Here is a 230686-nt window from a genome sequence, read left to right on the forward strand (position 1 = left end):
CCTTTTTACCTTGGCTTTGAGTTCCTGAATCTGACGCTGATCCTCGGTAATGGCCTTGGTGCCCTTGACTGGCTGCCTCTCACGTTCCTTGCGAACCTGTTCGACCCAACGCCGCAAAGCGGTGGGACCAATGTTCAGCAGTTCACAGACCGCAGGCACGGCCATGCCTTCATCAATCACCATGCTGGCCGCTTGCAACTTGAATTCGCGAGAGTAAATATTTCGTTCTTTCATGGCGCCTCCAATATGGGCGATAGGATATCGCCCTTAAGAGGTGTCCGGAATCATTAGGCCAGTTCAACTTGTTGGCGAAGCGGCCAGTGCGGTATGTCAGCCGGAACGCTTCGCGAACAAGTTCGCTCCTACAGGGCGATTTCATCGCCGGGACGTTTTTCGAAAATCGCTTACCCAGCCTTGCGCGTCACCAGCTCGATAAACGCTTTGGCCATCGGCGATTTCTGGTCCTTGCGCTGCACCAGCCAGACCGCCGAGGTGGCATCGGGGTCCAGCAGCGTCCGGTAGACCACGCCGTCGATCCGCATCCGCTGATACGACGCCGGCAACACCGTCACCCCAAGACCCGCCGCCACCAGGCCGATGATCGTCATCGCCTCCCCGGCTTCCTGGGTGATCAACGGGCTGAAGCCCGCCTCCCGTGCCAGGTCCAGCAGCTGTGCGTACAACCCGCTTCCATATGAACGAGGGAAAAACACGAAGGGCTCGGCGGCCAGGCTTTTCAGGTGCAGGCCTTTTTCGCTGCCGACGGCCAAGGGATGGTCCGACCGGATAATCGCCACCAGCGGCTCGCGCAGCAGTTCAACCGCCACCAGCGAATCGGGCAACGGCAGCGGGCGCATGATGCCGACTTGCATCGACTGCTCCTCCAGGCGCTCGGCGACTTCCTTGCTGCTCATTTCCTGCAACGCCAGATGCACCGACGGGAACGCCTGCCGAAAGGCGAAAATCGCCTGGGGGATACTTGAGGTGAACGGCGCGGACGCAGTGAAGCCGATCTTCAATTCGCCGATCTCGCCCAACTGCGCGCGTCGGGCCACATCTGCGGCTTTGTCCACTTGCGCCAGCACCAACCGCGCTTCGTCGAGAAACAGCCGCCCCGCCTCGCTGAGTTCGACGCGCCGATTGGTGCGCTCGAACAGTCGCGCCCCCAACGTCTGCTCCAGCGCCTGAATCTGCTGGCTCAGCGGTGGCTGGGAAATCCCCAGCAACTTGGCAGCGCGCCCGAAATGCAGCTCCTCGGCCACGGCAATGAAGTACCGCAAGTGACGTAATTCCATGGCCTCTCCATTAGGTCGTAAAACCAATCAAACAGGTCGAACAATATATTGGAAAGAATCATTAGCCGGCTATATGCTTTTCCCCATGCCCGCTCAGTCACGCCTGAGGTTTCACCGTGAAAACTGCTGTATCCCCCGCTTCGCAAGACGCGGCCCCTGCCAAGGTCACCGTCGCCATCCCGCTGGGCGACTCGTACATCGAAAAAGACACCCCCGCGTTCATGCGCACCGTACTGGCGTTGTTCTCCGGCGGCTTCGCGACGTTTGCCCTGCTCTACTGCGTGCAGCCGATGATGCCTGTGCTGTCCCGTGACTTCTCCATCAACGCGGCACAAAGCAGCCTCATCCTTTCTGTTTCCACCGCGATGCTCGCCATTGGGCTGCTGATCACCGGACCGATTTCCGATCGCCTCGGGCGCAAGTCAGTGATGGTGTTCTCGCTGTTTTCCGCCGCACTGTTCACCATCGCCAGCGCCCTGATGCCGACCTGGGAAGGCGTGCTGGTGGCCCGGGCCTTTGTGGGGCTGTCACTCAGCGGGCTGGCGGCCGTGGCGATGACGTACCTCAGCGAAGAAATCCATCCGCAGCACATTGGTCTGGCCATGGGGCTGTACATCGGCGGCAACGCGATTGGCGGGATGAGCGGCCGAGTGATCACCGGGGTGTTGAGCGACTACGTCAGCTGGCACACCGCGCTGCTGATCATGGGGCTGATCGCGATGGGCGCGGCGACGGTGTTCTGGAAAATTCTGCCGCCCTCGCGCAACTTCCAGGCCAGGCCCCTGAACGGGCGCAGCCTGCTGGAAGGCTTCGTGCTGCAGTTTCGCGACGCCGGTCTGCCGTGGCTGTTCCTGGAAGGCTTCCTGCTGATGGGCGCGTTCGTGACGCTGTTCAACTACATCGGCTATCGCCTGCTGGCCGATCCCTACAACCTGAGCCAGGCGGTGGTGGGTCTGTTTTCGGTGGTGTACCTCTCAGGCATCTACAGCTCGGCGAAAATCGGCGCACTGGCGGATCAACTGGGCCGACGCAATGTGTTGTGGGCGGTGATTGTGTTGATGCTGGCCGGTGTCGCACTGACGATGTTCACGCCGCTGGCCATCGTCATCATCGGCGTACTGATGTTCACCTTCGGCTTCTTCGGCGCCCACTCCGTCGCCAGCAGCTGGATCGGCCGCCGCGCGATCAAAGCCAAGGGCCAGGCATCGTCGCTTTACCTGTTCAGCTACTACGTGGGTTCCAGCGTCGCCGGGACCGGCGGTGGCGTGTTCTGGCACTACGCCGGCTGGAACGGCATTGGCATCTTCATCGGCGTGCTGCTGCTCATCGCCCTGGGCGCCGCGCTGAAATTGGCGAAAGTGCCGCCGTTGGCGGTGAATGTGCAGGTTTGATAACGCACATTTTTTGGTTATAAAGAGACAAATTGTAGGAGTTGACGAGCTCATGCGAGGCTGCGATTGCGGTCGGCCTGACCCACCGCAATCGCAGCCTCGCACCGGCTCGTCAGCTCCTACAGAAGATCCGTCAATAGAAAACCAGTGACAGGAGTCAGCTGTGAACATGCACAATCCGCCGCATCCGGGCGAAATGCTGCAAAGCATGTTGCCTGAGCTGGACATCAAGATCGCTGAAATGGCTCGTCGCCTTTCCTTCTCGCGAGAGATGCTGTCGCGGGTTATCAACGGCAGAGCGCCTATCAGTCCTGATCTTGCGGTGCGACTTGAACGATCAGGTTTGAGCACTGCGCGATTTTGGCTGGGGCTACAGATGAATCACGATCTTTGGCAAGCAGAGCATAGAGATCAACCGGTGGTCGTGCGATTGGTCGCCGCTTGAATACAGTTTTGAGCACAAACAAAACGCCCGGCATAAGCCGGGCGTTTTTGCGTCTGGGTTCTGGCGCTTACTGGTGATACTGCGCCGACATCTCGTGCACGGCTTCGATGAAGGCGCCGGCGTGGGCCGGGTCGACTTCCGGGGTGATGCCGTGGCCGAGGTTGAAGACGTGGCCGGTGCCGCTGCCGTAGCTTTTGAGGATACGGGCCACTTCGGCGCGAATCGCTTGTGGGCTGGCGTAGAGGACGGAAGGGTCCATGTTGCCTTGCAGCGCGACTTTATTGCCCACGCGACGGCGAGCGTCGCCAATCGGGGTGGTCCAGTCCAGACCCAGCGCGTCGGCACCGGTGTCGGCCATGCTTTCCAGCCATTGACCACCGCCCTTGGTAAACAGGATGACCGGCACTTTGCGCCCGTCGTTCTCGCGAATCAGGCCGTTGACGATCTTCTGCATGTAGGCCAGCGAGAACTCCTGGTACGCCGCATCGGAGAGACTGCCGCCCCAGCTGTCGAAAATCTGCACGGCCTGAGCGCCGGCCATGATCTGGCCGTTGAGGTAGGCCGTGACCGACTGCGCCAGCTTGTCCAACAGCAGGTGCATGGCCTGGGGGTTTTCGTAAAGCATGGCCTTGGACTTGCGATGGTCCTTGGAAGACCCGCCTTCGACCATGTACGTAGCCAGCGTCCACGGGCTGCCGGAGAAACCGATCAGGGGCACACGGCCGTTGAGCTCACGGCGGATGGTGCTGACGGCATCCATCACGTAGCCAAGGTCTTTCTGAGCGTCAGGGATCGGCAGCGCTTCGATTTCGGCCAGGGTGGTGACGGTTTTCTTGAAGCGCGGACCTTCACCGGTCTCGAAGTACAGGCCCAGGCCCATGGCATCGGGAATGGTGAGGATGTCGGAAAAGAGGATTGCGGCGTCCAGCGGGAAACGCTCAAGCGGCTGCAGGGTGACTTCGCAGGCGAATTCCGGGTTCATGCACAGGCTCATGAAATCGCCCGCCTTCGCGCGACTGGCGCGGTACTCCGGCAAGTAGCGCCCGGCTTGACGCATCATCCATACAGGCGTGACATCGACGGGTTGCTTTTGCAGGGCACGCAGGAAACGGTCGTTCTTCAGGGCAGTCATGGCAGCATCCGGAAAAAAAGTGCGGGCATTTTCTCAGACACCAACGCAAAAGGCACGGTAAGTACCGTGCCTTTTATCTATCAGGTCGATTTGTCGCAGTGGAACAGGACGTCTGTAGCAGCACGCCAGACCCGATCAAAAGCTAAGGATTTTCCTGAAGAGTCTGTTTTATCCAATCTGCGAAGTAGCCAACGCGTGTGTATTGACCTGCGTTCAACCACAGCGACCGGCTCACCAACCCGATTTCCAGGTATTCGGTACCTGACTTGTAAAGCAGCGGCCCGCCCGAATCGCCTGGCGCCTGGTTATACCCGGCGCAGATATTATTTTCGGGATTGAAGTTGGTACTCGGGAAGCCGGGCGGTGCATCAATACAAAGTTGCACCTCTAACGTCTGCCCCTGCCCTTCGTACAATACGTCAGGCCCGTATCCCGTCTCGGTGCGGCCGAAACCGATCAGGGTTACGGGATAACCGGCCCCGGGCTCCATGTGCGACTCCATTCCGTCGAGCTTGAGAAAAGATGTGCTGTTGGCTGGCCGCTTGAGTTTGACAAGGGCGATATCGAATTGCCCTTGGCTGTCATAGTCAGGATGGCCAAAGGTCGCCTCAATCTCGACACGATCCTTCTCGATGAGCTCGGGTCGATACTGTTCCAGCCCGATGCTCACGGAATGGGGTGAATGCCCTCGGATGCAGTGCTCTGCCGTCAATACCCATCGGGGGGCAATCAGCGCAGCGCCACAAAGGTGCGACCCATCTGCCAGGACCAATGCCGCATAAAATGGATATTCACCTTTGGCCGCTGGCTGACCACCCACGATTTTTGTAACGTCGCTAGCAAAAGCACTGGCACTCAATCCGCCCAATAAAACTGCCACGCCAAAAAAGCCTGTATGTCTGTTCATATTTGCTCCCTGTTTACAGCCGGGCAGACCATTATCTGTCCGGCATTCCGTTTCATATCAGACAAAACGGTCCGCTGACCGCGAACCAGTTTGAATTACACGCCAAGACGGCAGATTTGGAAACTGTCAGAAATGACAGTGCTGATATGAACTGCGGCAGGCGCGGGCAGGCAGGCAAATTCTGGAGGAGGGATTGATCGCGCGCAGGGCGCTGAAGGTATTGGCGTGACCTAAACGACTGTGGGTGGGCACAAGCGGCCTACCCACAGATTTTTTTCTGTCGGCTCAGACCTCCAGATAATCCAGAATCCCCTCAGCCGCGTTACGGCCTTCGAAGATGGCCGTCACGACCAGGTCGGAACCGCGAACCATGTCGCCACCGGCGAAGATTTTCGGGTTGCTGGTCTGGTGCTTGAACTTGCCCTGTTCCGGGGCAACGACGCGACCCTGGGCGTCGGTCTGGATGCTGAACTGTTCGAACCACGGCGCGGGGCTCGGGCGGAAACCAAAGGCGATGACCACCGAATCAGCCGGGATGATCTCTTCGGAACCCGGGATTGGCTCGGGGCTGCGACGGCCGCGTGCGTCAGGCTCGCCGAGACGGGTCTCGACCACTTTGACGCCTTCGACCTTGTCCTCGCCCACGATGGCAATCGGCTGGCGGTTGTAGAGAAACCGCACGCCTTCTTCCTTGGCGTTCTTCACTTCCTTGCGCGAGCCCGGCATGTTTTCTTCGTCGCGACGATACGCACAGGTCACCGTGCGGGCGCCCTGGCGGATCGACGTGCGGTTGCAGTCCATCGCCGTGTCACCACCGCCCAGCACCACCACCTTCTTGCCCTTCATGTCGACGAAGTCTTCCGGCGCCTTTTCAAAGCCCATGTTGCGGTTGACGTTGGCGATCAGGAAATCGAGCGCGTCGTGCACACCCGGCAGGTCTTCGCCCGGGAAGCCGCCCTTCATGTAGGTGTAGGTGCCCATGCCCATGAACACGGCATCGTATTCTTCAAGCAGCTGCTCGACGCTGATGTCTTTGCCGATCTCGGTGTTGAGGCGGAACTCGATGCCCATGCCGGTGAAGACGTCACGGCGGTGGCTCAGCACGCTTTTTTCGAGCTTGAACTCGGGGATGCCGAAGGTCAGCAGGCCGCCGATTTCCGGGTTCTTGTCGAACACCACCGGCTTGACGCCGCCACGCACCAGCACGTCGGCGCAGCCCAGGCCCGCAGGCCCCGCGCCGATGATTGCCACGCGCTTGCCGTTGGGCACCACACGCGACATGTCCGGACGCCAGCCCATGGCGAAGGCGGTGTCGGTGATGTATTTCTCGACCGAACCGATGGTCACTGCGCCGAATCCGTCGTTCAGCGTGCACGCGCCTTCACACAGACGGTCCTGCGGGCACACGCGGCCGCAGACTTCCGGCAGGGTGTTGGTCTGGTGCGACAGCTCGGCGGCGGCCAGGATGTTGCCCTCCGCCACCAGCTTCAGCCAGTTGGGAATGAAGTTGTGCACCGGGCACTTCCACTCACAGTACGGGTTGCCGCAACCCAGGCAGCGATGCGCCTGATCGGCGGAATGCTGAGGCTTGAAAGGTTCGTAGATCTCCACGAACTCCTTCTTGCGCTGGCGCAACAGCTTCTTCTTCGGGTCTTTGCGCCCGACATCGAGGAATTGAAAGTCGTTACTGAGACGTTCGGCCATTCTCTAGAACCTCTAGACGCAGCTATAAGCTGCAAGCCCCAAGCTTCAAGCTTGAAGCAATCATATTTATCCCTGACACCGCGTACCGCCGTGGCTTGCAGCTTGAAGCTTGTCGCTTGAAGCTGCCGCCAGGCCGTTACTGCGGGTTAGCGCGGGTACTCGACAGCAAAGATTTGAGGCTGGCGGCCTTCGGCTTGACCAGCCAGAAGCGGCGCAGGTAGTCGTCCAGGTTTTCCCAGAGGTTTCGGCCCCATTCGCTGTCGGTTTCTTCCACGTATTCGGCCAGCACATGTTCCAAATGGTTGCGATAGGACTCCATCGCTTCCCCGCTGATACGCTGGATTTCAACCAGCTCGTGATTGACCCGGTCAACGAAGGTGTTGTCCTGGTCGAGCACGTAGGCGAAACCGCCGGTCATCCCGGAACCGAAGTTATGGCCGGTCTTGCCCAGCACGCAGACGAAACCACCGGTCATGTATTCGCAGCAGTGGTCGCCTGTGCCTTCCACCACGGTGTGAGCCCCGGAGTTACGCACAGCGAACCGCTCGCCCGCCGTGCCCGCCGCAAACAGCTTGCCGCCGGTTGCGCCGTACAGGCAGGTGTTGCCGATGATCGCGGTGTCCTGGGTTTTGAACGGGCTGCCTTTAGGCGGCACGATCACCAGTTTGCCCGCGGTCATGCCCTTGCCGACGTAGTCGTTAGCATCGCCTTCCAGGTACATGTTCAGGCCACCGGCGTTCCACACGCCAAAGCTCTGGCCGGCAGTCCCGGTGAAGCGGAAGGTCACCGGGGCGTCGTTCATGCCCTGGTTGCCGTGCAGTTTGGCGATCTCGCCGGAAATACGCGCACCGATGGAGCGGTCGCAGTTGCAGATGTCCATCGAGTAATCGCCGCCGCTCTTGGCGACGATGGCAGCCTTCGCCAGCTCGACCATCTTCTCGGCCATCAGGCCTTTGTCGAAGGGCGGGTTGCGGTCAACCTGACTGAACTGCGGTTTGTCCGCCGGGATATGGTCGCTGCCCAACAATGGCGTCAGGTCCAGATGCTGCTGCTTGGCGGTTTCGCCCGGCAGGATTTCCAGCAGGTCGGTGCGGCCGATCAGTTGCTCCAGCGAACGCACGCCCAGACGCGCCAGCCACTCGCGGGTCTCTTCAGCCACGTAGGTGAAGAAGTTGATCACCATGTCGACAGTGCCGATGTAGTGGTCTTTGCGCAGCTTCTCGTTCTGGGTCGCAACGCCGGTGGCGCAGTTGTTCAGGTGGCAGATACGCAGGTATTTGCAGCCCAGGGCGATCATCGGCGCGGTGCCGAAGCCGAAGCTTTCGGCGCCGAGAATCGCCGCCTTGATGACGTCCAGACCGGTTTTCAGACCACCATCAGTCTGCACCCGAACCTTGCCGCGCAGGTCGTTGCCGCGCAGGGTCTGGTGGGTTTCGGCCAGGCCGATTTCCCACGGCGAACCGGCGTATTTGATCGACGACAAGGGCGATGCGCCGGTGCCGCCGTCGTAGCCGGAAATGGTGATGAGGTCGGCATAGGCCTTGGCCACACCGGCGGCAATGGTGCCCACACCGGCCTCTGCCACCAGTTTCACCGAGACCAGCGCCTCAGGATTGACCTGCTTGAGGTCGAAAATCAGCTGCGACAAATCCTCGATGGAGTAGATGTCGTGGTGCGGCGGCGGCGAGATCAGCGTCACGCCAGGCACCGCATAACGCAGCTTGGCAATCAGGCCGTTGACCTTGCCGCCTGGCAGTTGACCGCCCTCGCCCGGCTTGGCGCCCTGCGCGACCTTGATCTGCAGCACGTCGGCGTTGACCAGGTACTCAGGTGTCACACCGAAACGACCGGTCGCGATCTGCTTGATCTTGGAGCTGCGGATGGTGCCGTAACGCGCCGGGTCTTCACCGCCCTCGCCCGAGTTCGAACGTGCGCCCAGGCGGTTCATGGCCTCGGCCAGCGCTTCGTGTGCTTCCGGCGACAATGCGCCCAGCGAGATGCCCGCCGAGTCGAAGCGCTTGAGGATCATCTCCAGCGGCTCGATCTCATCCATCGACAAGGCCGTGTCGAGCTCCTTGACCTTGAACAGGTCACGAATCATCGACACCGGACGGTTGTCCACCAGCGCGGTGTATTCCTTGAATTTGCTGTAGTCGCCCTGCTGCACGGCAGCTTGCAGCGTCGCCACCACGTCAGGGTTGTAGGCGTGGTATTCGCCGCCGTAGACGAACTTCAGCAGACCGCCTTGCTGGATCGGCTTGCGCGGACTCCAGGCTTCAGCGGACAGCAGCTTCTGTTCGGCTTCGAGGTCGACGAAGCGCGCGCCCTTGATGCGGCTCGGCACGCCCCGGAAGCACAGGTCGCAGACTGCTTCGGACAGGCCGATGGCCTCGAACAGCTGCGCACCGCGATACGAGGCGATGGTCGAGATGCCCATCTTCGACAGAATCTTGAGCAGGCCTTTGGTGATGCCTTTGCGGTAGTTCTTGAAGACTTCGTACAGATCGCCCAGCACTTCGCCGGTGCGGATCAAATCGCCCAGCACTTCGTACGCCAGGAACGGATACACCGCCGACGCGCCAAAGCCGATCAGCACGGCAAAGTGGTGCGGATCGCGGGCTGTCGCGGTCTCGACCAGGATGTTGCTGTCGCAGCGCAGGCCTTTTTCGGTCAGGCGGTGATGCACCGCACCGGTCGCCAGCGAGGCATGCACCGGCAGTTTGCCCGGCGCAATGTGACGGTCGGTCAGGACGATCTGGGTCTTGCCGGAGCGCGCGGCCTCTTCCGCCTGATCGGCGATGTTGCGCACCGCCGCTTCCAGGCCGACGCTTTCGTCGTAGTTCAGGTCGATGATCTGACGTTCAAAGCCCGGACGCTCCAGGCTCATCAGCGAACGCCACTTGGCCGGGGAAATGACCGGCGAACTGAGGATCACGCGCGAAGCGTGCTCCGGCGACTCCTGGAAAATATTGCGCTCGGCACCGAGGCAGATTTCCAGCGACATGACGATGGCTTCGCGCAGCGGATCGATAGGCGGGTTGGTCACCTGCGCGAACTGCTGGCGGAAATAGTCGTACGGCGTGCGCACCCGGCGCGACAGCACGGCCATCGGCGTGTCGTCACCCATGGAGCCCACGGCTTCCTGGCCTTGCTCGCCCAATGGACGCAGCACCTGATCACGCTCTTCGAACGTGACCTGATACATCTTCATGTACTGCTTGAGCTGGTCGGCAGTGTAAAACGCCGAACCGTGGTCGTGGTCTTCCAGCGTGGCCTGGATACGCAAGGCATTCTTGCGCAGCCACTGCTTATACGGGTGACGCGACTTCAGGCGGCTGTCGATGGCATCGGTGTCGAGGATCTGACCGGTCTCGGTGTCCACGGCAAAAATCTGCCCCGGCCCGACGCGGCCCTTGGCGATGACGTCTTCAGGCTTGTAGTTCCACACGCCGATTTCCGACGCCAGGGTGATGTAGCCGTTTTTGGTGGTGACCCAGCGCGCCGGGCGCAGACCGTTGCGGTCGAGCAGGCAGACGGCGTGGCGACCTTCGGTCATCACGATGCCAGCCGGGCCATCCCACGGTTCCATGTGCATGGAGTTGAATTCATAGAACGCCCGCAGATCCGGGTCCATGGTTTCAACGTTCTGCCACGCAGGCGGCACCAGCATGCGCACGCCACGGAACAGGTCGATGCCGCCGGTGACCATCAGCTCCAGCATGTTGTCCATGCTCGAGGAGTCCGAGCCCACGCGGTTGACCAGCGGGCCCAACTCTTCCAGATCCGGAATCAGTTCGTTGGCGAACTTGGTGCGACGGGCCTGAGCCCAGTTACGGTTGCCGGTGATGGTGTTGATCTCGCCGTTGTGGGCGAGAAACCGGAACGGCTGAGCCAGCGGCCATTTCGGCAGGGTGTTGGTGGAGAAACGCTGGTGGAACACGCAGATGGCGGTTTGCAGGCGCTCATCGCTCAGGTCCGGGAAAAATGCCGTGAGGTCACGCGGCATCATCAGGCCTTTATAGATGATGGTCTTGTGCGAAAAGCTGCAGATGTAGTGATCGGTATCTTCCGCGTTGGAGACGGACGAACGGCGACGGGCGCTGAACAGCTTGATCGCGAATTCCTGATCGCTCAGGCCATCGCCACCGATGAACACCTGTTCGATCTTGGGCAGACGCTCCAGCGCCAGACGGCCGAGCACGCTGGTGTCGATTGGCACTTCGCGCCAGCCGATCAGGGTCAGGCCGGCGGCGAGGATTTCGCGATTCATGTTCTCGCGGGCCGCTTCAGCGCGGGCGTCATCCTGGTTCAGGAACACCATGCCCACGCAATACTGGCGGGGCAGCTCGACGCCGAAGTGGTCTTGGGCCACGGCGCGCAGGAACGTATCGGGTTTCTGCATCAACAGCCCGCAACCGTCACCGGTCTTGCCGTCGGCGTTGATCCCACCACGGTGGGTCATGCAGGTCAGGGCTTCGATAGCCGTCTGCAACAGGTGATGACTGGGCTCGCCTTGCATATGAGCGATAAGGCCGAAGCCACAGTTATCCTTGAATTCTTCTGGACGATACAGACCTGCTTTCATAGACACATTCTCACCAGGCTGCCTCTTTTAGAGGCAAATTTCTTTTCAATTCAGCCAGTTACCTTCCACGCTGAACGAACGCCAGCTTCGCGGGAGCAAAAGGGAGGTCATTGTACACACCGACACAAAGCCTCACAAATTTGGCGACGAAACACCGCAAATTTATGTCGCATTTGTGAAAGGTTTTAAAGCGATTCTCGTGCTAGCCAGCGCGTTTTGCGAGCCTGACTGGAGCGAACCTGAAGCTCAACGAGTGTCTGTGACGCAGACACCACAAGGCGCGCTGCGTATCAGGCAGCACGCCTTGTCGAACATCGGGAGCCAACCGAGCGACCCGGATAGGGTCGCTGCGTGATCAGCGAGTTGTGGCGAGTTCCTGTTGGATACTGCCGACAGTACGAGGCCAAGGTTTACCAGCCTGAACCTTGGCTGGCAAGACCTTGATAGCGGCGAGTGCGGCATTGCGATCAGCAAAGCTGCCGTAGGTCACGACATACAGGGGTTTGCCCTGCAGACTCTTTTTGAAATAACGGTATTCGCCGCCTTGCTCTTTCACGTAGGCCTGGGCCGTGGCTTCAGAACTGGTGCCGAGAATCTGCACCACGTAGTGAGTGGCTGCCTGGCCCGAGTACCAACCGCTGCCTGTGCCACCCGCTGCTGCTGCTGCGGCGGCAGGTTTTTCAGCAGGCTTTGGTGCTGGCTTGGCGGTCGCGACCTGAGCCGGCGCCGGCGCAGGCTTGGCCGCAGGTGCAGCCGGGGTAACGGCCGGCTTGGGTGCAGCGGCGGCAGCGCGCGGTGCCGGCGTTGGCGCAGGCCCTGGCGATACGCCGGCTGGCGGCGCGGTGGTGGTCACGGTCGGTGGCTGCAGCGGTTGATCGGACATCGCGCCGCCATCCTCTCCATCACCTTCGCCTGCCCCGGCAGCCTCGGCCAGCGGACTGCGCGTGACCGGCGAGCCGTTCATCGGCAGCGGCATCGGCTGGGAGTTACCCGCGAACTCGATAGCCGGCCCGCCGTTGTTGGATTTCTGTGCAGGCACTTCGCCCTGACCCAGAGGCAGTTGCGCCTGTGAGTTGGCCGGTGCGGTTGGCGTGCTGTTGTGACCCGGAATCAGCCATGCAGCGAGCAACGCTGCTACTACAACCCCCCCTAAAGCCAACACATGTTTCTTAGGCATTTTGAACCCCATACTTGGACGCTTGACCGCAGAGCGGCTGGCGATCATGGCTTCGATCATCGAATCGCGGGCGACCTGGTTAATCGCGCCCGGCCATCCACCGGATTGTTCGTGAATATCGGCAATCTGCTCGGCGCTGAACACTTCAATGCCTTGTCCGGCACCTTCCAGTCGCTGAGCCAGATATTCACGGGTTTCTTCTTCGGCGTACGGAGCAAGCTCGATAACGTGGAAGCGTTCTTCTTCTGTGCCCGTCTCAGCGCAGAGCTGATCCAGGCGATCAATGATCGAGGCCTCGCCGAACAGGAAGACATGCGGACGCCCTTCCGGAGTGCCCGCCGCCAATCCCAACAACGCTTCGAGTGCGGATTCGCCGAGTTGTTCGGCATCATCGACCAGTATGTAGACTTCTTGTCCGGTCAGCGCCAGTTGCACGACCTGCGACAGGATCCCGTGCATTTCCGGCTGAGCGACGTTCAATGCCTGGGCGACCTGACGCAACACACCCGACGCATCGCCTGCGCCGCGCGCTGAAACCACCACGCTCTGCACCGACTGCTTGTTGGTGCTGGCCACCAGAGCCTGACGCAGCAGGGTCTTGCCGCTGCCGTGCGGGCCCGTGACGACCAGCAGCAACTCGCTGTAGCGAGCCAGATGGTGAAGCTGACCCAGCACCGGTTTGCGCTGGGCGGGGAAAAACTTGAAGCCCGGGACCCGAGTGGCAAAGGGGTCATGACTCAACTGGTAATGACCGAGGAAGGCCTCATCGGCGTGCAAACTAGTCATGGATTTTTCATTAACCTCTGAGCTGATCCACCAGACTGCGGTAGTCCGCAGCCAGTGTGGCCTGTAGTACTTCTTTTGGATATCCGTCGGTGATGACCGCTTCGCCCATCCGGCGCAGCAGGACCAGACGCAGACGGCCATCGATCACTTTCTTATCGATCGCCATGTGTTCGTAGAAATGCTCGGGCGTCATTTCTTCAGGCGGGACCACGGGCAAGCCGGCACGCTGAAACAGACGAATCCCGCGATCACGTTCCTGCTGGCTGATCCAGCCCAGGCGTGCCGACATGTCCAGCGCCATAACCGTACCAGCGGCGACCGCTTCGCCATGCAACCAGACGCCATAGCCCATGTGGGTTTCAATGGCGTGGCCGAATGTATGGCCCAGATTGAGGGTGGCCCGCACGCCGGACTCACGCTCATCGGCGCCGACCACCGCCGCTTTGGCAGCACAGGAACGCTCGATGGCGGCGGTCAACGTGGCTTGATCCAGGGCGCGCAGCTTGTCCATGTTGTCTTCAAGCCAGGTCAGGAAAGGCTCGTCGCAGATAAGACCGTACTTGATGACTTCCGCCAACCCGGCAGACAGCTCGCGGGGCGGCAGCGTATTGAGCGACTGGGTGTCGATCAGTACGGCCTGGGGCTGATAAAACGCGCCGACCATGTTTTTGCCCAGCGGGTGATTGATACCGGTCTTGCCACCCACCGACGAATCGACCTGAGAGAGCAAGGTGGTAGGGATCTGGATGAAATCGACGCCCCGCTGATAACAGGCAGCGGCAAAACCGGCCATGTCACCGATGACGCCGCCGCCCAGCGCGATGACCGTCGTTCTACGGTCGTGGCGGGCAGTCAGCAGCGCATCGAAAATAAGCTGCAGGGTTTCCCAGTTCTTGAAGGCTTCGCCATCGGGCAGCACGATGGGCAGCACGTTGTAACCCTCAAGCGTCTTGGTCAACCGCTCCAGATAAAGGGGGGCAACCGTCGCATTGGAGACTATCGCCACCTGGCGTCCGGCGATGTACGGCTTCAAGAGTTCTGGCCGGTCCAACAAGCCTTCGCCGATATGAATCGGGTAGCTGCGCTCGCCAAGCTCGACGTTAAGTGTCTGCATGTGTTCCCACGCTGTTCAACGATTTGGACGTCTGTGCGCACGTTTTCATGTGTCGGCACAGGCAATGGCGCAAGGCCATTTGACGACCCTGCTTTTTATGGTCGCCGAGGATAACGCATTTCCGTCTGCGCTTTAACGGGGAGGAAGCTCGGCCAACAGGGCGAGGATGTCAAGAACCACCATCCGGGGCGGCCGCTCATCGGTTTCGATGATGACATCCGCGATTTCGCGGTAAAGCGGATCACGGATTGTCAGCAGGTCGCGCAGCACGCGAGCCGGGTCAGCCGTGCGCAACAGGGGGCGATTGCGATCGCGTGCGGTCCGTCCAACTTGTTGCTCGACCGAGGCATGCAGATAGACCACACGTCCACCGGCACGCAACGCACGGCGGTTTTCTTCCCGCATCACCGCGCCGCCACCCGTGGCCAGTACCACGCCATCGCACGCGCACAGCTCGGCAATCATCGATTGCTCGCGGTCACGAAAGCCGGCTTCGCCTTCCTTATCGAAAATCCACGGGATATTGGCGCCCGTGCGCAATTCGATTTCCTTGTCGGAATCCTTGAACGGCAGGCGCAGCTCTTTGGCCAGCAAACGGCCGATGGTGCTTTTGCCAGCCCCCATCGGCCCTACAAGTATTAAATTTCGCACAGAATCAACGACTCACAGCAATCGCCTGGTTGTTCATGATACGCGGGGTAAGGAACACCAACAGCTCGGATTTTTGCTCCGAAACCACATCGCGCCGGAAAAGTCGGCCAAGATACGGCACATCGCCAAGAAATGGCACTTTGTCGACGACTTTACTTTGCGTATTGGAGAACACACCACCGATTACGATGGTTTCGCCGTCGGCCACCAGCACCTTGGCGTTGACTTCGTTCTTTCTGATCGGTGGCACACCCAAGACGGTGTTGACATAGTCCGGCTCATCCTTGGTGACCTTCACCTCCATGATGATGCGGTTGTCCGGGGTGATCTGCGGCGTCACTTCCAGCGACAGCGAAGCCTCCTTGAACGATACCGAGGTCGCACCGCTGGAGCTGGCTTCCTGATACGGCACTTCCGTACCCTTGAGAATCTTGGCGGTCTCTTTGTCCGAGGTCACAACCTTGGGCTGGGAAACGATTTCGCCGTTGCCGGATTTCTCCATGGCGCTCAATTCAAGGTCCAGCACTGTGTTGTTGGTGATGAAACCCAGACCAATCGATGACGTAGGACTGGCCACACCCAGATCAACATAAGGCGCGTTGGTCACTGCACCCGGCGTACCGGTCACGGTGCCGCCACCACCGGCGGTGAAATTGCCGCGATTGGCGGACCCGCCCCAGCTCACGCCCAGTGCCTTGTCGTAATCAACGTTGGCTTCGACGATGCGCGCCTCGATCATCACCTGACGCACCGGGATGTCCAGTTGCGAGACAATCCGGCGCAGCTCATCCAGGCGGTCCTGGGTCTGGTAGGCAATGATGTTGTTGGTGCGATCATCGACGGTGATCGAGCCGCGCTCATCGGCCTTGGCTTCTGCGCTGGTCACCGACTGGAACAGCTTGGCGATGTCCGCCGCCTTGGCGTAGTTGACCTGCAACAGCTCACGGCGCAGCGGCGCCAGTTCAGCGATCTGCTTGAGCGACTCGAGTTCCTGGCGCTCGCGGGCGGCGATTTCATCCGCAGGCGCCACCAGCAGAACGTTGCCGATCTTGCGCTTGTCCAGGCCTTTGGTCTTGAGTACCAGGTCCAGCGCCTGATCCCACGGCACGTTTTGCAGGCGCAGGGTGATCCCGCCTTGAACCGTGTCACTGGCCACCAGATTCAGGTTGGTGAAGTCCGCAATCACCTGGAGCACCGAACGCACGTCGATGTCCTGGAAATTCAATGAGAGTTTTTCGCCGGTGTACACCGGCTTCTCGGCGTTGCGGCGGTCAAGGTCTTCGTTGGTGAGCGGCCGCACGCTGATGGTCAGCTTGTTATCGGTCTGGAACGCCGAGTAATCGAAGGTGCCCGAAGGCTCGATCAGGATACTGGCCTTGTCCCCGCTGACACTGGCGTTGACGAACTGCACCGGCGTGGCGAAATCCTTGACGTCCAGCCGCACGCGCAATTTCTCGGGCAACTGGGTTCTGGCGAAATCGACACGGATCTTGCCGCCACTCTCCTGAATGTCCGGCGCGATGCCGGCCTCACTCAGTTCGATGACGACGTTGCCTTCACCCAGTTCGCCGCGCTGGAAATCGACGTTCCTGACCGCTTTGGCGGTGGGTGCGTAGTTCTTGATGGACGAGGCATAGGGCTTGGCCGCGCTTTTCGCCGAGGCCGGCGGAACACTGACCCGGGGCGCACCCAATGCTGTCGTTGGCTGTGAACCCTGAGCCGCGGCGGCGCCCTGGCCAATGACGACGAACAGGTTATTGCCTTCGACCCGGGAGCTGTAGGGCGCCAGCACGGTCAGGTTGATGATCACCCGCGTGCGATCCTGAGCCTCGACGACCACAACGCTGTGCGCGTTGCCGGTGCCCAGATCACGACTCTTGACGGCCAACTGGCTGGTGACGCCGGGCAGGTCCAGCGCAATGCGCGCCGGCTGTTCGGTGGTGTACGCACGGGGCGCGGCCACCGGACCGTCGAAGGACAGTTTCAATTCAACCCGATCCCCCGGCAGCGCAGCGACATCCAGGGTTTTGAGGTTGGCCGCCTGGAGAACCGGCGAGACCATCGCCATCCATAGCGATATGCCGATAATCGAAAGAATCCTGTTCATGATCAAATTCCACCACTGTGCTGACCCGAAGGCGTTTCGCTTGCTTGCCATTGTCATGAGCGTTCCTTGAGGGCAATGCTGCGCGGCCGCTCAAGCCAGGCGCCCTCTCCATCCGGAACGATTTCAATCACTTCTACTGCCGAGTCGCTGATGCCCACGATCCGGCCGTCGTTGCGGCCCACGTAGTCGCCGACTTTTACCCGGTGTACCCCGCCCGCGCCGCGCAACAACGCGAAGGTGCCGGAGGGGTTGCTGATGGTGCCGACCATTTCGAAGGTTTCGATGTTGAAGCCTTCGAGGAACTGCTTGGCCCGGGTCACGTCGGGCTGGACCAGCAAGGAGCCTTTTTGACGCCGGGTCAGGTCGACCTTGATCGGCGGCTGAAACGGGCTGCGCAGGTTTGAGGCCGAGTAGGTAAAGGCCTCGTACGCACGAAATTTGGGCAGCGGCTCGATCGTACCCACCGGCCGGGCGCGCACATCATTCATGAACTGAGTCAAATCGCCGTACTCATTCTCGTTGTTGCAACCCGTCAGCACCATGAACGCCACGCCGACGCACAACCATCGCGCCGCACTCATTTCTGCAGTCCTTTATCGTTGTAACGGTAGGTTTTAGCCAGAATGCTCATGCGCAGCTGATTAGGTGACTTGGGATCGGCCGGCTTGATTTCGAAATCATGCAGCGTGACGATCCGCGGCAGGCTGGCGACGCCGCTGACAAACGTGGCGAGGTCGTGATACGTGCCCACCACCGTGATTTGTATCGGCAGCTCAATGTAAAACTGCTGCGCCGCTTCCGGCAGCAATTTGATCTCTTCGAACTCCAGCCCGCTGCCCAGCCCGGTGCGGGTAATGTCTTCCAGCAGGCCCGGCACTTCGGTGTCGCTGGGCAACTGCCGCAACAACGCGCCGAAGGTGTTTTCCATTTCGGTCATCTGGGTCTTGTAGGCCGGCAGGTTGGCCGCCTGGAAGGCCTTGGTGGAGAACTGCTCCTTGAGAGCGACTTCCTCGGCACGCGCCTGATCCAGTTGCGCCTGCATGTCCTGAATATAGAAGAAGTAACCGCCGGCCAGCACCAACACCATCAGCAGGACGCCAGCGATGGTTTTGACCGCTGCAGGCCAAGAGCCCAGGTTGTTGACGTCCAGGTCACCGATGTCGATCTTGCGCAGGCTTTCCATCCACTCGGAAGCACTCATGGCTTGGCTCCCTCAACGGCGGGCTGCGTCTGACGGACTGTCAGCTGAAAGGTGTTGGCCTGATCCACGGCGCCTGCGGTGGTGGCTTTGACTTCCGTCAGGGACGGCGCTTCGAGCCAATCGGAGGCGTCGAGGTTACGCAGCAGGTCCGAGACCCGGTTATTCGATTCCGCGGAGCCTGCAATGCTGATGAGTTTGTCCGTCATCTTCACATCACTGAAATACACGCCATCGGGCAACGTGCGCGCAAACTGATCGAAAATGCGCCCAATGATCGGCCGGTTGCCTTGCAGGTCCTGGATGATCTTCATCCGCTCCAGCAATTGCTTGCGCCGCGCCTTGAGCTCGCTGATTTCCTTGATCCGCGTATCGAGCTGGACGATTTCGGTGGTGATGAACTGATTGCGCGCGTTCTGGTGCGCGATTGCACGGCTGATGTACTGATCCGTCAGCAGTACAGCGCCGCCGCCCACAATCAATACACCGACCAATGCCGTCAGAAAGCGCTTCTTGCGTTCTTCGCGAAGCTGTTCGCGCCAGGGTAAAAGGTTGATCCGTGCCATTAATCGAAGCTCCTCAACGCCAGGCCGCACGCAATCATCAACGCGGGGGCATCGCTGGCCAGGGCGCCTGCGTTGACCTTGGCGCTGAGCGCCATGTCGGCAAACGGGTTGGCCACCATGGTCGGGGTGCCGATGCGTTGCTGGATCAGGTGGTCGAGCCCTGAGATGGAAGCGGTTCCGCCCGCCAGCATGATGTAGTCCACGCTGTTGTACTGGCCGGCGGCAAAGAAGAATTGCAGCGAACGCGAGACCTGCTGAACCACGGCCTCCTTGAACGGCTGCATGACTTCAGTCGTGTAGTCATCCGGCAGACCGCCCTGCTTTTTGGCCAGGCCCGCCTCGTTCACGGACAAGCCATAACGCCGCTGGATTTCCTCGGTCAGCTGACGACCGCCAAAAAGCTGTTCGCGGGTATAGATGATGCGACCGTTGTGCAGGACGCTGAGGGTGGTCATGGTGGCGCCGATGTCGATCACGGCCACGGTCAGCTGTTCGTGGTCATGGCCCAGTTGCGCAGACAGTAGGCCGAAAGAACGCTCCAGCGCATAGGCTTCGACATCCACCACCTTGGCGGTCAGACCTGCGAGGGCCAACGCGGCTTCGCGGACCTCGACGTTTTCCTTGCGGCACGCCGCCAGCAGCACTTCCACTCGCTCGGGGTTGCGCGCCGAGTAGCCTTGCACCTCAAAATCGATGGCGACTTCTTCAAGCGGATAGGGGATGTATTGGTCGGCTTCGATCTTGAGCTGGTTTTCCAGTTCGTCGTCGGAAAGCCCGGCGTCCATCTCGATGGTTTTGGTGATAACGGCAGAACCGGCAACTGCAACCGCCGTGTTTTTGACATTTGTCTTGGCTTTTGCCAGCAATCGCGTCAAAGCACTGCCGACCCCTTCCAGGTCAGCGATGTTCTTTTCCACCACGGCGTTGGCCGGGAGAGGTTCAACCGCGTAAGACTCAACTTTATAACGAGTGCCTGACCGACTCAGCTCAAGGAGTTTTACCGAGGTGGAGCTAATATCGATCCCTAGAAGGGTGTTGGCCTTCTTACTGAAGAGTTCGAACACAACCGTTTCCCTATGCGATTCCGCCACTTACGGGCGTTTTTTTGTCCGGTGCCACTGCCAGCAGTCTTGACAGTAGCGCAAATAACGCTCGACGACGAAAAATGCTTATAATGCCCAGCGTTTTTTTCGTGTACCGAAGCTTCAAGGCGTGTTCATTTGTAAATGCCTGCGCTTAACCCATTCTTTTTTCTGGAAATCCAAAAGCCTTGATACGCCTGCTGAAGTTTTTCTGGTGGTCATTCGTCGCTATCGTCTGCGGGCTTCTGCTCGGCCTGAGCGGCGCTTTCCTTTACCTTGCGCCCAACCTGCCCTCCGTGGACGCGCTCAGGAACATTCAACTGCAAATTCCGCTGCGGGTGTTCAGCAGCGATGGCAAGTTGATTGCCGAGTTCGGCGAAATGCGCCGCTCTCCCATCCGTTTCGCCGATATTCCGCCCAATTTCATTCATGCCCTGCTGTCTGCGGAGGATGACAACTTCGCCAATCACTACGGCGTCGACCCCAGCAGCCTGATGCGCGCCGCCAGCCAGCTAGTCAAGAGCGGCCATATTCAGTCCGGCGGCTCCACCATCACCATGCAGGTCGCCAAGAACTACTTTTTGACGAGCGAGCGCAGTTTCTCGCGTAAAACCACCGAGATTCTTCTTGCCTTGCAAATCGAGCGCCAACTTACCAAGGACGAGATCCTTGAGTTGTACGTCAACAAGATCTACCTGGGTAACCGCGCCTACGGCATCGAAGCGGCGGCGCAGGTTTATTACGGCAAATCCATCCGCGACCTGAGCGTCGCGCAGATGGCCATGATTGCCGGCCTGCCCAAGGCACCCTCACGCTTCAACCCGTTGGCTAACCCGACCCGGGCCAAAGAGCGCCGCGACTGGATTCTGGGCAGGATGTACAAGCTCGGGAAAATCGACGAAAGCACCTATCAGGTGGCGTTGGCCGAGCCGATCAACGCCAGCTACCACGTCCAGAGTCCGGAAGTTAACGCGCCGTACATTGCTGAAATGGCTCGCGCTGAAATGGTCGGCCGATATGGCAGCGAGGCCTATACAGAGGGCTTCCGCGTCACCACGACCGTGCCGAGCAATCTTCAGGAAAACGCCAACACCGCGGTGCAGAACGGCCTGATCGATTATGACCAGCGCCATGGCTATCGCGGGCCTGAAAGCCGCTTCCCTGGCCTGACCCGCGACGGCTGGGTGCAGGAGCTGACCAAGCAACGGACCATCAGCAGCCTGGAGCCGGCGATTGTCAGCCAGGTCGACAAGACAGGCATCCGCGTGCTGACGCACAACGGCGAGAGCGAAGAGACGGTTGCCTGGGACACCATGAAGTGGGCGCGCAGCTACCTGAACACCAACAGCCTGGGTGCCAACCCGAAACAGCCGAGCGACGTCGCACACGTCGGCGATCTGATCCGCGTACAACGCCAGGCCGACAGCTCGCTGCGGTTCAGCCAGATGCCCGTTGCGCAGAGCGCGCTGGTGTCCCTCGACCCGCAAAACGGCGCCATTCGCGCGCTGGTCGGCGGTTTCGCCTTCGAGCAGAGCAACTACAACCGCGCCATGCAGGCCAAGCGTCAACCGGGCTCAAGCTTCAAGCCGTTCCTATACTCTGCGGCGCTGGACAACGGCTACACCGCCGCCAGCCTGGTAAACGATGCGCCCATCGTGTTTGTCGACCAGTCCGTGGACAAGGAATGGAGACCGAAGAATGACACCGGCACATTCCTCGGCCCGATCCGCTTGCGTGAGGCGCTGTACAAGTCGCGCAACCTGGTTTCCATTCGCTTGCTGCAGGGCCTGGGCATCGACACGGCGATCAACTACATCACCCGTTTCGGCTTCAACAAACAGGACCTGCCGCGCAACTTGTCGCTGGCCCTGGGCACCGCGACGCTGACGCCAATGGAAGTTGTCGGCGGCTGGAGTGCGTTCGCCAACGGTGGCTACAAAGTCACGCCGTACCTGATCCAGAAAATTGACGACCGCGAAGGCAAGACCCTGTTTGTGGCCAACCCACCTTCGGTGCCAGCCAATGATCCCGATCCGAAAGCGGTCAGTGCGGCGGCCACCAGTGATACCGCCACGTTCGCGGCGCCACAGACGCCACCGCTGACGGCCAACACCGTGCCCAATGCCGTGACCGACTCCGGTGAGCCCCCTGCGCCCGCCGTCGCCGAACGTATTGTCGATGGCCGCACGACGTACATCCTCAACAGCATGCTGCAGGACGTGATCAAGCGCGGCACCGGCCGCCGGGCGCTGGCGATGAATCGTCCGGACATTGCCGGCAAGACCGGTACCACCAACGAATCCAAGGATGCGTGGTTCACCGGCTACAACGCCGATTACGTGACCACGGTCTGGACAGGTTTCGACCAACCGGAGAGCCTGGGCCGTCATGAATTTGGCGGTACCGTCGCCCTGCCGATCTGGATGAGCTACATGAGCGCCGCGCTGAAAGACAAACCGCCCCATGTCCAGGCCGAGCCGGACGGCATCCTGAGCCTGCGCGTCGACCCGATCAGTGGCCGTGCGGCAACGCCAAGCACGCCGAACGCGTTCTTCGAGCTGTTCAAAAGCGAAGACACGCCACCCAGCATGAACGAGATGGGCGGCGCACCTGCGCCGGGCAGTCCGCTGCCAGCCGACGAAGGCGCGCCGATAGACCTGTTCTGACCTGCGCTCTGTAGGAGCGCGCTTGCCCGCGATTGCGGTCTGTCAGTCGCCATCTTTAAAGGATGTGCTGACGCCATCGCGGGCAAGCGCGCTCCTACATTCGCCACATCATCACCCAATAAAAAACCCCGGCTATTGGCCGGGGTTTTTTATGGGCGACTGCTTTTAGCCGTTAAACACATCATCCACGCTGGTCAGCGGGTAGTGTTTCGGATACGGCAGGGTCGCGACACCGGTCTCGATGGCTGCCTTGGCAACGGCATCAGAGATCAGGCCCAGCAGGCGGCTGTCCATGGGTTTCGGGATGATGTACTCACGACCGAATTCCAGCTTGATACCACCGTAGGCGTCGCACACTTCCTGTGGCACGGGCAGCTTGGCCAGTTCGCGCAGGGCGTTGGCGGCGGCGATCTTCATCTCTTCGTTGATGCGCTTGGCGCGAACGTCCAGCGCGCCACGGAAGATGAACGGAAAGCCCAACACGTTGTTGACCTGGTTCGGATAGTCCGAACGGCCGGTCGCCATGATCACGTCGTCACGGGTGGCGTGCGCCAGTTCCGGGGCAATTTCCGGATCGGGGTTCGAGCAGGCGAACACGATCGGGTTGGCGCCCATGGATTTCAGGCCCTCAGCGCTCAACAAGTTCGGACCGGACAGGCCAACGAACACGTCAGCGCCTTCCAGTGCGTCAGCCAGGGTACGCTTCTCGGTCGAATGCGCGAACTGGGCCTTGTACTGGTTCAGGTCGGTGCGGCCTGCGTGGACCACACCGCTGCGATCGATCATGAAGATGTTTTCGATCTTCGCGCCCATGCTCACCAGCAACTTCATGCAGGAGATGGCCGCAGCGCCAGCGCCCAGGCAGACGATCTTCGCCGACTCCAGGGTTTTGCCGGCGATTTCCAGTGCGTTGATCATGCCGGCGGCAGTCACGATGGCCGTGCCGTGCTGGTCATCGTGGAACACCGGGATGTCGCACTGTTCGATCAGGGCCTTTTCGATCTCAAAGCACTCAGGCGCCTTGATGTCTTCCAGGTTGATGCCGCCGAAGGTAATGGAGATGCGCTTGACGGTGTCGATGAAGGCTTGCGGGCTTTCGGAATCGACTTCGATGTCGAACACGTCGATGCCGGCGAAGCGCTTGAACAGCACGCCCTTGCCTTCCATCACAGGCTTGGACGCCAGCGGGCCGAGGTTACCCAGGCCGAGAATCGCGGTGCCGTCGGAGATGACCGCAACCAGGTTCCCCTTGCCGGTGTATTTGTACGCCAGCTCAGGGTCGCGGGCGATTTCGCGGACCGGCTCGGCAACACCCGGGCTGTAAGCCAATGACAGATCCCGCGCGGTGGCGGTGGCTTTGGTGAGTTCGACGCTCAGTTTCCCCGGACGAGGATGGGCGTGGTATTCGAGAGCGGCAGTTTTCAAATCTGACATGAGGGCGTTCCGCTTTAGCTGTTGGACAGACGGACCGAGGAGCATACGCAAGTCACAAAGTCCTAACAAGACCGATGAGTCACAGGTGTCAAGGGCCTGACTCTACGACTTTTAGCGTAGAGCCACGTAGTACACGGGATAGAGTGTCTACAATACAACTATAAAATGTCTACAATCTAACGTGAATTCGTATTCAACATGACAGGATGGGTGATAGGCATCATCCACCGTGGTTGACCGGGCGTAAGGCCCCCTCGCCGCGAACGATCCACAATCCAGCCCCGCGCTTCAATCTGCTGCCCCTTCAGGCGCAGAAGCATAGCGGTGTCGAATGCATCTTCAAGCGGGGGAGCAATCCGCAGCACGAGCGAACCCTGGAATTCGATCCAGACCCCACCCTTGTTGCGCTGCACGTTACTCACCCGACCCGAAACCAGCGCAAAGCCGCCGCTATCGATCTGATCGGGCGTCTGGACCGCCGGATTGCGCCACAGCCCGAGCCCGGCCTGCCGCGCGGTCTTTTCCGCCGCTTGCTGGCAATCCACCAGCGCGACATTCGGCGACACGGCGACCAGATAACCCAGGCCTTCGGCCAGCAATTGAGCCTCAAGATTGGCGCCGTCGCGGCCATACAGGTTGGCGAGCGTTCGACCGTAGTGATCCGTGGCTTGCTGGCCGACCTGCACCCCGACCTGTCCATCGCTCTGGTCCACCAGGGTTTGCAGACGACGCTTTGCGGCGTCGGCGAATGGCTGAGCCGTCTGACCCTTCTTCCCGGTTTCCGGGGCATTGATGCCGACCATGCGAACGCTGCGCCCGTCAGCGAGACGTACCGTGTCGCCATCCACCACGCGCTGCACGTGCGCGACCGGCAGCGACGCTGGGGCTGGACACAGGGCATGAGCCGCCTGAAGCCAAATCGCGGACATAAAAAAGGCGCCCGCGAGGGACGCCTTTTTAAGCAGCCTGGAGAAACCCATTGGAAACTCCAGAACGACCAACCTTACTCTGCAGCAGGAGCTTTGGTTGCGCCGAAAGCACCGAAACGCGACTTGAACTTGTCGACACGACCGCCAACGTCCAGAGTCTTTTGCTTGCCGGTGTAGAACGGGTGGCACTCATTGCACACGTCCAGGCTCAGAGGCTTGGCCAGTGTGGAACGGGTTTTGATGACATTGCCGCAGCTGCAGGTTGCGTCAATGGCTTCGTAAACTGGATGGATATCAGCTTTCATGGATACTTCCTCAGGCTATCGTGCCGCCACCCAACACTATTGTTGAATACCGCACGGAATTAGGCCGCGCATAGTACCAGACATTGCAAAGCACGCAAGCCAACGTTTACACCGACCGTCTGCTAAGATCGCGCCCTTCGTCATACTCCGTAACAGGATATCCCCCGCGTGCCCGACGCCATCTTGCGCCTCGCCCTGCCCTCGCCCCTGCGCCGCCTGTTCGACTACCGGGCACCGGACGGGGTATCGAGCGGCGACCTGCAACCGGGCATGCGTGTGCGAGTGCCGTTCGGGCGACGGGAGATGATCGGGATTCTGGTGGAAGTCACTGATCACAGCGAAGTGCCTGCGGACAAGCTGCGACCCGCCATCGTCGTGCTGGACAGTGAAGCCCCGCTGCCACCGGCGCTGTTCAAGCTGTGCCTGTGGACCGCCCAGTACTATCAGCACAGCCTGGGCGACACCTTGAGCTGGGCGCTGCCGGTGCTGCTACGTCAGGGCGAGCCGGCCGAGTCTCGGCAGGAGCGGTTCTGGCAGGTCGCGCCGAACGCCAGCCTCGACGACCCGCGGATCGCGCGCGCGCCGAAGCAAAAAGAAGCGCTGACGACACTGGCCCAGCACCCGCACGGAGTCGCCCATCAGTTACTCAGCAAGCTGATGCTCAATCGCGAAAGCCTGAATCTGCTGCTGGCCAAGGAGTTGGTGCAGGTCGAGGTGCGCTGCCACAAGCCGGCCGAGCGTCACGAGCGCTGGCTGGCGCAACCGGAGCTGCCACTCAACCCCGAGCAGCGTGCGGCGTACGAGGCCATCCGCGCCGGCTTCGGCAGCTTTCATGCGTCGCTGCTGGCAGGCGTCACAGGCAGCGGCAAGACCGAGGTCTATCTTCAGCTGATCCGCGAAACCCTTGAGGCGGGCAAGCAGGCGCTGGTGCTGATCCCGGAAATCAACCTCGGCCCGCAGACCCTCGCGCGCTTTGAGCAGCGCTTCAACGCGCGCATCGCCCTCGTGCATTCCAACGTGAATGACCGCGACCGGCTGGATGCCTGGCTGGCGGCGCGGGACGGCGAGGCCGATATCATCATCGGTACGCGTTCGGCACTGTTCACGCCGATGAAGAGCCCCGGCCTGATCATCATTGATGAAGAACACGACGGTTCCTATAAACAGCAGGAAGGGTTGCGTTATCACGCCCGGGACCTGGCATTGGTGCGTGCGCGACAGGAAGACATTCCCATCGTGCTGGGCTCGGCCACCCCGTCGCTGGAGAGCCTGCACAACGCCTACACCGGCCGGTACGCGCTCCTGCGCCTGAATCAGCGCGCCGGCGGCGCCCAGCAGCCGCGCTTCCTGCGTCTGGATGTGAAGAGCCGTCCGCTGGACAGCGGCATTTCCGGCCCCATGCAGCAGGCCATCGGACAGACCCTGGCCGCCGGTCAGCAGGTCCTGGTGTTTCTCAACCGCCGTGGCTTTGCGCCGACGCTGCTGTGCCACGACTGCGGCTGGTTGTCGGAATGCACCCGCTGCGATGCGCGCATGACCGTGCATCAACGCTCCGGCGAACTGCGCTGCCACCATTGCGGCCATGTCGAGCGGGTGCCGCGAAATTGCCCGTCGTGCGGCAAGGTTGATCTGCGGCCCGTCGGTGCGGGCACCGAGCGTGCCGAAGAGCGGTTGGCGATTCTGTTCCCGGACTACCCGGTGCTGCGGGTCGATCGCGACAGTACCTCGCGCAAGGACGCGATGAATCAGTTGTTCGCCACCATCCAGAAGGGCAATCCGTGCATTCTGGTCGGCACGCAGATGCTCGCCAAAGGGCACCACTTTCCCCGGGTGACGCTGGTGTCGATCCTCGACGCAGACGGCGGGTTGTTCTCCGGTGATTTCCGCGCCAGCGAGCGCATGGCGCAGTTGATTGTCCAGGTTGCCGGCCGCGCCGGTCGCGCCGAAGAGCCGGGGCGAGTGATTATCCAGACGCACCTGGCCGAGCACCCGCTATTGATTCAGCTCACCGAACAAGGTTATTTCGCCTTCGCCGAACAGGCCCTGAGCGAACGCCGGGCGGCCGGATTGCCGCCGTTTTCGCACCTGGCGCTGTTGCGGGCCGAAGCGCACAAGCCCGGCCAGGCCGAGGGGTTTCTGGACGAAGCCTGCGCGCAAGCCGAACAGCTGTTGCTGGACATGGCGCTGGGCGGGATCGAGCTGCTGGGCCCGGTGCCTGCACCCATGGAGCGCCGCGCCGGACGGTATCGCGCGCAACTGCTGGTGCAGGCCAACGCCCGCGCGCCGCTGCACAAACTGCTGGCGACCTGGCTGCTCGCGCTGGAGAACATGCCCAGCGGTCGGCAGGTCAGGTGGTCGCTGGATGTGGATCCGGTGGATTTGTATTAAATGCAAAATCTGTAGGAGCGCGCTTGCCCGCGAACGCGTCGGCACATGCGCTATTTCCGGTGGCTGACACGACATGATCGCGGGCAAGCGCGCTCCTACAATTGACATCGTATGGCCAACCGCACATCCAACGCGGTTGGCAAGGTGGCTCCGGCAACGGATAATGCCCCGTTTTTCCACCCGCGCATCAAGCGCTGCCGCGCTTGCGGTCGAAGAGAGCATCATGAAAGACACCATTCGCCAGCTGATTCAACACGCCTTGAGCCAACTCGTCATTGATGGCGTCTTGCCGGAAGGGCTGACGCCAGCGATTCAGGTGGAGAACGCTCGGGACAAGAAAAACGGCGACTTCGCCAGCAACATCGCCATGATGCTGGCCAAACCCGCAGGCATGAAGCCGCGTGATCTGGCCGAAAAACTCATCGCCGCGCTGCCCGCTGACGAGCAGATCAGCAAGGTCGAAATCGCCGGTCCCGGCTTCCTCAATTTTTTCCAGAACACCCAGGCCCTGGCCGCCCGCCTGGACACCGCACTGGCCGACGCCACCCTGTCAGTGCGCAAGGTCAGCCCCGCTCAGCGCGTGGTGGTCGATCTGTCCGCCCCCAACCTCGCCAAGGAAATGCACGTCGGCCACCTGCGCTCGACGATCATCGGCGACGGTGTGGCCAACGTGCTGGAGTTTCTCGGCGACACCGTGATTCGGCAGAACCACGTGGGCGACTGGGGCACGCAGTTCGGCATGCTCCTGGCGTACTTGCAGGAAACCCCGGCCACCAGCGACGAACTGGCGGACCTTGAAGACTTCTACCGCGCCGCCAAAGGCCGCTTCGACGAATCCCCGGAGTTCGCCGAGCGCGCGCGCGGTCTGGTGGTCAAGCTGCAAGCCGGTGACGCCGAATGCCTGAGCCTGTGGACCCGGTTCAAGGACATTTCCCTGTCGCACTGTCAGCAAGTCTACGAGCGGCTCAACGTCAAGCTCACGCCCAAGGATGTGATGGGCGAAAGCGCCTACAACGACGATTTGGCCAACGTCGTCGCCGACCTGAAAAAAGCCGGCTTGCTGGTCGAGAGCAACGGCGCCCAGTGCGTATTCCTCGAAGAATTCAGAACCGCCGATGACACGCCGTTGCCGGTGATCGTGCAAAAGGCTGGCGGCGGTTATCTGTACGCGACCACTGATCTGGCGGCCGTCCGTTACCGCAGCAACGTCTTGAAGGCCGACCGCGCCTTGTACTTCGTCGATCAGCGTCAGGCCCTGCACTTCCAGCAGGTGTTCGAAGTGGCGCGCCGCGCAGGCTTTGTCACCAACGGCATGCAGATGGAGCACATGGGCTTCGGCACCATGAATGGCGCCGATGGCCGTCCGTTCAAGACCCGCGACGGCGGCACCGTGAAGCTGGTCGACCTGCTCGACGAAGCCGAAGAACGCGCCTACACGCTGGTGAAAGAGAAAAACCCGGAAGTCGCCGAAGACGAACTGCGCAGCATCGCCAAGGTGGTTGGCATCAGTGCCGTGAAATACGCTGACCTGTCCAAGCACCGCGCCAGCGACTACAGCTTCAACTTCGATCAGATGCTCAGCTTCGAAGGCAACACAGCGCCGTATCTGCTGTATGCCTATACCCGCGTGAGTGGGGTGTTCCGCAAGCTCGGCGCTGCGTTCGACGAAAGCAAAGGTCAGATCATGCTCGATGCGCCGCAGGAGCAGGAACTGGCCGCGCGGCTTGCACAGTTCGGCGAGACCCTCAACAACGTCGCCGAGAAAGGCACGCCTCACGTGCTGTGCGCCTACCTCTACGACCTGGCCGGTCTGTTCTCGAGTTTCTATGAGAACTGCCCGATCCTCGGCGCCGAAAACCCCGAGCAACAACAAAGTCGTTTGCGTCTCGCTGCCCTGACCGGCCGCACCCTCAAGAAAGGCCTGGAACTCTTGGGTCTCGACACTCTGGAGCGTATGTAAGTTGGCAGTTAAAAAGAAACCGGCTCCCAAGCGCGGCGCCAGCCGTTATCAGGCACCCGCGAAGCAGCCGATCCCGGGATGGGTATGGATGGCAATCGGCCTGACGGTCGGTGCTTTCGTCGTTTTCCTCATGAAGCTGGAACCCGGGGGCGATGACATCAAGCGCGTGCGCGCTGATGCCAAAGCCGCCAAGATCGCCGAAGCCAACAAAACGCCGCCAAGCCCGACGGCGCCGGTCAAGCCCAAATATGACTTCTACACGCTCCTGCCGGAATCGGAAGTGATCGTGCCCAATGAAGCGGTGCCGGAGAAGACGCCGTCGCCGGTGGTCGCCCCCACCACGCCGGTGACGCCGGAGGTGGCGGCCAAGATCGACACCGCCCGTGCCCAGGCCGCGCTCAGTGGCTTGACGCCGCCTCCTGCGCCACCAGTGGCGAAACCTGCGGCGGTGATCACGTTCTTCCTGCAAGCCGGCTCGTTCCGCAAGCAGGCCGACGCCGAAAAAGTGCGCGCGCAGATTATTCTCCTCGGCCAGACGGCAACCGTTGAATCCGGCACGGTGAAGGACGAAACCTGGTACCGCGTGCTGGTCGGCCCCTTCAGCAACCGCGAACAACTGACCATTGCGCAGAAACAACTGGCGGGTGGTGGTTTCAGCAATTTGCTCCTTCAGCAGCGACAGAGTCGGTAAGCGCAATGCGGCGTGCGCGTCACGCCGCATTACTGCCTTTGATTCTGCCCGGAGGGCGTGGGAGTCCAGCTTGCTGACGATCGACCGGGAACCGGTCGTAATAGCTGCCACCGCGATTAACCTGAAGTTCTACGGTTGCCGGATTTACTGCCGCTGCGCGCCAGATCGCAGGCAAGCCAGCTCCCACGCCTTCGGCAGAAGCGATCCCTGGATCGTCCCACCATTCATCCCCCATCCCCCTCAGCAGTTGAAAAACCCGCCCCCACCCCCATATGAGTTTGCATCAGGGCATTTTCGCCCCGCAGCGTGGAGACTCTCCCCTTGACCACCATCGTTTCAGTGCGCCGCCACGGCAAAGTCGTCATGGCGGGCGACGGCCAGGTTTCCCTGGGCAACACCGTCATGAAAGGCAACGCGAAGAAAGTCCGTCGCCTGTACCACGGCGAAGTCATCGCCGGGTTCGCCGGTGCCACCGCCGACGCCTTCACCTTGTTCGAGCGCTTTGAAGGCCAGCTGGAAAAGCACCAGGGCCATCTGATCCGCGCCGCCGTCGAGCTCGCCAAAGAGTGGCGCACCGACCGTTCCCTGAGTCGTCTGGAAGCCATGCTGGCAGTCGCCAACAAAGACGCGTCGTTGATCATCACCGGCAACGGCGACGTAGTCGAACCTGAAGACGGCTTGATCGCCATGGGCTCAGGCGGCGCGTTCGCTCAAGCCGCTGCCCGCGCCCTGCTGCTGAAAACCGAGCTGTCTGCCCGTGAAATCGCCGAAACCGCGCTGCACATCGCCGGCGACATCTGCGTGTTCACCAACCACAACATCACCATTGAGGAGCAGGACCTCGCTGAATAAGCGTCTGGCACTGGCCGCGCCTGGTCGCGGCCTGCCACGCCTTTTCGCACCCCAGGTCCATTGAAAATCATGTCCATGACTCCCCGTGAAATCGTCCACGAACTCAATCGCCATATCATCGGCCAGGACGATGCCAAGCGCGCCGTCGCCATTGCGCTGCGTAATCGCTGGCGCCGGATGCAGCTGCCCGAAGAGCTGCGCGTCGAAGTCACGCCCAAGAACATCCTGATGATCGGCCCTACCGGTGTCGGTAAAACCGAAATCGCCCGTCGCCTGGCCAAGCTGGCCAATGCGCCGTTCATCAAAGTCGAAGCCACCAAGTTCACCGAAGTCGGCTATGTGGGCCGCGATGTCGAGTCCATCATCCGTGACCTCGCTGATGCGGCCATGAAGCTGCTGCGGGAACAGGAAATGGTCAAGGTCCGCCATCGCGCCGAAGACGCCGCCGAAGACCGCATCCTCGACGCGCTGCTGCCGCCCGCTCGCGGCTTCCAGGATGAAGCGTCGCCGTCGGATACCAACACCCGTCAGCTGTTCCGCAAACGCCTGCGCGAAGGGCAGCTGGACGACAAGGAAATCGAAATCGAAGTGGCTGAAATGGCCGGTGTCGATATTTCCGCGCCGCCTGGCATGGAAGAAATGACCAACCAGCTGCAGAGCCTTTTCGCCAACATGGGCAAGGGCAAGAAGAAGAGCCGCAAGCTGAAGGTCAAGGAAGCGCTGAAACTGGTGCGCGACGAAGAAGCGGGTCGCCTGGTCAACGACGAAGAGCTGAAAGCCAAAGCGCTGGAAGCGGTCGAGCAGCACGGCATCGTGTTTATCGACGAGATCGACAAAGTCGCCAAGCGCGGCAATGTGGGTGGCGCCGACGTGTCCCGTGAAGGCGTGCAGCGCGATCTGCTGCCGCTGATCGAAGGCTGCACGGTCAATACCAAGCTGGGCATGGTCAAGACTGACCACATCCTGTTCATCGCTTCCGGCGCGTTCCACTTGAGCAAGCCGAGCGATCTGGTACCTGAGCTGCAAGGCCGTCTGCCGATCCGCGTCGAACTCAAGGCACTGAGCCCGCAGGACTTCGAGCGCATTCTCAGCGAACCTCATGCGTCGCTCACCGAACAATATCGCGAGCTGCTGAAGACCGAAGGCCTGAACATCGAGTTCTTGCCTGAAGGCATCAAGCGTCTGGCCGAGATTGCCTGGCAAGTGAACGAAAAGACCGAGAACATCGGTGCCCGTCGACTGCATACGCTGCTCGAACGCCTGCTGGAAGAGGTGTCCTTCAGCGCCGGCGACCTGGCCAGCGCACAGGACGCCGAGACCATCAGGATCGACGCTGAATACGTCAATAGCCACTTGGGCGAGCTGGCGGCGGACGAAGATCTGTCGCGGTATATCCTCTAAGTCGCACCCTCCTGTAGGAGTGAGCTTGCTCGCGATGCGCCAGTCCAGATCGACTAATCATCGTCTGACAGATCACATCGCGAGCAAGCTCACTCCTACAAGGACCATGGTTGCCGCGCACGCTTGAGTCAATCACCCATGACCAAACTCCCCACCGCCATCCAGCTGCACAAAGCCTCCAAAACCCTCACGCTGAAATACGGCGACGGCGAGGAATACCACCTGCCTGCCGAATTCCTGCGAGTGCATTCGCCATCGGCTGAGGTGCAGGGCCATGGCAATCCGATTCTGCAGTTCGGCAAGCTGGGCGTCGGGCTGAGCAAGGTGGAGCCGGCCGGTCAGTACGCACTGAAATTGACCTTCGACGACGGTCATGACAGCGGGCTGTTCACTTGGGAATATCTCTACCAATTGGCGCAACGCCAGGAGGCGCTGTGGGAGGACTACCTGGCCGAATTGAAAGCCGCCGGTAAAACCCGCGACCCTTCCGAGCAGGTCATCAAGCTGATGTTGTGAACAGGACTTTATCCAGCTGCTTCTCGACCTCGGTCTGGATCGATCCGCTCATGGCCGACAGGAAAAAATTCAGCTCGATGTTGACCCGTACAAGCTCGTCTTCAACGTCGACCGTGCCTTTGGCGCCCTTGCCTTCCAGGGCGACCGTGTCACCTTCCCATTCGTGGGCGATGCCATATTTGTCCGACAGTTTTTGCAGCATGACCTCGGCCTTTTCCCGGGCTTTGTCCTTGCCCAGAGAATGGGCGCGTTCAACGGTAATTCGGGCCATTCAGGGACTCCTTTAGGGGTAAATCGTGGGCGCACTATACCAGCGGCTCACAGCGAAGAAACTGTTCGCCGCAAGCCTTGTCAAGACAAAGCCAGCCCCGGCGATTAGAATGGCCGCACTTTATTCCGGTGACAGCGATATGAATGATCCGCGCAAAGGCAGCGATGCCGAACCCACCACCCATTTCGGTTACAAAACCGTCCCTGAAAACCAGAAAGCCGACAAAGTGGCTGAGGTTTTTCACTCCGTTGCCGCCAAGTATGACCTGATGAACGACGTGCTTTCCGGCGGCATGCACCGCCTGTGGAAGCGCTTCACCATCGAACTGTCCGGCGTGCGCGTCGGTAACCGCGTCCTCGATATCGCGGGCGGCACGGGCGATCTGGCGAAAAAGTTCTCGCACCTGGTCGGCCCCACCGGCGAAGTCGTACTGGCCGACATCAACGAGTCCATGCTGCGTGTCGGTCGCGACCGCCTGCTGGACCGCGGCGTCGCCGGCAACATGAGCTTCGTCCAGGCCGACGCTGAAAAGCTGCCCTTCCCGGACAACTATTTCGACTGCGTCACCATCGCCTTCGGCCTGCGCAACGTCACCCACAAGGAAGACGCCATCGCGTCGATGCTGCGCGTACTCAAGCCGGGCGGTCGTTTGCTGGTACTGGAGTTCTCCAAGCCGACCAACCCGATCATGTCCAAGATCTACGACGCTTACTCGTTCGCCTTCATGCCGCTGGCCGGCAAGCTGATCACCAACGACTCCGAAAGCTATCGCTACCTGGCTGAATCGATCCGCATGCACCCGGACCAGGAAACCCTCAAGGCGATGATGGTTCATGCCGGGTTCGACCGCGTGACGTACCACAACATGACCTCCGGCATCGTTGCCCTGCACCGCGGCATCAAGCCCTGATGCTGCTTCGCGGCCTGCTTGCAAGTGCCGAATACGGCATCAACCGCGTGCTGCGCATGGACAGCACCGCGTTGCCGCGCCTTGATCGGCTCAGCGGCAAAGTGATCGCCGTAGTCTGTACCAGCCCGGCGTTCCAGCTGTTCATCCTGCCCAGCGACGACGGCTTGATGCTGGCGTCCAACTGGGACGCCGGCGCCGACTGCACCTTGCGCGCGCCCGCCGCCAGCCTGGTGCGTCTGGCGCTGAGCAAGGACAAAACGGCCGTGCTGCACGGCCCGGACGTCGAGCTCGACGGTGAGAGCGGTGTCCTCCTGGACTTGGTGGGTGTGCTGCAGGACCTGGATCTGGACTGGGAATACGAGCTGTCGCGCTGGCTCGGCCCGGTTGCCAGCCCGCTGATCGGCGCGCATGTGCGCAGCCGCGCGAACTGGACCCGTGACACCGCCGCAAGCCTGAGCCGTAACCTGGGCGAATACCTGAGCGAAGAATCACGCGCGCTGGTCGGCAAACGCGAGGCCGAAGCGCGCTTCGCCGAAATCGACCAGACCAAACAAGACCTCGAACGCCTCGAAGCCCGCTTCGAACGCCTCGCCCAATCCCTCCAATCCAGCGATAACGCATGAGCCTGCTTGCCGTCCGCCGTCTGTTTCGCATCCAGCGCGTCGTAATCCGCTACCGCCTCGATGACCTGCTGTTCGCTTTGCCGCTGCCGTGGTGGCTGTTGGCGGTGCGCTATGTGTTGCCGTGGCGCTGGCTGCCGCGCCGCAAAAGCGAGCTGTCACGCGGCGCACGCCTGCGGCTGGCATTGCAGGACCTCGGCCCGATCTTCATCAAGTTCGGCCAGTTGCTGTCGACCCGCCGCGACCTGTTGCCCGAAGACATCGCCGACGAGCTGATGCGGCTGCAGGACCGGGTGCCACCGTTCGAGTCGCAGAAAGCCATCGACCTGATCGAATCTCAGTTGGGCGCGAAGATCAGCCAGGTGTTCAGCCGGTTTGATGTCGAGCCGCTGGCCTCGGCGTCGGTGGCGCAGGTGCATGCGGCTCAGCTCAAGACCGGTGAGGAAGTGGTGGTCAAGGTCGTGCGTCCGGGCCTCAAGCCGATCATCGGCTCTGACCTGGCGTGGCTGTTCATTCTGGCCCGTATCGCTGAGCGCCTGTCCGCCGATGCGCGGCTGTTGCACCCGGTGGACGTGGTCCTCGATTACGAAAAAACCATCTACGACGAACTCGACCTGCTGCGCGAAGCGGCCAACTCCAGCCAGCTGCGACGCAATTTCGAAGGCTCGGACCTGCTCTACGTGCCGCAGGTCTACTGGGACTGGTGCCGGCCGAAAGTGCTGGTGATGGAGCGCATCTACGGCGTTCAGGTCACCGATCTGGCCACCCTCGCCGACCAGCGCACCGACATGAAAATGCTCGCCGAGCGCGGCGTCGAGTTGTTCTTCACCCAGGTGTTTCGCGACAGCTTTTTCCACGCCGACATGCACCCTGGCAACATCTTCGTCAGCAACGTCAAGCCGTGGAACCCGATGTACATCGCCATCGATTGCGGGATCGTCGGCAGCCTTACGCCTGAGGACCAGGACTATCTGGCGCGCAACCTGTTCGCGTTCTTCAAGCGCGATTATCGGCGTGTCGCCCAGCTGCACATCGATTCGGGCTGGGTGCCGGCGGAAACCAAGCTCAATGAATTCGAAGCCGCGATCCGTACCGTGTGCGAACCCATCTTCGAAAAACCGCTGAAAGACATTTCCTTCGGCCAGGTGTTGATGCGTCTGTTCCAGACTGCACGCCGCTTCAACATGGAAGTCCAGCCGCAACTGGTGCTGCTGCAGAAAACCCTGCTCAACATCGAAGGCCTGGGCCGTCAGCTGTACCCGGACCTGGATTTGTGGACCACCGCCCAGCCATTTCTAGAACGCTGGATGCGCGAGCGGGTCAGCCCTAAAACCCTGCTGGGCAACCTGCAATCCCAGGTCGAGCAGATCCCGCATCTGGCCGGCATGACCCGGGATTTGCTGGAGCGCATGTCGCAGCCCCATCGTTACGATCCGCCCCCACCCTGGCGGGAGCGCGGCGATCACTGGGCGTTGCGACTGATCGGCGCTGCGTTGCTGGCGGGTGGCGCGGTGATGGCCTCGGCCCACGTGCAATCGGGCGCCGAATGGGCCGCATTGAATGCCGTGCCGACCTGGATCATGCTGGTGGCCGGTCTGTATCTGGTCGTTCGCCGATAGCCATCGGCGCGGACCGCTGGCACACTAACCCTTCGATAGAGCGGCCGGAGCCGACGATGAAAGACTGGCTGGACGAGATTCACTGGAACAGCGACGGCCTGGTGCCGGCGATTGCCCAGGATCACAAAACCGGGCGCGTGTTGATGATGGCCTGGATGAACCGCGAAGCCTTGAGCCTGACCGCCGCAGAAAATCGCGCCATCTACTGGTCGCGCTCCCGTGCCAGGCTGTGGCGTAAGGGCGAAGAATCCGGCCACGTACAAAAGCTGCACGAACTGCGTCTGGACTGTGACGCCGACGTCATCATCCTGATGGTTGAACAGATCGGCGGCATCGCTTGCCACACCGGCCGTGAAAGCTGCTTCTATCGCGTATACGATGACGCAGGGTGGAAGACCGTGGACCCGGTGCTCAAAGACCCCGATGCCATTTATCAAGCAGGACACTGAACATGACTGATACCTTGTCCCGTCTTGCTGACGTGCTCGAAGCACGCAAAGGCGCGGCTGCCGACAGCTCTTACGTCGCCAGTCTGTATCACAAGGGCTTGAACAAGATTCTGGAAAAAGTCGGCGAAGAGTCGGTTGAAACGATCATCGCCGCCAAGGACGCCGCCATCAGTGGCGATTGCAGCGATGTCATTTATGAAACCGCCGACCTCTGGTTCCACAGCCTGGTGATGCTTGCGTCACTGGGCCAACATCCACAGGCCGTGCTTGACGAACTGGATCGCCGTTTCGGGCTGTCCGGTCACGACGAAAAGGCTGCTCGTTCGGCTGAATGAACACTCACGCTTACGGGCTCTGAATTTATTACGAGGAACGCGTCATGGGTATTTTTGACTGGAAACACTGGATCGTCATTCTGATCGTGGTCGTGCTGGTATTCGGCACCAAGAAGCTCAAAGGCCTTGGCACTGACGTTGGCGAATCGATCAAAGGCTTTCGCAAGGCCATGAGCGACGAAGAGAAAACCCCGGAACAACCACCGGTTCAGCCACAACCCCAGCCGCACACCCCGGCGTCTTCGCCGTTGAACCAGCCACACACCATCGACGCGCAAGCGCATAAAGTCGAAGAGCCCATTCGCAAAGACTAGGTCGTGACGCATGTTTGGTATCAGCTTCTCTGAACTGCTGCTCGTCGGGCTCGTGGCCCTGCTGGTGCTGGGCCCCGAGCGTTTGCCGGGCGCAGCACGTACAGCCGGGCTCTGGGTCGGGCGCTTGAAACGCAGCTTCAATGCGATCAAACAGGAAGTTGAACGCGAAATTGGCGCTGACGAGATTCGCCGTCAGTTGCATAACGAACACATCCTCTCGATGGAGCAGGAAGCGCGCAAGATTCTCTCGCCGCAGCACACGCCGACCGAACCCGTTGCGCCGCAGACGCCGCCCGCGAGTTCACCGGTGGTCGATACGCCATTGCCGGTCACCGCAGCGCCGCCTGCGCCGATTCTTCCTGCGCCGATTCTTCCCACGCCGACCCCCGCGCCGCACAGCGCCGACATAGGCCCGGCAGCGCCGGCTGAAACCGCGTCGGTGAACGCCGAACCTGTCCATCCGGGCCCTGCTGCCGAACCGGCGCCTGTCCCTCCCGTGCCGGTGCAACGTGCGCCTTCCGCCAACGATTCGTCATTGCCACCGCGAGCCCCATGAGCAATATCCCGGAAAACGACCAGCAAATGCCGCTGATCTCGCACCTCACTGAACTGCGTTCGCGCCTGCTGCGGTGCGTGTTGGCGATCTTCGTGATCTTCGGCTGCCTGTTCTACTTCACCCAGAAGATCTACACCTTCGTGTCGGCACCGCTTCGGGTGTTCCTGCCCGAAGGCGCGACGATGATCGCGACCGACGTCGCATCGCCCTTCATCACGCCGTTCAAACTGACGATGATGGTGGCGCTGTTCCTCGCGATGCCGGTGATCCTTCATCAGGTCTGGGGCTTTATCGCACCCGGTCTGTACAAGCACGAAAAACGCGTCGCCGTGCCATTGCTGGTGTCCAGCATCGTGCTGTTCTACGCGGGCATGGCGTTCGCGTATTACCTGGTCTTCCCGCTGATCTTCCACTTCTTCGCCAGCGTGACCCCCGAAGGGGTGTCGATGATGACGGACATCGCCAGTTATCTGGACTTCGTCATGACGCTGTTCTTTGCCTTTGGCGTGGCGTTCGAGATTCCGGTGGCCGTCGTGCTGCTGGTGTGGATCGGCATCGTCGACGTCAAATACCTGAAGAAGATTCGCCCGTATGTGGTGATCGGCTGCTTCGTGGTCGGAATGATCCTGACGCCGCCGGACATCTTCTCCCAGACACTGCTCGCGGTGCCGATGTGGCTGTTGTTCGAAATCGGGGTGCTCTGCAGCTCGATGATCACCAAGCGCGGTGATCATGAGGACGACAAGGCCGCTGAAGACGCACAGGACGAGAAAGACAAACAGGATCAGCCGCCAGCGACTCAGTTGTGAATCTGCTGCTACTGGAAGACGCTGACTTCATCGCGGCGGATCGCGTCGTTTTGCGCGATCGCCGCTTCAAGCACATGCAGGACGTCCACCGCTCAGTGGTGGGCGACACCCTGCGTGTCGGGCGAGTGGGCGGCTTGATGGGCAGCGCCGCGGTGCTTCGGCTCGAGCCCCAGGAAGCCGAGCTGTCCGTCAGCTTTGATGATCCGCCGCCTGCCAAGCTGCCGCTGACGCTGCTATTGGCGCTGCCACGGCCCAAGATGCTGCGTCGGTTGTTTCAGACCGTTGCCACCATGGGTGTGCCTAAAATCGTCCTGCTCAACAGCTACCGCGTCGAGAAGAGCTTCTGGCAGACGCCGTTTCTGGAACCTGAGGCGATTCGTGAGCAACTGATTCTGGGCCTGGAACAGGGCCGGGACAGCGTGCTGCCTGAGATCGTCATCGAGAAGCGCTTCAAGCCCTTCGTCGAGGACCGGCTGCCTGCGCTGGTCGAGGGCACGTTAGGCCTGGTCGGTCACCCCGGTGATTTCCCGGCGTGTCCCCGCGCGGTTGAACAACCCGTCACCCTGGCCATCGGCCCCGAAGGTGGCTGGATACCCTACGAAGTCGAGCTGTTGCGCAAGGCCGGGCTGCAACCGGTGCAACTCGGTGAACGCATCCTGCGCGTCGAAACAGCCGTCACCGCCCTCCTCTCGCGCCTGTTCTGACCCCTTTGCAGGCAAAGCCATACTCCAACAAGGATCCCGGCAGCCTCCCCGATGCCGAGCCCACGCAAATTTTTGTGGGAGGGAGCTTGCTCGCGATGCGGCGTGTCACTTCCCTGATATGTCCCGGATGTACAGCGATCGCGAGCAAGCTCCCTCCCACCGTTCTGCGTCAACGCCCCATTTCACAAGCACGCTTCATCCGGTAATCGTCCACAGCCCTTCAGTTCCGCCGCCCGGCGCCGATGCACAGACATCAACGACAACACTGCTGAAGGAATCATCATGACTCGCTGGTTTGCCCAACGTCTTGCCAATGCAAGTGTCAGTCTCAAGCTGGGTATCGGCTTTGGCCTTGTGCTCCTGCTCACGGTGATCACCATGCTTGCCGGCTGGTCCGGTGTGAACTCGGTGATCGTGCGAGGCGACAAGCTGGGCAATATCTCGCAGGTCAGCGAAAGCACCCTTGAGCTGCGCATCGCGCGGATGGTCTATGACGCGAAATTCACTCCCGAAGCTGCCGCCGAGGTAATCAAAACACTCGATCAGCTCGATGCTGCGGTAAAGACGGCGCGGGCGAGCATTACTGGCGTTGACGACCTCAAGCGACTGGATGCACAAACGCAGGCCGCCGCTGACTATCGACGCGCGTTTGATGACATGGCCAAGGCTATCCAGGCCCGCGAAGCCACTCGGGTCAATCTGGGCGCAACGGCCGACGCTGCCGTGGATGAGGTCGGCAAGATCGAGGGTGCTCTGCTGTTGCAAGACGACATCCTTCAGTACAACAGTGCGGTAGACGTCAGCAAAAAGCTTCAGCAGGCACGCTTCCAGGTACGCGGTTACACCTACAGCGGCAACCCGGATTTCGAGAAGAACGCAACGGGTGCCATTGACGATGCCCAGACCGGGATCGACACCTTGGCGGGCGAAATTTCGTCGCAATACCTGCCGCAGTTGCAGCGTGCGTCCGTCGCGCTCAAAGGCTATCGCGGGGCCGTCGGCGCCTACCGAGAGGCGCAGCTGGCCAGCAGGCAGGCGCTGGACAGGATGAACGTGCTGGGCCAACAGTTGCTCGACACCAGCGACCAGTTGAACGCTTCCCAGAATGTCAAACGCGACGCCGACAGCGAGAGCGCCAAGACGACATTGATCACCGTGACCGTGTTGGCGCTGCTGCTGGGCCTCATCGCCGCATGGATCATCACCCGCCAGATCACTCATCCCCTGCGCGACACCCTGGCGGCGGTCGACCGCGTTGCCTCCGGCGACTTGACCCACAACCTTGATGTTCAGCGCCGGGACGAGTTGGGCAAGGTGCAGAGCAGCATCCAGCGCATGACCGTCAACCTGCGCCAATTGGTCAGCGGCATCAGTGACGGCGTGACCCAGATCGCAAGCGCCGCCGAAGAGTTGTCAGCGGTCACCGAGCAGACCAGCGCCGGGGTCAACAGCCAGAAAGTGGAGACCGACCAGGTCGCCACCGCCATGCATGAAATGGCGGCGACGGTGCAGGAAGTGGCGCGCAACGCCGAGGAGGCCTCTGAAGCCGCCGTTGCAGCCGACCAGCAAGCGCGCGAAGGCGACAAGGTCGTCAGCGAGGCCATCGATCAGATCGAGCGCCTGGCCGCTGAAATGGGCCATTCCACCGAGGCCATGGGCGAGCTCAAACGCGAAAGCGACAAGATCGGCAGCGTGCTGGACGTGATCAAGTCCGTGGCGCAGCAAACCAACCTGCTGGCCCTCAACGCGGCCATCGAAGCAGCCCGCGCAGGCGAAGCCGGGCGAGGTTTTGCGGTCGTGGCCGATGAAGTGCGCAGCCTGGCTCAGCGCACCCAGAAATCCACTGAAGAAATCGAAGCCCTGATTGCCGGCCTGCAGAACGGCACGCAACAGGTCTCGACCATCATGGACAACAGCCGTGAGCTGACGGTCAGCAGCGTGGCCTTGACCCGTCGCGCCGGCAGCTCGCTGGAGAACATCACCAAGACCGTGTCCGCGATCCAGGCCATGAACCAGCAAATCGCCGCAGCCGCTGAACAGCAAAGCGCAACCGCCGAAGAAATCAACCGCAGCATCCTCAACGTGCGCGACGTCTCCGAGCAAACGTCCGCCGCCAGTGAAGAAACCGCAGCGTCCAGCGTCGAGTTGGCACGCCTGGGTACGCACTTGCAGACCTTGGTCGGGCGTTTCCGCGTTTAAACAACTGATCGCGCCCACGCTTGCCGTGGGCGCGGCTGGCGTTACGCTGCGTCAGGAGGGCTCGGAATAGGTTAGTGGTCGATCGTATGAGTAATGACTCAACTCAAATAGCCTACTCACTGCCTGGGCCGGGTTCAGGCTGTCCTTGTTTGTTTTCTGCGCTGAGCCGAATCTCCTCTAACTTACGAAAGTTTGGATGACTACGACCGTCGGCGAAGACGGTGCCATCGGGATAAGTGTAAGACGTGTATTCACCGCCCTTCTTTTCCTTTGGCCCTAATGAACGCAGAACGAAATTAGAATGTAAGATGGGTTCGAAATAGACATGGCGAGCGTTAATTGCTTCATACGTCAAATAAATCTTACCCTCGCCAGCCAAGCTAATAGACTGCTTATCACCTCCAATGAAGCTCTGGTGTAGCCATGGGTAATAGTCTTTCTGAACATTCAAATCCCCTTCGACTTTCCAAGTTGCACCCCCGCGTGGCGAGTTGTTGTGATCAAAAATCACCACCATCCCACCTCCAGCACCATATCTCACGTCCTCGCCAAAACGGGTCGGGTAGACATAAGCAACGCCGAACGTCACATTACTCAAACGCCATTTGCATGCACCCCCGCCATCAATTGCCAGCTTAGTTTGATAAAGCTCAGTTTTTCCCTGACGCATAGGCTCCAGTTCAATTTGCTGATAGCCGTCGCGACTGTAAGGCGTACCGTTTGCATTGTGGTTAATGAAAGTGCAAAGGGTTGATCTATACATCACCTGCATAGTTTCCGCTTTAAGTTCTTCGGGCACTTTGACGGTTACAATGACCTGTTCGCTGTCTGGAGGCGGGTTGAGGCTGTAATCCTGGCGGCAACCGCTCAAGCTGAAAGCAACCAAAAGCCCTGAAACCCTAACGCCTAGAGCTATGTTCTTGATTGTTGAGGAGGAGCTCATCGGATCAGTTTCGCGTAAAACGCCTTGGATTGGGCGACGTTGTCGAACCGCTGTAATGCTTCGGGGCCACCTTCGCTCTGTAACGTGACGCGCAAGGCCATATCCATCATTTTTTGCAGTCCGAGAAATACGCGATTGCGGGCGTACTCGTCCTCTGGAATGCGCCCGTCATATTCCTTCATCTGCTGTTCGAATTTTTTGCGTTCGTCTTGAAGGTCCAGCAGCTTCTCGCGTTCAGGATTGATCAATTCCATCAGCTGGTCATGGATATAGGGCTGATACTTCGACATGAAGTGATCACCGATACCCAGCATACCGCTGACGTCAGGATTGCCATAACGGGGGAAATGCTTTGCTCGGCTTTCTGCGTCCAACGATTTAATCAGGCTTTCCTGATCTTGATTGGCCTGATGGTTATCCGCATCACTAAGACTTGGGACTAAATAGAGCTTCGTACTCCGCTGCAAACGGTAAGCGATGGCTCGTTGATAGGGTCGGCCTTTCGGGTCGCGATAAGCAGGATAAATCTCTTGTAGAACCTGTGTGTGTTGCTCGGCTTTGTAAAACATCGCAATTTCGCCGTGATGGCTGAACGGGTCGCCGTGCTTGTAAACCGCGGTTGCCAGTGCCTGACGCACAGACCAGCTAAACCCCATCATCACCCCAGCGGGTCCCCATAGGTCGTAAAGATAATTATCCAGCGCTGCTTCGGGTGGGACCCGGGGGACCACATCAGCGTCATTGACGTGACGGAAATGCCATAGATCGCTAAGGCACTGGATGGCCTTTAGGGTGAAGGTGCGTGGCATGCCATATGTGTAGAGCAATGGTTTTAGGTCTTTTAGCGATGCCGCTTGAATAAGCGCGAGCGCACCCCCAAGGCTGTGGCCGCAAATGAAAAGACTCTTATCTTCAGCGGCTTTAGGAAGTGTTTCTCCCAAATTCGTAGAATAAATCTTTCGCACTACCTCAAACCCATCCCGAAACCCCATATGCACACTGCCCTCGGGAGTCAAACCCTCGCAGGGCACCTTCGTCTCGCACATGGCCGCTACATCAGCCGCGACCGGGCGAAAGGTAAGATCAGCCGCGAGGTCTGCGATACCGTTCATTTCAGTACCTCGCCACGCGACCAAGACCTGTGAAGCACTGATGGCGTAGAACAGCTGTGTATTGCCTTCAGGGAGGGCAGCCTTGCTCGTATCCAGCGGTTCAACTTCTGTATAGCGGCCATCGAAGGGCACATCCACGACCAGGCAAGGCCAGTCCCGTTGTTCGTCCTGCACGCGAGGTGTGCGAGAAAGGTCCAGACATTGCTGTTCAAACAACTGCCTGACCGATCCATACTTCAGATCGGGCTCGTGCTGTACGCCAGGATGCTCATTAGCCCAAGGTTGTAGGCATTGGCCAAGCTGTACTCAGCCTGATGATGCAACACCAGCGACCATGCGCGTAGAGGACAGATTTCCAGCACGTGTCGGCGATCCAGTTGGTCGTCCCCAACAGTGAAGCCACTGTAATTGCGGTCCGGAAAGTGATACAGCGGAGGTTGCTCGGGATCCGGCAGAGGCGGATCCAGAGTCGGCAACCGGTCGCAGACTTGTCCAATACGCAGATAGTGGTAGCTATGCCCGGCTGCATGAGCCTGCTGTTCAATAGGCGAAAAGCCGGAGCGTTGAGGGCTATACAGCGGTGTGCGATCCCCCACTCGGGGCCTGTGTGGCTCAGCCCGCTTAGCACGCAAGCGCCGGGTTTGCAAAACCTGCGCCAGAGGATCGGCCGCGATCAGCAGCGTGACGGCCAACGGATGCAACCCGTCCAGACGAATCATCCCAGAAGCATCGCTTTGGCCTGAAAACTCAGGAACGAGAGCAATGCGGGTGGCCTCGTTGATAACGCGGTAAGGCATGTTAGCCAACGGGTTCCCTTGCTCGTCCACTAGCTGGAATTCGATCCATTGCATGATCTGCGGGCCGCAATACACATCTTTATTTGGACAAAGCGTGTCTGTGCGGTGGAGTCTGTCGTTCATACCTTTTCCTTAATCACGGTGGCCGTCCCTGGTGCGGGCAACAGTAAATTAAGGCCGGCGTGTGCTCTATCCCGCCAAAGGTGAACGGGACGCGTCCTAGGTAGCTTCAAGATGATTCCTACGTAGCGCTTCCTCTGCGGGGGCCCGCAAAATTTTCAGCGCGCGATGAACAAGGCTGAGCGGTTCCACCTGTCCACCCCATTTCATAGCTCTTGGACTCGTCAGCGCTTGCAAAACCGGTGTTCACCCTTGCCATGGGTGTGCGTGGCGATCAGGCACTAAATCTGTGAACCGCGTCACCCCTGCCCGCTAATCAGAAATCTCCTACGACCCGTTCAGGTCGCGCGATTCGCTCTCTTGCCGATGCGCTTTCAACGTACGCCTTGCTCACGCAGGGCGGCTTTGATGGGTCATTCGCAGGAGATACGCCATGTTTCGAGGGATGAATCAGGCGCTGGGCAACACCAGCGTCAAACTCAAGCTTTCATTAGGTTTCGGGCTGGTGCTCGTGCTCACGCTGGCCATTGCCCTGACCGGCTGGCACGGGCTGGACACCATGATCGAGCGTTCCGAATCGATCACCGCCATCGGTCAGCTCAACGCCATGACCAAAGACCTGCGCGCCGAGCGCATCACCTTCCGCACCGAGAACACGCCTGACAGCGCTGCCCGGGTCGTCGCCCGTCTCGATGAAATCGAGGCGCATCTGGCCATGCTGCGCGCCGATGCGGATCAGGCCGAGTCGCTCAAGCTGCTTAACGGCCAGAGTGAGACCGTGCGCACGCTGGAAAAGACCTTCACCGACCTCGGCCAACTGATCAAGGAGCGCGCCGCGTCCAATCTGCTGCTCAACGAGCACGCCGACCAAGCGGTGCAAGCCGTTGGCCAGGTTGAAAGTGAAGTGTTGCAAGCCGTGAGTCAGGAGCAGGACAGCCGTGAACAACTGGATGAGTTCACCAACATCCTTCAGCTGCGGCGGCAGATTCAGAACGCCCGCTATGAGTTGCTGGCGTACGTGTTCAGCGGTCAGGAGAAGTATGAGGTGGCAGCGATCACGGCCATTGATGAGGCACTCAAGGAGATCGGCCAGATTTCCCAGGATCAGGCGGACGGCAATGTGTCCGGCTTGAAACGCGCGGATCAAGCGCTGCAGAACTACCGCACGCAGCTGGGCCAGTTCAAGGACATTCAGATCAAGACCGAAGCCGCCCACGAGAGCATGGAGGCGTTGGGCGAAGCGCTGCTGGCCTCGACCAACGAACTGAGCACCCTGCAGAGCGCTCGCCGTGACAGCGAAGCCGGCGCCTCTCGTACTGCACTGGCCAGTGTCGCCGGGCTGGCCATGACCCTCGGCCTGCTGGCGGCCTGGCTGATCACGCAGCAGATCATCGCCCCGCTGCGCCAGACCTTGAGCGCCGCCGAACGCATTGCCAATGGCGACCTGAGCAAAGATCTGGTGGTGAACCGCCGCGATGAAATGGGCGAGCTGCAAAAGCGCATGCAAACGATGACCGTCAGTCTGCGGCAGCTGATCGGGGGCATCAGTGAGGGAGTGACCAAGATTGCCAGCGCCGCCGAGCAGCTGTCGGCCGTCACGCAGCAGACGAGCGTCGGGGTGAATAGCCAAAAGGAAGAAACCGATCAGGTAGCGACCGCGATGAACGAAATGGCCTCGACCGTGCTGGAGGTGGCGCGCAATGCCGAGGAAGCGTCGGAGGCGGCTTCTTCCGCCGATCAACAGGCGCGTGCGGGGGACAGCGTGGTTAATGAGGCCATCGCGCAGATCGAACGGCTGGCCTGCGAGGTCACCAATTCAACCCAGGCGATGAGTCAGCTGAAGGCCGAGAGCGACAAGATCGGCGGCGTGCTAGACGTCATCAAATCGGTCTCGCAGCAGACCAATCTGCTGGCCCTGAACGCGGCTATCGAAGCGGCGCGTGCCGGTGAAGCGGGCCGCGGGTTTGCGGTCGTGGCCGATGAGGTCCGCAGCCTGGCGCAGCGCACCCAGCAATCGACCGAAGAGATTGAAGAGCTGATCGCTGCCTTGCAAAACGGCACGCAGCAGGTGGTCAACGCGCTGGATGCCAGCCGCACCTTGACCGACAGCAGCGTTGACCTCAGCCGCCGGGCCGGTGGCGCTCTGGAGCACATCACCCGCACCGTCTCGACGATTCAGAACATGAACCAGCAGATCGCCACGGCCGGCGAAGAGCAAAGCGCCGTGGCCGAGCAGATCAACCGCAGCATTTTGAACGTGCGTGACATCTCGGACCAGACCGCCGCCGCCAGCGAACAGACCGCAGCGTCCAGCGCGGAACTGGCGCGGCTGGGGCAGGATTTGAAGGCGATGGTGGGGAGGTTTCAGGTTTGAAACGCCATCCAAAACTGTAGGAGCGCGCTTGCCCGCGATGGCTTTGGTACATCCAACACCCTTGGTGCCTGACACACCGCAATCGCGGGCAAGCGCGCTCCTACAGGTTTTGTGTTGGCAATAAAAAACGCCCCTGAAGTCAGGCTTCAGGGGCGCTTTTATTTCAGCGACCAATCACGCGTGAACAAGCGTCGGCTCGGTCACGGCACTGACGGGCTGCAACGGCAGCAGCGGTGCGTGTGGATCCGCTTCGATCGACGCTCGCCACGCGGTCAGCCATGAGGTGATGCCTTCGCTCCAGACCAGCCCATGCAGGCGAGCCAGCGCAACCGGGTCACTCAACAGCGCCAGACGCTCGCTGTTATCGAGCAATTCCGGACCGCCCTTGACCGCATGACGCACGCGCTCGGTACGCATCCACTCGATTGGCTCGGCATGACGGTGGCGTGACGTCGCCAACGCGCAGGCCAGTGCGTTCTGTTGTGGATCGACCACCGCGCGCACGAACCCGTCTTTCAACGCGTGCCAGCGGTTCTCGTGGGTGTACTGATCGGTAGACACCAGCTCTTGAGGCGGCGTGTGCTCTTCCGGAATCAGGAACAGGTTTTCGTCGCGCGCCTTCAGGCCCAGGTTGGTCCGACTGGAAATCACCGACACCGGGATCGACAGCATCAACGAACCGACGATCGGCGCCAGCCACCACAGGAAGCTCGGATTCAGCCAGCACACCAGCAGCGCCCAGCAAAAGCCCAGCAAGGTCTGCGGACCATGGCGTTTGACGGCCTCGCTCCATGGCGTGGAGTCATCATCACGCTGCGGCGAATTCCAGGTCGCGGCCCAGCCGAGGAACGCGGCCAGAACGAAACGGGTGTGGAAGATCATCCGCACCGGCGCCAGCAGCATGGAGAACAGCACTTCCATGAGCATCGACATCGTGACTTTGATCCGACCACCGAAACCGACCGCGCCCTTGGCCCAGATCAGGATGATGCTGAGTAGCTTGGGCAGGAACAGCAACACCACCGTGGTGGAGAACAGCGCGACGGCTTTTTCCGGGTGCCATTGTGGCCACAGCGGATACAGCTGACGCGGCTCCATGAAGTACGTCGGTTCCATCAGCGTGTTAACGGCCAGCAGCGCCGTCGACAACACCAGGAAGAAGAACCATAGCGGCGCCGACAGGTACGACATCACGCCGGTCAGGAACACTGCCCGGTGAACCGGGTGCATGCCCTTGACCAGGAACAGGCGGAAATTCATCAGGTTACCGTGGCACCAGCGACGGTCACGCTTGAGTTCGTCGAGCAGGTTAGGTGGCAGCTCTTCATAGCTACCTGGCAGATCGTAGGCAATCCACACGCCCCAGCCGGCACGGCGCATCAGCGCGGCTTCAACGAAGTCGTGAGACAGGATCGCCCCCGCAAACGCACCCTTGCCGGGCAATGGCGCCAGGGCGCAATGCTCGATAAACGGCTTCATGCGGATAATCGCGTTGTGACCCCAGTAATGGGATTCACCCAGCTGCCAGAAGTGCAGGCCGGCCGTGAACAACGGGCCGTAAACACGGGTGGCGAACTGCTGCATGCGTGCATACAGCGTGTCCATGCCCGAAGCGCGCGGCGCAGTCTGGATGATACCGGCGTCCGGTGTGGCTTCCATCAGGCGCACCAGGCTGGTCAGGCATTCGCCCGACATGACCGAGTCGGCGTCCAGGACGACCATGTAACGGTATTCACCGCCCCAACGACGGCAGAAGTCATCCAGGTTGCCGCTTTTGCGTTTTACGCGACGGCGACGACGGCGGTAGAAGATCTTGCCGAAACCACCGGTCTCGCGACATACGTCCAGCCAGGACTGCTGCTCGGCCACGCAGATGTCGGTTTCGTTGGAGTCGCTGAGGATGAAGAAGTCAAAACGGTCCAGATCGCCCGTTGCCTTGACCGACTCGAACGTCGCCCGCAAACCGGCGAATACCCGAGGCACGTCTTCGTTACAGATCGGCATTACCAGCGCAGTGCGTGCGCCGGTCTCGATAGGCTCGTTGCCTGCGCTCGCACCGGAAATGCGGTATTTGTCATGCCCGGTCAGCAGTTCGAGGAAACCCATCAGCGCGGTCCAGAAACCGGCTGACACCCAGCAGAACAAAATGCCGAACAGCAGCAAGATGCTGGACTGCAACGCATAAGGCAGCACCTGCGCCGCGGTCTGCAGCAACGTCTGGTGGCTGATCTCTTCGAACGAAACCAGCGACCAGCCTTGATACGGCAGAATCCCCTTCATGTAGAAGCCAGCGACAATCGTCTGGCCCAGCATGAGGATCAGCAGGATGTAGCGACGGATGGAACCGACCGTACGCCAGCGCGACTTGGGCAAGTCACGCGGCAAGTCATCCTTGGCGGGCTTGGGCGGGTTTTTCTTCCCGGTCAGCCTGCGCCAGCCGCGCACCAGGATGTTGGTCCGCCAAGGCTCGGGCACGACCTTGGTCCGACGAATCGGCGGCGTGGCCTTGAGTGTCACGCGACCGCTGGCATCGAGGCCGAGCATCTCGGATTCGTGCAGCTGGTCAGCGGTGGTCAGGGTCAGACGGCGCTCCACCGACACCAGCGAGGCATCGGCCGGATCGGTGAAGGTCTTCGACGACAGACGTTCATGCAGCTCAGCGAATGACGTACAGCCCGCCAGTTCGGCGCGCTGCTCGTTACTCATGGGCAGGTGTGCCAGGTACTCGCTAAGAGACTCAGGCACGGCTTGTGAATTACTCATCGGCGGGCAACTGATAGCTCCAGGTCTCGGTCAGGATCTGTTGGATCTTGGCCGTGTCCTGTTGGGTGGATGCGGCCGCGGTAACGGGCTGCGGGTCATTTTTGCTGCCTTTGTTGGCTTTGGCTGCATCGCCCAGCGCCGCTTCCGGCTTGGACGCATCGGCATCGGCCTTGGCTTCGGCGACCTTGGCCACTTCCGCGGTCTTGGCAGCGTCGGCTTTCAGGCCATCAGCGCGTGCAGCATCGACGTCAATGATCTGAGCCTTCTCTTCTTTCGCAGCAGAGGCTTGAACCGGTGCGGCCGGAGCCGGCCTGGCGGCGACTTTCTTGTCAGCGTTCTTGTCGGTCTTGTCAGCCGTGATAACGGCCGGTTCCTTGCCTGGATCGGCAGGGCTTTCGCGCAGCAGGTAAGCGCGCATCTCGACGGACTTGTTGGTGTCTTTAACCTTCAAGCGCAGCGTCAGGCGCCAGCCCTTGGTCACCGGGTTGTAGCGAAGGTTGTTTTCCACCAGATCGGTATTGTCGTCGGTGATGACCTGGCTACGGATCGCCGGATCGTTGCCCAACTTGGCCAGAACGGGACCGGTGAAGTCCACCAGATAGGCCACGCTGCCGTCAGGCTGACGCACGAGATTGGATTGCTTCACGTCACCGGTCGAACGCAGGGTCTGTTTGACCCAGCCCAGATCGGGTGAGTGAATCGAATCTTCGTCCATGGTCCAGTGCAGGCGGTAGTTGAAGTCGATCGGCTGACCAGGTTCTGGCTGAACTTCCGGCTTCCAGAACGCAACGATGTTGTCGTTGGTTTCGTCAGCAGTCGGGATTTCTACCAGATCGACGGTGCCCTTGCCCCAATCACCTTTCGGCTCGATCCAGGCGCTCGGACGTTTGTCGTAGCGGTCATCCAGGTCTTCGTAGTGGCTGAAGTTGCGGCCACGTTGCAGCAGACCGAAACCACGCGGGTTCTCAACCGAGAAGCTGCTGACAGCCAGGTGTTTAGGGTTGTTCAGCGGACGCCAGATCCACTCGCCGTTGGCTGCCTGAATCGACAGACCGCTGGAATCGTGAAGCTCGCGACGGTAGTTGAGGACCTTGGACGGCTGATTGGCGCCGAACAGGTACATGCTGGTCAGCGGTGCCACGCCCAGCTTGCCGACCTTGTCACGCAGGTACATGCGCGACTGCACGTCGACCAGGGTGTTGGTGCCCGGACGCAGGGTCAGCTTGTAGGCGCCGGTGGCGCGCGGGGAATCGAGGAGCGCGAAGATCACCAGATGGTTGTCGTCTGGATTGGGTTTCTCGATCCAGAACTCGGTGAAGCGCGGGAATTCTTCGCCGGACGGCATCGCAGTGTCGATGGCCATGCCGCGAGCGGACAAGCCGTAAACCTGCCCTTTGCCGATCACGCGGAAATAGCTCGCGCCCAGCATGGTCATGATTTCGTCTTGCTTGTCGTCTTTGTTGATCGGGTACATGACGCGGAAACCCGCGTAACCCAGGTTTTCGGTGGACTTGGGATCAAACTTCACATCGCCGAAATCGAAACGGGTCGGGTCGTATTTGATTTCATTGACGCTGGTGGCGGTGACTTCGTTGATCTTCACCGGCGTATCGAAGTGCATACCCTGGTGATAGAACGAAATCTTGAACGGGGTCTTGTCATTGGCCCACTCAGCCTTGTCCTGCAAGAACCGGATCTTCTGGTAATCCGCAAACTTCATGTCGCGGAATTCCGCCGGAAGGTTGCTTTTAGGTGCTACGAATTTCTGTCCGGCCAAATCTTTGGCCTTTGTCGCCACGTCGTCGAGATCAAACGCCCAGAGTTGATTGGCGCCTAATAGACAAAACAGAGCAGACCCAGCCAGAAAAGCGCTGCGCAGGCGTTTGCCTGGGGTCTTTGGTGCATTACATGGACTAACAATCACGAGCAACCCTCGCCGAAAACAGATGAAGAAACCAACGGCCAGCTATCAAATGCCGGGTTGGCGAGCATTGTTCCGACTCCGAAAGGGGCCAATGATTCCCCAAGCGACGCCAGACCAGTCTGCGTTTGTACTGATTCAACAGGCCATTACCTGCTTTTCTAGCGCGGGATTATCTAGCAGCCCGCGTTACAACGCATCAGGGGAACGGAAGTATTTGTAGCTTTTTGGATATTAAATTCGGGCTCACCCACAAAAACGGGGGTTCAGGTTTCAAGCAAAAATGTCACAGGGCCATCATTGATCAAATAGACCTGCATATCTGCACCAAATTGGCCCGTGCCCACCTGCCCGTGCGAGGTTTTGGCCTTCTGCACCAGGTAGTCGAACAACTCGGCGCCAAGGGCTGGAGGCGCGGCTTTCGAGAAACTCGGCCGCAGCCCGCTTTTGGTGTCTGCCGCCAGGGTGAACTGCGACACCAACAGCAGACCGCCCTGTACGTCACTCAGTGACAGGTTCATCTTGCCGTCCGGATCACTGAACACCCGGTAGTTAAGCAGCTTGTGCAGCATTTTATCGGCGCTGGCCTGCGTGTCATGGGGCTCGACACCGATCAAGACCAATAAGCCTTGATCGATGGCGCCGACAGTTTGCCCACCGACATCGACCCGCGCCTGAGATACCCGTTGCAGCAAACCTTTCATTTACGCACTCCGTTGGCGAGCCTGTTGGAGCGAGGCTTGCCCGCGAAGGGATCATCCTGGCAACGCATCATCGTCTGGTGAACCGACTTCGCGGGCAAGCCTCGCTCCAACAAGGCCCTCAGGCCTCTTCCGGCGGAAGATCCAGCAAACGCTGCGCCACTTGTGCAGCGGCGCGCACCAGTGCATCGGTAATCCCGGGTTCCGAGGCGGCATGTCCTGCGTCGCGGATGACTTGCAGCTCGCTGTTGGGCCACGCCTGATGCAGCGCCCACGCGTTGTCCAGCGGACAGATCACGTCGTAGCGGCCGTGCACGATGATCCCCGGCAGGTGCGCGATCTTGGGCATGTCGCGGATCAGCTGGTTTTCTTCCAGGAAGGCGTTGTGCATGAAGTAATGGGATTCGATCCGGGCAATGGACAGCGCGCGCTGAGGCTCGGAGAACCGATCAACCACCATCGGGTTGGGCCGCAGGGTGGCGGTGCGCCCTTCCCAGGTCGACCAGGCCTTGGCCGCGTGCATCTGGGCGATCTGGTCGGTGCCCGTCAGGCGTTTGTGGAACGCCGCCAGCAGGTTGTCTCGCTCGTCCAGGGGGATCGGCGAGAGATAGTCCTGCCAGTAATCGGGGAACAGACGGCTCGCGCCCGCTTGATAAAACCACTCGATTTCCTGGGGACGGCAGAGAAAGATGCCGCGCAGAATCAGCGCATGAACGCGATCCGGGTGGGTTTGCGCGTAGGCCAGCGACAATGTCGAACCCCAGGAGCCGCCAAACAGCACCCATTTGTCGATGCCCAGGTGCTTGCGGATGCGCTCAAGGTCTTCGACCAGGTGCCAGGTGGTGTTGTTTTCCAGACTCGCGTGGGGGGTGGAGCGCCCGCAACCGCGCTGATCGAAGGTGATGATGCGGTACAGGTTCGGGTCGAAAAACCGGCGGCTTTGCGCGTCGCATCCGGCACCCGGGCCGCCGTGAATGAACACCACCGGCAGGCCTTCGGGTGATCCGCTTTCGTCGACATACAGCACATGCGGCTCTTCCACTGCCAGATCGTGCCGGGCATAAGGTTTGATCTGCGGGTACAAAGTCTGCATAGGGGCTCCACAAGTCCAATTCAGGGGCTGCTGTCTATCTGCCATGGGGCATCATAAACCCGATTTCAGGAATGATCATGCCCCCCTTTTTTACGCCTGTCGCGCCGGCCCAACGAGTTTCAGACCACCCAGATTCAAGGCCCGGCAACGAAGAAGTGGTCGATGCCGGGCGCAGGAGGATTGAACTCGCCCGCGAACAAGACCACTCTCTTTGGGTCGAATGAGCGACGTGTCATCGGTTTTTAGATCAATTGGCAGGCAATAATCAATGACTCGCCCTACAGTCAGGCAACCCCTTATATCGTCCAACCAACTTGAGGTCGCACCCGATGTCTCCGGAACCCAATGTTAGTGACGCTGAAGTGGCAGCATTCCGTGAAGCTGTGCTCAATAAACTCGAGTACGCCGTCGGCAAGGACCCCGACCATGCGTTCGACCATGATTGGTTTATGGCCATTGCACTGGCTACACGCGACAAGATGGCTGAGCGGTGGATGAATCACACTCGCTACGTTTACAAGCAAGAAAAGAAACGCGTCTATTACCTCTCGCTCGAGTTCCTGATCGGGCGCCTGATGTTCGACAGCTTGAGCAATCTCGGGATTCTCGAGACCGCCCGCGTGGCGCTCAAGGGCCTGAACGTCGACCTCGAAAAAATTCGCACCCTGGAACCGGACGCCGCGCTGGGCAATGGCGGCCTGGGCCGACTGGCGGCGTGCTTCATGGAAAGTATGTCGAGCCTGGGCATCGCCGGTCATGGCTACGGCATTCGCTACGAACACGGCCTGTTCCGTCAGGCCATCGTTGACGGCTGGCAGCAGGAGCAGACCGAAAACTGGCTGGACTTCGGCAACCCGTGGGAATTCGAACGCCCTGAAGTGATTTATCACATCGGTTTCGGCGGCAGCGTTCAGCCGGTGCTCGATACCTCAGGCGCGCCGACGGTGGATGACTCTGGCGAAACCCGCCAAATCTGGCACGCCGGCGAGACAGTCCGGGCCATTGCCTACGACACGCCCGTGGTCGGGTGGCGCGGCAAGGCCGTGAACACCTTGCGTCTGTGGCGCGCCCGCGCCGTTGAAGACCTGCACCTGGAGCGCTTCAACGCCGGTGACCACGTCGGTGCCGTCGCCGAAGTGGTGCGTGCGGAAAGCATCTCCCGCGTCCTCTATCCCAACGACAGCACCGAGGCAGGTCAGGAACTGCGTCTGCGTCAGGAATATTTCTTCGTGTCCGCGTCGCTGCAAGACCTGCTGCGCCGGCACAAGAACATGGGCTACACCATCAACAGCCTGCCCGAACACGCCGCCATCCAGATGAACGACACGCACCCGTCCATCGCGGTGGCCGAGCTGATGCGTATCCTCATTGACCTGCACGACGTGGAATGGGCCGAAGCCTGGCGTATCACCGTCGGCACGCTGGCTTACACCAACCACACGCTGCTCCCTGAAGCGCTGGAAACCTGGCCTGTGGGCCTGATGGAACGCATGCTGCCGCGGCACATGCAGATCATCTACATGATCAACGCACAGTTGATCGACAACGTCCGTGAATCGCAAAAAGACGACCCCGACCTGTTTGGTCTGCTGCGGGCCGTGTCCTTGATCGAAGAAGACAATGGCCGTCGCGTGCGCATGGGCAACCTGGCGTTCATCGGTTCACACAGCACCAACGGCGTCTCCGCGCTGCACACGCAGCTGATGCGCAAAACGGTGTTCGCGCACCTGCACAAGCTGCACCCGGACCGCATCAACAACAAAACCAACGGTATTACGTTCCGCCGCTGGCTGTTCCAGTCCAACCCGGAACTGACCTCGATGCTGGTCAACGAGCTGGGCGAGCAGGTGCTCGACAACCACGAAACGGCGCTGCTGAAGCTTGAGCCGTTTGCCGAAAAACCTGACTTCCGTGCGCAATTTGCCGCGCAGCGTCTGCAAAGCAAGCAAGCGCTGGCCGCGATCATTCAGGAACGCATGGGCATCGTCATCAACCCCGAGGCGATGTTCGATGTGCAGGTCAAGCGGATCCACGAGTACAAGCGCCAATTGCTGAACCTGTTCCACACCGTGGCGCTGTACCAGGCCATGCGCGCGGACCCGAGCACCAATTGGGCGCCCCGGGTGAAGATCTTCGCGGGCAAGGCGGCGGCCAGTTATCACTCGGCCAAACTGATCATCAAGCTGGCCAACGACATTGCGCGCACCGTCAACAACGACCCGACCCTGCGCGGGCAGTTGAAGGTCGTGTTCATGCCCAACTACAACGTCAGCCTGGCCGAAAGCATCATCCCGGCAGCGGATTTGTCGGAGCAGATATCCACCGCCGGCCTGGAAGCCTCGGGCACCAGTAACATGAAGTTCGGCCTCAACGGCGCGTTGACCATTGGCACGCTGGATGGCGCCAACGTGGAGATGAGCGAGCAGGTCGGGCTTGAGCACATGTTTATCTTTGGCATGAGCGCTCAGGAAGTCGAAGCGCGCAAACACGCGGGCGAGTTCAACGCCCACGGCGACATTGCGGCGTCCGGGCGCTTGAACGACGTGTTGCAGGCGATTCGGGGCGGGGTGTTCTCGCCGGACGATTCTTACCGTTACGCGGACTTGATCGATCAGCTGATCGCCTACGACCGGTTCTTTGTGTGCGCCGATTTCGAGTCGTACTGGCACGCGCAGGCCAAGGTCGAAGCGCGCTGGCACAACCCCGACGACTGGTGGCGCTCGGCGGTTCTCAACACCTCACGCATGGGCTGGTTCTCCTCGGACCGAACCATTCGTGAGTACGCGACCGACATCTGGCAGGCGCTGGATTGAGGTAGTACCGGCTTCGCGGGTAGCGCGCTTTAGCAGCGCGCTTGCCCGCGAATGCATTCTGCCCGTCACCGTCGTCGGTGTCTGACCGCCCCAATCGTGGGCAAGCGCGCTCCTACACTGCATCGCCCGCCACAAACTTCTTCATCACTTCTTGCGCCCGATATACTCCCCACCATCGCCAATACCGGCCGAAAGGATGTCTTCGCGTGCAATGGATTCTTTTGCTGGCGGGTTTGTTTGTGGGTGCGGCGCTCGATGGGTCGCTGATCAGCAGCGCGGTAGGCGCCCTGCTCGGCCTGACGGCTGGCCTGGCGTTGCGGGTCTGGTCATTGGGCAGGCAGGCGGCCGACCACCAGCAGCAATTGGCCCAGACGCAAAAGACCCTGGCGTCGTTGCAACAGCGGCTGATGACGCTTGAGTCGTCATCGGTTCAGCCCCCTCAAACGTCACCCCCGACACCCGTCGCAGACCCGTTGCGCGAGCCACTCAATGTGCAGACGGTCAGCACTGACGGTCCCGAGCTGATCTGGGACCTGCCCGACATCGAACAGGCACTGCCCCGCACCGAAGAGGACGCCGAGTGGCGCCAATCCCCTTCCCCACGCCGCGTTCAACCCGCCAACAACTCCAACCTGTTCGACAGCGCCCTGCTGCGCGCCAAAGACTGGTTGCTGGGCGGCAACACGATGTTGCGCGTTGGCGTGGTCCTGCTGTTTCTGGGCCTGGCGTTTTTACTGCGTTATGCCACCGAAGACATGGTGGTGCCCATTGAGGCGCGCTATTCCGGCGTGGCCGTCAGCGCCCTTGCGCTGCTTGGCCTCGGCTGGTGGCTGAGGCTGCGCAACGCGGCGTTCGCCCTGACCCTGCAAGGCGCTGGCATCGCCGTGCTGTACCTGACCGTGTTTGCGTCGATGAAGCTGCACACGCTGATGACCCCGGCGATGGCGTTCGGTTTGCTGCTGGCGGTCACCGTGTTCTCAGCGGTGCTGGCGGTGACGCAAAACGCGTTGGCGCTGGCCTGCGTGGCGGCGCTGGGCGGTTTCGCGGCGCCATTGCTGACGTCCACAGGTGATGGCAGTCACGTCGCGCTGTTCAGCTACTTTGCGCTGCTCAACGCCGGGATTTTCGCCATCGCGTGGTTCAAGGCCTGGCGGGTGCTGAACCTGATCGGCTTTGTCGGCACCTTCGGCATCGGCCTCGCCTGGGGGCTGAGTGCCTACACATCGGCGCTGTTCTGGAGTACCGAGCCGTTTCTGATCGTGTTTTTCCTGATGTATCTGGCCATCGGGCTGCTGTTTGCCCGTCGCAAACTCCAGGAGCACGGCAGCGATCCAGCCGAGGAAATCCCTGCAACCGGGCTGCGCAGGTCAGCCAAACGAGCCGATTACGTCGACGGCAGCCTTTTGTTCGGCACGCCCATCGCGGGGTTCGGCCTGCAATACGCGTTGGTGGAACACATTCCGTTCGGCGCAGCCTTCAGTGCACTGGCCATGGGCATGCTGTACATGGCCATCGCGCGTCTATTGGCGGGCCGTGTGTCCGGACGAGCATCGCTGCTGGTGGAGACCTGCCTGGCCATTGGGGTGGTGTTTGCCACACTGGCGATCCCGCTGGGCCTGGACGCGCAATGGACCACGGTGGCCTGGGCCATTGAAGGCGCGGCAGTGTTCTGGCTGGGCCTGCGTCAGGACAGAGTGTTGGCGCGAGGCTTCGGCCTGTTGCTGCAACTGGGTGCAGGCGTCTGTTTCTTCGGCGTGCTCAACAGTGGGGTTGCCACGACGCTCGATCGCGGCGATTTCTGGACGCCACTGTTGATCGCCCTCGCTGGGCTGGTCAGCGCATGGATGGTGCATCGCATCGGGACGCTGAGGTTCCTGAGCGGGAAAGTGCTGCAACTGGCGTTATTGCTGTGGGGCGCGCTGTGGTGGGCCGTGGCGTTGTGTGCCTCAAGCCATTTCATCCCCGGCGAAGCTGACGTCCCCTATCTGCTGCTTGCCGGTGCGATCAGCGTCGGGCTGTGGACGCTGGTCGCCTTGCGCCTGCAATGGGCAGGCCTGGCGCAGCTGTGCACGCTGCTGACACCCTGGGCCGGCGCCCTGTTGCTGATCGAGATCGTCGACACACGTTACAACCCGCTGGCCCACTGGGGCTGGCTCGGCTGGCTGGCGGTGTTCGCGGTTCACTTTTTGTCGCTGCGACGTCTGGCGAGCCTGATGGCTCAGCCGCTGCTGAATATCGCGCACACGCTGGGTGGCTGGCTGATCATCAGCGTGCTGTCTCTGGCGCTTCGTTACGCCCTGCTGCAACTGTCGGAGCACTACAACGCCTGGCGCTGGCTGGGCTGGTCGGTGCTGCCGAGTCTGTATCTGCTGGCGATGACCTCCCCGCGCCAATGGCCATGGCCGGTCAGCGACCACCCGACACCTTATCGCGTCTGGGCGGCTGCGCCGTTGGCCGCGCTGATGCTGGTGTGGTTCTGGCTGGCGAACGGGTTCAGCGAAGGCGCCGCCGACCCGCTGCCCTACCTGCCGCTGATCAACCCGCTGGAGCTGGGGCTGCTGCTGGCGCTGGCGGCTGTCTGCCTGTGGACCCGCCAACAGCTGCCTTCATTGGGCCTGGCCCCGGCAAAGGCACAGAAAGCCGCGCAGCTTGTGGCCGGCATTTCATTGTTCGCGCTGGTCACGGCCACGGTCATGCGCACCGCCCACCATTGGGCAAACGTGCCGTGGGAGATGGATGCGCTGCTGTCGTCCATGCGTGTGCAGGCCGGGCTGTCCATCGTCTGGACGCTCATGGCGCTGACGTTGATGATCGGCGGCCACCTGCGCGCCCTTCGCCCGCTGTGGCTGGCCGGCGCGGCATTGATCGGTGTCGTGGTTGCCAAGCTGTTCCTGGTGGAATTGAGCGATCAAGGCGGGTTGGAGCGCATCGTTTCGTTTATCGGCGTTGGCATTCTGCTGCTCGTAGTGGGATATTTCGCACCACTCCCGCCGAAAACACCTACGCGAACCTCCTCACCCGAAGAGCCCGCCACGGAATCGGCCCGCTCATGAGGAATGCGTTGTTGAGCCGCCAGTCCATTGCCAAGGCCGCCCTGTCCGGCGTGCTGTTGTGCGCCACTTTGCTCTGCCACGCAGAGGATCTGCCTGATGATTTCGCCAGCCAGATCCCGCTGACCCTCAGCGGCGAAGGCCCGTGGTATCAGCTGGAATTGCCGCTGCCAATGCAGTTGAACGCACATCAAGGCAACCTCAACGACGTACGCATTTTCAATGCCGATGGCCAGGCGCAGCCCTATGCGCTGACCCTGAGCCAACCCCAGCCCGCCGAGGAAGCAAATGCGGTGTCGGTGAAGTGGTTCCCGCTTTACAACAGCGACGACGCCCGGGACGCCGAGCCGACCATTCGGGTCGAGCGCACCCCCGGCGGCACGTTGGTCGAGGTGCAGCCCAAGGGCGAAATCGAGGCCGGCGAAGAAATCCTGCGCGGCTGGCTGCTGGACACCAGCGCAATCCAGGCGCCGCTGGATCGGTTGATCATCGACTGGAACACCGAGCGCGAAGGCTTCCAGCGCTTCTCCATCGAAGCCAGCGATGATCTGCAGCACTGGCAACGCTGGGGCGAAGGTCAGGTGGCGCGGCTGTCTTTTTCCGACGAACTGGTCGAGCAACGGGAAGTGCCGTTGCCTGGCCGCAGTGCCCGCTATGTACGCCTGCTGTGGAATACGCCGCAGTCCGCGCCGACGCTGACCTCCGCCCAAGTGCTCGGCAGTCATCCAGGCGTGTTGCCGCTCAGTTGGTCGCCGGCGATCAACGGCCGGACCGAAAAGCCAGGGGTGTATGTCTGGCAGTTGCCGGTGGCGTTGCCCATCGAGCGCATGAAGATCGACATACAGCAGGCCAACAGCCTGGCCCCTGCAACGCTGTACGGGCGTCGCGATAACCATGGGCCCTGGCGCGTGATCGATGACGGCTTGCTGTACCGGTTGACGCAAAACGGTGAGGACGTCGCTCAGGACGAGATGGAGTTGCCCGGCGACGTCGTGCAGCAACTGAAACTGGAGGTCGACGAACGTGGTGGCGGACTCGGGGCCGAGGCGCCGACGCTGAGCGTTGCCGTGCGCGCCACGCAGGTGGTGTTTCTGGGCCGCAGTGCCCCGCCCTACAGCCTGGCCATCGGCAACGACACGATCAGCGGCGCCAGTCTGCCGCTGTCGACGCTGATCCCCGGCGTGACCGAACAAAAGCTCGCGGCGCTGGGCAGCGCGAACCTGAGCATCGCCCCGGTGGCCGCCACATCCGCGCCGCTGCCGATGGCACAAGGTCCCGACTGGAAACGCCTGGGCTTGTGGGCGGTACTGGTCGTCGGGGTGTTGTTTCTGGGCTGGATGGCCTTGAGCACGTTGCGCGCATCGAAAAAAAGTCACTGACGCTGAATCGTTACCGCCGTCGCAAACACGGTGAGATGTTGGCATTTTGCGACTACGCTCAGGGGTGCCGTGAACTCTAACGTCCGGAACCCGGTCTGACAGGCAGCAATACGCCCTTACACGCGTTAAACTGTGCGCGTTTTCAACCCCCCATTTTCGGAGCTCTCCATGTCTCGCGTTACCCTGAGTCGCTATCTGATTGAGCAGACCCGCAGCAACAACACGCCTGCCGATCTGCGCTTCCTTATCGAAGTGGTCGCGCGCGCATGCAAGGAAATCAGCCACGCCGTGTCCAAAGGCGCCCTGGGCGGCGTCCTCGGCAGCATGGGCACCGAAAACGTGCAGGGCGAAGTGCAGAAGAAACTCGACGTGATTTCCAACGAAATCCTGCTCGAAGCCAACGAATGGGGCGGTCACCTGGCCGGGATGGCGTCCGAAGAAATGGACAACGCCTACCAGATCCCCGGCAAATACCCGAAAGGCGCTTACCTGCTGGTGTTCGACCCACTGGACGGCTCGTCCAACATCGACATCAACGCGCCGGTCGGCACCATCTTCTCGGTGCTGCGTTGCCCGAACGAATACCTGAGCCAGAACGAACCGCTGAACGAAAAAGCCTTCCTGCAGCCAGGCACCAAACAGGTTGCCGCCGGTTATGCCATCTACGGTCCGCAGACCATGCTGGTCCTGACCTTGGGCGACGGCGTGAAAGGCTTCACTCTGGACCGTGAAATGGGCAGCTTCGTGCTGACCCACGAAGACATCAAGATCCCGGAGTCCACCCAGGAATTCGCGGTCAACATGTCCAACCAGCGTCACTGGGAAGCGCCGGTACAGCGCTACGTCGACGAACTGCTGGCTGGCGAAGACGGTCCGCTGAAAAAGAACTACAACATGCGCTGGGTTGCGGCGATGGTCGGCGATGTGCACCGCATCCTGACCCGTGGCGGTCTGTTCATGTACCCGCGTGACAGCCGCGAGCCGTCCAAGCCAGGCAAGTTGCGCTTGATGTACGAAGCCAACCCGATGTCGTTCCTGGTTGAGCAAGCAGGCGGCGCCTCCACCAACGGTCATCAGCGCATCCTCGACATCCAGCCGGACGGCCTGCACCAGCGTGTGGCGGTGTTCCTGGGTTCGAAAGAAGAAGTGGAACGCGCGACCTCGTACCACAAGGCGTAAACAACCATGACCGCGCCCTGGCTGCCGTTGCTCGATTGGTGGTTCGGTTCAGCCGAATCGCCCAGCGAAACGGCGAAGGCCAAGGGCAGGCTCTGGTTCGGCAAGAAGAAATCCCAGGACACCGACGCGCAACATCGCTTCGGTGGTCTGGTGGAGCAGGCACTGGCGGGCGGCTTGGCTGAATGGGCCGCAACGCCTCCCGGCTGGCTGGCGCTGGTGCTGCTGCTCGACCAACTGCCCCGCATGATCTACCGCGACACGCCCAAAGCCTACGCCGGCGATGCGCGCGCCCTGCAACTGGTCCGACACGGCCTGAAACTGCAGCGCGACCAGACACTTTCCCCCCTGCAACGCACCTTCCTCTATCTCGTGCTGGAACACAGCGAACACCTCGCTGATCAGGACGAAGCCGTCAACCGCTTCACTGCCCTGCTCCCACTGATGCCCTCCACCGACCGCGAACACTTCACCCAAAGCCTGGACTACGCCAAAAAGCATCAGGCGGTGATCAAGCGTTTTGGCCGGTTTCCGCATCGCAATGAGGTGTTGGGACGGGTGTCGAGGGAGGAAGAGGTGGTGTTTCTGCAACAGCGTGGGTCGAGGTTTTGATTGAATTTTTTATAACCCGTGTGGGAGGGAGCTTGCTCGAGATGATGTTTCATCCTCGATGTAGCGCAGGGTCCGCTCGAACGCATCGCGAGCAAGCTCCCTCCCATAACTGTATTGTCACCTTCCGTATCTGGAGCTTTCATACATGTCATTGCGCTCTCTAGCGTTGTTATCGTTTTGCGTGCTGCTTGCCGCCTGCAGCAAGGTCAATCAGGAAAACTATTCGAAAATTTCGGCGGGTATGCCCAAGGCCGAGGTCGAGAAGCTGCTGGGCAGCCCGACCGAGTGTTCCGGCGCGCTGGGCATGTCGAGTTGCACGTGGGGCGATCAGAAGAGTTTCATCAGCGTGCAGTACGCCGGTGACAACGTCGTGCTGTTTTCCGCTCAGGGCCTCAAATGAATATTCGTCACTCATTACAGGTAGGCGCCCTGGCGCTTGTGGCCTTGCTGATGGCGGGCTGCGCCTCGTCTCAAAGTGATTCCATGGCCCCGCGAACCGTCGACCATGTGGATCTGAAACGGTATCAAGGCACCTGGTATGAACTGGCGCGCATGCCGATGTTCTTCCAGCGCAACTGCGCGCAGTCCGAAGCCAACTACACACTCAAGGAAGACGGCAACGTTGCCGTCACTAACCGCTGCCGGACGCTGGAAGGCAAATGGGAAGAGGCCAAGGGCACCGCGTCGCCGCAAGTACCGGGCAAGACCGACAAGCTGTGGGTGGAGTTCGATAACTGGTTTTCGCGACTGCTGCCAGGCGTCACCAAGGGCGATTACTGGGTGCTGTACATCGGCGACGATTACCGGACTGCGCTAGTCGGCAACCCGAGTCGCAAGTACATGTGGCTGCTGTCGCGCACGCCGCACGTGTCCGCGCGGACCAAGGAGGAATTGCTCGCCAAGGCACGACAGCAGGGGTACGACACCACCAAGCTGATCTGGCGGGTGGAGGATTCGAAGATAGCGAAGACGCCGTAGCCCCCACGTTGTAGGAGCGCGCTTGCCCGCGATAACGATCAGCCAATGAAGGAGTCGTCGGCTGACACCACGCCATCGCGGGCAAGCGCGCTCCTACCGGTTTGAGGCAGCCCGCGAGAAAGGTCAGCCCAACAATTGCCGCAACACCCGGGCAAACGCCTGATTACTGTCGTCCTCGTCGGCGTGACGCCCGTCGCTGATCACCCAGCGACCGTTGACCATCACATCCCGAATCTGCCGATCACTGCCTGCGAACAGCCAGCGGTTGAGAATGGCGTCCCCGGACGCGGTCGCCAGATAAGGGTCATTACCGTCCAGCACCAGCCAGTCCGCACGCTTGCCCACTTCCAGTGCCCCGATCGGCTGCCCCATCGCCTGAGCACCGCCCACCAGAGCCGCGTCGTACAACGTCCGGCCTACCATCGGCTGATCGCTGCGAAACAACCGGTTGCGCCGCTGATCTCGCAGCCGCTGGCCGTACTCCAGCCACCGCAGCTCCTCCACCACACTCAGCGAAACGTGGCTGTCGGAGCCGATCCCCCAGCGTCCGCCCTGCGCGATGTAATCCACGGCCGGGAAGATGCCGTCGCCCAGATTCGCCTCGGTGGTCAGACACAGCCCCGCCACCGCACCACTGTTTGCCATCAACGCCACCTCATCAGCGTCAGCGTGTGTGGCGTGTACCAGGCACCAGCGCTGATCGACGTCGACGTTTTCGTACAGCCATTGCAGAGGACGCCGACCGCTCCAGCTCAGGCAGTCGTCGACTTCCTTCTGCTGTTCGGCGATGTGGATGTGCACCGGGCATTGCGGGTCGCTGCCCGCCAGGACGTCACTGACCTGATGTGGGGTAACCGCGCGTAACGAATGAAAGCACAGGCCCAGGGCTTGGGCGGGCTGGGTCTTGATGATCGGTTGCAGGCTGGCCTGCAGATCAAGATAACCCTGGGTGCTGTTGATGAACCGGCGCTGCCCGTCGTTGGGCGTCTGGCCGCCAAAGCCTGCGTGGCTGTACAGCACGGGCAGCAGGGTCAGACCAATGCCCACCGAACTGGCCGCCTCGCTGACGCGCAATGCCAGCTCAGTCGGGTTTGCGTATGGCTTGCCGTCGGTGTCGTGGTGGACGTAGTGAAATTCCGCAACGGACGTGAAGCCGCCCTTGAGCATCTCGATGTACAGCTGACGCGCGATGACCCCCAGTTGCTCCGGGCTGATCTGCCCCACCAGCCGGTACATCAAGTCACGCCAGGTCCAGAAACTGTCGTTGGGATTGCCCGCCACTTCCGCCAATCCGGCCATCGCCCGCTGAAACGCGTGGGAGTGCAGGTTTGGCATGCCCGGCACCACCGGACCACTCAACCGCTCGGCGCCGTCACTGTCAGCGTCGGCCAGAACCTGCGTCAATAGCCCGTCCGGGCTGACGTCAAAACGTACATTATTTGCCCAGCCGCTCGGCAGCAACGCACGTTCAGCAAAGAAAACAGACATCGTTTTGCACCCCTTGCGGTAAATTGTCTATACATATACAGACGTTTGTCTGCTCGGTAAACTGCGGCAAGCTTGTCGTCAATCCGGTTTATGGTTAGCGTGCGCGCTGCCCTTTCGCCATTGACGCTTCATTACGCCAAACAAGGATCTCCCTGTGACGACTCCGCCCGCCCCTTCTCCGCTGGCCGCCCAGATGGGTGACAGTCCGGCGCCGCTCTACGCCCGGGTCAAGCAGATGATCAATCAGCAGATCGCCAACGGAACCTGGCCCCCGCACCACCGCGTGCCCTCCGAAAGCGAACTGGTCACTCAACTGGGCTTCAGCCGCATGACCATCAACCGCGCCCTGCGTGAGATGACCGCCGAAGGGCTGCTGGTGCGCATGCAAGGGGTCGGTACTTTCGTTGCCGAGCCCAAAACCCAGTCCGCGCTGTTCGAAGTGCATAACATCGCCGACGAAATCGCCGCACGCGGCCACCGGCACACGTGCAAGGTCATGGTCCTGTGCGAAGAAGCCGCGGGCTCCGAACGTGCCCTGGCGCTGGACATGCGTGAAGGCCAGCGGGTGTTTCATTCGCTGATCGTGCATTACGAAAACGACATCCCGGTGCAAATCGAAGACCGCTTCGTCAACGCAGCGGTTGCGCCGGAGTACCTGCTCCAGGACTTCACCGAACAAACGCCCTACGCCTATCTGTCGAACGTGGCGCCCCTGACCGAAGGCGAGCATGTGGTGGAGGCCATTCTGGCGGAGTCCGAGGAGTGCGAACTGCTGCAGATCGAACAGGGCGAACCCTGCCTGCTGATCCGCCGCCGCACCTGGTCCGGGCGTACACCAGTGACGGCCGCGCGCCTGATCCACCCCGGTTCCCGTCACCGCCTGGAAGGACGCTTCAGCAAATGACCCGACTGACTGTTCTGCGCGCCGCCGATTATGCCCGCATGCCCTGGAAAAACGGCGGCGGCAGCACCGAGGAGATCACCCGTGACGCCGGCGACGGTCTGGACGGCTTCGGCTGGCGTCTGTCGATTGCGGACATCGAGCAGTCCGGCGGTTTCTCGGCGTTTGCCGGCTATCAACGGATCATCACGGTGTTGCAGGGCGCGGGCATGACCCTGGACATCGACGGCACGACCAGCGAAGCGTTGCTGCCTTCGGACCCGTTCGCGTTCAGCGGCGACAGCCAGGTGTCCTGCACCCTGCTGGACGGCCCGATCCGGGATTTCAATCTCATCTACGCGCCGACCCGTTATCGCGCCCGGTTGCAGTGGGTCGACGTGTTGCTGCCCCAGCGGTTTTTCACCTCCGCCAGCGTGTTTCTGCTCTTCAGCGCTGCCGAGCAAGTGGCGGTCAACGTTGCTGAGTACGCGCCGCAGCTGCTTGAAAAACACGATAGCCTGCAACTGGACAACGACGCCGGTGCGTTGCTGGAAGTGGTGCTCTATGCGCCCAGGGCAAGCCGTTGTTGCGTTATTGAGCTGACCGCCCTCTGACGCGGCGCGTTACCGCACGGAAACAACTCGCCGCATGAGCTGTGCTAATTTGCAGGCTTTTTCAGGGACGCTCAAACCGCCAATGACGACCATCAACAAAAAAGAAACCCCGCGCGCCATCGCGATGATTGCCCGTTTTCTGTCCTCCGAATCTGCCGGTGGCCTGGTGTTGATGGGTGCCGCGCTGGCCGCCATCATCGTGGCCAACTCGCCACTGGCCCCGGGCTATTTCGCGGCGCTGCACAGCGTATGGGGCGGGCTGTCGATCGAGCTGTGGATCAACGACGGCCTGATGGCGATTTTCTTTCTGATGGTGGGGCTTGAGATCAAGCGCGAAGTGCTGGCCGGCGAGCTGTCCAGCTGGAGCCAGCGCGCCCTGCCCGGTTTTGCGGCAGCGGGCGGCATGCTGGTTCCGGCGCTGATCTACATCGCCGTGAACTGGGGTGACCCTCAGACCCTCGCCGGCTGGGCGATCCCCGCCGCCACGGATATCGCCTTCGCCCTCGGCGTGCTGTCGCTGCTCGGCAAACGCGTGCCCACGTCGTTGAAGGTATTCCTGGCGGCGCTGGCGATTCTCGACGACCTTGGCGCGGTGACCATCATCGCGCTGTTCTACAGCACCGGGCTAAACATGCCGATGCTGCTGGCCTCCTTCGCAACACTTGCAGTCTTGATCGTGATGAACCGCCTGGGCGTCCGGCGTTTGCTGCCGTACCTGCTGCTGGGGTTGGTGTTGTGGTTTTTCGTCCTGCAATCGGGTGTGCACGCCACGCTCGCCGGCGTTGCACTGGCGCTGTGCATTCCGCTGGGCAAACCGGAAGAAGAGGCACATTCGCCGCTGCTGTTTCTCGAAGGAAAAATGCATTACTGGGTCGCGTTTGCGGTGGTGCCCATTTTCGGCTTCGCCAACGCCGGGGTTTCCCTGTCGGGCATCACGCTGGGCAATCTGGTGGACCCGGTGCCACTGGGTGTGGCGCTGGGGCTGTTTGTCGGCAAGCAGATCGGTGTGTTTCTCGCGGCGGTGCTGGCGATTCGCACGGGTGTGGCGGTACTTCCCGAAGGCAGTAACTGGGCGCAGCTGTATGGCGTGGCGTTGCTGTGCGGGATTGGCTTCACCATGAGCCTGTTCATCGGCAACCTCGCCTTCCCCGGCATCCCGCACCTGATCGATGAGGTGAAAGTCGGCGTGCTGATGGGCTCGATACTCGCGGCGATAGCAGGTGTGATTTTGCTGCGCAGCCGGTTGAGTCAGCACTGAAAACACCACTTGCTGTAGGAGCGCGCTTGCCCGCGAATGCATTCTGTCTAAAACAATGTATTTGCTGACACCCCCCAATCGCGGGCAAGCGCGCTCCTACAATGTGGTCATCCTCCTGATTCAAAAATTAATTTCAAATCCCCTGCATCCAAATCGCGTCCTGAGCAGTAGTACAGACAGCAGCCCCTTGCTGCCCAATGGATTACCCTCAGGAGAACCACCCATGAACGCCAAAAAACGCTTCTGCCTGACTGCCAGCGCGATGGCCTTGAGCTGCGCGACTTCGGTTTTCGCTCAGGCGGATCTGCCTGACACGATCAAAGTCCCGGCCGGACACAAAGTCAGCATGGAAACCACCGGTGTCGGCGAAATCACCTACGAGTGCCGCGTCAAAGCCGCCAACCCGAATGAAATGGAATGGGCATTCGTGGGCCCCAAAGCGGTGCTCAACGACCGCAGTGGCAAGCAAGTGGGGACTTACTTCGGCCCACCCGCCACCTGGGAAGCCAAAGACGGCTCCAAAGTGACCGGCACCCAGTTGGCGGTGGCACCGTCGAGCGCGGGCAACCTGCCGTATCAACTGGTCAAAGCCAACCCCGCCGAAGGCAAAGGCGCCATGAGCGGTGTTGCGTACATCCAGCGCGTCGCACTCAAAGGCGGCGTAGCCCCGGCCACCGCGTGTGCTGCGGCCAACAAGGGCGCCAGGGAAGTGGTCAAGTATCAAGCGGACTACATCTTCTGGGCCGCTAACTGACACACCGAACACTCTGTCCTGACGCAGGAACTGGTCTATGCTCCTGCGCGGGAATCCCCGATCCTGCATCGGGGACAGAGTTTTCTTTGACGGCTGATCGATTTGTCCGCGCACCAGCATCCTTTTGATTACGAAGCTGCCCTGCATGCCTGCGCCCGTGGCGAACGGCAGGCATTGCACCGTCTTTATGAACAGGAAAGTCCGCGGCTGCTGGGTGTTGTGTTGCGCATCGTGCGTGACACGGCATTGGCCGAGGACATCGTGCATGACGCTTTCATCAAAATCTGGACCCGCGCCAGCAGCTTCGACCCAAGCCGAGGCTCGGGGCGGGGCTGGATGTTCACGATTGCCCGGCACCTGGCGCTCGACACAATGCGTACCCACGCGCGTGAAGTGTCGATGAACGAGGACGATGCCGACGACCATCAGGCCCAGGCCACGCTGGACGGTTGGCAGGACACCCGGGACGCTTTCGATTGGCGGGTCAATCCCGGACGCATCGAGGCGTGCCTGGAGCAACTGGAACCGGTCCGCCGTAATTGTGTGTTCCATGCTTACGTCGACGGCTATTCCCATCAGGAAATCGCCAGCAAAATCGGCGCACCACTGGGCACCGTCAAGGCCTGGATCAAACGTAGCCTCGCCGCGCTGCGGGAGTGCATTGGATGAATGAAACCCCAGGCAACGCCCGCGACCCTGACCTGCATACCCTGGCCGGCGAATACGTGCTGGGTACCTTGTCGGCGCAGCAACGCAAGGACGTGCAGCAGCGCCTGCCCAACGAGCCCGCGCTGCAAGCGGCGGTTGATGCATGGGAGGAGCGTCTGGTGAGCCTCACCCATCTGGCCGCACCGCAAACCCCTTCGCCCCGCCTGTGGCAACGGATCGAACGCAGTGTTGACGCCCTCGAATCCTGGTCACCGAAACCCCGGCAACCCGTGACGACGCGCTGGTGGGACCGTCTTGGCGTCTGGCGTGGCCTGGCCGGCACGGGGCTCGCCGCCTCGTTGGTATTGGGTATTTCGCTGGCGATGCACATCGCTTCGCCGCCGGCGCCGTCCTTTCTGGTGGTGCTGGTGGCGCCCCAGGACAAAGCGCCGGGTTGGGTCATCCAGGCCAATGATCCGCGTGAGATTCAGCTGATCCCGCTGGGCGTTGCCGAAGTGCCGCAGGACAAGGCGCTGCAGTTCTGGACCAAGGCTGATGACTGGAAAGGCCCGGTGTCTTTGGGCCTGGTCAAGCCAGGTCAGGCGTTGAAGGTGCCTCTGGACAAGCTGCCCAAACTGCAACCCAACCAGCTGTTCGAGCTGACGCTGGAAATGCCTGACGGCTCGCCGACCGGGAAGCCGACCGGGCCTATTCAGTACATCGGGCGCGCGGTCAAAGTGATCTGAGTCGCACCGGTTCCCAAGGCACGGCAACCGTAACCAGCTGTTACCGAGCGCACCGCGTTGGGGCGCCGCGCCCTGAAAAGTAACATTCAACCAGTCTTGAATGCCGTCGCACGTCCATCCTGTTGAACCATGAAATCCTCTGAAACGCCTCAAGACAGCGGTTGCCAATGCCTTTTCAAACCGACCTGCTCAAGTTGGTCCCTCGCTTGCATATGCTTGTATGTACAAGTAAAGATGGGTTCGATCTTCGAGGATTTCTACATGACGACTGACAACAACACCCCGCAATGGACTAAACGCCGCGACGTAGAAATCCGCGCCGCGCGTGGCAACACACTGACCGCCAAAAGCTGGATGACCGAAGCGCCGTTACGGATGTTGATGAACAACCTCGACCCGGACGTCGCCGAAAACCCCAACGAACTGGTGGTGTACGGCGGCATCGGCCGCGCGGCCCGCAACTGGGAGTGCTACGACAAGATCGTAGAAAGCCTGACGAATCTGAATGACGACGAGACCCTGCTGGTGCAATCCGGCAAGCCGGTCGGCGTCTTCAAGACCCACACCAACGCCCCGCGCGTACTCATCGCCAACTCCAACCTCGTGCCGCAATGGGCGAGCTGGGAGCACTTCAACGAACTCGACGCCAAAGGCCTGGCCATGTACGGCCAGATGACGGCGGGCAGCTGGATCTACATCGGCAGCCAGGGCATCGTGCAAGGCACCTACGAAACCTTCGTCGAAGCCGGGCGCCAGCATTACAACGGCAGCCTGAAGGGCAAATGGGTCCTGACCGCAGGCCTGGGCGGCATGGGCGGCGCACAGCCACTGGCCGCCGGCATGGCGGGCGCGTGCTCGCTGAACATCGAGTGCCAGCAGAGCCGCATCGATTTCCGCCTCAAGACCCGCTACGTCGACGAACAGGCCACTGACCTGGACGACGCGCTGGCCCGTATCGCCAAATACACGTCCGAAGGCAAGGCGATCTCCATCGCCCTGTGCGGCAACGCGGCAGAGATCCTGCCGGAAATGGTCCGCCGTGGCGTACGCCCGGACATGGTCACCGACCAGACCAGCGCCCACGACCCCCTCAACGGCTACCTGCCAAAAGGCTGGACCTGGGAGCAGTACCGCGACCGTGCGGCCACTGAACCCGCCGCTGTCGTGAAAGCCGCCAAGCAGTCCATGGCCGAGCACGTCGAGGCGATGCTGGCCTTCCAGAAGATGGGCATCCCGACCTTCGACTACGGCAACAACATCCGCCAGATGGCCAAGGACGAAGGCGTCAGTAACGCGTTCGACTTCCCGGGCTTCGTGCCTGCCTACATTCGTCCGCTGTTCTGCCGTGGCGTAGGGCCGTTCCGCTGGGCCGCGCTGTCCGGCAACCCGGAGGACATTTACAAAACCGACGCCAAGGTCAAGGAGCTGATCCCGGACGACGCGCACCTGCACAACTGGCTGGACATGGCCCGCGAGCGCATTGCGTTTCAGGGGCTGCCGGCGCGGATCTGCTGGGTCGGCCTGGGCCAGCGCGCCAAGCTCGGTCTGGCGTTCAACGAAATGGTGCGCAGCGGCGAGCTGTCAGCCCCCGTGGTGATCGGCCGCGACCACCTGGACTCCGGCTCTGTGGCCAGCCCGAACCGGGAAACCGAATCGATGCAGGACGGCTCCGACGCGGTGTCCGACTGGCCTTTGCTTAACGCCCTGCTTAACACCGCCAGCGGCGCGACCTGGGTGTCGCTGCACCACGGCGGTGGCGTCGGCATGGGTTTCTCGCAGCACTCGGGGATGGTCATCGTGTGTGACGGCACCGACGAAGCCGCTGAGCGTATCGCTCGCGTCCTGCACAATGATCCGGCCACCGGCGTCATGCGCCACGCCGACGCGGGTTATCAGATCGCCATCGACTGCGCGAAAGAGCAGGGTTTGAATTTGCCGATGATCACTGGCTGAGAAACGTTGTCTGTAAGAGACCACTTGTTGGCGAGCGTTTAACGCGGTGTGCCAGACAGACCGCTTCGCGAACAAGTTCGCTCCTACAGAAAGGGGCAGCCATTAATTTCAAGACCAGGAGCGTCACACCATGAAAACGAAAAAGGCCCTGCTATCCACACTGCTCTGCGCGGGTTTGCTGACAGCGGCCGGCGCAAGTCAGGCTGCAGGCTGGTGTGAGTCCGGCAAGCCGGTGAAATTCGCCGGCCTGAACTGGGAAAGCGCCATGTTGCTGACCGACGTGCTGCAGGACATCCTGAAAGCCGGCTACGGCTGTGAAGTCGACAGCTTGCCGGGCAACTCCATCACCATGGAAAACGCCCTGGGCACCAACGATATTCAAGTCTTCGCAGAGGAGTGGGTAGGCCGCAGCGAAGTCTGGAACAAGGCAGAAAAGGCCGGGAAAGTGGTCGGTGTCGGCGCGCCGGTCAAGGGCGCCATCGAAGGCTGGTACGTGCCGCGTTACGTCATCGAAGGCGACGCCAAGCGCAAGCTGGAAGCTAAGGCCCCGGACCTGAAATCCATCAGCGACCTGGCCAAATACGCCTCCTTGTTCAAGGACGCCGAAGAGCCCGGCAAGGGCCGTTTCTATAACTGCCCGGCCGGCTGGACCTGCGAGTTGGAAAACAGCGAGATGCTGAAAAGCTACGGCCTGGAAGACAAGTACACCAACTTCCGCCCAGGCACCGGACCTGCACTGGACGCGGCGATTCTGTCGAGCTACAAGCGCGGCGAGCCGATCCTGACCTATTACTGGTCGCCGACGCCGCTGATGGGCCAGGTGGACATGGTTCGTCTGGAAGAAAAAGCCGGCGTGAACAAGACCATCGACATCAAGGTCGGCTTGTCCAAGGCCTTCCATGAACAGGCGCCTGAATTGGTGGCCGTGATGGAAAAGGTCAACATCCCGATCGACCTGCTGAACCAGAACCTGGCGCGCATGACCAAGGACCGCATCGAATCGCCGAAGCTGGCGAAGATCTTCCTCAAGGAACACCCTGAAATCTGGCACCAGTGGGTGAGTGAAGACGCGGCCAAGAAGGTGGATGCGTCGTTGTAAGCGCAAGCCACCAATTGTAGGAGCGCGCTTGCCCGCGATTGCGGTGTGTCATCCGACATATCCGTTGCAGGCATACCATAATCGCGGGCAAGCGCGCTCCTACAGGGCTTTTCGATTTACTGAAAACGCTCCACCCATTTGATCGAGAGCATCTTATGTTCCCCGAAAGCTTCACGTTCTCCATCGCCGACTGGGTCAATGACTGGGTCGACAAGCTCGTCACCAACTACGGTGATGTGTTCCGCCATATCTCCGACACCCTGCTGTGGGCCATCGTCAAACTTGAAGGCCTGCTGCGCATCGCGCCGTGGTGGGTATTGCTGGCCATCGTCGGTGGTATCGCCTGGCACGCCACCCGCAAACTCACCACAACCGCCGTGATCGTCGGCCTGCTGTTCCTGGTCGGCGCGGTCGGCCTGTGGGACAAGCTGATGCAAACCCTCGCCCTGATGCTGGTGGCGACCTTCATTTCGGTGCTGATCGGCATTCCGCTGGGCATCCTTTCCGCACGCAGCAACCGCCTGCGCTCGGTGCTGATGCCGCTGCTGGACATCATGCAGACCATGCCCAGCTTCGTGTACCTGATTCCGGTGCTGATGCTGTTCGGCCTGGGCAAGGTCCCGGCCATTTTCGCCACCGTGATCTACGCCGCGCCGCCTTTGATTCGCCTGACCGATCTGGGCATTCGCCAAGTGGACGGCGAAGTCATGGAAGCGATCAACGCGTTCGGCGCCAACCGCTGGCAGCAACTGTTCGGCGTGCAATTGCCGCTGGCCCTGCCGAGCATCATGGCCGGGATCAACCAGACCACGATGATGGCCCTGTCGATGGTGGTGATCGCGTCGATGATCGGTGCGCGTGGCCTGGGCGAAGACGTGCTGATCGGCATTCAGACGCTGAACGTCGGACGCGGCCTCGAAGCCGGTCTGGCGATCGTGATTCTCGCGGTGGTGATCGACCGCATCACGCAGGCCTATGGCCGTCCACGGCATGAGGCGAACAAATGATGAATGCACAATCCCCTGCGCAGCCTCCGGTTGACGCAGCGCCGAACAAGATCGTCGTGAAGAACGTGTTCAAGATCTTCGGCAACCGCTCCAAAGAAGCGCTGAGCATGATCCAGCAGGACAAATCCAAGGATCAAGTGCTGGCCGAAACCGGCTGCGTGGTCGGCGTGAACGACCTGTCGCTGGCCATTGGCAGCGGCGAAATCTTCGTCATCATGGGCCTGTCGGGCTCCGGCAAATCGACCCTGGTGCGCCACTTCAACCGGCTGATCGACCCCACCAGCGGCGAAATCCTGGTGGACGGCGAAAACATCCTGACCTACGACATGGAAGCGCTGCGCAACTTCCGTCGGCACAAGATCAGCATGGTGTTCCAGAGCTTCGGCCTGCTGCCCCACAAGACCGTGGCGGACAACGTGTCCTACGGCCTGAAAGTGCGCGGCGAAACCAAAGCCATGTGCGACGAGCGCGCCCAGCACTGGATTACCACGGTGGGCCTCAAGGGCTACGAAAACAAATACCCGCATCAGCTCTCGGGCGGCATGCGTCAGCGGGTCGGCCTGGCCCGCGCGTTGGCGGCGGACACCGACATCATTTTGATGGACGAAGCCTTCAGCGCCCTCGATCCGTTGATCCGCGCCGAAATGCAGGACCAGTTGATGGAACTGCAATCGGCGCTGAAGAAGACCATCGTCTTCATCACCCACGATCTGGATGAAGCCGTGCGCATCGGCAACCGCATCGCCATCCTCAAGGACGGCAAGCTGATCCAGGTCGGCACGCCCAAAGAAATCCTCTATTCGCCCGCTGATGAATACGTTGATCGTTTCGTGCAGCGCCGAGTGGCCACCCTCTAAGGACCGACGCAGTCATGTCGCGAGCTGAGCAGATCATCATCGGTGACGGGCCCCTGAGTTGGCGGGACGTCGTTGCCGTCGCGCGCCATGGTGCACGGCTGGAACTCTCGGCCAGCGCCTGGGCGCGGATCGACAACGCGCAGGGCATCGTTCAGCGCATTGTCGCCAATGGTGAGCGCGCCTACGGGGTCAACACCGGGCTGGGCGCGCTGTGCAACGTGTCGCTGGAAGGCGAGCAACTGAGCCGGCTGTCGCGCAATACCCTGCTCAGCCATGCGTGCGGTGTCGGCTTGCCGCTGCCGGACGAACAGACCCGCGCCATCACCTGCGCGGCGATCATCAATTACAGCCAGGGCAAATCCGGCATCCATCGCCAGGTGGTCGAGGCGCTGCTCAATCTGCTGAACCTGCGCCTCACGCCCCAGGTGCCGTCCCAAGGCTCGGTGGGTTACCTGACCCACATGGCGCACATCGGCGTCGCGCTGCTGGGGGTCGGTCTGGTCAGCTATCGCGGCCAGGTCATGTCGGCGTTGCATGCGCTGAGCGAAGAAGGACTGTCCCCGGTTGAACTGGGCGCCAAGGACGGGTTGTGCCTGGTCAACGGCACGCCGTGCATGACCGGCCTCAGTTGCCTGGCGATTGCCGACGTGCAACGCCTGACCCAATGGGCCGACATCACCGGCGCCATGAGCTTCGAGGCGCTGCGGGGCCAACTGGACGCGTTCGACGAAACCATCATCGCCCTCAAGCCGCACCCGGGCATGCAGCAAGTGGGGCGCAACCTGCGCGGGCTGCTGGCCGGCAGTGAAGTGCTGGCGCTGAGCAAAGGCATTCGCACCCAAGACGCGTTGAGCCTGCGCTCCATTCCGCAAGTCCACGGCGCCAGCCGCGACCAGTTGGCCCATGCCACCACGCAGATCGAAATCGAGCTGAATTCGGCCACCGACAACCCCTTGCTGCTGGGTACGCCCGACGCCTACCGCGTGGTCTCGCAGGCCAACCCCCACGGCCAGTCCGTGGCCATGGCCGCCGACCTGCTGGCCATTGCGATGGCTGAGCTGGGCTCGATTGCCGAACGTCGTCTGGACCGCCTGATCAATCCGTCGGTCAGCGGTTTGCCAGCGTTTCTGGTCAGTCAGCCGGGGGTCAACTCGGGAATGATGATCGTCCAGTATGTGGCCGCCTCGCTGTGCGCGGAAAACCGTCAGTTGGCGCAACCGGCGGTCATCGACAACTACGTCACCTCCGGCATGCAGGAGGATCATCTGAGCATGGGCACCAGCGCCGCGTTGAAGCTGCACAAGGTGCTGGATAACGTCACGCAGATCCTCGCCATCGAGTACCTGCTCGCCGCCCAGGCGTTCGAATTTTTCAAGGCGCCGCGTTTTGGCATCGGGACCGAGGTCGCTTGGCAATTGCTGCGCGAGCGGGTGCCGGCCTACGACGAGGACCGCTGGCTGGCGCCGGATATCGCCAGTAGCGTGACCCTGCTCAAGAACGAAGAATCGCTGCACACGATTTTCCGCGCCTGCGACGGACAATCGTCAACCCTTAACCGTCGGGGCCCGAGCACCACGCGTGCGGAACAGGCAGGAGCCAGTTCAGGGCACCCGGCCGATATAAACGAAGGAGTAGCATCGTGACTGATTCAACACTGGCGACCTCGCTGAACCTGATCCCCGGCCAACTGACCCTGGCGCAGTTGCGTGCCATCTATCAGCAGCCGGTGCGCCTGAGCCTGGACAGCAGCGCCGACCGGCAGATCGAAGACAGCGTGGCCTGCGTCGAGCAGATTCTGGCCGAGAACCGCACCGCGTACGGCATCAACACCGGGTTCGGCTTGCTGGCTTCGACACGCATTGCCAGCGCCGACCTGGAAAACCTGCAGCGCTCGCTGGTGCTGTCCCATGCCGCCGGCGTCGGTCAGCCAATCAGTGACGAGCTGGTACGCCTGATCATGGTGCTCAAGGTCAACAGCCTCAGCCGGGGTTTCTCCGGTATCCGTCGCAAGGTCATCGACGCGCTGATCGCCCTCATCAACGCCGAGGTCTACCCGCACATCCCGCTCAAAGGCTCGGTCGGCGCATCCGGTGATCTGGCCCCGCTGGCGCACATGTCGCTGGTGCTGCTCGGCGAAGGCAAGGCCCGTCATAACGGCCAATGGCTGAACGCGGTTGAAGCGCTGGCCATTGCCGGACTGCAACCGCTGACCCTGGCGGCCAAGGAAGGTCTGGCACTGCTCAACGGCACTCAGGTGTCCACCGCTTACGCCCTGCGCGGGCTGTTCGAAGGCGAAGATCTGTTCGCCGGGGCCTTGGCCTGTGGCGCGCTGACCGTTGAAGCGGTGCTGGGCTCGCGCTCGCCGTTCGATGCCCGGATTCACGCCGCTCGCGGCCAACGCGGGCAGATCGATGCAGCGGCCGCGTATCGCGATCTGCTGGGCGACGGCAGCGAAGTCTCCGAATCCCATCGCGACTGCGACAAGGTTCAGGACCCCTACTCCCTGCGTTGCCAGCCGCAAGTCATGGGCGCCTGCCTGACTCAACTGCGTCAGGCCGCCGAAGTGCTGGGCGTCGAAGCCAACGCGGTGTCGGACAACCCGCTGGTGTTCGCCGCAGAAGGCGAAGTGATCTCGGGCGGCAACTTCCACGCCGAGCCGGTGGCCATGGCCGCCGACAATCTGGCGTTGGCGCTGGCGGAAATCGGTTCGCTCAGCGAGCGCCGCATCTCCCTGATGATGGACAAGCACATGTCGCAGCTGCCGCCGTTTCTGGTGGCCAACGGCGGCGTGAACTCAGGCTTCATGATCGCGCAGGTCACCGCAGCGGCGCTGGCCAGTGAGAACAAGGCATTGGCGCATCCGCACAGCGTGGACAGCATTCCGACCTCGGCCAACCAGGAAGACCATGTGTCCATGGCGCCGGCGGCCGGCAAGCGTCTGTGGGAAATGGCGGAAAACACCCGCGGCGTTCTTGCCGTAGAATGGCTCGCCGCTTGCCAGGGCCTGGACCTGCGCAACGGCCTCAAAACCTCGATCAAGCTGGAAAAAGCCCGTGCTGCCTTGCGCAGCCAGGTGCCGTTCTATGAGAAGGACCGCTTCTTCGCGCCGGACATCGACGCGGCCATCCAATTGCTCGCTTCACAATGCCTGAATGCTCTGGCACCTGCGGACCTGCTACCCAGCCTTTGATGCTCGGACAGATCCCGGGAGGGGTCTGTCGGTGGAATGAGGATGGAATGGATCTCACACCTGTAGGAGCGCGCTTGCCCGCGATGGCGTCAGCACATCCAATACCGATGTTGCCTGACACACCGCAAATCGCGGGCAAGTGCGCTCCTACAGGTTGGCGCTCCAAATCCACACCATTTCGCCACAAAAGAACACCAAGGATCGCGAAATGAATACGCAACACGCTTCTCTGAAACGCGGCCTCTCCGCGCGTCACATACGGTTCATGGCGCTGGGATCGGCCATCGGCACCGGGCTGTTCTACGGTTCGGCCGAAGCCATCAAAATGGCTGGCCCCGCCGTGCTGCTGGTCTATCTGATCGGCGGCGCGGCGGTGTACATGGTGATGCGTGCGCTCGGGGAAATGGCGGTACACAACCCGGTGTCGGGGTCGTTCGGCGAATACGCCACCACCTACCTCGGCCCGCTGGCCGGCTTTGTCACGGGTTGGACCTACGCGTTCGAGATGATCATCGTCTGCCTGGCCGACGTCACAGCGTTCGGGATCTACATGGGCTTCTGGTTCCCGGACGTGCCGCGCTGGATCTGGGTGCTGAGCATCATCTTCTTCATCGGCGCGCTGAACCTGTGCAGCGTCAAAGTCTTCGGTGAAACCGAGTTCTGGCTGTCGCTGCTGAAAGTCGGGGCCATCATCGCCATGATCCTCGCCGGTTTCGGGATTCTGGTGTTCGGCGTGGGCTCGACCTCCGGCGCCAGCGTTAGCAATCTCTGGGCCCATGGCGGCTTCATGCCCAACGGCGTCGGCGGCATGGTCGCGTCGCTGGCGGTGGTGATGTTTGCCTTCGGCGGCATCGAAATCATCGGCATCACGGCCGGTGAAGCCAAGGACCCGCAGCGGGTGATCCCTCGCGCGATCAACGCGGTGCCGCTGCGGATCCTGTTGTTCTACGTGCTGACCCTGTTCGTGCTGATGTCGCTCTACCCGTGGCAGCAGATCGGCAACGAGGGCAGCCCGTTCGTCCAGATATTCGATCATCTGGGGATCACCTCGGCGGCCACCGTGCTCAATATCGTCGTGATCTCGGCCGCCATCTCCGCCATCAACAGTGACATCTTCGGCGCAGGCCGCATGATGTACGGGCTGGCTACCCAGGGGCAGGCGCCCAAGGGTTTCGCAAAGCTCTCGACCCACGGCGTACCGTGGATGACTGTTGTGGTGATGGGCTTCGCGCTGTTGTGCGGTGTGGTGCTGAATTACCTGATTCCGGAAAATGTTTTTCTGCTGATCGCGTCCATCGCCACGTTTGCCACCGTCTGGGTGTGGCTGATGATTCTGCTGACGCAGATCGCGATGCGCCGGGCAATGACGGCTGAGCAAGCTGCCGAACTGAAATTCCCGGTACCGTTCTGGCCGGTCGCGCCGGTGGTGGCGACCGTGTTCATGCTGTTCGTGTTTGCCGTGCTGGGCTGGTTCCCGGACACCCAGGCCGCGCTGATCGTCGGTGCGATCTGGATTGCACTGTTGGTGATCGCTTACTACCTGTGGGTCAGGCCGAAGCAGAGCTCGACTCAACTTGAATCACGCCGCTCATGAGTAACCTGTAGGAGTGAGCTTGCTCGCGAGGCGTTGTATCAGAAACGAATCTGTTGGCTGACACTCTGCTATCGCGAGCAAGCTCACTCCTACAGATGCATCGCTAATTCTCTGGAGGCAACCGATGAAAACGCTCTGGCAACACTGTCACGTCGCGAGCATGGCGCACGGCCAATACTCGATCATCGAGGACGCCGCCATCGTGACCGACGGCGCGCACATCGCCTGGATCGGGGCGCGCAGCGACGTGCCGGATGAAGGCGACATGCAACGCGTCGACCTCAACGGCATGTGGGTCACGCCAGGGCTGGTCGATTGCCACACGCACACGGTGTTCGGTGGCAATCGCAGCGGTGAGTTCGAGCAGCGTCTGCAAGGGGTGAGTTACGCCGAGATCGCCGCTGCCGGTGGCGGCATTGCCAGCACGGTCCGGGCCACGCGGGCCGCCAGCGAAGACGCGTTGTACGCCAGTGCCGAGCGTCGATTGAAGCACCTGATCAAAGACGGCGTAACCACCGTGGAGATCAAGTCCGGCTACGGCCTGGACCTGGAAAACGAGCGCAAGATGCTGCGCGTCGCCCGGCGTCTGGGTGAGCAATTGCCCGTCACCGTGCGCGCCACCTGCCTCGCCGCTCATGCCCTCCCGCCCGAATACAAAGACCGCGCCGACGACTACATCAACCACATCTGCAGCGACATGCTGCCCGCCCTGGCCGCCGAGGACCTGGTGGACGCGGTGGATGCGTTTTGCGAGTACCTGGCGTTCTCTCTCGCTCAGGTCGAGCAGGTCTTCATCACCGCCGGGCAACTGGGTTTGCCGGTGAAACTGCACGCCGAACAGCTGTCGTCGCTGCACGGTTCAAGCCTCGCCGCGCGTTATCAGGCGCTGTCGGCTGACCATCTTGAATTCATGACCGAGGAAGACGCCATCGCCATGGCGGCGGCCGGCACCGTCGCGGTGTTGTTGCCGGGAGCCTTTTACTTCCTGCGGGAAACCCAGTTGCCGCCGATGGAAGCGCTGCGCAAACACGGCGTCAACATCGCCATCGCCACGGACTTGAACCCAGGCACTTCGCCGGGCCTGTCCCTGCGACTGATGCTGAACATGGCCTGCACACTGTTTCGCATGACGCCGGAAGAAGCCCTGGCCGGCGCCACGATTCATGCCGCCAAGGCGCTGGGCATGGCGGACACACACGGTTCACTGGAGGTCGGCAAGGTCGCGGACTTCGTTGCATGGAACATCGAAAGGCCAGCGGATCTGGCGTACTGGCTGGGCGGCGATCTGGAAAAGCGGGTCGTGCGTCACGGCGTCGAAAGCACCTTCTAACTGACTTCTCGGGAGCACACTGTGGATAAGGTTCTGAGTTTTACTCGCGGTCGCGTACCGCTGCTGATCAGCATGCCGCACCCTGGCCTGAAGCTGACCGACACGGTCAAGGCCGGGCTGGTCACCGATGCACTGAGCCTTCCGGACACGGACTGGCATATCCCGCGTCTGTACGACTTCGCCCATGAGATGGGCGCCAGCGTATTGGCCGCCGAGTATTCGCGGTTCGTCATCGACCTGAATCGCCCCTCCGACGACACGCCGCTTTACGCAGGCGCGACCACCGGTCTGTTCCCGAATACGTTGTTTGAAGGCGATCCGCTGTTTCAAGAAGGCCTGGCCCCGAGCAAAGGGGAACGCGCGACGTATCTGGAGGAGATATGGAAGCCGTACCACGACACGCTTCAACAGGAACTGGCACGACTGCGTGACGAATTCGGTTACGCCCTGTTGTTCGATGCGCATTCGATCCGTGGGCACATCCCGCACCTGTTCGACGGCCGCCTGCCGGACTTCAACCTCGGCACCTTCAACGGCGCCAGCTGCGACGACGCGTTGGCGAAGAAAGCCGAAGCGATCTGCGCCGAAGCGGGTGAAAACTACAGCCACGTGCTGAACGGTCGCTTCAAGGGCGGCCACATCACCCGCCACTACGGCGACCCCGCCAACCACATCCACGCCCTACAGCTGGAACTGACGCAAAGCACCTACATGGACGAGTTCGTGCCGTTTCACTACCGCCAGGACCTGGCCGATCCGACACGGGTGGTGTTGAAGGCGTTGCTGCAGGGGATGATTGATTGGGGGCGTGAGACGTACGGGAAGTAGTTGATCCGGATCGCTCCCACGCTCCGCGTGGGAGCGGTCCTCGATCAACCCTTCTCTACCATGTAAAAAACCACCGCGAGCACAAAAACCAAACAGCTGCTCATCGTGGGAATCACGATCCAGAGCCTTAGCTTGGCAGGAACACTTCCAACTTCACGCAGATCTACCAAGCCCTTGCCATGAAGCATATCGGTCAGGGTGAAAGCTAATGCGATCATTGCCAGGCGATTAAACTTCGCAACGGGCCCGCCCCCTTTCCACGTATGTCGCACGTCAGAGATGAGCTGACTGTTTGCAAAATACTGCTCCACCTCCCCTAACTTCCAGTAGGCGGAAATGAGGAGTGCAAAGAAGTTAAGCAGGATCAGGCTTGATAGGCCTACGGCTAGCCACCCTGAAATATCAGTGCTCACGGCGCGACATGCTCATATAAGGTCAGAGCACTTTTTTCACCTATGTAGGAACCAGCCTGACCACCTAGATATCCTCCAGCTGCAGACCCTATAACAGCACAAGCCAGGGCACCAACGCCTCCCGTTGGAATGCCTACTGCAACGCATACAGCGCCAGCGGCGTACACACCAGCCAGCCCACCCATGCCAGCCGACGCCACACCTAAAACGGATTTGCTCCCTTCTACATACTTAGCCTTCGTGCATCGCTCTTCCCGCCCAACAGAACAGGCTTCCTGAATCTCCAAAGCCCCGGCCCCAACATCCAGCGCTACACCGACATAAGTCCCTTTACTCAAAACATTCGCCATCTTTGAAACACCTCTGACAGTGCTGGCATATCCGACAATCTCGCCCGAATGGATAACGTTTGCTGGAAATGCCGAGCATGTTCTTGATCCCTCGGTCGTTATTCAACCCCGTACCCAAACGTCCGACTCCTTTTAACTGCGTGTCCAGCGTTGAAAAGAGGGACTGCCGATGGGCGATGAATGCGTCTTTCGTCAGCGCGCCGGACTTCAGGCGCTAATGCAGCGACTCAATATCGTTGAGCGTGTCCTTGATGCCATCCAGGTGTTGGCTCCATGCGCCCGTTACACTTCCGACGCCAATCGAGCCATAACTCATGATGCTTTGCAGCAGATCGAAGTTTTGCGCCATGACGTCGTTAGCGGCGTGGCCGTACGACAGAACGGAATGGCGGACATCGCCCGCGTAGGTCATCAGGTGCCGCTCCTCCCAGGTTCGGGAGGGGGTCGAGGTGTCTCCGATGACGAGCAATTGGCCCGGTAAAACCAGTTGCCTGCGCAGGTGCCCGTTGAGCAGGTCGAATTTCACCCGCGCGTGGGCATCGGACACCAGGCTGTCCCGAAGCGAGTCATAGCCTTGCAGTTTGGGATTGATAAACGTGTAGGGTTTGGGCATGCGCGCAACGCCCCTGATCGTGTCGATGGGGCGAACGATAGGGCTGCGTTTCGATGGGCGTCATTAAACAAAGCGTTGAAAGGGGGTTGAACGCGGTGTTTTCGGAGGTGGTTTACAGGGCCCTTCGCACGAGTCTTACAAGGGCAGACCGGACTGTAGGAGCGAATTCATTCGCGACTACTAATCGCGCCTACGCTCCGCGTGGGAGCGCCTTGAATGACGCTCCGCGTCAAGGGAAGCGGAGCTTCCAGAACTGCATGCCCACGCAGAGCGTGGGCACGATCAATCCGCGTCTGTCGCACGTTTTTGTAGGAGCTGACGAGCCCGTGCGAGGCTGCGATGCGGTACATCTGACACACCGCAATCGCAGCCTCCCTCCGGGTCGTCAGCTCCTACAGAGAAATGATGAAATGCGGAGCGTTCAGGACTGCATGCCCACCCGGAGCGTGACCATGCACTATTACGTCCCTTTCGGAAAAACGACACAGCCCAGCAATACCAAGACACTTGCAGCGCCTGGAGCCAACACCCAGAGCGTCATAGGCCTCGGAAGCTCTTTGATTTCTTTCAAGTCAACCAATCCACGCCTGCTCCAATACTTTGAAAACATCAATGATATAAACACCATACTCAAACGAAACATACGTGCCTTGATGTTATCGCTGCCCCAGTTACGCTTCGCATCTGCAACTATCTTCGTTCCAGGAAGCCTCGCTTCCAACTCGTCCAGTTTGAATTTGGCGACGTAAAGCAGTGTCAGCGCATTAGCGATTGCTGCAGCACTCAGGGTTAACAAGCCCAGCCCATACGCAATATTGGTCATTTGCCGACCTCATAAATAAACGTCCCGGTTTGCCCGCCCACTTCACTCCCGAACGTGCCTGCGCCCCAAGCGCCAGCGGCACCTCCAATGATTGCGCAAACGAGTGTCCCCAGCCCTCCGGTCGGGACCCCTGCAGCGACACAAATGCCTGCTGCACCTGATCCTCCGATCCAGCCACCGAGCATGGAAACCGGAATCCCCACCGCCATCTTCCCACCCTCCACATACTTAGCCTTTGTACACTGCTCCTCCCGCCCAACCGAACATGCTTCCTGAATCTCCAAAGCCCCCGCCCCTACATCCAGCCCGATGCCAACATAAGTTCCTTTGCTCAGCACATTAGCCATCTTCGAAACATTTCTAACGGTGTTGGCATAACCCGCTATCTGGCCCGAGTGCAGATAACGTTTGCTGGAAATGCCGAGCATGTTTTTGACCCCACGATCGTTGTTGAGGCCCGAACCAAGACGACCGAAGCCCTGCAGTTGGGTGTCCAGTTTCAAAAAATACGAACGCCGTTGCGCAATGAACTGATCTTTCGTCAACGCGCCGGAGCGCCAGCTTTTATGCAGTAACTCAATGTGCTTGAGCGTGTCCTTGATGCCATCCAGGTGTTTGCTCCATGCGCCCGTTACACTTCCGGCGCCAATCGAGCCATAGCTCATGATGCTTTGCAGGACGTCAAAGTTCTGCGCCATGACACGGTTGGCGCTGTGCCCGCTCGACACAATGGAATGGCGGACATCGCCCGCGTACGTCATCAGGTGTCGCTCCTCCCCAGTCCGGGAGCGGATAGACGCGTCGCCGATGACGACCAATTGACCCGGTAAAACCAGTTGCCTGCGCAGGTGCCCGTTGAGCAGGTCGAATTTCACCCGCGCGTGGGCATCGGACACCAGGCTGTCCCGAAGCAAGTCGTAGGCTTGCAGTTTGGGATTGATGAATGTGTAGGGTTTGGCCATGCACGCGACTTCCCTGATCGTATCGATGGGGCGAACGATAGGTCTGCGTTTCGGTGGCCGTCATTAAACAAAACGTTGAAAGGGGGTTGAACGCGGTGTTTCCGGAGGTGGCTTACAGGGCCCTTCGCACAGGTCTTACAACGGCAGGCAGCATTGTAGGAGCGCGCTTGCCCGCGATTGCGTTGGACATGATGCGAAGGTATTGACTGACACAACGCTATCGCGGGCAAGCGCGCTCCTACAATTGCCCCGGTCGTATGCGAGAGCGTCTGCGCTGACGCCCTCGCATAGGGTATTACTTCCTCAACAACCGCAACCCGTTGAACACCACCAGCAGGCTCACGCCCATGTCGGCGAACACGGCCATCCACATGGTGGCCATGCCGGCGAAGGTCACGACCAGAAAGATCAGCTTGATCACTAGCGCCAGCCCGATGTTTTGCTTGAGGATCGCCGAGGTCTGGCGCGACAGGCGGATGAACGCCGGAATCTTGCGCAGATCGTCGTCCATCAGTGCTACGTCAGCGGTTTCGATGGCGGTGTCGGTGCCAGCCGCCGCCATGGCAAAACCGATCTCCGAGCGGGCCAGCGCCGGTGCATCGTTAATGCCGTCGCCGACCATGCCGACCCGGTGGTGTTTGGCGTACAGCCCTTCGATGGCCTGCAGCTTGTCCGCCGGCAGCAGATTGCCCTGCGCCTGATCGATACCCACCTGATCAGCAATCGCCTTGGCCGTGTGCGGGTTGTCGCCGGTCAGCATGATGGTTTTGATGCCCATCTCGTGTAACTGACTGATGGCCTCGCGGCTGCTGTCCTTGACGGTGTCTGCCACGGCGAACAGCGCCAGCGGGCCGGATTCATCAAACAGCAACACCACGGTTTTGCCCTGCACTTCCAGGGCTTCCAGCCTGGCTTCAAGCTCGGTCGAACACAGACCAGCCTCATGCACCAACCGATGATTGCCCAAGTGGTACACGCGACCGTCGACTTCGCCTTTGACGCCGCGCCCGCCAAGCGCTTCAAAATTGCTGACTTCAAGCGTCGCGTCCTGCCCGGCAGCCTTGGCAATCGCCAGCGACACCGGGTGATCCGAACGTCCCGCCAGACTGGCGGACACAGCCACCGCTCTGTCGCCGAACGCCTCATTCAACAGCACGAAATCGGTCTGCACCGGCTTGCCGTGGGTGATGGTGCCGGTCTTGTCCAGGGCGATGACATGGAGCTTGTGACCCATTTCCAGGTACACGCCGCCCTTGATCAAAATGCCTTTGCGCGCCGCAGCCGCCAGGCCACTGACAATCGTTACCGGCGTCGAAATGACCAGCGCACACGGGCACGCCACCACCAGCAACACCAGCGCGCGATAGATCCAGTCGAACCACGCGGCGCCCATGAACAGCGGCGGAATCACCGCAATCGCCAGCGCCAGGGCAAACACTGCCGGGGTATAGATTTTCGAGAAAGTGTCGACGAAGCGCTGGGTCGGTGCCCGCGCGCCCTGGGCCGCTTCGACCGCGTGAATGATCCGCGCCAGGGTCGAGTTGTTCGCCGCAGCGGTCACTTTGAATTCCAGCGCACCGGCCTGATTGATGGTGCCGGCGAACACTTTATCGCCGACGGTTTTCTCGACGGGCAGGCTCTCACCCGTGATCGGCGCCTGATCCACCGTGGAGTTACCGGCCACGATTTCACCGTCCAGCCCGATACGCTCGCCCGGCTTGACCCGCACCACCGCCCCCAGCTCAATGTTTTTGGCGTCTACCTCGACCCACTGGCCATCCTGCTGCACGGTCGCCATGTCGGGCGTCAGTTGCATCAGCCCGCCAATGGCATTGCGAGCGCGGTCCAGGGATTTGGCCTCGATCAACTCCGCCACGGTGAACAGGAACATCACCATCGCCGCTTCCGGCCATTGCCCGATCAGCACAGCACCCGTCACCGCGATGCTCATCAGCGCGTTGATGTTCAGGTTGAGGTTCTTCAGGGCGATCCAGCCCTTTTTGTAGGTGGTCAGGCCGCCGCTGAAAATGGCGACCAGCGCGATCAGCGCCACCACCCAGGTGGGCGCCGCGTCAGTGAAATGAATAACCTCGGAGGTCAACGCGGCCACGCCGGACAATGCCAATGGCCACCACGGCTTCTTCGCCGGGGGCAACGAGGCCGTCTCTTGGTCGACGCCCTCTCCCATCAGGTCGGCCTGCATGCCCAGCGAAGCGATGGCGTCACGAATCGGGTCGGTTGACGGCAGCTCATGCCACACGCCCAGTACGCGATTGATCAGATTGAATTCAAGCTTCTGAATCCCGTCCATTTTGCCCAGCTTGTTCTGGATCAGGGTCTGCTCGGTAGGGCAGTCCATCGCCTCGATGCGGAAGCTGCTCAGCTGTCCGCCATCACCGGTGGCGGCGAAGGTCACCACCGCAGGCGCGCTGTCGTGGGAGCAGCAGGCGTGCGCCGCGTGATCGTGGGCGGGAGAGGCCTTGGCCGGCGAATGATCATGGCCGTCATGCGCTGCATGGTCGTGGGCCGAATGGTCGTGACCGCTGTGGTCATGGCCGGCGTGATCGTGTGGTGCGGGTTTGTGTGCAGAGTCACTCATCGTGGAGTCCCATAGGTGCTTGTTGCCAAGTGAACACCCTGTAGCCACTATAGGGTCAAGCATCCTTATGAGGTCGGTGACGATGAACGTGTTCTTCAAGATCGGCGAATTGGCAAGACTCACCGTGTGTCCCGTGGAAACCATTCGCTATTACGAGCGCGAAGGCCTGCTCAGCGAGCCCGCCCGTAGCGAAGGCAATTACCGGCTGTACACACAGGAGCACGTTGAACGGCTGACGTTCATCCGCAACTGCCGCAGCCTGGACATGACGCTGGACGAGATCCGCAGCCTGCTGACCTTGCGCGACAGCCCGCAGGATCAGTGCGAGAGCGTCAACGCATTGATTGAAGAACACATCCAGCACGTCGACGCCCGCATCGCCAGCCTGCAATCGCTACAGACGCAGCTCACCGACCTGCGCCAACGCTGCAGCGAAGGCGCTCCGGATCATTGCGGGATTCTGGATCGGCTGGAGGTCAGTGGCGGCGTGGTGGCCCCGGACGTGGAGCATTCCCACGTGGGCCGCAGTCACGGGCATTGAGCTGGCCCGTGACTGACACTCAGTGGTTATGGGCGGGACGTAATCAGCTGCCAGCGCCCCACACGCCAGCCAGACTTTGCAGCGCGGTGCCGCCGGCGCCTTGCTGACCGAGGTATTGAAGGATGACCGGCACAAACTGGGAGACCTTGCTGCTGTCCATGCCCAGCGCCTTGAACGCGGTGTTCACGTCACCCATGCTTTGCACATTGCCCAGCGCGCTATTCACCGCCGAGTTGCCGCCGCTCGAACCGCCCAACACACTGCCCAGGCCACCCAAGCTGCTCAACGCTGACGTGCCGGAGAGTTGATCCAGGCCAGGCACTGATTTGCTCAGCTGCGAATAATCGTTACCCGCCAGCTTGTTCTTCGCCAGACCAAGCAAGGCGCCCGTGCCGCCAACGGCCTGTTCCGGCGTGACCTTGAGTTGCGTGCCCAGGGTGTTCAGCAATCCGGCGGCTTCAGGCGCTGCCGTTGCCTTCTGATTACCACCCGTGGCGTTGGAAACGGCATTCGCTGCGTCATTCAGGTTAAAGGCAAACGCGGGGCTGGAGGCCAACGCCATAAGTGTCACCAACGCAACACCGCGTGCTTTATTCACAGAACCCTTCATAGAAACCTTCATCGAAACAACCTCATTGGCAGGAGATCCGGCAAAGCCGGCCAAACAGGCGTTGGACCGTCGCGTCGAAAGAAGTTCAGGCCCGCCGTCGCCTACGCGCAATGCTTGCGCTGGAAATACTCAACCTCCACTGCATCCAACGCGTCGTGCGCCGCGTATATCAAGGGTGGACCGAATGCGCGTCCATATCCAGCCTTCAAGAGCGATGCACCTGTGAATGGAACTGCGGGCCAACCTGGACTAATCTGCCACCATCGTCGCCACCTGCGACGGCATGCCCTGTCCCTTGGCTGGAGAACTGCTATTTCCTCCGTTGACTCCGCTCCTGATCTCAGCCAGTTGCTGGCCCAATGCTCGCTGGGTAACCGCCGTGCTTTCGAAACCCTGTACCGCAACGTCTCCGGGCGACTGTTCGCCGTGGCGCTGCGTTGCATGGGCCAACGCGATCTGGCCGAAGACGTGTTGCAGGAGGCGTTCGTGCGGATCTGGAACAGCGCCTCCCAATACGATGCCACTCTCTCGACGCCGATGACCTGGATGATCAGCATCACCCGCAACAAAGCCATCGACCAGTTACGCAAGCGCCACGAGGCGCCGTTGACCGACGAGCAGGCCCACGCGCTGGTCGATGAGTCTCCATCGGCTCAGGAGCATCTGGAAAGCCACCGCGACAACCATGCGCTGCAACGCTGCCTCGACACCCTCGACAGCATGCAGCGGCAGTCGATCATCACGGCGTATTTCCACGGCGCCTCCCATGCCGAGCTGACCCGGCAACTGGTCGCGCCGCTTGGCACCGTCAAATCGTGGATCCGCCGTGGTATGGAACGCGTGCGCAGGTGCCTGGAATCATGAATTATCAACTGCCCGAATTGCGCCGCGCCCTCGCGGCCGATTACGCCATCGGCCTGATGCCGCTGACCGCCCGCAGGCGCTTTGAAAGCCTGTTACTGGATGATCCTTCCCTGCGTCGCGAACTGGCGCAATGGCAGGAATCGCTGGTCGGGCTGACCGCGTCCCTGGAAGCGCAACCCGTGCCGGAGCGGGTCTGGCAGGCGATCATTGCCCGCATCGAACCGCAGGAACTGCATCTCCCGGCCAAACGTCCGTTCTGGAACTGGCTGCGCATGACGGCCTTTGCCTGCCTGCTGGTCGTGGCCGGGATCATCGGTGTGGTCTACAACCGCGACACCGCCAGCTACAACGCGACGCTGCTGGCGACCAATCAGCAGCCTGCGTTGAATGTGCAGGCGTACGACCGTTACCTGACCGTCGAGCCGCTGACGCTGGCCTCGGTCGAACCGGGACGCAGTCTTGAACTGTGGGCCATTCCAGCCGATGGCGTGCCGGTTTCACTGGGCGTGATTCCGAGCGACGGCAGAGGACGGGTTGAGCTGAGTGAGCGTCAACGCGGCTTGATCGGCACACCGACCACCCTCGCCATTTCGCTGGAGCCGCAAGGGGGTTCGCCAAGCGGGCAACCGACCGGGCCGATCCTGTATCAGGGGAAACTGGCGTCGTTATAGAGCGCGGTTGAACGTGTGGCGCGGAACCTGCGCCGTTCGGGCTCAGGGCGCAACGGCTTCATACAGCCGCTGCGCCTCGAAGGTGCGTGCCAGGCGTCGATCACTCAGGGCCGAGCCCGGCAGGATGTCGGGATGACGGCTGATCGCATGCTCGAAGTGCTGCCCGGCACGCAACATGTCCCGTAGCGTCGTCAAGTGCGAGCCACCCTGCCCGTCGCGTTCCCAGTACAGCGGTTCGCTGTAGTAAAGCGTCGTCACAGGCTCCAACGCCTCGGCGGCGTTGGGCGCAAGCGACGACCGTCGAATCAGTGAAAAGCCCGACAACCACGGACTCCAGCGCAAAGGCTCTGCGCTGGAGGCGCATTCACCGGGGTAAAAGTCGTTCTCGCAATCTTTCACTTGCCGATACATCGGCGCCACCCGGAGATGCTGGCGAAACGCCGAGCGATAACCGGCGCGGCAGATATCGGCCGGCACCCCGGCCCACATGCAGGCGTTGGCGTTTTCGTAATACACGATGGAGTAGGTCCAGCGCGGCGCCGCGTCTCTCCCCTGAGCGGTGGCCAACGTGTTGGGGAAACCCGCTATCAACCAGAGACAGGAGAGCGTCTGTACCACTATTTTTTCCGCGCACACAAACATGTATTACCCACAGCCTGAAAAAATCGGGCCGGACAGATAACACAGCAAAAATGCGCTTGAAACGGGATGAAACAGAAGTCAAAGATTCCGCTGAGGTTTACGGAAACGCCCTACAACGACTGATCCAGAGCCGTACACGAATTGAAAAAGGGCGACCTCAGTCACCCTTTTTTGTGCCTGCTTGATGCGTCATGCCGCGCTGAACAACTTGTGCGGGTCGATCACGAATTTCTTCGGCACGCCGGCATCGAATTCGCCGTAGCCACGCGGCGCGTCGTCAAGGGTGATGACTTCGACACCCACGACGTCGGCGATGTTGATGCGGTCCCACATGATGGCCTGCATCAGTTGGCGGTTGTATTTCATGACCGGGGTCTGGCCGGTGTGGAAGCTGTGGGATTTGGCCCAGCCCAGACCAAAGCGAATGCTCAGGCTGCCCATTTTCGCGGCGGCGTCCACCGCACCCGGATCTTCAGTGACGTACAGGCCGGGAATGCCGATTTTGCCGGCCACCCGCACCACACCCATCAGCGAGTTGAGCACCGTTGCAGGCGCTTCGGCCTTCACACCGTCATGACCGTGACCCCGGGCTTCGAAGCCCACGGCGTCTACCGCGCAATCCACTTCCGGTTCGCCCAGCAGGGTCACGATCTGCTCGTGCAGCGGGGTGTCCTTGGACAGGTCGGCGATTTCAAAACCCTGCGCCTTGGCGTGAGCCAGACGCACGGGATTGACGTCCCCGACGATGACCACCGCAGCGCCCAACAGGCGAGCCGACGCAGCGGCGGCCAAACCGACCGGGCCAGCGCCCGCGATGTAGACACTGCTGCCCGGACCAACACCGGCCGTCACTGCGCCGTGATAACCGGTCGGCAGAATGTCGGAGAGGCAGGTGAGGTCGCGGATTTTTTCCATCGCTTTGTCGCGATCAGGCAGCTTGAGCAGGTTGAAGTCGGCGTAGGGCACCAGCACGTATTCGGCCTGACCGCCGACCCAGTCGCCCATGTCGACGTAACCGTAGGCGCCACCGGGGCGGGCCGGGTTGACGGTCAGGCACACGCCGGTGTGCTGCTCTTTGCAGGAGCGGCACAGACCGCACGCCACGTTGAAGGGCACGGACACCAGATCGCCGATCTTCAGATTTTCGACGCCGGTGCCCATTTCGATCACTTCGCCCGTGATCTCATGGCCAAGGACCAGACCCACCTGGGCCGTGGTACGACCGCGCACCATGTGTTGGTCCGAGCCGCAGATGTTGGTGGAAACTACACGCAGGATGACCCCGTGCTCGATCTTCTTGCCGCGCGGGTCCTGCATTTTGGGATAGTCGATTTTCTGTACTTCGACCTTGCCAGCGCCGAGATACACCACACCACGATTACCAGACATGCATGTCACCTCTTTAGTTGTTGTTGTAGAAGAGCGTGAATCAATCAAATCCTGTAGGAGCGCGCTTGCCCGCGATAGGCATCACGCGGTGTTGCAGGCAGACCTCGTCATCGTTCATCGCGGGCAAGCGCGCTCCTACAGGACATCGCAGACTGCTGGAGCGAGGCTTGCCCGCGAAGGTTTTCGTTAAAGCACTACCGTACGATTGGCATTCAAAAACACACGCCGCTCGATGTGATACCCCACCGCCCGGGCCAGGGTCTGGCCTTCGATGTCGCGACCTTTGGCGATCAGGTCTTCGGGGTAGTGGCTGTGATCCACCGCCTCCACGCCCTGGGCAATGATCGGGCCTTCGTCCAGGTCGTTGTTGATGTAATGCGCGGTGGCACCCACCAGTTTTACGCCCTTGTTGTAGGCCTGGTGATACGGCTTGGCCCCCTTGAACCCCGGCAGCAGCGAGTGATGAATGTTGATCGCCTTGCCATCGAGCTTGCGGCACAGGTCAGGGGACAGCACCTGCATGTAGCGCGCAAGGATCACCAATTCAGCGCCGGATTCCTCAATCACCTGCCAGACCTTGGCCTCTTGCGACGGCTTGTCGTTGGGATCCAGAGGGAAATGGTAGTAGGGAATCTCGTGCCAGCGCGCCAAAGGTTCGAGATCGGGGTGGTTGGACACCACCGCCACCACGTCCATGGACAGCTGGTTGATCCGCTGGCGATACAGCAGGTCATTGAGGCAGTGATCGGCCTTGGAGACCATGATCACCACTTTTGGCCGGTAGTTCGGCGCCGTCAGCTCGAAGATCATGCCAAAGGCCTGCCCACGTTCAACCAGCCCGGCGCGGAAGGCCTGCTCGTCGAAGCCCTCGGGCTGGCGAAACTCGACGCGGATGAAGAAACGGCTGGAGAGCCGGTCATCGAACGAATGGTGCTCGGTGACGTAGCAACCCTGCTCGAACAGGTAGCGCGTCACCGCGTCCACCGTGCCCAGTACGCTGGGGCAGTCGGCGGTCAGAATCCATGTGTCGGGGGCGCGGCTCATTGGGTAGCTCCTGGAAAATGAAGATCCCTGTATGAGCCAACTTGTTGGCGAAGGTGACGACGCGGTGTCTCAGGGACGGCGTCTCGCGAACAAGTTCGCTCCTACAGGGTCGGCGTCAAGCCTGGATACTGAGGCCATACTCCGCACTCGCATCCTGCAGCCACAGCCACCAGTAATCGGCGAAGCTGCGGCGGATCAGCAGTTCCCAGGTCTCTTCCCCGGTACGACGGATCACCAGCTGCGATTTGGCGAACACGGTGCCGATGGCTTTGCCCACCGGGAAGCTGTCGGGATGCACGTCGTAGCTGGTGGACTTCATCAGCACGTTGCGCACCTTCGGCCCGGTCAGCTCCAGCAGCGATTGACCGCCGCTCACATTGACGATGGCGATGTGCAACCCGGTCAGGGCTTCGCGCAGCTTCATTTCGGCAGCGAACTCTTCGCCGCTGGGCACTATCAGCAGCCACTCATCCGGGCCGAGCCACTGAAGCGAGCTGTCACCGCTGACCACCAGTGCCAGCGGACCAGGCAATGCCATGCCCAGCGCTTGCTGAACACCGGCGGCGAAGGCTGCATCGTGACCATCGCCCCGAATGGTGAGGTGGCCCAGCAGTTTCTTCTCGCGCAGGGTCACGCCAGCGTTGGCGCGGCCATGGCCGACCAGGCTGTTGAGGTCGGCGTGAAACAACGGTGACTCGGCTTTCGCGCCGGTCGTTGGCCGTTGTTGGTAAACGTTGGCTGTGGTCATAGAGCACCTGTCTGAATTCTGTACGCAGCGCTGGCTGTGCTCCCGTGGGAGCGGACCTGTCCGCGAATGCAATGTGTCTGTCACCAAAGATGCGCCGAATGTACCGACGTCTTCGCGGACAGGTCCGCTCCCACAGTTATCCGATCAGTCCGATAAGCGTGGGAACGCCGGTTACTCCACGTTCTGCTGCTCACCCTTCGGATCGAAAAACACCGAGGACACGATTTCGGCTTCGATCACGCTGCCATCGACTTGCGGTGAGAACACCCGTTCGCCCATGCGCTTGAGCCCGCCCTTGACCACGCCCATGGCGAACGAATAACCCAGCGAGTTCGCCGCATAGCTTGAAGTGACGTGGCCGACCATGGTCATCGGGATCGACTGTTTCGGGTCGAACACCAGTTGCGCGCCTTCCGGCAGCCACTTGGTCGGATCAATCGGCTTGAGGCCCACCAGTTGCTTGCGGTCATCACGCACACAGTCTTCGCGGTTCATGCCGCGCTGGCCGATCCAAGAGAACGGCTTGGTGCGACCGACACACCAGCCCATGTTCAGGTCGTCCGGGGTCATCGAGCCATCGGTGTCCTGACCGACGATGATGAAACCCTTCTCGGCCCGCAGCACGTGCATGGTCTCGGTGCCGTACGGCGTCAGGTTGTATTGCTTGCCGGCTTCGATGATCTTTTCCAGCACGCCCATGGCGTAGTCAGCCTGAACGTTCACTTCGTAGGAAAGCTCACCGGTAAACGAAATCCGGAAGACCCGCGCCGGTACGCCCCCCACCAGACCTTCCTTCCAGGTCATGAACGGGAAGGCTTCGCGGCCCAGGTCCATGTCGGTCACTTCGGCCAGCAGCTTGCGGCTGTTGGGGCCGGACAAGGTCATGGTCGCGTAATGGTCGGTCACGGAGGTGAAGTACACCTTCAGGTCCGGCCATTCGGTCTGTTGGTAGATTTCCAGCCACTGCAGCACGCGGGCCGCGCCGCCAGTGGTGGTGGTCATGATGAAATGGTTGTCGGCAACGCACGCCGTCACACCGTCGTCGAAGACCATGCCGTCTTCTTTGCACATCAGGCCGTAACGCGCTTTGCCCACGTCGAGCTTGGTCCAGGCGTTGGTGTAGATGCGGTTCAGAAATTCACGCGCATCCGGGCCTTGAATGTCGATCTTGCCCAGGGTCGAGGCGTCCAGCAGGCCGACGCTTGCGCGCACGGCTTTGCATTCGCGGGCGACGGCGGCGTGGATGTCTTCACCGGCCTTCGGGAAGTACCACGGACGTTTCCACTGACCGACGTCTTCGAATTCGGCGCCGTTGCGTACATGCCATGCATGCAGCGCAGTGAAGCGCACCGGCTCGAAGATGTGCCCGCAGTGACGGCCGGCCACAGCGCCGAAGGTCACCGGCGTGTAGTTAGGGCGGAACATGGTGGTGCCCATTTCCGGGATGGTCACGTTCAGCGAGCGGGCCGCGATGGCCAGGCCGTTAACGTTACCCAGCTTGCCCTGATCGGTACCGAAACCCAGCGCGGTGTAGCGTTTGACGTGCTCGACCGACTCGAAACCTTCCCGGGTCGCCAGCTCGATGCCGGCGGCGGTGACGTCGTTTTGCAGGTCGACGAATTGCTTCGGCGCGCGGGTGGTGGATTTGTCGTGGGGCACCTGGAACAGCGCCAGCGTCGGCTCTTCAGCACGGCTCAGGGCTTTGGGCAGCACGCCCTCGACCATCTTGAAACCCGCTTCGCTGGCGGCGCGCACGCCCCCTTCGAACCCGTCGGCCAGCGCGTCGCCCAAGGCGTAAACCCCGTTCACACCGCCGACACACACGCGTTTCTGCGGCGCTTCACCCGGCACGAAACCGAGGATGTCCTCACGCCAGACCGGTTTGCCGCCCAAGTGGGAGGCCAGGTGAACAATCGGGCTGTAGCCGCCGGAGCTGGCGATCAGGTCGCAGTCGAGCCATTCGCCGGGGCTGGTGACCTTGTGGGCCTTGACGTCGATGGCGCAGACACGGGCTGCGGTCACGCGCTTGGTGCCACGGGCTTCGGTGACAGCGCTGCCGGTAAGGATGCGAATCCCCTTGGCCCGCGCTTCTTCGACCAGCGCGCCGCGTGGATTGTGGCGGGCATCGGCGATCGCCACCACCTGCAGGCTGGCGTCGAGCCAATCCAGGGCAACGCGGTAGGCGTGGTCGTTGTTCGTGCTCAGTACCAGCTTCTTGCCCGGTGCGACGCCATAACGACGCACGTAGGTCGAAACCGCACCGGCCAGCATGTTGCCCGGCACGTCGTTGTTGCCGTAGACCAGTGGACGCTCGTGGGTCCCGCTCGCGAGCACCACACGCTTGGCGCGAACGCGGTGCATGCGCTGACGCACCTGGCCAATCGGGGCGCGGTCGCCGAGGTGATCGGTCAGGCGCTCGTGAATGGTCAGGAAGTTGTGGTCGTGGTAGCCGTTGACCGTGGCGCGAGGCAGCAACACCACGTTGGGCAAGCCTTGCAACTCAGCAACGACGGTGGCGACCCATTCAGCGGCCGGTTTGCCGTCCAGGCTTTCGCGAGAATCCAGCAGGCTGCCGCCGAATTCTTCCTGCTCGTCGGCGATGATCACACGCGCGCCGCTGCGAGCCGAAGCCAGCGCAGCGGCCAGACCGGCAGGGCCTGCGCCGACGATCAGCACGTCGCAGTGCTGGTTGAAGTTGTCGTAGGTGTCCGGGTCGTTTTCAGTCGGCGAACGACCGAGACCAGCCGCCTTGCGGATGTACTTCTCGTAAGTCATCCAGAACGACTGCGGGTACATGAAGGTTTTGTAGTAGAAGCCCGGCGGCATCAGCTTGCCGCCGACCTTGCCGAGGATCCCCATCATGTCGGTGTTGACGCTCGGCCAGCCGTTGGTGCTGGTGGCAACGAGGCCCGAATACAGCGCTTGCTGCGTGGCGCGCACGTTCGGAATCTGCGTGGCTTCGGTGGCGCCGATCTGCAGCACTGCGTTCGGCTCTTCAGAACCGGCGGCGAAGATGCCCCGGGGACGCGAATACTTGAAGCTGCGACCGATGATATCGACGCCGTTGGCCAGCAAGGCTGCGGCCAGGGTGTCGCCTTCAAAGCCTTGATACACCTGACCGTTGAAGGTGAAGTTCAGCACCTTGCTGCGGTCGATACGGCCGCCATGGGGCAGTCGATTGTTCTGGCTCATACCTTGTCTCCGCGACCGACAGCCGGCGCCTGGTTGACGAACTGCGGCTTGGTGCCAATCAGATAGGTTTCGAGAATTTCGTAGGTCACGGTGTCACGCGTGACGTTGAAGTACTGGCGGCAACCGGCGCCGTGAATCCACAGCTCGTGGTGCAGGCCACGCGGGTTGTCGCGGAAGAACATGTAGTCGCCCCACTCGGCGTCGGTGCAGGCTGCCGGGTCCAGCGGACGCGGAATGTGTGCCTGGCCTGACGGGTGGAATTCCTCTTCGGAGCGCAGCTCGCCACAGTGAGGACAGAAGATGTGCAACATAGGAAAACTCTCCTGTTAGTGGTTAGTGAGCGACGGCAGCAGCGCCGTGCTCATCAATGAGCGCGCCGTTGTGGAAGCGATCGATGGAGAAGGGTTTGGCCAGCGGGTGCATTTCGCCCTTGGCCAGACTCGCCGCAAACACGTTGCCCGAACCCGGCGTGGCCTTGAAGCCACCGGTGCCCCAACCGCAGTTGAAGAACATGTTCGGCACAGGCGTCTTGGAAATGATCGGGCAGGCGTCCGGCGTAGTGTCGACGATGCCGCCCCACTGGCGGTTCATGCGCACGCGGGACAACACCGGGAACATCTCGACGATGGCTTGAATGGTGTGTTCGATCACCGGGTACGAACCGCGCTGACCGTAGCCGACCCAGCTGTCGATACCGGCGCCGATCACCAGGTCGCCCTTGTCGGACTGGCTGATGTAGCCGTGCACGGCGTTGGACATGATCACGCTGTCGATAATCGGCTTGATCGGCTCGGACACCAGCGCCTGCAGCGGGTGGGATTCAATCGGCAGGCGAAAGCCCGCAAGCTTGGCCATGTGCCCGGAGTTACCGGCCGTCACCACACCGACGCGCTTGGCGCCGATAAAGCCTTTGCTGGTTTCCACGCCGATGCACACGCCGTTTTCCTTGCGAAAACCGGTGACTTCGGTCTGCTGGATCAAATCCACGCCCAACGCATCGGCGGCACGGGCAAAGCCCCAGGCCACAGCGTCGTGACGCGCAACACCGCCGCGCCGTTGCACGGTGGCGCCGATGATCGGGTAACGGGTGTTTTTCGAGCAATCCAGGTACGGGATCTCGTCCGCCACTTGCTTGCCATTGAGCAGTTCGCCATCGACGCCATTGAGGCGGTTGGCGCTGACACGGCGTTCGGAATCACGCATGTCCTGCAGGGTGTGGCACAGGTTGTAGACGCCGCGCTGAGAGAACATAACGTTGTAGTTCAGGTCCTGGGACAGGCCTTCCCACAGTTTCATCGCGTGTTCGTACAGGTGCGCGGATTCATCCCAGAGGTAGTTGGACCGCACGATAGTGGTGTTGCGCGCCGTGTTGCCGCCGCCCAGCCAGCCCTTCTCGACCACGGCCACGTTGGTGATGCCGTGCTCTTTGGCCAGATAGTACGCGGTGGCCAGCCCGTGACCGCCGCCGCCGACGATGACCACGTCGTAGACTTTTTTCGGGGTCGGCGTGCGCCACATGCGCTGCCAGTTTTCGTGATGGCTGAGGGAGTGTTTCAAGAGGCCGAAGCCTGAGTAATGCTGCATGGTGCTACTCCTGACTCAGCGGTAAACCGGGAAATCGGCGCACAGGGCGGACACCTGGCTGGCGACATTGGCCTCGACATCGGCGTCGCCGAGGTTGTCGAGGATGTCGCAGATCCAGCCCGCCAGCGTGATGCACTGGGTCACCTTGAAGCCGCGGGTGGTGACGGCCGGGGTGCCGATGCGCAGACCCGAGGTCACGAACGGCGATTGAGGATCGTTGGGGACCGAGTTCTTGTTGACGGTGATGTGCGCACGACCCAGTGCGGCGTCGGCGTCTTTGCCAGTCAGGCCCTGACGGATCAGGCTGACCAGGAACAGGTGGTTGTCAGTGCCGCCGGACACCACGTCAAAACCCCGGTCGATAAACACCTGCGCCATGGCCTGGGCGTTATCGATCACTTGCTGCTGATAGGCCTTGAACGTCGGCTCCATGGCCTCTTTGAAGCACACAGCCTTGGCGGCGATGACATGCATCAGCGGACCGCCCTGCCCGCCCGGGAACACGGCGGAGTTGAATTTCTTCTCCAGTGCTTCGTTGGCCTTGGCCAGGATCAAGCCGCCACGGGGGCCGCGCAGGGTCTTGTGGGTGGTGGTGGTCACCACGTCGGCGTACGGCAGCGGGTTCGGGTACAGACCCGCCGCCACCAGCCCGGCCACGTGGGCCATGTCGACGAACAGATAAGCGCCCACTTTGTCGGCGATTTCACGGAAGCGCGGGAAATCCAGGGTTTTGGAGTAGGCCGAGAACCCGGCGATGATCATCTTGGGTTGGGACTCAACGGCGATGCGCTCGAGTTCGTCGTAATCGATCAGGCCGGTGGTGGTGTCGATGCCGTATTGCACCGCGTTGTAGAGCTTGCCGGAAAAGCTGACTTTGGCGCCGTGGGTCAAGTGACCGCCGTGGGCCAGGCTCATACCCAGCACGGTGTCGCCTGCGTTCAGCAACGCCAGATAGACAGCGGCGTTGGCCTGGCTGCCGGAGTGTGGCTGGACGTTGGCGTAATCGGCGCCGAACAGCAGCTTGGCGCGGTCGATGGCCAGTTGCTCGACTTTGTCGACGTGCTCGCAGCCGCCGTAGTAGCGCTTGCCCGGATAGCCTTCGGCGTACTTATTGGTCAGGCCGCTGCCTTGGGCTTCCATCACGCGCTGGCTGGTGTAATTCTCCGAGGCGATCAGCTCGATGTGATCTTCCTGACGCTGCTCCTCGGCATTCATCGCCGCCAGCAGTGCATCGTCGTAACCCTGGATCTGGTCTTGCTTGCTGAACATCGCGGTTCTCCCAGCGGCGGCGCGGCGCCTGACTTTTCGGTAGGGCGTGTGGAATGCCCCTTGGCAGCGATGGTATGGCTGACGCCGAGTGGCTAGATGCCTACGGGCGCCACGCAAAGGTTCGTTTACGACATGGGTTGGCGGGGAGGGATAAATGAGGTGCTGGCACAGCCATCTGTAGGAGCGCGCTTGCCCGCGATTACGGCGTGACAGGCACCAGTGCGGTGTCTGGACAAATGCTATCGCGGGCAAGCGCGCTCCTACAGGGCGCGCGTTACATACAAAAATCCCCGGTCAAGGCCGGGGATTTCTGTTCAGCGAATGTCGCAATCAGACCGATTTGGAAGGCACCTGGCCGTCGCGCCCAAGCCTGCCGCAAAGCATCAGCACCCACGACACTTCAGACCAGCGGGCATGAATACTGTCAACAATGACAGTATTCAAATAGCGAGGGCGGCTTTACTTTCAAGCCTAACGGAACGACTGGCAGCCACTCACTCAAGGGAATGATCATGGGCACAATCGCAAGGTCGCATACGCTAACGCCTCAGTTATGGAAGGCGCTGAGGGCGAAAACCGTCAGTCCACAGGCACCCGCCACGGAGCCGCTGCTCTTTCTGACCCAGGGCGTGTTTCATACGGTGGATATAGAAGGCTCGGTCAAGCTGAGGATTATCCAAGAAGTGAGCACGCTTGAGGCACTGCTTACTGTATACGTCGAGGACTCGGAGCAAGTGCTTTCGACCGTAGTTTCAGTGGGCGATGCCAGGCTGTATGCCACCCCCCAAGACATCGTTCATCAGGACGGCAGTTTCTATTCGGTCATTCTCAAGATCATTTCTTATCCGGACGCAGAAGTGGTCGCCGATATCTATCTATGGGAAATACCACCCATCACGGCACCGCAGTCCGTTGAATCCGACCTTGCGCTGTCTCTTCCCAAAGGCTCGACTTTTTACGTAAGTCCGTCTGAAGAAGACATCGTGATGGACAGAATTTTCAGAGTGTCTGAGGACCGCCAAGTGTCGGTCAACATCCGCACAGTTGAAGGGCGCAGCTACTCAACAACAGTCACGGAAGCCGAAGCAATTCGATGCGCCGCGCCCGGTGATTACTATGTGGCGAGCGGTTCCAATGAGCTGTCGGTCGTCTACGGAATAACCACTCATCCCGAATTACCGTCATCACCGATCCTCAAACATATGCCGCTGCCGGATGTGCCGAGGTCCCGTCAAGACCTCGGCAAAAAGTGACGACATTCAGTTTTTCTGCGTAATCAACCCGTCAGCCCGGAACATGGTGCGGATACCGCGCACGGCCTGACGAATCCGGTCCTGGTTCTCGATCAGGGCGAAGCGCACGTGATCGTCGCCGTACTCACCAAAACCGACACCGGGCGACACGCAGACTTTCGCCTCCAGCAGCAGCTTCTTGGCGAACTCCAGCGAGCCCATGGCCGCGTACGCCTCGGGAATCTTGGCCCAGACGTACATCGACGCCTTGGGGTTTTCGACCATCCAGCCCAGTTCGTGCAGACCTTTGACCAACACGTTGCGGCGCTGACGGTATTGCTCGGCGATGTCGAGCACGCACTGTTGGTCGCCTTCCAGCGCGGCAATGGCGGCCACTTGCAGCGGCGTGAACGTGCCGTAGTCGTGGTAGCTCTTGATCCGCGCCAGGGCGTTGACCAGTTCCGGGTTGCCGACCATGAAGCCGATCCGCCAGCCGGCCATGTTGTAGCTCTTGGACAGCGTGAAGAATTCCACCGCGATGTCCTTGGCGCCGGGCACCTGCATGATGGACGGCGCTTTCCAGCCGTCGTAGACGATGTCGGCGTAGGCCAGGTCGTGCACCACCAGCACGTCGTACTGTTTGGCCAGCGCCACCACCCGTTCAAAGAAATCCAGTTCCACACATTGCGCAGTGGGGTTGGACGGGAAGCCCAGGATCATCATCTTCGGCTTCGGGATCGAGCCGCGAATGGCTTTTTCCAGTTCGGCGAAGAAATCCACACCCGGGATCAGCGGCACCGAACGCACCTGGGCACCCGCGATCACCGCGCCGTAGATGTGAATCGGGTAACTGGGGTTCGGCACCAGCACCGTGTCGCCCTGATCCAAAGTGGCCAGCATCAAGTGCGCCAGGCCCTCTTTGGAGCCGATGGTGACGATGGCTTCGGTTTCAGGATCGATATCGATCTCGTAGCGTTTCTTGTACCAGCTGGAAATCGCCCGACGCAGACGCGGGATGCCACGCGAAGTCGAGTAGCCGTGCGTGTCCTCACGTTGGGCGACGGTGATCAGTTTTTCGACGATGTGCGGTGGGGTTGGCCCGTCGGGGTTGCCCATGCTCAGGTCGATGATGTCTTCCCCACGACGACGCGCGGCCATTTTCAGCTCGGCGGTGATGTTGAAGACGTAAGGGGGGAGTCGATCGATGCGCGCGAAACGGCGCGGCGAGACAGGATCTGCCATGTGAACCTCTGAAACGTAAGCGCCCGGAACCGTCCGAGCGACGCTGGCCACTGCGGTGGCCTGGGGCGGAAGATAAGGGGCGTGATGGCGGTTTGTCCATATCGATTTTCAGCGGCAACCACACCTGTAGGGGCGCGCTTGCCCGCGATGCGTTTATCCAGACGCCGCATCGTTGGCTGCCACACCGCAATCGCGGGCAAGGGCGCGCCTACAACGCCAGCAGTTCGCGCACTCCCAACAACACCAAAAAATGCAGCGGATAGATCGCATACGCCCAGCGCCGCATCGGCAATACCGCAAACGGCGGCTGCCCCCGCAACAGCGCAATGCCCAACGCTGGCCCCAGCAGGCAGGCAATCAGCGCCCCCACCGAGACCGGATCGCCCCACTGCGTACCCTCAAGAATCTGCCGCCACGCATTGCTGAACAGACACACCACGCCGGGCACGATCGCCAGCCAGAGTGGGCGACGCAGCACCAGCAGGCACGCCAGCGGCAGCAAGACGCCGAAAGCGCTGAACATCAGGTGATCGCTGAACACCAGGGCCACGACCAACGCGGCGCCCCCCAATAGCCGCACCCCCATCGCCCGGCTGGCGCAGCCCTGCGCCACCAGCAACCCCAGCGCGAGGGTCGGCAGGACATTCAGCGTGTAGGCCTCTTCAGCCATGTACAGCCGATAAGGCAACTCGGCAATGCAGGAAAACACCAACAACCAGGCCAGGTATTTCCACTGGACGGAACGAGGCGGCGTCATTGTCGGGAGGGTCGGCGTACTGCGTGCTACGTTCATGGCGATGGCCAGGCAAAACCACGGAAACGCCAGCCGCCCCGGCACGTACAGCCAGTCCGCGTGCCAGCCCACGTAGCGCAGGTGGTCCATGACCATGCTCACCATCGCCAGCCACTTGAGCAGATCCAGCGCCTTGTCACGCACGCCCGCGTTCGGGAATTGAGAGTGAGTCATGTCGCTCCGTTACCCGGTCTGAGGGGTTGCATTGAATGCGCTCGATAACAGGGCATGACCGACACCCCCGTTGTTGGTTAAAGTCGCACCCTATTCGTTTACAGGGAACCGGCCATGACAGACCAAAGCCAGCAGTTTGCCAGCGATAACTATTCGGGCATCTGCCCGGAAGCCTGGGCGGCGATGGAGCAAGCCAACCACGGTCACCAACGCGCCTACGGCGACGACCAATGGACCGCCCGCGCGGCCGATCAATTCCGTCAATTGTTCGAAACCGACTGCGAAGTATTTTTCGCCTTCAACGGCACAGCGGCCAACTCGCTGGCGTTGTCCTCGCTGTGCCAGAGTTATCACAGCGTCATCTGTTCTGAAACCGCCCACGTCGAAACCGACGAATGCGGCGCGCCGGAATTCTTCTCCAACGGCTCCAAACTGCTGACCGCCCGCAGCGAGAACGGCAAGCTGACGCCGGAATCGATTCGTGAGGTCGCACTCAAGCGTCAGGACATTCACTACCCCAAGCCCCGCGTCGTCACCCTCACTCAAGCGACCGAAGTGGGCAGCGTGTACCAGCCCGAAGAACTCAAGGCGATCAGCGCGACCTGCAAGGAGCTGGGCCTGAACCTGCACATGGACGGCGCGCGCTTCGCCAATGCCTGCGCGTACCTGGACTGCTCACCTGCTGAGCTGACCTGGAAATCCTGCATCGACGTGTTGTGCTTTGGCGGGACCAAGAACGGCATGGCAGTCGGCGAAGCGATTCTGTTCTTCAACCACAAACTGGCCGAAGACTTCGACTATCGCTGCAAACAGGCGGGGCAACTGGCGTCGAAGATGCGCTTCCTGTCCGCGCCATGGGTCGGCCTGTTGGAAAACGATGCGTGGCTCAAACATGCTCGGCACGCCAACAGCTGCGCGCAATTGCTGGCTGAATTGGTCAAGGACATTCCCGGCGTGGAATTGATGTTTCCGGTGCAGGCCAACGGCGTGTTCCTGCAACTGTCGGAAGCCGCCATCGCCGCGCTGACCGCCAGGGGCTGGCGCTTCTACACCTTCATTGGTAACGGCGGCGCGCGATTCATGTGCTCGTGGGACACCGAAGAGGCCCGCGTGCGGGAGTTGGCAGCGGATATTCGGTTGGTGATGGGAGGTTGATGGAGAGTCCTGTTGGAGCGAGGCTTGCCCGCGAAGGCGTTGAGTCAGACGACATCAATGTCGACGGATGGACCGATTCGCGGGCAAGCCTCGCTCCAACAAAGATCATTTACGCCTCGCCAATCACCCTGGAAATCACATCAACCGTCGCGCTCACCTGCTGCTGGCAGCGCTCCAGTTCGGCGGTGTGCTGCTGTTTCAACTCGACCTGCCTGGAACACAGATTCAGCGCCGCCAGTACCAGCAGCCGGTCGCCTATCAGGGTCGGGTAATTGCGTTTGGTTTCAGCCAGGGCAGTCTTGAGCATGACCACGGCATCAGCCAGCGCCCTTTCCTGCCCTTCCGGGGCCTTGATCGAGTAGTCGTTGCCCAGAATGGAAACGACGTTCACCCCTTCTTCATTGATGATCATGCGCTGACGGCGCTGGCACTGGCCGCGCGGTCAACCAGCGCCTGAATCCTGCTGGCCGTGGCGCCGTGCTTCTCTTCCTGCTCCATCAGATTCAACTGCAGGGTGTCGTTGTCATCCTTGGCTTTTGCCAACTCGGTGGCGAGTTGTGCGTTTGTGTTTTGCAGGACCTGGTTCTGCTGTACCAGGTCACCGACAAGCTGTTCCAACTGGCTAAGGGATGCTTCCAACATTTTGAATTCTCAAGCAAATTTCAACGGGCGCGTACGATAAAGAAAAGACGCTGCACACGCCATGACCATCGGGGTAGTCCCAAGGCTGCGGCCATTCAACGCCACTTCATCCTTTAGTCACGAAAACGCATAAGGGCCCTGTTGACTGTCTTTTTCGCAGCTTGTTCCTGCTGTTCGTCAGACAGGCGGTCGAGCATCACCCAAACGGACCCGTGACAAAAGCGCACACGTGGTCGATACACCCGAAAGGGGGCTCAAGAGTTTCGCGGCATGTCCGATAGGGAGGGTAATTCTCGAACTTCAATTGCTCTGCCGCACAGAATATGTGCGTCCTTCAGGTACTTACATGTCGCTTCGTAATATCAACATCGCGCCTCGCGCGTTTCTCGGGTTTTCCATCATCGGCTTGCTGATGCTGGTCCTCGGCGTCTTCGCGCTCATGCAAATGAGCAAAATCAACGACGCCACCGATCGCATCGCCCACAACACTGTGCCCAGCATTAAAAGCCTGGACAAGATGACCGAGGCCAGCATCCGCTTGCGTGTGTTGTCGTATCGCCTGCTGCTCAATCGTGAAGAAAGCACCGTACAGAAAACGGTGGACCTGCTGGCCATGCGCAACAAGCAGATCGACGACGCGCAGACCATTTATGTCAAGCTGATCGACGGAGCGACCGAGAAGGCGGCATACGACCAGTACGTCGTGCTGCTGGGCGAATACCGCCAGCTCGAAAGCCAGATGAAGTCCCTGAGCCAGGCCAACAAGCTTGATGAACTGGCGGCCTTGCTCAACGTTGGCCTGCAGAACAACTCGGAACAGATGAACACCGTGCTGGCCAAACTGGTGGAGCTCAACACTCAACAGATGAACGACGCGAATAAAGCCGCAGCCGATGATTACTCCAGCGCCTTCACCATGGTGGTGTCATTGCTAATCATCGCGACCATCCTGACCATGCTGTTTGCCTGGTTGCTGACCAACAGCATCACCCGGCCTATCTCCGCCGCGCTCGACGCCGCCGAGGGTATTGCCGAAGGCGATCTGACGCACACCATCAAGGTCGACGGCACCGATGAAGCCGGCCGCCTGCTGGGCGCGATGCTCAAGATGCAGTCCAAACTGCGTGACACCCTGCAACGTATTTCCGGCTCCGCGACCCAACTGGCGTCGGCCGCCGAAGAGCTGAACGCCGTAACCGACGAAAGCGCGCGCGGTCTGTCGCAACAGAACAACGAGATCGAGCAGGCGGCCACGGCTGTCAACGAAATGACCAGCGCCGTGGAAGAAGTTGCGCGCAACGCGGTCAGCACCTCCGAAGCGTCGAAAAACGCCACCTCGTCCGCCAGCGATGGCCGTGACCTGGTGCAAGAAACCGTCAGTGCCATCGAACGCATGACGGGCGATGTGCAGAGCACCGCGACCCTGATCGGCAATCTGGCTGACGAGTCCCGTGACATCGGCAAGGTGCTGGACGTGATTCGCGGCCTGGCCGACCAGACCAACCTGCTGGCGCTCAACGCGGCCATTGAAGCGGCGCGTGCCGGTGAAGCGGGTCGTGGTTTTGCGGTGGTGGCTGATGAGGTCCGGGCCCTGGCCCATCGCACTCAGCAGTCGACCAGCGAAATCGAACGCATGATCGGCAGCATTCAGGGCGGCACCGAACAGGCCGTCAACTCAATGCGCAGCAGCACTGAGCGCGCCGAGTCGACGCTGAACATCGCCAAAGGCGCTGGCCTGGCGCTGGACACCATTAACGTGGCAGTGGTGGAAATCAACGAGCGCAACCTGGTGATCGCCAGTGCTGCCGAAGAGCAGGCTCAGGTCGCTCGGGAAGTGGATCGCAACCTGGTGAACATCCGTGACCTGTCCGCGCAATCGGCGACCGGCGCCAATCAGACAACCGCCGCGAGCAACGAACTGTCGCGCCTGGCGGTAGATTTGACCGGTATGGTGGCGCGCTTCCGCTTGTAAGATCTGAAGCAACAGGAGGCCGCCTTGTGCGGCCTCTTTGCGTTTGAGTCCGGTGCCGCGATGGACCGGGGGGCGGTGTTACTTCACGGTCACGGTGATCTTCTGTGATTCCACCGGCGGGTTCAGCGGTATGTGGTTCTTGTCGCCAACCAGCAACTGCAGCGTGTGGCGCCCCGGCGCGAGGGTCAGTTCCGTTTCGGTCTGGCCTTTGCCGAAGTGGCGGATGTTGTCCGTGGTCGGCAGCGGCGCATCCATGGACGGCTGGTCTTTCACGTCAATCAGCAGGTGGTGATGACCGGTGTCCGGCATGTCGACACCGGCTGGCGCTATGCCCATGCCCTTGAGGCCGAATTGCACTTTGAAGGTGCCGTTGAGGGTCGCGCCATCCTTGGGCGAGATGATGTAGACCTCTGCACCCGCAGGAGACGCCGTGAGCGGCACGTCGGCTGCCTGAGTCGTGAACGCAGCGCCGAGCAAAGCGGAACCAAGTAGCAGGCCGGCAATGGCAGGTCTTGCGAGTAAGGTTTTCATGGGTTCTCCAGGTGGGGTTGTGTGCGTGGGGGCACCTTCACCTTAGCCGGTCCTGCAGACGTGTTTCTGAAAAAGGTTTCATGTTTGGGGGATGACAGCTTGTTCGTCGCCCTGATGCCAACGTCGGCCAACACCCCTGGTCCCTGTAGGAGCGAACTTGTTCGCAAAGCGCCGTATCAGCCGATACATCGTTTCGCCAACAAGTTGGCTCCTACAGACGCGGCGCCTGGGTGATCACAGCTCGAACGGCTCACTGCTCCGTCGCCGAAACCACCCGGTCAACGACAATCGGTCACGAGTCGAGGGGAGTACTTCGTGGGGAATGTCACCGGAAAGGAACACCACCAGACAGCCGGCGACAGGCTCAACCTCGTGCTCCACGCCGCCCTCAAGGTACATCCGCAGATGCCCGCCATGCTCGGGCTGCCAAGCGTCGTTCAAATACAGCACCGCCGACAGCATGCGTTTATCGTCGTCCCGAAAACGATCGACATGCTTGCGGTAAAACGCGCCGGGCGGGTACAACGCAAAATGGCTTTCGTAGTCTTCCAGCCCCAGGAAGAGCCCACGATTGAGCGCTTGGCGCAGGCTGTCCATGATGCCCAGATACTGATCGCAAGGTTCGGCCTGCCCCGGTTCCAGCCACTGGATGCGATCGCCGCGAATGCCCTCGCGCACCTCTTGCAACACGCCCCGCCCCACCGACGCCGGCGCAAGCTCACCTTCAGCGGCGCGCTGGCGGCATTCGAGCGCCAGTTTCCGGGTCAGGGGTTCGGGCAGGAAGATGTTTTGCCGCGACCAGCCGCGTTCGGCCACGTCATCGACAATTCGCAACAGCAGCGGGTGATCCGGGGGTATGTGCATGGGCGGCATAGTATCCATACGCCGGTCAATGCGACAGGGTGGCGCACGGTGCCTGGATGAAATAAGTCACGGTCAGGAATCGGCCACGGCGTTTTCGACGAAGGAACGTCGAACACATGGGTTTTCATGGGGTCTGGGCAACTGTTAACTCGACAAATCCCCGCCGTGCCACTGAGAATAGCGGCCTGTCGACAGGAGTCTCTATGCGCCGTTTGTTTTTCTTGCTGCTGATGTTCTGCACCCTGCCCGCGTGGGCAGATAGCCATGACCAGTTGTACAAGGTTGCGGGCTGGCCAGAACAACGCGCGCATTTTAACGACGCCCTTAAAGCCGCCCAGTTGCGCTACAAAAACAGCCTCCCCCCTGCGGTGTTCGAGGCGTTGCTCAGCAACAGCAACCAGCGGTTCGGTCCGCAAGCGATGGATCAACGGGCCGAGCAGACATTGCGTCAGACCCTGCAGGATCCCAACCCCGCGCTGCAGTTTTTCCAGTCGCCTCTGGGCCGCAAGATCGTCAACGCCGAACTGACCGCCACCCGCGCCGATCAGCTGGCGAAAAATGCCCAGGGCCTGCCGAAGATGCAGGTCAGCGACAGCCGCCAGTTGCTCATCGGCCACCTGTCCCAAGCCCTGCCAGCCAAAGAGGCGGGCGCCGAAGTCAGCCTGGCCATCGCCGGTGTCGCCGCCGACAGCCTGAGCTCGATGATTCCGGGGTTGATGGGCATAGGCGGCGGTCAGGCCCAAGGTATGCTCGACAGCCAACGCGAGCGGCTGATGGCGCAGATCGCCAACGACATGAACAACACGCTGCTGTACGTCTACCGCGACCTCACCGACCTGGAACTGGACGAATTCGCCACCTTCGCCGAGTCCCCCCAGGGCAAGGCCTATTACCAGGCAGCCCTGGCCTCGATCCGCGCAGGATTGGCGGTGGGTCAGAACGGGAATTGAGCGGCACGTATGCCACGCCGCATGCGCCATACACAACGGTCAATCACGATGGCTGGCTACTGCCGAAGGGGTAGGCGCGTGGCTGTCCCGCGATCTGCCGGGCACCGGCAGCAAAACCTGCAGATTCGGTAGAGCAGATACACCCCGCACGCACGGTTTCATGACTGCTGCGCAGCCAATCGTCAGCAAGCTAACTCCCACGGCCTGCGGCCAGAATCAAAAGCTCGCGGCGCCTGATTATCAGCCTTCGCGGACAGACGAAGCGCCGCCCGGTCCGCTTCCACGGGGTCGGCGCCCGATCCGTAGGAAGAGCCCAGCCGACAATCCGGAAAACGCCTACCGTCACGAACAAGACGATCCGGCATTTATCCTCCGTGACTAAGGCATCGTTACCGGCCTGCCAGTTACGCTGCGGAGCGTCCGGATGCCGTCTTTTTATGATGAGCTCTCATGAAAGACTCATTACTGCTCCTACTTGCCGCACTCTTCATGGCGCTCGCATCCTGGGCGTTCTGGCACTACCTCGACGAAGACGCCTGGCTGGTCTTCGTATCAGGGATGCTGTTTCTTACGGCACTGGACAATTACCGCTTGCGTCGAACGATCAAGCAGGGGAAAGACCGCTGCACGCTTTGACTCACCCCATCCGCTGCGTCAAGAACTCAAAATACCGGGCGCGGATTTCAGGGGATTCGTTGGCCAGGTGATGCCGGGCTTCGGCGATCATCAATGCCTGGGGCTGGGTGAATTTGTCGTTGAGGACGGCGAGGTTGTGCATCCAGTCGACGGTCATGTCGGCCTCGCCCTGAATGATCAACGGGCTGCGTTCACTGCGCGGGGCGGTCTCTATGCGGGCGATCCACTTGGCCAGCGCGCCGACCCATGCGGTGGGCAATCGGCGCGGCTGCAACGGGTCTGCCAGCAGGAACGGCAGAAAATCCGGGGCGTTGGAGTTTTCGGTGAAGCGCCGCTCGATGCCTTTGACGAAGGGTCGCAGCAGGTGATAACTGAGTTTGGACCAGCGCCAGGCCCTCGGGCGCACCAGCGGTGCCAGCAGGATCGCCTGCCCTTGCGCCGGGCTGGCGGCGCCGGCGTGGAGCAGGTGATCGATCACAATCGCCCCGCCGGTGCTTTGCCCGCAGAGGTGCCAGGGTTTGGGCAGCTGCAGGGTATCGGCTTCGATGAACAGCCGGTCAAGCACAGACTGGTATTCGGCGAAATCCCGAATACTGGCCCGGGCGCCGCTGGACAAACCATGCCCCGGCAGGTCGCAGGCGATGACCGCAAAACCCTGTTCCAGCGCCCACTCGATCACACAGGAATAAAGCCCCATGTGGTCGTAGAAACCGTGCATCAGGACGAGCGTTGCCACTGGCTGATCGGGGGTCCACCGCTGGGTGACGATCTCGTAGCCGCCAACATCAAAGCGCCCGAGCCTGCTGTCCACCGCGCCGTCACGCGTGAGCCGCTCCAGACCGTAGAAACGCTGATACGCCTGGCCCTCTTCAGACAATGGCGGCATCGCGCCTGACGGTTGAAGGCTGGCGCGCAGGCGGTCAGGGTCGAACGAAACGGGCATGGGCATTCCAGATCAATGAGGTTTTTTGTAGTCGAGCACGTAGGGCAGTTTTTCGCTAGCGGTTCGGGTCAGCGTGTTGCGCCGGACCTTGGTAAACGCCCCCAACGCCTTGGCGCTCATGTCGCCACTGATTATTTTACTGGCCGGTCTGGCCACGATCAGGTCGCTCGCCGCCTGCAGTGCCTGGTGATAACCGCTGCGCTGGCTGAGATTGAAATGCTCAAGATGGAGCTGACCGCGCAGCCAATCTGCCCAATAGAACTCAAGAAACTCAGGCGACACTTCTCCCGCTTTCGGTTTGGCGTACGCGGCGTCGCGCACGAAATAGACGATGCTGCGAAAGAGATCGTTCTGCATGGCGCCCAGGCCCAGATGTTCCGGCAGCTGCGTCGTGGCGATGGATTGACCGTTGCCATCCTTCAGCCAGACCTTGTGGCCCTCCTCCATGCGCTGCCAGAAGTCAGCAAGGTCCTTGCTGTCGCTGAAGTTATCGGTGATGCGCACTTTCATTTTCATCTGCGGCCCGACGCCGGGTTGCTCCCACAACGCAGTGAAGGTGTGGTGGCCGTCGGTCAGGTAGAACTTGCCCTCGGGGCCGACCACGACCGTGTTCATGTCTTTGGGATGGGCGTTGGGCCGATCTTCGCAGGTATAGGTGTCAGGCCTGAGCGGGTCGGCGTCGGGTTTGATCTTTTTGGCTTCGTGCTGGCCGTTGGTTTCGCAGATTTCGTCGAACAGCTTCTGGCGGACTTTGGCGTATCGCCCGAGTTTGTAGTAGATCTGGTCGAACCCCACCACCGCCTGGGTCGGGTGCAGTTGATCAAGCGACACCTGAATCACATCGCCCGGCTTGGGGGCTGTGAAGTCCGCCTGAGCCTGCGTTGCCGAAACGCCCAACAGCAGCGCTGCACACCATGATTGAATTCGCATCGTCAGGCCTCGGGGCGGGGATGAGGGGGAGCTTAATCGAAATCACAACGTATGTTCTGGCGAGCGTTGTCCCTTGTAGGAGCGCGCTTGCCCGCGATAGCGGTGTGTCAGTCAACGAATCCGTTGTTGGGCAAAAGCAATCGCGGGCAAGCGCGCTCCTACAAACCAAGCGTTCACTACCTACCCAGCAACCGCCCAAATCTGTAGCCTGCAAATCCTCCTCATCATCTCGAGCTTACGGATGAAACGCAGCCTGATTGTCATTGCCGTGCTGATCGTTTTCATTGCGGGCGGCGGCGCCTGGTATGTCCACAGCAAACAGCCGGTGCGCGCGGGCGACATGCCGCTGGCGCATTTGCAGGCGCCGGTCACTGTGCGCTATGACGAGCGCGGCGTCCCGCATATCAAGGCCGGCAACGAGCCAGACATGTACCGCGCGCTGGGTTACGTGCATGCCCAGGACCGCTTGTTCCAGATGGAAATGCTCCGCCGTCTGGCCCGGGGCGAACTGGCTGAAGTGCTCGGCCCCAAGCTGGTGAGCACCGACCGATTGTTCCGCAGCCTGCGCATTCGCGAACACGCCGACGCCTACGTCGCAAAACAGGACAAAACCACGCCCCAGTGGACAGCGCTGCAAGCGTATCTGGATGGCGTGAATCAGTACCAGAGCACCCACGCCAGCCCCATCGAGTTCGACGTGCTGGGGATCAAGGCGCGACCGTTTACCGCCGAAGACACCCTGAGCATCGGTGGTTATCTGGCCTACAGCTTTGCCGCTGCGTTTCGCACTGAGCCGTTGCTGACCTACGTGCGCGATCAGCTGGGCCCGGACTACCTGAAAATCTTTGATCTGGACTGGCAGCCCAATGGCGCGCTGGGTCAGGCGCCAACCCTGGGCGACCGGGACTGGAAAGGCCTCAACGACCTTGCCCTGCTCAGCGAACAGGCGCTGGAAAAAGCCGGCCTGCCGCAGTTCGAGGGCAGCAACGCCTGGGCGGTCTCGGGCAGCCGCACCAAAAGCGGCAAACCGCTGCTGGCCGGGGATCCGCACATTCGCTTTTCGGTGCCATCGGTCTGGTACGAGGCGCAATTGTCGGCGCCGGGCTTCGAGCTGTATGGCCACTTTCAGGCGCTCAACCCCTTCGCCCTGCTCGGCCACAACATGGATTTCGGCTGGAGCCTGACCATGTTCCAGAACGACGACATCGACCTGATCGCTGAAAAGGTCAACCCGGACAACCCCAATCAGGTCTGGTACCACGGCGCCTGGGTCGACATGACCTCGCGGGACGAGCACATCAGCGTCAAGGACGGCAGCTCCGTGACACTGTCCCTGCGTCAGTCGCCCCACGGCCCCATCATCAACGATGCGCTGGGCAGCAACGCCGGCACTGCGCCGATTGCCATGTGGTGGTCATTCCTGGCGTCGGAGAATCCCATTCTGCAGGGCTTCTACGAGGCAAACCGCGCCGACACGCTGGACAAGATGCGCAGCGCCGCCGAGAAGATCCAGTCACCCGGGTTGAACGTTGTCTGGGCCAACGCCAAAGGCGATATCGGCTGGTGGGCTGCGGCGCAGCTGCCCAAACGCCCCGCCGGCGTGAATCCGGCGTTCATTCTCGATGGCAGCACGGCTCAAGCTGACAAGGACGGCTTCTACCCCTTCAGCGCCAACCCGCAGGAAGAGAACCCGGCGCGGGGCTACATCGTCTCGGCCAACTTCCAGCCGGTCTCACCCACGGGCATGGAGATTCCCGGTTACTACAACCTGGCCGAACGCGGGCAGCAGCTGGACAGGCAGCTGGCCGACAGCGCCGTGAAGTGGGACCTGGAGAACAGCAAGGCGCTGCAACTGGGCACCCGGACCGATTACGCGCAAAAGATTCTCAAACCCCTGCTGCCGGTGCTGCGCCACGTCATCAGCGACCCTGCCGAACACGACCTGATTGAGCGCCTGGCCCAGTGGAACGGCGAATACCCGGTGGATTCGGTCGGCGCCACGCTGTTCAACCAGTTTGTGTATGACCTGACTGAAAAGGTGTTTCACGATCAGCTCGGCGATGGCCTGTTCGAGACCCTGCTGTCGACCCGGGTGATCGACAGCGCGTTGCCCCGCCTGGCCGCAGACGAGCATTCACCCTGGTGGAACAACGTCAACTCGCCCGCCGAGGAGAGCCGCGGTAACACGGTGAAAATGGCGTGGCACGCGACGGTGTCGCACCTGACCTCACTGTACGGCGTAAACCCGGACGAATGGCAGTGGGGCAAGGCGCACACCCTGACCCATGAACACCTGCTGGGCCGCCAACCGCCGCTGGACTGGTTGTTCAACGTCGGACCGTTCGCCGCGCCGGGCACCCATGAAGTGCCGAACAACTTGTCCGCCCGCCTGACCGCTGCGCCATGGCCGGTGACCTACGGGCCATCAACCCGTCGCCTGATCGACTTCGCCGACCCTGCTCATGCGCTGGGGATCAATCCGGTAGGGCAAAGCGGGGTGTTGTTCGACGAGCATTATTCGGATCAGGCGCAGGCGTACGTCAACGGCCAATACATGCCGGAGCTGTTCAGCGAAGGGGATGTGACGGCGCACACCCAATCGACGTTGCGGTTGATGCCCGGAACGCAATGATCGTTCCCACGCTCCGCGTGGGAATGAAGCCTGTGACGCTCGCGTCACCCTGGACGCGGAGCGTCCTGAACGGCATGCCCACGCAGAGCGTGGGCACGATCAACATTCAGACTGCGCTCAAACCGGCGCAGCCGCCCGACGAGGATCGGGCTGGAATGATCGTTCCCACGCTCCGCGTGGGAATGAATCCTGTGACGCTCTGCGTCACCCTGGACGCGGAGCGTCCTGAACGGCGTGCCCACGCAGAGCGTGGGCACGATCAACATTCAGACCGCGCTTAAACCTGCGCAGCCGCCCGACGTGGGTCGGGCTGTTGATAGGTGTTGGCCGCCGCCTCTTCGATCGCCAGTTGGACGGCCTTCTTCCGGGCATTTTCGGCGCGGCGGGTGAAGAACCAGACCATGAACGTCGCAATCGATACCGCCAGCAGAATCAGGCTCGCCACGGCGTTGATCTCAGGCTTCACGCCCAGACGCACCGCCGAGAACACTTCCATCGGCAAGGTGGTCGAACCGGGCCCCGACACGAAGCTCGCCAGCACCAGGTCATCCAGCGACAGCGCAAACGACATCATCGCCCCCGCCGCCAGCGACGGCGCGATCATAGGAATGGTGATCAGGAAGAACACCTTCCACGGCCGCGCGCCCAGGTCCATCGCCGCCTCTTCAATGGACATGTCCAGCTCGCGCAAGCGCGCCGACACCACCACCGCCACGTACGCCGCACAGAACGTCGTGTGCGCAATCCAGATGGTGACCACGCCGCGCTCCTGCGGCCAGCCGATCAACTGCGCCATGGCCACGAACAGCAGCAACAGCGACAGACCGGTGATCACTTCGGGCATCACCAACGGTGCTGTCACCAGCCCGCCAAAAAACGTGCGCCCTTTGAAGCGGGTGATCCGCGTCAGCACGAACGCCGCCATGGTCCCCAGTGCCACGGCCGCGATAGCGGTGTAGCAGGCGATTTCCAGCGAACGCATGACGGCGCTCATCAGTTGGGTGTTGTCCAGCAGGCCGACGTACCACTTCACCGACCAGCCGCCCCAGACTGTCACCAGCTTGGAGGCGTTGAACGAGTAGATCACCAGAATGACCATCGGGGCGTAGATGAAGATCAGGCCCAGTACCAACATCAGGTTGGAGAATCGGAAGCCTCTCATGCCTTGCCCTCCAGCTCTTTGGCCTGACTGCGGTTGAACAGAATGATCGGCACGATGAGGATCGCCAGCATGACCACCGCCAGGGCAGAGGCCACCGGCCAGTCGCGGTTGTTGAAGAATTCCTGCCACAGCACCTTGCCGATCATCAGCGTCTCGGGGCCGCCCAGCAATTCAGGGATCACGAACTCGCCCACCACCGGAATGAACACCAGCATGCAGCCGGCGATGATGCCGTTCTTGGACAGCGGCACGGTGATCTTCCAGAAACTGTTGAACGTGCTGGAGCCCAGGTCGGACGCGGCCTCCAGCAGGCTTTGATCATGTTTCACCAGATTGGCGTACAGCGGCAGGATCATGAACGGCAGGTACGAATAGACCACGCCGATGTAAACCGCCAGGTTGGTGTTGAGAATCTGCAACGGTTCGTTGATCAGCCCCAGCCACATCAGAAAGGCGTTGAGCAGCCCGTTATTACTGAGAATGCCCATCCAGGCGTACACGCGGATCAGGATCGCAGTCCAGGTCGGCATCATGATCAGCAGCAACAGCACGGTCTGCATGTCCTTGCGGGCAATGGAGATGCCGTACGCCATCGGGTAGCCGATCAGCAGGCACAGCAATGTGCTGATGAACGCCATCTTCAACGAGCCCAGGTACGCCGAGATGTACAAATCGTCGCCGGTCAGCAACGCGTAGTTGGCGAAGTTGAGCACCACGTCGAGCTTCTGCTCGGCGTAAGTGAAGATCTCGGTGTACGGCGGAATCGCCACGTCGGCTTCGGCGAAGCTGATCTTGATGACGATCAGAAACGGCAGCGCAAAGAACAGGAACAGCCACAGGAAGGGCACGCCAATGACCATCTGCCGGCCATTGGGTTTTAGGCGGTTGAACGCGCGTTTGACCTTCCGTAATTTCATGAGCGCAGCACCACGCCGGAGTCGTCTTCCCACCAGACGAACACTTCGTCGTCCCAGGTCGGCCGTGCGCCACGGCGTTCGGCGTTGGCCACGAACGACTGCACCAGTTTGCCGCAGGCCAGTTGCACGTAGAACACCGAGTGCCCGCCCAGATAGGCGATGTCATGCACCTTGCCCCGCGACCAGTTGTATTCAACCGCAGGCTGCTCGGTGGTGATGAGGAGTTTTTCCGGGCGGATGGCGTAGGTGATGTGCTTGTCTTCCACCGAGGTGCTGACGCCGTGGCCGACGTAGATGTCGCGCTCAAGCTCCGGGCTGCGGATCAGTGCATGGCCTTCCATGTCCTCGATCACTTCGCCGTCGAACAGGTTGACGTTGCCGATGAACTCACACACCAGCCGGCTGGTGGGGGTTTCGTAGATGTCTACCGGGCTGCCGATCTGGGCGATCCAGCCCAGGTGCATGATCGCAATGCGCTGGGCCATGGTCATGGCCTCTTCCTGGTCGTGGGTCACCATCACGCAGGTCACACCGACCCGCTCGATGATTTCCACCAGTTCCAGTTGCATTTGCGAACGCAGTTTTTTGTCCAGCGCACCCATGGGCTCGTCGAGCAGCAGCAGTTTCGGCTTCTTGGCCAGCGAGCGCGCCAGTGCCACCCGCTGACGTTGACCCCCGGACAGCTGATGCGGCTTGCGCTTGGCGTACTGGGTCATTTGCACCAGCTTGAGCATCTCGTTGACGCGGGTTTCCACTTCGGCCTTGGGCAGCTTGTCCTGCTGCAGGCCGAACGCGATGTTCTGCGCCACGGTCATGTGCGGGAACAGCGCGTAGGACTGGAACATCATGTTGATCGGACGCTCGTACGGCGGCATGTCAGTGATGTCGACACCGTCGAGGTAAATGCGGCCTTCGGTAGGCCGTTCGAAACCGGCAAGCATGCGCAGCAGCGTGGACTTTCCTGAACCGGAGCCGCCGAGCAAGGCGAAAATCTCGCCCTTGTTGATCTGCAGCGACACGTCGTCTACCGCAATCGTCTCGTCGAACTTCTTCGTGACCCGGTCGATCTTGACCAACACCTGTTTAGGTTGCTGATCGCCTTCGAGGGCTTTTTTGTAGGCGCCGGAGGCAACTGCCATGGGTGAAACTCCCAACTGGTGTGCTGCCCGGCCTGCATGGCCGGGCGCGAGGTCTTTATTTACCGGATTTGATCTTGGTCCAGCTTCGCGTCATCAAGCGCTGAATCTTCGGCGGCAATTCGGCGTTCACAAACAGTCGATCCTGTACGTCCTTGGGCGGGTAGACCGCTTCGTCGGTGCGGATGTCCTGATCCATCAACTCGCCCGAGGCCGGGTTCGGGTTGGCATAACCGACCTCGTCACTGACTTTGGCGATTACCTCTGGCTTAAGAATGTAGTTGATGAACGCGTGTGCAGCCTTCACGTCCGGCGCGTCGGCGGGAATTGCCAGCATGTCGAACCACAGGTTGCCGCCTTCTTTGGGAATGGCGTAGGCGATGTTCACGCCCTTGCCGGCTTCTTCGGCGCGGGATTTTGCCTGGAACACATCGCCCGAGAAACCCGCCGCGACGCAGATTTCGCCGTTGGCCAGGTCCGAGATGTACTTGGAGGAGTTGAAGTAGGTCACGTATGGCCGGACTTTCAGCAGCTTGGCCTCAGCGTCCTTGTAATCTTTTTCATCAGTGCTGTTGGGGTTGCGGCCCATGTAATTGAGCACGGCGGGCATCATTTCATCGGCCGAGTCGAGGAACGCGACGCCGCACTTCTGCAGTTTCTTGATGTTCTCCGGTTCGAACAGCACGGCCCAGGAATCGATGGTATCGACGCCCAGCGCCGCTTTTACTTTCTCGACGTTGTAACCGATGCCGTTGGTGCCCCACAGGTACGGCACGGCGTACTGGTTGCCCGGATCGTTTTTCTCCAGGCGTTTGAGCAGTTCGGGATCGAGATTTTTGTAGTTGGGGAGCTGCGACTTGTCCAGCTTCTGAAACGCACCGGCCTTGATCTGTTTGCCAAGGAAGTGGTTGGACGGCACCACCACGTCATAACCGGTGTGACCGGCGAGCAGCTTGCCTTCCAGGGTTTCGTTGGAGTCGAAGACGTCGTACTTGGTCTTGATCCCGGTGGTGGATTCAAACTCCGCCAGGGTGTCAGTGCCGATGTAATCGGACCAGTTATAAATGCGTACGGTGGACTCGGCCAGCGCGCTGACGGCGAACGTCAGGCCTGCGCCGAGGAGCACGCTTTTTGAAAATAAAGAAATAGACACGTTGCAGTCCTTTTCAATGGCGGCAAGACCTGTAGGAGCGCGCTTGCCCGCGATGCGTTCTTCCAGCAATACATCCATTGCCTGACACACCGCAATCGCGGGCAAGCGCGCTCCTACCGGTAAGCGCGCGTCGTCTGGGACGACGCGTGGGGTTTTATTTACCGGACTTAATGTTGGTCCAGGCGCGGGTCATGATCCGCTGCGTTGCCGAAGGCAGGTCAGCGATGGCGTACAGCTTGGCCAGCACGTCCGCAGGCGGGTAAACGCCAGGATCGGAGGTGATGTCCTTGTCGACGAACTCGGTCGCCGCCGCGTTACCGTTCGGGAAGTGCACGGCGTTGGTGATCTCGGCCATGACTTTAGGCTGCAGAATGAAGTTCATGAACTTGTAGGCGCCTTCGACGTTTTCGGCGTCTTTCGGGATCGCGATCATGTCGTAGAAGCTGCCGGCGCCTTCTTTGGGAATGTTGTAGCTGACGTTAACCTTGCCGCCCGCTTCTGCTGCGCGCGCCTTGGCCTGATACACGTCACCCGAGTAACCGACCGCTACGCAGATATTGCCGTTGGCCAGGTCCGAGATGTACTTGGAGGAGTGGAAGTAGGTGACCGAAGGGCGAATCTTCTTGAACAGTGCTTCGGCTTTCTCGATGTCTTCTTTCTTCTGAGAGTCCGTCGGCAGGCCCAGGTAATGCAGCGCGACCGGCAGCATTTCGGTGGGCGAATCGAGGAAGCTGATACCGCATTTCTTCAACTTGGCTGCGTTTTCCGGCTTGAAAAGCAGGTCCCAGGAGTCCACGGGCGCATCAGCACCCAATGCGGCCTTGACCTTGTCCGGGTTGAAGCCGATGCCGATCGAGCCCCACATGTACGGGAAGGCGTGCTTGTTGTCCGGGTCGCTGACCGACACCGCTTTGAGCAAGGCAGGGTTCAGGTTCTTGTAGTTCGAGAGCTTGGTCTTATCGAGCTCCTGATACACGCCCGCCTTGATCTGCTTGGCCAGGAAGTTGTTCGACGGCACAACGATGTCGTAGCCGGACTTGCCCGCGAGCAGCTTGGCTTCCAGGGTTTCGTTGCTGTCGAAAACGTCGTACACGACCTTGATGCCCGACTCTTTTTCGAAGTCGGCGATGGTGTTCGGTGCGATGTAATCGGACCAGTTGTAAACGTGGAGAACTTTGTCGTCGGCCTGAGCAGCTGCGGCCACTGCGCCCATGAGGGAAAGCGCGAGGAGGGTCTTGCCAAATATCTTCATGCGTACAGCTCCATTATTAATCACGACCGTTAGGGTAGCGGCTTCTAGCCAGTAGTCTGGCAATATCCAAAGTGATCTTTCAAGCCGGCGTTCATGAAACTGCACATGACTGTCTGATCGGTACCGCCTGTAGGAGCGCGCTTGCCCGCGATTGTGTCGGGTCAGTCGACATTGTCGTATCTGACCCAACGATTTCGCGGGCAAGCGCGCTCCTACAGTTAATCGTCGTTCAAGCCTGCAGCGCCTCAAACGTCAGATCCAGGCACATCCGCGCTTTCTCGATCAATTCGTCAATTTCCGCAAAGCTGATCACCAGCGGCGGCGAGATAATCATCGTGTCGCCCACTGCCCGCATGATCAGGCCGTTATTGAAGCAGAACGTTCGGCAAATCATGCCGGCGCCTTTGCCCTCGTAACGTTTGCGAGTGGTTTTGTCCTGCACCAGTTCGATGGCGCCCAACAGCCCCACACCGCGCACTTCGCCCACCAGCGGGTGATCGTTCAGCTCGCGCAAACGCTTTTGCAAATAGGGTGCCGTGTCCGCTTTCACGCGTTCGACGATTTTTTCGTCGCGCAGGATGCGGATGTTCTCCAGCCCCACCGCGGCCGACACCGGATGACCGGAGTAGGTGAAGCCGTGGTTGAAGTCCCCGCCCTCGTTGAGCACCGCGACGAATTCATCGCGTACGATCACGCCGCCCATGGGGATGTACCCCGAGGTCAGTCCCTTGGCGATGGTCATCAGGTCCGGTTTGAGGTCGTAGAAATCACTGCCGAACCACTCACCGGTGCGGCCGAAACCACAGATCACTTCGTCGGCCACGAACAGGATGTCGTAGCGGGCAAGGATCTCCTTGATCTTCGGCCAATAAGTCTCAGGCGGCACGATCACACCGCCCGCGCCCTGGATCGGCTCGGCGATGAATGCGCCCACGTTGTCGACGCCCAGCTCCAGAATCTTGTGCTCCAGCTGCTCGGCGGCCCAGGTTCCGAACGCGTCCGGCGTCATGTCGCCGCCTTCGCCAAACCAGTACGGCTGCGGGATGTGCACGATGCCCGGGATCGGCAAATCGCCCTGCTCGTGCATATAGCTCATGCCGCCCAGGCTAGCGCCGGCAACGGTCGACCCGTGATAACCGTTGACACGGCTAATGATGACTTTCTTGCTCGGCTTGCCCTTGATGGCCCAGTAATGACGCACCATGCGCAGCACGGTGTCGTTGCCTTCGGACCCGGAGCCGGTGAAGAACACGTGGTTCATGCCTTGGGGGGCCACGTCGGAAATAGCTTTGGCCAGTTGCAGCGCAGGCGGGTGAGCGGTCTGAAAGAAAAGGTTGTAGTACGGCAGTTCGCGCATTTGCCTGGCGGCGGCCTCGGCCAGTTCATCGCGGCCATAACCGATGGCCACGCACCACAAGCCGGCCATGCCGTCGAGAATCTTGTTGCCTTCGCTGTCCCACAAGTACACGCCCTTGGCGCGGGTGATGATGCGCGGGCCCTTCTCTCTGAGTTGCTTGAAGTCGCTGAACGGTGCCAGGTGATGGTCGTTGCTGAGGGCTTGCCATTCGAGGGTTTGCGGGTTGTTCGAACTCATGTAGCGCTCCATATCCGGGGTATCGCGTGCCGGGCGCCACCGCTCTTGCCTGCTGCAGGAACGGTCCGGCGCCCGTGATCGTCAGACGGCGAAGAGCAGGAATTCCCGCTCCCACGAACTGATCACACGTTTGAAGTTTTCGTGCTCGGCGCGTTTGACCGCCACGTAGCCTTTGATGAACTTCTCGCCGAGGTACTTCTCGACGGTCTTGCTGTTTTCCATGCGCTCAAGCGCGTCTTCGATGGTCAACGGCAAGCGCAGGTTGCGGCGCTCGTAGCCACGCCCTACCACCGGCGCGCTGGGGTTCATGTGCTCGACCATGCCGATGAAGCCACACAGCAGGCTGGCGGCAATCGCCAGGTACGGGTTGGCGTCGGCGCCGGGCAGACGGTTCTCGACACGACGGTTTTGCGGACCGGCATCCGGAACACGCAGACCGACCGTGCGGTTCTCCTCGCCCCACTCCACGTTGACCGGGGCCGAGGTGTCCGGCAGAAAGCGGCGGAACGAGTTGACGTTGGGCGCAAACAGCGGCAACAGCTCGGGGATCAGTTTCTGCAGGCCACCGATGTGGTGCAGGAACAGCTGGCTCATGGTCCCGTCTTCGTTAGAGAAGATGTTCTTGCCGGTTTCGATGTCGATGATGCTCTGGTGCAGGTGCATGGCACTGCCCGGCTCGCCGGTCATGGGTTTAGCCATGAACGTGGCGGCCACATCGTGCTTGAGCGCGGCTTCGCGCATGGTGCGTTTGAACACCAGGATCTGGTCAGCCAGCGACAGCGCATCACCGTGACGGAAGTTGATTTCCATCTGCGCCGTGCCGTCTTCGTGGATCAGCGTGTCCAGGTCGAGGTTCTGCAGTTCACACCAGTCGTAGACGTCCTCGAACAACGGGTCGAATTCGTTGGCGGCCTCGATGGAGAAAGACTGGCGACCGGTTTCGGGACGTCCCGAGCGACCCACCGGCGGCTGCAACGGGTAATCGGGGTCGTCGCTGCGCTTGGTCAGGTAAAACTCCATTTCCGGCGCCACAATGGGCTGCCAGCCTTGGTCGGCATAGAGTTTCAGAACCTTCTTGAGCACGTTGCGCGGCGACAACTCGATGGGGTTGCCCTGCTTGTCGTAGGTGTCGTGGATCACCTGCGCAGTGGGCTCTATGGCCCAGGGCACCACAAACACCGCGTTCTGGTCCGGGCGGCAGAACATGTCGATGTCCGCCGGGTCGAGCAATTCGTAGTAAATGTCGTCTTCGACGTAATCGCCGGTCACCGTCTGCAGCAAGACACTTTCGGGCAAGCGCATGCCTTTTTCAGCGATGAACTTGTTGGTCGGTGAGATTTTGCCGCGAGTGATGCCGGTAAGGTCGGCGATCATGCATTCGACTTCGGTAATCCTGTGTTCTTTCAACCAATCGGTGAGCTGGTCGAGGTTGGTACTCATAAATACCTCAGGGTTTCAGTTCCTGGTCGCCCTTATGGCGGTCAGGCGTTCTTGAAGCGTCGGCGTTGGGTAATGTTGCTCGTTTTTTGACCGGCACCGGCAAAAGCCGGACGAAGTGAACGATAGCCGGGTTTCTGCGTGTGGCGTAGATAAGGGGTGAGGTGGTGCGCATCCATCCGGAACGACGTGCGGGGCCCGGCAGATAGAGCCGGACAGGTAGCGACAAGGCGGGACAGTGCGTCAGCATCGGTGAACGGCAGTCCATCGACAAGGGAGCTTGCTGCAACGGGATCGAACGGCGCCGCCAGCGAAGGCAGAATCAGCGGCAGGCGAGGCATGTGACCCCCGGTATTGTTGCTGTTATGGGTTGCAATCGAGCTTAGCCTTGTTCATTTTTTTACACAACACCCCCGTAAAAAATACAACACACGGCGCTCAAGCCCGCAGTTTCAATGAGGTTGGGCCCATAAAATTTGCCCTAAAGTGCGGCAAAAAAGCCTTTTGGGCGCCCTTTTAGGGCAAATCAGGGCTCTCTTGACTTCATGAAGGCTTTCGGATTGACTGAAACCCGTAATGCTCGATGATTGATATTTTCAACAACAAAGGTGTTGCATCATGTCGGTACCCCCGCGTGCCGTTCAGCTCAACGAAGCGAACGCGTTCCTTAAGGAACATCCTGAGGTTCTATACGTTGACCTTCTGATTGCAGATATGAATGGAGTGGTGCGCGGCAAGCGCATCGAACGCACCAGCCTTCATAAGGTTTACGAAAAAGGCATCAACCTCCCAGCTTCTCTTTTCGCTCTGGATATCAACGGCTCAACGGTGGAAAGCACCGGTCTGGGTCTGGACATCGGTGATGCTGACCGAATCTGTTATCCAATCCCTGACACTCTCTGCAATGAGCCCTGGCAGAAGCGTCCTACCGCCCAACTCCTCATGACCATGCACGAACTGGAAGGCACGCCCTTCTTTGCCGACCCGCGTGAAGTACTGCGTCAGGTTGTCAGCAAGTTCGATGAAATGGGCCTGACTATCTGCGCCGCGTTCGAACTGGAGTTCTACCTGATCGATCAGGAGAACGTGAACGGTCGTCCGCAACCCCCGCGCTCGCCGATTTCCGGCAAACGCCCGCACTCGACACAGGTCTACCTGATCGACGACCTCGACGAATACGTCGATTGCCTCCAGGACATTCTGGAAGGTGCGAAAGAGCAAGGCATCCCTGCCGACGCGATCGTCAAGGAAAGCGCCCCGGCGCAGTTCGAAGTGAACCTGCACCACACCGCCGATGCCCTCAAGGCCTGCGACTACGCGGTACTGCTCAAGCGTCTGATCAAGAACATCGCCTACGACCATGAAATGGACACAACTTTCATGGCCAAGCCGTACCCCGGCCAAGCGGGCAATGGTCTGCACGTTCACATCTCGATCCTGGATCGCGATGGCAAAAACATCTTCACCAGCGAGGATCCCGAGCAGAACGCCGCATTACGTCATGCGATCGGCGGTGTGCTCGAGACCCTACCGGCGCAGATGGCGTTCATGTGCCCGAACGTCAACTCGTATCGCCGGTTCGGTGCTCAGTTCTACGTGCCCAACTCGCCCTGCTGGGGCCTGGATAACCGCACGGTCGCGGTACGCGTGCCCACCGGCACGCCGGATTCAGTGCGTATCGAACACCGGGTTGCCGGCGCCGATGCCAACCCGTACTTGTTGATGGCATCTGTGCTGGCGGGTATCCACCACGGTCTGACCAACCAGATCGAACCGGGCCCGCCCGTGGAAGGCAACTCCTACGAGCAGAACGAACAAAGCCTGCCCAACAACCTGCGCGATGCACTGCGCGAGCTGGACGACAGCGAGGTCATGGCCAAGTACATCGATCCGAAATACATCGATATCTTCGTCGCCTGCAAGGAAAGTGAGCTGGAGGAGTTCGAGCACTCCATCTCCGACCTTGAGTACAACTGGTACCTGCACACCGTTTAACCGCTGTGTGAAGTAAAAACAACGCCGCTGGCCTGTAAGGGTTAGCGGCGTTTTTTTTGCTTGGCGGACGCCATTCCTGTAGGAGCTGACGAGCTGCCGAAGGCTGCGATAGCAATCTGTCTGACACACCGAGATCGCAGCCTCGCACGGGCTCGTCAGCTCCTACAGGGGTTTGGTCGTTCCGGATAGATGTGAGTACCGACATCCCACAAAAAACCCCGAAGGGCTTGCGCGCTTCGGGGTTGGGGTGACGCATCGATCACAGCTTGGCGATCGACACTTCAGTGGATTTCACGAACGCGATCACTTCGCTGCCCACCACCAGTTCCAGCTCCTTCACAGAGCGGGTGGTGATGACCGATGTCACGACGCCGGAGGCGGTTTGTACGTCGATTTCCGACAGCACGTCACCGAACACGATTTCCTTGATGGTGCCTTTGAACTGGTTGCGAACGTTGATGGCTTTGATAGTCATGATGAGGCTTCCTGTGTGGGATCGAGATCTGACGCCTTGGGGCGACTTGGTTAATTGGCCCAGCGCAACTGCGTGGGCAACGGTGAAAAGGGTTCGGGTTCCGGTGGCGATCCGGGAATCGACAGCACGCGATTGAGCACTTTGGTTTCCAGGGCGGCGAGTTGGTACGAACCCCGCACCCGAGGACGCGGCAACTCGACCAACACATCGAGGCCGATCTCCCCTTCTTCGATCAGCAGCACCCGATCGGCAATCGCCACCGCTTCGCTGACGTCATGGGTAACGAGCAGCACCGTGAAGCCATGCTCTTGCCACAACCGCTCGATCAGCTGCCGCATCTCGATACGGGTGAGCGCATCCAGCGCACCCAATGGCTCGTCCAGCAGCAGCAAGCGCGGCCGGTGGATCAGCGCTCGGGCCAGGGCTACTCGCTGCTTCTGCCCACCGGACAACCCTGCCGGCCACTCGTCTGCACGCTCGGCCAGGCCGACAGCTTCCAACGCAGCAAGCGCCTTGGGCCGCCAGTCGCCGCTCAAGCCAAGCCCGACGTTGTCGATGACTTTCTTCCAGGGCAGCAGACGCGCTTCCTGAAACATTAACCGGGTGTCTTCCCGTGCCTCGGACAGCGCGGCCGAGCCCGACAGCAACTGGCCGCTGGTGGGTTTGTCCAGGCCGGCCAGCAGGCGCAGCAAAGTACTTTTGCCGCACCCGCTGCGCCCGACTACGGCCACGAACTGGCCTGCGGGTATGTGCAGGTCGATGTCTTTCAAGACCTGGCGCGATCCGAAGGTCTTCTTCAGGTTACGGACCTTCACTGGAATCCCGCGCAACAGGTTTGCCGGTTGTTGGAGATTACTCATGCCGCACCACCTCTATTCACTTGATACGCCGGGTGCCACCGCAGGCAGACCCGTTCCAGACCACGCGCAGCAAGGTCCGCCAGCTTGCCGAGCACCGCGTACAACACGATGGCCAGCACCACGACGTCAGTCTGCAGAAACTCTCGGGCGTTCATCGCCAGGTAGCCAATGCCGGAACTGGCCGAAATGGTTTCCGCCACGATCAGGGTCAGCCACATGAAGCCCAGCGCGAAGCGCACGCCCACCAGAATCGAAGGCATGGCCCCCGGCAGGATCACGTGCCAGAACAGACGAAAACCGGACAAGCCGTAGCTGCGGGACATCTCCACCAGCGCCGGATCGATGTTGCGGATGCCGTGGTAGGTGTTCAGGTAAATCGGGAACAGCGTGCCAAGGGCGACCAAAAACACTTTCGCGGTTTCATCGATGCCGAACCAGAGAATCACCAGCGGGATCAGCGCCAGATGCGGCACGTTACGAATCATCTGCACGGAGCTATCCAGCAGGCGTTCGCCCCATTTCGACAGGCCGGTGATAAAGCCCAGGGCCAGACCAATACCGCCGCCGATGGCGAACCCGACGCCGGCACGCCAGCCGCTGATGGCCAGGTGGGTCCAGATTTCGCCGCTACGGACCAGGTTCACGCCGGCTTCAATGACAGCGCTGGGCGCCGGGAGAATGCGCGTCGATAACCAGCCGGCACTGACCGCCAGTTGCCAGACTGCCAATAACAAGACCGGTAGCACCCAGGGCGCCAGTCTGTGAGTGAATCTTTCTACGCTCATGGAGTTGTCTCCTCTCAAGGACCGGGCTACTGCGTCTTCGCGACAGCGGCGGGTGGCGTCCAGATCACATCGGCGATGCTGAGCGGTTTGGGAATCAACTTGAGCTGATAGAAGGTGTCCGCGATTTTCTGCTGCGCGGCGACGGTTTCCGGGGTGATGAACAAGGCGCCATAGCCCTGACGCTTGACCGAAATCCGGGTGATGTCTTCAGGCAGGCCCAACAACGGCGCGACCTGTCTGGTGACTTCTTCGGGGTTGGCCTTGGACCACTCGCCCACCGCGCGCACTTCTTCCACCAGGGTCTGAATCACCTTGGGGTGCTGCTGCGCGTAAGGCTTGGTCGCCAGGTAAAACTGGTTGTTGTCGACGATGCCGGTGCCGTCACGCAACGTGCGCGCTTGCAACTGTTGCTCGGCCGCAGCCTGGTAGGGGTCCCAGATGACCCACGCATCGACGCTGCCCCGCTCGAACGCGGCGCGCGCATCGGCCGGCGGCAGGAACACGGTTTGAATATCGGTGTATTTCAGGCCCGCGTCTTCCAGCGCACGGACCAACAGGTAATGCACGTTGGAGCCTTTGTTGAGCACGACTTTCTTGCCCTTGAGGTCTTTCACCGAGGTGATCGGCGAGTCCTTGGGCACCAGGATCGCTTCACTGGTAGGCGCAGGGGGTTCGGAAGCGACATAGAGCAGATCAGCGCCAGCCGCTTGGGCGAAGACCGGCGGGGTTTCGCCCGTCACGCCGAAGTCGATGGCGCCCACGTTCAGGCCTTCCAGCAACTGCGGACCGCCCGGGAATTCAGTCCATTTGACGTCGACGCCCTGATCCGCGAGTTTCTTTTCCAGGGTGCCTTTGGCCATGAGCAGCACCAGCGTGCCGTATTTCTGATAACCAATCCGCAGCGTGTCGGCCTGGGCTTGAGTGACAACGCCGAAGGACACCGCCGCAGCCAACAGAGCAACCAGGCCTTGACGCAAAATGACAGTGCGCATGGCACGCTCCTTTGCTGTAGCTATCGGGTGGCACCTGCTCGGCCGATAGCGGACAAGTAAGGCGTTTATGGGATTCATGCCTGACGTAATCGTCAGAACGAAAAGACCTTAACAGGACTTTTTTATTCCCATAAATCTTATTTATTCATTTGGTTAGCACTAAAAAGAATATACGGACGTACTGTAGGAGCGCGCTTGCCCGCGAATGCGTCCGTTCCAATACATCGCCGCTGGATGACAAACCGCATTCGCGGGCAAGCGCGCTCCTACAGGTCCCAAATGCTTAACTTCCGGACAAAAAAAAGGGCCGACGAATCGGCCCGAAGTGTCGTGGTTGAACCCGGTATCAGCGATTGGGCTGCGGCGTCAGGCGCAGGTAAGGCGTGACGGCCTTGTAGCCTTTGGGGAAGCGTTGCTTGATCTCTTCTTCATCCTTGATCGACGGCACGATCACCACGTCGTCGCCGTCCTGCCAGTTCGCTGGCGTGGCGACCTTGTGGCTGTCGGTCAATTGCAGGGAATCGATCACCCGCAGGATTTCGTTGAAGTTACGCCCGGTGCTCGCCGGGTAGGTGATGGTCAGCCGAACCTTCTTGTTCGGATCGATCACAAACAGCGAGCGCACGGTCAGCGTGTCATTGGCGTTAGGGTGGATCAGGTCGTACAGATCGGACACTTTGCGGTCAGCGTCCGCCAGGATCGGGAAATTCACCGTCGTGTTCTGGGTGCTGTTGATGTCGTCGATCCACTTGATATGGGAATCGACCGGATCCACCGACAGCGCGATGGCCTTGACGCCACGCTTGTCGAACTCGCCCTTGAGCTTGGCGGTAAAGCCAAGCTCAGTGGTGCAGACCGGGGTGAAGTCAGCCGGATGGGAAAACAATACGCCCCAGCTGCTGCCCAGCCACTCATGAAAACGGATACGGCCTTCGCTGGACTCTTGCTCGAAATCCGGGGCGATATCGCCAAGTTTGATACCCATGGTGCGGCTCCTTTGGCTTGAGTGATGAAGACAATGTGCACTGTGACGACTGAGATTAAAAAGAATAAATCGAGCGGGTTGTCTTTCCGAAAGGCATAAAAAAGCCCCGCACGAAGCGGGGCTCTTTTTGAATCAACTCAACCGGCTTATTTGAAAGCGTAGGTGTAGTTGAAGATCAGACGGGTTTGATCCGCGTCGGAGATACGGGTGTTCTGAGCAGCAGTACCGTGGTTGTCGAAGTCCGAACGGTAGTTGGCGCGACGCAGGGTAGCGCCAAAGCCTTTCAGAGGACCGTCCTGGAACACGTAGTCGATACGCATGTCACGTTCCCACTCGGAGCTGTCACCCACACCCGACGCACCGCTGGTGGCCTTGATGTTGGTACCGTGCAGGTAAGCGAATGCCGCTTTCAGGCCCGGGATACCCAGACGCGCGAAGTCATACGAGTACTGACCGAAGTTGGTGTCTTCGCCAGCACGGGCAAATTGACCAATCATACTGTCCGTGAACAGGTAGAAACTCGAACCGCCTTGACCGTCGTTATGACTGCCAGAAGTGCCGTCTTTTGTGATGCCGCCCTGGTTCAACCACACCATGCCGCCGTCATCGCTCACACTTTGGTGGCCGAGCATCAAAGCATGGCCGCCCAAGGTGTACGTGAACATGGCGGACCAGGTTTTGTTGTCAACTTCGCCAGCGTTGTTGGCGTAGCCACCGTTGTTGTTGAAGCGGTAGCCGGTCGCGGCCTGACCGTTTTTGCCGTCAGAGCTGCTGTCGAAGTAACGCAGGTCAGTCTTGAACGACTGGTCATCAGCGATCGGGAAGACGTGAACCAGACCGAGGAACGTCTGCTTGTAGAAGTCTTCGAGTTCAGAGTGGTAAGCCTGCAAGGTCAGGTCTTTGGTGACCTTCCAGTCTGCACCGGCGAACATGAAGTTGTTGGAGTCCTGAGAAGCGCCGTTGACCGACAGACCCGAGTAGTTGCTCGAAGCACGCGACGACTGATGCTCCAGCTTGCCGAAGTTCAGGGTGACGTTGTCGATTTCTTTCGACTGGATCGTGCCACCGGTGAAGTTCTGTGGCAGCAAACGACCATCGTTCGACACCAGGATTGGCAAGTTAGGCTGCAGTGCAGTACCTACTTTCAACTCGGTTTTCGAGAACTTGGCCTTGGCGTTGGCACCCGTACGGTTCCAGCTGTCTACCGACGAACCGTCAGTGTCAGTCGGGAACAAGGAGTTGGAGGTGGTGACTGTGTGGTGATCGATGCCGCCACCCAGGTGCAGACCCAACACGCTCTGTACGTCTACACCGAAACCCACGGTACCTGGGGTGTAACCCGAGATGAAGTTGAACAACAGGCCGGTAGCAGTCTCGCGCTGGTCAGCAGCACGAACGCCGTCACGCAGGTCGTTTTCGAAATACATGGTACGGGAACTGATGGTCGCCTTGCTGTCTTCCAGGAAACCAGCAGCGCCGGCCTGAGTGGCCAATGCACTTACAGAGATGGCCAGGGCCAACGTGGACTTCTTCATTGTTTCGCTCCTCATGAATCTAATTTTTTTTGTTTCCAGGACCTTGGGCGAAAGGCTCAAGACCATAGATGCGCGATTAGCGCTGGACCCGACTCAGAGAGTCAATGGTCTCAAGACTAATTGACTAGACCGCGTGTTACTGGCTGCAAGGTAGAACACATCCGTTTAATCCTAAAAAGACTTAAATGTTCTGTTTTTAGTCAAAACAGACATATGTCACAAGCCGTTTCAGCCGTCCGTTGCGGAGTGTATCGGCCGAATTACCTAATTCCCAAAACTTATTTGCGCGCCACCGGTCAGATCGAATCGTTTTGCCATGCACAAACCCCCGCCCACGACCGTTGCATCCCGAATTAGTTGCGAAACGGGATGAAAAACGACTTTGTAACCTCTTGATTAGTCATGTAATTCACAGGCCCAATTCGCTTTGTGACAGTTGCCACCGCTGCCTCGAGACTTTTTTCAGCCTCTGTAAAAAAAATTTTGGCCAAGCGGCATTTCTGACTGATTTCAGCCAAAAATCCCCCCTCAGCCCGGTCAACTATTTACTTTGTTGCCGCTGCCCCCTCCGGTCTTTAGACTTACGCCTCATTTAACGAGAGCAGGGTCGATGTCCACGGTCTTTCCCGAAGATTCTGTCGGTCTGGTCGCGCCGCAAATGGCGCATTTCAGCGAGCCACTGGCTCTGGCCTGCGGCCGCTCACTGCCTGCTTACGACCTCATTTACGAAACCTACGGCACGCTCAATGCGGTGCACAGCAATGCTGTGTTGATTTGCCACGCGCTGTCCGGCCATCACCATGCTGCGGGCTACCACAGCAGCGAGGACCGCAAGCCCGGCTGGTGGGACAGTTGCATCGGTCCCGGCAAGCCCATCGACACCAACCGTTTCTTTGTCGTCAGCCTGAACAATCTCGGCGGCTGCAACGGTTCCACCGGTCCCAGCAGCATCAACCCGGAAAACGACAAGCCCTTCGGCGCCGACTTCCCGGTGCTCACGGTCGAGGACTGGGTCAACAGTCAGGCGCTGCTGGCCGACCGCCTGGGCATTGCACGATGGGCCGCTGTCGTCGGCGGCAGCCTCGGCGGCATGCAGGCGCTGCAATGGACCATCAGCTACCCGGACCGCGTAAGGCACTGCCTGGCCATCGCTTCGGCCCCCAAGCTGTCCGCGCAGAACATCGCCTTCAATGAAGTCGCACGCCAGGCGATCCTGACCGACCCCGAGTTCCACGGCGGTTCGTTCCAGGAGCACGGCGTGATCCCCAAGCGCGGCCTGATGCTGGCGCGCATGGTCGGCCACATCACGTACCTGTCCGACGACTCGATGGGCGAGAAATTTGGTCGCGGGCTCAAGAGCGAAAAGCTCAACTACGACTTCCACAGCGTCGAGTTTCAGGTGGAAAGCTACCTGCGCTATCAAGGCGAAGAGTTCTCGGGCCGCTTCGATGCCAACACCTATCTGTTGATGACCAAAGCGCTGGATTACTTCGACCCTGCGGCCAATTTCAACGACAACCTGGCGGCGACCTTCGCCAACGCTCAAGCCAGATTCTGCGTGATCTCCTTCACCACCGACTGGCGCTTTTCCCCGGCGCGTTCGCGGGAACTGGTCGACGCGCTGATGGCGGCCAAGAAAGACGTCTGTTACCTGGAAATCGATGCACCACAGGGCCACGACGCATTTCTGATTCCGATTCCGCGTTACTTGCAGGCCTTCTCCAGCTACATGAACCGAATCGAGATCTGAGGACACCATGAGAGCCGACCTGGACATCATCCAAGACTGGATACCTGCCGGCAGCCGGGTGCTCGACCTCGGTTGCGGCGACGGCGAATTGCTCGCCTGGCTGCGGGACAACAAGCAAGTGACCGGCTATGGCCTGGAAAACGACGCCGACAACATCGCGCGCTGCGTGGCCAAGGGCGTCAACGTCATCGAACAGGACCTGGACAAAGGCCTGGGCAACTTCGCCAGCAACAGCTTCGACGTGGTGGTCATGACCCAGGCGCTGCAAGCCGTTCATTACCCGGACCGGATCCTCGACGAAATGCTGCGCGTGGGGCGCCAGTGCATCATCACTTTCCCCAACTTCGGTCATTGGCGCTGTCGCTGGTATCTGGCGAGCAAGGGCCGCATGCCCGTGTCCGACTTTCTGCCGTACACCTGGTACAACACGCCGAACATCCACTTTTGCACGTTTGCCGACTTCGAAGCCCTGTGCCGAGGACGTGAAGCCAAGGTCATTGATCGGCTGGCGGTCGATCAGCAGCATCGGCATGGTTGGGCGAGCAAGCTATGGCCTAACCTGTTGGGAGAGATCGGTATCTACCGGGTCAGCAGCCCGGGCTTGCAGGAACACCAGATCGCGATCTGATCGCCGCCGGCGCCAACACAACAAGGAGAACGATCATGCGTCGTCTGACTGCGCTGCTGTGCACGCTCTGGGTCCTGTTCGTTGCGCTGCCGTCATCGGCGGCCGACAACGCAAGACCGGAGCGGCAGGAGCAATTCGGCGATCTGACCGTTCATTACAACGCCTTTGCGTCGAGTTTTTTGCAACCGTCCATCGCGCAAGAGGTCGGAGTCATTCGCAGCAAGAACCAGGGCGTGCTTAACATTGCAGTGATCAAGGGCGGCAAAACCGTGCCTGCCAGCGTCACCGGTTCAGTAAAAGACCTCACAGGGCGGTCAAAGCCGTTGTCCTTCAGGCAAAGCAACATTGGAGGCTCGGTCAATTACCTCGCCGAGTTCCCGGTAGAGCCCGGCTCTTCAACCTTCTACACCTTTACGATCAATGTGAAAGCAGGCGACGGCGACGCACACGCGTTCAGCTTCAACCAGGAAATCTTTTCGGACGAAGAATGAAACTCACCCAACTCGTATTGGCCAGCCACAACGCCGGCAAACTCAAAGAACTCCAGGCCTTGCTTGGCAACAGCGTGCAACTGCGCTCGATTGGCGAGTTCAGCGAAGTGGAGCCGGAAGAGACCGGTCTGTCCTTCGTTGAAAATGCCATTCTCAAAGCACGCAACGCCGCGCGTATTTCCGGTCTGCCGTCACTGGCGGACGATTCGGGACTGGCGGTGGATTTCCTCGGCGGCGCACCGGGCATTTATTCAGCCCGTTATGCCGACGGTCAGGGCGACGCGGCGAACAACGCCAAGCTGCTGGACGCATTGAAGGACGTGCCCGACGCGCAACGCGGCGCGCAGTTCGTCTGTGTGCTGGCGCTGGTGCGACACGCCGATGACCCGTTGCCCATCCTGTGCGAAGGCTTGTGGCCGGGCCGGATCTTACGCGCCCCGCGCGGCGAACACGGTTTTGGCTATGACCCACTGTTCTGGGTGCCTGAACGCGACTGCTCCAGCGCGGAATTGAGCCCGGCCGGCAAAAACCTGCTGAGCCATCGCGCCCGCGCCATGGCCATTCTGCGGCAGCGACTGGGTTTGCAATGACACAAGATTCCACCGCACGGCCTCTGTTTCTCGGCGAGGCCGGTTTTTCGTCCGAAGCGCCGCGCGACGGACTTGCGCAACTTCCCCCGCTGTCGCTGTACATCCATATCCCGTGGTGCGTGCGCAAATGCCCGTACTGCGACTTCAATTCCCACACCGCCAGCCCCGTGCTGCCTGAAGACGAGTACGTCGACGCGCTGCTGGCGGATCTGGATCAGGACCTGCAGCATGTCCACGGCCGGGCGCTGACCTCGATCTTCTTTGGCGGCGGCACGCCCAGCCTGTTCAGCGCCGATGCCTTGGGCCGTCTGCTCAAGGGCGTTGAGCAGCGAGTACCGTTCGCGGCGGACATCGAAGTCACTCTGGAAGCCAATCCAGGCACGTTCGAGCAGGTCAAGTTCAGTGCCTACCGGTCATTGGGCATCAATCGCCTGTCCATTGGCATTCAGAGTTTCCAGGAAGCCAAGCTCAAGGCGCTGGGCCGCATCCACAACGGTGACGAAGCCGTGCGCGCGGCCGGCATGGCGCGTCAGGCCGGGTTTGATAACTTCAATCTGGACTTGATGCACGGCTTGCCCGATCAGTCGCAGGACGATGCGCTGAGCGATCTGCGACAGGCCATCGCCTTGGCGCCGACTCACCTGTCCTGGTATCAGTTGACGCTGGAGCCGAACACGGTGTTCTGGAATCAGCCGCCTACACTGCCGGAAGACGACACGCTTTGGGATATTCAGGAGGCCGGCCAGGCGCTGCTGGCTGAACACGGTTATGCGCAGTACGAAGTGTCGGCCTACGCACAGCCCGGCAAACCGGCACGGCACAATCTCAATTACTGGAGTTTCGGTGACTTCATCGGTATAGGCGCTGGCGCCCATGGCAAGCTCAGCCACCCCGACGGGCGCATTGTCCGCACGTGGAAAACACGGCTGCCGAAGGATTACCTCAATCCCGCCAAACCTTTTCAGGCCGGGGAAAAAGCCCTGAGTGCAGACGAGATGCCATTCGAGTTCCTGATGAATGCGCTGCGCCTCACCAACGGCGTGGACGCCGCGCTATTTCAGCAGCGCACTGGCCTGAGCCTCGACTCGCTGGCCGACGCGCGTCGACAGGCCGAGCAAAAAGGCTTGCTGGCGCCCGACCCCACGCGCTTGGTCGCCACTGAGCGCGGCCAGCTGTTCCTCAATGATTTGCTGCAATATTTCCTCATTTAAGGCTTCGCTCTAAGGACACTGCATGGACCTGATACTCGACTTGCTCGCCAATATTTCCCGCTGGAGCCGCAGCAATCTTTCCGAAATCGCGCTGGCGTTGGTGGGCTGCCTGCTGGTGCTGTTCGGCGCCGACATCAAAGGCTGGATCGAAGGCCGCATAAGCAGTTTTACCGGCGCTTTGCGCATCCCGGTGATGGCCTTGCTCTGCACCATCGGCAGCGGCGCCGCGCTGATCTACGCCACGCCGTGGGTGATCCGCGGCCTGAGCCAGTTCAACAACTACAGCCTGGCACCGGTGTTGTTGGTGGTGCTGGTGTTGATCGGGGTGGTGGCGGATCGAAAGTAATGGCGATCAGGCCTGGTTTTTGATTCTGGCCGGAGGCCGTGGGAGTCCGGCTTGCCGACGATCTGCCGGGAACCGGCAGCTAATCCTGCGCATGCATTGTGTCAGGTGAAACCGAGGTCGTCGGATTAGGGCCGCTTCGCATCCCATCGCTGCCGTCGTAACCTCCAAGAGCTCCTACGCCCTCCGGGCAGAAGCAGAAATTCGTAGCCTACGACCGCCACAAAAAAGGGGAAGCCGAAGCTTCCCTTTTTCTCTGCCCGGCGCTGATGCACCGGACCCGAATGGCGCACCTGTCAGCGGATGCTCTGGATGCTGCCTTTGTTGCCGGTCACTTTGACGTTCACTTGCTTGAAGATGAAGTAGTCGTTGACGGTGACTTCGTAGCGCGGCGCGACGATCAGGTCTGCGCCCGACGCTTTCACCGCCTTGTAAGCCGCAGCGGCCTTGGCGTTGGACACCGGGTCAGGGAGCGGCAGGCCCATGGCAGAACCACCGGCACCGCCGTAGGACACGCCATCAGCGAACTTATTGTCGCCGCCAATGTTCAACCAACCGAACAACACATTCGCGGAGGACTCGCCGCTGATGGTTTCACCTACTTTCACATCGGCCTTCAGGTCGGTTTTGACGTCACCCGACAGCGGGGCCGCGGGCTGGCTGGCGTTGTAGCTGACGCAGCCGCTGGTCATGGCGATGACGGACGCAATTGCAGCAAGACCCAATAGTTTTTTCATGCTTAAGACTCTCTCGGTAGGAAGAAAATGTGCAACCGCGAGAGGCTAAGTGAATAGCCGGAGAGATGACGTCAGACGCTTCCGTCAGAAATCTGGATCACTCTCGAAAGCTGGTAGGAATATTCAGACAGGAATGTCTCTCAGCGCGCCCGTGCCTTTAAACGGGCGCCACCGAGTGTTCAATCAGGCGAGTTTTTCGAACTTCAAATCCCAGACGCCATGCCCGAGGCGCTCGCCCCGGCGTTCGAATTTGGTGATCGGGCGTTCCGCAGGGCGCGGCACGCACTGGCCGTCTTCAGCAAGGTTGCGATAGCCCGGCGCAACGTTCATGACTTCCAGCATGTACTCGGCATACGGCTCCCAGTCGGTGGCCATGTGCAGCACGCCGCCCGGTTTCAGCTTGCTGCGCACCAGCTCGGCGAACTCGGCCTGAACGATGCGTCGCTTGTGGTGGCGCGACTTGTGCCACGGGTCCGGGAAAAACAGCATCAGGCGATCAAGGCTGCTGTCCGCGATGCAACGGTTGAGCACTTCAATCGCATCGCAGTCGTAGACCCGCAGGTTGGTCAGCCCTTGGGTCAGCACGCCATTGAGCAACGCGCCGACACCGGGGCGGTGCACTTCGACGCCAATGAAATCGTGCTCGGGGGAAGCGGCCGCCATTTCCAGCAGCGAATGCCCCATGCCAAAGCCGATTTCCAGCGTACGCGGCGCAGACCGGCCGAAGACCTGATCGAAGTCCACTGGCGCATCGGCCAGCGGCAGCACGAACAGCGGCGTGCCCTGGTCGAGGCCGCGCTGCTGCCCTTCGGTCATACGCCCGGCGCGCATCACAAAGCTTTTGATGCGACGATGCTCGCGCGTGTCGCTTGGCGCTTTACCGTCTTCTTCGTTCATCACTTCGTCGTCGGGAAGCGGGTCAGGCGTGTGTGAGTCAATCATCAACGAGCTCTTACTTGATCAGGCCATCCAGCGGCGAGGACGCGCTGGCGTATAGTTTTTTCGGCATGCGCCCGGCGAGATACGCCATGCGGCCTGCCAGAATTGCGTGTTTCATGGCTTCAGCCATCAAAATCGGGTGTTGCGCGTGGGCAATGGCCGAGTTCATCAATACCGCTTCGCAGCCCATTTCCATGGCGATGGTGGCATCTGACGCGGTACCGACACCGGCATCCACCAGCACCGGCACGGTCGACTCTTCGAGGATGATCTGCAGGTTGTAAGGGTTGCAAATCCCCAGCCCCGTACCGATCAGACCGGCCAGCGGCATCACGGCGCAGCAGCCGATTTCAACCAGTTGCCGGGCGATGATCGGGTCATCACTGGTGTAGACCATGACGTCAAAACCATCCTTGACCAGCGTTTCCGCGGCTTTGAGCGTCTCGATCACATTCGGAAACAGGGTCTTCTGGTCAGCCAGCACTTCCAGCTTGACCAGGTTGTGGCCGTCCAGCAGCTCACGGGCCAGGCGGCAGGTGCGCACCGCTTCGATGGCGTCGTAACAGCCTGCGGTGTTCGGCAGGATGGTATAGCGATCCGGCGGCAGGATATCGAGCAGGTTCGGCTCGTTGGGGTTCTGCCCCAGATTGGTCCGGCGCACGGCGACCGTGACGATTTCGGCACCCGAGGCTTCGATGGCCAGACGGGTCTGTTCCATGTCCTTGTACTTGCCGGTGCCGACCAGCAGGCGGGACTGGAACGTCCGGCCGGCCACGGTGAACGGCTTGTCGCTACGAACATTGCTCATCGGAAATCCTCTGTGTGGGTGAGGTTTTGGCAGGGGTTGGGATCAGCGTGGCATCGACCGGAAGACCGGACTAGCCACCACCGATCGCATGCACCACTTCAACCTGATCGCCTTCGCGCAAGGCGGTGGTGCCATGCTGGCTGCGCGGAACGATATCCAGATTGAGCTCGACCGCGATTCGCCGCCCCACCAGCTCCAGGCGGGACAGCAAGGCCGAGACGGTCTCGCCGTCCGGCAGTTCGTAGGGTTCACCGTTCAACTGAATGTGCATGCGGGTTGGCAGCCATCATTTTAGGGGGCGAGCATTCTAGCCCGATCAACCGGTATGACCAAGGTAAAGCCACGCCATTCGTCTCACGCGGGACGGCCAGGTCGCCCGCACCCGTTATAGCGTTTCGACGCCCAGTTGCCAGGCGGTCCAGCCGAGAATGCCCCAGCCAATCAGAAAGAAAAGGCCGCCAATCGGGGTGATGATGCCAATTTTGCTGACACCGGTCAGCGTCAGCAGGTACAGGCTGCCGGAGAACAGGATGATGCCCAGCGTGAACGCAACACCCGCGTAGGTCACCAGCCGCCCCTGAATCTGCATCGCCAGCAGCGCAACGCCGAAGATCGCCAGCGCGTGGATCAGTTGATACAGCACCCCGGTGTGAAAGATGGCGAGATAGTCGGCGCTCAGGCGGTTTTTCAAGGCGTGGGCGGCGAATGCACCCAGGGCGACGCCGGTAAATCCAAAGAAAGCGGCCAGCATCAGGAAGGTTCGAAGCATAGGTGACTCCAGTCAAAAATCGTTCATTGGCGCGTGGTCTGTATAATGGCCCGCTCAACGGGTTCGGCCAAGCCATCTCTATGCTGCGTTTCCTACTTCAACGTGTCGTCAAAGGCCTGCTCTGGTTCGCCGCAGCGAGTGTCGTGCTGGTTTTGATCTTTCGCTGGGTGCCGCCTCCGGGCACCGCGCTGATGGTAGAACGCAAGGTCGAATCGTGGTTCAACGGCCAGCCCATCGATCTGCAGCGTGACTGGCAGCCATGGGACAAGATCTCGGACGATCTGAAAATCGCGGTCATTGCGGGCGAAGACCAGAAGTTCGCTGAGCACTGGGGTTTCGACATCGATGCCATTCAGGCGGCCTTCCTTCACAACGAAGCCGGCGGCTCTCTGCGGGGCGCCAGCACCCTGAGCCAGCAAGTCTCGAAGAACCTGTTCCTGTGGTCCGGCCGCAGTTATCTGCGCAAGGGGCTGGAAGCGTGGTTTACCGGGCTGATCGAGATCCTGTGGTCCAAGCAACGCATCCTTGAGGTTTATCTGAACAGCGTCGAGTGGGATGAAGGCGTGTTTGGCGCGCAGGCGGCGGCGCAGCATCACTTCCACGTCAACGCCAGTCAGCTGTCGACGCAACAGGCCAGCTACCTCGCCGCCGTACTGCCCAACCCCCGGGAATGGAGCGCCAGCCGACCAAGCAGCTACGTGTCCCGCCGAGCAGGCTGGATTCGCCAGCAGATGCGGCAGCTGGGCGGGGATGAGTACCTGATTGGGTTGAATCATAGCCGGCAGTGGTGATGAGCCACCGATGCTTGCACCCCTTGTAGGAGCGCGCTTGCCCGCGATTACGGTCTGCCGGAGACGGTAATGTTGAAGCCGCTAACGCCATCGCGGGCAAGCGCGCTCCTACAGGGCCCTTATCAAGCCACCAACAAAAACGCCCCGATCAGATCGGGGCGTTTTCAGTTGGAGCGGTCACCGCTTACGCAGCAATCGACACCTTGAGCTTGTTCATCGCACTCTTTTCAAGCTGACGAATCCGCTCGGCAGAGACGTTGTACTTCTCGGCCAGGTCGTGCAGCGTGGCCTTCTCTTCAGCCAGCCAGCGCTGATACAGAATGTCGCGGCTGCGGTCATCAAGCACATTCAACGCTTCGTGCAGGTTGGCGGTGGAGGTGTCAGTCCAATCGGAATCTTCCAGCTGACGCGCCGGATCGTAGCGATGGTCTTCCAGGTAGTTGGCCGGTGAATGGAATGCGCTGTCATCGTCGGCTTCAGCAGCCGGGTCGAACGCCATGTCATGACCGGTCAGACGGCTTTCCATCTCACGCACTTCACGTGGCTCTACGCCGAGGCTTTCGGCCACGCGATGCACTTCTTCGTTGTTCAGCCAGGCCAGACGCTTCTTCTGACTGCGCAGGTTGAAGAACAGCTTGCGTTGAGCCTTGGTGGTGGCGACTTTCACGATGCGCCAATTGCGCAGGATGAACTCGTGAATCTCAGCCTTGATCCAGTGCACAGCAAAGGAAACCAGGCGCACACCCATTTCCGGGTTGAAGCGCTTGACGGCTTTCATCAAGCCAACGTTACCTTCCTGGATCAGGTCAGCCTGGGCCAGACCGTATCCGGAATAACTGCGTGCGATATGCACAACAAAACGCAGGTGGGCGAGCACCATCTGCCGAGCCGCCCCAAGATCCTGCTCATAATAGAGACTCTCGGCCAGTTCACGCTCCTGTTCAGGGGTCAGCAGCGGAATGCTGTTGACCGTGTGCACATAGGCTTCCAGGTTTGCACCGGGGACCAAGGCATAAACAGGTTGCATAGAAGTGGTCATACGAAAAAACCTCCGACTCACGTATTCGTGCAGTTCAGCACTGCGAAATTGACCGGGAACCGCTAAACAAGTTCCCTGAGCTGAAAAGTCAATAGATGAAACAAAATATACATCAGAAAACTGAACGATGACTTAACGAGGTGCCAGCTCTCTTAAATGGCGCGCCACTGCAATCCACGCACCGATATACCCCAATAATACGGCACCAAGCAATAGCGACAAACCGTCAGAGGCAGGCACACCTGCCAGCGCGAAATTGCTGCCGTACAGCCCGGCCAGACGAACCACTGATTCATTCAGCCAGTTTAGACCAAACGCCAGCACGCCCCAGGACAATACCCCTGCCCCCAGCCCATACAACGCGCCCATATACAGAAAGGGCCTGCGCACGTAGCTGTCGGTACCGCCCACCAGTTTGATGACCTCGATCTCCGTACGACGGTTCTCGATGTGCAGACGAATGGTGTTACCGATCACCAGCAGCAAGGCCGCCACCAGCAATACCGTCAGGCCGAAGACAAAACGGTCGCCAAGCTTAAGGATAGCCGCCAGCCGCTCCACCCACACCAGGTCCAACTGGGCCTGCTGGACCTTGGGCAATTCGGCCAGACGCGTACGTAACGCCTCCAGCGCCGGCTTGTCAACTTCATCCGGTGTCACGACCACAACGCCCGGCAAAGGATTTTCCGGCAACTCTTTCAGCGCCTCGCCCAGCCCCGACTGTTTCTGGAACTCATTGAGCGCTTCATCGCGACTGATGTACTGCGCATCCGCCACGCCCGGCATGCCCTTGATCTGGCCCACCAGCCCATCGCCCTCAGCGGGGGAGGCATCCAGTTGCAGATACAGGGAAATCTGCGCGGCGCGCTGCCAGGATCCGCCCAGACGCTCGACATTATTGAGCAGCAGCGACAAACCCATCGGCAGGCTCAGGGCAATGGCCATGACCAGGCAAGTAAAGAAGCTGCCGATGGGCTGCTTGCCCAGACGGCGAAGGCTATCGAGCAGGCTGGAACGATGGGACTCGATCCAGGCATGCAGCAGCGTCCCGAAATCCGGGCCGTCGTCCTCGTTGCGGGTCTTTTTCTTTTTCGGGTCGGGCTCGCCGGCTTTCGGCGCCACCCGCTCGGATACTTTAGGGCTACGTGTGGCACTCATGCGCCGGCCTCCCCGTCGCCAATCAATCGACCGCGTTGCAACGTCAGCATGCGATGACGCATCCGGGCGATCAGGGCCAGGTCGTGGCTGGCAATCAGCACGCTGGTGCCCAGACGATTGATGTCTTCGAATACGCCCATGATTTCCGCCGCCAACCGTGGATCGAGGTTACCGGTGGGCTCGTCCGCCAGCAGCAAGGCCGGGCGGTGAACGATGGCGCGAGCAATGCCTACGCGCTGTTGCTGGCCTGTGGACAGGTCGCCCGGATACAGCTGGGCCTTGTCCGACAGCGCCACGCGCTCAAGGGAAGAATCCACACGCTTGGTGATTTCCGCCTTGGACAGGCCGAGAATCTGTAATGGCAGGGCAATGTTGTTGAACACGGTGCGATCAAACAACAGCTGGTGATTCTGGAATACCACACCAATCTGGCGGCGCAGGAAGGGGATTTGCGCGTTACTGATCTGACCGAGGTCCTGCCCCGCCAGCAACAGCTTGCCGGAAGTCGGCCGTTCCATCGCCAGCAGCAAGCGCAGCAAGGTGCTCTTGCCTGCGCCCGAATGGCCGGTGACGAACAGAAACTCGCCACGACGCACGCGAAAACTCAGCTCATGCAGGCCGACGTGGCCATTGGGGTAGCGCTTGGCGACTTGCTCGAAACGAATCATGTGCGATCCCGCTCCGCAAACAGGGCCTGAACGAACGGTTCAGCCTCGAACGTGCGCAGGTCGTCGATCCCTTCGCCGACACCGATATATCGAATCGGCAGGCCGAACTGCTTGGCCAGCGCGAAGATCACGCCGCCCTTGGCCGTGCCGTCCAGCTTGGTCAACGCCAGCCCGGTCAGGTTAACGGTCTGGTTGAACTGCTTGGCCTGATTGATGGCGTTCTGGCCAGTGCCGGCGTCCAGCACCAGCAGCACTTCGTGCGGCGCATCCGCGTCCAGCTTGCCGATCACCCGGCGCACCTTCTTCAGCTCTTCCATCAGGTTGTCTTTGGTGTGCAGACGACCGGCGGTGTCCGCGATCAGCACGTCAATGCCACGGGCCTTGGCGGCCTGCACGGCGTCGAAAATGACCGAGGCCGAATCCGCGCCGGTGTGCTGGGCGATGACCGGAATATTGTTGCGCTCACCCCAGACCTGGAGCTGCTCGACGGCTGCGGCGCGGAACGTGTCCCCTGCGGCCAACATGACTTTCTTGCCATCGAGTTGCAGCTTTTTCGCCAGCTTGCCGATGGTGGTGGTTTTGCCAGCGCCGTTGACACCAACGACCAGAATCACGAACGGCTTGTGCTCGCTCTTGATCACCAGTGGCTGCTCGACCGGCTTGAGCATGGCGGTCAGCTCGGCCTGCAACGACGCGTACAGCGCATCGCTGTCGGTCAATTGCTTGCGCGCTACCTTCTGGGTCAGGTTCTTGACGATCAGGGTGGTGGCCTCGACACCGACGTCGGCAGTCAGCAGGCGGGTTTCAAGCTCATCGAGCATCTCGTCGTCGATGGCTTTCTTGCCCAGAAACAGGCTGGCCATGCCTTCGCCGAGGCTGGCACTGGTTTTCGACAGGCCCTGCTTGAGGCGGGCGAAGAAGCCGGGCTGTCTGGATTCGGGTATTGGGGCAACCGGAACCGAGGGCGGCTCGACGAGGGGCGCCGGAATAACGGGGGCCACCACGGGTGCGGGGGTTGGGGGCGTTACGGTTGGAGCCGCCGTGATAGCCGGGGCAATGGGCGCTGGCTGTGGATGCGAGGCCGTATGCGTCGGAATTTCCGGCGTGATGTGCGGTTCATGCTCATCAGTGAATGCAACCGGCTCTTCGGCCACTGGCAATTTCAGCCATGGCTGGGGGGGCGGAGGATTGATCACTGTTGGCTGGGCAACCGGCGCAGGCTCAGTCGGTGCGATGGTTTGCACGACAGGCTCAGGCGCGATTACAGGGGCAATCTGCGGCTCAGCCGCCACCGGCGTTGGTTCGGCAACGGACTCGGGCGCTGCAGGGGATAGGTCTTGAGACTGCTCGGCGACGGTTTCCTGCGGCTTTCTGCGCAGCCATCCGAACAGGCCTTTCTTCTCGCCAGCCGGGGCTGGGGTCTTCTTGTCGTCGTTGGAACCAAACATGGAGGACGGCTATCTCACGGTAGCGACGCGCCAGAGCGGCGCGTCTGAAAAATTCTGTTGATGCGAAACAGACTGCTTTTATGTCCGCTTGTTCATCGGCTGGCTGAGCATAATCAAGCTTAAAAACCGCTTTGCAACCTTCGGCAGCGCCTACAGGATCGCGCGGGCTGGACGATTTTCCGGTAGTCCAATTCCCAAGCTAGTGCCTTAGCCGTAGTCGCCGAGCAAACCGGCCGCTATCCTAACACCCCCGCGCCCGCCAGCGCTAAGTTCGCGCTGGCCGCTTCGAAGGTTCCGATTACGAATGAATGCTTTAGCCCGCTGCGCCGCAGGCCTGCTGCTCAGCACGATTTGTCTGCCCTTGACAGCCTCGGCTGCCGACCCGCAACCCACACATGAATTCACGCTGGATAACGGCCTCAAGGTCGTCGTCCGCGAAGACCATCGTGCGCCGGTGGTGGTGTCGCAGATCTGGTACAAGGTCGGGTCCAGCTACGAGACGCCAGGCCAGACCGGTCTGTCCCACGCCCTGGAACACATGATGTTCAAGGGCAGCGCCAAAGCCGGCCCGGGCGAAGCGTCGCTGATCCTGCGCGACCTGGGCGCTGAGGAGAACGCGTTCACCAGCGATGACTACACCGCGTACTACCAGGTGCTGGCCCGTGACCGCCTGAGCGTGGCCTTCGAACTGGAAGCCGATCGCATGGCCACCCTGCGTCTGCCACCGGATGAATTCAGCCGCGAAATCGAAGTCATCAAGGAAGAACGCCGTCTGCGCACCGATGACAAGCCCAACGCCAAGGCTTACGAACGCTTCAAGGCCCTGGCCTACCCCGCCAGCGGTTATCACACGCCCACCATCGGCTGGATTGCGGACCTGGACCGCATGAACGTCGCCGAGCTGCGTCACTGGTACGAAGCCTGGTACGTGCCCAACAACGCTACGCTGGTCGTCGTGGGCGATGTGAAGCCGGATGAAGTGAAGGCCCTGGCCGAACGCTTCTTCGGGCCCGTGCCCCGTCGCGACGTGCCGCCCGCCAAGAAACCACTGGAGCTGGCCGAACCCGGCGAGCGCCGAATCACCCTTCACGTCGCCACGCAGATGCCGAGCCTGATGTATGGCTTCAATGTGCCGAGCCTGTCGACCGCTGAAGACCCGCGCATGGTCAACGCGCTGCGACTGATTGCTGCCCTGCTGGACGGCGGCTACAGCGCCCGTATCCCGTCGCAGCTGGAACGCGGCGAAGAGCTGGTCAGCGGCGCCTCGTCGGATTACGACGCTTTCAGCCGTGGCGATAGCCTGTTCACCATCAGTGCTACGCCGAACGCACAAAAGAAAAAAACCCTGACCGACACTGAAGCCGGCATCTGGCGCCTGCTCAACGACCTCAAGACCAAGCCGCCGTCAAAGGAAGAGCTGGAGCGCGTTCGCGCCCAGGTCATCGCAGGCGTGGTCTTCGAACGTGACTCCATCACCAGCCAGGCGACCACCATCGGTCAACTGGAAACGGTCGGGCTGTCATGGAAGTTGATGGACGAAGAGCTTCAAGCGCTCAACAGCGTGACCCCGGAAGACATCCAGAAGGCCGCTCGCACGTATTTCACCCGCGAACGCCTTGCCGTTGCGCATGTTTTGCCGGAGGAAAAATCCCATGAATAAGCGCAACGCGGCATACGGCCGACCACGGGGCACTGCACTGCTGATCGCCATGGCCCTCGGGATGTTCGGTTCGACGGCCGTGCTCGCCGAGACTGCACCCGATGCAGCGACGCCAGCAGAAGCCCCTGCGCCCGTCAAACCCGCCAATACCCTGGAATCGCTCAAAGAACTCGACGGCAAGGCCCCGGCACGCCGCGACCTGAACATCCAGACCTGGAAAACCGCCGAAGGCGCCAAGGTGATGTTCGTGGAAGCGCACCAATTGCCCATGTTCGACCTGCGCCTGACGTTCGCGGCCGGCAGCAGTCAGGATCAGAAAATCCCGGGGATCGCGTTGGTTACCAACGCCATGCTCAATGAAGGCGTCAAAGGCAAGGACGTCAGCGCCATCGCCGAAGGGTTTGAGGGCCTGGGCGCTGATTTTGGCAATGGTTCCTACCGCGACATGGCAGTGGCTTCGCTGCGCAGCCTGAGTGCGGCCGACAAAAAAGAGCCGGCGCTGAAGCTGTTTACCGAAGTGGTGGGCAAGCCGACCTTTCCCACCGACTCGCTGGCGCGGATCAAAAACCAGCTATTGGCGAGCTTTGAATACCAGAAGCAGAACCCCGGCAAGCTGGCCGGTGACGAGCTGTTCAAGCGGTTGTACGGCGATCACCCCTACGCCCACTCCAGTGACGGCAATGCCAAGAGCATCACGCCGATCACGGTCGCTCAGCTCAAAGCTTTCCACGCCAGGGCGTACGCGGCGGGCAATACGGTGATTGCACTGGTCGGTGATTTGACCCGCAGCGAAGCAGAAGCGGTGGCTGCACAGGTCTCCGCTTCCCTGCCCAAGGGCCCGGCGCTGCCGAAGATGCCGCAGCCTGCCGAGCCGAAGGCCATCGAAACCCACATTGAGTTTCCGTCCAAACAGACGCATCTAATGCTGGCTGAGCTGGGCATCAACCGCAACGACCCTGACTACGCAGCCCTGTCGCTGGGCAATTCGGTGCTGGGCGGCGGTGGGTTCGGCAGCCGCTTGATGACCGAAGTGCGGGAAAAACGCGGCCTCTCGTATGGCGTATCCTCAGGCTTCACACCGATGCAGACCCAAGGCCCGTTCATGATCGGGCTGCAGACCCGCGCCGAGCTGAGCGAGAACACGCTCAAGCTGGTCAAGGACATCGTCCGCGATTACCTCGCCAACGGCCCGACCCAGAAAGAACTTGACGACGCCAAGCGCGAACTGGCCGGCAGCTTCCCGCTCTCCACCGCGAGCAACTCGGCCATCGTCGGCCAACTGGGGGCCATCGGTTTCTACGACCTCCCGCTGAACTACCTTGAGAACTTCATGCAGCAGTCGCAAGGCCTGACCATCGAGCAAGTCAAAGCGGCGATGAACAAGCACCTCGACGCTGACAAGCTGGTGATCGTGACTGCCGGCCCTACCGTGCCGCAGAAGCCATTGCCCGCGCCCACTGATAAACCGGCCGAGAAACCTCTCGGCGTTCCGGAGCACTGATGCCTACTACCAAGCCGCCCCGCATTCATAAAGGGCACAAAATCCATACCGGCCTGGGCCACTTGCGGATTATCGGCGGCGAATGGCGCAGCCGTCGACTGAGCTTCCCGGACACACCCGGCCTTCGCCCTACGCCAGACCGTGTCCGGGAAACGGTCTTTAACTGGCTGGCGCCCTATATTGCGGGCGCTCGGGTGCTCGACCCCTTCGTGGGCAGCGGCGCCTTGTATCTCGAAGCATTGTCGCGCGGCGCCAGCATGGGTCTGGCGCTGGACAGCAACTCGGCGGTCGTTTCCAACCTGCGCGAGCACCTGGGCACACTGCGCTGCACCGTTGGCAAGGCAGCCAAGGATGACGCGCTGCGTTACCTGGAGACTCAGCCGGGCGAGCCATTCGATGTGGTGTTCCTTGACCCGCCATTCCACCAGAACCTGCTGGTTCCGGCGTGCACGTTGCTTGAAGAGCGCAACTGGCTCGCCGATAACGCCTGGATCTACACTGAAAGCGAAATTGCCCCGTCCACACTGGGCCTGCCCGGCAACTGGCGTTTGCACCGCGAGAAAAAAGCCGGGCAGGTGCATTACGCGTTGTGGGAACGAAGCGTCATCGCCAGCTGACGCAGCCTCTGTAGGAGCGAATTTATTCGCGAGGGGTCCTGTCTGACACGCCGCCTCGCCAACAAGTTGGCTCCTACAGACTCAATGCATCCGTGAACCGCTACCGGAGCTACGCGTGCCAAGCCCTTGCGCCAACCCCTTCAAACCCGCCACCGGGCTGGGCAATCCTCACCTGCAGACCCTGTGGGGCCCGTTGTGGCGCAAGACCGTCCATCTCGAGCGCAGGCGCGAGCGGATGTGGCTGGACGACGGCGACTTCCTCGATATGGACTGGCACGGCCCACACGAAGTCGACATACCGCTGGTGCTGGTGCTGCATGGCCTGACAGGTTCCAGCAATTCCCCGTATGTCGCCGGCCTGCAGCAGGCCATGGCCGCACAGGGCTGGGCCAGCGTCGCGCTCAACTGGCGCGGCTGCTCGGGCGAGCCCAATTTGTTGTCGCGCAGTTATCACTCCGGCGCCAGCGAAGACCTCGCGGCAGTCATCGCCCATTTGCGCGCTGCCCGACCCTTGGCGCCGCTGTATGCCGTGGGCTATTCGCTGGGCGGCAACATCTTGCTCAAGCATCTGGGTGAATCAGGGCTGAACAGCCAGTTGCAGGGCGCAGTGGCCGTTTCCGTACCGTTTCGCCTGGACCAGTGCGCCGATCGAATCGGCATGGGGTTCTCCAGGGTCTATCAACGGCATTTCATGCGCGAGATGGTCAGTTACATCAGGGACAAGCAAACGCGCTTTCAACACGAGGGGCTGAGCGAAGGATTGGCAGAACTGACAGCCCTCGGCTCGCTGGAAAACATGCGCACGTTCTGGGATTTCGATGGCCGGGTGACCGCGCCGCTGAACGGGTTTGTGGACGCCCAGGATTACTACCGGCGCGCATCGAGTCGCTACTTTCTGAGCGAGATTCGTACGCCGACGCTGCTGATTCAGGCGCTGGACGACCCGTTCGTCTTCAAACACAGCCTGCCCGAACTGTCCGAGCTGTCCGCCAGCACGGAGTTCGACCTGCAACGCCAGGGAGGCCACGTCGGTTTCGTCGACGGATCGATCCGCAATCCGACCTATTACCTGGAACGACGCATTCCGGCATGGCTGCTGGACGTGCACGGCGCCGCCGGATTGTAGAAGCGCGCTTGCCGATGGTGGGAGGGAGCTTGCTCGCGATGAGGCCAGTCAGCATCCCCAAGGGGACTAGCCATCGCGAGCAAGCTCCCTCCCACCGTTATCGCGTTGCACGATCATCCAAGACAGCCCGTGATCATCCGCTTAACATTCGGGGCATAAGGAGAAACTCCCATGCCTCGCAATCAACTTTTCGTTCGCGGCCTTCGCGACAGCGTGCCCATGTTGGTCGGTGTTGCGCCGTTCGGCATCATCTTTGGAACCCTGGCGGGCGTGTCAGGACTGTCGTTGTGGCAGGCCGTGGGCATGTCACTGTTCGTCTATGCAGGTTCTGCGCAATTCATCGTCATCAGCCTCATGGGCGCGAGCGCCAGCGCCGTGGTCATCTTGCTCACCACGTTCATCGTCAACCTGCGCCATGTGTTGTACAGCGCGACGTTGCAACCTCAGGTCCAGAGGCTGCCGCAGCGATGGCGGCTGCTGTTGGCGTTTTGGCTCACCGACGAAACGTTCGCCGTGGTTCAGCGTTTTTACATGGTGCATGGCCGAACACCGCTGGCTCACTGGTACTGGCTGGGCGTGACCGCTGCGCTTTACGTCTGCTGGGTCAGCAGTTCGCTGGTGGGCGTGCTGTTCGGGCAGGCGGTGCCGGACATGGCGAGCTGGGGGCTGGAATTCGCGATGCTGGCGACCTTCATCGGCATCGTCGTGCCGCTGCTGCGTAACCAACCGCAGATTGCTGCCGCATTGGCGGCCGGTGCAGTCGCGTTAATAGCGTGGTCGTTACCCTACAAGCTCGGATTGATGGCGGCCGCGTTCAGCGGGATCGCGGTTGGCGTGGTGCTGGAGCGCCGGCGCACACCTGAAAGCGCTTCTGGCAAGGAGCTGCAATCATGAGTTACTGGTGGCTGATTCTGGGCATGGCGGTCATCACGTTCCTGATGCGCTACAGCCTGTTCGCCTGGCCAAACCTGCGTTTCCCGCCCGTGGTGCGCCAAGGCCTGCATTACGTGCCCACGTCGGTGCTGACCGCCATCGTGGTGCCAGGGATGTTGCTCCCGGACGGCGAGCACTGGCAGTTGGGGCTCGATAACGCGTACTTGCTGGCAGGGATCGCGGCAATCGCCATCGCCGCCGTGAGCCGAAACTTGCTGGCGACCATTGGCGGTGGGTTGGTGGTGTTCTTCCTGTTGCGCTGGGGAATGGGTCAGATTTAAGGGCTTCGGACTCAACCCACGTTCTGTAGGCGCGAATTTATTCGCGAAGCAGTCCGCAGCTGCATTGGATGCATCAGCCTTTCGCGAATGAATTCGGTCCTACAGGAAAGCGGCTACTCGCCCGTCGCGACTTCACGCTTGGGATCCGTAATCCATTCGCTCCAGGAGCCGGCATACAGGCCACCCAGCGGGTAGCCTGCCAGGCACAGCGCAAACAGATTGTGGCAGGCCGTCACCCCGGAGCCGCAATACGCCACCAGACTTTCCGGTGAGCGCCCGGCCAGCACCTGCGTAAACCGCTCCTTGAGCTGCTCCACCGGCAAAAACCGGCCATCAGCGCCCAGGTTGTCATTGAACGCTGCACATTGAGCGCCAGGGATATGCCCGGCGACCGGGTCAATCGGTTCAACCTCGCCGCGGAAACGGGCAGGCGCACGCGCATCGATCAAGGTCATTTGCGCATCACCCAGACGCGCCTGCAATTGCTCCACGGTCAGTACGATTGAATCGTCCGGCTGCCCATCGAAGAAACCCTGCTTGTGGGACGGCGCATTCAGACTCAACGGCAAACCCGCGGCATGCCAGGCCTTCAGGCCGCCGTCCAGGATAAAGACACCGTCGCGCTTGCCCAGCCATGCCAGCAACCACCATGCCCGTGCGGCATAAACGCCCGGGCCATCGTCATACAGCACGATGTCGCTGTCGTTGTTCACACCCCAGGTGCGCAAGCGCTCGATCAGGGTTTGCGCATCGGGCAGCGGATGGCGCCCGGTCACGCCTCTTTTGATCGCACCGCTCAAGTCATTGAGCAGGTCGGCGTAGGACGAACCTTCAATGTGCCCTTCCGCGTAGCTGCGTTGGCCGTAGTCCAGGTCTTCGAGGGAGGAACGACAATCCAGTATCACCAGCCCTGATTGTTGCTGGCGTTCAGCCAATTGTTGGGGGCTGATCAGTTGCGCGATGGACATGATGGGCTCCTGAGGCAATGAAAAAGACATCATTCGTTCAATATGAACAGATAGACAAGCGTTCGGCCGCTTTCTCTCATCCGGGCGTTGCACCGTCAGAAAGCGCCGACCAGACAGCCCGACTTTCCCGACAGGGGTTGCTGCGCTAACATCCGAGTCCCCAACGGACTCCGATCAGGACGATGCGATGAACCGAGTGTTGTATCCAGGCACCTTCGACCCGATCACCAAGGGCCACGGCGATCTGATCGAACGCGCCTCGCGCCTGTTCGATCAAGTGGTCATTGCCGTGGCCGCCAGCCCCAAGAAAAGCCCGTTGTTCTCCCTGGAAGAACGCGTGGAGTTGGCCCGCGAAGTCACCAAACACCTGCCCAATGTCGAGGTGATGGGGTTTTCCACACTGCTCGCGCATTTCGCCGAGGAGCAGAACGCCAACGTATTGCTGCGTGGCCTACGTGCCGTGTCCGATTTCGAGTATGAATTCCAGCTGGCCAACATGAACCGACAACTGGCGCCGGACGTGGACAGTCTTTTTCTTACGCCATCGGAACGCTATTCGTTCATCTCATCTACGCTCGTCAGAGAAATCGCAGCATTGGGCGGTGATATCAGCAAATTCGTACATCCGGCGGTCATGCAGGCCCTCAACGAGAAATTCAAACGCTAGGGCATTGCGTCGACGCCGGGGTGCATATGCAGCGCTAATACGGCACAATTCGCGCATTAGTCTTCATATGCCCCGGCGCGGACCGCGGCAGGAGTATCCATGTCCCTGATCATCACCGACGATTGCATCAATTGCGACGTCTGCGAACCCGAGTGCCCGAACGAAGCGATTTCCCAGGGCGAAGAAATTTACGTGATCAACCCGAACCTGTGCACCGAATGCGTCGGTCACTACGACGAGCCACAGTGTCAGCAGGTGTGCCCTGTCGATTGCATTCCACTGGACGAAAACCACGTGGAGAGCAAAGAAGAACTGATGGCCAAGTACGAGATCATTACCACCAAGGCTTAACTGAAGGCTCCCCCGTCGGCATACGCGCTTTCGCCGAAGACTCTGGCATCACTGCCATTTTCGATTTAAGCGAGAGACGCATGACGCTGAACCTCAGGCAGATTCCTCCTTTATTCTTCGGCGCACTGTTGTTCTCGTGCGCGGCTCTGGCCCAGGCCAGGCCCACTCACCCAGACCTTGCCTCCATTGCCACCGCACACCCCCAGGCGACCGCCGCTGGTCGGGAAGTCATGAGTGCGGGCGGTAACGCGTTCGACGCGGCCATTGCCATCAGTGCGGTGCTCGCGGTTGTAGAGCCGTATGCGTCTGGCTTGGGCGGTGGCGGGTTTTTTCTGCTTCGCCAGGCCGGCGAGCCAACGCAGTACCAATTTCTCGACGCACGGGAAAAAGCCCCGCTCAAAGCCACCAATAACCTTTTCCGCCGCAACGGCATCGTGCAGCCGGACCTCTCGCTCAACGGGCCCTTGGCCGCCGCCATTCCGGGGCTGCCAGCTGCGCTGGTCGAACTGGCGGAGCACTACGGCAAACTGCCGCTGACGGTATCCCTCGCCCCCGCCATTCGCATTGCGTACGAGGGCTTTGCCGTGGACGACATTTACCGCGAGCGGGCCAGCTGGCGGCTGTTTGCCCTGCGCGGTAATAAAGAAAGCGCCCGGCTGTTCCTGCGCGGCAATAACGTGCCCGCGTTCGGCGAGATCATCAAGCAACCCGAGCTGGCGGCGACCCTGGACCGTCTGGCTGACAAGGGACGGGACGGTTTTTACGGAGGGTTGACCGCGCAAGCCATGATCAACGGCGTTCGTGGCGCCGGTGGCATCTGGAATTTCCATGATTTCGAGCAATACGAAGTGATCACCCGCCAGCCATTGCGGTTTGCGATGGCCGATCAGCGTGAACTGATCACGGCACCGCCGCCCTCCGCCGGCGGGGTTGCTTTGGCGCAAAGCCTGTTCATGCTGCAGCAATTGCCCTGGCGCGAGTCGGGGAACGTACAGCGGGCCCATTACGTGGTTGAAGTGCTGCGCCGGGCCTACCGCGACCGGGTGCTGTTCGGGGACCCGGACTTCGTGACCAACCCGCTGGCGCAGGTGCTGGACCCTGAGTACTTGATGCAGCGGGTCACCAGCATCGATCCCCACAACGCAACGCCCAACAATACGCTGCCACCCGCGCCCAGGTGGCGCGAAGGCGGCAACACCACGCATTTCGCGGTACTGGACCGGGACGGTAATGCCGTGGCCGCTACCTTGTCGGTCAACATGCCGTTCGGTTCAACCTTTACCGTGCCCGGCACAGGCGTACTGCTCAACGATGAGATGGATCAATTTACCCCTGAGCCAGACCCCGGTAACGCGACAGCTGCGCTCGCAGGCACAGCCAATTCCATCGTGCCGGGTAAACGGCCGCTGTCGAGCATGAGCCCAAGCTTCATCGAAAGCCCCCGCACGTTCGCCGCGTTCGGTACGCCAGGAGGCAGCCGGATTCCCAGCACGGTGTTGCTGTCGATGCTGCAATTTCTGGACGATCAGCCAATAGCAAACTGGGCAGCGACCGCTCGCTACCACCATCAGTACATGCCGGACGTTCTGGACTATGAGCCTGCAGCCTTTACGGCTCAGGAGCTGCTTGATCTGCAGGAGCGCGGCTATCGACTCAAGGAAACCCCGCGTCCGTACGGCAATCAGCAGGTGCTGTTCTGGAACAAGCGCAACGCCAGAACCGAGGCGGCGAGCGATCCGCGGGGAATGGGGGTGTCAGTGGTGTTTCGGCCGGACGCTCCGCTGAGTGTGAGCAAGCGGTGTGCAGATCACTCCTGCTCGCCGTAGCTGTCGCCGGTACAACCCAGGCAGCGCACGAAGGCCGCCCTGGCGGGGTCGACGACCAACGCCTTGCCGGTTCGGCCAATGCCGCCGCCGGTCGCGGTAAACGGCAGCGCGATCACGAACAGGCCAGCACCGACGACGGTCGCGACAATCAACAGCGGCCGGGCGATGACCAGATCGGCCATCATCGCGAACGCCGGCGGCGTCTGTACCTGATACACCGGATCACCGCTGCCTGAACCCTCCGATTGCGCGAACGCAGGCGTCGCCTGCAGGCCGAGAAACAACGCCAGACTGGCAGCAAGAATACGAAACGGGCTCATGGCGTGATCCTTCAGGCGCAGTGGTAGGGGATGTTGCTCACTATAAACAGGGATTGGGGTTGTGCAAGGGGATATCCGCACTCGGGTTGCGCCTTGCAGGAGCGCGCTTGCCCGCGAAGACGCCCCTTCAACCGATAAAGATTTATTGGCTGAAATAAAGCAATCGCGGGTAAGCGCGCTCCTACAGTTCAGAACGGCCTACTTCTGACATTTCGGGCAATAAACACTCGCCCGCTGCCCCAGTTTGACCTCCCGCAGCTCTGTGCCGCAGACCTTGCACGGTTGCCCGCCTCGGCCGTAAGCGAACAACTCCTGCTGGAAATAGCCCGGCTGCCCATCACCGCCAATGAAATCACGCAGCGTCGTGCCGCCACGCTCGATGGCGGCGGCCAGAATGCGTTTGATTTCACCCGCAAGCTTTATGTAACGCGCCTTGGACACACTCTGGGCTTCGCGCCTGGGGTCAATGCCGGCCGCGAACAGCGCCTCGGTGGCGTAGATGTTACCCACGCCGACCACGACTGCGTTGTCCATGATGAACGGCTTGACCGCCATCGACCGCCCCCGTGAACGCTCGAACAGGCGAAGCCCGTCGAACAGATCAGTCAGCGGCTCCGGGCCCAGTCGCAACAGCAACTCATGGTTATGCGGATCAAGGCTCCACAGCATTGCGCCGAAACGCCGGGGGTCGGTGTACCTCAGGGCCAGGCCAGACTCCAACTCGATGTCCACATGCTCATGTTTGAGCGCCGGCAGACCGGCTTCCACCAGCCGCAGGTTGCCCGACATGCCCAAATGGCTGATCAAAGTACCCACCTCGGCCTGAATCAGCAGGTACTTGGCGCGGCGCTCCACTACCACGATCTTCTGCCCGGACAGCCGCACGTCCAGGTCTTCGGGGATCGGCCAACGCAAACGGCGATCGCGCACGATCACTCGGCTCACGCGCTGGCCTTCCAGATGCGGCGCAATGCCGCGGCGGGTGGTTTCGACTTCAGGGAGTTCAGGCATGAGCAGCTCGTTGAGGACGTGAGGCAGGGCGAAACATCAAATCGCGCCCAGTTCGCGAATACTTTCTTTCAGGTTTTCGAAGTCGTAGTCAGACAGCCCCATGTAATCGAGCACCAGATGGCCGATGCTGTTCCATTCATGATCGATGGTCTGGTTGCCCAATACGCGGTGTGAAGCGCAGATATGCTCGGCCATCTTCAGCACCGCCAGCAGGTTTTTCAGTGGCGCATTACGGCCCGAGTCATCCTGGAAGATCGCCAGCGCGTTGTGATGATTGGCGATGGCGTTGGTGACATGTTCCGGTAATCGCCACGACTTGGCGGTGAAATAGCCGACAACGGCATGGTTGGTGTTCAGCGCCCGGTTTTCAGTGTCAACCACGCGGGTGTCTGGACTGGCGTTGGCGTACGCTTCTTCGAGCACGTCCATGTACTGAGGAAAGCGCTTGAGCATCAGCGGAATGCCGCAGTCGTGAAACAGACCCAATGCGTAGGACTCGTCCACCGTTTGCGAGCCAACGCGCTTGGCCAGCGTCAGACTGGTCATTGCCACGTCCTGGGCGCTGTCCCAGAAACGACTCAAGACGACAATGGTTTCGTCGCTCATTTCACTTTTGATCGACTGGGCGTTGATCAGGTTGATCACGGACCGGCTGCCCAGCAGATTCACCGCGCGCTGGATCGAGGCAATCTTGTTGGAGAGCCCGTAATGCGATGAATTGACAATCTTCAGCAGCGCCCCGGACAGCCCTGGATCCTGCGCGATCAACCGGGCGATGGCGCCCAGATCAGGGTCGGGCATGTACTGCTCCATCTGCAGATCCACCATGATTTGCGGCTGCGGAGGAACACTGATGCCTTGCAGTACTTGCTGGATCTGCTCGGACGTTAACTCTTGGGACATAGGTAAACACTCTGGCTCAGGGATCGATTCTAACCCCTACCGCCCCCGCCTCGACAACCGGTGAAATGCTGCACTGCGGCTCAAGCCCGGCCCGCTGCGTCGCGGGCATCCGACCGCTAGCCGTTTAATTCGAGCAATCGCGGCCTCACGCCGGGATCACACGTTATAATCCCGCTCTTTTTTCCGGAGCGACGTCATGTCCCTGCCCAGCTTGCGCCTCAAAGCCAACGCCGACCGACGCCTACGCGCCGGTCACCTGTGGATCTACAGCAACGAAATCGACGTTGCCGTCACCCCCCTCAATGCCTTCGCTCCGGGGGCACAAGCCATTCTGGAAACCGCCGGCGGGAAGCCGTTGGGCATCGTCGCCCTGAGCCCCAACAACCTCATTTGCGCCCGGCTGCTGTCCCGTGACATCAAGCTGCCGCTGGACAAGTCGCTGCTGGTTCATCGCCTGAATGTCGCCCTGTCCCTGCGTGATCGCCTGTTCGACAAGCCGTTCTACCGTCTCGTCTTTGGCGATTCCGACCTGCTGCCGGGTCTGGTGGTGGATCGTTTCGGCGACATTCTCGTCGTGCAACTCGCTTCCGCCACCATGGAAGCGCACAAGGATGACGTGCTGGCGGCCCTGATTCAGGTGGTCAAGCCAAGCGGCATCCTGCTCAAGAACGACTCCGCAGCCCGTGATGCCGAAGGCCTGACTCGCTACGTCGAAACCGCGTTCGGCCTGGTACCGGAGTGGGTGGCGCTGGAAGAGAACGGTGTGAAATTCGAAGCGCCGGTCATGGAAGGCCAGAAGACCGGCTGGTTCTACGACCACCGCATGAACCGCGCCCGTCTGGCGCCGTACGTCAAAGGCAAGCGCGTGCTGGACCTGTTCAGCTACATCGGTGGCTGGGGCGTGCAGGCAGCGGCGTTCGGTGCCGCTGACGTCACGTGCGTCGACGCGTCGACCTTTGCGCTGGACGGCGTGGAGCGTAACGCTGCGCTGAACGGCTTCACCGACAAGGTCGCGTGCATCGAAGGCGACGTGTTCGAAGCACTGAAAGAACTGAAAGCGGGCGAAGAGCGATTCGACGTGATCATTGCCGATCCACCGGCGTTCATCAAAAAGAAGAAGGACCTGAAAAACGGCGAAGGCGCCTACCGCCGCCTGAACGAACAGGCCATGCGCCTGCTGAGCAAGGACGGCATCCTGGTCAGCGCATCGTGCTCCATGCACCTGCCCGAGGACGACCTGCAAAACATCCTCCTCACCAGCGCCCGCCACCTGGACCGCAACATCCAGCTCCTGGAACGCGGCGGCCAAGGCCCCGACCACCCCGTCCACCCGGCGATCGCCGAAACGCGGTACATCAAAAGCATCACCTGCCGGCTGTTGCCCAATAGTTGAGATGTGCGGCGGTTGGGCTTACCCCATCGCGGGCAAGCGCGCTCCTACAGTTGATCGCATTTCCTTGATGCAACGCGCTCCATTGTAGGAGCGCGCTTGCCCGCGAAAAATCTTAAAGCCATACAGCATCCCAAAGCGGGTAATCGCCTACGCGTCGCACCAAACCCGCTCTCAGCGGATTGGCAACGATGTACCTCGCAACGCTCTGCAAATCCTCTTCCCTGCATATTGCCCTGTCGTGGTAGCCCTTCTGCCAAACACGAAACGGTGTTTGTCCGGTCCTCATCACCGCGAGAGCACTGCCTGCCTTGATTCGACGCATCAACATTCCCAGGCTTCCCTTCTTCAACTCTACAAGCCAGTGGAAATGATCGGGCATCACCACCCACGCGAGGGAATTTGCCAGGCCCTCTTGCTCAGCATTTCGAAATTGATCGACTACCAGACGCCCAATGCGCCAGTCGTTGAAAAGCGGCTGGCGCCCATAAGTGACGGATGTCAGCAGGTAAATTCGGCCAGTCTCAGAGTATCGACCGTTACGTAAATCTTTACCGCGTTGAGACGGAGGCATTCCATTGCCCTGATATGTATTCAGTAGTCAGCCTAGTAGTGAGAAGGACTATGGTTGTGCAAGAAGGTATTCCTGATGTGTCCCAACCACCGAATCGCGGGCAAGCGCGCTCCTACAGTTGATTGTATTTCATGGTGCAATGCGTTCGCCTGTAGGAGCGCGCTTGCCCGCGATGGCTTCACGCATAAATCCCCCTGCCCGGCTCAATTGCCCAGCCATCATGTCCGCCATTCCCTCCCCCGCTCACAGGTGTAGAATCACCGCTATTCATCGCCATCATCCCCCGGCGGGTTTATGAGCTCAGGCCGAGCGCGCGGCGATCCTGCGACGCTATCGGTTTCTTCGCTGCATCCGGTCACTGCCATTTGCACACGACGTCACTAGAAGCTCACTCCCTTCCTTGATTAGCCGATTAGCCGGAGTGTTCCAATGCCTGATTACCGTTCGAAAACGTCCACCCACGGCCGCAATATGGCCGGCGCACGTGCCTTGTGGCGCGCCACGGGCATGAAGGACGAAGATTTCAAGAAACCCATCATCGCCATCGCCAACTCGTTCACCCAGTTCGTCCCGGGCCATGTACACCTCAAGGACCTGGGCCAGCTGGTTGCCCGCGAGATCGAACGCGCCGGCGGCGTGGCGAAGGAATTCAACACCATCGCCGTGGACGACGGCATCGCTATGGGCCATGACGGCATGCTGTATTCGCTGCCGAGCCGCGAGATCATCGCCGACTCCGTCGAGTACATGGTCAACGCCCACTGCGCCGATGCCATCGTGTGCATTTCCAACTGCGACAAAATCACCCCCGGCATGTTGATGGCCGCCTTGCGCCTGAACATCCCGGTGATCTTCGTTTCCGGCGGCCCGATGGAAGCTGGCAAGACCAAGCTCGCCAGCCACGGCCTGGACCTGGTGGACGCCATGGTCATCGCCGCAGACTCCGAAGCCAGCGACGAGAAAGTCGCGGAATACGAGCGCAGCGCCTGCCCGACGTGCGGTTCGTGCTCCGGCATGTTCACCGCCAACTCGATGAACTGCCTGACCGAAGCGCTTGGCCTGGCCCTGCCGGGCAACGGTTCGACGCTGGCGACCCACAGCGACCGCGAAGAACTGTTCCTGCAGGCCGGTCGCACCATCGTCGACCTGTGCAAAACCTACTACCGCGACAACGATGACTCGGTGCTGCCGCGCAACATCGCCAACTTCAAAGCGTTCGAGAATGCGATGACGCTGGACATCGCCATGGGCGGCTCGACCAACACCATCCTGCATTTGCTGGCCGCCGCGCAAGAAGCCGAGATCGACTTCGACCTGCGCGACATCGACCGCCTGTCACGCAAAGTGCCGCAGCTGTGCAAAGTGGCGCCAAACATCCAGAAGTACCACATGGAAGACGTGCACCGCGCCGGCGGCATCTTCAGCATCCTTGGCTCCCTGGCCCGTGGCGGCTTGCTGCACACCGAGCTGCCGACCGTGCACAGCAAAACCATGGCCGAAGGCATCGCCAAGTGGGACATCACCCAGACCACCGACGAAGCGGTTCATCACTTCTTTAAGGCGGGCCCGGGCGGCATCCCGACGCAAACCGCGTTCAGCCAGTCCACCCGCTGGGAAACCCTGGATGACGACCGCGAGAACGGCTGTATCCGCAGCGTCGAGCACGCCTATTCCCAAGAAGGCGGCCTGGCCGTGCTGTACGGCAACATCGCGGTGGACGGTTGCGTGGTAAAAACCGCCGGCGTGGACGAGTCGATCCACGTGTTTGAAGGCAATGCCAAGATCTTCGAAAGCCAGGACAGTGCTGTGCGCGGCATCCTTGCGGACGAAGTAAAAGCCGGCGACATCGTGATCATCCGCTACGAAGGTCCGAAAGGCGGCCCGGGCATGCAGGAAATGCTCTACCCGACCTCGTACCTGAAGTCCAAGGGGCTGGGCAAAGCCTGTGCGCTGCTGACCGACGGGCGTTTTTCAGGCGGTACGTCTGGCCTGTCCATCGGCCACGCCTCACCGGAAGCCGCAGCGGGCGGCGCGATTGGTCTGGTGCGCGACGGTGACAAAGTGCTGATCGACATTCCGAACCGTGGGATCAACCTGTTGATCAGCGACGAAGAAATGGCTGACCGCCGCGCCGAGCAGGACAAGAAAGGCTGGAAGCCGGTCGAGTCGCGGCCACGCAAAGTGACCACCGCGTTGAAGGCCTACGCATTGCTCGCCACCAGCGCCGATAAGGGCGCGGTGCGGGACAAGGCATTGCTGGATAAGCTGGTGCCGTAAGCATCGGCAGCGCCTTGAAAAACACCCCGCACGTCGGGGTGTTTTTCTGTCTGCAGGCCTGGCGTAATCCTTCGATGTTTTAGCGGATGGCTACGGCAATCGCACCGACTAGCAGGCAAACGCTCGCAACGGACGTCAACTGAATGCGTAGCGGCAAGTACCAGTCAGGCAAACGCAGCGCACGCACCATGTGCCTGTCCTGCCAGTAGTGGGCAGCGAAGCCGGCAATCAGCAGCACACACCCCAACGGCACCGGCAACAGTGTTGCAGGCCAGGCGATAAGCGCAGGCAAGACACTCCAGACGAATCGGGTACGGCGCTGTTCCGGGCTCATGTCGTGCAGCGTCATGGCGAACCCCCAGTGCAAGGCGCCCACGAAACTCAGAATGACCGCGCCGTAAGCGACCAGCGCCCGCCCCAAGAACTCACCCTGCTCATCAGAAAAGGGGATCACCAGCGCCAGCACGATAAAGGGCACAAGACCGCCATAACCCAACAAGCCAACAAGCGTTGGCGGCGAAGTCGCGGACGACACGTTCATTTCAGCTCCTTACAGTCAATGGCATTCAAGACTGTAGGCACAAAAGCGCGGCCAGGGTTCACCGTTCTGCTGACTCAGCTGCAAACACCGGCAACCCTGAGCGAAGGCATCGGTCCTAATCCTACCTGTCGACGCTAAAACCGCCATGAACGAGAGCTGTCCATGAGTACCTTGATCTACTGGTTTCGCCAAGACCTCCGACTTGCCGACAACCCCGCGTTCTCCCTTGCGTGCGAACAGGCTGACGCCTTGTTGCCGGTGTATTGCACGCCGACGCCAGCATCTACGGCCTGGGGCTTTGAGCGTGTGGGGCGCCATCGCAAGTACTTTGAAAACGCGGCGGTGTGCGACCTCGCCGATCAACTGAGCGCTCGCGGCAGTGCGTTGATGCAGATAGTGGGCGACCCGGTTGAGCAATTAGTGGCACTTGCACAGCGCTTGGGCGCCGATAAAATCCTCTGTGAGCGCATCGCCGCCCCCGAGGAGGAGGCTCAGCTCAAGGCGCTGCGCTCAGCGGGGCTTGAGGTCGAGGATCACTGGCAATCGAGCGTGTTCAGCGTTGAGTCGCTGCCGATGAGCGTTGACCAACTGCCCGATGTGTTCAGCAGCTTCCGACGCTTGATCGAGAAAGCACACACGCAGGCACGCACGATTGTGCCGGTGCCGACAACGATACCTGCACCTGCACAGGGCTTCTTTGCGGCACCGATCAGTTTACCTGTGCCGCCAAACCATGATCCGCGCTCCGCGCTTGCTTATCAAACACCGGCTTTCAGCGGCGGCGAGCACGCAGCGCAGGCGCACTTACATCAGTATTTCGAGCGGCAGTTGGCCAACAGCTACAAGGCCACGCGCAATAACCTTAGCGCGGTTGATGACTCCACCAAGTTCTCTGCGTGGCTGGCCCAGGGCTCATTGTCGGCCCCGCAGATCGATCAGGCGCTGAGACGCTTCGAAACTGCACAGGGCGCCAACGACAGTACGTACTGGATTTTCTTCGAGTTACTGTGGCGCGACTACTTTCGTTTTCTGCACCTTAAATACGGACGACGCCTGTATCGAGCCAGCGGTTTGATCGGTAGCGATTTGCCCCATCACAACGCGCAGGGGTTCGACCGCTGGTGCCGTGGCGAAACCGGAGAGGCTCTGGTTGATGCGGGCATGCGCGAGCTGGCAGCCACCGGTTATCTCTCCAATCGCATGCGTCAGATCGTCGCCAGTTACCTGATCCATGACCTTAAATGCGACTGGCGTGCGGGGGCTGCCTGGTTTGAGGCGCAACTGGTGGATTACGACGTTTACAGCAATCAAGGCAATTGGCTGTATATCGCAGGATTCGGGACGGACCCCAGGGGAGGACGGCGTTTCAACACAGCCAAGCAGGCCAGTGACCATGACGCGGACGGCGTTTATCGACGGTTATGGGCCTGACGCTGAGGCAGCACGGTCAATCGCCGTGCTGCCCTGCGAGCCGGTTATTGAATGTCTTCAGGCTTCACGATCACCCAGTTCTTGTCCGCCGTCACCGGCAAGCCTTCCTTCGCCTGCGCCGCTGCGTGTTTGGCCATCATGCCGTTGAGCTGGGTCATGTACTTGTCTTTGCGGTTGATCCACAGGTGCACGCCGCCCTTGGCCACGTCCACGTCGTGAAACAGCATGTAGCCATCGCTGGTGGGGGTATCGCCGCCAACCAATACCGGCTTTTTCCACTCATCAATGTAGGTCAGGATCGCCGCATGCTTGCCCGCCATCCAGGTCGCCGGCGTCCACAGGTAAGGCGTCAGCTCCAGGCCCAGGTTGGCTTTCTCGTCATATTTGCCGGCCGTGATCTGCTTGCGGGAGGTGGTCAGCTCGCCGGTCTGGAGATTCTTCAACAGCGTGGTTACGCCGATCACGTTCTGCGGTTTGACGTTGTAACCGTACTTCGGATCCGAGGCGACCATGCGCACCAGCTCTTCGGAGGCGGCGGTCATGACGTAGACCTCGATGCCGTTCTCCATCAGCTTGTTGTACAGCTCAGCCTGGCCGGTGAAGATTTTTGGCGGATTGACCTCGATGGTCTTGACCGCATCGCCGTCGTAATAGGTGCTGGAAATCGGTTTGCCGGACGCCATCAGCTCGTCCACGTAGCCCTTGAGCTGCTTGAGCGTAAAACCGGAAAACACCTGCGCGACCCACGGGTAGCAGACCATGTCGTCGATTTCACAGAGCCGGTAGTAATAGCTGAACAGGCTTTCCTTGTGGCTGGCCGTGTCTTTGAACGGGATCAGCTTGAGGGAAGGATCGAGGGATTCGCGGGTGATCAGCCCTTTGTTTTCCATGTACGGCAGCAGCGATTCTTCGAGGTCGTAGCGGTAGCTGGTGTTGTCCATGTCGAAGACGGCGAAATTACCTTTGTTGGCATTGGCCGCAATCATTGCGTTGAGCTGTTTGGCGGCCGGTTCCGGCCAGTGTGCCAGCTCGGTGGCGAAAACTTGTCCCGCCAGACCGAAGCACAGTGCAGCGGCCAACAATTTGGGTGCGAGCTTCATATCGGTGTCCTCCCCTTTTAATTCGAGGGATCGACCGTAGCAAAAAGACGTGACGGGTTGGGTGCGTCAGCGACCGCGCATGTTCTGATGGCGTCACGGTGAGAACGATTCGCGACAGGGGGCGTGAAAACGACCATGTTTCAGATCTTCGCGAATGAATTCGCTCCTGCAGTGATCGAACTCACTCGCGAATCGGATTAACGCCGCTCCCAGACCTCAAAGCTGTACGCTGGCTTGTCGTCCAGTGCCGGATGCGCTTCGTTGGACACCAGTTTCCACTCAGCTTCATCAAACTGCGGAAACCACGCATCCCCTTCCGGACTCAGCGCCACGCGGGTCAGGTACAAACGATCGGCTTGCGGCAGACCTAGCGTGTACAGCTGCGCGCCACCGATCAGCATGATTTCGCTAACACCCTGTTCGTTCGCCCAGGCTTCGGCACGTTCGATGGCTGCGTCCAAAGAAGTGAACACTTCAGCGCCTTCGAGCGTCAGACCTTTCTGGCGGCTAACGACAAGATTCAATCGACCAGGCAATGGACGACCGAGAGAGTCCCAGGTGTTCCGGCCCATGATGATCGGCTTGCCCAAGGTCGTCGCTTTGAAATACTTGAAGTCCGCTGGCAGATGCCAAGGCATAGAGTTATTCCAGCCGATCACGTGGTCTTCACCGATGGCTGCAATCAGGCTGAGGGTAAGGGGCTTTTTCATGGCGGCGAGAATACCAGAGCATCCGGTTTTGCTGAACCGAGAATGTAGACATGCATCGCTTAGCTCGCATTTTTCACCAAGTTGTTTTTAACGGTTATGCTCCCCCTGACTTTATCAACGAGACGCCGTGTGACTGCTCTGACCCCACTCGATGACCTGTGGCTGACCGAAGCCGTGCGCCTGCGCGAAGTACAGGCCGGCGCCCTTGAAGACACCGAAGCCAATCGCCAGGCCCGCGTTCAGGTCGGCGATTTGCTCACGCGCATCAAGCACCGCGCGCGCTTTCTGGCCGAGCGCGACGGGATGCTGGCTGCACTCCATCACTGGAAGCAAGGCGCGCGGCTGGCGCTGATAGTGCTGGCGGTCTTCGCCGTGATCAGTGGCGCGGGCCTGGCCTTCGCCGCGCTGGGCGACGGGCGGGCCCCGGTCAACGTGTTCTGGGCGCTGGGCAGCCTGCTTGGGATCAACCTGATCCTGCTGATCAGTTGGGCGCTGAGCCTGGCCTTTGCCGGTGAAAGCACCGCCAGCCTCGGCCGTCTCTGGCTGTGGCTCAGCGAAAAACTCGCCCGCGACGCCCAGGCCGCTCAGCTGGCGCCCGCACTGGTCCTGTTGCTGCAGCGCAAGCGCCTGAATCGCTGGGTGCTGGGCGCCCTTATCCACAGCGTCTGGCTACTGGCATTGTTCAGCGCGCTGGTGATGCTGCTGATGCTGATGGCGACCCGTCGCTACGGGTTCGTCTGGGAAACCACCATTCTCGGCAGCGACACCTTCGTCGCCCTGACTCACGCGCTCGGTGCGATCCCGGCGCTGCTGGGTTTCAGTGTGCCGACCGATGCCATGATCCGCGCCAGCGGCGACAGCTCCTTGGTCGTCGAGGACGCCCGCCAGGCCTGGGCCGCGTGGTTGGTCGGCGTGTTGGTGGTGTACGGCATCGTCCCCCGATTGCTGTTGGCCCTGGTCTGCTTCTGGCGCTGGCGTCGCGGCCGGGCAGCGCTGACCCTCGATCTGAGCCTGCCGGGCTACGTCGAGTTACGCGAACGCCTGATGCCGAGCAGTGAGCGCTTGGGCGTGAACGACGCCGCTCCGGAACAGCTTCATCAGGTCCGGCACAACGCCGAGCCCCTTGAAAGCGAAGGCGCGCTGCTGGTGGCCATCGAGCTGGACGATCAACGTGATTGGCCACCCAAACTGCCGAAAACCGTCGCGGACGCCGGCATTCTCGACAGCCGGGAATCGCGCAACAGGCTGCTGGATCAACTCACACGCTTCCCCCCCGCACGCCTGGCCATTGCCTGTGACCCGAGACGCTCGCCTGATCGCGGCAGTCTCTCGCTGATTGCCGAGCTGGCACGCTGTGCCGGTTCCACGCGGGTCTGGCTGTTGCCGGCCCCGCCCGGACAGGCACTGGATGCCGACCGGCTGGGCGACTGGCATACCGCGCTGCAGCAAATGGACGTGATCTGGGCGGACAGCGCGCCCCTCACCTGGCTGGAGACGGGCCATGACTGATTCGGACACGCCTCGCGCGTTGCGTCTGGCCGTGGTCGGCCACACCAACGTCGGCAAGACCTCGCTGCTGCGCACATTGACCCGGGATGTCGGCTTCGGCGACGTGTCCCATCGGCCCAGCACCACGCGGCACGTCGAAGGCGCGCGCTTGTCGGTGGACGGCCAGGCGTTGCTTGAGCTGTACGACACGCCGGGGCTGGAGGACGCCATCGCGCTGCTGGACTACCTGGAACGGCTTGATCGCCCGGGCGAACGACTCGACGGCCCCGCTCGCCTGTCGCGGTTTCTCGACGGCAGCGAAGCACGCCAGCGTTTCGAGCAGGAAGCCAAGGTGTTGCGCCAACTGCTGGCCTCCGACGCCGGTTTGTACGTGATCGACGCCCGGGAGCCGGTGCTGGCGAAATACCGTGACGAGCTGGCCGTGCTGGCCAGTTGCGGAAAGCCGCTGCTGCCGGTGCTCAATTTCGTCAGCAGCGCTCAGCACCGCGAACCGGATTGGCGTGAGGCCCTGGCGCGACTGGGGTTGCACGCGCTGGTGCGGTTCGACAGCGTTGCGCCGCCCGAAGATGGCGAGCGGCGGTTGTACGAAAGCCTGGCGTTGCTGCTGGAGAATTCCCGCGACCAGCTTGAGCGGCTGATTGTCGATCAGGAAGCCCAGCGCCAGGCACGTCGACACAGCGCTGCCCGATTAATCGCCGAGTTGCTGCTCGATTGCGCGGCGTGCCGTCGCAGCGTGGCGGCGACCTCGGATGAGGTCCAGGCCGCCATTGCCGATCTGCGCAAAGCGGTGCGGCAACGGGAACAACGCTGCGTAGAGTCGCTGCTCAAGCTGTACGCGTTTCGTGTGCAGGACGCTTCGGCCAGTGATCTCCCGCTGCTGGACGGGCGCTGGGGTGACGATCTGTTCAATCCTGAAACCTTGAAGTTGTTGGGTGTGCGGGTTGGCAGCGGGATTGCTGCGGGTGCCGCCGCCGGGGCGGGGGTCGATTTGCTGGTCGGCGGCATTACCTTGGGCGCGGCGGCGCTGGTGGGGGCTATCGCCGGCGGTGCATTGCAGACAGCACGCAGTTATGGCGGGCGATTGCTGGGCAAAATCAAGGGACAGCGTGAGCTGACGGTGGACGATGCGGTCTTGCGCCTGCTGGCATTGCGGCAGCGGCAGTTGCTCCTCGCGCTGGAGGCTCGCGGTCACGCCGCGCTGGACAGCATCAAGTTGACCGCGCCCCAGGACAAAACCTGGCGCGAAGGCAAGTTGCCGGACGACCTGCGCAAGGCGCGGGCGCACCCTCAGTGGTCTTCGCTCAATCCTCATCCCAAGCTGAACCAGGCCGAACGGCAGGAAGCAATTGAGGGGTTGGCCGGCAGCCTTGAAACGCCGAACCTGTAGGAGCGAATTTATTCGCGAAGCGTCTATTCAAGCGGCAGAAGCGGGTCGGTCATGCCGCCCTTTTCGCGAATAAATTCGCTCCTACAGAATCGTGTTTATCTTCGCAGTATGGTAACCGCCATTTCTTTCAACACCCGCAGATCAATCACCGGCACGTTCGTCTCTTTCGCCCGCTCGTCCCATTGCCGCATGCGCAGGCTGATTTCGCACAGTGGGTCCTGCTCAAACGCATCGGCCTCGCCCTCTGTCATCACGCCGCCCTGATACTCCAGCGTCTGCCGGCTCGCCTCGCTCAGCTGTGCGTAGTACCCAGGCTGCCTCAGCGTCAGATAGCGCTTGGCCTGAACGTGGGACTCCACCAGCCGGGCCATGCGTTCACTGAAGCCGAAGGCGCGCAGGTAGTCAGCGCCGACGCGCTCGTGACTCATGACGCCATAACCGCCCATGCTCGCCATGTCCGGGCGGTGTCCGCAGAGGTGGCCGATGTCGTGAAAGAACGCCGCCAGCACGACTTCATCGTCATACCCTTCGGCCATCGCCTGCTGAGCCGCCTGTGACATGTGTTCGATCTGCGACACCGGCTCACCGATGTAGTCGTCGCTGCCGCGCTGGACGTACCCGCTGAACACTTCATCTACTCTTTGCTCGACCGTCTGCATCGCCCTTTCCTGATTGTTGTCCGCCTGTGGGAGGTGACTATCATGGTCACCGCGCACGACGATTGGATGACGGTGGCGCCTGCCGACAGTCGCTTTGATCATTTGGGGATACTGTTAACGCGCCAGCCCCGGTATGATCCCGCGCCCGATACACCCGGAACCTGAAGCACATGAAACCCACCTTGATCGCCGCCGCAGAAATCGACCGTCTCGATACCTGGGCCAAATACTCCAGCCACATGTGCGGCGGCTGTATCTCCAGCTGCTGCACGTTACCGGTGGAGACGAAGATCAAGGATTTGATCCGCATCGGCATTGTTGACGAGTTCGAAATGGGCGAAAACCCGAAGAACATCGCCAAGCGCCTGCAAAAGGAAGGGATCGTCGAGCGCTTCAACCAGAAGACCGGGATTTTCACCCTGCAGCGCATGAGCAACAACGACTGCCTGTATCTGGATCGCAAAAGCCGTCTGTGCACGATTTACGAAAAACGCCCGGACACTTGCCGCAACCATCCGAAGATCGGCCCACGCCCAGGCTATTGCGCGTACATCCCCAAAGCGGTGGTGCGTGAGGATCGCGGGACGCTGAATGCCAATTCGGGGCGAGTGCCGTTGAAGTTTTGATGCACTTCATCGTGCGGGGAATTACGAATTGCTTCTGCCGAAGGCGTGGGAGCTTGGCTTGCCAGCGATCGGCTGCGCAGCAGTCGTAAGTCCTGACAGTACAAATTTTTTGGGAGACCGCATCCCACCTATCTGCTGCCGCTTCGCGTCAGATCGCTGGCAAGCCAAGCTCCCACGCCCTCCGGGCAGAAGCAGCCACCTTCTTTAAGCCACACAAACAAAAACGCCCCCGACCTTGCGGTCGGGGGCGTTTTTTTACGGCTGATTAAAAACTAATCAATTGCCGCTTTTCTTGGCGGCGCGGGTACGCTCGCTTTCGCCAAGAATTTTCTTACGCAGGCGGATCGACTTCGGCGTCACTTCGCACAGTTCGTCTTCTTGAACGAACTCGAGTGCTTGTTCCAGCGTGAAGCGGATAGGCGGAACCAGCGCGATGGTTTCGTCTTTACCGGAAGCACGCATGTTGTCGAGCTTCTTGCCTTTGGTTGGGTTTACACCCAGGTCGTTGTCGCGGCTGTTGATGCCGACGATCTGACCTTCGTACACGTCTTCGCCGTGGCCCAGGAACAGCTTGCCACGTGCCTGCAGTGTTTCCAGCGAGTAAGTCAGTGCCTTGCCGGTCGCAACCGAAACCAGCACGCCGTTCTGACGGCCGGACATGTCGCCGGACTTCATCACGTCGTAACGGTCGAAGATCGAGGTCAGGATGCCTGCACCGGAGGTCAGGGTCAGGAACTCGTTACGGAAGCCGATCAGGCCACGTGCCGGGATGTTGTACTCAAGGCGAACACGGCCCTTGCCATCCGGAACCATGTTGGTCAGGTCGCCCTTACGGATACCGATCTGTTCCATGATTGCGCCCTGGGATTCTTCCGGCAGGTCGATGGTCACGTTTTCGTACGGTTCGTGCTTGACGCCATCAACCATGCGGATGATCACTTCAGGACGGCCGACACCCATTTCGAAGCCTTCGCGACGCATGGTTTCGATCAGTACCGAGAGGTGCAGCTCACCACGGCCCGAGACCTTGAACTTGTCGGCGGTGTCGCCTTCTTCAACGCGCAATGCAACGTTGTAGAGCAGCTCTTTGTCCAGACGCTCTTTGATGTTACGGCTGGTGACGAACTTGCCTTCTTTACCGCAGAAAGGCGAATCGTTGACCTGGAAGGTCATGGAAACGGTTGGCTCGTCAACGGTCAGCGGCTTCATCGCTTCAACGGTCTGTGGGTCGCACAGGGTGTCGGAGATGAACAGCTCTTCGAAGCCGCTGATGCAAACGATGTCGCCGGCAGCTGCTTCTTCTACGTCTACACGGTGCAGACCGTGGTGACCCATCAACTTCAGGATACGGCCATTACGGCGCTTGCCGTTGGCGTCGATAGCCACGACCTGGGTGTTCGGCTTGACCTTGCCACGGGCGATACGGCCAACGCCGATGATGCCCAGGAAGCTGTTGTAGTCCAGTGCCGAAATTTGCATCTGGAACGGACCATCACGGTCAACTTTCGGCGCAGGTACGTTGTCGACGATCGACTGGTACAGCGGCGTCATGTCTTCAGCCATGTCGGTGTGTTCCAGACCGGCAATACCGTTTAGCGCGGAGGCGTAAACGACTTTGAAGTCCAGCTGTTCTTCGGTGGCGCCCAGGTTGTCGAACAGATCGAAGATCTGGTCCAGAACCCAGTCCGGACGCGCGCCCGGACGGTCAACCTTGTTGATGACCACGATTGGACGCAGGCCGGCTTCGAAAGCCTTCTTGGTCACAAAACGGGTTTGCGGCATAGGGCCGTCTTGAGCATCGACCAGCAGCAGAACGGAGTCGACCATCGACATCACACGTTCTACTTCACCGCCGAAGTCGGCGTGGCCCGGGGTGTCCACGATGTTGATGTGGTAGCCATTCCAGTTGATCGCGGTGTTCTTCGCGAGAATGGTGATACCACGCTCTTTTTCCTGGTCGTTGGAGTCCATCACGCGTTCGTCGTTGAGCTCGCCGCGTTCCAGGGTGCCGGATTGACGCAAGAGCTTGTCAACGAGGGTAGTTTTACCGTGGTCAACGTGAGCAATGATGGCGATGTTGCGTAGATTTTCGATCACTTGTGTATCTCGATCAGAGGATTCGGTCAGCTGACTAAGTGTAGGCAGCTATGAACTGTAGAGTCGGCTAAAGCCGTTACGGCTTGACGACTGGTGTCGGGGGGCCGGTGACGCAGGCCACAGGCAAACAGCCCCGGGCACTTAGCTCGGTCGATAAACGCGCACATTGGCATGCCCCTCACTGAGCAAATGGTGGGCATGCAGGCGACTCATGACGCCTTTGTCGCAATACAGCAGGTACTGGCGCGTGTAATCCAGTTCCTTGAAACGGCTGTTCAATGCATAGAACGGCAGCGCTTGTACTTCAATGCCAGCCAGCACCAGCGGGCGATCGTCCTGTTCATCCGGGTGACGGATGTCGATAACGACCTGCCCTGCCAGCGCCTGGCTGACTTCTTCAATCTCGACGCCCTGGCCCAACTCGTCGATCACACGATCAACGGGGACCATCCGGGCGTTCTCCAGCGCACGCTCGAGAATCGCCATGTCGAACTGTTGTTCTTCGTACTCGACGCGATTGCGCTTCGCGGCGGTCTTGGGGTTGACCGAAATCACCCCGCAATACTCAGGCATGTGTCGGGCAAAATTGCCGGTGCCGATCTGATCTGCCTGATCGATGATGTCCTGCTTGTGACTGGCGATCAGCGGACGCAGTACCAGCTTCTCCGTGACCTGATCGATAACCGACAGATTGGGCAGCGTCTGGCTCGACACCTGGGAGATTGCTTCACCGGTCACCAGCGCATCGATTTCCAGACGGTCAGCGATCGTTGTCGCAGCGCGCAACATCATACGCTTCAATACAACGCCCATATGACTGTTATCGACTTTTCCGAGAATTTCTCCCAGAACTTCCTCGAATGGCACGCTGACAAACAGCACCCGCTGAGAGCTGCCGTACTTCTTCCAGAGAAAATGCGCGACCTCCATGACGCCCAGTTCATGGGCCCTGCCGCCCAGATTGAAGAAGCAGAAGTGGCTCATCATGCCTCGGCGCATGATCTGGTACGCGGCCACGGTGGAATCGAACCCGCCGGACATCAATACCAGCGTCTGGTCCAGCGAACCCAGTGGGTAACCGCCAATGCCGGCGTGCTGGCTGTGGATCACGAACAACCGTTGGTCGCGAATTTCCATCCGGACTTCGATTTCGGGTGATTTCAGGGAAATACCAGCGGCGCCGCACTCGGCTCGGAGTCGGCTGCCGACGTATTTTTCGACGTCCATGGAGCTGAAATCATGATGACCGGCACGCTTGCAACGGACCGAAAACACTTTGCCGGCCAGGACGTCGCCGAAGTGCTGTTTGCACTTTTCGTAGATGTCGTCCATGTCGCCCAGCGGGTACTGATCAACCTGCAGAAAATACGTGATGCCCGGCATGCAGCTCAGGCGCTCGGTCATGTCGTGCAAGGCTTTGGGATCGGTGACCTTCGTTTCGACGTCAAGGTTGTCCCACACGCCATCGACCACCAGTGCCGGGTCCAGATCACGGAGCACGGTACGGATGTTTTTGGCCAGCTGTTTGATGAAGCGCTTCCGCACCGGCCGGCTTTTGATAGTGATTTCTGGAAAAACTTTAACGATTAGTTTCATGAAAACAGCGCGCAAGGTGCCGGTCGAAAAAGAGGGGGCGGGATTATAGCGGAAATTGTTCAAGGTTTAACCAGTTATCGTAACGCCGACTATCAGCGCACCAAAACGACACTCTCCGCAAATCCAAAGCACCATTTCGGGGCGTGGATTTTCATAAATGCGTCGTTTATAGCCATGAAAATCGCTGTTTCGCCGGGCAAACCCAACTCAGGGCACTGGCATGCAAATTGCTCCCTTGTGAGGCAGGTTGCCTTGGCAGACTATCGCGCCCGGCATCACCCAAATTAAAGGGCCAACAACTATCCAGCCCTAATCCACCCCGGAGGACAACATGTCGAAGTCGGTTCAACTCATCAAAGATCATGACGTTAAATGGATTGATCTGCGCTTCACGGACACCAAAGGCACTCAGCACCACGTGACCATGCCTGCTCGCGATGCGCTGGAAGACGACTTCTTTGAAGTCGGCAAAATGTTCGACGGTTCCTCCATTTCTGGCTGGAAAGGCATCGAAGCCTCCGACATGATTCTGCTCCCGGACGACGAAACCGCCGTTCTGGACCCGTTCACCGAAGAGCCAACCCTGATTCTGGTTTGCGACATCATCGAACCTTCGACCATGCAAGGTTACGATCGCGACCCGCGCGCCATCGCTCACCGCGCCGAGGAATACCTGAAGTCCACCGGTATCGGTGACACCGTATTCGCAGGCCCTGAGCCAGAATTCTTCATCTTCGACGAAGTGAAGTTCAAGTCCGACATCTCCGGCTCCATGTTCAAAATCTTCTCTGAACAGGGTTCGTGGATGTCCGATGCCGACATCGAAGGCGGCAACAAAGGCCACCGTCCAGGCATCAAGGGTGGTTACTTCCCGGTTCCGCCGTTCGACCACGACCACGAAATCCGCACCGCAATGTGCAACGCCCTGGAAGAAATGGGTCAGGTCGTCGAAGTTCACCACCACGAAGTGGCCACCGCAGGCCAGAACGAAATCGGCGTGAAATTCAACACGCTGGTCAAGAAGGCTGACGAAGTTCAGACCCTTAAGTATGTCGTGCACAACGTTGCCGACGCTTACGGTCGCACCGCCACCTTCATGCCCAAGCCTCTGTACGGCGATAACGGTTCAGGCATGCACGTTCACATGTCCATCTCCAAAGATGGCAAGAACACCTTCGCAGGTGAAGGCTATGCCGGTCTGTCCGACCTGGCCCTGTACTTCATCGGCGGCATCATCAAGCACGGCAAGGCACTGAACGGCTTCACCAACCCGTCGACCAACTCCTACAAGCGTCTGGTCCCAGGTTTCGAAGCACCGGTGATGCTGGCCTACTCGGCTCGCAACCGTTCCGCGTCGATCCGTATTCCTTACGTCAACAGCCCTAAAGGCCGTCGTATCGAAGCACGCTTCCCGGACCCATCGGCCAACCCGTACCTGGCGTTCGCTGCACTGTTGATGGCTGGCCTGGACGGCATCCAGAACAAGATCCACCCAGGCGATGCTGCTGACAAAAACCTGTATGACCTGCCACCTGAAGAGGCTGCAGAGATCCCACAGGTTTGTGGCAGCCTGAAAGAAGCCCTGGAAGAGCTGGACAAGGGTCGCGCGTTCCTGACCAAAGGCGGCGTTTTCAGCGACGACTTCATCGACGCTTACATCGCCCTGAAAAGCGAAGAAGAAATCAAGGTTCGCACCTTCGTACACCCACTGGAATACGAGCTGTACTACAGCTGCTGATCCAGTCGCGTCAGTTGCATTGACGTAAAGAGAGGCCTCCTTCGGGAGGCCTTTTTTGTGCCCGCCTTCCGCCCTCGAGGCCGGAAAGCGCTTGCCATCGGCTGATACGTCCTGAAACGCAAGTGCTCTGGTCCTCGCTGATCCAGTCATTTCTAATCCCACGCAGTCCAGGCACACCGCTTGGGCCCAGCCAAAGGAATGGACATGCTGAAACTCGCAACAGCCTCGCTGACGACCCTCTTGTTGATCGGCACAGCACACGCTCAAACCACCCCCACCATCGAATCGAAAATCCTGTCTAAAACGACGTCCTCCTGGGATGGCACGCCCTACACCGCCTACCCGACAGGCGTGCCGGAGCTGACGGTCCGCAAGGTCGTGATGTCGCCGGGCGCCCGGTTTGACTGGCACTCGCACCCGATGCCGGCCGCTGGGTACGTGGTTTCCGGTGAGCTGATCGTCGAAGCGCGAGAAGGCGGCAAGACCATCACGCTGACGGCGGGCCAGGTGTTGCCCGAGATGAACAACATCGTGCACCGCGGCACCAGCGGGGCCACGCCCACCGAGCTGGTGGTCTTTTACGCCGGTACGCCAGGCATGCCGCTGTCCGAGGATGATAAAACCGCAAAATAGAAAAAGGGTGGTATCGGGTTACCGCACCTTGCTTGCCCGATTGACTATCATCGATGCCCAAGCCGCTCTGCTGAACGGCCTGGGCATCGCTGTTTCAGCACGCTTCATGACGCTTGTGTTCTATGCTGGCTACGAAGGGTTGGCGCTGTCACAGTAGCGTCCTTGAGTCCTATCGCTGCCCCGCTGTTTTGATTGGAGCGTTCATGCGTCGAAGTCTTGTCCTGCTGCTGTGGTTATTTGCTTTGCCCGCTGTTGCGCAGATCTACAAATACACCGATGCCAACGGCAACACCGCTTACAGCAGTCAGCCGCCCAACGGCACCAAAGCAGAAACCATGGACCTGCCGCCGCTCCAGCGCATCGACACGGTTGCCCCGACCGCGCGCCCGCCTTCGCCGGCGACGCCAAACCAGGGGCAGGCCCCGCAGAACACGGCGGCGTACCCGGTGCTCGAAGTGACGGACCTGCCCACAGACGAAGCCCTGCGGGCAAACAATGGCACGTTCACCGTCGGCGTGCGGATTCAACCGCGCCTGCAATCCGGGCACTTGCTGCAACTGGTCGTCGACGGCCAACCCTACGGCCAGCCCACCAATGTCCCGCGCCTTCAGGTCATGGAACTGGACCGTGGCGAGCACAGCCTTGCCGTTCAGGTCCTGCAGATCAGTGATCAGAAGTCCATCCAGCAAAGTCAGACAGTGACCTTCACAGTGCAGCGGGTTCATGTCGGTAATCGGTGATCGTCCGTTTATGCGCAGGGTACTGATCTGCCTCCTGATGCTGCTGGGGCAGCCGGCCCTGGCCGATGTCTACACCTACATCGATGCCGAAGGTAATCGCGTCTTTACCGACCAGCCGCACCACAACGCCAAAAAAGTCGATATTGCGCCGAGCAACGGTATGGCCGTGCCCCCGAAAAAACGCCCTGCCCCGTCTGCCAGTCGGAACCCACCGCCGCTGTTCATTTATCAGCTGGTACGGATTCTGGCGCCCGAGCCGGACGCCACGATTCGTGACATGCAGGGCAATCTGATCGTAACGGTAACCAATGATCCCGCCTTGCAGCCCGGTCACAGCTATCGCTTGCTGCTGGATGGCAACCCGTATGGCGCGCCAGGCCGGAGCCCGGTCATTCCCCTGACCAACATTGACCGGGGCACGCACCAGCTCTCGATTGAAATCGTCGACCAGTACGGCCGCGTGGCAGAGCGAACCCCCAACCAGCCCTTCCACATGTTCCGCACGTCCCTGGCGCAGAAGCGCCTGGCACAACCGTGCAAGAAGGAAGAATACGGCGTGCGTCCCGAATGCCCGGTCGCGGACAAGCCCAAGGAAGAAAGCAGCTTTTTTCCTTTCTTCTGACCCGCCAGGGCATAAGATGGGGCGCACCACTTAGGTGCGCCACCTGAACGGAAGCAGCGCAGCGCAGCCCAATTTGGTTCAAGCAGCCACTCGGTTTGCGGTGTACTGGCGCACGCTGTTCAAATTAAGCCCGAATCCATTCAAATAACGCTTCTTTTCGGAGCCTTGGTTTGGTTTTTGCATTTTGTAATAAATACACAAGACATAAGCACCGTCTCAGCGGCGTGACAACGCTGGCGAAGACCAACCAGCGCCTGCTGTAACGGGCCTGCCCGACGTGCACTGTGGCAAACGAGGTCAACGACATTCATGACTATCAGCGACACGCTGCACCGACTGTTACTCGATAACCTGACCACCGCCACCATTCTGCTCAACTCGGACCTGCGCCTGGAGTACATGAACCCCGCAGCCGAGATGCTGCTGGCGATCAGTGGCCAGCGCAGCCACGGGCAGTTCATCAGTGAACTGTTCACCGAATCCGCCGAAGCCCTTAGCTCCCTGCGTCAGGCAGTCGAGCAGGCGCACCCGTTCACCAAGCGCGAAGCCATGCTCACTGCGCTGACCGGCCAGACCCTGACCGTTGACTACGCAGTGACGCCGATTCTGTCCCAGGGCGAAACCATGCTCCTGCTGGAGGTTCATCCGCGCGACCGCTTGCTGCGGATCACCAAGGAAGAAGCCCAGCTGTCGAAGCAGGAAACCACCAAGATGCTGGTGCGCGGTCTCGCCCACGAGATCAAGAACCCGCTTGGCGGGATTCGCGGCGCAGCGCAACTGCTGGCGCGAGAGCTGCCCGAAGAAAGCCTCAAGGACTACACCAACGTCATCATCGAGGAAGCGGACCGCCTGAGAAATCTGGTGGACCGTATGCTCGGCTCCAACAAGCTGCCCTCGCTTGCCATGACCAACGTGCATGAAGTCCTCGAACGCGTCTGCAGCCTTGTCGAGGCGGAAAGCCAGGGCTGCATCACGTTGGTGCGCGATTACGATCCGAGCATTCCGGACGTGTTGATCGACCGCGAGCAGATGATTCAGGCCGTACTCAATATCGTCCGCAACGCGATGCAGGCCATCAGCGGGCAGAACGAGTTGCGCCTGGGCCGTATCAGCCTGCGCACCCGCGCCATGCGGCAGTTCACCATCGGCCACGTGCGTCACCGCCTGGTGAGCAAAATCGAAATCATCGACAACGGGCCTGGCATTCCTGCCGAGCTTCAGGAAACCATTTTTTACCCGATGGTCAGCGGCCGCCCGGATGGCACGGGGCTCGGTCTTGCCATCACCCAAAACATTATCAGTCAGCACCAGGGGCTGATCGAGTGTGAGAGCCATCCTGGCCATACCACGTTCTCGATCTTCTTGCCGCTGGAACAAGGAGCAGCTTCGACATGAGCCGTAGTGAAACTGTCTGGATCGTCGATGACGACCGTTCCATCCGCTGGGTACTGGAAAAAGCCTTGCAGCAAGAGGGCATGACCACGCAGAGCTTCGACAGCGCCGATGGCGTGATGAGCCGTCTGGCCCGTCAGCAACCGGATGTGATCATTTCCGACATCCGCATGCCCGGTGCCAGTGGTCTGGACCTGTTGGCACGGATTCGCGAGCAGCACCCGCGTCTGCCGGTCATCATCATGACCGCCCATTCCGACCTCGACAGCGCCGTGGCCTCGTATCAGGGCGGTGCGTTTGAATACCTGCCCAAGCCGTTCGACGTGGATGAAGCGGTGTCGCTGGTCAAGCGCGCCAATCAGCACGCCCAAGAGCAACAAGGCCTGGAAGTGGCTCCCACGCTGACCCGCACGCCGGAAATCATCGGTGAAGCGCCGGCGATGCAGGAAGTGTTTCGCGCCATCGGGCGCTTGAGCCATTCCAACATCACCGTGCTGATCAACGGCGAATCCGGTACCGGTAAAGAGCTGGTTGCCCACGCCCTGCATCGCCACAGCCCGCGCTCAGCGTCGCCGTTTATCGCGTTGAACATGGCAGCGATTCCGAAAGACCTGATGGAATCCGAGCTGTTCGGCCATGAGAAAGGCGCGTTCACCGGTGCAGCCAACCTGCGTCGCGGCCGTTTCGAGCAAGCCGACGGCGGCACGCTGTTCCTCGATGAAATCGGCGACATGCCGGCCGACACCCAGACCCGCTTGCTGCGCGTCCTGGCTGACGGTGAGTTTTATCGGGTGGGCGGTCATACGCCGGTCAAGGTCGACGTGCGAATCATCGCCGCGACTCACCAGAATCTGGAAACCCTGGTGCAGGCTGGCAAGTTCCGCGAGGACTTGTTCCACCGTTTGAACGTCATCCGCATTCACATTCCGCGCATGTCGGATCGTCGGGAAGACATCCCGACGCTGGCCCGGCACTTTCTGGCTCGCGCCGCGCAGGAACTGGCGGTCGAACCCAAGTTGCTGAAGACTGAAACCGAGGAATACCTCAAGCACCTGCCGTGGCCGGGCAACGTGCGTCAGCTGGAAAACACCTGCCGCTGGATCACCGTCATGGCCTCCGGCCGTGAAGTGCACATCAGCGACCTGCCGCCTGAGCTGCTGAGCCTGCCGCAGGATTCGGCACCGGTCACCAACTGGGAGCAAGCGCTGCGTCAGTGGGCCGATCAGGCTTTGGCGCGCGGACAGTCCAGCCTGCTCGACAGTGCCGTGCCGACCTTCGAACGCATCATGATCGAAACCGCCCTAAAGCATACCGCCGGCCGCCGTCGCGACGCCGCTGTCCTGCTGGGCTGGGGCCGCAACACCCTGACCCGAAAGATCAAGGAGTTGGGCATGAAGATCGATGGCGGGGATGATGATGAGGGGGATGAGGCCTGATAAAGCCCGCCGGTCACCTGTAGGAGCGCGCTTGCCCGCGATGACGTCGGTCCGTTCAACAACGATGCCGGCAGATACACCGCCATCGCGGGCAAGCGCGCTCCTACAGGGTTAGTGCATCACTCCGCCGTTGACGGCTTTTCCCACAGATTGATCCCGCCTTCCACCGCAAACCCGTCGATTTCAGCCAGTTCTTGCGCGCTGAACTCGAGGTTTTTCAGTGCGCCGACGTTTTCAATGATCTGCTCCGGACGGCTGGCACCAATCAGCGAGGACGTCACACGCGGGTCGCGCAACGTCCACGCCAATGCCATCTGCGCCAGGCTCTGACCGCGACGTTTGGCGATCTCGTTGAGCGCCCGCACATGAGCGATGTTCTGCTCGGACAGGTGCGACGCCTGCAACGAACCACCTCCCGGACGATTGACCCGCGCATCCTGCGGCACGCCGTTCAGGTATTTGTCCGACAGCAGCCCCTGAGCCAGCGCGGTAAAGGCAATCACCCCAGCACCCAACTCCTCGGTCGCGTCCAGCAGGTCCTTTTCGACCCAGCGGTTAAGCATGTTGTAGGCCGGCTGATGGATCAGCAACGGGACTTTCCACTCTTTCAACAACGCCGCCATCTCCCGGGTTTTGGCGCCGGAGTACGAAGAGATGCCGATGTACAGCGCCTTGCCCTGCTGCACCGCAGTGGCCAATGCACTGGCGGTTTCTTCCAGCGGTGTGTCCGGGTCGAAGCGGTGGGAGTAGAAGATATCGACGTAATCCAGCCCCATGCGCTGCAGGCTTTGGTCGAGGCTGGCCAACACGTATTTACGCGAGCCGCCGCCCTGACCATACGGCCCGGGCCACATGTCCCACCCGGCTTTGGTGGAAATGATCAACTCGTCGCGGTACTGCAAGAAGTCTTCCTTGAGCAGGCGCCCGAAGTTGACCTCGGCGCTGCCGTAGGGAGGGCCGTAGTTGTTGGCCAGGTCGAAGTGGTTGATGCCGTGATCGAACGCCGTGCGCAGCATCGCACGCTGGGTGTCGATGGGCGTGCTGTCGCCAAAGTTGTGCCACAACCCTAGTGACAGGGCTGGAAGCACCAAGCCACTGCGGCCCACGCGGCGATACGGGACGACGTCGTAACGGTTTTCTGCAGCAATGTAGGTCATCGAGTACTCACTTATTGTCAGAAATATGTTGTCCGGAGTCCGTCTACAGAGTGACCCGCCGCTAGCGCACCAAATGCAGGAACTGAAGGTGGCGCTCGTACTGGTCGAGGATGTCGTTGATTACCTGCTCTTTGGTGTAACCCACCAAATCGTAATCCTGACTGCCCTCGCTCAAGTGCACCTCCGCCCGGTAGTAGCGTCGATTGTTCAGTTGTTTCGAGCCCATCCCGCCTCGCGCAAACGACGGCGTGAAATAGCCACGCATCGTGACCTGATAGATGAACGGACGCTCTTCACCGTGGCCGATTTCCAGCCCGACGGTGTGATTTTCCGCATCGGGCTGGGTGACGACGGTCAGGCCTTTCTCCGCGAACACCCCGGTAACGTCTTCGATGGCAGGACGCACCGTCTGTTCAAGGAATCGGTACACCTCGTCACGAGACGGGAAGGCCACCGCCTGGGTCAAGCGCTGTCGCCAGCCGCCGCGACGAGCGCCCGAGACCGGTGCCAGCGAGTAAAGCTGAGCGATCTGACGCTGGGATTCCATGTGAAACGCCTTGTGCAGCCCCCACATCATCAACAGCAGAATCAACGAGAACGGCAACGAGGTCAGGACCACCGCTGATTTCAGCGCATCGATGCTGCCCGAGAACAACAGCCCGCTGGTGATCAGCGCGGTCATCACGCCCCAGAACACCCGCAGCCATTTCGGTCCGTCTTCGTCCGGGCTGCCGCCTTTGGCCGACAGGGTGGACAGCACCACGGTGCCGGAGTCTGCGGAGGTCACGAAGAACACGAAGCTGATGAAGACCGTGACGGCGATGACCGTCTTGCTCCACGGGTAGTTTTCCAGCATCAGGTACAAAGCCATGGACGGATCGTCTATCGCCGCCTGACCCAAGGCCGTCATGCCGTGGTTGAGCACTTGGTCGATGGCGCTGTTACCGAAAATGGACATCCACGCGAGGGTAAAACCCAACGGAATCAGTAGCACGCCGCAGACGAATTCACGGATGGTACGGCCCCGTGAAATACGCGCGATGAACAGGCCCACGAACGGCGACCAGGCAATCCACCAGGCCCAATAGAACACCGTCCAGCCGCCCAGCCAGTCGCTTTTGCCATCGTAGGCATACACGTCGAAGCTCTTGACCGGCAGCGCGCCGAGGTAATCACCGATGTTCTGCACCAGCGTGTTGAGCAGGTGCTGGGTAGGGCCGGCGAACAGGACAAATAGCAGCAAGGCACACGCCAGCAGCATGTTGATGTCGGACATGACGCGCACGCCCTTGTCGACACCGGCGATGGCCACCAGGATCGCAGCGCCCATCATCAGGGTGATCAAGCCCACCTGAATCCACTGGGTGTGCGGCACGCCAAACAGATAGTCCAGGCCGGAGTTGAGGTGCAAGACACCAAAGCCCATGTCGGCGCCGAGCCCGAAGATCGTCGCGATGATGCCGAAACCGTCCACCGCGTAGCCGATCGGGCCGTTGATGCGCTTGCCGATCAGGGGGTACAGCGCCGAGCGCAACGCCAGCGGCAGGTTGTGGCGGTAGGCGAAGTAGGCCAGCGCCATGCCGACGAAGGCAAAGACGCCCCAGCCGTGCAGGCCCCAGTGCAGGAACAGGATCTGCATGGCCTGCCGCGCCGCTTGCGGATTCCCGCCCTGGCCTTCCGGCGGCTGCAGCATGTGGGTCAGCGGTTCGGACACACAAAAGAAGAACAGCGTAATGCTGATCCCGGCGGCGAACAGCATGCCGGCCCAGGACAGGTAACTGAACTCCGGTTCGTCATGGTCCGCGCCGAGCTTGATTTTGCCGTAGCCCGACAGCGCCGTGAACACCACGAACAGCAGGTACAGGGTCATCGCCAGCATGTAATACCAGCCGACGGTATTGGCGGCCCAGTTCTGGGCGGCCAACAGCCACTTGCCCGACGCTTCGGGAAAGCCGATGACGACCAGACCGAAAATCAGGATAAAGCTGGCGGCAAAATAGAAGACGGGCGCATTCATGCGCACCGTGGAGGCGGCCTGAGCGTTACTGCCACTCATGTGTGGCACGCGTGGACGGCGGGGATCTGGCGGAAATTGAGCGGGTACTGCAAGGGTAAGCCTCCTGTTGTGAGCGGGCAGCGAACCACCGGTTTATATTGACTGAGCGTTCAATTAAAACACGGATCGGGCTGGAAGGACCAATTGACGGCCCTTGTACGCTAGCTCACGCGAGGGTAGGACGCCCGATCTAGAGGGATCGTTCCCACTGGTCGGAGCAGTTAAATTGCTCGTGTTGGAGCGAGGCTCGCCCACGAATGCGCTCGGTCAACAGCATCTCTGTCGCTGATCACAACCTTCGCGGGCAAGCCTCGCTCCAACAATCGAACCCCATGGAAATGGGTCTATTTCTGGCTCCCGTCATCGTGCTGCAGGCTTGCCTGATTGACATTGCTCCCCGGCGCAACCCCACGGGTCAGCCAGACGTTGCCGCCGATGGTGGAGCCCTGGCCAATGACGATGCGACCCAGGATCGTCGCACCGGCGTAGATCACCACATCGTCCTCAACAATAGGATGGCGCGCGTGACCCTTCTGCAACTGACCGTCTTCGTCGGCCGGGAAGCGTTTGGCGCCCAGGGTCACCGCCTGGTAGATGCGCACACGGTTGCCGATGACCGCCGTTTCACCGATGACGACACCCGTCCCGTGATCGATGAAAAAGCTCGAGCCGATCTGTGCGCCGGGGTGGATATCGATCCCGGTGGCGGAGTGGGCGAGCTCGGAACTGATCCGGGCCAGCAGCGGCAGGCCGTTGCGATACAGATGGTGCGCCAGACGGTGATGGATCACCGCGAGTATGCCCGGATAGCACAGCAGCACTTCGTCAACGCTGCGCGCGGCGGGGTCGCCGTGGTAGGCGGCGAGCACGTCGGTGTCGAGAATCTTGCGGATCGCCGGCAGCGCGCTGGCGAAATCCTGGATCAGCCGCTCGGCATGCACGTCCGCACAGCTGGCGTCTTCGCCTCGCTGGCGGGCGACGTAGCGCAACTCCAGCCGCGCTTGTGCCAACAGCGAATTCAGGGCCACGTCCAGCGTGTGGCCAACGTAAAAGTCCTCGCTCTCTTCGCGCAGGTCCACCGGCCCCAGCCGCATCGGAAACAATGCGCCGCTCAGCGCCTCAAGAATGTCGCGCATGGCCTCGCGGGACGGCAGCTCACGACCGCCCATTTCACCACTGACCCGGCCATTCCGGGTGCGCCACTCATCACGGGCGGCGCGCAGCTCACCGACGATCCGTTGCAACTGCCAGTGACCGGTCAGGCCTTGGGCACACGCCTCTGAAGACGGTTCGGGAATAGTGCTCACGCAGGTTTCTCCTCGGTTTTACGGCGCATCTGCCCAGACGCAGCCCACAGTGGGGTCACTCTACGGCAAAGGTTCAGGGCGAAAAAATAACAATTTTAGCGGGGCTTTAGAGCATCAGCCGGCGGGAATCGTTTGGTTGCCCTGTCGCAAGGGTCTGCCTATAGTCCTGCGACCTGTTTATGCGATCCACTTGAAGACTCGACCCCCTTATGATCAACGAACAACTTGCGCGTTTTCACCGTCTCTCCCTGTTGGGCGCGCCGACGCCGCTGGAAAAACTGGAGCGTCTCTCGGCCTGGGCGGGGCGTGATATTTACGTCAAGCGCGACGACATCACCCCGTTGGCGCTGGGCGGCAACAAGCTGCGCAAGCTCGAATATCTGGCCGCCGACGCGCTGGCCCAAGGCGCCGACACACTGATCACCGCCGGTGCAATCCAGTCCAATCATGTTCGCCAGACGGCGGCGCTGGCCGCAAAACTGGGCTTGGGCTGCGTGGCACTGCTGGAAAACCCGATCGCTACCGACGACAGCAATTACCTGAACAATGGCAACCGACTGCTGCTGGACCTGTTCGACGCCAAAGTGGAGTTGGTGGAGAACCTGGACAATGCGGACGCGCTGTTGCAAGCCTTGGCCGAACGGTTAAGTGCCAGCGGCAAAAAGCCGTATCTGGTGCCGATCGGGGGGTCCAACGCCCTGGGCGCGCTGGGCTATGTGCGCGCAGGTTTTGAGCTGGCCGAGCAGATTCAACAGACCGGCCTGGCATTCGCTGCTGTGGTCCTGGCCTCGGGCAGCGCCGGCACCCACAGCGGACTGGCGCTGGCGCTGGCCGACGTGCTGCCACAGTTGCCGGTGATTGGCGTGAACGTGTCCCGCCCTGCCGAGACCCAGGCGCCCAAAGTGCAAACCCTGGCAGAGCGCACCGCGGCGCTATTGGGCGTGCCGCTGCCCTCGGCGTTCGAGGTGCAGCTATGGGACGAGTACTACGGGCCGCGCTACGGCGAGCCCAATGCCGCAACCCTGTCCGCGATCAGGCTGGTGGCCAGTCAAGAGGGCCTGTTGCTGGACCCGGTCTACACCGGCAAGGCCATGGCCGGTTTGCTGGATGGCATCGGTCGGCAACGCTTCAACGACGGCCCGATCATCTTCCTGCACACCGGCGGCGCGCCTGCACTGTTTGCGTATCCCGGGGTGTTTTCGGAGCACTAATGACCTGTAGGAGCCAACGTGTTGGCGAAGCGGCCTATGAGGTTAACCAGAAATAAAGCTTCGCGAACAAGTTCGCTCCTACAGGAGCCCGCAGCCATCCCTGCCCCGCAGGCCGCTGAAAAAGCTGGATAAACTTCCGGGGCCACAGTAGCTTTCGTCCAGGTCTGATTCTTGCCTGACATTCCAATAAACAGGGGACGCTCATGAACATGTCTGCACTTCGTCGCACCTTTCTGCTTTCGGCCTTCAGCCTGGTGCTGGGCACCGGTCTGGTCAGCCAGGCCGTGGCTGGCGACCAGCTGGATACGATCAAAAAGAACGGCACGCTCAAAGTGGGCCTGGAAGGCACCTACCCACCGTTCAGCTTCGTGGACAAAGACGGAAAACTGACCGGCTTTGAAGTCGAGCTTTCAGAGGCACTGGCCAAAGAACTGGGCGTAAAAGTCCAGCTGCAAGCGACACCATGGGCCGGCATCCTCGCTGCGCTGGAATCCAAACGCCTGGACGTCGTCGTGAACCAGGTGACCATTTCCGACGAGCGCAAGAAGAAGTATGACTTCTCCACGCCGTACACCATCTCCGGCATCCAGGCCCTCGTGCAGAAGAAAGACGCTGGCACATTCAAGACTGCTGCTGATTTGAAGGACCACAAGATCGGCGTCGGCCTGGGTACCAACTACGAGCAGTGGCTCAAGGAAAACGTCCCGGGCGCCATCGTTAAAACCTACGACGATGACCCAACCAAATACCAGGACCTGCGCGTAGGCCGCATCGACGCGATCCTGGTCGACCGCCTTGCTGCGCTGGAGCTGGTGGGCAAAACCAAAGACACCCTGGCCGTGTCCGGTGAACCGTTCTCCCGTCAGGAATCGGGTATCGCCCTGCGTAAAGGCGAGCCGGAACTGTTGGACGCGATCAACAAAGCCCTCGCCAAACTCCGTGCAGACGGCACCCTCGCCAAGCTGTCCCAGAAATACTTCAACGCCGACGTCACTAAATGATCGAGTCGTTTCTCCAGCTCTTCTGGGAATCGTTGCCGTTCCTGCTCAAGGGGATGATGTACACCATCCCCTTGAGCCTGGGCAGCATGGTTTTCGGGCTTTTATTGGGCTTCGGGCTGGCCTTGATGCGGCTGTCGCGCTCAACCATCGTGCGCGGCATTGCGCGGGTCTACGTTTCGTTCTTTCGCGGAACGCCGCTGCTGGTCCAGCTGTTCATGATCTATTACGGCCTGCCGCAGCTGGGGATCGAGCTTGATCCGATTCCTGCGGCACTGATCGGTCTGTCGCTGAACATGGGCGCGTATGCCTGCGAGATCCTTCGCTCGGCCATCTCGTCGGTGGACCGGGGGCAATGGGAAGCCGGCGCCAGTATCGGCATGACCCGTGCGCAGATCATGCGCCGGGCGATTCTGCCGCAAGCGGCGCGCACCGCCCTGCCGCCACTGGGCAACAGCTTCATTTCGCTGGTCAAGGACACCGCGCAAGCCGCCACCATTCAGGTGCCCGAGCTGTTCCGCCAGGCGCAGCTGATTTCATCGCGCACTTTCGAAATCTTCTCGATGTACCTCACTGTGGCGCTGATGTACTGGGTCCTTTCCACGATCCTGTCGCACTTCCAGAACCGCCTGGAAACCCGGGTCAATCGCCATGATGTGGAGGCCTGAAGCATGATCGTGGTTGAGAAACTGACCAAGGAATTCAAAGGCAATCAAGTGCTCAAGGGCATCGACCTGCGTGTCGAACCGGGGGAAGTGGTGGCGATCATCGGGCCCAGCGGTTCGGGGAAAACCACCCTGCTGCGCTGTCTGAATTTCCTCGAAGAACCCACCAGCGGCACCATCGTGGTCGGGGATATCAAGGTCGATGGCAGTCGTCCGTTAAGCCAGCAGCAGGGGTTGATTCGCCAGCTGCGCCAGCATGTCGGTTTCGTCTTTCAGAACTTCAATCTGTTCCCCCACCGTACCGCGCTGGAAAACGTCATCGAAGGCCCGATCGTGGTCAAGAAGATGGACAAGGAAAAGGCCCTCGCGCTGGGTCGCGGCTTGCTGGCAAAGGTCGGCCTGGCGGGCAAGGAAGACGCCTACCCGCGTCGTCTGTCGGGCGGGCAACAGCAACGGGTGGCGATTGCCCGTGCGCTGGCGATGGAGCCGGAAGTCATTCTGTTCGACGAGCCGACCTCAGCCCTCGACCCGGAGCTGGTGGGTGAAGTGCTGACGGCGATTCGCGCACTGGCCGAGGAAAAACGCACCATGGTGATCGTCACCCACGAGATGAGTTTCGCGCGGGATGTGGCCAATCGCGTGGTGTTCATCGACAAGGGCGTGATCGTCGAACAAGGCGAAGCCAAGGCGTTGTTCGCCAATCCGAAAGAAGAACGGACGCGGCAGTTCCTCGAGCGCAGCAGGAATTGATCCTACACACGCAACACCAGGGCCGGCGCTAATCAGCGCCGTTTCCTACGCCCTCACATTTCTACAAGTTTTATTCCATCTAAAGAGTTGGTGAGTTACGGGGCCAGGCTTGGGTTGATCTATCGAGCGTTGCGCCGTAAACCTTTCAAATTGCGTCACCTAAAACCCGGCATCTAAAAATGAGCTGCTCCATGGTTAAGCCGGAGCGGAGCAATGTCGCGTTGTTTTCTGCAGGTTTACCGAAAGTTGCGGAGCACAGTAGGAACGTTCTTTTCTGGCGATCAATCACGACTAAATCACTGTAGGAACTATCTTTTAATTTTGAACATTGCGTGATATCGCCCCTCTTTTCATTGACAGCCACTCAATAACCCAATTACTTCGAAAAAGAAAGGCATGGCCTCGGATTACGTTCAACTGGCAATTTGGGACTAATTGTAATGTTTGCCATAAGTTTGCACTCAGCGTGTACTAAACCTCGTCGGCACGGATAGGCAACTCACTTCACCATCAGGCTGAGCACATTCAATAAAGCAAACATGGTTACCACGGAAAAGAGTGTTCTGATATGACCCACGACCCGAGAAAAATCGTACACCCGAAACTGTTCGCACCTTACCTTCCTCAAGCCAACAAACACGGCATCGGCGTCGTGGCGGCGTCCCATTTAGCGGTCAATATCGATCCATACCCCGACATGGATATCGGCGATCTGATCGAACTGTTCTGGTGCGACTCTTATGTCGCCTCGAAAGTATTGACCGCTGCAGACATCGGCTATACGTCAGTGCTGCACGTCCCGGAAAGCTTTCTGCAGACCGGCAAAGCCAAGACTTACTACACCGTTAAAAAGATCGGCGGCTTGCCCATTCAGTCGCCGTCCAGCAAGTTGTGGGTCAAGCTTGATCCCCCAGGCGGCCAGCTGATCGACCAGATGATGAGCGAAAACCAGGGGCTGACAGCCCTTGCGTTTTCTACCGCCGTGATGCGTAACGGCATCACTGAAAAGCACACAGATAACGGTGTCGGCGTGACCATCGAGCCCTATCCCAATATGGACGCCTACGATGAAATCACCCTTCGCTGGGGTGACTCACGCATCGATCTGCCGGTGATTACCCGCGAGCAAGTGGGCAGACCCATCACGTTTCACGTACCCGGTGCGTTCATAAAGGAGGCCGGCACTGATCTGCATCATGAGGTGACGTATTGCATCATCGACCGTGTGGGAAACAACTCGTTGTGGGCGCCACCGCGTACGATCAAAGTGCGCGTCCACGACTGCTGCAGCGGGTGAAGTATTGCGATCACGGACATCTGTGCCTGGGCGCAGTCAGGATTCGGTTATTTATCCTGCTGCGCCGACCGCCTACAAACAACCGCGCAAGAAATGCCAAACGACGCACAGTTTATCTTCACTAAAGAAACGCCCTACGTCATTTACAACTTCTCCCTACATTCAATCAAACAACCCATCCATTCGGCACTGCTAGCCTTCGATAACACTTCGAAGGGAGGTTCATTCATGAACCGCAGACGAATGGTAAAGCGCTTGTTGCTCGTGCTGATAGTGAGTTCCTGCCTGACCTGCGCGCAGGCGACCTGACCCTGCCGCGACCCGGATTCGGCTTGAAGCGGGTCTGGCGTTTCCCCTTCTATGCTTATTCCAAAATCAAAGTTTATTTAGTTTTTATACACGCTTAGGGTATATGCACCGGACCACCGGACCATCGTCAGTACTCGCCGCTCTCAGCGGCTATTTCGAGGTTCGCATGGTCACTTCTACGAATACCCCAGTGCATGACACCAGGGCATTGCGCGCTCGCAAAGGTCACCACCATGACTGAATCAAGCGCCATTTCCGTCCAGCACACCCTGGACGTGGCTCCTCCCCTGCTGCCCACTACCCTACTGCGCAATGACGCCGAGGCCATCGCCGCAGCGCATCATCTGGCGGCCTTGCTGCGAGTGAATGCCGCCACCCGCGACCGCGACCGTGAGCTGCCCTGGTCAGAAATCGAACAGTTCACCCGCAGCGGCCTGGGCAGCATTTCCGTGCCGCGCGCTTACGGCGGCCCACAGGTTTCTTTTGTCACCCTGGCCGAGGTGTTCAGGATTCTGTCGGCGGCGGATCCTGCCGTCGGGCAAATCCCTCAAAACCACTTCGGCATCCTGTATTCACTGATCGGCAGCGCCCACGAAACCCAGAAAAAGGCCCTGTTCGAGGGCGTTCTGCACGGCTGGCGGATCGGCAACGGCGGCCCTGAACGCGGCACCAAAAACACCCTCGATATACGCACGCGTCTGACGGCCGATGGCGATCAGTTCCGACTCAACGGACGGAAGTTTTACTCAACCGGCGCGCTGTTTGCCCACTGGGTGGCGGTCAAGGCGTTGAACGACGCCGGCAAGCAAGTGCTGGTGTTAATCGAGCGCGGCACGCCGGGTCTGCACATCGTCGACGACTGGTCCGGCTTCGGCCAGCGCACCACCGCCAGCGGCACAGTGGTGCTGGACAACGTCCCCGTCAGCGGCGAATTCGTCATCGAGAACTGGAAGCTGGGCCTGTCGCCCAATATTCAAGGGGCGTTGTCCCAGCTGATTCAGGCGGCCATCGATGCGGGCATTGCGCGTGAAGCCATCGACGACAGCATCACCTTCGTGCGCGAACGTTCACGCCCGTGGATCGACGCCAACGTCGAACGCGCCAGCCACGATCCGTACGTGATCGCCGACATCGGCAAATTGAAGCTGGAACTGCACGCCGCCGAAGCCCTGCTGCGTAAAGCCGGCCGCGTGCTGGACGGGATTGCGGCGAGCCCGATCGATGAGCAGTCAGCGGCCCGGGCCTCGATTGTGGTGGCAGAAGCCAAAGTGCTGACCACCGAGATCGCCCTGCAGGCCAGCGAAAAGCTGTTCGAACTGGCCGGCAGCCGCGCCACGCTGGCCGAATTCAACCTGGACCGGCACTGGCGCAACGCGCGGGTCCATACCCTGCATGACCCGGTGCGCTGGAAGGTCCACGCCGTCGGTGCCTATCACCTCAACGGTGCCCTGCCCGCGCGCCACTCCTGGATCTGACCAGACCACTGGAATCACTTTATGAGCCTGACTAATTCGCTGCCCGCACCCCGGACAGTTACCCCGATTGCAGTGATCGCAGACGACGAACAAGCGCTGCACATCGCCCGTGAGCTGGCCGACCATTTCAAACAGGGCAGCAGCGCGCGTGATCGCGAACGCCGGCTGCCGCATGAGGAACTGGATCAGTTCTCCGGCTCCGGCCTGTGGGGCATCAGCGTGCCAAAGGCCTTCGGTGGCGCGGGTGTTTCCAACGTCACACTGGCCGAGGTCATTCGCCTGGTTTCAGCGGCGGACGGCTCGTTGGGACAGATCCCGCAAAACCATTTTTACGCCCTGGAGGTACTGCGGGTGAATGGCAGCCTGGCGCAGCAGCAGCGGCTGTTCGCCGAAGTGCTCGCGGGCCAGCGCTTTGGTAATGCGCTGGCGGAACTGGGCACCAAGAACGCCCATGACCGCGCCACACGCCTGACCCGTGACAGCGAAGGTTTTCGGCTCACGGGCCGTAAGTTTTATGCCACCGGGGCGCTGTATGCGCAGCGCATTCCCACGTCGGTGATCGATGACGAGGGCGTGCAGCAGTTGGCGTTCGTACCCGCCGATGCCCACGGTCTGGCCGTGATCGACGACTGGAGCAGCTTTGGTCAGCGCACCACCGGGAGCGGTTCGGTGGTGTTCGACAACGTATTCGTCCGCGCCGAAGACGTGGTGCCGTTCCAGACCGCCTTCGAGCGCCCGACCACCGTAGGCCCGCTGGCGCAGATTCTCCACGCCGCCATCGACACCGGCATCGCCCGCGCGGCGTTCGAGGACGCGCTGGATTTCGTGCGCACCCGCACGCGCCCGTGGATTGATTCGGGCATCGAGAAGGCGGTGGATGATCCGCTCACGTTGCACAGCTTCGGCAAGCTCGGCATTCGTTTGCACGCCGCCGAGGCGTTGCTTGAGCGTTCCGGGCAATACCTGGATCGCGCTCAGGCCGACAGCAGCGCGAGCAACGTGGCGGCGGCGTCGATTGCCGTGGCCGAAGCCCGCGCTATCAGCACTGAAGTGTCACTGGCCGCCAGCTCCACGTTGTTCGAGCTGGCCGGTTCGCAAGCCACCCTGGCCGAACACAACCTGGACCGTCACTGGCGCAACGCCCGGGTGCACACGCTGCACGATCCGGTGCGCTGGAAATACCACGCCATCGGCAACTTTTACCTCAACGACGTCAACCCGCCACGTCGAGGGACGATCTGATGAGCAAGAAAAAGATCCTGCTCAATGCGTTCAACATGAACTGCATCGGCCACATCAATCACGGGTTCTGGACCCACCCGCGCGATACCTCGACCCAGTACAAAACGCTGGAATACTGGACCGATCTGGCGAAATTGCTGGAGCGCGGGCTGTTCGACGGCCTGTTCATCGCGGACATCGTGGGGGTGTACGACGTCTACGAACACTCGGTGGACGTCACGCTAAAAGAATCGATTCAGCTGCCGGTCAACGATCCGCTGTTGCTGGTATCAGCCATGTCGGCGGTCACCCGGAACCTTGGTTTCGGGCTGACCGCCAACCTGACCTACGAAGCGCCGTATCTGTTCGCACGTCGCATGTCGACGCTGGATCACCTGAGCCGAGGCCGCGTGGGCTGGAACATCGTGACCGGTTATCTGGACAGTGCCGCCAAGGCCATGGGCCTGACCGAACAGATCGAACACGACCGCCGCTACGATCAGGCCGATGAATACCTGGAGGTGTTGTACAAACTGTGGGAAGGCAGCTGGGAGGATGACGCGGTGATCAATGACCGCGACGCCCGCGTCTATGCCCAGCCGGGCAAGGTGCACAAGGTTCGGCATCAGGGCGAGTTCTATCAGGTCGAGGGCTATCACCTGTGCGAGCCGTCGCCCCAGCGCACGCCGGTGCTGTTTCAAGCGGGCAGTTCGGATCGTGGTTTGCAGTTTGCGGGCGCCAACGCTGAGTGTGTATTCATCAGCGGCCAGAACAAGCCGGCGACCCGCGAGCAGGTGGACAAGGTACGCGCTGCCGCTCAGGCCGCAGGGCGAAATCCGGAAGACATCAAGGTGTTCATGGGCCTGAACGTGATTGTGGGTGCAACCGAGGAGGCGGCGCGGGCCAGGCACGCCGAGTACCTGGGATACGCCAGCGCGGAGGCGGGTCTTGCGCACTTTGCGGCGTCCACCGGAATTGATTTCGCCGGATACGCGCTGGACGAACCGATCCAGCACGTAAAGGGCAACGCCATTCAGTCAGCCACCAAAATCCTCAAGAACAACGACTGGACGCGGCAAAAGCTGCTGGATCAGCACGCGTTGGGCGGGCGTTACCTCACGCTGATCGGCTCGCCCACGCAGGTGGCCGACGAGCTGGAATCGTGGATCGCCGAGACGGGCCTGGACGGCTTCAACCTGACCCGCATTGTCACCCCGGAGAGCTATGAGGATTTCATCGATCTGGTGATCCCCGAACTGCAACGCCGTGGCTCGTACAAAACGGCCTACGACGACGGCACCTTGCGTGAGAAGTTGTTTCCCGAAGGCGGCGCGCGGTTGCCGGAGCGGCATGCGGGGGCCAGTTACAGGCACCCCCCCTGTAGGAGCTGACGAGCCGCCGAAGGCTGCGATTGCGGTGTGTCAGACAAATTGCATCGCAGCCTCGCGGTGCTCGTCAGCTCCTACAAAAACCGCATTTCATATTTAATTACCGGACGACCGAACATGACCAAAACCCTCATCGCCCTGGCTCTCAGCGTTCTGACCCTGAGCGCCCACGCCGCCGACAAGCCGCTCAAGGTCGGCACCACGGCCGCTTTCGCCATCCCGCTGGAAGCCGCCGTGGCCGAAGCCGACAAGCAAGGCCTGAAGGTCGACCTGGTGGAGTTCACCGACTGGATCGCGCCCAACGTCAGCCTGGCTGCAGGTGATATCGACGTGAATTACTTCCAGCACATCCCGTTCCTGGAAAACGCCAAGGCAGCGGCCGGGTTCGACCTGACGCCCTACGCCCCCGGCATCATCAACAACGTCGGCCTGTATTCGAAGAAATACAAAAGCTTTGACGAGCTGCCCACTGGCGCCACGGTCGCCATCGCCAATGACCCGATCAACAGCGGGCGCGGCCTGCAATTATTGGCCAAGGCCGGGCTGATCACGCTCAAGCCGGGGGTCGGTTACAAAGCCACCGAAGACGACATCACCGCCAACCCGAAGAAACTCAAACTGATCCAGGTCGAGGCCGTGCAACTGGTGCGCGCCTACGACGACGCCGATCTGGTGCAGGGCTACCCCGCTTACATTCGCCTGGCCAAGACCTTCGACGCGGGCTCGGCCATCCTGTTCGACGGCCTCGATCACCCTGAATACGTGATTCAGTTTGTGATCAAGCCAGAGAACAAGGACGACCCGCGCCTGGCCAAATTCATTGACATCTATCAGCACTCGCCGGTGGTGCGCGCCTCGCTCGACAAGGTCAACGGCACGCTGTACCAGCCAGGCTGGAAGGACTGAACATGAACGCGACGCTGCAACGACAGCTCCCGCTGGAGCCCAACGAAGGTGTTCACCTGGCTGAGCACACCGAACTGCACCCGGACACACGCCGGGCCCATGTGCGCTTCATCAACCTGGGCAAGACCTACGCAGGCCCGCAGGGCCCGGTCGCGGCGCTGCACGACATCGATCTGGATATCCAGCGCGGCGAAGTGTTCGGCATCATCGGCCGCAGCGGCGCGGGCAAGTCTTCGCTGATCCGCACCATCAACCGCCTCGAACAGCCCAGCACCGGCCGCGTGCTCATCGATCAGGTGGATATCGCCGATTTAAACGAAGACAGCCTGGTGGAACTGCGTCGGCGCATCGGCATGATCTTCCAGCACTTCAACCTGATGTCGGCCAAGACCGTGTGGCAAAACGTCGAGCTGCCGCTGAAGGTCGCGGGCGTGCCCAGCGATCAGCGCCAGCGCAAGGTGGCCGAACTGCTGGAACTGGTCGGGCTGCAAGACAAACATCAATCGTACCCGGCGCAGCTGTCAGGCGGGCAAAAGCAGCGCGTCGGCATCGCCCGGGCATTGGTGCACGACCCGGCCATTCTTCTGTGTGACGAAGCGACCTCCGCGCTTGACCCCGAGACCACGCAATCGATCCTCGGCCTGCTGCGCGAGATCAATCAACGCCTTGGCCTGACGATCATTCTGATCACCCATGAAATGGCCGTCATCCGCGAGATCTGCCACCGCGTCGTGGTACTCGAACAGGGGCGCATCGTCGAGCAAGGTCCGGTGTGGCAGGTGTTCGGCGACCCTCAGCATGAGGTCAGCAGAACCCTGCTCGCGCCGCTGCAACACGGCTTGCCGGATGATCTGCAAGCACGCCTTCACGTGCATCCGCAGCCTGGCGCGGCCCTTGTGCTGGACCTGCAATTCAGTGGCGCCGACAACAGCGAGCCAGACCTGTCAGCGCTGTTCGGCGCCTTTGGCGGCAAGGTCAGCCTGCTGCACGGCGGCATCGAGCGCATTCAAGGCCGGGCGCTTGGGCATCTGGTGCTGTCCATTGCCCGCTCCCCCCTGTCCCAGGACGAACTGCTCACCCGCGCCCGCAAACTGGCGCAACACGCGAAGGTGCTCGGCTATGTGGTTTGATCGGTTGCTGCAAGGCGTCATCGACACCTTCCTGATGGTCGGCGTGTCATCGCTGATCGCGCTGGTGCTGGGTATTCCACTGGCCGTGATCCTGGTCACCAGCGGCAAAGGCGGGATCTATGAAGCGCCGAACCTGAATCGGGTGCTGGGTGCGTTCGTCAACGTGTTTCGTTCGGTGCCGTTCCTGATCCTGATGGTGGCGCTGATCCCCTTCACCCGGCTGATCGTCGGCACCACCTACGGGGTCTGGGCGGCTGTGGTGCCACTGACCATCGCCGCCACGCCGTTCTTCGCGCGCATCGCCGAAGTCAGCCTGCGCGAAGTCGACCACGGCCTGATCGAAGCCGCACAAGCCATGGGCTGCCGCCGCTGGCACATCGTCTGGCACGTGCTGCTGCCCGAATCGCTGCCCGGCATTGTCGGCGGATTCACCATCACCCTGGTCACGATGATCAACTCCTCCGCCATGGCCGGCGCCATCGGTGCCGGCGGCCTGGGTGACATCGCCTATCGGTACGGCTACCAGCGCTTCGACACGCAAGTGATGCTGACGGTGATCGTGCTGCTGGTGGCGCTGGTGGCGGTGATTCAGCTGGGCGGGGATCGGTTGGCGTTAAGGTTGGATAAGAGGTGAGGGGCTGACGCGCTCACTGGGTGATGAATCTTCATCCCAATAAACGGTGCCGTTTTTCGTAGGAGCCATCCGTGAGATGCGTCAGAACGCTCTCGTCATGAGATCAGGCAGCAATACGTGGCAGGCTCTCAATTACTCTTTGCGCAGAAGCTACTGTTCACTGCCGGGAGACGGAATATGGAAGAAAAAGACCTCACGACGGCGGTCATGGAGGGAAATCTGGAAGTCAGCCGGCACGGGGTAAATCTTGGCCCTTCCACTCACGTTACCTTCAGCCTGCAAAGCTCAATAATGGCCTCATGTCCGGGCACAGTGATTCTTCCTTCTCGGTCCTGGAAGAGCGACATCATTGGTCATGAAATCATCAAGGGTATGCGCACGAGCACGACTGCGCCCGATACGACCTTCGATACATTGTGGCGCTGCACCCAAGAACATTACGGCCTTACTACCGCTACAGCGCTAACCACCGCTGCCGGGATACCCATCAGCAAAACGGCAATAGGTGCTTGGGTCCATGCAGGCTCAAGCAGAACGACCAACGTTTCGAGTCTGATCGGGATGCGCTTCTTCCCTCGCACTCTGATCAAGCAGCCGACCGTTGCCAAGTTCGCAAAAGCGACCTTTGGTACCGTCAGGGTATTTGGTGTAGTTGGGCGGGGAATGCCATTTGTCGCGGTCGGATTGGCAGTGTTTGATTTAGTCAGCATCGGGCTGTGTGCATATGAGGCAAAAAGTGGAAACAGAGCTCAATAAAACCCAGCTTACCGAATCCATTATCGATCTATTCGTGTCGATCATTGGCTTCATTCCTCGCGAAGAAGTGACCGCTCAGACCAACTTCATTCGCGATTTCGCCATCATCAATGATGACCTCACGTGCTTCATGATGCAGGTGAAGTGGCGGTACAAATTGAGGGTGTGTCAGGCGGACTGGGAGAGGATCGAGACCATCGACAAGGTCGTCGATCTTGTGATCGCCAAGGGCTGAATTATTGATTCAGGATCGAGCGGGCGTATATTGAGCTTCTTTCCGTTCAGACCGTTGCCCGCCATGAAGCTCGACCCGCAGGATCTCGCCCAGATCACGTCCACGACCCTGGGCAATTACAACAGCACCGCCGAAGGCTTTCGCGAGGGCACTCGCGATCATGATGTGAGCCAGAACATCGATGCGCTGTTGCGGCATATCCAGAGTGAAAAGCCGTGGCAGATTCTTGATTTTGGCTGCGGGCCGGGCCGGGATTTGCAAACCTTTACCGCCATGGGCCACGTGGCGACCGGGCTGGACGGTTCGGAGCAGTTCGCCCGGATGGCCCGTGCCGACAGCGGCTGTGAAGTCCTGCAGCAGAACTTTCTGGCGCTTGATCTGCCCGCCGAACGCTTCGACGGCATCTTCGCCAACGCCGTGCTGTTCCACATCCCCAAACAAGAGCTGCCACGGGTGTTGCACGAACTGCATGCGAGCCTGAAACCGGGTGGCGTGCTGTTCAGCTCCAACCCCCGCGGGCACAACCAGGAAGGCTGGAAGGGCGAGCGCTACGGGTCTTACCACGACCTCGAGGCGTGGCGCGCGTTGTTGACCGAAGCGGGTTTCGCGGAGCTTGAGCACTATTACCGCCCCACGGGACTGCCGCTGGATCAACAGCCTTGGCTGGCGAGTGTCTGGCGTCGGGTTTGATTGGCCTGACTCTGACCGCTGTAGGAGCGCGCTTGCCCGCGATAGACCGATCAGGCGCTGAAAATGCGGTGGCCGGACTGACCTCTTCGCGGGCAAGCGCGCTCCTACAGGGTCGGGGCGGTGCCAGGAGAATTGCGACTCCCGCAGTTCACCGCTCTGCCATCACCTGATACACCCCCTCACTCCCATCCGGTCTAATCGCCGTAATGCTGTGCGCCGGGAATGACCGGCCGCCCGCACCCCTGGCGGCTACATCAAAATTGGCCACCAGCCGCGTGCCGTCGGCGAATGTAGTTTGTTGCAGCTGCCGGTCGGCGGTCAGCCAGTCGAAACCGGTCATGGCCTGGGTGGCGAGGCGCTCGTGCAGCGGTCTGAAAAACGCATCCTGACGCAGGATCACTGGCAGTCGTTGCTTCATCGTTTCGCGGCTCAGGTGGTACAGCGGCGGCACGTTGTAGAGCAGTTGCGTGAGTTCGTTCTGAAACCGGACGTTGCTCAACTTCAGGCTGTCGAACAGCCAGTGGTGCGTGGTAATGACCGAGCCATGGAACACCGTCTGATACAGCGGCAAACGCGTGGTCGGCTCAAAATGCACAGTGCGATAGGGCTCTTTGACCGGGACCGTTTTGAAGAAGACGTCCGGTTGCTCGGGTGGGTACCAGTTCCCCACGTACCACGGCGACTGTTTGTCCTGGTTCATCTGCGAATCGCCCCAGCCAATCACCGGGGTTTGCATGCCATGGGCAAACAGGATGCCTTGCGCTGTCACGGCATTCCCGTCTTCGGAACCCACCGGCAGTCCTGAACCGGCACCGACCCAGCGTGCAGCGTCTTCGTTGGCGGCGGCGTTCTGCGCCTGGGTCATGGGCGTCTCGGGGCGATAGCTGTCGAACACCATCCCGGTGGCGTAAGCGTCGAGAAACCAGCTGTTGAACCCCGACGCCGCTTGAACAGCCCGCACCCGCGCTTCCAGCAACGGCCTGACGCAACGCGGATTGGTGTAGTGACCGGATTGCTGGAAGCCTGATTTGAAGGTGCCGTCTTCCAATACGATGGCGCAGTTGCGATGCGCATTGCTGCCCAGGTGCGCCGTGCTCCAGTCCGGGTTTTCGTCCGCGGCCAAAGCGGTTTCATACGAGTCATAAGGCGCGATCAGATACCTCGCCTGCACGGCCGCACTAACCGCTTCGGGATGCCACAGCCCGCCCTCCCAACCGTCTCCGAGCCCAAGCCACAAGCGCGAAAGCCCGGCGCTGCTCAATTGAGCGATGGTGCTACGAGACAGGGTGCCGCCCCACTCGGACGTATCGGCCTTGAGCGCACCGACAAACAGCTGAGCAAGCTCGCGGCGTAGTTCTCCGTACCGCGAGGCGAGCCGTTGCATGTCCGGCTCAGTGGTGGACTGCCAGCTGGCTCTGGCCACAGTGTTGGCAGCAGCGTTCAGCCCTCGCAGCAATGTCGCTTGCTGCCAGCGCTCTGGCGGTGCCGGCCGACGGCGCAGGATCGCGCTGGCCTCAGCGTTCAGGTGACGACGCAGTTCAACTGCCAATGGCGCGGCGGAGCTCAATGTCTCAACCAGCCGCGTCCAGTCCAGCACGTCTTTCACGTCCAGCAGGTCGTTGCCCCACACGTACACATGAGCGGCGCCGAGTAGCTTTCGGCCCTGGGGGACGTTCTTGAGCTTATCGTCAAGGGTCTCGTAACGACCGCTTTCCATCAGCCACTGCCGGTAGCGACGAGCACCGAAGAGGGGATCCGCGTCGCCCAGCACCAAGCGAAAGGTCAGCGGCGCGGTGGGGTCGAGGGCGGTGAAGGCGTGGCGGGCACTGATGGCCAGCGCGTCGGCATCCGCGCTGAGCTCAAGCCGGTTGTTGAAAGGGTTGGTCATCAGCCAGTTCAGGGTGAATGCGCCGTGATCCATGCCCCACAGCGGCAGGCTGAGGTCCTGCGTGGTGTTGATCGGCCCTTGGTCGACAAGAAACCGCTGCCAGACCAAGTCGCCACGCGGGACGTAATGCCCCTCGGCCAGCGGCCAGATCAGCGCCTTGCCCATGGCATCGCCGGGTTGCTTCAGGAAGTCCAGAACCCCTGCTTCGCGGGCCTTGATGGACAGCCGAAGTTCGCGCTGGTCCAGCTGGGCGGCGAGTTGCCAGACGCCGCGATCCCATTGCCACTTCAGGCTGTCAGGCGTCCTTTTTACCTCACTGACACTGTGCGCAACGACACCCGCCGACGCCTGAACCCTGCGTCCTCCTGAAGGCGCCACGGCGATTGCCAGGGTTGCGGGATCGATATCGACGCGCCAGAACTCGTTTTCCAGGACCTCAACGGCCTTCGCGTCGGGGATAAAAAAGACGGCACAAAACAACGCGCAACAGAAGAACCGAAAGAAGGAGGACACGCCAAACCCCGACAATAGATGTGAGGGCGCGACGTTAATCCAGAGGTGAAACCTTGTATGTCGGACGCTTCCTAAATCCCCCTATTTCGCTTTTGATTCTGGCCGAAGGCCGTGGGAGTCCGGCTTGCCGACGATGGGGTGCGCAGCAGCCCTGAAACCGCGCACCCCAAGGAGTGTCAGGCAATAGGGCTTAACGCGCAGGCACTGAGTCGCCCTCTTCATCAGGCGTTTTGTCGGCCTTTTCCTTCTTCTGAGCCTCAGCCTTCTGGCGTTCTTCATCGCTCGGCTCTCTGATTTTGTACCAGGCCACATACAGCGCCGGCAGGAACAACAGCGTCAGCAGCGTGGCGATGATGATGCCGCCAATCATGGCGTAGGCCATCGGGCCCCAGAACACTTCGCGGGCGATGGGGATCATGCCCAGGCTCGCCGCCGCAGCGGTCAGCAGGATCGGCCGACGTCGGTGCTCGGTGGCTTCGGCCACGGCGTCCCATGGCAGATAACCCGACTTTTCGTAGGCATCGATCTGGGTTACCAGAATCACCGAGTTACGGATGATGATGCCGATCAGCGCGAGGATGCCGAGGATCGCCACAAACCCCATGGGCGTACCGGTCGGCACCAGCGCCAGCACCACGCCAATCAACCCCAACGGCGCGACGCTGGCGACGAGGAACATCTTCTGCACGCTGTGCAGCTGGATCATCAGGAACGTCGCCATCAGGAAAATCATCAGCGGCACAACCTTGGCAATCGGGCCCTGGGCCTTGCCGCTCTCCTCGACGGTGCCACCGGTGGCGACCTTGTAGCCAGTGGGCAAGCCCGCCGCAAATTTCTCGATCTCCGGCTTGAGTTCCTTGACCAGGTCGGTGGGCTGCATGTCGTCGCGCACCGCGGCTTTGAGGGTGATGGTCGGTTTGCGATCCCGGCGCCACACCAGCGGCTGTTCGAGTTCATAGCGCACCGTGGCGAACGCCAGTAACGGGATAGACGTCCCGCTCGGCGTCACGATCTGCAGGTTCTGCAGCGTTTCAGGCGTGCCGCGTTCGGCGTCTTCGGCGCGCCCGACCACGTTGATCAGGTAGATATCGTCACGCACCTGGGTCACGGCCGAACCGGTGACAATGCTGTTCATCAGCCGCGCCACGTCCTCGGACGACAACCCCAACTGGCGCGCTTTGTCCTGATTGATGTCGATGCGCAGGACTTTGCCCGGCTCGTTCCAGTCGTAAATCATTTCCCCGATGTGCTGGTTTTTATCCAGTAGCGTGGCCAGATCAATCGCGTGCTGACGCACCAGATCGATGTTTTCGCCGCTCACCCGGTACTGAATAGGACGCCCCACCGGCGGGCCCATCTCAAGCGGCTGCACGTAGGTGCCGATCCCGACGAAATCCTTGCGCAGCGTCTGTTTCAGGCGTTCGGACAGCGCGCCACGTTCCTCCAGCCCCTTACTGACGATGACCAGCTGCGCGTAATACGGATTCTCCAGTTGCTGGTCCAGCGGCAGGTAGAAACGCAACGCGCCCTGGCCGATGTAAGTGCTCCAGCGAACGATGTCCGGATCGTCCTTGAGCGTGGCTTCCAGACGATCCACGGCCTTGCGCGTCTCGTTGATCGAGGCGTTTTGCGGCAGGTTGAGGTCCACCAGAATCTCGGGCCGGTCGGAGGACGGGAAGAACTGGTTCTGCACGAAACGCATGCAAAACAGCGCCGTGGCGAACAGCAAGATGGTGATGATGATGGTCAGCCAGCGATTGCGCATGGCCCAGAACATGCTGCCATTGAAGGCCCGTGCAATGCGGCCCGGCTTGGTGTGTTCGTCTTTCTTCTTCACGTTTTCGCTGAGGATGTGCACGCCAATGACCGGCGCGAACAGCACCGCCACCACCCACGACACCAACATCGCCACGGCAATCACCGCGAACAGCGTGAAGGTGTACTCCCCCGCCGAACTGGCGTTGAGGCCAATCGGCACAAAACCGGCGACAGTCACCAGCGTACCGGTGAGCATCGGGAACGCCGTGGAGGTGTAGGCAAACGTCGCCGCCTGCTCCTTGGTGTCGCCCATTTCCAGGCGCGTGACCATCATCTCCACGGTGATCATCGCATCGTCCACCAACAGGCCGAGGGCAATGATCAACGCGCCCAGCGAGATCCGCTGCATGGTGATGCCGCTGTATTCCATGAACACAAAGACCATCGCCAGCACCAGCGGGATCGAGCACGCGACCACCAGACCTGCGCGCATACCGAGGCTGATGAAGCTGACGATCAGCACGATCACTACCGCTTCGAACAATGCGCTGGTGAAACCGCCGACGGCTTTTTCCACCACCTGGGCCTGATCCGAGACGTTGTGCACGCCTACTCCGACAGGCAGGTCGCCCGTGGCGGCCTCCATTCGCGTGTGCAGCGCTTTACCGAATTCCTGAACGTTGCCGCCCTTCTTCATGGCGATGGCCAGCCCGATCGCGGGCTTGCCATTGAAGCGGAACAACGGCTTGGGCGGGTCGACGTAGCCGCGGGAGATCTCGGCGATGTCACTCAGGCGATAGAAGCGGTCGTTGAGCCGCAGATTGACCGCTGCCAGGTCCTTCTCCGACGCGAACTGCCCGGAGGTGCGCACAGAAATGCGCTCCGGCCCGGCTTCGATGACCCCAGCCGGCGTAACGGTGTTCTGCGATTGCAGGCTTTGCACCACTTGCTGCTGATCCAGGCCGAGCGCGGCGAGTTTGCGGGTCGAGAAATTCAGGTACAGCACCTCGTCCTGCTGGCCGACCATTTCGACCTTGCCCAGCCCCGGCACGTCGCGAATATGGACCCGCACTTCTTCCACATAATCGCGCAACTGACGCATGGTCAGGCCGTCGGCGGTGAACGCGTAGATCGAGCCGTAGACGTCGCCGAACTCATCGTTGAACGCAGGCCCCTGCAGCCCTTGAGGAAACTGCCCACGGATGTCATCGATCTTTTTGCGCACCTGATACCAGATGTCCGGGATGGCCTTGGCACTGGTGGTGTCGCGCAGGTAAACGAAGACCGTCGACTCGCCCGGCCGGGTGTAGCTCTTCACGTAATCCAGGGAATCGAGCTCTTCGAGCTTCTTCTCGATGCGGTCGGTGACTTGCTCCAGGGTCTCGTCCACGGTCGCGCCCGGCCAGCGGGTTTGTATGACCATGGTCTTGATGGTGAAGGAAGGATCTTCTTCACGCCCCAGGTTCATGTAGGAAAACACGCCCATCAGCAGGCCGACGAACATCAGGTACCAGACGAAGGATTGGTGTTTGATCGCCCAATCGGAGAGGTTGAACGTCCCTTTCATTTCGGGCTTTCCTTATCGACTTTGACTTTCTGGCCCGGTTTCAGGCTGTTCACACCGGCGGTTACCACACGTTCGCCGTCCTTGATTCCGCCAGCCAGCACGATGCGGTCATTGTCGCGGCTGAGCACCTTGACCTCCCGGGGCGAGACGGTCTGGTTTTGCATGTCGATGACCCAGATCTGCGTTTTGCCCTCGACGTCTTGAAGCACGTTCGCCGGCAGCTCGATGCGCGGTTCGATGGTGGAACTGGCGGTCACGCTGATCGCCGTGCCCAACCGAAAGGCGGCAGGCGTGTCGGCCAGGGTCAGGCGGGCGCGACGCGTGCGGGTGCTGCGCTCGGCCTGGGGCTCGAGTTCGCGCACGGTGGCGGTGGTGCGAATGGTGGGTTCCAATTGGCTGGCCACCGTGAACACCACGTCAGGCGGCAGTTGCTCGGCAAGCCCGGCAGGCAGATCGATGACCGCTTCCTTCACGTCAGGGCGCGCCAACGTGACGACCTGCTCGCCGGCGCTGACCACTTGACCGGCCTCCACCTTCCACTCCGTGACCACAGCATCATGATCGCTGCGCAGTTCGCTGTAGCTGAGTTGATCCTTGGCTTGTTGCATCGAGGCCTTGGCCTGATCGTAGGTCGACTGGGTGGTTTTCAGGTCCGTCACGGCAACGTCCAGCGCGGCCTGTGCGCCGACACCGCGATCAAACAGTTCCTGCTGACGCCGCGCATTGGCCTGGGTGTTGATCAACTGCGCTTCGACACGGGCCAGTTCGCCCTGGGTCGAGCGCACCTGGTTCTGTTGATCGGTCGGGTCCAGCACGGCCAGCAAGTCGCCTTTTTTGACTTCGCTGCCGACATCGACCTTGCGTTGCGCGATGCGACCGGACACCCGGAAGCCCAGAGTGCTCTCGTACCGCGCGGCGATGTTGCCGGCAAATCGGCCCAGATTCTGCTCCGACTGCGACTTCACCTGAACAAACAGCACCGGGCGCACAGGCTCCGGCGGCGGCTCGTCTTTACCGCAGGCGCTTAACAAGACACCGATCAGCAAAACACTCCCAAGGCGCTTCAAGGTTGCGCTCCTGCTGCCTGTTTATAGACTTCAGCCAGCTCGACCTGCATGTCCGGGTGCAGCAATTGTCCACCGGCGACCACTACCTTTTCTCCGTTCTTGAGCCCATCGCTGACCACCACTTTGCTGGTCAGGTAACGACCAATCGTGACCCCGCGCAGGCTGGCTTTATTCTGATCGTCGACGATCCACACCGCAGGCTGGCCTAGCTGCTCGCCCAGGCCTTTGGTCAACGCCGACCACGGCAATTCAACGCTGGTCTTGGCCGGCACCGTCAGCGCGGCACTGACCACAGACCCCAGCTCCATGCCGGCGGGCAGCGAACTCAATGCGATCTTCACTTGCAGCGTACCGGTCTGCGCCGACACCGCCGGGGTGACTTCGCGGACGATGCCGGAGGTTTTGATTTTCGGGTTGTCGAGCAACGTCACGTCCACCGGCTGATGAGTAGGCGGGTCGACAAACAGCGACTCGTAGACGTTGAACACCGCATCGCGGTCGCCATCGCGGGCGAGGCCGAAAATCGGCGCGGTGGCCTGAACCACCTGACCGACTTCGGCCTGGCGCGCGGTAATGATGCCCGGCGCATCGGCCACCAGCGCGGTGTAGCTCAATTGTTCGCGTGCGTTGGCCAACTGCGCCTGGGCGGCTTTGAGCGCGCTCTGGCTGCTGCGCAACGCGGCTTGTGCGGAATCGTATTCGCTGCGGCTGGTGTAGCCCTTGGGCAAGAGCTTTTCCTGACGGACGAACGCAGCACTGGTCTGCCGGACGCGGGCCTGTTCGGCGGCCTCGGCGGCGATGGCCGAATCGACGTTGGTCTGCAAGTCCTTGGGGTCGAGTTTGGCGAGTACTTGCTTGGCTGAAACCCGATCACCGACATCGACCATGCGCTGAATGATCTTGCCACCCACGCGGAAGGACAATTGCGTCTGCACCCGCGCCTGCACATCCCCGGTCAGGGCAACGGCGGCGGCGTATTCAGTGGTTTTGACTTCCTGGATCTGCACGCGGGGCAGCACCGGCGCCTGCGGCTTTTCCTTGCCGCAACCCACCAATATCGCCAGGCACAGGGCAACGCCGACGGTGTTCAGACGGGGTGCAAAAAAGTGGGGGTGAACAGGCATGCAAACTCCTTGTGCCAATGCCATTCGCTGTCATGCTCCGAGCAGGGTGCTCAAGGAGGCAGTCGCGTCGTGATCATGCGACTGTGAGCTTATATCAGGGTTCCTTGCGGGGCTAAACTCCGTGACCCCGCTGTCCCGATAAATCTGCAATGGAAGCACCGAATGTTGACCACCCTGGCCATCGCCAACTATCGCTCGATCAACACGCTGGTCGTACCGCTGGGCCGGTTGAACTTGATCACCGGACCCAATGGCAGTGGCAAGTCTAATGTGTATCGGGCGCTGCGACTGTTAGCAGAAACGGCTCAGGGCGGGGTAATCAACGCGCTGGCCCGTGAAGGCGGCCTGGATTCGACGTTCTGGGCAGGGCCCGAGACCATCAGCCGGCGGATGCACAATGGCGAAGTGCAGATTCAGGGTGGACCGCGTAACGACGTGGTGCGCCTGCGGCTAGGCTTCGCGTCCAAAGACTTCAGCTACGCCATTTCGCTGGGATTGCCGCCGCCGTCTGCGGTGCCAACCGCGTTTGCGCTGGACCCGGAAATCAAGCGCGAGTGCATCTGGGCAGGCGCACTGTATCGACCCGCAAGCCTGTTGGTGGATCGCAAGGGTCCGATGGTGCGCGTGCGGGATACTCGAGAGTGGGACGTCTTTGAGCAACGCTTGCCGACCTTCAACAGCCTGTTCGATCAGGTTGGCAACCTGCGGTCCTCGCCCGAGGTGCTGCATCTGCGCGACACCATACGGGGCTGGCGCTTTTACGATCACTTTCGCAGCGACGTCGATGCGCCGGCCCGCCAGCCTCAACTCGGCACCCGCACACCCGTGCTCCACCACGACGGGCGCAACCTGGCCGCCGCGCTTCAAACCATCTGCGAAATGGGCGAGCCCGACGACTTGAATGAGGCGGTGAGCGATGCATTTCCCGGCGCGCGGGTCAGCGTGAGCGTAAGCAGCAGCGGCCAGTTTTCGTTGGAGTTTTATCAGCACGGGTTGCTCAGGCCGCTCACTGGCGCGGAGCTGTCCGATGGCACGTTGCGTTATCTGTTATTGATAGCCGCCCTGCTGACCCCTCGCCCTCCGACGATGATGGTCCTCAACGAGCCCGAAACCAGTCTGCATCCCGACCTGCTCCCCGCCTTGGCCCGGCTGATTATCAAAGCGTCGCAGGACTGCCAGATGTGGGTCGTATCACACGCAAGCCGTTTGATCGCCGCGTTGGAGCAGGATCCGGCGTGTAACGCCATCGTGCTGCAAAAAAACCTCGGCCAGACCGGAGTCGTCGGCCAGGGCATGCTGGATCAGCCGCCGTGGAAGTGGCCGGATTGAAAGGCTGTCTGTATGGCGAGGCGGGCGAAGGGGTGTGTCAGGCGAGGCGCTTCGCGAACAAGTTCGCTCCTACAGAGATCAACCACGGACGCGGAGCGTCCTGGTAGGCATACCCACGCGGAGCGTGGGCACGATCAGTTGCGAGGGGCAGGATGATTGCGGAGGATCAGCTGCCGTCGCCGCCGTGGGCTTCTTCGAAGAAGTAGTCTTTCCAGCTGTCTGCCTTGTTCTTCAGCACGCCCAGTTCCTGAAGCTTTTGCGCGTAGATGAAGGTGCGTTGCGGCACGACGGTGAAGTCGATTTCAGGGTCCGACACAATCTTCTCAACGAATGGCAGCGGCAGCTTGGACTGCTCGACGGCGATGTAGGTCTTGGCCGCAGCGGGTTTGTCGGCCTTGATGATCTTCTCGGCTTCAGCCAGTGCGTCGTAGAACGCTTTGTAGGTTTTCGGGTTGGCGTCGTGGAATTTCTGGGTGGTGTAGAGCACGTTGAACGTCGCCGGGCCGCCCAGGATGTCGTAGGAACTGAGCACCTTGTGCACTTTCGGGTTTTCCAGTTCCTGGTACTGGAACGGCGGGCTGGAGAAGTGCGAGTTGATTTCCGAGCCGCCGGCCAGCAGCGCGCCGGTGGCATCCGGGTGCGGGATGCTCACGGAGATGTTGTCGAATTTCTTGAACTCGGCGTCACCAAACACCTTGGCGGTTTCGATCTGCAGCGTGCGCGACTGGAAGCCCACCCCGGCAGCAGGCACAGCGATCCGGTCTTTTTCGCTGAAATCTTTCAGGGTTTTGACGTCGGGGTTATTGGTCAGCAGGTAATTGGGCATCGAGCCGAGGGAGGCGATGGCCTTGACGTTCTGCTTGCCCTTGGTGCGGTCCCAGATGGTCAGCATCGGCGGCACGCCGGCCGACACCACGTCCAGTGCGCCGGCCAGCAGCGCTTCGTTCATCGCAGTGGCGCCGGAAATGCTGTTCCAGTCAACGGTGATGTCGAGGCCCTCGGCTTTGCCATGCTTTTCGATCAGCTTCTGGTCACGCACCACGTCGAGGATCAGGTAGCCGATCCCGAACTGCTGGGCGATGCTGATCTTGCCTTCGGCATGAGCGCCGCTGCTGAGCAATGCACCGGTGAGGCCTAAAGCTGCAGCGAGTGTTGTAAGCGTTGGACGCTTGAATGAAGAGACCATGAATTCCTCGCGATATCGCCAATAAGGGGTGCAGCGCGACGGATCGGGCCGCTTGTTGCATATAGCTTACTGTTACTAAATACCCGTCACTAAATACACAATTGGAATAACCATAGTTCCCAATCGCCAGTATCAGCGTTGCATGCCCCAGCGCTTCACGGTCAGCCGCTCGATGTTGGCGAACAACAGGTTTTCCACCAGCAGCCCGATCAGGATCACGGCCACCAGACCTGCAAATACCTTATCGGTATAGAGCTCGTTGCGGTTCTGGTAGATGTACCAGCCCAGACCGCCCTTGCCGGACGACGCGCCGAAGACCAGCTCGGCAGCGATCAAGGTGCGCCAGGCAAACGCCCAGCCGATTTTCAGGCCGGCCAGAATCGACGGCAGCGCGGCAGGGATCAGGATGTACCAGACAAACCGCAGGCCCTTGAGCCCGTAGTTGCGACCGGCCATACGCTGGGTTTCCGAGACACCGAGAAACCCGGCGTAGGTATTGAGCGCCAGCGCCCACAGCACCGAGTGAACCAGCACGAACACCAGGCTGTTTTCACCCAGCCCGAACCACAACAGCGACAACGGCAGCAGCGCGATGGCCGGCAGCGGGTTGAACATCGCGGTCAACGTTCCCAGCAGGTCACGGCCCAGTTGGGTCGAAACGGCGAGCGTGGTCAAAGCGAAGGCCAGGACAATGCCGATCAGGTAGCCCTTGATCAACACCTGCAAGGAAATCCAGACCTTTTCCAGCAGTTCGCCGCTGGCAACGCCTTCGATGAACGCCTGGGCGGTTTGTAGAAAACTGGGCAGCAGCAGGTCATTGCCCTGAATGCGCGCGGCAATCTCCCAGATCACCGCCAGGGCAATCAGGATCACGCTTTTGCGCACCCAGCTCAGTTGCCAGATGCGCTGAACGAGGGGGATGTCGCGGGCCAGGTCTTCCTGCGTGAAAGGCTCCAGCGCGACTTCGTATTCCTCGCGGATTGGGGGGGAAAGGCTCATGGGTGCAAATCTCTGAATGAGGCGACGCCGATCCTGTAGGAGCTGACGAGCCGCCGAAGGCTGCGATTGCGGTGTGTCAGACAAACTGCATCGCAGCCTTCGGCAGCTCGGCAGCTCCTACAGAGAACCGAGTGTTTAGTAAGCGATCCGAATGTCCTGAAAGCGTATGTCCTGCTCAACCACAGGCTCGTCGCCCTCATCGAACAGCAGCCGATGAATACGCTGCGCCGAGGCCTGGAAATCAAAGCCGCCCAGGCTTTTCAGGTCGTACTGATGGCTGTTGATCTCGGCACGAACGCGACCCGGGTGCGGCGACAGCAACAGAATGCGGTTGCCAATCACCAGCGCTTCTTCGATGGAGTGCGTGACGAACAGCAGCGTGAAGCGCACCTCGTCCCACAGTTCCAGCAGCTCTTCCTGCATCTTGCGACGGGTCAGTGCGTCGAGCGCGGCGAACGGCTCGTCCATCAGCAGGATTTTCGGCTGCATCGCCAAGGCGCGGGCAATCGCCACGCGGGCTTTCATGCCGCCGGACAAGGTGTGCGGGTAGGCGTCAGCGAAGGCACTCAGGCCAACCTTTTCCAGGTAATAACGTGCGCGCTCTTCGGCTTCGCGACGCTTCAGCGTGCGCGAGGCCAGCAGCGGGAACATGACGTTCTGGATCACGGTCTTCCAGGGCGGCAGTTGGTCGAACTCCTGAAACACCACGATCCGGTCCGGACCAGGCTCTTTGACTTCCTGCCCGGCCAAACGAATCTGCCCTTCGCTGGGCTGGATAAAGCCGGCCACCGCTTTGAGCAACGTCGATTTGCCACAGCCCGAGGGGCCGAGGAGCACGAAGCGGTCGGCCGGGTCGATCTCGAAACTGACTTGATGGGTCGCCCGCACCACGCGCTCGGGGGTGCGGTACTCAAGGCTCACGCCTTGCACTTGCAACAGCGGTTCAGCGTTGGGCTGATTAAGCGGTTGCGCGGTCGAGCCATTGCTAGCCGTGTGGCTTTGCAGAACAGCGTTCATGGAGCTCTCCTGGATCAGAACGGCGCATCACCCTGGATGGTGGTGCGGTGCAGACGGCGACGCAGATGGTCGGGGGTGCCGCCTGCCAGGTGAATCAGGGACCGGTTGTCCCAGAAGACCATGTCGTTTTTCTGCCATTTATGGCGGTAGACGCCTTCTGGCCGCACGCTGTGGGCGTACAGCTCGTTGAGAATCTGCTGACTCTCGTCTTCCGGCAGTCCGACGATGTGCGTGGTGAAACCTTCGCTGACGAACAACGCCTTGCGGCCGTTTTCCGGGTGGGTGCGCACAATCGGGTGGCTGACCACCACAACCTGTGCCAGTTGCTCGGCGCTCAGGGTCGGGCGCCAGTTCTGCGCGTTGTGGCCCTCACGGTAGCGCGAGGTGTAGCTGTGCACGGCGGACCGGCCTTCGACCGCTTTGCGCAGGTGCTCCGGCAGGGTGTCCCAGGCCAGGTGCATGTCGGCAAACAGCGTGTCGCCGCCTTCGCTGGGCAGTTCCTGCGCGTAGAGCATCGAGCCCAGGCTCGGCAGCTCCTTGTAGGACAGGTCCGAGTGCCAGTATTTGCCGGCATCGCCCAGACCCACGGGCTGACCGTCCTCGACGATGTTCGAGACGATGAGGATCTCCGGGTGATTGGCGAGCAGGAACTGCTTGAGCACGTGGATCTGCAGCACACCGAAGCGGCGGCTGAAATCGATCTGTTGCTGCGGGGTGATCTGCTGATCGCGGAACACCACGACGTGATGGTCCAGGTGCGCCTGATGTACGCGTGCAAAGTCTGCGTCGTTGAGCGGACGTGACAGATCCAGACCGACGATTTCCGCGCCCACCTTTTCGGCGAATGGGCGCACATCGAACTGCTGACCGGGCGCTTGCGCGGACGAGGAAGCTTGGGAGGCTGCTGGCATGAGAACTCCGACTCCAGAAAAGGCGTGTGGCTGAGAAGGGAGAACTTTATAGGTATAAGAAACGAAATTTAAATATCGTTAGAGCATATGCATAGCTCTGATCGGACTAGGGGCGCTGCGCAGAAGCAAAAACGCCGACGCGGGTGAAGGCGTCGGCGTTTTGAAGATACATCCATGAACCACTGTAGGAGCGCGCTTGCCCGCGATGGCGTCTTGTCAGTCGACGAGTGCGTGAATGATAGATCGCAATCGCGGGCAAGCGCGCTCCTACAGAGGGAACGCGTGGCTCATCAGAACGCCGGCACAACCGCGCCGTCGTACTTCTTGTTGATGAAGTCTTTGACTTGCTGGCTGGTCAGCGCTTTGGACAGCTTGTTGATCGCGTCGGTGTGCGCGTTGTCTTCACGGGTCACCAGGTAGTTCACGTACGGCGAATCCGAGCCTTCGATGATCAGCGCGTCCTTTTTGGGGCTCAGCTTGGCTTCGAGGGCGTAGTTGGTGTTGATCATGTCCAGATCGACCTGATCCAGCACGCGTGGCAACACAGCCGATTCCAGCTCGCGGAACTTGAATTTTTTCGGGTTGGTGGCGATGTCTTTCGGCGTTGCCAAAGCGTTGGTTGGATCTTTCAGGGTGATCAGACCGGCTTTCTGCAACAGCAACAGGGCACGACCGGCGTTGCTGCCTTCGTTTGGAATGGCGATGGTGGCGCCGTCCGGCAGGTCAGCGATGGATTTGTACTTCTTCGAGTAGCCGCCAAACGGTTCAACGTGGACACCCACGCCCGTCACCAGATGCGCGTTTTTGCCTTTGTTGAAGCCATCCAGGTAAGGCTTGGTCTGGAAGTAGTTGGCGTCCAGGCGTTTTTCATTCAACTGCACGTTCGGCTGCACGTAGTCAGTGAAGACCTTGATTTCCAGGTCCACGCCTTCTTTGGCCAGCTCAGGCTTGATCAGCTCCAGGATCTCGGCGTGCGGCACAGGGGTCGCGCCAACAACCAGTTTTTCGCCCGCTTGAGCCAGACCTATAGAAAGGGCAGCGGCCAGCGCGGTCAACAGCAGTGTCTTTTTCATGCAATGTCCTTTGGGGATCCGGCCGCCTCGATGGGCGACTTGGGCAACGGGAGCGTGCCGCCGGCCATGAGAGGCGGCGGGTTGGAGCGGACATTACCGATTTTGTTTATTCCGAGACAATACTTTTTAAGCAAATGGATATTCTTTTTGGTTATCAAGGGCGCACAACAGATGGCCGGGCGACGACAGGCAAACTCAAATGCTCCGGCAACAGCTCATCCCCGCGGCTGATCAACAACGCGAAATGAATGACGTTTTCCAGCTCCCGCGTATTGCCCGGCCAGGTGTGTTGCTCCAGCACTTGCTGCGCCGCTTCGCTGATCAACGGCATCTCGAAATCGAAACGCTGGCTGTAGATGCCCAGGAAATATTCGGCCAGCGGCAGGATATTGCCCGGCTGGTCGCGCAGCGCCGGCATTTCCAGCCGCCCTTCGCTCAAATAGTGGTACAGCCGCTCATGGAACTTCCCGGCGGCCACGGCCAGGCTGAGATCGATGCTGGTCGCCGCTACTAGGCGCACGTCCACCGGGCTGGGCTGCTGCGCACCGACACGCGTGACTTCGTGATTTTCCAGAGCGGCCAGCAATTTGATCTGGATGGACAGGGGCAAATCCGCGATTTCGTCCAGATACAACGTGCCGCCCGTTGCCGAACCGAACCACCCTGCCCGGCTGCTGACCGAACCGCTGTGAGAGCCCGCTGCGTAACCGAACAGCTCGGCGTCGGCGTAGGTCGGGCTGATGGCGCCGCAGTTGACGGAGACGAACAGACCAGAGCGATCGCTGCCGCGATGAATGTGCCGGGCCAGCAACTCCTTGCCAGTGCCAGTCTCACCGCGGATCAGCACGGGCAGGTCCTGAGGAGCCAGTCGCTCCATTTCTTCACGCAGGCGCCGCGAGCGTGGATCGAAAAACAGCAGCGCCTTGGCACGAATGCTCAGCGGGCTTTTCTCGGCGTCGGGGAAGGTCAGCAGCGGCTGGCCGATGTTCTCTGGATGACTCATGACACACTCCCGCCCGACCCCTCAGTGGAATCGAGCGTTAAAAAATAGGCCGATCAAAGGGGGTCAGGCGTGACGGCGCGCCAGTTGTTCCATGCGGCCTTGCAGGCGGTACAGATAGGCGAAGCCCTGTTCCCAGCGATGGTGACCGGACTTGACGTTGATGTGCCCGCCACCACTGATGAGGCCGATTTCCGCACCCCAATTGCGGGCCATTTCCATCGCCCTTGGCGCGCTGACGGCGGTGTCGTTGTCGGAGCTGACGATCTGCGTCGGAAAGGGCAACAGGTGCTCGGGAATGGGCGCGAAGTTACGCAGGGCCGGCGGGCAGCCAGGCCGCTCGACGTCCGCCGGCGCCACCAGCAGTGCGCCATGCACTTGCCGCAGGGTTTCGAGCGGGGCCAGCTGCGCCCAGTGTGCAACGGTCACGCACCCCAGGCTGTGGGCAATCAGGATCACCGGCGTACTGTCGGCCGCGATGGTGCGCTGCAGTTCGCCCACCCAGTCTTCACGGCGCGGCTTCATCCAGTCGGCCTGCTCGACGCGGACACTGTTGGGCAGGCTGTTCTGCCAATGGGTTTGCCAATGGTCATCGCCCGACCCTTGCCAGCCGGGCAGGATCAGGTAGCGGATCGACTCGTTATGCATGGGGTTCGCCTCCTGCATGTTGCATTCATGGGGCGAGTATAGGGACGGGACATATATCCGTTAAGGAATAAGAAGCTATTTGTTAATAGCTAAAAACCATATAGCGCTAGCGCGGGCGAAATCCCGGAGCACCGCGCAAAAAAAGAGCCGCTCCCTGCCTTAAAGGAACGGCCCTGCAACTGTTTGCCCTTGTTCGGTGGGCACAGGTGAAGCGTACGGAACAGTTGTTACAGAATTTTTATCAGCGGATCCACTGGTCCGCCCCAATCCATTGTTGGAGCGCGGCTTGCCCGCGAATTCCATCAGCCCATTACATATTGCAGGCTGTCCCGGCCTCTTCGCGGGCAAGCCTCGCTCCAACAGGTTTTTCCGTAATGGGCCCCATTCCACGAGCTATGATCGAATAAGCGACTCGCCGCTGTGGCTTGGGGGTCGTCATCCCCCGCCGCACACGCCAGTATGTTGACCGGAAGGGCCCATTTGTATGCCTGAACCGAGCATTCTCGCCAGCTGGACCCGCGCGCTGCGCAAGCAACTGGACGCCCTTGGCCTCGACAGCCAGGCGCTGAGCCTGGCTGCGGGCCTTGATCCGCAACTGATGGACGACCCCAACGCACGCTACCCGGTCACGACCACCACGCGCCTGTGGCAGATGGCGGTCCAGGCCAGTGGCGATCCGGCGCTGGGTTTGCGGGTGTCACGCTTCGTCAGCCCGACCACCTTCCACGCGCTCGGCTACGCGCTGGTGGCCAGCGGATCGCTGCGTGAAGTGTTCGAGCGCATCGTGCGTTATCACCCGGTGGTCAGCGATGCGTTGAACCTGAGTTTTGTGCGCGCAGGGGATCGATACGAGTTCCGCTTCGTGGTCCCGGCAGGCTGCCCGGTCCCGGCAAACGAGGCCATGGACGCCTTCGCCGCAATTTACGTGCGCACCTGCCGCAACCGGTTGGGTCGCGATTACGCCCCGCTCGCCGTCCACCTCGTGCGTCCGCAGCCCGCTGACCTCAAGCCCTGGCACAACATGTTCCGCGCGCCGCTCTTCTTCAATGCGCCCGACAACCTGCTGGAGTTTGCCTGCGCGGACTTCGACAGCCACCTGGACGATGCCGGCCCGAAACTAGCCGAGCACGGCGAAACGGTTCACAACGGCACCCTTGAGCCCCTCAGCACATTGACGTGGGAGCGCAAAGTACGCGATGCCATCGAAACCCAATTGCCCGAGGGCGAGCCTTCCGCCGAGCGCATCGCGCACAATCTGCACCTGAGCCTGCGCAGCCTGCAGCGTCACTTGGCAGACGAAGGTTGCAGCTACGATCTGCTGCTCAATCAATGCAGACAGAATCTGGCGCTGCTGCACATGTGCGAAGCCGGCTGCTCGCTCAGCGAAATCGCCTACCTGCTGGGTTTTGCCGACACCCTCAGTTTCAGCCGCGCCTTCAAGCGCTGGACCGGAATGACCCCCTATCAATACCGCGCCGGTCTTGGGCGATGATGCACAACACGCAAGGCTTCACACGGTCAGGCGATGCCTGGCCAGACGGCGAAGCTTGTCGGTGTCCAGAATCGAAAGGAAGTCGTGATCGCGGCGAATGACCTTGCGCTCGCTCAGCGCTTCCAGCGTGCGATCAATGCTCTCGGCGGCCAATCCCAAGGACTGTTCACACGGCAAGTCATGGCGCGAAACGATGCGCACCGCGCCGTTGATCTCGCCATAACCCTCGGTCAGCATCAGCAGCCGAAAGGCCACGCGTTCCAGGGTGGGCAATAACGTGAACTGACCGGCAGGCGGTACGTTCAGGCCCAACTTTCGGCCCAGCAGATCGGCAAAATAGCGCCGGTACTCCGGGTGCTTTTGCAGCAACTGACGCACGCTTTGCTCTGGCATCTGCAGCGTGATCACCTGGTCTTCGGCGTAGATGTTCTGCGGCCGGGGCGACGTTTCAAACAACGCCACTTCGCCAAACCAGTAAGGCCGTCTGAAAGGGCTGGGCGCCAGCCACTGCCGCTGCTGACAGGGCAGCCCCATACGCAATGAGCCTTCCAGCAACGCATAAAACCCGCACACCGGCTGCTCTTTTTTGAAGATCAGTTTGCCCGGCGTCACCCGCCGCTGCTGCATGGAAACAAGCAGACTATCCTGCAGATTGGCAGGCAGTCCGTTGAACCACTGATCGTTGTTCAACCACGAGCGCCATTGGGTTCCATTCGTCATGTGAATCTCCTTTTTCTTGTTTGTCTTTTGCTCCAGGCTGGGCCGAACCACCGCGTGCCACCCCAAAAGCAGCGGCATGATCAACGCTTCGAGGGACCAATAACAATGAAAAACCTCATCGATCATTTGAGCCAATACGCGTCCTACCACCGTGATCCCCGGAACATCGTCAGTCATTTCCTAGGCATTCCGATGATTGTGTTCGCGGTGGCTGTAATACTTTCCCTACCCGGTGTTTATGTCGGCGGACTGTGGCTGTCACCGGCGGCGTTGGTGGCGGTGGCGTCGACGATTTTCTATCTGCGGCTGGACCTCGCCTTCGGCGCGCTGATGGCCGTGCTGTTGGGGTTATGCCTGTGGGGTGGCGCCCTGATTGCGCAGCAACCGCTTCTGGTCTGGCTGAGTGCCGGGCTTGGGGTGTTTATCGCCGGCTGGGTGATCCAGTTCGTCGGGCATTACTACGAAGGGCGCAAACCGGCGTTTATCGACGACGTCTCGGGCCTGATCATCGGCCCGCTGTTCGTGGTCGCGGAGTTGGCGTTTTTGCTGGGCATGCGCAAGGGCTTGCAGCATGAGATTGAAATGCGGATCGGGCCGTCGCGTAGAAGGAATCTGAAGACCGCAAGATAGCCAGGATTGCTTCTGCCGAAGGCGTGGGAGTTAGCTTGCTGACGATCTGCCGCGCAGCGGTAGCAAAACCCTGAGGTTGCGGTCTGCCTGATTTGGCCGGAGTGAATGGTTTCGGGACCGCTTCGCGCTCCATCGCGGGACAAGCCACGCTCCTACGGCCTCCGGCCAGAATCAAAAGCCTAGATATTCTCAACCTTCTGCCAGACCTTGGGCTTGAAGAACAACGTCTCGCCGCGCTCCAGCCCGACCAGGCTGTCGTGGTCTTTCACCACTTCGGCCTCGATCAGTTCGCTTTGCCCTTCCACCTTCAACGTGACGCGTGTGGTGGCGCCCAGCGGACGGATATCGCGCACCAGCGCGGCGTGGTGATCTTCCAGCTCATGGCGCGACAGCGAGACCTCGTGCGGGCGGAACAGCACGTGATCGTCCCCCACGTGCAGGCGGTTGGAATCCCCGAGGAAGTGGTAAACAAAATCATTGGCCGGGCTTTCGTACACCTCCCCCGGCGAGCCGATCTGCTCGATCACGCCCTTGTTCATCACCACGATGCGGTCCGCCACTTCCATCGCTTCTTCCTGGTCGTGGGTCACAAACACCGACGTCAGGTTGATGTCTTCGTGCAGGCGCGCCAGCCAGCGACGCAGCTCCTTGCGCACCTTGGCGTCCAGCGCACCAAACGGCTCATCGAGCAGCAACACCTTGGGCTCCACCGCCAATGCCCGGGCCAGCGCGATACGTTGACGCTGCCCACCGGACAACTGCTCCGGGTAACGATCCGACAGCCAGTCCAGTTGCACCATGTTCAGCAGTTCATGGACTTTCGCGGTGATCTGGCTATCGCTTGGGCGTTCTTTCTTGGGCTTCATGCGCAGGCCGAACGCGACGTTGTCGAACACGGTCATGTGACGGAACAGCGCGTAGTGCTGGAACACGAAACCGACGTTGCGATCACGCACGTCGTGCCCCGAGACATCCTCGCCATGGAACACGATGCGGCCCTGATCCGGCGCTTCCAGCCCGGCAATGATGCGCAGCAGCGTGGTCTTGCCACAGCCGGACGGGCCCAGCAACGCCACCAGCTCGCCACTCTGGATGTCCAGATTGATGCTGTTGAGGGCCTTGAAGGCGTTGAAATTCTTGCTGACGTTACGGACTTCGATGGACATGAATTATTCCTCCGCCGCACTTTGACGCAGACGGTTAATACGGGATTCGCTCCACTGCTTGAGCAGCAGGATGAACAGCGCAAGGATCAGCAACAGGCTCGCCACGGCAAACGCGGCCACGTGGTTGTACTCGTTGTAGAGAATCTCGACGTGCAGCGGCAGCGTGTTGGTGACCCCGCGAATGTGCCCGGACACCACCGACACCGCGCCGAACTCACCCATCGCCCGGGCGGTACACAGCACCACGCCGTAGATCAGGCCCCACTTGATGTTGGGCACCGTCACATACCAGAACATCTGCCAGCCATTGGCGCCGAGTAAACGCGCAGCTTCTTCTTCCTGCGTGCCCTGCTCCTGCATCAGCGGGATCAGCTCGCGGGCCACGAACGGCACGGTGACGAAGATGGTCGCCAGCACGATGCCCGGCAGGGCAAAGACGATCTGGATGTCGTGATCCTGCAACCACGGGCCAAACAACCCTTGCGCGCCGAACATCAGCACGTAGACCAGGCCCGCAATCACCGGCGAGACCGAAAACGGCAGGTCGATCAGCGTGACCAGAAAGCTTTTGCCGCGAAACGAGTACTTGCTGACGCACCACGCCGCGCTGACGCCGAACACCACGTTCAATGGCACCGAAATCAGCACCGCGAACACCGTGAGCTTGAGCGCCGACAGGGCGTCCGGCTCAAAGATCGCAGCGAAGAACGCGCCCAGGCCGGACTTCAGCCCCTGGGACACGACAATGAACAGTGGCAGCAACAAAAACAGCGCGAAGACCAGCCAACCTAGGCTGATCAGGATGCGCCGCGACACCGCACTGCCACGACGGGCAGCGTTGGCGGAGGAAGCGGCAATAAGCGATGAACCGGACATAACGGCGCCTCCTCAGGTCGGGGTTTCGATGCGTCGCTGCAGCAAGTTGATCAGCAGCAACAGAATGAACGACACCACCAGCATCATCACGCCGATGGCCGTCGCGCCGGTGTAGTCGTATTGATCGAGCTTGACCATGATCAGCAGCGGCAGGATTTCGGTCTTCATCGGCATGTTGCCTGCGATGAAAATCACCGACCCGTATTCGCCGACGCCCCGGGCAAACGCCAGGGCAAAACCGGTCAGCCAGGCGGGCAGCAGCGCAGGGACGAGGATGTAGCGAAACACCTGCAACGGACGCGCGCCGAGACACGCTGCGGCTTCTTCGACTTCACGGGGGATGTCGGCCAGCACCGGCTGCACGGTACGCACCACGAACGGCAGCGTGACGAAGGTCAGCGCCAGCGTGATGCCCAGCGGCGTGTAGGCGATCTTGAAACCCAGGTCAGCGGCGAATTGCCCGACAAGCCCGTTCGGTGAATACAGCGCGGTCAGCGCGATACCGGCGACCGCGGTGGGCAGCGCGAAAGGAAGGTCGATCATCGCGTCGATGATTTTGCGGCCGGGGAAGGTGTAGCGCACCAGCACCCAGGCCAACAGCGTGCCGATGATGCCGTTGATGATCGCCGCATAGAACGCGGTGCCGAAGCTCAGCTTCAGGGCGGCGATGACGCGCGGTGCAGTGACGATGGTCCAGAACTGACCCCAGCTCAGCTGCGAGGCGTGAATGAACATCGCCGCCAGCGGGATCAACACAATCAGACTGAGGTACACCAGGGTGTAACCCAGCGTCAGCCCGAAGCCGGGTATGACGGGGGAAGTACGTCGCGACATAAGTGTCCTTGGTCACACACCAAACCCGCAAACGCGTGCGGGTTCTGATTTCAACAGCAAGTTATTGTAGGAGCGCGCTTGCCCGCGATGGCCTTCCGTGCCAGGCATATCTTCTATGCCTGACAGATTTTTCGCGGGCAAGCGCGCTCCCACAAATGCGTGTTATTGCGCCTGGTAGATCTGGTCGAACACGCCGCCATCATTGAAGAACTTCGGCTGCGCCGTTTTCCAGCCACCGAAATCCTTATCGATGGTCAGCAGGTTGAGTTTCGGGAATTGCTTCTCGTACTTGGCCGCAACTTCAGGGTTACGTGGACGATAGAAGTTTTTCGCCGCGATTTCCTGGCCTTCCTTGCTGTACAGGTGCTTCAGGTATTCAGTCGCGATTTCGGTGTTGCCCTTCTTCTCGGCGTTCTTGTCGACGACGGCCACTGGAGGCTCAGCCAGAATCGACAGCGACGGTACGACGATGTCGAACTTGTCCGCGCCGCCGTCTTCTTTCAGCGCCAGGAAAGCTTCGTTTTCCCACGCCAGCAGCACATCGCCCTGACCGTTGTTGACGAAGGTGATGGTCGAACCGCGAGCGCCGGTATCCAGAACAGGCACGTGTTTGAACAGCTCTTTCACGTATTCCTGAGCCTTTTCCTCACTGCCACCGGATTTCAGGCCATAGCCGTAAGCGGCGAGGAAGTTCCAACGCGCACCGCCGGAGGTCTTCGGGTTGGGCGTGATGACCGACACGTCTTTCTTGATCAGGTCGCCCCAGTCCTTGATGCCCTTGGGATTGCCCTTGCGCACCAGGAACACGATGGTGGACGTGTACGGCGTACTGGCATCAGGCAGCCGGGTCTGCCAGTTCTCAGGCAAGGTTTTGCCCAGTTTGGCGATTTCATCGATATCGCCGGCCAGCGCCAGGGTCACGACGTCAGCGCGCAGCCCGTCAATCACCGAACGCCCTTGCTTGCCCGAACCACCGTGGGATTGCTTGATCTCGACCTTGTCGTCAGGGTGCGATTTCTTCCAGAAATTGACGAACTCGGCGTTGTAATCCTGATACAGCTCGCGTGTCGGGTCATAGGACACGTTCAGCAGCTCGTAATCCTTGGCGACAGCGGAACCGGCAAACACAGCACTGGCGAGGGCGGCCAGTGCATAACGGCGAATGGACATGAATCAGGCTCCTGGGGTGCGTTATTGGTTGTTCTGTATTTGCGTCTGTAGGAGCGAACTTGTTCGCGAAGCGGCCGTTGACGAAACTTATTGTCACTGGGGCGCTTCGCCAACAAGTTGGCTCCTACAGGTCGTGCATTCAGCTCGGCTTGTTACCCGGATTCTGCAAACGGAATTTCTCTTTGCGTTCGATCTGCACCACCTGTGCGTTGTGCACAGTGATTTCAACCGCGCCGAAGCGCAGGTCGCGCAGTGCGCTCTGGATTTCACGCAGGATGCTTGCTTCGTCCTGGCCGTCAACGCTACGCAGGGATGCGCTCATGATCGTGCTCCTTGATGAGTTGCCCGCAGCGCGATTCAAGAAGTGCTGCTGATGGCGTGGAGGCAATCTTAGAGACCCACAGTTATTCTTAAAAATACTATTTAAGTATGCCGATATAGCTAAATGGAATTTAGGATAAATACGCCTTGCCGACCGTTGCCGCTCATCCGTTTCAGGTGCGCCGATGGAGCCGATTCTTCGATCAGATAGCGCAACAACGATCGGTTATCGAGCATCTGCAGAGCGCTTATTGACCCGTGGACTGGGGCTATTCGAAGTCCGGAAGGGTGTTTACTGACAGGGCAGAAAGAAAAGCCTTACAGATAAACAGGTTACAAATAAGAAACATCTTGCCACTCTTATCTAAAAGGGCGACTGGTTTTATCCGGTGGCTAAGTGATAATGCGCCCTGCTGCACTACACCCTACGCGTCTTTATCGAGGGCAACTCAGCCTATGTGGAACAACGGTTTGCTTGACCTTTCCGTCTGGCAATTGGTCGCGATCACTCTGGTGATGACTCACGTCACCATTATCAGCGTCACGGTTTACCTTCATCGCTATTCAGCCCACCGTTCTCTGGAACTCAATGCCGGGCTCAAGCACTTCTTCCGTTTCTGGCTGTGGCTGACCACGGCGCAGAACACCCGCGAGTGGACCGCTATCCACCGCAAGCACCACGCAAAATGCGAAACCGTCGATGACCCGCACAGCCCGGTCATCAAAGGCCTTTCGACGGTCTTGCGCAAAGGCGCCGAACTGTATCGCGCCGAAGCAGAGAACCCCGACACCCTGCGCATCTACGGTAAAAACTGCCCCGAAGACTGGATCGAGCGGAACCTGTATTCGCGCTTTCCGTTGCTGGGTATCGCCATCATGGGCGTGCTCGATCTGGCGCTGTTCGGCGTGATCGGCATCACCGTCTGGGCGATTCAGATGATGTGGATTCCGTTCTGGGCCGCTGGCGTCGTCAACGGCCTGGGCCATGCGGTCGGCTACCGCAACTTCGAGTGCCGCGACGCTGCAACCAATCTGGTGCCTTGGGGCATCATCATTGGCGGCGAAGAGCTGCACAACAACCACCACACCTACCCCAACTCGGCCAAGCTGTCGGTCAAGAAATGGGAATTCGACATGGGCTGGGCGTGGATCAAGGTGTTCAGCTTCCTGCGCCTGGCCAAGGTGCAGCGCGTGGCGCCCATTGCCCACCGCGTCGAAGGCAAGGGCCATCTGGACATGGACACTGCGATGGCGATTCTCAACAATCGCTTCCAGATCATGGCCCAGTACCGCAAGTTGGTGATTGCACCGCTGGTCGCGCAGGAGCTGGCCAAAGCCGATGCCTCGGTTCGTGACAAGTTCTATCGCGCCAAGCGCCTGCTGTCGCGCGAGACCAGCCTGCTGGACGCCAAGCATCAACTGCGCATCCAGAACATGCTCGAACACAGCCAGGCGCTGACGGTGATCTACGAGAAACGCCTGGCCCTGCAGCAGATCTGGCTCAAAACCAGCACCAACGGCCATGACATGCTCGCAGCGATCAAAGATTGGGTTCACGAGGCCGAAGTCAGTGGCATTCAGTCGTTGCGCGAGTTCGCCGATCAGCTGAAAACCTACTCCTTGCGCCCTTCCCACGCCTGATGCCGTTGATCGGCGCGCACCCACCGCGGTGGGCGCCGATAGGAACTTCGTGCCATTCGTCCGATCTGATCTGCATTCCCACACGAATGTGTGTGCACGTTGTGGCTGTGCGCCGCACCTTATTATTGAGATGCAGTGCTCATGGACAACCAGACGCCCATTGTTGAAATCCCCGCCGCAGCCGAGACCCTCCTTGCGCTGATGCACGCCCAGGCTGAGGTCGCAAGACTCAGCGAACGTGAACAACTGTTCAGTTCCCTGCTGGTGAGTGTGAACGCGGTGCTCTGGGCGTTCGACTGGCAAACCCAGCGCATGATCTACGTCTCCCCCGCTTATGAACGCATCTTTGGCCGCTCGGCCGGTCTGCTGCTGGCCGACTTCGGCGAGTGGCGCGACAGCATCTACCCCGACGATCTGGACTATGCCGAGCGCAGCTTGAGCGAAGTGCTGGAGAAGGGTTCGGTCGAGGATCGCGAGTACCGGATCATCCGTGCTGATGGCCAGGTGCGCTGGCTCAGCGACAAATGTTTCATCAGCCACCAGGCCGAGCAGGGCCAGCGCCTGATCGTCGTCGGCATCGCCGAAGACATCACCGAAAAGAAACAGCTCGAAGACGAGCTGCAGCGGCTGGCCACCACCGACGTCCTCACCCAAAGCAGCAACCGTCGCCATTTCTTCGAATGCGCCCAGCGCGAGTTCGAGCAGGCACGGCTGCAAGGCACGCCGATGGCCTTTCTGCTGCTGGACGTGGATGACTTCAAGCTGGTCAACGACACCTACGGCCACCAGGAAGGCGACGTGGTGCTGCAACGCATTGCCGAATGCGGACGGACCACGCTGCGGCGTGGGGACCTGTTCGGGCGGATCGGTGGCGAAGAGTTTGCCGCGGTCTTCCCCGGGTGCGCGCCAGAGATGGCCAAGCAGATCGCCGAACGCCTGCAACGCGAGATCCAGCGCTTGAGCTTCCAGCGTAACGACGCCGCGTTCGGCATCACCGCCAGTCAGGGGCTGACCAATCTGGGGCCTGAAGACCAGAGCCTGGAAGCGCTGTTCGCCCGGGCTGATGCCGCGATGTACCAGGCCAAGCGGCAGGGCAAGAATCAGATTGTGTTGGTCTGAACTGCATCTCCCTTGTAGGAGCGCGCTTGCCCGCGATGGCTCTTTCGGCCGATGGAGATGCATCGGACGTGCCTGCGCCTTCGCGGGCAAGCGCGCTCCTACAGGGTATTGCTCTACCCCTCCACCTTCACCCGCAACCGCTCAAGTCCCGCCGCATCGATCTTCAGCAGCCGCGCCGGCTTGGATTTAGCCAGCACCTCCAGCCCGCCCGCCTCATCGCCAAGCCGCCCCATCTCGCCCGCGATGCTCATCGCCAGCACTTCGCGCGTGGAAACCCCGGTGTTGTATTGATACACCGCCGCAATCAGCTCTCGCAGCTCCAGCGGCAGCCGCCATCGCGCCCGTAGCGCCGAGCCGAATGCAGCGGAATACTGAGTAAGGGATTTGGCGATCACTTCATCGTTCAGCACGCCGCCGGACAGCAACCACTCCTGCAGACTGCGCAACACCGCAAGATCACCCAGATTGCGCAGCAGGCCCGCGCAGTGGCAACGTTCCTGATCAAGCTCAAGCATCTGCGCCAGGGTGCGGGCGTAATGGGCGGTGCGCTGCGACAAGCCCCAGAACTCATTCGCCTTGGCGATCAGTGCCGCGTCCGTCAACACCGCACCGCGCTTGAGCGCCATGCTGGAAACCAGATTGGCGGTCTGCGTCGCGCCCAACGTCGTCAACGCCTGATTGAGGGTCTGAATCGGCTTGCCCAGGTGCTGCTCGGCGCTGTTGGCCGCGGCGATCAGCCCTGCGACCAACTGGGGATCGGGCATCAGCGCCTTTTCCAGCAACTTGGTATCAGGGCCTGACGCCCCCTGGCTGCCCTTGATTGCCTGCTGCACATTGATGAACAGCGGCGCGCCGTCGGACACCTCACGGCGCTTTTCCAGAAAGTCGGCGAGCATCTGGCCAGGCGCAAGCCCGGGGATTGCGCATGCCACCTGTGCGCCGCCCTCCAGCAACAAGCCTTCCAGGCGCAGCCGAAGCTTGTCCATGTTCAGGGGTTTGGTGAGATAAGCCGTGGGGGCGAGCTGCACGGCTTCGCGAACGCTGGCGCTGTCGTTGCGATTGCTCAGGAGAATGAAGGGAATTGTCGGCTGCTTGCGCATCAGGCGCACCTTGCGCAACACGCTCATCCCATCGATGCCGGCAAGCTCACGGGAAGCGATCACCAGGTCAGGGACCGCACCCTTGAGCCACTGAACAGCCTGAGCACCGTCTGCGCAGATTTCAAGATGCGCATCACAACGCACGTTCAACACCATCTCTCTGAGCATCTCGCGAATCCACGGGTCGGACTCTGCGATCAGCACGCGAGCAACATCGGGGGCCTTCACTACGGTCATCATGACTCTCCGGCTTCACGCTCCTACCTTAGTCAAAGAAAGCAGGTGCATACAGCCAAAAGCGACATTTCTGACGCCAATAAACGAAAAAAAACCCGCTTTCGCGGGTTTTTTTGTCCGTTTGGTCACATTTTAATCAACTGCGACTTAACGATTTCAGGCCAGTTCAGCGAAGCATTCTTCGATGATTTTCAGGCCTGCGTCCAGTTGCTCGTCCGGCGAAGTCAGCGGCACCAAGACGCGCAATACGTTGCCGTACGTGCCGCATGACAGCAGGATCAAACCCTTGTCGCGTGCCTTGGCCACAACGCTGGCCACAGCGGCCGCGTTCGGCTTATGAGTGTCGCCGCTTTCGAAGCACTCCAGCGCAATCATCGCGCCCAGGGCACGGACTTCGCCGATGACCGGGTACTTGGCCTGAATGGCGCGCAGGCCTGTTACCAGACGCTCGCCCACCGCTTTGCAGCGATCCAGCAGGTGCTCTTCTTCAAACACCTCCATGACCGCCAACGCAGCGGCGCAGGCAATCGGGCTGCCAGCGTACGTACCGCCCAGGCCACCTGGGGCAATGGCGTCCATGTATTCGGCCTTGCCGCACACACCCGCGAGCGGGAAGCCGCCGGCGATGGATTTGGCGAAGGTGGTCAGGTCAGCCGAAACGCCCATCTGCTCCATGGCGAAGAAGGTGCCCGTGCGGCCCGCGCCGGTCTGTACTTCGTCAGCGATCAACAGAATGCCGTGCTTGTCGCACAGTTCACGCAGACGCACCATGAATGCCTTCGGCGCGACGTAGAAACCGCCTTCGCCCTGAACCGGCTCAATGATGATCGCGGCGATGTCTTTCGGCTCGGCATCGTTCTTGAAAATACGCTCGATGCTGGCGATGGAATCGTCAACGCTCACGCCGTGCAGCTCGTTCGGGTAGATCGCGCGGAAGATGCCGCCTGGCATCAGGCCCATGCCGGCCGAGTACGGCACGACTTTGCCGGTCAGGCCCAGGGTCATCATGGTGCGGCCGTGGTAAGCGCCGGTGAACGCGATCACACCTGCACGGCCCGTCGCAGCGCGGGCGATCTTGACGGCGTTTTCAACAGCTTCGGAACCGGTGGTGACGAGGAAGGTTTTCTTGTCGAAATCGCCCGGCACCTTGGCGTTGATCTTTTCGCACAGCTCGACGTAGGGCTCATACGCCAGCACCTGGAAACAGGTGTGGGTCAGCTTGGTCAGCTGCTCAGTCACAGCAGCGATGATTTTCGGGTGCAGGTGGCCGGTGTTGAGGACCGCGATACCGCCCGCGAAGTCGATGAATTCACGACCTTCCACGTCAGTGACGGTGGCGTTCTTCGCGTAGTCGGCAAAGATCGGGTGGATTTGACCAACGCCACGCGGTACAGCGGCTTCGCGGCGTTTCATCAGAGATGCGTTGGTTTTGCTCATGATTTCCTCATTCGCCGCTCATCGCGCGGCGTGGTTCAAGGATGAAGCAGCGGGGGTCAACGGCGACAGCATACGATGATCGACTGTCGCGGCCTCCCGGCCACCAAATAGGTTGGGTGCTGCAAAAAGCCTGTGAAGCGTCGCTCTCGCGCCCCACAGGCCTCAACGCCTGGGCCTTAAACGCTAAGGCAGAGGTATTTGATTTCCAGATAATCTTCGATGCCGTACTTGGAGCCTTCACGGCCCAGGCCGGACGCCTTGATCCCGCCAAACGGCGCCACTTCGTTGGAGATCAGGCCGGTGTTAATACCCACCATGCCGTACTCCAACGCTTCGGCGACGCGGAATACGCGGCTCATATTCTGCGCGTAGAAATACGAGGCCAGGCCAAACTCGGTGTCGTTGGCCATGGCGACCACTTCGTCCTCGTCCTTGAAGCGGAACAACGGCGCCAGCGGGCCAAAGGTTTCTTCCTTGGCGACGGCCGCATCTTTGGAGACGTTGACCAGAATCGTCGGCTCGAAGAAGTTGCCTTCCAGGCTGTTGCCGCCGCTGAGGACGGTTGCGCCCTTGCTGAGCGCGTCAGCGATGTGCTCTTTGACTTTGGCCACGGCCTTTTCATCGATCAGCGGGCCGGTGGTGGTGCCCTCTTCCAGACCGTTGCCGATTTTCAGCTTCGATACCGCCACTTTCAGCTTCTCGGCGAACGCGTCGTACACCGAGTCCTGAACGTAGAGGCGGTTGGCGCACACGCAGGTCTGGCCGTTGTTGCGGTACTTGGAAATGATCGCGCCTTCGACGGCCTTATCCAGGTCCGCGTCGTCGAACACAATGAACGGCGCGTTGCCGCCCAGCTCCAGCGACACCTTCTTGATGTCGTGGGCGCATTCGGCCATCAGCTGACGACCAATCTCGGTGGAGCCGGTGAACGACAGCTTGCGCACGATCGGGTTGCTGGTCAGCTCGCCACCGATATCACCTGCGCTGCCGGTCACCACGCTGAACACGCCAGCCGGGATGCCGGCACGCTCAGCCAGTTCGGCCAGGGCGAGTGCGGAGTAAGGGGTTTGCGAGGCAGGCTTGAGGACCATGGTGCAGCCAGCGGCCAATGCCGGGCCGGCTTTACGCGTGATCATCGCGGCAGGGAAGTTCCACGGCGTGATCGCGGCGGTGACGCCAATCGGCTGCTTGAGCACGATCAGGCGCTTGTCAGGTTGATGACCAGGGATCACGTCGCCGTAGACGCGCTTGGCTTCTTCGGCGAACCACTCAATGAAGGAGGCGGCGTAAGCGATCTCGCCCTTGGCTTCGGCCAGCGGCTTGCCCTGCTCCAGGGTCATCAGACGGCCCAGATCGTCCTGGTTCTCGATCATCAGCTCGAACCAGCGACGCAGTTTGTTGGAGCGCTCTTTGGCGGTCAGTGCACGCCAGGCCGGCAAGGCCTTGTCGGCTGCTTCAATGGCCCGGCGGGTTTCAGCGGCGCCCATCTTCGGCACAGTGCCCAGAATCTCGTTGTTCGCCGGGTTGTTCACCTTGATCGTCTGCCCGCCATCGGCGTCTGCCCAGGCGCCATTGATGTAGGCCTGCTGGCGAAACAACGTGGAGTCTTTGAGCTGCATGTCGGTCTCCTAAACAGCACCGCGCGCAGGCGGAGCAGATTATTGATTATTCAAGGCGCCTCGAACGAGACTGCCGTCAGGAAAACTTGGCCGGACCCCATGTTGCACAGGCTGAACGTGCGGGAACCGGACCGGTGCGTTTGAAATCTCAAACGAATCCTAGGGACTGCGGGGTTAAAGGACAATAGCCTGTTCGAGAAAAAGAACGCCAGATGGCGGATCGGCTGAAAAATCTGATCAACGTGGCCCCGATGCGCCTAAACCGTGCGAAATCAACAACACCCGCTCGCCACCATGGACGCACGCAACCCAGATGAGTATTATGGCGCCCGCGCTGCACCAGTAGCTCAGCTGGATAGAGTACTGCCCTCCGAAGGCAGGGGTCATGGGTTCGAATCCCGTCTGGTGCACCATCTTCTGATTTCAGTGCGTGGAATGCGTTCTGACTATCACGCTTATAGAGAAAGCCCGCCGATGTGCGGGCTTTTTTTTGCTTAGAGATTCGCTTCTGTGCGAAGTGCGTAGGAGCCCTGCTTGCAGGCGATGGGGCGCGAAGCGGTCCGGAAACCAAGCGCCTATATATATCAGAAACGGCCCCTGGACCGGTTTGCTGCAGACTCCCGGCAGATCGTTGAAAAGCAATCCGTCGGTCATCGGCCAAGATCAAAAGCGTCCAGTCACCACGACCTCCCTTATAACCAAAAAACGTATTTGCAGTACATCGGGGGGGGCGTCGGCCATAAATCACGTCGACCAAGGCATTTTCTCTCATCATCGACGCTGAACGGACCGCATTTCATCAACTCATCAATCACCACATTGCCGAGATCCCTCCGAAGCACAACGGCGGGCACTCTGAAATTAACACATGGCTCAAGCGCCATCCGCTGACAACACGCATAGCGTGGCAGCCCTCGCGTTTTCCGATTTTGCTCGCTGTCGTAACGAACGCCCGAGATTCACAGAGAACAGTACGGTGAAGTAAGAATTCGCATTGTTTCAGTGCGTCATCACGGTTGCTCGCCGTGAACATCAGATTCCTTTCTAGAACCCAGCCAGCATGGTCAGCCGTCCTCGTCGCAACTTCGAACGTTCGTGAGGCTCGACGCAATTGACAAGCGATTCATCCTAAATACCAGGGTCTACGGTCTAAAACAAATAATGCTTTCCCTACAATTAAGCCTAGCGTCGCGGGTAACAGCATTTCCACCTAGAGTGCTGAAGTCAGAATCCACCTCGTGCTGTTGGATGGAGGAGTACATCTGCTTTCCTGCATCTATAAAATCTTGAGCTGATAAACCATTGCTCGCACCCGAAGAAGGAAACGTCAAAACTAAAGACAGTCTTTTTCTGGAGCAGGTTTCGATCAAATCTAAAGCGGCCCCTTTAGATCCAGCTCTTAGGCTAAACCTAGAACTCGGCCTCACTGAAATGCAGGGATACCTTCCACGCCCTGTAACTTCAATCTCTAAGCCGTGGTACAGAGTCTCCAGTACATGATAAAAACGGCTGTAATGTACATCTGAGTATGGAGGATCAGCAAAAACTGTGTCACCCGCTTCTAAAACCTCTATAGTTTGTAGGAAGTCAGCAACCTTGGACTCGCCTAGCACCTGAGCCGATCTGCTTGCAATATTTGTAGTCGCTTCTCGTAGAATCTTCTCAACCGATCTAGACCAAGCATCTAAAATATGCCTGGACGATGTTGCAGTAGGCTGGAACGGCTGAGCAGTATGCCCGGGAGACGCTGCACACTTGCCTGCCGTTTCGATCAATGCGGCTAGCGCAACTATTCGGGAATCCCTACGGGTTGGAAGAGTTGCTCTTAGAGCATCAAGCCATATCGCCTGCATTGGTGAAAAATAATGCCCTCCGTAAGCCTTCGTAATTGGAAATTTTAGGCCAGTAGTTTCCAATAACGGGGGTAGAACCCTTTCACAAAATACTCTACTTCTTAGTACATACTTGATTGTTTCGTCAGTTGAGCTGGGGCGAGGTTCAACAGATTCCTCTGCATTTGGAAATTTTTCGACAATATCGCGGACTATAGTTTCTGCTTTGCATAACCAAGATCGGAGCAGCTTATTGTGATCCAGCAACGCAGTGCGATGTGTGATAGCACCGGCTCTGCATGCAGCAAAACCTTGCAGATCGCCTGACACCACTCTTTTTGATGTCCTCTCCGCAAGGAACCATGATACTGCCCCCGAACCACAAAACGGATCAGCTATCGAACTTGAGTTTTTGGATTCTTCGAGCAATACATCTCCGAGAACCTTAAGCAATTTTCCTTTGTGACCCATATACTTCATTCAATTACGTTCCAAACCATACATGCTTCTGGCCGAGTTAGTTTTATTGAGCTTAAAACATTAGGCGCGCCCCACAACTCTGAAATCGGCGCTTTGGATGTCTTTAAGAAATCTACAGCTATGGTGTAATCCTCAGAAACATCATAAGGTTCCACGTCTGATGTGGCGCTCCAAAGCCCTGCATGCTCAAACCAATTTTTTAGCCATGATGTTGCTGACTTGTCAGTTGCCAAGTCCATGCTGGTCTTAGCGGCCAACATTGATAATCTTAACAAAAAGAAGCAACGACATAGTACGTTTCTGGGTGCTGCGCTGTCAGAT

206 protein-coding genes and 1 tRNA gene (1 of these 207 cut by a window edge) are annotated in these 230686 nt (G+C 60.5%); 100 read left to right on the plus strand and 107 right to left on the minus strand.

The window, feature by feature from the left end; all coding sequences use genetic code 11:
• The coding region (locus ABQX22_RS06085; protein WP_349797542.1) for a transposase at window positions 1-234 on the minus strand (234 nt) is incomplete at its 3' end.
• A 170-nt stretch (window positions 235-404) separates the two neighbouring features.
• Window positions 405-1295, minus strand: a complete 891-nt coding sequence (locus ABQX22_RS06090) for a LysR family transcriptional regulator (RefSeq protein WP_349797544.1) — start codon at window positions 1293-1295, stop codon at window positions 405-407.
• A 116-nt stretch (window positions 1296-1411) separates the two neighbouring features.
• Here ABQX22_RS06090 and ABQX22_RS06095 point away from each other — a divergent pair, with 116 nt between their 5' ends.
• Window positions 1412-2686 (plus strand): MFS transporter, encoded by a 1275-nt coding sequence (locus tag ABQX22_RS06095; RefSeq protein WP_349797546.1) that lies wholly within the window; start codon window positions 1412-1414, stop codon window positions 2684-2686.
• Between the two features lie 169 nt (window positions 2687-2855).
• Window positions 2856-3131 carry a HigA family addiction module antitoxin gene (locus ABQX22_RS06100; protein ID WP_349798136.1) on the plus strand — a complete coding sequence of 92 codons (276 nt, stop codon included), beginning with the start codon at window positions 2856-2858 and terminating at the stop codon, window positions 3129-3131.
• A 67-nt stretch (window positions 3132-3198) separates the two neighbouring features.
• Here the strand turns inward: ABQX22_RS06100 and hemE are convergent, their stop codons facing one another.
• The 12 genes from hemE to ABQX22_RS06160 all read right to left on the minus strand — a co-directional run bounded on the left by hemE (window position 3199) and on the right by ABQX22_RS06160 (window position 20122).
• Window positions 3199-4263, minus strand: a complete 1065-nt coding sequence (hemE, locus tag ABQX22_RS06105) for a uroporphyrinogen decarboxylase (RefSeq protein WP_349797548.1) — start codon at window positions 4261-4263, stop codon at window positions 3199-3201.
• 142 nt (window positions 4264-4405) lie between these two features.
• The gene (locus ABQX22_RS06110) at window positions 4406-5170 is read right to left on the minus strand and encodes a S1 family peptidase (RefSeq protein WP_349797550.1); all 765 of its coding nucleotides are present in this window, start codon (window positions 5168-5170) and stop codon (window positions 4406-4408) included.
• A gap of 285 nt (window positions 5171-5455) precedes the next feature.
• Window positions 5456-6874, minus strand: coding sequence for an FAD-dependent oxidoreductase (locus ABQX22_RS06115; RefSeq protein WP_349797552.1), 1419 nt, complete (start codon window positions 6872-6874; stop codon window positions 5456-5458).
• 136 nt (window positions 6875-7010) lie between these two features.
• Window positions 7011-11459, minus strand: coding sequence for a glutamate synthase large subunit (gltB, locus tag ABQX22_RS06120; RefSeq protein ID WP_349797554.1), 4449 nt, complete (start codon window positions 11457-11459; stop codon window positions 7011-7013).
• 355 nt (window positions 11460-11814) lie between these two features.
• Window positions 11815-13422 carry an AAA family ATPase gene (locus ABQX22_RS06125; RefSeq protein WP_349797556.1) on the minus strand — a complete coding sequence of 536 codons (1608 nt, stop codon included), beginning with the start codon at window positions 13420-13422 and terminating at the stop codon, window positions 11815-11817.
• Window positions 13423-13432: 10 nt separating this feature from the next.
• A complete protein-coding gene (gene aroB / locus ABQX22_RS06130) occupies window positions 13433-14536 on the minus strand; it encodes a 3-dehydroquinate synthase (RefSeq protein WP_349797558.1) in 1104 nt (367 codons plus the stop codon).
• Window positions 14537-14668: 132 nt separating this feature from the next.
• Complete coding sequence (aroK, locus tag ABQX22_RS06135) at window positions 14669-15187, minus strand: shikimate kinase AroK (protein ID WP_441005246.1); 519 nt, start codon at window positions 15185-15187, stop codon at window positions 14669-14671.
• Between the two features lie 4 nt (window positions 15188-15191).
• Window positions 15192-17294, minus strand: a complete 2103-nt coding sequence (pilQ, locus tag ABQX22_RS06140) for a type IV pilus secretin PilQ (protein ID WP_349797560.1) — start codon at window positions 17292-17294, stop codon at window positions 15192-15194.
• A 53-nt stretch (window positions 17295-17347) separates the two neighbouring features.
• Window positions 17348-17836, minus strand: a complete 489-nt coding sequence (pilP, locus tag ABQX22_RS06145; protein WP_349798140.1) for a type 4a pilus biogenesis lipoprotein PilP — start codon at window positions 17834-17836, stop codon at window positions 17348-17350.
• Between the two features lie 35 nt (window positions 17837-17871).
• A complete protein-coding gene (gene pilO / locus ABQX22_RS06150) occupies window positions 17872-18495 on the minus strand; it encodes a type 4a pilus biogenesis protein PilO (protein WP_349797562.1) in 624 nt (207 codons plus the stop codon).
• Window positions 18492-19058: a PilN domain-containing protein gene (locus ABQX22_RS06155; protein WP_349797564.1), complete on the minus strand. Its 567-nt coding sequence runs from the start codon at window positions 19056-19058 to the stop codon at window positions 18492-18494. Before ABQX22_RS06155 ends, pilO begins: the two co-directional genes overlap by 4 nt.
• The gene (locus ABQX22_RS06160) at window positions 19058-20122 is read right to left on the minus strand and encodes a pilus assembly protein PilM (protein ID WP_349797566.1); all 1065 of its coding nucleotides are present in this window, start codon (window positions 20120-20122) and stop codon (window positions 19058-19060) included. Before ABQX22_RS06160 ends, ABQX22_RS06155 begins: the two co-directional genes overlap by 1 nt.
• A gap of 206 nt (window positions 20123-20328) precedes the next feature.
• Between ABQX22_RS06160 and ABQX22_RS06165 the strand changes: the two genes are divergently transcribed.
• Window positions 20329-22806, plus strand: a complete 2478-nt coding sequence (locus ABQX22_RS06165) for a penicillin-binding protein 1A (RefSeq protein ID WP_349797568.1) — start codon at window positions 20329-20331, stop codon at window positions 22804-22806.
• Between the two features lie 165 nt (window positions 22807-22971).
• Here ABQX22_RS06165 and ABQX22_RS06170 read toward each other — a convergent pair whose 3' ends face one another.
• The 3 genes from ABQX22_RS06170 to rpmE form a co-directional block, all read right to left on the minus strand.
• A complete protein-coding gene (locus ABQX22_RS06170) occupies window positions 22972-24240 on the minus strand; it encodes a malic enzyme-like NAD(P)-binding protein (protein WP_349797570.1) in 1269 nt (422 codons plus the stop codon).
• Between the two features lie 176 nt (window positions 24241-24416).
• The gene (locus ABQX22_RS06175; protein WP_349797572.1) at window positions 24417-25220 is read right to left on the minus strand and encodes a thermonuclease family protein; all 804 of its coding nucleotides are present in this window, start codon (window positions 25218-25220) and stop codon (window positions 24417-24419) included.
• A gap of 23 nt (window positions 25221-25243) precedes the next feature.
• Window positions 25244-25474, minus strand: a complete 231-nt coding sequence (gene rpmE / locus ABQX22_RS06180) for a 50S ribosomal protein L31 (protein ID WP_255881157.1) — start codon at window positions 25472-25474, stop codon at window positions 25244-25246.
• A 168-nt stretch (window positions 25475-25642) separates the two neighbouring features.
• Here rpmE and ABQX22_RS06185 point away from each other — a divergent pair, with 168 nt between their 5' ends.
• The 6 genes from ABQX22_RS06185 to ABQX22_RS06210 all read left to right on the plus strand — a co-directional run bounded on the left by ABQX22_RS06185 (window position 25643) and on the right by ABQX22_RS06210 (window position 33282).
• Entirely contained in the window at window positions 25643-27862 is a 2220-nt protein-coding gene (locus tag ABQX22_RS06185) for a primosomal protein N' (RefSeq protein ID WP_349797574.1), read from the plus strand.
• 223 nt (window positions 27863-28085) lie between these two features.
• Window positions 28086-29822 (plus strand): arginine--tRNA ligase, encoded by a 1737-nt coding sequence (gene argS / locus ABQX22_RS06190; protein WP_349797576.1) that lies wholly within the window; start codon window positions 28086-28088, stop codon window positions 29820-29822.
• A gap of 88 nt (window positions 29823-29910) precedes the next feature.
• Window positions 29911-30513 (plus strand): SPOR domain-containing protein, encoded by a 603-nt coding sequence (locus tag ABQX22_RS06195; protein ID WP_349797578.1) that lies wholly within the window; start codon window positions 29911-29913, stop codon window positions 30511-30513.
• Between the two features lie 306 nt (window positions 30514-30819).
• On the plus strand, window positions 30820-31365 hold the full coding sequence (hslV, locus tag ABQX22_RS06200) for an ATP-dependent protease subunit HslV (protein WP_441005247.1): 546 nt from the start codon (window positions 30820-30822) through the stop codon (window positions 31363-31365).
• A gap of 75 nt (window positions 31366-31440) precedes the next feature.
• Complete coding sequence (hslU, locus tag ABQX22_RS06205) at window positions 31441-32766, plus strand: ATP-dependent protease ATPase subunit HslU (protein WP_349798142.1); 1326 nt, start codon at window positions 31441-31443, stop codon at window positions 32764-32766.
• 138 nt (window positions 32767-32904) lie between these two features.
• Window positions 32905-33282: a DUF971 domain-containing protein gene (locus ABQX22_RS06210; protein ID WP_349797580.1), complete on the plus strand. Its 378-nt coding sequence runs from the start codon at window positions 32905-32907 to the stop codon at window positions 33280-33282.
• Here ABQX22_RS06210 and ABQX22_RS06215 read toward each other — a convergent pair.
• On the minus strand, window positions 33266-33553 hold the full coding sequence (locus ABQX22_RS06215; protein WP_349797582.1) for a polyhydroxyalkanoic acid system family protein: 288 nt from the start codon (window positions 33551-33553) through the stop codon (window positions 33266-33268). The two genes, ABQX22_RS06210 and ABQX22_RS06215, sit on opposite strands and share 17 nt — an antisense overlap.
• 139 nt (window positions 33554-33692) lie before the next feature.
• Between ABQX22_RS06215 and ubiE the strand changes: the two genes are divergently transcribed.
• The 10 genes from ubiE to ABQX22_RS06265 all read left to right on the plus strand — a co-directional run bounded on the left by ubiE (window position 33693) and on the right by ABQX22_RS06265 (window position 42068).
• Complete coding sequence (gene ubiE, locus ABQX22_RS06220) at window positions 33693-34463, plus strand: bifunctional demethylmenaquinone methyltransferase/2-methoxy-6-polyprenyl-1,4-benzoquinol methylase UbiE (RefSeq protein ID WP_349798144.1); 771 nt, start codon at window positions 33693-33695, stop codon at window positions 34461-34463.
• A complete protein-coding gene (locus ABQX22_RS06225) occupies window positions 34463-35086 on the plus strand; it encodes a ubiquinone biosynthesis accessory factor UbiJ (protein ID WP_349797584.1) in 624 nt (207 codons plus the stop codon). The genes ubiE and ABQX22_RS06225 overlap by 1 nt, the downstream gene beginning before the upstream one ends.
• Complete coding sequence (gene ubiB / locus ABQX22_RS06230) at window positions 35083-36702, plus strand: ubiquinone biosynthesis regulatory protein kinase UbiB (protein WP_349797586.1); 1620 nt, start codon at window positions 35083-35085, stop codon at window positions 36700-36702. Before ABQX22_RS06225 ends, ubiB begins: the two co-directional genes overlap by 4 nt.
• A 56-nt stretch (window positions 36703-36758) precedes the next feature.
• Window positions 36759-37151, plus strand: a complete 393-nt coding sequence (hisI, locus tag ABQX22_RS06235) for a phosphoribosyl-AMP cyclohydrolase (RefSeq protein ID WP_349797588.1) — start codon at window positions 36759-36761, stop codon at window positions 37149-37151.
• A 2-nt stretch (window positions 37152-37153) separates the two neighbouring features.
• Window positions 37154-37486, plus strand: a complete 333-nt coding sequence (locus ABQX22_RS06240) for a phosphoribosyl-ATP diphosphatase (protein ID WP_349797590.1) — start codon at window positions 37154-37156, stop codon at window positions 37484-37486.
• Between the two features lie 44 nt (window positions 37487-37530).
• A complete protein-coding gene (locus ABQX22_RS06245) occupies window positions 37531-37800 on the plus strand; it encodes a twin-arginine translocase TatA/TatE family subunit (RefSeq protein WP_349797592.1) in 270 nt (89 codons plus the stop codon).
• Window positions 37801-37810: 10 nt separating this feature from the next.
• Window positions 37811-38356, plus strand: coding sequence for a Sec-independent protein translocase protein TatB (tatB, locus tag ABQX22_RS06250; RefSeq protein ID WP_349797594.1), 546 nt, complete (start codon window positions 37811-37813; stop codon window positions 38354-38356).
• Window positions 38353-39165 carry a twin-arginine translocase subunit TatC gene (gene tatC / locus ABQX22_RS06255; protein WP_349797596.1) on the plus strand — a complete coding sequence of 271 codons (813 nt, stop codon included), beginning with the start codon at window positions 38353-38355 and terminating at the stop codon, window positions 39163-39165. The genes tatB and tatC overlap by 4 nt, the downstream gene beginning before the upstream one ends.
• Window positions 39162-39869: a 16S rRNA (uracil(1498)-N(3))-methyltransferase gene (locus ABQX22_RS06260; RefSeq protein ID WP_349797598.1), complete on the plus strand. Its 708-nt coding sequence runs from the start codon at window positions 39162-39164 to the stop codon at window positions 39867-39869. Before tatC ends, ABQX22_RS06260 begins: the two co-directional genes overlap by 4 nt.
• Before the next feature lie 282 nt (window positions 39870-40151).
• Complete coding sequence (locus ABQX22_RS06265) at window positions 40152-42068, plus strand: methyl-accepting chemotaxis protein (protein ID WP_349797600.1); 1917 nt, start codon at window positions 40152-40154, stop codon at window positions 42066-42068.
• A 112-nt stretch (window positions 42069-42180) separates the two neighbouring features.
• Here the strand turns inward: ABQX22_RS06265 and ABQX22_RS06270 are convergent, their stop codons facing one another.
• The 3 genes from ABQX22_RS06270 to ABQX22_RS06280 are packed head-to-tail and all read right to left on the minus strand — an operon-like array spanning window position 42181 to window position 45043.
• Window positions 42181-43011 carry a hypothetical protein gene (locus tag ABQX22_RS06270; RefSeq protein WP_349797602.1) on the minus strand — a complete coding sequence of 277 codons (831 nt, stop codon included), beginning with the start codon at window positions 43009-43011 and terminating at the stop codon, window positions 42181-42183.
• Complete coding sequence (locus ABQX22_RS06275) at window positions 43008-44339, minus strand: lipase family protein (protein ID WP_349797603.1); 1332 nt, start codon at window positions 44337-44339, stop codon at window positions 43008-43010. Before ABQX22_RS06275 ends, ABQX22_RS06270 begins: the two co-directional genes overlap by 4 nt.
• A 20-nt stretch (window positions 44340-44359) precedes the next feature.
• Window positions 44360-45043 (minus strand): hypothetical protein, encoded by a 684-nt coding sequence (locus ABQX22_RS06280; protein ID WP_349797604.1) that lies wholly within the window; start codon window positions 45041-45043, stop codon window positions 44360-44362.
• A 430-nt stretch (window positions 45044-45473) separates the two neighbouring features.
• Here ABQX22_RS06280 and ABQX22_RS06285 point away from each other — a divergent pair, with 430 nt between their 5' ends.
• Window positions 45474-47414, plus strand: a complete 1941-nt coding sequence (locus ABQX22_RS06285; RefSeq protein WP_349797605.1) for a HAMP domain-containing methyl-accepting chemotaxis protein — start codon at window positions 45474-45476, stop codon at window positions 47412-47414.
• A gap of 174 nt (window positions 47415-47588) precedes the next feature.
• Here the strand turns inward: ABQX22_RS06285 and mdoH are convergent, their stop codons facing one another.
• The 4 genes from mdoH to pip form a co-directional block, all read right to left on the minus strand.
• Window positions 47589-50177 (minus strand): glucans biosynthesis glucosyltransferase MdoH, encoded by a 2589-nt coding sequence (gene mdoH, locus ABQX22_RS06290; RefSeq protein ID WP_349797606.1) that lies wholly within the window; start codon window positions 50175-50177, stop codon window positions 47589-47591.
• The gene (locus tag ABQX22_RS06295; RefSeq protein WP_349797607.1) at window positions 50170-52101 is read right to left on the minus strand and encodes a glucan biosynthesis protein; all 1932 of its coding nucleotides are present in this window, start codon (window positions 52099-52101) and stop codon (window positions 50170-50172) included. Before ABQX22_RS06295 ends, mdoH begins: the two co-directional genes overlap by 8 nt.
• 263 nt (window positions 52102-52364) lie before the next feature.
• Entirely contained in the window at window positions 52365-52802 is a 438-nt protein-coding gene (gene dtd / locus ABQX22_RS06300; protein ID WP_349797608.1) for a D-aminoacyl-tRNA deacylase, read from the minus strand.
• Between the two features lie 118 nt (window positions 52803-52920).
• On the minus strand, window positions 52921-53892 hold the full coding sequence (pip, locus tag ABQX22_RS06305; protein WP_349797610.1) for a prolyl aminopeptidase: 972 nt from the start codon (window positions 53890-53892) through the stop codon (window positions 52921-52923).
• Between the two features lie 362 nt (window positions 53893-54254).
• Here pip and ABQX22_RS06310 point away from each other — a divergent pair, with 362 nt between their 5' ends.
• From ABQX22_RS06310 to ABQX22_RS06340, 7 genes are all read left to right on the plus strand, one after another.
• The gene (locus tag ABQX22_RS06310; protein ID WP_349797612.1) at window positions 54255-56705 is read left to right on the plus strand and encodes a glycogen/starch/alpha-glucan phosphorylase; all 2451 of its coding nucleotides are present in this window, start codon (window positions 54255-54257) and stop codon (window positions 56703-56705) included.
• A 206-nt stretch (window positions 56706-56911) separates the two neighbouring features.
• Window positions 56912-59758, plus strand: coding sequence for a DUF2339 domain-containing protein (locus ABQX22_RS06315; protein ID WP_349797614.1), 2847 nt, complete (start codon window positions 56912-56914; stop codon window positions 59756-59758).
• Complete coding sequence (locus tag ABQX22_RS06320) at window positions 59755-61134, plus strand: DUF3999 domain-containing protein (RefSeq protein WP_349797616.1); 1380 nt, start codon at window positions 59755-59757, stop codon at window positions 61132-61134. Before ABQX22_RS06315 ends, ABQX22_RS06320 begins: the two co-directional genes overlap by 4 nt.
• 168 nt (window positions 61135-61302) lie before the next feature.
• A complete protein-coding gene (locus tag ABQX22_RS06325; protein WP_349797618.1) occupies window positions 61303-62313 on the plus strand; it encodes a class 1 fructose-bisphosphatase in 1011 nt (336 codons plus the stop codon).
• Window positions 62314-62319: 6 nt separating this feature from the next.
• Window positions 62320-62922, plus strand: a complete 603-nt coding sequence (locus ABQX22_RS06330; protein WP_349797620.1) for a DUF924 family protein — start codon at window positions 62320-62322, stop codon at window positions 62920-62922.
• 145 nt (window positions 62923-63067) lie between these two features.
• Window positions 63068-63322, plus strand: a complete 255-nt coding sequence (locus tag ABQX22_RS06335) for a hypothetical protein (protein ID WP_349797622.1) — start codon at window positions 63068-63070, stop codon at window positions 63320-63322.
• Window positions 63319-63900 (plus strand): lipocalin family protein, encoded by a 582-nt coding sequence (locus ABQX22_RS06340; protein ID WP_349797624.1) that lies wholly within the window; start codon window positions 63319-63321, stop codon window positions 63898-63900. Before ABQX22_RS06335 ends, ABQX22_RS06340 begins: the two co-directional genes overlap by 4 nt.
• Window positions 63901-64023: 123 nt before the next feature.
• Here ABQX22_RS06340 and ABQX22_RS06345 read toward each other — a convergent pair whose 3' ends face one another.
• Window positions 64024-65388, minus strand: a complete 1365-nt coding sequence (locus ABQX22_RS06345) for a formimidoylglutamate deiminase (protein WP_349797626.1) — start codon at window positions 65386-65388, stop codon at window positions 64024-64026.
• Between the two features lie 154 nt (window positions 65389-65542).
• On the opposite strand from ABQX22_RS06345, the gene hutC reads away from it, so the two are divergent.
• From hutC to hutG, 15 genes are all read left to right on the plus strand, one after another.
• A complete protein-coding gene (gene hutC / locus ABQX22_RS06350; RefSeq protein WP_349797628.1) occupies window positions 65543-66292 on the plus strand; it encodes a histidine utilization repressor in 750 nt (249 codons plus the stop codon).
• Complete coding sequence (locus tag ABQX22_RS06355) at window positions 66289-66882, plus strand: HutD/Ves family protein (RefSeq protein WP_349797630.1); 594 nt, start codon at window positions 66289-66291, stop codon at window positions 66880-66882. Before hutC ends, ABQX22_RS06355 begins: the two co-directional genes overlap by 4 nt.
• Window positions 66883-66964: 82 nt before the next feature.
• Window positions 66965-68140, plus strand: a complete 1176-nt coding sequence (gene nhaA / locus ABQX22_RS06360) for a Na+/H+ antiporter NhaA (RefSeq protein WP_349797632.1) — start codon at window positions 66965-66967, stop codon at window positions 68138-68140.
• Window positions 68141-68363: 223 nt separating this feature from the next.
• Window positions 68364-68894: a DUF3455 domain-containing protein gene (locus tag ABQX22_RS06365; RefSeq protein WP_349797634.1), complete on the plus strand. Its 531-nt coding sequence runs from the start codon at window positions 68364-68366 to the stop codon at window positions 68892-68894.
• A 102-nt stretch (window positions 68895-68996) separates the two neighbouring features.
• Window positions 68997-69563, plus strand: coding sequence for a sigma-70 family RNA polymerase sigma factor (locus tag ABQX22_RS06370; protein WP_349797636.1), 567 nt, complete (start codon window positions 68997-68999; stop codon window positions 69561-69563).
• On the plus strand, window positions 69560-70288 hold the full coding sequence (locus tag ABQX22_RS06375) for an anti-sigma factor (RefSeq protein WP_349797638.1): 729 nt from the start codon (window positions 69560-69562) through the stop codon (window positions 70286-70288). Before ABQX22_RS06370 ends, ABQX22_RS06375 begins: the two co-directional genes overlap by 4 nt.
• A 261-nt stretch (window positions 70289-70549) precedes the next feature.
• Complete coding sequence (gene hutU, locus ABQX22_RS06380; RefSeq protein WP_349797640.1) at window positions 70550-72241, plus strand: urocanate hydratase; 1692 nt, start codon at window positions 70550-70552, stop codon at window positions 72239-72241.
• Between the two features lie 130 nt (window positions 72242-72371).
• The gene (locus tag ABQX22_RS06385) at window positions 72372-73340 is read left to right on the plus strand and encodes an ABC transporter substrate-binding protein (protein WP_349797642.1); all 969 of its coding nucleotides are present in this window, start codon (window positions 72372-72374) and stop codon (window positions 73338-73340) included.
• Window positions 73341-73495: 155 nt separating this feature from the next.
• A complete protein-coding gene (locus tag ABQX22_RS06390; protein ID WP_349797644.1) occupies window positions 73496-74347 on the plus strand; it encodes an ABC transporter permease in 852 nt (283 codons plus the stop codon).
• On the plus strand, window positions 74344-75204 hold the full coding sequence (locus tag ABQX22_RS06395) for a quaternary amine ABC transporter ATP-binding protein (RefSeq protein ID WP_349797645.1): 861 nt from the start codon (window positions 74344-74346) through the stop codon (window positions 75202-75204). The genes ABQX22_RS06390 and ABQX22_RS06395 overlap by 4 nt, the downstream gene beginning before the upstream one ends.
• 14 nt (window positions 75205-75218) lie before the next feature.
• Window positions 75219-76847 (plus strand): histidine ammonia-lyase, encoded by a 1629-nt coding sequence (hutH, locus tag ABQX22_RS06400; protein WP_349797647.1) that lies wholly within the window; start codon window positions 75219-75221, stop codon window positions 76845-76847.
• Between the two features lie 11 nt (window positions 76848-76858).
• The gene (gene hutH / locus ABQX22_RS06405) at window positions 76859-78394 is read left to right on the plus strand and encodes a histidine ammonia-lyase (protein WP_349798146.1); all 1536 of its coding nucleotides are present in this window, start codon (window positions 76859-76861) and stop codon (window positions 78392-78394) included.
• A 208-nt stretch (window positions 78395-78602) separates the two neighbouring features.
• Window positions 78603-79988 carry an amino acid permease gene (locus ABQX22_RS06410; RefSeq protein WP_349797649.1) on the plus strand — a complete coding sequence of 462 codons (1386 nt, stop codon included), beginning with the start codon at window positions 78603-78605 and terminating at the stop codon, window positions 79986-79988.
• A 124-nt stretch (window positions 79989-80112) separates the two neighbouring features.
• On the plus strand, window positions 80113-81318 hold the full coding sequence (hutI, locus tag ABQX22_RS06415) for an imidazolonepropionase (protein WP_349797651.1): 1206 nt from the start codon (window positions 80113-80115) through the stop codon (window positions 81316-81318).
• A gap of 21 nt (window positions 81319-81339) precedes the next feature.
• Window positions 81340-82146: an N-formylglutamate deformylase gene (hutG, locus tag ABQX22_RS06420; RefSeq protein ID WP_349797653.1), complete on the plus strand. Its 807-nt coding sequence runs from the start codon at window positions 81340-81342 to the stop codon at window positions 82144-82146.
• Between the two features lie 44 nt (window positions 82147-82190).
• Here the strand turns inward: hutG and ABQX22_RS06425 are convergent, their stop codons facing one another.
• From ABQX22_RS06425 to ABQX22_RS06445, 5 genes are all read right to left on the minus strand, one after another.
• Entirely contained in the window at window positions 82191-82559 is a 369-nt protein-coding gene (locus ABQX22_RS06425) for a hypothetical protein (RefSeq protein WP_349797655.1), read from the minus strand.
• A gap of 564 nt (window positions 82560-83123) precedes the next feature.
• Complete coding sequence (locus ABQX22_RS06430; protein ID WP_349797657.1) at window positions 83124-83522, minus strand: hypothetical protein; 399 nt, start codon at window positions 83520-83522, stop codon at window positions 83124-83126.
• 460 nt (window positions 83523-83982) lie between these two features.
• Window positions 83983-84345, minus strand: a complete 363-nt coding sequence (locus ABQX22_RS06435) for a hypothetical protein (RefSeq protein ID WP_349797659.1) — start codon at window positions 84343-84345, stop codon at window positions 83983-83985.
• Window positions 84342-85307, minus strand: a complete 966-nt coding sequence (locus ABQX22_RS06440; RefSeq protein ID WP_349797661.1) for a hypothetical protein — start codon at window positions 85305-85307, stop codon at window positions 84342-84344. Before ABQX22_RS06440 ends, ABQX22_RS06435 begins: the two co-directional genes overlap by 4 nt.
• Window positions 85308-85602: 295 nt before the next feature.
• Window positions 85603-87906, minus strand: a complete 2304-nt coding sequence (locus ABQX22_RS06445) for a heavy metal translocating P-type ATPase (protein ID WP_349797663.1) — start codon at window positions 87904-87906, stop codon at window positions 85603-85605.
• Between the two features lie 82 nt (window positions 87907-87988).
• Between ABQX22_RS06445 and cadR the strand changes: the two genes are divergently transcribed.
• Window positions 87989-88447 (plus strand): Cd(II)/Pb(II)-responsive transcriptional regulator, encoded by a 459-nt coding sequence (cadR, locus tag ABQX22_RS06450; protein WP_349797665.1) that lies wholly within the window; start codon window positions 87989-87991, stop codon window positions 88445-88447.
• Window positions 88448-88490: 43 nt separating this feature from the next.
• On the opposite strand, the gene ABQX22_RS06455 is transcribed toward cadR, so the two are convergent.
• Window positions 88491-89045: a DUF2780 domain-containing protein gene (locus ABQX22_RS06455; protein ID WP_349797667.1), complete on the minus strand. Its 555-nt coding sequence runs from the start codon at window positions 89043-89045 to the stop codon at window positions 88491-88493.
• A 360-nt stretch (window positions 89046-89405) separates the two neighbouring features.
• Here ABQX22_RS06455 and ABQX22_RS06460 point away from each other — a divergent pair, with 360 nt between their 5' ends.
• Both ABQX22_RS06460 and ABQX22_RS06465 read left to right on the plus strand, forming a co-directional pair.
• Window positions 89406-89921: a sigma-70 family RNA polymerase sigma factor gene (locus ABQX22_RS06460; protein ID WP_349797669.1), complete on the plus strand. Its 516-nt coding sequence runs from the start codon at window positions 89406-89408 to the stop codon at window positions 89919-89921.
• On the plus strand, window positions 89918-90592 hold the full coding sequence (locus ABQX22_RS06465) for an anti-sigma factor (RefSeq protein ID WP_349797670.1): 675 nt from the start codon (window positions 89918-89920) through the stop codon (window positions 90590-90592). Before ABQX22_RS06460 ends, ABQX22_RS06465 begins: the two co-directional genes overlap by 4 nt.
• A gap of 42 nt (window positions 90593-90634) precedes the next feature.
• Here the strand turns inward: ABQX22_RS06465 and ABQX22_RS06470 are convergent, their stop codons facing one another.
• The 8 genes from ABQX22_RS06470 to glyA form a co-directional block, all read right to left on the minus strand.
• Window positions 90635-91210: a DUF1190 domain-containing protein gene (locus ABQX22_RS06470; protein WP_349797672.1), complete on the minus strand. Its 576-nt coding sequence runs from the start codon at window positions 91208-91210 to the stop codon at window positions 90635-90637.
• Window positions 91211-91423: 213 nt separating this feature from the next.
• A complete protein-coding gene (fdhA, locus tag ABQX22_RS06475; RefSeq protein WP_349797674.1) occupies window positions 91424-92623 on the minus strand; it encodes a formaldehyde dehydrogenase, glutathione-independent in 1200 nt (399 codons plus the stop codon).
• 186 nt (window positions 92624-92809) lie between these two features.
• Window positions 92810-93667 carry a formyltetrahydrofolate deformylase gene (purU, locus tag ABQX22_RS06480; RefSeq protein ID WP_349797676.1) on the minus strand — a complete coding sequence of 286 codons (858 nt, stop codon included), beginning with the start codon at window positions 93665-93667 and terminating at the stop codon, window positions 92810-92812.
• A gap of 115 nt (window positions 93668-93782) precedes the next feature.
• Window positions 93783-94415 (minus strand): sarcosine oxidase subunit gamma, encoded by a 633-nt coding sequence (locus tag ABQX22_RS06485; RefSeq protein WP_349797678.1) that lies wholly within the window; start codon window positions 94413-94415, stop codon window positions 93783-93785.
• A 171-nt stretch (window positions 94416-94586) separates the two neighbouring features.
• Window positions 94587-97607, minus strand: a complete 3021-nt coding sequence (locus ABQX22_RS06490) for a sarcosine oxidase subunit alpha (protein ID WP_349797680.1) — start codon at window positions 97605-97607, stop codon at window positions 94587-94589.
• Window positions 97604-97918 (minus strand): sarcosine oxidase subunit delta, encoded by a 315-nt coding sequence (locus ABQX22_RS06495; RefSeq protein WP_349797681.1) that lies wholly within the window; start codon window positions 97916-97918, stop codon window positions 97604-97606. Before ABQX22_RS06495 ends, ABQX22_RS06490 begins: the two co-directional genes overlap by 4 nt.
• Before the next feature lie 22 nt (window positions 97919-97940).
• Window positions 97941-99191: a sarcosine oxidase subunit beta family protein gene (locus ABQX22_RS06500; RefSeq protein ID WP_349797683.1), complete on the minus strand. Its 1251-nt coding sequence runs from the start codon at window positions 99189-99191 to the stop codon at window positions 97941-97943.
• 15 nt (window positions 99192-99206) lie between these two features.
• Window positions 99207-100460: a serine hydroxymethyltransferase gene (gene glyA, locus ABQX22_RS06505; protein ID WP_349797685.1), complete on the minus strand. Its 1254-nt coding sequence runs from the start codon at window positions 100458-100460 to the stop codon at window positions 99207-99209.
• A gap of 512 nt (window positions 100461-100972) precedes the next feature.
• Here glyA and ABQX22_RS06510 point away from each other — a divergent pair.
• Entirely contained in the window at window positions 100973-101713 is a 741-nt protein-coding gene (locus tag ABQX22_RS06510; RefSeq protein ID WP_349797687.1) for a hypothetical protein, read from the plus strand.
• Window positions 101714-101719: 6 nt separating this feature from the next.
• Here the strand turns inward: ABQX22_RS06510 and alaC are convergent, their stop codons facing one another.
• Window positions 101720-102934: an alanine transaminase gene (alaC, locus tag ABQX22_RS06515; protein WP_349797689.1), complete on the minus strand. Its 1215-nt coding sequence runs from the start codon at window positions 102932-102934 to the stop codon at window positions 101720-101722.
• Between the two features lie 208 nt (window positions 102935-103142).
• Window positions 103143-103901 carry a TraX family protein gene (locus ABQX22_RS06520; protein WP_349797691.1) on the minus strand — a complete coding sequence of 253 codons (759 nt, stop codon included), beginning with the start codon at window positions 103899-103901 and terminating at the stop codon, window positions 103143-103145.
• 114 nt (window positions 103902-104015) lie between these two features.
• On the opposite strand from ABQX22_RS06520, the gene ABQX22_RS06525 reads away from it, so the two are divergent.
• A complete protein-coding gene (locus ABQX22_RS06525; protein ID WP_349797693.1) occupies window positions 104016-105056 on the plus strand; it encodes a threonine aldolase family protein in 1041 nt (346 codons plus the stop codon).
• A gap of 109 nt (window positions 105057-105165) precedes the next feature.
• Here ABQX22_RS06525 and ABQX22_RS06530 read toward each other — a convergent pair whose 3' ends face one another.
• Window positions 105166-105447, minus strand: coding sequence for a cell division protein ZapA (locus ABQX22_RS06530; RefSeq protein ID WP_349797695.1), 282 nt, complete (start codon window positions 105445-105447; stop codon window positions 105166-105168).
• Between the two features lie 17 nt (window positions 105448-105464).
• On the minus strand, window positions 105465-105698 hold the full coding sequence (locus ABQX22_RS06535; RefSeq protein ID WP_349797697.1) for a hypothetical protein: 234 nt from the start codon (window positions 105696-105698) through the stop codon (window positions 105465-105467).
• Window positions 105699-106044: 346 nt separating this feature from the next.
• On the opposite strand from ABQX22_RS06535, the gene ABQX22_RS06540 reads away from it, so the two are divergent.
• Entirely contained in the window at window positions 106045-107670 is a 1626-nt protein-coding gene (locus ABQX22_RS06540; RefSeq protein WP_349797699.1) for a methyl-accepting chemotaxis protein, read from the plus strand.
• A gap of 78 nt (window positions 107671-107748) precedes the next feature.
• Here the strand turns inward: ABQX22_RS06540 and ABQX22_RS06545 are convergent, their stop codons facing one another.
• Window positions 107749-108201, minus strand: a complete 453-nt coding sequence (locus ABQX22_RS06545) for a DUF4399 domain-containing protein (RefSeq protein ID WP_349797701.1) — start codon at window positions 108199-108201, stop codon at window positions 107749-107751.
• 234 nt (window positions 108202-108435) lie between these two features.
• The gene (locus ABQX22_RS06550) at window positions 108436-109065 is read right to left on the minus strand and encodes a 2OG-Fe(II) oxygenase (RefSeq protein ID WP_349797703.1); all 630 of its coding nucleotides are present in this window, start codon (window positions 109063-109065) and stop codon (window positions 108436-108438) included.
• Window positions 109066-109268: 203 nt separating this feature from the next.
• On the opposite strand from ABQX22_RS06550, the gene ABQX22_RS06555 reads away from it, so the two are divergent.
• Together ABQX22_RS06555 and ABQX22_RS06560 are read left to right on the plus strand one after the other, a co-directional pair.
• Entirely contained in the window at window positions 109269-110015 is a 747-nt protein-coding gene (locus tag ABQX22_RS06555; protein WP_349797705.1) for a DUF2059 domain-containing protein, read from the plus strand.
• Window positions 110016-110465: 450 nt separating this feature from the next.
• Window positions 110466-110651, plus strand: a complete 186-nt coding sequence (locus ABQX22_RS06560) for a hypothetical protein (protein WP_349797706.1) — start codon at window positions 110466-110468, stop codon at window positions 110649-110651.
• A gap of 1 nt (window position 110652) precedes the next feature.
• Here the strand turns inward: ABQX22_RS06560 and ABQX22_RS06565 are convergent, their stop codons facing one another.
• Window positions 110653-111594, minus strand: a complete 942-nt coding sequence (locus ABQX22_RS06565) for an alpha/beta hydrolase (RefSeq protein ID WP_349797708.1) — start codon at window positions 111592-111594, stop codon at window positions 110653-110655.
• Window positions 111595-111606: 12 nt separating this feature from the next.
• Window positions 111607-112524, minus strand: a complete 918-nt coding sequence (locus ABQX22_RS06570) for a ParB/Srx family N-terminal domain-containing protein (protein ID WP_349797710.1) — start codon at window positions 112522-112524, stop codon at window positions 111607-111609.
• A 241-nt stretch (window positions 112525-112765) separates the two neighbouring features.
• Between ABQX22_RS06570 and ABQX22_RS06575 the strand changes: the two genes are divergently transcribed.
• Window positions 112766-115156: a penicillin acylase family protein gene (locus tag ABQX22_RS06575; RefSeq protein WP_349797711.1), complete on the plus strand. Its 2391-nt coding sequence runs from the start codon at window positions 112766-112768 to the stop codon at window positions 115154-115156.
• A 277-nt stretch (window positions 115157-115433) separates the two neighbouring features.
• Here the strand turns inward: ABQX22_RS06575 and ABQX22_RS06580 are convergent, their stop codons facing one another.
• The 8 genes from ABQX22_RS06580 to ABQX22_RS06615 all read right to left on the minus strand — a co-directional run bounded on the left by ABQX22_RS06580 (window position 115434) and on the right by ABQX22_RS06615 (window position 124148).
• Window positions 115434-116318, minus strand: coding sequence for an ABC transporter permease subunit (locus tag ABQX22_RS06580; protein WP_349797713.1), 885 nt, complete (start codon window positions 116316-116318; stop codon window positions 115434-115436).
• Entirely contained in the window at window positions 116315-117235 is a 921-nt protein-coding gene (locus tag ABQX22_RS06585) for an ABC transporter permease subunit (RefSeq protein WP_349797715.1), read from the minus strand. The genes ABQX22_RS06580 and ABQX22_RS06585 overlap by 4 nt, the downstream gene beginning before the upstream one ends.
• Complete coding sequence (gene potA, locus ABQX22_RS06590; RefSeq protein ID WP_349797717.1) at window positions 117232-118374, minus strand: polyamine ABC transporter ATP-binding protein; 1143 nt, start codon at window positions 118372-118374, stop codon at window positions 117232-117234. The genes ABQX22_RS06585 and potA overlap by 4 nt, the downstream gene beginning before the upstream one ends.
• Window positions 118375-118429: 55 nt before the next feature.
• Window positions 118430-119524 (minus strand): polyamine ABC transporter substrate-binding protein, encoded by a 1095-nt coding sequence (locus ABQX22_RS06595; RefSeq protein ID WP_349797719.1) that lies wholly within the window; start codon window positions 119522-119524, stop codon window positions 118430-118432.
• Window positions 119525-119678: 154 nt separating this feature from the next.
• Entirely contained in the window at window positions 119679-120776 is a 1098-nt protein-coding gene (locus tag ABQX22_RS06600; protein ID WP_349797721.1) for a polyamine ABC transporter substrate-binding protein, read from the minus strand.
• Window positions 120777-121005: 229 nt separating this feature from the next.
• Window positions 121006-122370 (minus strand): aspartate aminotransferase family protein, encoded by a 1365-nt coding sequence (locus ABQX22_RS06605; RefSeq protein ID WP_349797723.1) that lies wholly within the window; start codon window positions 122368-122370, stop codon window positions 121006-121008.
• A gap of 81 nt (window positions 122371-122451) precedes the next feature.
• Window positions 122452-123810 carry a glutamine synthetase family protein gene (locus tag ABQX22_RS06610; RefSeq protein ID WP_349797725.1) on the minus strand — a complete coding sequence of 453 codons (1359 nt, stop codon included), beginning with the start codon at window positions 123808-123810 and terminating at the stop codon, window positions 122452-122454.
• Window positions 123811-123851: 41 nt separating this feature from the next.
• A complete protein-coding gene (locus tag ABQX22_RS06615; protein ID WP_349797727.1) occupies window positions 123852-124148 on the minus strand; it encodes a hypothetical protein in 297 nt (98 codons plus the stop codon).
• 277 nt (window positions 124149-124425) lie between these two features.
• On the opposite strand from ABQX22_RS06615, the gene ABQX22_RS06620 reads away from it, so the two are divergent.
• The gene (locus ABQX22_RS06620) at window positions 124426-125802 is read left to right on the plus strand and encodes a glutamine synthetase family protein (RefSeq protein WP_349797729.1); all 1377 of its coding nucleotides are present in this window, start codon (window positions 124426-124428) and stop codon (window positions 125800-125802) included.
• 259 nt (window positions 125803-126061) lie between these two features.
• Here the strand turns inward: ABQX22_RS06620 and ABQX22_RS06625 are convergent, their stop codons facing one another.
• The 6 genes from ABQX22_RS06625 to ABQX22_RS06650 all read right to left on the minus strand — a co-directional run bounded on the left by ABQX22_RS06625 (window position 126062) and on the right by ABQX22_RS06650 (window position 131434).
• A complete protein-coding gene (locus ABQX22_RS06625; protein ID WP_133773552.1) occupies window positions 126062-126277 on the minus strand; it encodes a TOBE domain-containing protein in 216 nt (71 codons plus the stop codon).
• 50 nt (window positions 126278-126327) lie between these two features.
• Complete coding sequence (gene ssuB / locus ABQX22_RS06630) at window positions 126328-127137, minus strand: aliphatic sulfonates ABC transporter ATP-binding protein (RefSeq protein WP_349797731.1); 810 nt, start codon at window positions 127135-127137, stop codon at window positions 126328-126330.
• The gene (gene ssuC, locus ABQX22_RS06635) at window positions 127134-127922 is read right to left on the minus strand and encodes an aliphatic sulfonate ABC transporter permease SsuC (protein WP_349797733.1); all 789 of its coding nucleotides are present in this window, start codon (window positions 127920-127922) and stop codon (window positions 127134-127136) included. Before ssuC ends, ssuB begins: the two co-directional genes overlap by 4 nt.
• Window positions 127923-127948: 26 nt before the next feature.
• The gene (locus ABQX22_RS06640) at window positions 127949-128914 is read right to left on the minus strand and encodes a sulfonate ABC transporter substrate-binding protein (protein WP_349797735.1); all 966 of its coding nucleotides are present in this window, start codon (window positions 128912-128914) and stop codon (window positions 127949-127951) included.
• A 346-nt stretch (window positions 128915-129260) separates the two neighbouring features.
• Window positions 129261-129899 (minus strand): peroxiredoxin, encoded by a 639-nt coding sequence (locus ABQX22_RS06645; protein WP_349797737.1) that lies wholly within the window; start codon window positions 129897-129899, stop codon window positions 129261-129263.
• A 146-nt stretch (window positions 129900-130045) separates the two neighbouring features.
• On the minus strand, window positions 130046-131434 hold the full coding sequence (locus ABQX22_RS06650) for an OprD family outer membrane porin (protein WP_349797739.1): 1389 nt from the start codon (window positions 131432-131434) through the stop codon (window positions 130046-130048).
• Between the two features lie 610 nt (window positions 131435-132044).
• Here ABQX22_RS06650 and metX point away from each other — a divergent pair.
• The 6 genes from metX to ABQX22_RS06680 are packed head-to-tail and all read left to right on the plus strand — an operon-like array spanning window position 132045 to window position 136450.
• Window positions 132045-133184, plus strand: a complete 1140-nt coding sequence (gene metX, locus ABQX22_RS06655; protein WP_349797741.1) for a homoserine O-succinyltransferase MetX — start codon at window positions 132045-132047, stop codon at window positions 133182-133184.
• A gap of 7 nt (window positions 133185-133191) precedes the next feature.
• Window positions 133192-133812, plus strand: coding sequence for a methionine biosynthesis protein MetW (gene metW, locus ABQX22_RS06660; RefSeq protein WP_349797743.1), 621 nt, complete (start codon window positions 133192-133194; stop codon window positions 133810-133812).
• A gap of 35 nt (window positions 133813-133847) precedes the next feature.
• On the plus strand, window positions 133848-134303 hold the full coding sequence (locus ABQX22_RS06665) for a DUF4426 domain-containing protein (RefSeq protein WP_349797745.1): 456 nt from the start codon (window positions 133848-133850) through the stop codon (window positions 134301-134303).
• A complete protein-coding gene (rdgB, locus tag ABQX22_RS06670; RefSeq protein WP_349797747.1) occupies window positions 134300-134893 on the plus strand; it encodes an RdgB/HAM1 family non-canonical purine NTP pyrophosphatase in 594 nt (197 codons plus the stop codon). Before ABQX22_RS06665 ends, rdgB begins: the two co-directional genes overlap by 4 nt.
• Complete coding sequence (gene hemW, locus ABQX22_RS06675; protein WP_349797749.1) at window positions 134890-136104, plus strand: radical SAM family heme chaperone HemW; 1215 nt, start codon at window positions 134890-134892, stop codon at window positions 136102-136104. Before rdgB ends, hemW begins: the two co-directional genes overlap by 4 nt.
• Before the next feature lie 22 nt (window positions 136105-136126).
• A complete protein-coding gene (locus ABQX22_RS06680) occupies window positions 136127-136450 on the plus strand; it encodes a DUF3392 domain-containing protein (protein ID WP_349797751.1) in 324 nt (107 codons plus the stop codon).
• Window positions 136451-136743: 293 nt separating this feature from the next.
• Here ABQX22_RS06680 and ABQX22_RS06685 read toward each other — a convergent pair whose 3' ends face one another.
• The 5 genes from ABQX22_RS06685 to ABQX22_RS06705 form a co-directional block, all read right to left on the minus strand.
• Window positions 136744-137184: a hypothetical protein gene (locus ABQX22_RS06685; protein WP_349797753.1), complete on the minus strand. Its 441-nt coding sequence runs from the start codon at window positions 137182-137184 to the stop codon at window positions 136744-136746.
• Window positions 137185-137367: 183 nt separating this feature from the next.
• The gene (gene trmB, locus ABQX22_RS06690; RefSeq protein WP_349797755.1) at window positions 137368-138126 is read right to left on the minus strand and encodes a tRNA (guanosine(46)-N7)-methyltransferase TrmB; all 759 of its coding nucleotides are present in this window, start codon (window positions 138124-138126) and stop codon (window positions 137368-137370) included.
• A gap of 10 nt (window positions 138127-138136) precedes the next feature.
• Entirely contained in the window at window positions 138137-138931 is a 795-nt protein-coding gene (locus ABQX22_RS06695; protein WP_349797757.1) for a thiazole synthase, read from the minus strand.
• 70 nt (window positions 138932-139001) lie between these two features.
• Window positions 139002-139202, minus strand: coding sequence for a sulfur carrier protein ThiS (gene thiS, locus ABQX22_RS06700; RefSeq protein WP_349797759.1), 201 nt, complete (start codon window positions 139200-139202; stop codon window positions 139002-139004).
• 114 nt (window positions 139203-139316) lie between these two features.
• Window positions 139317-139700, minus strand: coding sequence for a DUF423 domain-containing protein (locus ABQX22_RS06705; RefSeq protein WP_349797760.1), 384 nt, complete (start codon window positions 139698-139700; stop codon window positions 139317-139319).
• An 80-nt stretch (window positions 139701-139780) separates the two neighbouring features.
• Here ABQX22_RS06705 and mtgA point away from each other — a divergent pair, with 80 nt between their 5' ends.
• Complete coding sequence (gene mtgA, locus ABQX22_RS06710) at window positions 139781-140491, plus strand: monofunctional biosynthetic peptidoglycan transglycosylase (protein WP_349797762.1); 711 nt, start codon at window positions 139781-139783, stop codon at window positions 140489-140491.
• Between the two features lie 184 nt (window positions 140492-140675).
• Here mtgA and rpoH read toward each other — a convergent pair whose 3' ends face one another.
• The 4 genes from rpoH to ftsY all read right to left on the minus strand — a co-directional run bounded on the left by rpoH (window position 140676) and on the right by ftsY (window position 144804).
• On the minus strand, window positions 140676-141530 hold the full coding sequence (gene rpoH, locus ABQX22_RS06715) for an RNA polymerase sigma factor RpoH (RefSeq protein WP_349797764.1): 855 nt from the start codon (window positions 141528-141530) through the stop codon (window positions 140676-140678).
• Window positions 141531-141662: 132 nt separating this feature from the next.
• Window positions 141663-142688, minus strand: a complete 1026-nt coding sequence (gene ftsX, locus ABQX22_RS06720; protein WP_349797766.1) for a permease-like cell division protein FtsX — start codon at window positions 142686-142688, stop codon at window positions 141663-141665.
• Entirely contained in the window at window positions 142685-143356 is a 672-nt protein-coding gene (ftsE, locus tag ABQX22_RS06725) for a cell division ATP-binding protein FtsE (RefSeq protein WP_349797768.1), read from the minus strand. The genes ftsX and ftsE overlap by 4 nt, the downstream gene beginning before the upstream one ends.
• Window positions 143353-144804 carry a signal recognition particle-docking protein FtsY gene (gene ftsY / locus ABQX22_RS06730; RefSeq protein WP_349797770.1) on the minus strand — a complete coding sequence of 484 codons (1452 nt, stop codon included), beginning with the start codon at window positions 144802-144804 and terminating at the stop codon, window positions 143353-143355. The genes ftsE and ftsY overlap by 4 nt, the downstream gene beginning before the upstream one ends.
• 304 nt (window positions 144805-145108) lie before the next feature.
• On the opposite strand from ftsY, the gene ABQX22_RS06735 reads away from it, so the two are divergent.
• The 6 genes from ABQX22_RS06735 (at window position 145109) to ABQX22_RS06760 (ending at window position 150922) form a co-directional block, all read left to right on the plus strand.
• A complete protein-coding gene (locus ABQX22_RS06735) occupies window positions 145109-146464 on the plus strand; it encodes a M16 family metallopeptidase (RefSeq protein ID WP_349797772.1) in 1356 nt (451 codons plus the stop codon).
• Window positions 146457-147965: a M16 family metallopeptidase gene (locus ABQX22_RS06740; RefSeq protein WP_349797774.1), complete on the plus strand. Its 1509-nt coding sequence runs from the start codon at window positions 146457-146459 to the stop codon at window positions 147963-147965. Before ABQX22_RS06735 ends, ABQX22_RS06740 begins: the two co-directional genes overlap by 8 nt.
• Window positions 147965-148582: a 16S rRNA (guanine(966)-N(2))-methyltransferase RsmD gene (gene rsmD, locus ABQX22_RS06745; RefSeq protein WP_349797776.1), complete on the plus strand. Its 618-nt coding sequence runs from the start codon at window positions 147965-147967 to the stop codon at window positions 148580-148582. Before ABQX22_RS06740 ends, rsmD begins: the two co-directional genes overlap by 1 nt.
• A 115-nt stretch (window positions 148583-148697) precedes the next feature.
• On the plus strand, window positions 148698-149708 hold the full coding sequence (locus tag ABQX22_RS06750; protein WP_349797778.1) for a hydrolase: 1011 nt from the start codon (window positions 148698-148700) through the stop codon (window positions 149706-149708).
• Window positions 149709-149879: 171 nt separating this feature from the next.
• Window positions 149880-150602, plus strand: a complete 723-nt coding sequence (locus ABQX22_RS06755) for an AzlC family ABC transporter permease (RefSeq protein WP_349797780.1) — start codon at window positions 149880-149882, stop codon at window positions 150600-150602.
• Window positions 150599-150922, plus strand: coding sequence for an AzlD domain-containing protein (locus tag ABQX22_RS06760; RefSeq protein ID WP_349797782.1), 324 nt, complete (start codon window positions 150599-150601; stop codon window positions 150920-150922). The genes ABQX22_RS06755 and ABQX22_RS06760 overlap by 4 nt, the downstream gene beginning before the upstream one ends.
• A gap of 113 nt (window positions 150923-151035) precedes the next feature.
• On the opposite strand, the gene ABQX22_RS06765 is transcribed toward ABQX22_RS06760, so the two are convergent.
• On the minus strand, window positions 151036-151890 hold the full coding sequence (locus tag ABQX22_RS06765) for a sulfurtransferase (protein ID WP_349797784.1): 855 nt from the start codon (window positions 151888-151890) through the stop codon (window positions 151036-151038).
• Window positions 151891-152077: 187 nt separating this feature from the next.
• Here ABQX22_RS06765 and coaD point away from each other — a divergent pair, with 187 nt between their 5' ends.
• The 3 genes from coaD (at window position 152078) to ggt (ending at window position 154734) form a co-directional block, all read left to right on the plus strand.
• Window positions 152078-152557, plus strand: a complete 480-nt coding sequence (gene coaD / locus ABQX22_RS06770; protein WP_349797786.1) for a pantetheine-phosphate adenylyltransferase — start codon at window positions 152078-152080, stop codon at window positions 152555-152557.
• Window positions 152558-152656: 99 nt separating this feature from the next.
• Window positions 152657-152908: a YfhL family 4Fe-4S dicluster ferredoxin gene (locus ABQX22_RS06775; protein ID WP_349797788.1), complete on the plus strand. Its 252-nt coding sequence runs from the start codon at window positions 152657-152659 to the stop codon at window positions 152906-152908.
• A gap of 80 nt (window positions 152909-152988) precedes the next feature.
• Window positions 152989-154734, plus strand: coding sequence for a gamma-glutamyltransferase (gene ggt, locus ABQX22_RS06780; RefSeq protein ID WP_349797790.1), 1746 nt, complete (start codon window positions 152989-152991; stop codon window positions 154732-154734).
• On the opposite strand, the gene ABQX22_RS06785 is transcribed toward ggt, so the two are convergent.
• From ABQX22_RS06785 to ABQX22_RS06795, 3 genes are all read right to left on the minus strand, one after another.
• Complete coding sequence (locus ABQX22_RS06785) at window positions 154716-155054, minus strand: hypothetical protein (protein ID WP_349797791.1); 339 nt, start codon at window positions 155052-155054, stop codon at window positions 154716-154718. The genes ggt and ABQX22_RS06785 overlap by 19 nt on opposite strands.
• Before the next feature lie 198 nt (window positions 155055-155252).
• Complete coding sequence (mutM, locus tag ABQX22_RS06790) at window positions 155253-156065, minus strand: bifunctional DNA-formamidopyrimidine glycosylase/DNA-(apurinic or apyrimidinic site) lyase (RefSeq protein WP_349797793.1); 813 nt, start codon at window positions 156063-156065, stop codon at window positions 155253-155255.
• A 36-nt stretch (window positions 156066-156101) separates the two neighbouring features.
• On the minus strand, window positions 156102-156968 hold the full coding sequence (locus ABQX22_RS06795) for an HDOD domain-containing protein (protein WP_349797795.1): 867 nt from the start codon (window positions 156966-156968) through the stop codon (window positions 156102-156104).
• Between the two features lie 196 nt (window positions 156969-157164).
• Here ABQX22_RS06795 and ABQX22_RS06800 point away from each other — a divergent pair, with 196 nt between their 5' ends.
• Window positions 157165-158361 carry a class I SAM-dependent rRNA methyltransferase gene (locus ABQX22_RS06800; RefSeq protein ID WP_349797797.1) on the plus strand — a complete coding sequence of 399 codons (1197 nt, stop codon included), beginning with the start codon at window positions 157165-157167 and terminating at the stop codon, window positions 158359-158361.
• A 112-nt stretch (window positions 158362-158473) separates the two neighbouring features.
• Here ABQX22_RS06800 and ABQX22_RS06805 read toward each other — a convergent pair whose 3' ends face one another.
• Entirely contained in the window at window positions 158474-158932 is a 459-nt protein-coding gene (locus tag ABQX22_RS06805) for an REP-associated tyrosine transposase (RefSeq protein ID WP_349797799.1), read from the minus strand.
• Between the two features lie 429 nt (window positions 158933-159361).
• On the opposite strand from ABQX22_RS06805, the gene ilvD reads away from it, so the two are divergent.
• Window positions 159362-161209 carry a dihydroxy-acid dehydratase gene (ilvD, locus tag ABQX22_RS06810; protein WP_349797801.1) on the plus strand — a complete coding sequence of 616 codons (1848 nt, stop codon included), beginning with the start codon at window positions 159362-159364 and terminating at the stop codon, window positions 161207-161209.
• 79 nt (window positions 161210-161288) lie between these two features.
• On the opposite strand, the gene ABQX22_RS06815 is transcribed toward ilvD, so the two are convergent.
• Entirely contained in the window at window positions 161289-161750 is a 462-nt protein-coding gene (locus tag ABQX22_RS06815; RefSeq protein WP_349797803.1) for a DUF3429 domain-containing protein, read from the minus strand.
• 162 nt (window positions 161751-161912) lie between these two features.
• On the opposite strand from ABQX22_RS06815, the gene ABQX22_RS06820 reads away from it, so the two are divergent.
• Window positions 161913-163181 (plus strand): DASH family cryptochrome, encoded by a 1269-nt coding sequence (locus ABQX22_RS06820; RefSeq protein WP_349797805.1) that lies wholly within the window; start codon window positions 161913-161915, stop codon window positions 163179-163181.
• A 44-nt stretch (window positions 163182-163225) separates the two neighbouring features.
• Here ABQX22_RS06820 and ABQX22_RS06825 read toward each other — a convergent pair whose 3' ends face one another.
• Together ABQX22_RS06825 and ABQX22_RS06830 are read right to left on the minus strand one after the other, a co-directional pair.
• Window positions 163226-164281 carry a hypothetical protein gene (locus ABQX22_RS06825; RefSeq protein ID WP_349797807.1) on the minus strand — a complete coding sequence of 352 codons (1056 nt, stop codon included), beginning with the start codon at window positions 164279-164281 and terminating at the stop codon, window positions 163226-163228.
• A 197-nt stretch (window positions 164282-164478) separates the two neighbouring features.
• Window positions 164479-164991 carry a dihydrofolate reductase gene (locus tag ABQX22_RS06830; RefSeq protein WP_349797809.1) on the minus strand — a complete coding sequence of 171 codons (513 nt, stop codon included), beginning with the start codon at window positions 164989-164991 and terminating at the stop codon, window positions 164479-164481.
• Window positions 164992-165120: 129 nt separating this feature from the next.
• On the opposite strand from ABQX22_RS06830, the gene ABQX22_RS06835 reads away from it, so the two are divergent.
• Both ABQX22_RS06835 and ABQX22_RS06840 read left to right on the plus strand, forming a co-directional pair.
• Complete coding sequence (locus ABQX22_RS06835) at window positions 165121-166500, plus strand: DUF2868 domain-containing protein (RefSeq protein WP_349797811.1); 1380 nt, start codon at window positions 165121-165123, stop codon at window positions 166498-166500.
• Window positions 166493-167887: a GTPase/DUF3482 domain-containing protein gene (locus ABQX22_RS06840; RefSeq protein ID WP_349797813.1), complete on the plus strand. Its 1395-nt coding sequence runs from the start codon at window positions 166493-166495 to the stop codon at window positions 167885-167887. The genes ABQX22_RS06835 and ABQX22_RS06840 overlap by 8 nt, the downstream gene beginning before the upstream one ends.
• Before the next feature lie 95 nt (window positions 167888-167982).
• Here ABQX22_RS06840 and ABQX22_RS06845 read toward each other — a convergent pair whose 3' ends face one another.
• The gene (locus ABQX22_RS06845) at window positions 167983-168546 is read right to left on the minus strand and encodes a phosphonate degradation HD-domain oxygenase (protein ID WP_349797815.1); all 564 of its coding nucleotides are present in this window, start codon (window positions 168544-168546) and stop codon (window positions 167983-167985) included.
• 170 nt (window positions 168547-168716) lie between these two features.
• Between ABQX22_RS06845 and ABQX22_RS06850 the strand changes: the two genes are divergently transcribed.
• The gene (locus tag ABQX22_RS06850) at window positions 168717-169172 is read left to right on the plus strand and encodes a YkgJ family cysteine cluster protein (RefSeq protein WP_349797817.1); all 456 of its coding nucleotides are present in this window, start codon (window positions 168717-168719) and stop codon (window positions 169170-169172) included.
• A 276-nt stretch (window positions 169173-169448) separates the two neighbouring features.
• On the opposite strand, the gene typA is transcribed toward ABQX22_RS06850, so the two are convergent.
• Window positions 169449-171269: a translational GTPase TypA gene (gene typA, locus ABQX22_RS06855; protein ID WP_349797819.1), complete on the minus strand. Its 1821-nt coding sequence runs from the start codon at window positions 171267-171269 to the stop codon at window positions 169449-169451.
• A gap of 141 nt (window positions 171270-171410) precedes the next feature.
• Window positions 171411-172865, minus strand: coding sequence for a tRNA uracil 4-sulfurtransferase ThiI (thiI, locus tag ABQX22_RS06860; protein ID WP_349797821.1), 1455 nt, complete (start codon window positions 172863-172865; stop codon window positions 171411-171413).
• A 331-nt stretch (window positions 172866-173196) separates the two neighbouring features.
• Between thiI and glnA the strand changes: the two genes are divergently transcribed.
• The 6 genes from glnA to ntrC all read left to right on the plus strand — a co-directional run bounded on the left by glnA (window position 173197) and on the right by ntrC (window position 179426).
• Window positions 173197-174603: a glutamate--ammonia ligase gene (gene glnA / locus ABQX22_RS06865; RefSeq protein WP_349797823.1), complete on the plus strand. Its 1407-nt coding sequence runs from the start codon at window positions 173197-173199 to the stop codon at window positions 174601-174603.
• A 204-nt stretch (window positions 174604-174807) separates the two neighbouring features.
• The gene (locus ABQX22_RS06870; RefSeq protein ID WP_349797825.1) at window positions 174808-175236 is read left to right on the plus strand and encodes a cupin domain-containing protein; all 429 of its coding nucleotides are present in this window, start codon (window positions 174808-174810) and stop codon (window positions 175234-175236) included.
• A gap of 203 nt (window positions 175237-175439) precedes the next feature.
• Entirely contained in the window at window positions 175440-175976 is a 537-nt protein-coding gene (locus ABQX22_RS06875; RefSeq protein ID WP_349797827.1) for a DUF4124 domain-containing protein, read from the plus strand.
• Window positions 175960-176598, plus strand: a complete 639-nt coding sequence (locus tag ABQX22_RS06880; RefSeq protein WP_349797829.1) for a DUF4124 domain-containing protein — start codon at window positions 175960-175962, stop codon at window positions 176596-176598. The genes ABQX22_RS06875 and ABQX22_RS06880 overlap by 17 nt, the downstream gene beginning before the upstream one ends.
• Window positions 176599-176907: 309 nt before the next feature.
• On the plus strand, window positions 176908-177993 hold the full coding sequence (gene glnL, locus ABQX22_RS06885; protein ID WP_268798505.1) for a nitrogen regulation protein NR(II): 1086 nt from the start codon (window positions 176908-176910) through the stop codon (window positions 177991-177993).
• Window positions 177990-179426, plus strand: a complete 1437-nt coding sequence (ntrC, locus tag ABQX22_RS06890) for a nitrogen regulation protein NR(I) (protein WP_349797831.1) — start codon at window positions 177990-177992, stop codon at window positions 179424-179426. The genes glnL and ntrC overlap by 4 nt, the downstream gene beginning before the upstream one ends.
• A gap of 119 nt (window positions 179427-179545) precedes the next feature.
• Here the strand turns inward: ntrC and mgrA are convergent, their stop codons facing one another.
• From mgrA to epsC, 3 genes are all read right to left on the minus strand, one after another.
• A complete protein-coding gene (mgrA, locus tag ABQX22_RS06895; protein ID WP_349797833.1) occupies window positions 179546-180583 on the minus strand; it encodes an L-glyceraldehyde 3-phosphate reductase in 1038 nt (345 codons plus the stop codon).
• Window positions 180584-180644: 61 nt separating this feature from the next.
• Window positions 180645-182639, minus strand: a complete 1995-nt coding sequence (gene betT / locus ABQX22_RS06900) for a choline transporter BetT (protein WP_349797835.1) — start codon at window positions 182637-182639, stop codon at window positions 180645-180647.
• Window positions 182640-182983: 344 nt separating this feature from the next.
• Window positions 182984-183946, minus strand: a complete 963-nt coding sequence (gene epsC / locus ABQX22_RS06905) for a serine O-acetyltransferase EpsC (protein WP_349797837.1) — start codon at window positions 183944-183946, stop codon at window positions 182984-182986.
• 209 nt (window positions 183947-184155) lie between these two features.
• Here epsC and ABQX22_RS06910 point away from each other — a divergent pair, with 209 nt between their 5' ends.
• The 14 genes from ABQX22_RS06910 (at window position 184156) to ABQX22_RS06975 (ending at window position 197611) form a co-directional block, all read left to right on the plus strand.
• Window positions 184156-185157, plus strand: coding sequence for a D-cysteine desulfhydrase (locus tag ABQX22_RS06910; protein WP_349797839.1), 1002 nt, complete (start codon window positions 184156-184158; stop codon window positions 185155-185157).
• A 203-nt stretch (window positions 185158-185360) separates the two neighbouring features.
• The gene (gene tcyJ / locus ABQX22_RS06915) at window positions 185361-186158 is read left to right on the plus strand and encodes a cystine ABC transporter substrate-binding protein (protein ID WP_349797841.1); all 798 of its coding nucleotides are present in this window, start codon (window positions 185361-185363) and stop codon (window positions 186156-186158) included.
• A complete protein-coding gene (gene tcyL, locus ABQX22_RS06920) occupies window positions 186155-186823 on the plus strand; it encodes a cystine ABC transporter permease (protein WP_349797843.1) in 669 nt (222 codons plus the stop codon). The genes tcyJ and tcyL overlap by 4 nt, the downstream gene beginning before the upstream one ends.
• 3 nt (window positions 186824-186826) lie before the next feature.
• Window positions 186827-187570, plus strand: a complete 744-nt coding sequence (tcyN, locus tag ABQX22_RS06925) for an L-cystine ABC transporter ATP-binding protein TcyN (protein WP_349797845.1) — start codon at window positions 186827-186829, stop codon at window positions 187568-187570.
• 568 nt (window positions 187571-188138) lie between these two features.
• On the plus strand, window positions 188139-188867 hold the full coding sequence (locus tag ABQX22_RS06930) for a hypothetical protein (protein ID WP_349797847.1): 729 nt from the start codon (window positions 188139-188141) through the stop codon (window positions 188865-188867).
• Between the two features lie 542 nt (window positions 188868-189409).
• A complete protein-coding gene (locus tag ABQX22_RS06935) occupies window positions 189410-190651 on the plus strand; it encodes an SfnB family sulfur acquisition oxidoreductase (RefSeq protein WP_349797849.1) in 1242 nt (413 codons plus the stop codon).
• A 21-nt stretch (window positions 190652-190672) separates the two neighbouring features.
• The gene (locus tag ABQX22_RS06940) at window positions 190673-191893 is read left to right on the plus strand and encodes an SfnB family sulfur acquisition oxidoreductase (protein ID WP_349797851.1); all 1221 of its coding nucleotides are present in this window, start codon (window positions 190673-190675) and stop codon (window positions 191891-191893) included.
• On the plus strand, window positions 191893-193263 hold the full coding sequence (locus ABQX22_RS06945) for an LLM class flavin-dependent oxidoreductase (protein ID WP_349797852.1): 1371 nt from the start codon (window positions 191893-191895) through the stop codon (window positions 193261-193263). The genes ABQX22_RS06940 and ABQX22_RS06945 overlap by 1 nt, the downstream gene beginning before the upstream one ends.
• Before the next feature lie 114 nt (window positions 193264-193377).
• Window positions 193378-194166 carry a MetQ/NlpA family ABC transporter substrate-binding protein gene (locus tag ABQX22_RS06950; RefSeq protein ID WP_349797853.1) on the plus strand — a complete coding sequence of 263 codons (789 nt, stop codon included), beginning with the start codon at window positions 193378-193380 and terminating at the stop codon, window positions 194164-194166.
• 2 nt (window positions 194167-194168) lie between these two features.
• Complete coding sequence (locus ABQX22_RS06955; protein WP_349797854.1) at window positions 194169-195296, plus strand: methionine ABC transporter ATP-binding protein; 1128 nt, start codon at window positions 194169-194171, stop codon at window positions 195294-195296.
• Window positions 195286-195930: a methionine ABC transporter permease gene (locus ABQX22_RS06960; RefSeq protein WP_349797855.1), complete on the plus strand. Its 645-nt coding sequence runs from the start codon at window positions 195286-195288 to the stop codon at window positions 195928-195930. The genes ABQX22_RS06955 and ABQX22_RS06960 overlap by 11 nt, the downstream gene beginning before the upstream one ends.
• Window positions 195931-196107: 177 nt before the next feature.
• The gene (locus ABQX22_RS06965) at window positions 196108-196686 is read left to right on the plus strand and encodes a hypothetical protein (protein ID WP_349797857.1); all 579 of its coding nucleotides are present in this window, start codon (window positions 196108-196110) and stop codon (window positions 196684-196686) included.
• Window positions 196667-196921, plus strand: a complete 255-nt coding sequence (locus ABQX22_RS06970; RefSeq protein ID WP_349797859.1) for a hypothetical protein — start codon at window positions 196667-196669, stop codon at window positions 196919-196921. Before ABQX22_RS06965 ends, ABQX22_RS06970 begins: the two co-directional genes overlap by 20 nt.
• A 63-nt stretch (window positions 196922-196984) precedes the next feature.
• Window positions 196985-197611 (plus strand): class I SAM-dependent methyltransferase, encoded by a 627-nt coding sequence (locus tag ABQX22_RS06975; RefSeq protein ID WP_349797861.1) that lies wholly within the window; start codon window positions 196985-196987, stop codon window positions 197609-197611.
• Between the two features lie 148 nt (window positions 197612-197759).
• Here ABQX22_RS06975 and ABQX22_RS06980 read toward each other — a convergent pair whose 3' ends face one another.
• The 4 genes from ABQX22_RS06980 to ABQX22_RS06995 all read right to left on the minus strand — a co-directional run bounded on the left by ABQX22_RS06980 (window position 197760) and on the right by ABQX22_RS06995 (window position 205528).
• Window positions 197760-200012: a glycoside hydrolase gene (locus ABQX22_RS06980; protein ID WP_349797863.1), complete on the minus strand. Its 2253-nt coding sequence runs from the start codon at window positions 200010-200012 to the stop codon at window positions 197760-197762.
• A gap of 190 nt (window positions 200013-200202) precedes the next feature.
• A complete protein-coding gene (locus ABQX22_RS06985; RefSeq protein WP_349797865.1) occupies window positions 200203-203337 on the minus strand; it encodes an efflux RND transporter permease subunit in 3135 nt (1044 codons plus the stop codon).
• Complete coding sequence (locus tag ABQX22_RS06990; protein ID WP_349797867.1) at window positions 203334-204404, minus strand: efflux RND transporter periplasmic adaptor subunit; 1071 nt, start codon at window positions 204402-204404, stop codon at window positions 203334-203336. The genes ABQX22_RS06985 and ABQX22_RS06990 overlap by 4 nt, the downstream gene beginning before the upstream one ends.
• A complete protein-coding gene (locus tag ABQX22_RS06995; RefSeq protein WP_349797869.1) occupies window positions 204401-205528 on the minus strand; it encodes an efflux RND transporter periplasmic adaptor subunit in 1128 nt (375 codons plus the stop codon). Before ABQX22_RS06995 ends, ABQX22_RS06990 begins: the two co-directional genes overlap by 4 nt.
• Before the next feature lie 162 nt (window positions 205529-205690).
• Here ABQX22_RS06995 and ABQX22_RS07000 point away from each other — a divergent pair, with 162 nt between their 5' ends.
• Entirely contained in the window at window positions 205691-206857 is a 1167-nt protein-coding gene (locus ABQX22_RS07000; RefSeq protein WP_349797871.1) for an AAA family ATPase, read from the plus strand.
• Window positions 206858-207023: 166 nt separating this feature from the next.
• On the opposite strand, the gene ABQX22_RS07005 is transcribed toward ABQX22_RS07000, so the two are convergent.
• The 7 genes from ABQX22_RS07005 to ABQX22_RS07035 all read right to left on the minus strand — a co-directional run bounded on the left by ABQX22_RS07005 (window position 207024) and on the right by ABQX22_RS07035 (window position 213691).
• Window positions 207024-208043: an ABC transporter substrate-binding protein gene (locus ABQX22_RS07005; RefSeq protein ID WP_349797873.1), complete on the minus strand. Its 1020-nt coding sequence runs from the start codon at window positions 208041-208043 to the stop codon at window positions 207024-207026.
• A gap of 132 nt (window positions 208044-208175) precedes the next feature.
• Window positions 208176-209042: an ABC transporter permease gene (locus ABQX22_RS07010; RefSeq protein ID WP_349797875.1), complete on the minus strand. Its 867-nt coding sequence runs from the start codon at window positions 209040-209042 to the stop codon at window positions 208176-208178.
• 135 nt (window positions 209043-209177) lie between these two features.
• Window positions 209178-210059 (minus strand): ABC transporter ATP-binding protein, encoded by an 882-nt coding sequence (locus ABQX22_RS07015; protein ID WP_349797877.1) that lies wholly within the window; start codon window positions 210057-210059, stop codon window positions 209178-209180.
• A gap of 14 nt (window positions 210060-210073) precedes the next feature.
• Entirely contained in the window at window positions 210074-210970 is an 897-nt protein-coding gene (locus ABQX22_RS07020) for a TauD/TfdA dioxygenase family protein (RefSeq protein WP_349797879.1), read from the minus strand.
• Window positions 210971-211260: 290 nt separating this feature from the next.
• Window positions 211261-212043 (minus strand): MetQ/NlpA family ABC transporter substrate-binding protein, encoded by a 783-nt coding sequence (locus tag ABQX22_RS07025; RefSeq protein ID WP_349797881.1) that lies wholly within the window; start codon window positions 212041-212043, stop codon window positions 211261-211263.
• A gap of 154 nt (window positions 212044-212197) precedes the next feature.
• The gene (locus ABQX22_RS07030; RefSeq protein WP_349797883.1) at window positions 212198-213046 is read right to left on the minus strand and encodes a sigma 54-interacting transcriptional regulator; all 849 of its coding nucleotides are present in this window, start codon (window positions 213044-213046) and stop codon (window positions 212198-212200) included.
• Between the two features lie 63 nt (window positions 213047-213109).
• Window positions 213110-213691 (minus strand): alpha/beta hydrolase, encoded by a 582-nt coding sequence (locus ABQX22_RS07035; RefSeq protein ID WP_349797885.1) that lies wholly within the window; start codon window positions 213689-213691, stop codon window positions 213110-213112.
• A gap of 484 nt (window positions 213692-214175) precedes the next feature.
• Here ABQX22_RS07035 and ABQX22_RS07040 point away from each other — a divergent pair, with 484 nt between their 5' ends.
• Entirely contained in the window at window positions 214176-215183 is a 1008-nt protein-coding gene (locus ABQX22_RS07040) for an AraC family transcriptional regulator (RefSeq protein WP_349797887.1), read from the plus strand.
• Window positions 215184-215201: 18 nt separating this feature from the next.
• Here ABQX22_RS07040 and ABQX22_RS07045 read toward each other — a convergent pair whose 3' ends face one another.
• Window positions 215202-215903: a Crp/Fnr family transcriptional regulator gene (locus tag ABQX22_RS07045; protein WP_349797888.1), complete on the minus strand. Its 702-nt coding sequence runs from the start codon at window positions 215901-215903 to the stop codon at window positions 215202-215204.
• Window positions 215904-216008: 105 nt separating this feature from the next.
• Between ABQX22_RS07045 and ABQX22_RS07050 the strand changes: the two genes are divergently transcribed.
• Entirely contained in the window at window positions 216009-216533 is a 525-nt protein-coding gene (locus ABQX22_RS07050) for an Mpo1 family 2-hydroxy fatty acid dioxygenase (RefSeq protein WP_349797890.1), read from the plus strand.
• A 179-nt stretch (window positions 216534-216712) separates the two neighbouring features.
• On the opposite strand, the gene ABQX22_RS07055 is transcribed toward ABQX22_RS07050, so the two are convergent.
• The 5 genes from ABQX22_RS07055 to oscA all read right to left on the minus strand — a co-directional run bounded on the left by ABQX22_RS07055 (window position 216713) and on the right by oscA (window position 220901).
• Entirely contained in the window at window positions 216713-217699 is a 987-nt protein-coding gene (locus ABQX22_RS07055) for a sulfate/molybdate ABC transporter ATP-binding protein (RefSeq protein ID WP_349797892.1), read from the minus strand.
• A 3-nt stretch (window positions 217700-217702) separates the two neighbouring features.
• The gene (gene cysW / locus ABQX22_RS07060) at window positions 217703-218575 is read right to left on the minus strand and encodes a sulfate ABC transporter permease subunit CysW (RefSeq protein WP_349797894.1); all 873 of its coding nucleotides are present in this window, start codon (window positions 218573-218575) and stop codon (window positions 217703-217705) included.
• Window positions 218576-218587: 12 nt separating this feature from the next.
• Complete coding sequence (cysT, locus tag ABQX22_RS07065; protein ID WP_349797896.1) at window positions 218588-219409, minus strand: sulfate ABC transporter permease subunit CysT; 822 nt, start codon at window positions 219407-219409, stop codon at window positions 218588-218590.
• 162 nt (window positions 219410-219571) lie between these two features.
• Entirely contained in the window at window positions 219572-220579 is a 1008-nt protein-coding gene (locus tag ABQX22_RS07070) for a sulfate ABC transporter substrate-binding protein (RefSeq protein WP_349797898.1), read from the minus strand.
• A 139-nt stretch (window positions 220580-220718) separates the two neighbouring features.
• The gene (oscA, locus tag ABQX22_RS07075) at window positions 220719-220901 is read right to left on the minus strand and encodes a sulfur starvation response protein OscA (protein ID WP_074752461.1); all 183 of its coding nucleotides are present in this window, start codon (window positions 220899-220901) and stop codon (window positions 220719-220721) included.
• Between the two features lie 470 nt (window positions 220902-221371).
• On the opposite strand from oscA, the gene desA reads away from it, so the two are divergent.
• A complete protein-coding gene (gene desA, locus ABQX22_RS07080; protein WP_349797900.1) occupies window positions 221372-222541 on the plus strand; it encodes a delta-9 fatty acid desaturase DesA in 1170 nt (389 codons plus the stop codon).
• Between the two features lie 141 nt (window positions 222542-222682).
• On the plus strand, window positions 222683-223660 hold the full coding sequence (locus tag ABQX22_RS07085; protein WP_349797902.1) for a GGDEF domain-containing protein: 978 nt from the start codon (window positions 222683-222685) through the stop codon (window positions 223658-223660).
• A 113-nt stretch (window positions 223661-223773) separates the two neighbouring features.
• On the opposite strand, the gene ABQX22_RS07090 is transcribed toward ABQX22_RS07085, so the two are convergent.
• The 3 genes from ABQX22_RS07090 to gabD all read right to left on the minus strand — a co-directional run bounded on the left by ABQX22_RS07090 (window position 223774) and on the right by gabD (window position 228053).
• Window positions 223774-225000: an HDOD domain-containing protein gene (locus tag ABQX22_RS07090; protein WP_349797904.1), complete on the minus strand. Its 1227-nt coding sequence runs from the start codon at window positions 224998-225000 to the stop codon at window positions 223774-223776.
• A 153-nt stretch (window positions 225001-225153) separates the two neighbouring features.
• A complete protein-coding gene (gene gabT, locus ABQX22_RS07095; RefSeq protein ID WP_349797906.1) occupies window positions 225154-226434 on the minus strand; it encodes a 4-aminobutyrate--2-oxoglutarate transaminase in 1281 nt (426 codons plus the stop codon).
• A 176-nt stretch (window positions 226435-226610) separates the two neighbouring features.
• Window positions 226611-228053: an NADP-dependent succinate-semialdehyde dehydrogenase gene (gene gabD / locus ABQX22_RS07100; RefSeq protein WP_349797908.1), complete on the minus strand. Its 1443-nt coding sequence runs from the start codon at window positions 228051-228053 to the stop codon at window positions 226611-226613.
• A gap of 336 nt (window positions 228054-228389) precedes the next feature.
• On the opposite strand from gabD, the gene ABQX22_RS07105 reads away from it, so the two are divergent.
• A tRNA-Arg gene (locus ABQX22_RS07105) sits at window positions 228390-228466 on the plus strand.
• A 729-nt stretch (window positions 228467-229195) separates the two neighbouring features.
• Here ABQX22_RS07105 and ABQX22_RS07110 read toward each other — a convergent pair.
• Both ABQX22_RS07110 and ABQX22_RS07115 read right to left on the minus strand, forming a co-directional pair.
• Window positions 229196-230365 (minus strand): DNA adenine methylase, encoded by a 1170-nt coding sequence (locus tag ABQX22_RS07110; protein WP_349797910.1) that lies wholly within the window; start codon window positions 230363-230365, stop codon window positions 229196-229198.
• On the minus strand, window positions 230362-230686 hold the 3' portion of the coding sequence (locus ABQX22_RS07115; RefSeq protein WP_349797912.1) for a hypothetical protein. Its footprint extends 908 nt past the window's final position; only the last 325 of its 1233 coding nucleotides appear in the window; its start codon lies off the right edge, out of view; its stop codon occupies window positions 230362-230364. The genes ABQX22_RS07110 and ABQX22_RS07115 overlap by 4 nt, the downstream gene beginning before the upstream one ends.

The sequence above is a fragment of the Xanthomonas sp. WHRI 1810A genome, assembly GCF_040202885.1.
GTDB lineage: Bacteria > Pseudomonadota > Gammaproteobacteria > Pseudomonadales > Pseudomonadaceae > Aquipseudomonas.

Coding starts and splice junctions, on each gene's coding strand:
- ABQX22_RS06090 (WP_349797544.1), bottom strand. CDS start 1,295: ATGGAATTACGTCACTTGCGGTACTTCATTGCCGTGGCCGAGGAGCTG.
- ABQX22_RS06100 (WP_349798136.1), top strand. CDS start 2,856: ATGCACAATCCGCCGCATCCGGGCGAAATGCTGCAAAGCATGTTGCCT.
- hemE (WP_349797548.1), bottom strand. CDS start 4,263: ATGACTGCCCTGAAGAACGACCGTTTCCTGCGTGCCCTGCAAAAGCAA.
- ABQX22_RS06110 (WP_349797550.1), bottom strand. CDS start 5,170: ATGAACAGACATACAGGCTTTTTTGGCGTGGCAGTTTTATTGGGCGGA.
- ABQX22_RS06115 (WP_349797552.1), bottom strand. CDS start 6,874: ATGGCCGAACGTCTCAGTAACGACTTTCAATTCCTCGATGTCGGGCGC.
- gltB (WP_349797554.1), bottom strand. CDS start 11,459: ATGAAAGCAGGTCTGTATCGTCCAGAAGAATTCAAGGATAACTGTGGC.
- ABQX22_RS06125 (WP_349797556.1), bottom strand. CDS start 13,422: ATGACTAGTTTGCACGCCGATGAGGCCTTCCTCGGTCATTACCAGTTG.
- aroB (WP_349797558.1), bottom strand. CDS start 14,536: ATGCAGACACTTAACGTCGAGCTTGGCGAGCGCAGCTACCCGATTCAT.
- pilQ (WP_349797560.1), bottom strand. CDS start 17,294: ATGAACAGGATTCTTTCGATTATCGGCATATCGCTATGGATGGCGATG.
- pilP (WP_349798140.1), bottom strand. CDS start 17,836: ATGGTGCTGACGGGTTGCAACAACGAGAATGAGTACGGCGATTTGACT.
- pilO (WP_349797562.1), bottom strand. CDS start 18,495: ATGAGTGCTTCCGAGTGGATGGAAAGCCTGCGCAAGATCGACATCGGT.
- ABQX22_RS06155 (WP_349797564.1), bottom strand. CDS start 19,058: ATGGCACGGATCAACCTTTTACCCTGGCGCGAACAGCTTCGCGAAGAA.
- ABQX22_RS06170 (WP_349797570.1), bottom strand. CDS start 24,240: ATGTCAGATTTGAAAACTGCCGCTCTCGAATACCACGCCCATCCTCGT.
- ABQX22_RS06175 (WP_349797572.1), bottom strand. CDS start 25,220: ATGGGTTTCTCCAGGCTGCTTAAAAAGGCGTCCCTCGCGGGCGCCTTT.
- rpmE (WP_255881157.1), bottom strand. CDS start 25,474: ATGAAAGCTGATATCCATCCAGTTTACGAAGCCATTGACGCAACCTGC.
- argS (WP_349797576.1), top strand. CDS start 28,086: ATGAAAGACACCATTCGCCAGCTGATTCAACACGCCTTGAGCCAACTC.
- ABQX22_RS06195 (WP_349797578.1), top strand. CDS start 29,911: ATGGCAATCGGCCTGACGGTCGGTGCTTTCGTCGTTTTCCTCATGAAG.
- hslU (WP_349798142.1), top strand. CDS start 31,441: ATGACTCCCCGTGAAATCGTCCACGAACTCAATCGCCATATCATCGGC.
- ABQX22_RS06210 (WP_349797580.1), top strand. CDS start 32,905: ATGACCAAACTCCCCACCGCCATCCAGCTGCACAAAGCCTCCAAAACC.
- ABQX22_RS06215 (WP_349797582.1), bottom strand. CDS start 33,553: ATGGCCCGAATTACCGTTGAACGCGCCCATTCTCTGGGCAAGGACAAA.
- ubiE (WP_349798144.1), top strand. CDS start 33,693: ATGAATGATCCGCGCAAAGGCAGCGATGCCGAACCCACCACCCATTTC.
- ABQX22_RS06225 (WP_349797584.1), top strand. CDS start 34,463: ATGCTGCTTCGCGGCCTGCTTGCAAGTGCCGAATACGGCATCAACCGC.
- ubiB (WP_349797586.1), top strand. CDS start 35,083: ATGAGCCTGCTTGCCGTCCGCCGTCTGTTTCGCATCCAGCGCGTCGTA.
- hisI (WP_349797588.1), top strand. CDS start 36,759: ATGAAAGACTGGCTGGACGAGATTCACTGGAACAGCGACGGCCTGGTG.
- ABQX22_RS06240 (WP_349797590.1), top strand. CDS start 37,154: ATGACTGATACCTTGTCCCGTCTTGCTGACGTGCTCGAAGCACGCAAA.
- ABQX22_RS06245 (WP_349797592.1), top strand. CDS start 37,531: ATGGGTATTTTTGACTGGAAACACTGGATCGTCATTCTGATCGTGGTC.
- tatB (WP_349797594.1), top strand. CDS start 37,811: ATGTTTGGTATCAGCTTCTCTGAACTGCTGCTCGTCGGGCTCGTGGCC.
- tatC (WP_349797596.1), top strand. CDS start 38,353: ATGAGCAATATCCCGGAAAACGACCAGCAAATGCCGCTGATCTCGCAC.
- ABQX22_RS06265 (WP_349797600.1), top strand. CDS start 40,152: ATGACTCGCTGGTTTGCCCAACGTCTTGCCAATGCAAGTGTCAGTCTC.
- ABQX22_RS06270 (WP_349797602.1), bottom strand. CDS start 43,011: ATGAGCTCCTCCTCAACAATCAAGAACATAGCTCTAGGCGTTAGGGTT.
- ABQX22_RS06280 (WP_349797604.1), bottom strand. CDS start 45,043: ATGAACGACAGACTCCACCGCACAGACACGCTTTGTCCAAATAAAGAT.
- ABQX22_RS06285 (WP_349797605.1), top strand. CDS start 45,474: ATGTTTCGAGGGATGAATCAGGCGCTGGGCAACACCAGCGTCAAACTC.
- mdoH (WP_349797606.1), bottom strand. CDS start 50,177: ATGAGTAATTCACAAGCCGTGCCTGAGTCTCTTAGCGAGTACCTGGCA.
- dtd (WP_349797608.1), bottom strand. CDS start 52,802: ATGAAAGGTTTGCTGCAACGGGTATCTCAGGCGCGGGTCGATGTCGGT.
- pip (WP_349797610.1), bottom strand. CDS start 53,892: ATGCAGACTTTGTACCCGCAGATCAAACCTTATGCCCGGCACGATCTG.
- ABQX22_RS06320 (WP_349797616.1), top strand. CDS start 59,755: ATGAGGAATGCGTTGTTGAGCCGCCAGTCCATTGCCAAGGCCGCCCTG.
- ABQX22_RS06325 (WP_349797618.1), top strand. CDS start 61,303: ATGTCTCGCGTTACCCTGAGTCGCTATCTGATTGAGCAGACCCGCAGC.
- ABQX22_RS06330 (WP_349797620.1), top strand. CDS start 62,320: ATGACCGCGCCCTGGCTGCCGTTGCTCGATTGGTGGTTCGGTTCAGCC.
- ABQX22_RS06335 (WP_349797622.1), top strand. CDS start 63,068: ATGTCATTGCGCTCTCTAGCGTTGTTATCGTTTTGCGTGCTGCTTGCC.
- ABQX22_RS06340 (WP_349797624.1), top strand. CDS start 63,319: ATGAATATTCGTCACTCATTACAGGTAGGCGCCCTGGCGCTTGTGGCC.
- ABQX22_RS06345 (WP_349797626.1), bottom strand. CDS start 65,388: ATGTCTGTTTTCTTTGCTGAACGTGCGTTGCTGCCGAGCGGCTGGGCA.
- ABQX22_RS06355 (WP_349797630.1), top strand. CDS start 66,289: ATGACCCGACTGACTGTTCTGCGCGCCGCCGATTATGCCCGCATGCCC.
- nhaA (WP_349797632.1), top strand. CDS start 66,965: ATGACGACCATCAACAAAAAAGAAACCCCGCGCGCCATCGCGATGATT.
- ABQX22_RS06365 (WP_349797634.1), top strand. CDS start 68,364: ATGAACGCCAAAAAACGCTTCTGCCTGACTGCCAGCGCGATGGCCTTG.
- ABQX22_RS06375 (WP_349797638.1), top strand. CDS start 69,560: ATGAATGAAACCCCAGGCAACGCCCGCGACCCTGACCTGCATACCCTG.
- hutU (WP_349797640.1), top strand. CDS start 70,550: ATGACGACTGACAACAACACCCCGCAATGGACTAAACGCCGCGACGTA.
- ABQX22_RS06385 (WP_349797642.1), top strand. CDS start 72,372: ATGAAAACGAAAAAGGCCCTGCTATCCACACTGCTCTGCGCGGGTTTG.
- ABQX22_RS06390 (WP_349797644.1), top strand. CDS start 73,496: ATGTTCCCCGAAAGCTTCACGTTCTCCATCGCCGACTGGGTCAATGAC.
- ABQX22_RS06395 (WP_349797645.1), top strand. CDS start 74,344: ATGATGAATGCACAATCCCCTGCGCAGCCTCCGGTTGACGCAGCGCCG.
- hutH (WP_349797647.1), top strand. CDS start 75,219: ATGTCGCGAGCTGAGCAGATCATCATCGGTGACGGGCCCCTGAGTTGG.
- ABQX22_RS06410 (WP_349797649.1), top strand. CDS start 78,603: ATGAATACGCAACACGCTTCTCTGAAACGCGGCCTCTCCGCGCGTCAC.
- hutI (WP_349797651.1), top strand. CDS start 80,113: ATGAAAACGCTCTGGCAACACTGTCACGTCGCGAGCATGGCGCACGGC.
- ABQX22_RS06430 (WP_349797657.1), bottom strand. CDS start 83,522: ATGCCCAAACCCTACACGTTTATCAATCCCAAACTGCAAGGCTATGAC.
- ABQX22_RS06435 (WP_349797659.1), bottom strand. CDS start 84,345: ATGACCAATATTGCGTATGGGCTGGGCTTGTTAACCCTGAGTGCTGCA.
- ABQX22_RS06440 (WP_349797661.1), bottom strand. CDS start 85,307: ATGGCCAAACCCTACACATTCATCAATCCCAAACTGCAAGCCTACGAC.
- ABQX22_RS06445 (WP_349797663.1), bottom strand. CDS start 87,906: ATGAGTGACTCTGCACACAAACCCGCACCACACGATCACGCCGGCCAT.
- cadR (WP_349797665.1), top strand. CDS start 87,989: ATGAACGTGTTCTTCAAGATCGGCGAATTGGCAAGACTCACCGTGTGT.
- ABQX22_RS06465 (WP_349797670.1), top strand. CDS start 89,918: ATGAATTATCAACTGCCCGAATTGCGCCGCGCCCTCGCGGCCGATTAC.
- fdhA (WP_349797674.1), bottom strand. CDS start 92,623: ATGTCTGGTAATCGTGGTGTGGTGTATCTCGGCGCTGGCAAGGTCGAA.
- purU (WP_349797676.1), bottom strand. CDS start 93,667: ATGAGCCGCGCCCCCGACACATGGATTCTGACCGCCGACTGCCCCAGC.
- ABQX22_RS06485 (WP_349797678.1), bottom strand. CDS start 94,415: ATGACCACAGCCAACGTTTACCAACAACGGCCAACGACCGGCGCGAAA.
- ABQX22_RS06490 (WP_349797680.1), bottom strand. CDS start 97,607: ATGAGCCAGAACAATCGACTGCCCCATGGCGGCCGTATCGACCGCAGC.
- ABQX22_RS06495 (WP_349797681.1), bottom strand. CDS start 97,918: ATGTTGCACATCTTCTGTCCTCACTGTGGCGAGCTGCGCTCCGAAGAG.
- ABQX22_RS06500 (WP_349797683.1), bottom strand. CDS start 99,191: ATGCAGCATTACTCAGGCTTCGGCCTCTTGAAACACTCCCTCAGCCAT.
- glyA (WP_349797685.1), bottom strand. CDS start 100,460: ATGTTCAGCAAGCAAGACCAGATCCAGGGTTACGACGATGCACTGCTG.
- ABQX22_RS06510 (WP_349797687.1), top strand. CDS start 100,973: ATGGGCACAATCGCAAGGTCGCATACGCTAACGCCTCAGTTATGGAAG.
- alaC (WP_349797689.1), bottom strand. CDS start 102,934: ATGGCAGATCCTGTCTCGCCGCGCCGTTTCGCGCGCATCGATCGACTC.
- ABQX22_RS06520 (WP_349797691.1), bottom strand. CDS start 103,901: ATGACTCACTCTCAATTCCCGAACGCGGGCGTGCGTGACAAGGCGCTG.
- ABQX22_RS06525 (WP_349797693.1), top strand. CDS start 104,016: ATGACAGACCAAAGCCAGCAGTTTGCCAGCGATAACTATTCGGGCATC.
- ABQX22_RS06535 (WP_349797697.1), bottom strand. CDS start 105,698: ATGTTGGAAGCATCCCTTAGCCAGTTGGAACAGCTTGTCGGTGACCTG.
- ABQX22_RS06540 (WP_349797699.1), top strand. CDS start 106,045: ATGTCGCTTCGTAATATCAACATCGCGCCTCGCGCGTTTCTCGGGTTT.
- ABQX22_RS06545 (WP_349797701.1), bottom strand. CDS start 108,201: ATGAAAACCTTACTCGCAAGACCTGCCATTGCCGGCCTGCTACTTGGT.
- ABQX22_RS06550 (WP_349797703.1), bottom strand. CDS start 109,065: ATGCACATACCCCCGGATCACCCGCTGCTGTTGCGAATTGTCGATGAC.
- ABQX22_RS06555 (WP_349797705.1), top strand. CDS start 109,269: ATGCGCCGTTTGTTTTTCTTGCTGCTGATGTTCTGCACCCTGCCCGCG.
- ABQX22_RS06560 (WP_349797706.1), top strand. CDS start 110,466: ATGAAAGACTCATTACTGCTCCTACTTGCCGCACTCTTCATGGCGCTC.
- ABQX22_RS06565 (WP_349797708.1), bottom strand. CDS start 111,594: ATGCCCGTTTCGTTCGACCCTGACCGCCTGCGCGCCAGCCTTCAACCG.
- ABQX22_RS06570 (WP_349797710.1), bottom strand. CDS start 112,524: ATGCGAATTCAATCATGGTGTGCAGCGCTGCTGTTGGGCGTTTCGGCA.
- ABQX22_RS06575 (WP_349797711.1), top strand. CDS start 112,766: ATGAAACGCAGCCTGATTGTCATTGCCGTGCTGATCGTTTTCATTGCG.
- ABQX22_RS06580 (WP_349797713.1), bottom strand. CDS start 116,318: ATGAGAGGCTTCCGATTCTCCAACCTGATGTTGGTACTGGGCCTGATC.
- ABQX22_RS06585 (WP_349797715.1), bottom strand. CDS start 117,235: ATGAAATTACGGAAGGTCAAACGCGCGTTCAACCGCCTAAAACCCAAT.
- potA (WP_349797717.1), bottom strand. CDS start 118,374: ATGGCAGTTGCCTCCGGCGCCTACAAAAAAGCCCTCGAAGGCGATCAG.
- ABQX22_RS06600 (WP_349797721.1), bottom strand. CDS start 120,776: ATGAAGATATTTGGCAAGACCCTCCTCGCGCTTTCCCTCATGGGCGCA.
- ABQX22_RS06605 (WP_349797723.1), bottom strand. CDS start 122,370: ATGAGTTCGAACAACCCGCAAACCCTCGAATGGCAAGCCCTCAGCAAC.
- ABQX22_RS06610 (WP_349797725.1), bottom strand. CDS start 123,810: ATGAGTACCAACCTCGACCAGCTCACCGATTGGTTGAAAGAACACAGG.
- ABQX22_RS06615 (WP_349797727.1), bottom strand. CDS start 124,148: ATGCCTCGCCTGCCGCTGATTCTGCCTTCGCTGGCGGCGCCGTTCGAT.
- ABQX22_RS06620 (WP_349797729.1), top strand. CDS start 124,426: ATGTCGGTACCCCCGCGTGCCGTTCAGCTCAACGAAGCGAACGCGTTC.
- ABQX22_RS06625 (WP_133773552.1), bottom strand. CDS start 126,277: ATGACTATCAAAGCCATCAACGTTCGCAACCAGTTCAAAGGCACCATC.
- ssuB (WP_349797731.1), bottom strand. CDS start 127,137: ATGAGTAATCTCCAACAACCGGCAAACCTGTTGCGCGGGATTCCAGTG.
- ssuC (WP_349797733.1), bottom strand. CDS start 127,922: ATGAGCGTAGAAAGATTCACTCACAGACTGGCGCCCTGGGTGCTACCG.
- ABQX22_RS06640 (WP_349797735.1), bottom strand. CDS start 128,914: ATGCGCACTGTCATTTTGCGTCAAGGCCTGGTTGCTCTGTTGGCTGCG.
- ABQX22_RS06645 (WP_349797737.1), bottom strand. CDS start 129,899: ATGGGTATCAAACTTGGCGATATCGCCCCGGATTTCGAGCAAGAGTCC.
- ABQX22_RS06650 (WP_349797739.1), bottom strand. CDS start 131,434: ATGAAGAAGTCCACGTTGGCCCTGGCCATCTCTGTAAGTGCATTGGCC.
- metX (WP_349797741.1), top strand. CDS start 132,045: ATGTCCACGGTCTTTCCCGAAGATTCTGTCGGTCTGGTCGCGCCGCAA.
- metW (WP_349797743.1), top strand. CDS start 133,192: ATGAGAGCCGACCTGGACATCATCCAAGACTGGATACCTGCCGGCAGC.
- ABQX22_RS06665 (WP_349797745.1), top strand. CDS start 133,848: ATGCGTCGTCTGACTGCGCTGCTGTGCACGCTCTGGGTCCTGTTCGTT.
- rdgB (WP_349797747.1), top strand. CDS start 134,300: ATGAAACTCACCCAACTCGTATTGGCCAGCCACAACGCCGGCAAACTC.
- hemW (WP_349797749.1), top strand. CDS start 134,890: ATGACACAAGATTCCACCGCACGGCCTCTGTTTCTCGGCGAGGCCGGT.
- ABQX22_RS06680 (WP_349797751.1), top strand. CDS start 136,127: ATGGACCTGATACTCGACTTGCTCGCCAATATTTCCCGCTGGAGCCGC.
- ABQX22_RS06685 (WP_349797753.1), bottom strand. CDS start 137,184: ATGAAAAAACTATTGGGTCTTGCTGCAATTGCGTCCGTCATCGCCATG.
- trmB (WP_349797755.1), bottom strand. CDS start 138,126: ATGATTGACTCACACACGCCTGACCCGCTTCCCGACGACGAAGTGATG.
- ABQX22_RS06695 (WP_349797757.1), bottom strand. CDS start 138,931: ATGAGCAATGTTCGTAGCGACAAGCCGTTCACCGTGGCCGGCCGGACG.
- thiS (WP_349797759.1), bottom strand. CDS start 139,202: ATGCACATTCAGTTGAACGGTGAACCCTACGAACTGCCGGACGGCGAG.
- ABQX22_RS06705 (WP_349797760.1), bottom strand. CDS start 139,700: ATGCTTCGAACCTTCCTGATGCTGGCCGCTTTCTTTGGATTTACCGGC.
- mtgA (WP_349797762.1), top strand. CDS start 139,781: ATGCTGCGTTTCCTACTTCAACGTGTCGTCAAAGGCCTGCTCTGGTTC.
- rpoH (WP_349797764.1), bottom strand. CDS start 141,530: ATGACCACTTCTATGCAACCTGTTTATGCCTTGGTCCCCGGTGCAAAC.
- ftsX (WP_349797766.1), bottom strand. CDS start 142,688: ATGAGTGCCACACGTAGCCCTAAAGTATCCGAGCGGGTGGCGCCGAAA.
- ftsE (WP_349797768.1), bottom strand. CDS start 143,356: ATGATTCGTTTCGAGCAAGTCGCCAAGCGCTACCCCAATGGCCACGTC.
- ftsY (WP_349797770.1), bottom strand. CDS start 144,804: ATGTTTGGTTCCAACGACGACAAGAAGACCCCAGCCCCGGCTGGCGAG.
- ABQX22_RS06735 (WP_349797772.1), top strand. CDS start 145,109: ATGAATGCTTTAGCCCGCTGCGCCGCAGGCCTGCTGCTCAGCACGATT.
- ABQX22_RS06740 (WP_349797774.1), top strand. CDS start 146,457: ATGAATAAGCGCAACGCGGCATACGGCCGACCACGGGGCACTGCACTG.
- rsmD (WP_349797776.1), top strand. CDS start 147,965: ATGCCTACTACCAAGCCGCCCCGCATTCATAAAGGGCACAAAATCCAT.
- ABQX22_RS06755 (WP_349797780.1), top strand. CDS start 149,880: ATGCCTCGCAATCAACTTTTCGTTCGCGGCCTTCGCGACAGCGTGCCC.
- ABQX22_RS06760 (WP_349797782.1), top strand. CDS start 150,599: ATGAGTTACTGGTGGCTGATTCTGGGCATGGCGGTCATCACGTTCCTG.
- ABQX22_RS06765 (WP_349797784.1), bottom strand. CDS start 151,890: ATGTCCATCGCGCAACTGATCAGCCCCCAACAATTGGCTGAACGCCAG.
- coaD (WP_349797786.1), top strand. CDS start 152,078: ATGAACCGAGTGTTGTATCCAGGCACCTTCGACCCGATCACCAAGGGC.
- ABQX22_RS06775 (WP_349797788.1), top strand. CDS start 152,657: ATGTCCCTGATCATCACCGACGATTGCATCAATTGCGACGTCTGCGAA.
- ggt (WP_349797790.1), top strand. CDS start 152,989: ATGACGCTGAACCTCAGGCAGATTCCTCCTTTATTCTTCGGCGCACTG.
- ABQX22_RS06785 (WP_349797791.1), bottom strand. CDS start 155,054: ATGAGCCCGTTTCGTATTCTTGCTGCCAGTCTGGCGTTGTTTCTCGGC.
- mutM (WP_349797793.1), bottom strand. CDS start 156,065: ATGCCTGAACTCCCTGAAGTCGAAACCACCCGCCGCGGCATTGCGCCG.
- ABQX22_RS06795 (WP_349797795.1), bottom strand. CDS start 156,968: ATGTCCCAAGAGTTAACGTCCGAGCAGATCCAGCAAGTACTGCAAGGC.
- ABQX22_RS06800 (WP_349797797.1), top strand. CDS start 157,165: ATGTCCCTGCCCAGCTTGCGCCTCAAAGCCAACGCCGACCGACGCCTA.
- ABQX22_RS06805 (WP_349797799.1), bottom strand. CDS start 158,932: ATGCCTCCGTCTCAACGCGGTAAAGATTTACGTAACGGTCGATACTCT.
- ilvD (WP_349797801.1), top strand. CDS start 159,362: ATGCCTGATTACCGTTCGAAAACGTCCACCCACGGCCGCAATATGGCC.
- ABQX22_RS06815 (WP_349797803.1), bottom strand. CDS start 161,750: ATGAACGTGTCGTCCGCGACTTCGCCGCCAACGCTTGTTGGCTTGTTG.
- ABQX22_RS06820 (WP_349797805.1), top strand. CDS start 161,913: ATGAGTACCTTGATCTACTGGTTTCGCCAAGACCTCCGACTTGCCGAC.
- ABQX22_RS06825 (WP_349797807.1), bottom strand. CDS start 164,281: ATGAAGCTCGCACCCAAATTGTTGGCCGCTGCACTGTGCTTCGGTCTG.
- ABQX22_RS06830 (WP_349797809.1), bottom strand. CDS start 164,991: ATGAAAAAGCCCCTTACCCTCAGCCTGATTGCAGCCATCGGTGAAGAC.
- ABQX22_RS06840 (WP_349797813.1), top strand. CDS start 166,493: ATGACTGATTCGGACACGCCTCGCGCGTTGCGTCTGGCCGTGGTCGGC.
- ABQX22_RS06845 (WP_349797815.1), bottom strand. CDS start 168,546: ATGCAGACGGTCGAGCAAAGAGTAGATGAAGTGTTCAGCGGGTACGTC.
- ABQX22_RS06850 (WP_349797817.1), top strand. CDS start 168,717: ATGAAACCCACCTTGATCGCCGCCGCAGAAATCGACCGTCTCGATACC.
- thiI (WP_349797821.1), bottom strand. CDS start 172,865: ATGAAACTAATCGTTAAAGTTTTTCCAGAAATCACTATCAAAAGCCGG.
- glnA (WP_349797823.1), top strand. CDS start 173,197: ATGTCGAAGTCGGTTCAACTCATCAAAGATCATGACGTTAAATGGATT.
- ABQX22_RS06870 (WP_349797825.1), top strand. CDS start 174,808: ATGCTGAAACTCGCAACAGCCTCGCTGACGACCCTCTTGTTGATCGGC.
- ABQX22_RS06875 (WP_349797827.1), top strand. CDS start 175,440: ATGCGTCGAAGTCTTGTCCTGCTGCTGTGGTTATTTGCTTTGCCCGCT.
- ABQX22_RS06880 (WP_349797829.1), top strand. CDS start 175,960: ATGTCGGTAATCGGTGATCGTCCGTTTATGCGCAGGGTACTGATCTGC.
- glnL (WP_268798505.1), top strand. CDS start 176,908: ATGACTATCAGCGACACGCTGCACCGACTGTTACTCGATAACCTGACC.
- ntrC (WP_349797831.1), top strand. CDS start 177,990: ATGAGCCGTAGTGAAACTGTCTGGATCGTCGATGACGACCGTTCCATC.
- mgrA (WP_349797833.1), bottom strand. CDS start 180,583: ATGACCTACATTGCTGCAGAAAACCGTTACGACGTCGTCCCGTATCGC.
- betT (WP_349797835.1), bottom strand. CDS start 182,639: ATGAGTGGCAGTAACGCTCAGGCCGCCTCCACGGTGCGCATGAATGCG.
- ABQX22_RS06910 (WP_349797839.1), top strand. CDS start 184,156: ATGATCAACGAACAACTTGCGCGTTTTCACCGTCTCTCCCTGTTGGGC.
- tcyJ (WP_349797841.1), top strand. CDS start 185,361: ATGAACATGTCTGCACTTCGTCGCACCTTTCTGCTTTCGGCCTTCAGC.
- tcyL (WP_349797843.1), top strand. CDS start 186,155: ATGATCGAGTCGTTTCTCCAGCTCTTCTGGGAATCGTTGCCGTTCCTG.
- tcyN (WP_349797845.1), top strand. CDS start 186,827: ATGATCGTGGTTGAGAAACTGACCAAGGAATTCAAAGGCAATCAAGTG.
- ABQX22_RS06930 (WP_349797847.1), top strand. CDS start 188,139: ATGACCCACGACCCGAGAAAAATCGTACACCCGAAACTGTTCGCACCT.
- ABQX22_RS06935 (WP_349797849.1), top strand. CDS start 189,410: ATGACTGAATCAAGCGCCATTTCCGTCCAGCACACCCTGGACGTGGCT.
- ABQX22_RS06940 (WP_349797851.1), top strand. CDS start 190,673: ATGAGCCTGACTAATTCGCTGCCCGCACCCCGGACAGTTACCCCGATT.
- ABQX22_RS06945 (WP_349797852.1), top strand. CDS start 191,893: ATGAGCAAGAAAAAGATCCTGCTCAATGCGTTCAACATGAACTGCATC.
- ABQX22_RS06950 (WP_349797853.1), top strand. CDS start 193,378: ATGACCAAAACCCTCATCGCCCTGGCTCTCAGCGTTCTGACCCTGAGC.
- ABQX22_RS06955 (WP_349797854.1), top strand. CDS start 194,169: ATGAACGCGACGCTGCAACGACAGCTCCCGCTGGAGCCCAACGAAGGT.
- ABQX22_RS06960 (WP_349797855.1), top strand. CDS start 195,286: ATGTGGTTTGATCGGTTGCTGCAAGGCGTCATCGACACCTTCCTGATG.
- ABQX22_RS06965 (WP_349797857.1), top strand. CDS start 196,108: ATGGAAGAAAAAGACCTCACGACGGCGGTCATGGAGGGAAATCTGGAA.
- ABQX22_RS06975 (WP_349797861.1), top strand. CDS start 196,985: ATGAAGCTCGACCCGCAGGATCTCGCCCAGATCACGTCCACGACCCTG.
- ABQX22_RS06985 (WP_349797865.1), bottom strand. CDS start 203,337: ATGAAAGGGACGTTCAACCTCTCCGATTGGGCGATCAAACACCAATCC.
- ABQX22_RS06995 (WP_349797869.1), bottom strand. CDS start 205,528: ATGCCTGTTCACCCCCACTTTTTTGCACCCCGTCTGAACACCGTCGGC.
- ABQX22_RS07000 (WP_349797871.1), top strand. CDS start 205,691: ATGTTGACCACCCTGGCCATCGCCAACTATCGCTCGATCAACACGCTG.
- ABQX22_RS07005 (WP_349797873.1), bottom strand. CDS start 208,043: ATGGTCTCTTCATTCAAGCGTCCAACGCTTACAACACTCGCTGCAGCT.
- ABQX22_RS07010 (WP_349797875.1), bottom strand. CDS start 209,042: ATGAGCCTTTCCCCCCCAATCCGCGAGGAATACGAAGTCGCGCTGGAG.
- ABQX22_RS07015 (WP_349797877.1), bottom strand. CDS start 210,059: ATGAACGCTGTTCTGCAAAGCCACACGGCTAGCAATGGCTCGACCGCG.
- ABQX22_RS07020 (WP_349797879.1), bottom strand. CDS start 210,970: ATGCCAGCAGCCTCCCAAGCTTCCTCGTCCGCGCAAGCGCCCGGTCAG.
- ABQX22_RS07025 (WP_349797881.1), bottom strand. CDS start 212,043: ATGAAAAAGACACTGCTGTTGACCGCGCTGGCCGCTGCCCTTTCTATA.
- ABQX22_RS07030 (WP_349797883.1), bottom strand. CDS start 213,046: ATGAGTCATCCAGAGAACATCGGCCAGCCGCTGCTGACCTTCCCCGAC.
- ABQX22_RS07035 (WP_349797885.1), bottom strand. CDS start 213,691: ATGCATAACGAGTCGATCCGCTACCTGATCCTGCCCGGCTGGCAAGGG.
- ABQX22_RS07040 (WP_349797887.1), top strand. CDS start 214,176: ATGCCTGAACCGAGCATTCTCGCCAGCTGGACCCGCGCGCTGCGCAAG.
- ABQX22_RS07045 (WP_349797888.1), bottom strand. CDS start 215,903: ATGACGAATGGAACCCAATGGCGCTCGTGGTTGAACAACGATCAGTGG.
- ABQX22_RS07050 (WP_349797890.1), top strand. CDS start 216,009: ATGAAAAACCTCATCGATCATTTGAGCCAATACGCGTCCTACCACCGT.
- ABQX22_RS07055 (WP_349797892.1), bottom strand. CDS start 217,699: ATGTCCATCGAAGTCCGTAACGTCAGCAAGAATTTCAACGCCTTCAAG.
- cysW (WP_349797894.1), bottom strand. CDS start 218,575: ATGTCCGGTTCATCGCTTATTGCCGCTTCCTCCGCCAACGCTGCCCGT.
- cysT (WP_349797896.1), bottom strand. CDS start 219,409: ATGTCGCGACGTACTTCCCCCGTCATACCCGGCTTCGGGCTGACGCTG.
- ABQX22_RS07070 (WP_349797898.1), bottom strand. CDS start 220,579: ATGTCCATTCGCCGTTATGCACTGGCCGCCCTCGCCAGTGCTGTGTTT.
- oscA (WP_074752461.1), bottom strand. CDS start 220,901: ATGAGCGCATCCCTGCGTAGCGTTGACGGCCAGGACGAAGCAAGCATC.
- ABQX22_RS07085 (WP_349797902.1), top strand. CDS start 222,683: ATGGACAACCAGACGCCCATTGTTGAAATCCCCGCCGCAGCCGAGACC.
- ABQX22_RS07090 (WP_349797904.1), bottom strand. CDS start 225,000: ATGATGACCGTAGTGAAGGCCCCCGATGTTGCTCGCGTGCTGATCGCA.
- gabT (WP_349797906.1), bottom strand. CDS start 226,434: ATGAGCAAAACCAACGCATCTCTGATGAAACGCCGCGAAGCCGCTGTA.
- gabD (WP_349797908.1), bottom strand. CDS start 228,053: ATGCAGCTCAAAGACTCCACGTTGTTTCGCCAGCAGGCCTACATCAAT.
- ABQX22_RS07110 (WP_349797910.1), bottom strand. CDS start 230,365: ATGAAGTATATGGGTCACAAAGGAAAATTGCTTAAGGTTCTCGGAGAT.